This is a genomic window from Paenibacillus rhizoplanae (assembly GCF_042684125.1).
Classification (GTDB): domain Bacteria; phylum Bacillota; class Bacilli; order Paenibacillales; family Paenibacillaceae; genus Paenibacillus_AQ; species Paenibacillus_AQ rhizoplanae.
The window spans coordinates 133,692-325,736 of the sequence record NZ_JBHUKY010000033.1; the positions used below are offsets into that span (position 1 = coordinate 133,692).

At 52.0% G+C, this 192,045-nt stretch carries 167 protein-coding genes, 2 tRNA genes, 1 other RNA gene and 1 pseudogene (1 of these 171 cut by a window edge); 15 read left to right on the forward strand and 156 right to left on the reverse strand.

Annotated elements, in window-relative coordinates:
* The 9 genes from ACFSX3_RS19460 to ACFSX3_RS19500 form a co-directional block, all read right to left on the reverse strand.
* Positions 1-67 carry the 5' end (the start) of a hypothetical protein gene (locus ACFSX3_RS19460; RefSeq protein WP_209988161.1) on the reverse strand. 428 nt of this gene lie to the left of the window's left edge, so 67 of the gene's 495 nt are visible here — the first part of the coding sequence; the start codon lies at positions 65-67; the stop codon falls past the left edge of the window.
* Positions 68-71: 4 nt separating this feature from the next.
* The gene (locus tag ACFSX3_RS19465; protein WP_379313164.1) at positions 72-680 is read right to left on the reverse strand and encodes a M23 family metallopeptidase; all 609 of its coding nucleotides are present in this window, start codon (positions 678-680) and stop codon (positions 72-74) included.
* Positions 681-693: 13 nt separating this feature from the next.
* Positions 694-2,547, reverse strand: coding sequence for a TraG/VirB4 family ATPase (locus tag ACFSX3_RS19470; protein ID WP_209988157.1), 1,854 nt, complete (start codon positions 2,545-2,547; stop codon positions 694-696).
* Entirely contained in the window at positions 2,513-4,585 is a 2,073-nt protein-coding gene (locus ACFSX3_RS19475) for a hypothetical protein (protein WP_209988154.1), read from the reverse strand. Before ACFSX3_RS19475 ends, ACFSX3_RS19470 begins: the two co-directional genes overlap by 35 nt.
* Positions 4,585-7,017, reverse strand: coding sequence for a hypothetical protein (locus tag ACFSX3_RS19480; protein WP_209988151.1), 2,433 nt, complete (start codon positions 7,015-7,017; stop codon positions 4,585-4,587). The genes ACFSX3_RS19475 and ACFSX3_RS19480 overlap by 1 nt, the downstream gene beginning before the upstream one ends.
* Entirely contained in the window at positions 7,014-7,337 is a 324-nt protein-coding gene (locus ACFSX3_RS19485; RefSeq protein ID WP_209988148.1) for a hypothetical protein, read from the reverse strand. Before ACFSX3_RS19485 ends, ACFSX3_RS19480 begins: the two co-directional genes overlap by 4 nt.
* 7 nt (positions 7,338-7,344) lie before the next feature.
* The gene (locus tag ACFSX3_RS19490) at positions 7,345-7,785 is read right to left on the reverse strand and encodes a hypothetical protein (protein WP_036691411.1); all 441 of its coding nucleotides are present in this window, start codon (positions 7,783-7,785) and stop codon (positions 7,345-7,347) included.
* Between the two features lie 20 nt (positions 7,786-7,805).
* Positions 7,806-8,525, reverse strand: a complete 720-nt coding sequence (locus tag ACFSX3_RS19495) for a metal-dependent hydrolase (RefSeq protein ID WP_209988145.1) — start codon at positions 8,523-8,525, stop codon at positions 7,806-7,808.
* 89 nt (positions 8,526-8,614) lie between these two features.
* On the reverse strand, positions 8,615-9,595 hold the full coding sequence (locus ACFSX3_RS19500) for a hypothetical protein (RefSeq protein ID WP_209988143.1): 981 nt from the start codon (positions 9,593-9,595) through the stop codon (positions 8,615-8,617).
* Between the two features lie 319 nt (positions 9,596-9,914).
* On the opposite strand from ACFSX3_RS19500, the gene ACFSX3_RS19505 reads away from it, so the two are divergent.
* Positions 9,915-10,811 (forward strand): HNH endonuclease, encoded by an 897-nt coding sequence (locus ACFSX3_RS19505; RefSeq protein WP_209988140.1) that lies wholly within the window; start codon positions 9,915-9,917, stop codon positions 10,809-10,811.
* Positions 10,812-10,923: 112 nt separating this feature from the next.
* On the opposite strand, the gene ACFSX3_RS19510 is transcribed toward ACFSX3_RS19505, so the two are convergent.
* From ACFSX3_RS19510 to ACFSX3_RS19535, 6 genes are all read right to left on the reverse strand, one after another.
* Positions 10,924-11,997: a hypothetical protein gene (locus ACFSX3_RS19510; protein WP_209988137.1), complete on the reverse strand. Its 1,074-nt coding sequence runs from the start codon at positions 11,995-11,997 to the stop codon at positions 10,924-10,926.
* Positions 11,998-12,049: 52 nt separating this feature from the next.
* The gene (locus ACFSX3_RS19515; protein WP_379313168.1) at positions 12,050-13,741 is read right to left on the reverse strand and encodes an AAA family ATPase; all 1,692 of its coding nucleotides are present in this window, start codon (positions 13,739-13,741) and stop codon (positions 12,050-12,052) included.
* Positions 13,677-14,339: an AAA family ATPase gene (locus tag ACFSX3_RS19520; protein WP_209988131.1), complete on the reverse strand. Its 663-nt coding sequence runs from the start codon at positions 14,337-14,339 to the stop codon at positions 13,677-13,679. Before ACFSX3_RS19520 ends, ACFSX3_RS19515 begins: the two co-directional genes overlap by 65 nt.
* A 119-nt stretch (positions 14,340-14,458) precedes the next feature.
* On the reverse strand, positions 14,459-15,145 hold the full coding sequence (locus ACFSX3_RS19525; protein WP_209988127.1) for a DNA-methyltransferase: 687 nt from the start codon (positions 15,143-15,145) through the stop codon (positions 14,459-14,461).
* 72 nt (positions 15,146-15,217) lie between these two features.
* Positions 15,218-15,826 carry a recombinase family protein gene (locus tag ACFSX3_RS19530; protein WP_209988124.1) on the reverse strand — a complete coding sequence of 203 codons (609 nt, stop codon included), beginning with the start codon at positions 15,824-15,826 and terminating at the stop codon, positions 15,218-15,220.
* Positions 15,827-16,183: 357 nt separating this feature from the next.
* Positions 16,184-16,366, reverse strand: coding sequence for a hypothetical protein (locus ACFSX3_RS19535; protein ID WP_209988121.1), 183 nt, complete (start codon positions 16,364-16,366; stop codon positions 16,184-16,186).
* Positions 16,367-16,610: 244 nt separating this feature from the next.
* On the opposite strand from ACFSX3_RS19535, the gene ACFSX3_RS19540 reads away from it, so the two are divergent.
* The gene (locus ACFSX3_RS19540; RefSeq protein ID WP_379313171.1) at positions 16,611-17,210 is read left to right on the forward strand and encodes a hypothetical protein; all 600 of its coding nucleotides are present in this window, start codon (positions 16,611-16,613) and stop codon (positions 17,208-17,210) included.
* A gap of 103 nt (positions 17,211-17,313) precedes the next feature.
* Here ACFSX3_RS19540 and ACFSX3_RS19545 read toward each other — a convergent pair whose 3' ends face one another.
* From ACFSX3_RS19545 to ACFSX3_RS19550, 3 genes are all read right to left on the reverse strand, one after another.
* Complete coding sequence (locus ACFSX3_RS19545) at positions 17,314-17,499, reverse strand: hypothetical protein (protein WP_209988115.1); 186 nt, start codon at positions 17,497-17,499, stop codon at positions 17,314-17,316.
* 34 nt (positions 17,500-17,533) lie between these two features.
* Positions 17,534-17,836: a DUF7678 domain-containing protein gene (locus tag ACFSX3_RS33320; protein ID WP_449290228.1), complete on the reverse strand. Its 303-nt coding sequence runs from the start codon at positions 17,834-17,836 to the stop codon at positions 17,534-17,536.
* Positions 17,837-17,937: 101 nt separating this feature from the next.
* A complete protein-coding gene (locus ACFSX3_RS19550; protein WP_209988560.1) occupies positions 17,938-18,165 on the reverse strand; it encodes a hypothetical protein in 228 nt (75 codons plus the stop codon).
* 229 nt (positions 18,166-18,394) lie between these two features.
* Between ACFSX3_RS19550 and ACFSX3_RS19555 the strand changes: the two genes are divergently transcribed.
* Positions 18,395-18,850, forward strand: coding sequence for a tyrosine-type recombinase/integrase (locus tag ACFSX3_RS19555; protein WP_379258652.1), 456 nt, complete (start codon positions 18,395-18,397; stop codon positions 18,848-18,850).
* Between the two features lie 122 nt (positions 18,851-18,972).
* On the opposite strand, the gene ACFSX3_RS19560 is transcribed toward ACFSX3_RS19555, so the two are convergent.
* The 10 genes from ACFSX3_RS19560 to pyrR form a co-directional block, all read right to left on the reverse strand.
* Positions 18,973-19,046: transfer RNA gene (locus tag ACFSX3_RS19560), tRNA-Ile, on the reverse strand.
* 49 nt (positions 19,047-19,095) lie between these two features.
* Positions 19,096-19,169: transfer RNA gene (locus ACFSX3_RS19565), tRNA-Met, on the reverse strand.
* 85 nt (positions 19,170-19,254) lie between these two features.
* On the reverse strand, positions 19,255-19,419 hold the full coding sequence (locus ACFSX3_RS19570) for a hypothetical protein (protein ID WP_167347621.1): 165 nt from the start codon (positions 19,417-19,419) through the stop codon (positions 19,255-19,257).
* Between the two features lie 476 nt (positions 19,420-19,895).
* Positions 19,896-20,537, reverse strand: coding sequence for an orotate phosphoribosyltransferase (pyrE, locus tag ACFSX3_RS19575; protein WP_209988112.1), 642 nt, complete (start codon positions 20,535-20,537; stop codon positions 19,896-19,898).
* The gene (pyrF, locus tag ACFSX3_RS19580; protein ID WP_209988527.1) at positions 20,534-21,250 is read right to left on the reverse strand and encodes an orotidine-5'-phosphate decarboxylase; all 717 of its coding nucleotides are present in this window, start codon (positions 21,248-21,250) and stop codon (positions 20,534-20,536) included. Before pyrF ends, pyrE begins: the two co-directional genes overlap by 4 nt.
* Positions 21,251-21,449: 199 nt before the next feature.
* On the reverse strand, positions 21,450-24,671 hold the full coding sequence (gene carB, locus ACFSX3_RS19585) for a carbamoyl-phosphate synthase large subunit (protein ID WP_209988109.1): 3,222 nt from the start codon (positions 24,669-24,671) through the stop codon (positions 21,450-21,452).
* A 1-nt stretch (position 24,672) separates the two neighbouring features.
* Complete coding sequence (carA, locus tag ACFSX3_RS19590) at positions 24,673-25,854, reverse strand: glutamine-hydrolyzing carbamoyl-phosphate synthase small subunit (protein ID WP_209988105.1); 1,182 nt, start codon at positions 25,852-25,854, stop codon at positions 24,673-24,675.
* Positions 25,855-25,938: 84 nt separating this feature from the next.
* Positions 25,939-27,213: a dihydroorotase gene (locus ACFSX3_RS19595; RefSeq protein ID WP_379255608.1), complete on the reverse strand. Its 1,275-nt coding sequence runs from the start codon at positions 27,211-27,213 to the stop codon at positions 25,939-25,941.
* A gap of 119 nt (positions 27,214-27,332) precedes the next feature.
* On the reverse strand, positions 27,333-28,241 hold the full coding sequence (locus ACFSX3_RS19600) for an aspartate carbamoyltransferase catalytic subunit (RefSeq protein ID WP_209988103.1): 909 nt from the start codon (positions 28,239-28,241) through the stop codon (positions 27,333-27,335).
* Between the two features lie 2 nt (positions 28,242-28,243).
* The gene (gene pyrR / locus ACFSX3_RS19605) at positions 28,244-28,825 is read right to left on the reverse strand and encodes a bifunctional pyr operon transcriptional regulator/uracil phosphoribosyltransferase PyrR (protein WP_209988099.1); all 582 of its coding nucleotides are present in this window, start codon (positions 28,823-28,825) and stop codon (positions 28,244-28,246) included.
* A 673-nt stretch (positions 28,826-29,498) separates the two neighbouring features.
* On the opposite strand from pyrR, the gene ACFSX3_RS19610 reads away from it, so the two are divergent.
* The gene (locus ACFSX3_RS19610) at positions 29,499-30,062 is read left to right on the forward strand and encodes a GNAT family N-acetyltransferase (RefSeq protein WP_209988077.1); all 564 of its coding nucleotides are present in this window, start codon (positions 29,499-29,501) and stop codon (positions 30,060-30,062) included.
* A gap of 300 nt (positions 30,063-30,362) precedes the next feature.
* On the opposite strand, the gene ACFSX3_RS19615 is transcribed toward ACFSX3_RS19610, so the two are convergent.
* The 3 genes from ACFSX3_RS19615 to lspA all read right to left on the reverse strand — a co-directional run bounded on the left by ACFSX3_RS19615 (position 30,363) and on the right by lspA (position 33,188).
* Entirely contained in the window at positions 30,363-31,616 is a 1,254-nt protein-coding gene (locus tag ACFSX3_RS19615; RefSeq protein WP_209988074.1) for an LL-diaminopimelate aminotransferase, read from the reverse strand.
* A gap of 101 nt (positions 31,617-31,717) precedes the next feature.
* The gene (locus ACFSX3_RS19620) at positions 31,718-32,692 is read right to left on the reverse strand and encodes an RluA family pseudouridine synthase (protein WP_209988072.1); all 975 of its coding nucleotides are present in this window, start codon (positions 32,690-32,692) and stop codon (positions 31,718-31,720) included.
* Positions 32,685-33,188 carry a signal peptidase II gene (gene lspA, locus ACFSX3_RS19625; RefSeq protein WP_209988520.1) on the reverse strand — a complete coding sequence of 168 codons (504 nt, stop codon included), beginning with the start codon at positions 33,186-33,188 and terminating at the stop codon, positions 32,685-32,687. The genes ACFSX3_RS19620 and lspA overlap by 8 nt, the downstream gene beginning before the upstream one ends.
* A gap of 256 nt (positions 33,189-33,444) precedes the next feature.
* Here lspA and ACFSX3_RS19630 point away from each other — a divergent pair, with 256 nt between their 5' ends.
* The gene (locus ACFSX3_RS19630; RefSeq protein ID WP_209988070.1) at positions 33,445-34,173 is read left to right on the forward strand and encodes a TraR/DksA C4-type zinc finger protein; all 729 of its coding nucleotides are present in this window, start codon (positions 33,445-33,447) and stop codon (positions 34,171-34,173) included.
* Between the two features lie 260 nt (positions 34,174-34,433).
* On the opposite strand, the gene ACFSX3_RS19635 is transcribed toward ACFSX3_RS19630, so the two are convergent.
* The 14 genes from ACFSX3_RS19635 to ACFSX3_RS19700 form a co-directional block, all read right to left on the reverse strand.
* Complete coding sequence (locus ACFSX3_RS19635; RefSeq protein ID WP_209988517.1) at positions 34,434-34,751, reverse strand: DUF5665 domain-containing protein; 318 nt, start codon at positions 34,749-34,751, stop codon at positions 34,434-34,436.
* Between the two features lie 417 nt (positions 34,752-35,168).
* Positions 35,169-38,261, reverse strand: coding sequence for an isoleucine--tRNA ligase (gene ileS, locus ACFSX3_RS19640; protein ID WP_209988067.1), 3,093 nt, complete (start codon positions 38,259-38,261; stop codon positions 35,169-35,171).
* Positions 38,262-39,391: 1,130 nt separating this feature from the next.
* Complete coding sequence (gene pseI, locus ACFSX3_RS19645; protein WP_209988064.1) at positions 39,392-40,444, reverse strand: pseudaminic acid synthase; 1,053 nt, start codon at positions 40,442-40,444, stop codon at positions 39,392-39,394.
* A complete protein-coding gene (gene pseH / locus ACFSX3_RS19650) occupies positions 40,422-40,994 on the reverse strand; it encodes a UDP-4-amino-4,6-dideoxy-N-acetyl-beta-L-altrosamine N-acetyltransferase (RefSeq protein WP_209988061.1) in 573 nt (190 codons plus the stop codon). The genes pseI and pseH overlap by 23 nt, the downstream gene beginning before the upstream one ends.
* Positions 40,972-42,084: a UDP-2,4-diacetamido-2,4,6-trideoxy-beta-L-altropyranose hydrolase gene (gene pseG, locus ACFSX3_RS19655; RefSeq protein WP_209988059.1), complete on the reverse strand. Its 1,113-nt coding sequence runs from the start codon at positions 42,082-42,084 to the stop codon at positions 40,972-40,974. The genes pseH and pseG overlap by 23 nt, the downstream gene beginning before the upstream one ends.
* Positions 42,078-42,872, reverse strand: coding sequence for an SDR family oxidoreductase (locus ACFSX3_RS19660; protein WP_209988057.1), 795 nt, complete (start codon positions 42,870-42,872; stop codon positions 42,078-42,080). The genes pseG and ACFSX3_RS19660 overlap by 7 nt, the downstream gene beginning before the upstream one ends.
* Before the next feature lie 4 nt (positions 42,873-42,876).
* The gene (locus ACFSX3_RS19665; protein WP_209988054.1) at positions 42,877-43,794 is read right to left on the reverse strand and encodes an aldo/keto reductase; all 918 of its coding nucleotides are present in this window, start codon (positions 43,792-43,794) and stop codon (positions 42,877-42,879) included.
* Between the two features lie 19 nt (positions 43,795-43,813).
* Positions 43,814-45,583 (reverse strand): N-acetylneuraminate synthase family protein, encoded by a 1,770-nt coding sequence (locus ACFSX3_RS19670; protein ID WP_379313175.1) that lies wholly within the window; start codon positions 45,581-45,583, stop codon positions 43,814-43,816.
* A 23-nt stretch (positions 45,584-45,606) separates the two neighbouring features.
* Positions 45,607-46,803 carry a UDP-4-amino-4,6-dideoxy-N-acetyl-beta-L-altrosamine transaminase gene (gene pseC / locus ACFSX3_RS19675; protein WP_209988048.1) on the reverse strand — a complete coding sequence of 399 codons (1,197 nt, stop codon included), beginning with the start codon at positions 46,801-46,803 and terminating at the stop codon, positions 45,607-45,609.
* Positions 46,800-47,765, reverse strand: a complete 966-nt coding sequence (locus ACFSX3_RS19680; protein ID WP_209988045.1) for a dTDP-glucose 4,6-dehydratase — start codon at positions 47,763-47,765, stop codon at positions 46,800-46,802. The genes pseC and ACFSX3_RS19680 overlap by 4 nt, the downstream gene beginning before the upstream one ends.
* A gap of 11 nt (positions 47,766-47,776) precedes the next feature.
* Entirely contained in the window at positions 47,777-48,781 is a 1,005-nt protein-coding gene (locus ACFSX3_RS19685; RefSeq protein WP_209988040.1) for an SDR family NAD(P)-dependent oxidoreductase, read from the reverse strand.
* Between the two features lie 17 nt (positions 48,782-48,798).
* Positions 48,799-50,223 (reverse strand): capsular polysaccharide export protein, LipB/KpsS family, encoded by a 1,425-nt coding sequence (locus ACFSX3_RS19690; protein ID WP_209988031.1) that lies wholly within the window; start codon positions 50,221-50,223, stop codon positions 48,799-48,801.
* A 39-nt stretch (positions 50,224-50,262) separates the two neighbouring features.
* On the reverse strand, positions 50,263-51,039 hold the full coding sequence (locus tag ACFSX3_RS19695) for a glycosyltransferase family 2 protein (RefSeq protein WP_209988028.1): 777 nt from the start codon (positions 51,037-51,039) through the stop codon (positions 50,263-50,265).
* A 179-nt stretch (positions 51,040-51,218) separates the two neighbouring features.
* Positions 51,219-52,193, reverse strand: a complete 975-nt coding sequence (locus tag ACFSX3_RS19700) for a CgeB family protein (protein ID WP_379255595.1) — start codon at positions 52,191-52,193, stop codon at positions 51,219-51,221.
* A gap of 89 nt (positions 52,194-52,282) precedes the next feature.
* On the opposite strand from ACFSX3_RS19700, the gene ACFSX3_RS19705 reads away from it, so the two are divergent.
* Positions 52,283-52,747 carry a hypothetical protein gene (locus ACFSX3_RS19705; protein WP_209988022.1) on the forward strand — a complete coding sequence of 155 codons (465 nt, stop codon included), beginning with the start codon at positions 52,283-52,285 and terminating at the stop codon, positions 52,745-52,747.
* 92 nt (positions 52,748-52,839) lie between these two features.
* On the opposite strand, the gene ACFSX3_RS19710 is transcribed toward ACFSX3_RS19705, so the two are convergent.
* The 36 genes and pseudogenes from ACFSX3_RS19710 to ACFSX3_RS19885 all read right to left on the reverse strand — a co-directional run bounded on the left by ACFSX3_RS19710 (position 52,840) and on the right by ACFSX3_RS19885 (position 90,802).
* The gene (locus ACFSX3_RS19710) at positions 52,840-53,325 is read right to left on the reverse strand and encodes a DivIVA domain-containing protein (protein WP_036690176.1); all 486 of its coding nucleotides are present in this window, start codon (positions 53,323-53,325) and stop codon (positions 52,840-52,842) included.
* A 131-nt stretch (positions 53,326-53,456) separates the two neighbouring features.
* The gene (locus tag ACFSX3_RS19715) at positions 53,457-54,239 is read right to left on the reverse strand and encodes a YlmH family RNA-binding protein (RefSeq protein ID WP_209988020.1); all 783 of its coding nucleotides are present in this window, start codon (positions 54,237-54,239) and stop codon (positions 53,457-53,459) included.
* 5 nt (positions 54,240-54,244) lie between these two features.
* Positions 54,245-54,514 carry a YggT family protein gene (locus ACFSX3_RS19720; protein WP_209988017.1) on the reverse strand — a complete coding sequence of 90 codons (270 nt, stop codon included), beginning with the start codon at positions 54,512-54,514 and terminating at the stop codon, positions 54,245-54,247.
* Positions 54,515-54,521: 7 nt separating this feature from the next.
* Positions 54,522-54,965: a cell division protein SepF gene (locus ACFSX3_RS19725; protein ID WP_036690181.1), complete on the reverse strand. Its 444-nt coding sequence runs from the start codon at positions 54,963-54,965 to the stop codon at positions 54,522-54,524.
* A complete protein-coding gene (locus tag ACFSX3_RS19730) occupies positions 54,965-55,660 on the reverse strand; it encodes a YggS family pyridoxal phosphate-dependent enzyme (protein ID WP_209988015.1) in 696 nt (231 codons plus the stop codon). The genes ACFSX3_RS19725 and ACFSX3_RS19730 overlap by 1 nt, the downstream gene beginning before the upstream one ends.
* Before the next feature lie 4 nt (positions 55,661-55,664).
* Positions 55,665-56,522, reverse strand: a complete 858-nt coding sequence (pgeF, locus tag ACFSX3_RS19735; protein WP_209988012.1) for a peptidoglycan editing factor PgeF — start codon at positions 56,520-56,522, stop codon at positions 55,665-55,667.
* A 208-nt stretch (positions 56,523-56,730) separates the two neighbouring features.
* Positions 56,731-57,075: a YlmC/YmxH family sporulation protein gene (locus ACFSX3_RS19740; protein ID WP_209988007.1), complete on the reverse strand. Its 345-nt coding sequence runs from the start codon at positions 57,073-57,075 to the stop codon at positions 56,731-56,733.
* 166 nt (positions 57,076-57,241) lie between these two features.
* The gene (gene sigG / locus ACFSX3_RS19745) at positions 57,242-58,024 is read right to left on the reverse strand and encodes an RNA polymerase sporulation sigma factor SigG (protein ID WP_036690188.1); all 783 of its coding nucleotides are present in this window, start codon (positions 58,022-58,024) and stop codon (positions 57,242-57,244) included.
* Between the two features lie 78 nt (positions 58,025-58,102).
* Positions 58,103-58,825 (reverse strand): RNA polymerase sporulation sigma factor SigE, encoded by a 723-nt coding sequence (gene sigE, locus ACFSX3_RS19750; protein ID WP_036690190.1) that lies wholly within the window; start codon positions 58,823-58,825, stop codon positions 58,103-58,105.
* A gap of 19 nt (positions 58,826-58,844) precedes the next feature.
* Positions 58,845-59,801 carry a sigma-E processing peptidase SpoIIGA gene (gene spoIIGA / locus ACFSX3_RS19755; protein ID WP_209988005.1) on the reverse strand — a complete coding sequence of 319 codons (957 nt, stop codon included), beginning with the start codon at positions 59,799-59,801 and terminating at the stop codon, positions 58,845-58,847.
* Positions 59,802-60,018: 217 nt separating this feature from the next.
* Positions 60,019-60,882 (reverse strand): Rpn family recombination-promoting nuclease/putative transposase, encoded by an 864-nt coding sequence (locus tag ACFSX3_RS19760; protein ID WP_209988001.1) that lies wholly within the window; start codon positions 60,880-60,882, stop codon positions 60,019-60,021.
* Positions 60,883-60,998: 116 nt separating this feature from the next.
* Positions 60,999-62,114, reverse strand: coding sequence for a cell division protein FtsZ (ftsZ, locus tag ACFSX3_RS19765; protein WP_209987998.1), 1,116 nt, complete (start codon positions 62,112-62,114; stop codon positions 60,999-61,001).
* Between the two features lie 63 nt (positions 62,115-62,177).
* Entirely contained in the window at positions 62,178-63,440 is a 1,263-nt protein-coding gene (gene ftsA / locus ACFSX3_RS19770) for a cell division protein FtsA (RefSeq protein ID WP_209987995.1), read from the reverse strand.
* 326 nt (positions 63,441-63,766) lie between these two features.
* Positions 63,767-64,531: a cell division protein FtsQ/DivIB gene (locus ACFSX3_RS19775; RefSeq protein WP_209988511.1), complete on the reverse strand. Its 765-nt coding sequence runs from the start codon at positions 64,529-64,531 to the stop codon at positions 63,767-63,769.
* Between the two features lie 66 nt (positions 64,532-64,597).
* Positions 64,598-65,881, reverse strand: coding sequence for a UDP-N-acetylglucosamine 1-carboxyvinyltransferase (gene murA / locus ACFSX3_RS19780; protein WP_209987992.1), 1,284 nt, complete (start codon positions 65,879-65,881; stop codon positions 64,598-64,600).
* A 185-nt stretch (positions 65,882-66,066) separates the two neighbouring features.
* Positions 66,067-67,182 carry an undecaprenyldiphospho-muramoylpentapeptide beta-N-acetylglucosaminyltransferase gene (gene murG, locus ACFSX3_RS19785; protein WP_209987988.1) on the reverse strand — a complete coding sequence of 372 codons (1,116 nt, stop codon included), beginning with the start codon at positions 67,180-67,182 and terminating at the stop codon, positions 66,067-66,069.
* A 5-nt stretch (positions 67,183-67,187) separates the two neighbouring features.
* Positions 67,188-68,285 (reverse strand): stage V sporulation protein E, encoded by a 1,098-nt coding sequence (gene spoVE / locus ACFSX3_RS19790; RefSeq protein WP_209987984.1) that lies wholly within the window; start codon positions 68,283-68,285, stop codon positions 67,188-67,190.
* Between the two features lie 49 nt (positions 68,286-68,334).
* On the reverse strand, positions 68,335-69,756 hold the full coding sequence (gene murD / locus ACFSX3_RS19795) for a UDP-N-acetylmuramoyl-L-alanine--D-glutamate ligase (RefSeq protein ID WP_209987981.1): 1,422 nt from the start codon (positions 69,754-69,756) through the stop codon (positions 68,335-68,337).
* A gap of 3 nt (positions 69,757-69,759) precedes the next feature.
* Positions 69,760-70,725, reverse strand: coding sequence for a phospho-N-acetylmuramoyl-pentapeptide-transferase (gene mraY, locus ACFSX3_RS19800; RefSeq protein ID WP_209987978.1), 966 nt, complete (start codon positions 70,723-70,725; stop codon positions 69,760-69,762).
* Positions 70,726-70,741: 16 nt separating this feature from the next.
* On the reverse strand, positions 70,742-72,154 hold the full coding sequence (locus ACFSX3_RS19805; protein WP_209987975.1) for a UDP-N-acetylmuramoyl-tripeptide--D-alanyl-D-alanine ligase: 1,413 nt from the start codon (positions 72,152-72,154) through the stop codon (positions 70,742-70,744).
* Entirely contained in the window at positions 72,151-73,638 is a 1,488-nt protein-coding gene (locus tag ACFSX3_RS19810; protein ID WP_209987973.1) for a UDP-N-acetylmuramoyl-L-alanyl-D-glutamate--2,6-diaminopimelate ligase, read from the reverse strand. The genes ACFSX3_RS19805 and ACFSX3_RS19810 overlap by 4 nt, the downstream gene beginning before the upstream one ends.
* A gap of 73 nt (positions 73,639-73,711) precedes the next feature.
* Complete coding sequence (locus tag ACFSX3_RS19815; protein WP_209988507.1) at positions 73,712-75,640, reverse strand: stage V sporulation protein D; 1,929 nt, start codon at positions 75,638-75,640, stop codon at positions 73,712-73,714.
* Between the two features lie 90 nt (positions 75,641-75,730).
* Positions 75,731-77,962, reverse strand: coding sequence for a penicillin-binding transpeptidase domain-containing protein (locus ACFSX3_RS19820; RefSeq protein WP_209987970.1), 2,232 nt, complete (start codon positions 77,960-77,962; stop codon positions 75,731-75,733).
* Between the two features lie 46 nt (positions 77,963-78,008).
* On the reverse strand, positions 78,009-78,404 hold the full coding sequence (locus ACFSX3_RS19825) for a hypothetical protein (protein WP_209987967.1): 396 nt from the start codon (positions 78,402-78,404) through the stop codon (positions 78,009-78,011).
* A 23-nt stretch (positions 78,405-78,427) separates the two neighbouring features.
* Positions 78,428-79,381, reverse strand: coding sequence for a 16S rRNA (cytosine(1402)-N(4))-methyltransferase RsmH (gene rsmH, locus ACFSX3_RS19830; RefSeq protein WP_209987964.1), 954 nt, complete (start codon positions 79,379-79,381; stop codon positions 78,428-78,430).
* Between the two features lie 39 nt (positions 79,382-79,420).
* Positions 79,421-79,858 (reverse strand): division/cell wall cluster transcriptional repressor MraZ, encoded by a 438-nt coding sequence (gene mraZ, locus ACFSX3_RS19835; protein ID WP_209987962.1) that lies wholly within the window; start codon positions 79,856-79,858, stop codon positions 79,421-79,423.
* 209 nt (positions 79,859-80,067) lie between these two features.
* Complete coding sequence (locus ACFSX3_RS19840; RefSeq protein ID WP_209987959.1) at positions 80,068-81,339, reverse strand: adenosylhomocysteinase; 1,272 nt, start codon at positions 81,337-81,339, stop codon at positions 80,068-80,070.
* 25 nt (positions 81,340-81,364) lie between these two features.
* Positions 81,365-82,996 carry a bacillithiol biosynthesis cysteine-adding enzyme BshC gene (bshC, locus tag ACFSX3_RS19845; protein WP_209987956.1) on the reverse strand — a complete coding sequence of 544 codons (1,632 nt, stop codon included), beginning with the start codon at positions 82,994-82,996 and terminating at the stop codon, positions 81,365-81,367.
* Positions 82,997-83,190: 194 nt separating this feature from the next.
* Positions 83,191-84,111 carry an ABC transporter ATP-binding protein gene (locus tag ACFSX3_RS19850; protein ID WP_209988503.1) on the reverse strand — a complete coding sequence of 307 codons (921 nt, stop codon included), beginning with the start codon at positions 84,109-84,111 and terminating at the stop codon, positions 83,191-83,193.
* 8 nt (positions 84,112-84,119) lie between these two features.
* Positions 84,120-84,642 (reverse strand): annotated as a pseudogene (locus tag ACFSX3_RS19855) (ABC transporter ATP-binding protein); the annotation flags it as partial.
* A 26-nt stretch (positions 84,643-84,668) separates the two neighbouring features.
* The gene (locus tag ACFSX3_RS19860; RefSeq protein ID WP_379313181.1) at positions 84,669-85,616 is read right to left on the reverse strand and encodes an ABC transporter permease; all 948 of its coding nucleotides are present in this window, start codon (positions 85,614-85,616) and stop codon (positions 84,669-84,671) included.
* Positions 85,617-85,619: 3 nt separating this feature from the next.
* The gene (locus ACFSX3_RS19865) at positions 85,620-86,552 is read right to left on the reverse strand and encodes an ABC transporter permease (RefSeq protein WP_209987953.1); all 933 of its coding nucleotides are present in this window, start codon (positions 86,550-86,552) and stop codon (positions 85,620-85,622) included.
* 225 nt (positions 86,553-86,777) lie between these two features.
* Positions 86,778-88,496 carry a peptide ABC transporter substrate-binding protein gene (locus tag ACFSX3_RS19870; protein ID WP_209987950.1) on the reverse strand — a complete coding sequence of 573 codons (1,719 nt, stop codon included), beginning with the start codon at positions 88,494-88,496 and terminating at the stop codon, positions 86,778-86,780.
* Between the two features lie 150 nt (positions 88,497-88,646).
* A complete protein-coding gene (locus ACFSX3_RS19875; RefSeq protein ID WP_209987947.1) occupies positions 88,647-89,033 on the reverse strand; it encodes a DUF3397 domain-containing protein in 387 nt (128 codons plus the stop codon).
* Between the two features lie 6 nt (positions 89,034-89,039).
* On the reverse strand, positions 89,040-90,020 hold the full coding sequence (locus tag ACFSX3_RS19880) for a ketopantoate reductase family protein (RefSeq protein WP_209987944.1): 981 nt from the start codon (positions 90,018-90,020) through the stop codon (positions 89,040-89,042).
* A 134-nt stretch (positions 90,021-90,154) separates the two neighbouring features.
* Positions 90,155-90,802: an RsfA family transcriptional regulator gene (locus ACFSX3_RS19885; protein WP_209987941.1), complete on the reverse strand. Its 648-nt coding sequence runs from the start codon at positions 90,800-90,802 to the stop codon at positions 90,155-90,157.
* Positions 90,803-91,149: 347 nt separating this feature from the next.
* Between ACFSX3_RS19885 and ACFSX3_RS19890 the strand changes: the two genes are divergently transcribed.
* Positions 91,150-91,386, forward strand: coding sequence for a DUF2626 family protein (locus tag ACFSX3_RS19890; protein ID WP_074112261.1), 237 nt, complete (start codon positions 91,150-91,152; stop codon positions 91,384-91,386).
* 172 nt (positions 91,387-91,558) lie between these two features.
* On the forward strand, positions 91,559-92,695 hold the full coding sequence (locus ACFSX3_RS19895; protein ID WP_209987938.1) for a coiled-coil domain-containing protein: 1,137 nt from the start codon (positions 91,559-91,561) through the stop codon (positions 92,693-92,695).
* Here ACFSX3_RS19895 and ACFSX3_RS19900 read toward each other — a convergent pair.
* On the reverse strand, positions 92,687-93,919 hold the full coding sequence (locus ACFSX3_RS19900; protein WP_209987935.1) for an extracellular solute-binding protein: 1,233 nt from the start codon (positions 93,917-93,919) through the stop codon (positions 92,687-92,689). The two genes, ACFSX3_RS19895 and ACFSX3_RS19900, sit on opposite strands and share 9 nt — an antisense overlap.
* A 409-nt stretch (positions 93,920-94,328) precedes the next feature.
* Positions 94,329-95,660: a PhoH family protein gene (locus ACFSX3_RS19905; protein ID WP_036724299.1), complete on the reverse strand. Its 1,332-nt coding sequence runs from the start codon at positions 95,658-95,660 to the stop codon at positions 94,329-94,331.
* A gap of 106 nt (positions 95,661-95,766) precedes the next feature.
* Here ACFSX3_RS19905 and ACFSX3_RS19910 point away from each other — a divergent pair, with 106 nt between their 5' ends.
* The gene (locus ACFSX3_RS19910) at positions 95,767-96,342 is read left to right on the forward strand and encodes a YhcN/YlaJ family sporulation lipoprotein (protein ID WP_209987933.1); all 576 of its coding nucleotides are present in this window, start codon (positions 95,767-95,769) and stop codon (positions 96,340-96,342) included.
* A 32-nt stretch (positions 96,343-96,374) separates the two neighbouring features.
* Here the strand turns inward: ACFSX3_RS19910 and ACFSX3_RS19915 are convergent, their stop codons facing one another.
* From ACFSX3_RS19915 to ACFSX3_RS19940, 6 genes are all read right to left on the reverse strand, one after another.
* Entirely contained in the window at positions 96,375-96,827 is a 453-nt protein-coding gene (locus ACFSX3_RS19915; RefSeq protein ID WP_036690242.1) for a PNPOx family protein, read from the reverse strand.
* A 101-nt stretch (positions 96,828-96,928) separates the two neighbouring features.
* Positions 96,929-98,032 carry an LCP family protein gene (locus ACFSX3_RS19920; RefSeq protein WP_209987930.1) on the reverse strand — a complete coding sequence of 368 codons (1,104 nt, stop codon included), beginning with the start codon at positions 98,030-98,032 and terminating at the stop codon, positions 96,929-96,931.
* An 87-nt stretch (positions 98,033-98,119) separates the two neighbouring features.
* On the reverse strand, positions 98,120-98,416 hold the full coding sequence (locus ACFSX3_RS19925; RefSeq protein ID WP_209987927.1) for a YlaH-like family protein: 297 nt from the start codon (positions 98,414-98,416) through the stop codon (positions 98,120-98,122).
* A gap of 155 nt (positions 98,417-98,571) precedes the next feature.
* The gene (gene typA, locus ACFSX3_RS19930; RefSeq protein WP_209987924.1) at positions 98,572-100,416 is read right to left on the reverse strand and encodes a translational GTPase TypA; all 1,845 of its coding nucleotides are present in this window, start codon (positions 100,414-100,416) and stop codon (positions 98,572-98,574) included.
* A 221-nt stretch (positions 100,417-100,637) separates the two neighbouring features.
* Entirely contained in the window at positions 100,638-101,150 is a 513-nt protein-coding gene (locus tag ACFSX3_RS19935; RefSeq protein ID WP_209987920.1) for a hypothetical protein, read from the reverse strand.
* 213 nt (positions 101,151-101,363) lie between these two features.
* Positions 101,364-102,023 carry a TerC family protein gene (locus ACFSX3_RS19940; protein WP_209987918.1) on the reverse strand — a complete coding sequence of 220 codons (660 nt, stop codon included), beginning with the start codon at positions 102,021-102,023 and terminating at the stop codon, positions 101,364-101,366.
* A 182-nt stretch (positions 102,024-102,205) separates the two neighbouring features.
* Between ACFSX3_RS19940 and ACFSX3_RS19945 the strand changes: the two genes are divergently transcribed.
* Entirely contained in the window at positions 102,206-102,895 is a 690-nt protein-coding gene (locus ACFSX3_RS19945) for a TerC family protein (RefSeq protein WP_209987915.1), read from the forward strand.
* Here ACFSX3_RS19945 and thiI read toward each other — a convergent pair.
* The 6 genes from thiI to ACFSX3_RS19975 form a co-directional block, all read right to left on the reverse strand.
* Positions 102,877-104,118, reverse strand: coding sequence for a tRNA uracil 4-sulfurtransferase ThiI (gene thiI / locus ACFSX3_RS19950; RefSeq protein ID WP_209988497.1), 1,242 nt, complete (start codon positions 104,116-104,118; stop codon positions 102,877-102,879). The two genes, ACFSX3_RS19945 and thiI, sit on opposite strands and share 19 nt — an antisense overlap.
* Positions 104,119-104,181: 63 nt before the next feature.
* On the reverse strand, positions 104,182-105,333 hold the full coding sequence (locus tag ACFSX3_RS19955; protein WP_209987913.1) for a cysteine desulfurase family protein: 1,152 nt from the start codon (positions 105,331-105,333) through the stop codon (positions 104,182-104,184).
* 116 nt (positions 105,334-105,449) lie between these two features.
* Positions 105,450-106,160, reverse strand: a complete 711-nt coding sequence (locus ACFSX3_RS19960; protein WP_209987910.1) for a lytic transglycosylase domain-containing protein — start codon at positions 106,158-106,160, stop codon at positions 105,450-105,452.
* A 154-nt stretch (positions 106,161-106,314) separates the two neighbouring features.
* Positions 106,315-106,728, reverse strand: a complete 414-nt coding sequence (locus tag ACFSX3_RS19965) for a hypothetical protein (protein WP_209987907.1) — start codon at positions 106,726-106,728, stop codon at positions 106,315-106,317.
* A gap of 13 nt (positions 106,729-106,741) precedes the next feature.
* A complete protein-coding gene (locus tag ACFSX3_RS19970; protein ID WP_209987904.1) occupies positions 106,742-106,963 on the reverse strand; it encodes a DUF1540 domain-containing protein in 222 nt (73 codons plus the stop codon).
* Between the two features lie 153 nt (positions 106,964-107,116).
* On the reverse strand, positions 107,117-107,614 hold the full coding sequence (locus ACFSX3_RS19975; protein WP_209987901.1) for a YpuI family protein: 498 nt from the start codon (positions 107,612-107,614) through the stop codon (positions 107,117-107,119).
* A gap of 289 nt (positions 107,615-107,903) precedes the next feature.
* On the opposite strand from ACFSX3_RS19975, the gene ACFSX3_RS19980 reads away from it, so the two are divergent.
* A complete protein-coding gene (locus tag ACFSX3_RS19980; RefSeq protein ID WP_209987898.1) occupies positions 107,904-109,772 on the forward strand; it encodes a S8 family peptidase in 1,869 nt (622 codons plus the stop codon).
* A 17-nt stretch (positions 109,773-109,789) separates the two neighbouring features.
* On the opposite strand, the gene pdxR is transcribed toward ACFSX3_RS19980, so the two are convergent.
* Positions 109,790-111,223, reverse strand: a complete 1,434-nt coding sequence (pdxR, locus tag ACFSX3_RS19985) for a MocR-like pyridoxine biosynthesis transcription factor PdxR (RefSeq protein WP_209987895.1) — start codon at positions 111,221-111,223, stop codon at positions 109,790-109,792.
* Positions 111,224-111,319: 96 nt separating this feature from the next.
* On the opposite strand from pdxR, the gene ACFSX3_RS19990 reads away from it, so the two are divergent.
* The gene (locus ACFSX3_RS19990; RefSeq protein ID WP_209987894.1) at positions 111,320-112,534 is read left to right on the forward strand and encodes an aminotransferase-like domain-containing protein; all 1,215 of its coding nucleotides are present in this window, start codon (positions 111,320-111,322) and stop codon (positions 112,532-112,534) included.
* Between the two features lie 126 nt (positions 112,535-112,660).
* On the opposite strand, the gene rnpB is transcribed toward ACFSX3_RS19990, so the two are convergent.
* The 47 genes from rnpB to ACFSX3_RS20225 all read right to left on the reverse strand — a co-directional run bounded on the left by rnpB (position 112,661) and on the right by ACFSX3_RS20225 (position 172,184).
* Positions 112,661-113,078, reverse strand: an RNA gene (rnpB, locus tag ACFSX3_RS19995) — RNase P RNA component class A.
* Between the two features lie 78 nt (positions 113,079-113,156).
* Entirely contained in the window at positions 113,157-114,272 is a 1,116-nt protein-coding gene (locus ACFSX3_RS20000; RefSeq protein ID WP_209987891.1) for a Nif3-like dinuclear metal center hexameric protein, read from the reverse strand.
* Entirely contained in the window at positions 114,248-115,018 is a 771-nt protein-coding gene (locus ACFSX3_RS20005; RefSeq protein ID WP_209988494.1) for a tRNA (adenine(22)-N(1))-methyltransferase, read from the reverse strand. The genes ACFSX3_RS20000 and ACFSX3_RS20005 overlap by 25 nt, the downstream gene beginning before the upstream one ends.
* A gap of 5 nt (positions 115,019-115,023) precedes the next feature.
* The gene (locus ACFSX3_RS20010) at positions 115,024-115,848 is read right to left on the reverse strand and encodes a hypothetical protein (RefSeq protein ID WP_209987888.1); all 825 of its coding nucleotides are present in this window, start codon (positions 115,846-115,848) and stop codon (positions 115,024-115,026) included.
* Positions 115,849-115,984: 136 nt separating this feature from the next.
* A complete protein-coding gene (rpoD, locus tag ACFSX3_RS20015) occupies positions 115,985-117,118 on the reverse strand; it encodes an RNA polymerase sigma factor RpoD (protein ID WP_036690273.1) in 1,134 nt (377 codons plus the stop codon).
* 40 nt (positions 117,119-117,158) lie between these two features.
* Positions 117,159-118,994, reverse strand: coding sequence for a DNA primase (gene dnaG, locus ACFSX3_RS20020; protein WP_379313187.1), 1,836 nt, complete (start codon positions 118,992-118,994; stop codon positions 117,159-117,161).
* Positions 118,995-119,018: 24 nt separating this feature from the next.
* Complete coding sequence (locus ACFSX3_RS20025) at positions 119,019-119,492, reverse strand: YaiI/YqxD family protein (RefSeq protein WP_339219585.1); 474 nt, start codon at positions 119,490-119,492, stop codon at positions 119,019-119,021.
* Between the two features lie 183 nt (positions 119,493-119,675).
* A complete protein-coding gene (glyS, locus tag ACFSX3_RS20030) occupies positions 119,676-121,757 on the reverse strand; it encodes a glycine--tRNA ligase subunit beta (protein WP_209987882.1) in 2,082 nt (693 codons plus the stop codon).
* Positions 121,750-122,637, reverse strand: coding sequence for a glycine--tRNA ligase subunit alpha (gene glyQ, locus ACFSX3_RS20035; RefSeq protein WP_209987879.1), 888 nt, complete (start codon positions 122,635-122,637; stop codon positions 121,750-121,752). Before glyQ ends, glyS begins: the two co-directional genes overlap by 8 nt.
* Positions 122,638-123,084: 447 nt before the next feature.
* Positions 123,085-123,840 (reverse strand): DNA repair protein RecO, encoded by a 756-nt coding sequence (gene recO, locus ACFSX3_RS20040; protein ID WP_209987877.1) that lies wholly within the window; start codon positions 123,838-123,840, stop codon positions 123,085-123,087.
* 36 nt (positions 123,841-123,876) lie between these two features.
* A complete protein-coding gene (locus tag ACFSX3_RS20045; RefSeq protein ID WP_076075837.1) occupies positions 123,877-124,020 on the reverse strand; it encodes a YqzL family protein in 144 nt (47 codons plus the stop codon).
* 111 nt (positions 124,021-124,131) lie between these two features.
* Entirely contained in the window at positions 124,132-125,022 is an 891-nt protein-coding gene (gene era, locus ACFSX3_RS20050) for a GTPase Era (protein ID WP_209987874.1), read from the reverse strand.
* Positions 125,023-125,884: 862 nt separating this feature from the next.
* Complete coding sequence (locus ACFSX3_RS20055) at positions 125,885-126,304, reverse strand: cytidine deaminase (protein WP_209987871.1); 420 nt, start codon at positions 126,302-126,304, stop codon at positions 125,885-125,887.
* 388 nt (positions 126,305-126,692) lie between these two features.
* Positions 126,693-127,088 (reverse strand): diacylglycerol kinase family protein, encoded by a 396-nt coding sequence (locus ACFSX3_RS20060; RefSeq protein ID WP_209987868.1) that lies wholly within the window; start codon positions 127,086-127,088, stop codon positions 126,693-126,695.
* Positions 127,088-127,588: an rRNA maturation RNase YbeY gene (ybeY, locus tag ACFSX3_RS20065; protein ID WP_209987866.1), complete on the reverse strand. Its 501-nt coding sequence runs from the start codon at positions 127,586-127,588 to the stop codon at positions 127,088-127,090. Before ybeY ends, ACFSX3_RS20060 begins: the two co-directional genes overlap by 1 nt.
* Complete coding sequence (locus tag ACFSX3_RS20070; protein WP_209987863.1) at positions 127,560-129,839, reverse strand: HD family phosphohydrolase; 2,280 nt, start codon at positions 129,837-129,839, stop codon at positions 127,560-127,562. Before ACFSX3_RS20070 ends, ybeY begins: the two co-directional genes overlap by 29 nt.
* A 17-nt stretch (positions 129,840-129,856) precedes the next feature.
* Positions 129,857-130,828 (reverse strand): PhoH family protein, encoded by a 972-nt coding sequence (locus tag ACFSX3_RS20075; RefSeq protein ID WP_209987861.1) that lies wholly within the window; start codon positions 130,826-130,828, stop codon positions 129,857-129,859.
* A 15-nt stretch (positions 130,829-130,843) separates the two neighbouring features.
* Positions 130,844-132,025 carry a sporulation protein YqfD gene (gene yqfD / locus ACFSX3_RS20080; protein WP_209987858.1) on the reverse strand — a complete coding sequence of 394 codons (1,182 nt, stop codon included), beginning with the start codon at positions 132,023-132,025 and terminating at the stop codon, positions 130,844-130,846.
* Positions 132,022-132,315 carry a sporulation protein YqfC gene (gene yqfC / locus ACFSX3_RS20085; protein ID WP_209987854.1) on the reverse strand — a complete coding sequence of 98 codons (294 nt, stop codon included), beginning with the start codon at positions 132,313-132,315 and terminating at the stop codon, positions 132,022-132,024. Before yqfC ends, yqfD begins: the two co-directional genes overlap by 4 nt.
* A 181-nt stretch (positions 132,316-132,496) precedes the next feature.
* Positions 132,497-133,090, reverse strand: a complete 594-nt coding sequence (locus tag ACFSX3_RS20090; protein ID WP_209987849.1) for a hypothetical protein — start codon at positions 133,088-133,090, stop codon at positions 132,497-132,499.
* Positions 133,091-133,106: 16 nt separating this feature from the next.
* Positions 133,107-134,108 carry a flotillin-like protein FloA gene (floA, locus tag ACFSX3_RS20095; RefSeq protein WP_036724346.1) on the reverse strand — a complete coding sequence of 334 codons (1,002 nt, stop codon included), beginning with the start codon at positions 134,106-134,108 and terminating at the stop codon, positions 133,107-133,109.
* A gap of 36 nt (positions 134,109-134,144) precedes the next feature.
* On the reverse strand, positions 134,145-135,509 hold the full coding sequence (locus tag ACFSX3_RS20100) for an NfeD family protein (RefSeq protein WP_209987846.1): 1,365 nt from the start codon (positions 135,507-135,509) through the stop codon (positions 134,145-134,147).
* 217 nt (positions 135,510-135,726) lie between these two features.
* Positions 135,727-136,395 carry an ABC transporter ATP-binding protein gene (locus ACFSX3_RS20105; RefSeq protein ID WP_209987843.1) on the reverse strand — a complete coding sequence of 223 codons (669 nt, stop codon included), beginning with the start codon at positions 136,393-136,395 and terminating at the stop codon, positions 135,727-135,729.
* Between the two features lie 5 nt (positions 136,396-136,400).
* A complete protein-coding gene (locus ACFSX3_RS20110; RefSeq protein ID WP_209987841.1) occupies positions 136,401-137,687 on the reverse strand; it encodes an ABC transporter permease in 1,287 nt (428 codons plus the stop codon).
* Positions 137,684-138,742 carry an ABC transporter permease gene (locus ACFSX3_RS20115; RefSeq protein WP_209987838.1) on the reverse strand — a complete coding sequence of 353 codons (1,059 nt, stop codon included), beginning with the start codon at positions 138,740-138,742 and terminating at the stop codon, positions 137,684-137,686. The genes ACFSX3_RS20110 and ACFSX3_RS20115 overlap by 4 nt, the downstream gene beginning before the upstream one ends.
* Positions 138,743-138,833: 91 nt before the next feature.
* Positions 138,834-139,235 carry a hypothetical protein gene (locus tag ACFSX3_RS20120; protein WP_339219598.1) on the reverse strand — a complete coding sequence of 134 codons (402 nt, stop codon included), beginning with the start codon at positions 139,233-139,235 and terminating at the stop codon, positions 138,834-138,836.
* A gap of 126 nt (positions 139,236-139,361) precedes the next feature.
* Entirely contained in the window at positions 139,362-139,907 is a 546-nt protein-coding gene (locus ACFSX3_RS20125) for an RNA polymerase sigma factor (RefSeq protein ID WP_209987835.1), read from the reverse strand.
* A 182-nt stretch (positions 139,908-140,089) separates the two neighbouring features.
* Positions 140,090-142,102, reverse strand: a complete 2,013-nt coding sequence (locus ACFSX3_RS20130) for a DUF5050 domain-containing protein (protein ID WP_209987832.1) — start codon at positions 142,100-142,102, stop codon at positions 140,090-140,092.
* Positions 142,083-143,306, reverse strand: a complete 1,224-nt coding sequence (locus ACFSX3_RS20135; RefSeq protein ID WP_209987829.1) for an ABC transporter permease — start codon at positions 143,304-143,306, stop codon at positions 142,083-142,085. Before ACFSX3_RS20135 ends, ACFSX3_RS20130 begins: the two co-directional genes overlap by 20 nt.
* Positions 143,300-144,172: an ABC transporter ATP-binding protein gene (locus ACFSX3_RS20140; RefSeq protein ID WP_209987826.1), complete on the reverse strand. Its 873-nt coding sequence runs from the start codon at positions 144,170-144,172 to the stop codon at positions 143,300-143,302. The genes ACFSX3_RS20135 and ACFSX3_RS20140 overlap by 7 nt, the downstream gene beginning before the upstream one ends.
* Positions 144,169-145,254, reverse strand: a complete 1,086-nt coding sequence (locus tag ACFSX3_RS20145) for a beta-glucanase/beta-glucan synthetase (protein ID WP_209987823.1) — start codon at positions 145,252-145,254, stop codon at positions 144,169-144,171. The genes ACFSX3_RS20140 and ACFSX3_RS20145 overlap by 4 nt, the downstream gene beginning before the upstream one ends.
* 140 nt (positions 145,255-145,394) lie before the next feature.
* Complete coding sequence (locus ACFSX3_RS20150; protein ID WP_209987820.1) at positions 145,395-145,802, reverse strand: hypothetical protein; 408 nt, start codon at positions 145,800-145,802, stop codon at positions 145,395-145,397.
* 346 nt (positions 145,803-146,148) lie between these two features.
* Positions 146,149-146,592, reverse strand: coding sequence for a GatB/YqeY domain-containing protein (locus ACFSX3_RS20155; protein ID WP_209987818.1), 444 nt, complete (start codon positions 146,590-146,592; stop codon positions 146,149-146,151).
* 15 nt (positions 146,593-146,607) lie between these two features.
* Positions 146,608-146,781 (reverse strand): 30S ribosomal protein S21, encoded by a 174-nt coding sequence (rpsU, locus tag ACFSX3_RS20160; RefSeq protein WP_005547957.1) that lies wholly within the window; start codon positions 146,779-146,781, stop codon positions 146,608-146,610.
* A 142-nt stretch (positions 146,782-146,923) separates the two neighbouring features.
* Positions 146,924-147,283, reverse strand: coding sequence for a histidine triad nucleotide-binding protein (locus tag ACFSX3_RS20165; protein WP_209987815.1), 360 nt, complete (start codon positions 147,281-147,283; stop codon positions 146,924-146,926).
* A 602-nt stretch (positions 147,284-147,885) separates the two neighbouring features.
* The gene (locus tag ACFSX3_RS20170; RefSeq protein WP_209987812.1) at positions 147,886-151,545 is read right to left on the reverse strand and encodes an AAA family ATPase; all 3,660 of its coding nucleotides are present in this window, start codon (positions 151,543-151,545) and stop codon (positions 147,886-147,888) included.
* Between the two features lies 1 nt (position 151,546).
* Complete coding sequence (locus tag ACFSX3_RS20175; RefSeq protein WP_209987810.1) at positions 151,547-152,728, reverse strand: exonuclease SbcCD subunit D; 1,182 nt, start codon at positions 152,726-152,728, stop codon at positions 151,547-151,549.
* Between the two features lie 423 nt (positions 152,729-153,151).
* Complete coding sequence (locus ACFSX3_RS20180; RefSeq protein ID WP_209987806.1) at positions 153,152-157,267, reverse strand: UvrD-helicase domain-containing protein; 4,116 nt, start codon at positions 157,265-157,267, stop codon at positions 153,152-153,154.
* Entirely contained in the window at positions 157,264-160,824 is a 3,561-nt protein-coding gene (gene addB / locus ACFSX3_RS20185; protein WP_209987803.1) for a helicase-exonuclease AddAB subunit AddB, read from the reverse strand. The genes ACFSX3_RS20180 and addB overlap by 4 nt, the downstream gene beginning before the upstream one ends.
* 369 nt (positions 160,825-161,193) lie before the next feature.
* Entirely contained in the window at positions 161,194-163,176 is a 1,983-nt protein-coding gene (locus tag ACFSX3_RS20190; protein ID WP_209987801.1) for an alginate lyase family protein, read from the reverse strand.
* Complete coding sequence (locus ACFSX3_RS20195; RefSeq protein ID WP_209987798.1) at positions 163,173-163,508, reverse strand: cupin domain-containing protein; 336 nt, start codon at positions 163,506-163,508, stop codon at positions 163,173-163,175. The genes ACFSX3_RS20190 and ACFSX3_RS20195 overlap by 4 nt, the downstream gene beginning before the upstream one ends.
* Positions 163,509-163,647: 139 nt before the next feature.
* Positions 163,648-165,066 (reverse strand): ABC transporter substrate-binding protein, encoded by a 1,419-nt coding sequence (locus ACFSX3_RS20200; RefSeq protein WP_209987795.1) that lies wholly within the window; start codon positions 165,064-165,066, stop codon positions 163,648-163,650.
* Positions 165,067-165,211: 145 nt separating this feature from the next.
* Positions 165,212-166,819 carry a helix-turn-helix domain-containing protein gene (locus tag ACFSX3_RS20205; protein WP_209987793.1) on the reverse strand — a complete coding sequence of 536 codons (1,608 nt, stop codon included), beginning with the start codon at positions 166,817-166,819 and terminating at the stop codon, positions 165,212-165,214.
* A 9-nt stretch (positions 166,820-166,828) separates the two neighbouring features.
* The gene (locus ACFSX3_RS20210) at positions 166,829-168,583 is read right to left on the reverse strand and encodes a sensor histidine kinase (protein WP_209987789.1); all 1,755 of its coding nucleotides are present in this window, start codon (positions 168,581-168,583) and stop codon (positions 166,829-166,831) included.
* 64 nt (positions 168,584-168,647) lie between these two features.
* Positions 168,648-169,517, reverse strand: coding sequence for a carbohydrate ABC transporter permease (locus ACFSX3_RS20215; protein ID WP_209987785.1), 870 nt, complete (start codon positions 169,515-169,517; stop codon positions 168,648-168,650).
* Positions 169,518-169,538: 21 nt separating this feature from the next.
* A complete protein-coding gene (locus ACFSX3_RS20220) occupies positions 169,539-170,429 on the reverse strand; it encodes a carbohydrate ABC transporter permease (RefSeq protein WP_036724369.1) in 891 nt (296 codons plus the stop codon).
* A 351-nt stretch (positions 170,430-170,780) separates the two neighbouring features.
* A complete protein-coding gene (locus ACFSX3_RS20225) occupies positions 170,781-172,184 on the reverse strand; it encodes a class I SAM-dependent rRNA methyltransferase (protein WP_209987782.1) in 1,404 nt (467 codons plus the stop codon).
* A gap of 100 nt (positions 172,185-172,284) precedes the next feature.
* Between ACFSX3_RS20225 and ACFSX3_RS20230 the strand changes: the two genes are divergently transcribed.
* Together ACFSX3_RS20230 and ACFSX3_RS20235 are read left to right on the forward strand one after the other, a co-directional pair.
* Positions 172,285-173,274: a Na/Pi cotransporter family protein gene (locus ACFSX3_RS20230; protein ID WP_209987779.1), complete on the forward strand. Its 990-nt coding sequence runs from the start codon at positions 172,285-172,287 to the stop codon at positions 173,272-173,274.
* Between the two features lie 148 nt (positions 173,275-173,422).
* Positions 173,423-173,800 (forward strand): STAS/SEC14 domain-containing protein, encoded by a 378-nt coding sequence (locus ACFSX3_RS20235; protein ID WP_209987776.1) that lies wholly within the window; start codon positions 173,423-173,425, stop codon positions 173,798-173,800.
* Between the two features lie 121 nt (positions 173,801-173,921).
* Here ACFSX3_RS20235 and ACFSX3_RS20240 read toward each other — a convergent pair whose 3' ends face one another.
* From ACFSX3_RS20240 to ACFSX3_RS20300, 13 genes are all read right to left on the reverse strand, one after another.
* A complete protein-coding gene (locus ACFSX3_RS20240; RefSeq protein ID WP_209988486.1) occupies positions 173,922-174,839 on the reverse strand; it encodes an Rpn family recombination-promoting nuclease/putative transposase in 918 nt (305 codons plus the stop codon).
* Between the two features lie 229 nt (positions 174,840-175,068).
* Positions 175,069-177,315, reverse strand: coding sequence for an Ig-like domain-containing protein (locus tag ACFSX3_RS20245; RefSeq protein WP_209987772.1), 2,247 nt, complete (start codon positions 177,313-177,315; stop codon positions 175,069-175,071).
* Between the two features lie 339 nt (positions 177,316-177,654).
* Positions 177,655-179,004: a tRNA (N(6)-L-threonylcarbamoyladenosine(37)-C(2))-methylthiotransferase MtaB gene (mtaB, locus tag ACFSX3_RS20250; RefSeq protein WP_209987769.1), complete on the reverse strand. Its 1,350-nt coding sequence runs from the start codon at positions 179,002-179,004 to the stop codon at positions 177,655-177,657.
* A gap of 3 nt (positions 179,005-179,007) precedes the next feature.
* Complete coding sequence (locus ACFSX3_RS20255) at positions 179,008-179,772, reverse strand: RsmE family RNA methyltransferase (RefSeq protein ID WP_209987767.1); 765 nt, start codon at positions 179,770-179,772, stop codon at positions 179,008-179,010.
* 163 nt (positions 179,773-179,935) lie between these two features.
* On the reverse strand, positions 179,936-180,619 hold the full coding sequence (locus tag ACFSX3_RS20260) for a site-2 protease family protein (RefSeq protein WP_209987764.1): 684 nt from the start codon (positions 180,617-180,619) through the stop codon (positions 179,936-179,938).
* A gap of 2 nt (positions 180,620-180,621) precedes the next feature.
* Positions 180,622-181,680: a 50S ribosomal protein L11 methyltransferase gene (gene prmA, locus ACFSX3_RS20265; RefSeq protein WP_209987761.1), complete on the reverse strand. Its 1,059-nt coding sequence runs from the start codon at positions 181,678-181,680 to the stop codon at positions 180,622-180,624.
* A 162-nt stretch (positions 181,681-181,842) separates the two neighbouring features.
* Positions 181,843-182,424 carry a DNA-3-methyladenine glycosylase I gene (locus ACFSX3_RS20270; protein WP_209987758.1) on the reverse strand — a complete coding sequence of 194 codons (582 nt, stop codon included), beginning with the start codon at positions 182,422-182,424 and terminating at the stop codon, positions 181,843-181,845.
* Between the two features lie 111 nt (positions 182,425-182,535).
* A complete protein-coding gene (locus ACFSX3_RS20275; RefSeq protein WP_209987755.1) occupies positions 182,536-184,197 on the reverse strand; it encodes a DUF4179 domain-containing protein in 1,662 nt (553 codons plus the stop codon).
* A complete protein-coding gene (locus ACFSX3_RS20280) occupies positions 184,157-184,654 on the reverse strand; it encodes an RNA polymerase sigma factor (RefSeq protein WP_379258637.1) in 498 nt (165 codons plus the stop codon). Before ACFSX3_RS20280 ends, ACFSX3_RS20275 begins: the two co-directional genes overlap by 41 nt.
* 248 nt (positions 184,655-184,902) lie before the next feature.
* Positions 184,903-185,814: a methyl-accepting chemotaxis protein gene (locus tag ACFSX3_RS20285; protein ID WP_209987750.1), complete on the reverse strand. Its 912-nt coding sequence runs from the start codon at positions 185,812-185,814 to the stop codon at positions 184,903-184,905.
* Between the two features lie 111 nt (positions 185,815-185,925).
* Positions 185,926-186,285 carry a hypothetical protein gene (locus ACFSX3_RS20290; RefSeq protein ID WP_209987746.1) on the reverse strand — a complete coding sequence of 120 codons (360 nt, stop codon included), beginning with the start codon at positions 186,283-186,285 and terminating at the stop codon, positions 185,926-185,928.
* 122 nt (positions 186,286-186,407) lie between these two features.
* On the reverse strand, positions 186,408-186,587 hold the full coding sequence (locus tag ACFSX3_RS20295; protein WP_209987744.1) for a YfhD family protein: 180 nt from the start codon (positions 186,585-186,587) through the stop codon (positions 186,408-186,410).
* Positions 186,588-186,632: 45 nt separating this feature from the next.
* On the reverse strand, positions 186,633-186,992 hold the full coding sequence (locus ACFSX3_RS20300) for a hypothetical protein (protein WP_209987741.1): 360 nt from the start codon (positions 186,990-186,992) through the stop codon (positions 186,633-186,635).
* Between the two features lie 507 nt (positions 186,993-187,499).
* Here ACFSX3_RS20300 and ACFSX3_RS20305 point away from each other — a divergent pair.
* Entirely contained in the window at positions 187,500-191,642 is a 4,143-nt protein-coding gene (locus ACFSX3_RS20305; protein WP_379313195.1) for a S8 family serine peptidase, read from the forward strand.
* Positions 191,643-192,045 lie beyond the last annotated feature (403 nt).

Below are 192,045 nucleotides of genomic sequence, written 5' to 3' on the forward strand. Positions count from 1 at the left end.
AAGACCGGTACCCCAGCTCAATCGGCAGTGTAGGCAGCTCCGTACCTGGAGTAAAGACATACTCCAAGGGATCAACCGGCACTCCCGCTGCGTTCCACTTGAAAATGCAAATGGGGGCCAGTAGAGCGTCCGACAATACCCTGTCCAATTCTGCCAATTAACTGTCCTTTGCTCACCACATCGCCCACCGCTACGTTCATCTGAGCAGATAAATGCCCGTAGGTGGTCACTAGCCCATTGCCGTGATCGATCCTAATCGCCTGACCATACCCACTAGCTGCTCCAGCGAGTGTCACTGTCCCTCCAGCCATGGAATAGATGGGCTGTAGCTCCGTATTTGCAGCACCGTTGGCTATATCAATCCCTTTGTGCATTCGGGTGGTGCCAAACAAATCACGCAGAGCAAACGTTGAAGAGATCCGGTCAATGGTCGGTACCGGCCAGACATATGCCGTTCCGTCCACATCTAACTGTACGGGGGCCATCGAAGCATACTGGCCTGCTGATTGTGGCTTATAGCTGTCGGCATCGGAAAAGATCATGAATGGCAAGAAGACAAACATTGCCACCAATGCAGCCAATCCAAGAAAAATCAGCACCAAACCGATTCCGGGGGAACTGAGCGCCGAGAGCAGCCCGATGATTTTCTTCATCTCCTTGGCCTTTTTACTGACTTCCACCTGTTCCCCTCCTCTATCCTGCGGTTTTCAGTCCCCGCGTTTTGTACAGGACATGTTCTTCCGGAGGGACATGCATGATCAGTTCATCGTAGCGTTTGTGGTTCTCTAGGATGTAGCGCTGCGTGCCTTCATTCTGCGTAATGAGATCCTGAATCTCGCTGGGCAGATCCGCGTGGGAGGAGAGTAAACGTACTGCAGATTGCTCCATGTAAAAGTACACGCGCACGCTGGTGTTCTCCCACATGCCTACCCCGGCAGCGGTATCCAGCATAATCGCCGGAGAATTGCCTGCCAGGATCATCATGCCGTTCTGCTTGCGAATGGCTGTATACCAGGTGAAGACATAACTGCGCAGCTCCGGATTTTGCAGCTGTCGCTGACCTTCGTCCACCAGCACGGCAGAAAAGTCAGCTCCGGCAATTTTGAGCAGATGAATGTTGGCATTGACCTGTTCAAAGGCCATCGACATTTTGATCTGTGCTTGCTTCGCCGATTCATCCTTCTTGGACTCATCCTCCTCGCCGGAGCCGACCCGGTAGACAACCAGCGGTGCTTTCTGATCAAAGCTGGAGGCCTCTTCGATTTGGAAGATATCATCGTAGATTCCTATGAAATAGATTTTGATTTTGTCATACAAACTTTTGGCATCGGCATTGCTGTGAGCCGCCTCTTCAATTTCTGCGAACACGGCATGAATGGTCGGCTTCGGTCCGGTCGGTGCATTCCAGGTGTCCGGCTGCTGCTTCTCGATCCCTGCCGCACGGTAGACTCTGCGAATGGCTTCGCCCACTTCAAAAATTTCCGGACGGGTTAAATTCTCCCCGAGCAGCGAGAAGGTGCGCACGCCGCTTTTCTCGGCCATCTTGTACCGGGAGCGATTATACTGTGCACATTCCTCATCAATCTCCGTGATGGCAGGCATGATTGTAAGTGGTTCAAAATAACGTCCTTCTTCGGTGGTATGGTCAATATACACGCCGCCCACATAGGCACAGAGCTCCCGCCATTCGCCGTCCAGGTCAAAGACAAATACATGCACGCCTTCTTCCAGCAGCGAGACCACCAGTGCCTTCAGAAAGTAACTTTTGCCTTCGCCGGTCTTGCCGAACACGGTCACATTCTGCGCCCGGGGATCATCCGGATCACATAGATTCACAAAACAAAAGCCGCCGTCCTCGGTCCGGCGACCAAAATACAGTCCTTCACTATCCGAGAACGAGCCTCGGGTCATGGGGTAGGTGCGTGCCGCGACTGAATCTGTCGTGACCCGCCCATAATGCGTCTTGTTGAAAAATTCACTGTGATCACTGTAGGGGTCAAAGGCCGGGGATGTTTGCCGCATCGCCTCTTGCTGCTCACGCCTAAGTTCACTGAGCTTCCCGGACATGTTGTCGAACCACAGCTTCAGCCCTGCCTCTGCCGCCTCGATCTGATGTAATTTCGGTGCAGATAACGTTAAGAAGGTCTGCACCTCCACCAGCTTGTGATCACTGGACAGCGTGGAATCCCGCAAGGCTAAGATGGTCTCCTTCGCGGCAATCTCTGCATTCCGTGCCGGGTCCGTTTCACTCTGATCTTGAATACTGGCCGTCAGCCGGTTCAGCTTGTACTTCATCCGGGTATTGAATTTGATATCGCTTTGCGCATACCTTATCGTCTTGCGTAAGGTGGCACCGGCATGCGTAACGATGCCATCCAGCTGATCCAGATACCCGGCGATGATCTCTGGCGGATACTCTTGAACCATGAGGACCCGCACATAATGGCCGGTCTTCCCATCCTTGCCGTCCACCATGTTCACCACCAGTTGCCGGGACTGCTTCTTCCATTGTTTAACTAACCGCTTCGTATGTCTGAGCAGGCTCATGATTGGTCTCCTCTCTATTTCCGTGGATGTTCAGTAAGCTACGCTTCTCCGGATCAAGCGCCAGTGGCCGGCCCTGATACAAGCTGTAGGCTGCCGATGGAATGTACGGATAAACCGCCGTATAGGTCTGCTGATACTGCTCCTTAAGCAGGGAAGCCATCCGGGGAGCCATGTCCGGGGTACTCTGGTTCAGCCAGAATTCCCCTTCCCAGCGCGGGGCTGCTTGAGTGAAGCGCAGCCAATGGTGGTAATCACAATCGAGCACTGCAATGGTACGATACCGCTGCATTAGTGCCTCCCGTTCAGGGTAGTTCCAGGGGACCTCCGCAATGACCAGTTCGTCTTCCGCTGCCCGGTGTTGAAGCAACTGCTCCACTTCCTGCAAGGTGGGATAACGTGTAGGGGTAAACAGTAGCCAGTCAGCAGCCTTCCCGGACCAGCTGTCCCAGGCTTCAAGCTCCGAAGGTTGCTGCAGCGGATTCAGCATCGTCCGGGTTCCCTGATCCGGCGATAGATCCAGGATGCTCACGGCAGTACCGGATAGACTTACCGCTACCCCAAGATTCGCAGCCAGAAAAGACTTGCCGCTGGGTATGGGAGAGGTCAGCAATATAATCCCTTGAAGTTGACTTACTCCTGGTGTAGACGGTACGTTTTGTAGAATTCCTGCTCCTGTTCGCTCATTTGTTGTGTGCTCTAACGTAGCTGCTGGAGGTTCAACCTTTCGGGCTCTAACCTTCTGCCAGCCCGCGCGGAATTTCCGTATCCACCTGGCAAGCCAAGGGGAACACTCCGTACTCCAGGTTGCTCGAAGAACGGAGAATCCATGTTTACCACCTTGCAGCCATCGGGCTATAGGCCATTTCCCGAGCTTCAGCGTGTTTCGCCAGGACGACCCTGGAACCACATCCTCGATCACCAATGGTCCGGGGATCTTGTCCTCCTGAACGCCCGGCATGGCTTCATCCCCCGCGTGGTCTTCCACCGGTGGATCGTCCTGAATGAACTTGACTAGCGATGGACTGAATAACGAACGCTTTTCATCTGGTGCTTCGCCTTGCGCTTCCAGTACTCCCTGCTCTAACTCCTGCTCATTTAACGGGTCCGAGTCTTCGGACACTTCATATGGGCCGGGTTCAGCCCATGAGTCTCCATTCATCTTCCAAGCCTCCCATGCAGTGCGGTCCCACCAGCGTCCCACAATCTCAGGCAACGAAAATCCGGATAATAGTGATGTGCTATGCCCACCATGTGAAGTCAGCGTATGGAGCACACGATCCTTTTTCTCCTGCAGCTCACTTAGCAGCCGGAAACGTTTCAGCGCGTCCGGATTCAGCTCTGCTGGTTCATCTGCCCGTTCCCTGATTTTGATTTTCGATTCCGAGGTCGTGAGGGTCAGCGTATATTCACTGCGCAGCGCCTTTCCGTCTCCGGCCAGCCGCTCCCACATCTCGATACGGTTCAGCTTCATCGCCTGGATGCCTGGACTCTTCGCCGGATGGTTTCGTTTCTGATTCCACAGCTCCAGGCGAACATCCGGGATCTGCTCCGCTGAGATTTGTGCCGAGAAGCCTTCCTGCACCATGGCACGCAGAAACTGTTCAAAGCCGCCGATCCGCGTCCGTTTCTGCGCATACACCGCCGTTTTCCACGGGGATGCCGATAACGAAGACACTACATGCAAGGTTCTCCCGCTGCGGTAGAGCCAGCCATCTTCCTCCACGCCAAGAAAGGAACCGAGGTCTTCCCCGGCTCCTTCCTTCTTTTGTTGTGCATCATGCATGTAGCGCTTCAGACGATACGGCCACTTGAGCCATTGCCCCAGTGTGCTAGTCATGAAGATGGCTACGATCCAGGTCATTTTGAATACCACCGGAAACGGAAGTAAAAAGGGGAAGCCCCCGATCACGAGCGTGGTCCCTACGATCCAACCGATATCTTTAAGCGACAATCCTAGAAACTCTACATCCTCACGGATATCGCCCATAAAGCTTGCGCGCAACAGCTCCTCTTCCCGTTCGTGCTGTTCCTGATCCATTATTTCACCTGCCCTTTGGCTTTCGCTTTAGCTACATCTTGAGCTTTCGCCGGGTTTGCTTGTTGACTTTCCTTCATCCGCTGCCGCTCATGGCGATGTAACATTTCTTTCTGCAGTTGTTCAAAACTGCCCATATCCAGACCATCCAGAGGCGGTTGTCCATAGTTAACCGGCACACGGTCTTTAATGACATAGACTGCGCCATCTTTCGCACGCCAGTAAGGTATGCGGTCTTTCCGGTAGCTCTCATATTTCTTCTGAAATTCACTGTAATGTTCTTCGGGAATGTAGGCATGGGATTCATCTTTAGCCAGCTGCAGCACTTCTGCCAGCTCCTCTACTGTACCGGAACGTTCCCAATCCGCGATCATGCTGGCCGCAAACCGGGAGTGACGCGGAAAGTTCACCCGGATCTTCCGGGTCGTCTGGGCCAGCATCCCCTCAAGCACTTCCGTAGCCTCTTCCAGATGATCATCCGGCAACCATAACACATCCTGCTCCAGCAGCAGGTCTTTGACCCAAGGATATTCATCGACACGTTCCTGCAGCGCGTGGTAGGCCGATGCAGCCTTACCTTGAGGCAGCTTCGCCTGTGTGTAGAGGGGTAAGGCTTCTTTAATCTGTTCTGCTGCGTGTTCCGCCTCCTTGGAGTCGGTGAGTAGTGATATCTGTGCTGTACCATTCAGATCCACGAACGCTCCATCCTTATACATCCCCTCACGGACCGCAGAGACATCGAATCCTTCCCGCTCCAGTTGCGGCAGCATATCTAGGGTCGGCCCGGCCAGAATCAATTCACCGGTGCGCTCATCCCACTGCACATCTTCCTGGTATTCCTTCTTCAGGGTACTTAGCTTCTCTGTCAGCAGTTTACGCTGGGCCACAGGAGCCTTTAACAAGGAAACGCTGCGGAACCCTTCGTCTCCCAGCACCTCTGATATATTCAGCGCCGAAGATTTGATTTCCGACTCTCCAAATTCCAGTTCTTGCAGAGCATCCACATGGATCTGACCGCCCTCTGAAAGCCATTCTTCCGGCTCATGATAGGCGATGCCCTGCACTGATTCAGATAACCCGCCGCTGAGTGAGGAAGCCAATTTGTCTTTGCCTACACTACGCTGAGTACGCATCCGATCTGCTGCTTGCTGCATCCGCTTACTGGCTTCCTGCATGCTCAGTGCCTTCTTCTGTACGCCTTCCGAGCCCATCCGCTTGCCCATGGAATCCAGAGATGTTGACGTCCGTTCTCCCCATTTCCCCACGGAATCAAGTACCTGTGCTCCGTTCAGTGTCACCGGATGTTGCACGGCTCTCATCAGGGGTCTTAACCAGAAAAAGAAGAAGAACACGAGTAACGTCAGCGCACTGAGAATCGCAAAGATGATGGGCGGTATACCTAACGCCGCACAAAACCCTTCCCCCTCGCCGTAATCCGTCTGCATTTTCACAAAAACCGCCCAATGCAAACCGCAGATCAGACCGACCAGTAGCGTCCGCAGATAGAGATTGGCAAACCCAAGCAGCGTCTCCATTTTCCCGGTATAGGCCGATTGCGTAATCCACAGATTGACCAGGATCGCCATAAAGATGAGCACCAGCGTCTTGAGTACAGCAACCACATACAGGGGCAATACGACCAGTAACAAATAACTGAGCAGATTAAAGATTCCCCCGCTGGTGGATACGGTCAGTTCACCGAGGGTTTGGGCGGCATACGCGGCATCTGTAATTCCATCGGCACCGACTATCATCGCTTTCAGAATCTGCTGTCCCTCTAAGCCTTCATAGGCAATACCGCTGGTGCCGATAATCCCCTCGAACATTTTGCTGGCAATCCAGTTGATGCCGACATTGGCGATATTCAGCGCCGTGAGCGAGAAATACGTGGCGACAAAGCAAACTAAAAAGACCTTGAGCAAACTGCCCAGGTCCTTTTTGCCTTGAATGATTTTAAAGGTTAACCACGAAATCCCGATAAACAATAGCACCAGACCAATGATCATAAACAGTGACCAGCCTGACTGCACCAATGCGATTTCCGCAATTTGTGGCGTGAACAAGTAACTTTGAGCAAAGGCATCATAGAGAGGAGACATGAGCTCATCCACCAGCAGAACAACAAGCCCTTCAATCGCATCCTTGATCAGCTTGCCGGACATGAGATCCTTGAACGATTGAATCATCTCATCCACTTTTTGAATCATATCATCGACCCAGCCGGGAATGTACCAGCTTGTTTCACGCTCCGCAGGTACTTCTGTGTTTGACGGTGCCGTGGTCGGATTGGGCAATGCAGAAGCGATTTTCACACCTGCTTGTTTTATAGCAATGGCTTGGCTTGGTGATGCTTGAACCGTTACCGTCATCAGATTGCTCGTGAAACCAAGCAAAAGTAGAATTAGAACTGCCAACACCCAGAATCGTTGTCTCAACCTCCCCACCCCCAAATCTCCATATAATCGTAAAACTGTGACAGCAGGGTAAATACCGAGCCGGTCATGAATAACAGAATCAGCCCGAGCGCCACCGCCATCCGCTTCCAGAACTTTGGGTCCTTCAAGCTTCTTGCTCCCCGGCTAACCGAAAACAGGAACCCAAAAAATCGGATCAGCCAATACGCTAAGGCCAGTACACAGAGTATCGTCCCTGCTGCTCCCGCCAGAACCAAGAACCAGTTCAAATCATCTACCACCCCTGGGTCAACGGTGTACATTTTTTTCATTTTCGAGATATAGTCGTTGTCTTTCATCATTTAGCCACTAGGACCAGTTACGGTACTGATCCACCATCTGGATGAACGTTGTTGTTGTGCCTCCGATATCTTGCTTAGAGGTCCAGTTATAGATATTTTCCAGGAAGCTGAAGAAGGCACCGCTGATGAAGAGGAATACAATAAATACAAGCAGACCTGCTTCAATCCAAAACCACTTATCCTTGATGGTACCCTTACCGGTACTGATCTTGACCAGTTTGATAATGACTTTAACGATAACAAATACTAGTGTGGCTATTGTCAGTAAAGAGATTACGAGTCCAATCGGTGTAAATACAAAATCCAATCCATCGAGTACCTTCCAGTTAAATTTCATTTTTTCTTTGATTTTGGTAATCGGATTGTCATCGGCGTAAGCCAACATCGGCAACATAAACATACTAAATAGGACCATCATGATGAGGGTCCCGGTTTTTCTGATTTTCATATTATTCTTCCCTTCTATTATCAGTAAAATATAATCAGCCAAAGTGCGATACTACAGAGCCAGCAGCTTCTTGCGATCCACCGCTCTACTGCCCCGCCATTTCGCAGCAGATTCAGTGCTACCTTCATCCGGGGGATAAGCACGGACCGAATGCCCTCCACCGTTACCGCATCCCCCGCCAAATGCGACCACCATCCTGCCAGCAAGCCTAAGCCCAGCGCCTGGAACAGAACCGGCTGAGTCGCGGTAAAAGAGACTACGCCCAGGCTCAAGGCACCGGCGAACTCCGGACTATGGATAATCCCGCGATGCTTGACGAAAGGCATCACCAGCAAAGCAACACCGGCAAACAGCGTGAGCCAATGCAGGCTGTAACATTCATATCCGGCAAGCAGTAGCAGTCCAAGACTGCTTAAGAGGAGCATACGTAGCCGAGAGGCTAGGGCAAGAATCAGCCCTGCTGCTGCCCATAGCCAGGGCATCGGCTGCTGCAGGATAAACCACATGATGCCCATTCCCAGCGATAGGACGGACAATCCTTTCAGTTTCTTGCGTGTCTTCGCGGAGAACTGGAGCTTATTACTCACGGTACTGGTCTTATGGTCCAGATCCGGCAGCAGCCCGCCGATGCCCGCAGCGGCAATCAAGACTGCAGCAGGTAGGATGGAAAGGGCAGGTATAACATAGAGCACTGCGGAACCAGCCAGAATCGCCATTCCTATATGTCCTTGTCGATTCATTTTGATTTCACCCCCTTTCCGGAACAGCACAAAATACCGCTTCAACGCTTGAAGCAGTTCGGGTCTTGCAGTGATTAAATTAAATTCCGTTAGAAAAACCGGCCAAGCCCCCGCTTTTTCTGCTTTTGCAAAATCGGAGATAAAAGGCCTTCCAGCAATTCATCTGTATCCACCTGGGGATGAAACGGATCTGGATGATTCGGAACGGCAAAAACGGGCCTGCCGCTTAAGCATCCCGCCACCATTTCCCGATTGGGTTCGTTCGCCAGTGGCAAAGCAATTCGCCAGTATTCCTGCGGCACTCGGCTATGCTCCCGGCAGAAGGAGATCAGTTCCTTCACTCGCCATTCACTGCCTGAACCGACCAGGACCGGTACGCTGGCTTGTACAAACAGTTCAGCCTGCTTGCTGCCCTGTAAACTCCCTAAGTCCAGCACCGTAAAGCGATAGTCGCTCATCAGCGACCCGATCCAGTACTCGGATACCTCTGCCTTATAGAGAGCCACATTATTCAATTCATAACGGGGATGATCCGAGAAATCGCCTTCCTTAATATATTCCAAGAAAGAGAAACACGGATGATTCCCGCCTTCCCACAGCGCTACTTTGGTCTTTGCGTACCGGGCTAAATAGTGGGCAATGAGCAGCGCTGTATGCGTGCTGCCAGCCCCTTCATACACACTGCCTACCGCGATAACCACTCTTTCCCCTGTTCGGCTGAAGTTCATTTCAGGCATTGTGAAATGTTGAGGTTTCGCCTCTATCAGATGATGAGCTTCGAGCAGCTTCTCTTGCCAGTTCCCGTTCAGCCATACGTCCGAAGCGCCCAACGCGGTCCAGCTTCGTATTGCTGTCGATGATAAGCTAGATGCCTCACTGATCACGACAAACTTTACGGGGATCTCTTCCGCTAACGGTAAGAGGCTACGAGCCTCATCCTCATGGATTAGGACGTATTCCGGCATCAGGATCAAGGCGCTTTCTTTGACTTCTTCAAACGTACCGCACACATGAAATTTAAAATAGGGATTACTGATTTCTGGCTCTACGCCAACAAGTACAATATGCAATGATGTCCTACCTCCTCTGAGCAATATGTCTACTATATGATCATAGCTCAGGGAGGCAAGCCGAACGTGTGAAGAATGTTCTGAAAAAGTATGGGTTGTGGGTAAACTATGCCCCTTTAGCACAGCAGCAGTACATGAAGAGATGAGGCCCACCTCTCAGCGGAATTAAAGGTTCTCATGACAAAGAAAGAACAACGTCGTCGTGAATAGACGTCTAACTGGCCGGATAGGATTTAACTATAGTACAATCTTCTTCCATACCTTTACACAACAATGATATAATCCCATCATGCAATTACAATGACGAGGAGTGTTAGCCATGGAAGTAGAACTCCGCCGCTGCATCATTTGCACCATTCCAAAGCCAATTGCTGCGTTTAACAAAGAGCACGTAATCCCCGAGGCGATTGGCGGAAGAGTTGTCATCTATCACGTCTGCATAGATTGCAACAGTACCCTGGGTGAACAAGCAGATCACCATCTGACAGACAACCTTCTCATCCGAATGTTTCGAAGTGAACACCAGATCGGTGGTGCGCCCAACCCTTTCCCGGAAGGGCGATTAATTGATGATCCCAGGCAAATCGTCTACACGGAAGTAAAGGATGGCGTGTTTGTCCCAAGGATACGCGTGCAAAAATTAGAAACCGACAATCCCGGTACTATCCAATTCACTGGGGAGGCAAATAATCAAAAGGCGATAAAGACAGCTGTAGACAAGACGTTTAAACGCAATAACCTTCCCCCGTTAACCGATGAAGAATTTAACGAACGGTTAAGTGAAACGCCCATAACTGGAATGACCGTCAATTTTACCGTGGACAGCTTCTATTACGCGCGAGCTCTGGAAAAGATTGCCTATGAAATGACGTGGAAGTGGTTAGGAGATTCGTATATCGATGATGAACTCGCTCCAGCGATCCGCCATTTTATTCGTTACGGCGAACCGGATTCGGATTGTTCCTTCATCCAAATGTGCCGACTTTTATCCGAGGATGAATCTGCTAAGATCTTCGTCCCGACTGATCATACCATCATCATTGAATTTTCAAAAAAGTCCATTACATGTACAGTTTTAATCGCAGATATTTTCATCAGCAATTTTATTATGTCACACAATCCTGAAGCTTACGCACTCGGATTCGGCACTGCCTACCTTACGAATAACGCGGTGAATGGAAGAGTACTTGAAAAACGAGTAGACTCACTTTATTAGGAACTGAGCCTGCAGATCCTATTTGACTTCTAATTTGCAGGCGCAACTTAATCACTTCTCCTTCTCTGAAAAATGATAAGCTGCCCGGAGACAGCTTTTTTTCAAAAATCCACTAATACTCGTTATGCAAAACAAGAGTACCATCTGAGAAAACTTCAATCCCCTCCCCAGAGAATGAGGTGAAATTAAATTCCATTCGTAGACCTTCGAGATTATTAGCAGTTAATAATCTCCAGATTTTTTCTGATATTCCAAACTTAATATTTCTATAAAAACTGTAAGGGTGGAGATAAAAACTTAGATAATAATATTTCAGGTATTTTAGATCAATAATTAAATATGTTTCATCATTATGAACAAATGTCTCTAAAGGCTTTTCTAGAGTAAGAACCTCATCTGATATCAATTGAAGTGAATAGTCAAATAATCCCAACATCGAAAACCAAGAAGCGTAATGATATCTTAATAATTTTTGATCATCAAAGTTTTTTGTCACTTTTTCCTCAATGGGGTCTGAAAATCCAATTGTAGTATCCCATGTTCTATTCGAACTTGAAAACCAGACTCCAGAGGCAAAAGTTCGATGTACATTTATCGGAATATTATTGCTCGATATAAATTGTCTTGCGTTTTCGCATTGTTCTAACCCATCCTTCAGAACAGCCTTGAGATTGCTACCGTAGTTCTTAGGATGAGATCCTTTAGATTCTAAAATTGATACTACAGTTGAACCAAATTGACTAATGATGAAATCCGGCGCTCGCCCTTTGTAACAAGCTGTTGAGGGAAACCTCGATATGTATCCATCAAAATCAACCACTAATGGGTAATTAAGAAAATCTTGTACAAATAAATAATTTATAGCTTGGGCCAATTCACCAATTCGACCAGTTAGTGAAAAATCTCTATATTTCCCTGATATGTTAGTAGATAAACATAAATTTCCCCCTCTTGAGTCTACTATACTTTGAATGTTAAAAAATGAACTTAATGATTGAAAAAACAAGTCTATATTAGTTGGGTCTTTAGATAATATGGTTCTTGCCATAGCGACTGAAAGACGCACTGATGAAATAACCAGCTTATTTTCATTATTATTTACTCGTTGTAGATTCGCATATTTTTTTCTAACCGATACACAATCGTATTCAATTATTTGAACTTCTTTATTACCATATATAAACACATTGACCTCCTTAAATCCCTTTGTGAAGAATATATAGAACTCATTAAAATTTTCATTTGGCCTCTTCAAGACTATCACTTGCTGCAACTTCTTCCATACCTAAATTAACCTCTTGCAAGCTTGTTCCCACATTGTAAGGCTGAAATTGATTTCCTATTGGCTCTGGGCTCCCCTTCATCATCATATAATAGTGTGCTGCATGTCCATTTTTAATGAAAATATCTCTGAATACTATTAAATATTTTTGTATTAAATCGCTACCATCTCCTACATATAAATCTTCACTAATAAAGTGAGATCCATCATTTATCCATGATATTAATGAACGACATACCATTTTCCCCTCATGATCAAATTTATCTTCTAGGACATCTAAATTAATGTCGCCGAAAAATTTAAAGTAATTTTCTAAAATCCTTCTCATGCTGTTTTGAATAGAAACAAAACTGAGGCTAGCAGATTCTCTTATCTCTGACCATAATAGTTCATAAGATGTCATAATTGGATTTTGAGAAAACTTTTTCATTCTAGATATATTGTTATCTTTTCTTACAATCCAGTAAGTTCCTTCACCAAAGCTTCTTGAACCTTTGCTAAAAGAGGCTTCTTTATGAAAGTATATATTATGAGTTAGAACAAACAATTGCTTGATTTCGGATCTCCCTGCGTGAATATCAAACATTATTTCACGGACTAAACTACTTACGATAAAAAGAACACTACTATCCAAGATAGATATTGGATCATCTATTACTACTACTTTATCGGTCATAATTTCACTTATATCATTACTCCCTTTCAATAATTGATAGAAATAAAGAAAGGTTATAAACGTCTTCTCTCCTTCACTTAATGTGTCCTTTGCATCCTTACCATCTTCTCGGACTATTTTGTAGTTCCCCTTCTCAGTTGCAGATGCTAGTCTAAAGTTTTTAAAACCAAATAAACTTAAATATCTATTTATTTCAACTACTGAATGTTCAACGCTCGTTATTTGTTGTTGTTTTTGAAGTAATTCCGTTTCATATTTATTTTCATATTCTTTTTTCTTCAATATACCCGAGTTTATATCTAAGAGTAATTTATCCGATGCTCCTATTTTTAAACTGTATTCATTTAATCTATCCCTTAATTGCTCTGTTATATAGCGCCACAAGTCTATTGATAAACTTTGACGTTCAAATTTTATATTTGTCATTCGTTTATTATGTTGTTGTATCTTTAGAATCGAATCATTTATTGATTCATTAATTATTTTAATAAGATCTGATATTCTAACCAGTTGAATAATTCTACTTGGCTCTTTTATCTTTTGTTCTATGAGCAACTTGTTTTCTTTACTTCGAGATTTAATGAGATTTAGGATACTATTAATTTTCTCAACATCAATATAAGGATTTTTGTAATTTTCATTACAAAATTTTTCAATTTCAGAAATTGATTCATCTATATAATTAGTCAAATATGTAGAATGATTCTCTAATTTCAAAACACTTTTTTCGTAAGAATCATCAAAATATGAATTTATCTTTTCTTCAAAATATTCAGGTAATTCTTGTTGACACAATGGACAGATTCCTTCGGAATGTATTATTATTTGAATACCTTGCTTAACCCAATCGCTTATTCCTAACTTTGATATAAGATATGCTACATCAACATCTTCCTTACCAATAATTTTAGTAACTATAAATAGGATCGTATTCAATATCCATGTTAAACTCAAACATTGTTGGTTCTTCAACTAACTCCACTGTTCGGTTAAATAAGTCTTCCTTTATAGACAGGATTTCATTTAATGTTTTTAAGGGAGTACTTAAGTTTTTTGAACTTTCATCTAAGCACTTTTGCATAAATTTCTCTTTTGAATTTCTAAAACCCTCAATTAATTCTTTGAAATCTGAATCGATGCTGCTCTTTATTCTCCAACATGCTTCCCTAAATTCATCAATAATAACAATTCTAGCTCTCTCTTTTTCTTCAAAGATTGTTATTTTCTTTTTAATATCTTCCTTGTGTTTTATTATTGTTTCTTTTAAAATTGCGATTTCCGTCTGTAATTCGACAGATTCCTTCCCCAAAGTAAAAATACCTTTAATAGAGTCACTCAAAAAATTCTCACTAATGAAATTTCGATTATAAACGCATGTTGTCATTTCATTTCCATCAACCCATTCAATAGAACAACTCGGGAAATGCCCTGAATTACGTATGAATTCGGATAAGGTTGTTTTGCCAGAACCATTATTCCCAAAAATAAAATTAATCCTCTTAAAACCCTCTAATGTGACTCCCGTCGAATCATAAGTTGCAATTTCCTTAAGCTTAATTGTTTTTATCATAATATCCCCCCCATTTGAAATATTCGTTAATTAATTGTTTTATCCTTTAATTAATTACTCATATTCCCATAAAAAAAGAGCTACAGTTCAGTAGCTCTCAATTTGTTGAGAATAGAGATTCATGTATTCCCGCTAACCTCCAACCGTTCCATAGAAACAGCATACCAACCAGGTTCCACCTCAAAAGCATCCCACCGCCGTTTAAGAGTCTCTGCTGCATCCGGTACTACTCCGCTGCCTGCAAAGAAATCAACAACATATTCGCCTTCCTCACTACTGTTCTCAATGATTCGCTTCATCATATCTATCGGCTTCTCTGTAGGATGAATCGTTTGATTCCCTGGAATACGTGGGATCTGCCATACATCCGTCTGACTCCGGGTCCGTATCCGCCGAACGTTCTTCGTACCTTTCACTGCCATAATGATAAATTCATGCTGGTACCGGTATTGCCATCCAATGCCCATATTCTTCTTATCCCACACAATACAGTTTTTGATCGTAAACCCGGTAATCTTAAGCCAGCGAGCCATATCCGGATATGTACGCCAATCGATAAAAATGTAGACATGGCTGCCTGGTTTCAAAATGCGATAGGCTTGTCTCAGCCAAGCAAGACAAAATCTGCGGTAGTCCGGAAACGGCAGGTTATCATTGGGGAAAATATGAAAACGGGGTTTCTTGTTCTTGGTCTGATTTGTTCCTCCAAATTTCAAATTATACGGCGGGTCGGCAATTACTAAATCTACAGTTTCATCTGCAATTACTTTTTGAGCACCTTCTATACAGCTATCCAAATATAACATTTGAAGCCCTCCCCTGGTGTAATGGTTCCAATGGTTATATACGGATGAACAGGAACATAAGTTCCTATTTTTTTATTCAAGATTACTTTCATATTCTTTCACTCTACGATAGAATGTAGGCTTCTTCATGCCGATCCTTCTCATCGCTTCCGTTGCAGTATACTCGCCGGATTTCCACGCCCCATATGCTTCAATGAATGTATTATCAATCTCATGTTTGGGTCGACCAAAAGTAACGCCTTCCGTCCGGGCTACCTCAATGCCTTCCGCCTGCCTTGAACGGGTCTTCTTCCGTTCCTGTTCCGCCACGTATGCCAGGAGGCTAAGAAACTGATCCTCCATAACCTTTCCGAAATCTCCCATGGTCTTAAACTTTCGGGAATCGAACAGTATTTCGTTATCCAGGCATACAATGTCTGCGCCGATCTCCCGCGTGATGTATTTCCATTCTGTAATGATACCGTCATAGTCTCTACCTAGCCGATCCAGGGCATCCACATAAACCAGATCACCTTCCCGCAGCATGAGCCGCATCGCCTGGTAGCGTGGACGATTAAAATCTTTTCCGCTCTGTTTATCAACAAAAACAAACCGTTCTTCAATCCCTAATTCCCGGAATTTCAAAAGCTGACGCTCTACATTTTGCTCCTTTGTTGAAACTCTTCCGTATGCGATCTTCAATGGGACCCCTCCTAATAGAAAAAACGTCTCAAATGATCCCTTGAATCACTGAGACGTTCCAAAATTGATTTTATGGTCTTTTGAAACGAACTAATAACCAGTTATTCCGCTGTCTCAAAAAGCATGCTTTTTGGAACTGTTCCTTCATTTATATTTAGAAGTCCATTAAGATTCTGGAACTACTTTATAATAAACCGCCTCAATACTCCCCTTAATTGGAAGGACACAGGCTCCAGTTTTTTTAGACTGGAAATTATTTTTCTGGCCTTATCCCCCTCTATTTCTTCAAGTGTTGTATAACATTCAAACCGTTTTCCCATACCGTAATTCCCGTATACACAGCGATCTTTATTTCAATCACTCCTCGGTTATTATGATGTTGTCTTTGCCAGCGTAAGTAACACGAGCGATTTTATTGTCTGCATCTTTTATCTTCACGGTGTACCTATCGACTAGCTTGATTTCCAGTAACTCCGTTACGAAACTTGCTTCCAGCCATTTCAGAATATAAAACTGCTCTAAGGTTTCAGCTTTGATCATCTCGAATTCTCCCTTGGCTTTATGTGTTTACTGATCAGTGTCTTCGTACTGTACATTAAATGTTTTATGACAAATCCTAAATATGGTATAATTTCCTAAAATACAGCGCTATTTCACCTGCCATATTGTTTGGGTTACTGGTTAAAATAGCTTCATTAAGCTAACGGTTGGACGGTTATTATTATCCTTACTCTGGTTATGTTACTTTCAGGGAAATGAGGTGTCTAGATTGGGATCTAGGATAATGCACTACTGTATTACTGTGCAACTTGCAGAGAAGTTAAAAATCAACTCAGAGTTTTTACATCTCGGTGGACTTGCTCCAGATGCTATTAGTTCTAACGATCAATCAAAAGACAAATCACATTTCATAACACCTAAGGAAAATGGAAAGAAACGCATCAACTTAGGCTTGTTCTTAGAGAAATATGGCGATCGGATGCACGATCCATTCTATCTTGGATATTTCAGTCATTTGGTCGCTGATTATTTTTGGTACGACTGCATAATGGTAAAATACTTCAAACCGCTTAGCATGGAGGATCGTCGGAAAGCAGGAGAAATCGGTTATTTGGATTTTTGGATATTAAATGCAAAGCTAATTCACCACTTTAAATTAACGGAATGCAAATTGACAATTGAACAAAATGAAATGGACGTAATTGATATGCATGCATTATCTGGTGTTATTCATCAATTTGAAGCTGATTTTATAGTTGACCCTATTGCGGAACATTCACCGTTGGGACTATATTCTTTTGAAGATATTCTCTCTTATCTCGATTGTTCAGTTAAGGAAACAGTTAGTAGATTAGAAGAAATCAACAGAGAGACAAAGATCTAAGTAATACGTTGAGTCCAACAACATATTTTAGGGTGGGCTGTGTTTTTCATCTGACTATCCTTCATTACTGCGTAATATGCGTCAACCATACATCAAATCGTTCCTATTGAAACGTCTGTTTATAATCCTTGGAATCGAATTTACCCGTTTCCCGATCAACAGCGACCAGGCCGATATCCGTATGAAAAACATGGCATCGATCATTCGAATGTGCATAATGGACTTTTTTATAATCTGCCTCCGTTAATACACGACACAGAATCATTTGTTCAAACAGCCCCAGCTGCATAATTCACCTCCTCATCCGTTAGGATTTTCGCAATCTAGCGTAAGGCTTCAAACTGCCAATCCACCGCTCTATGATCAAATTGCCGAACTGCTGCTTCGATTACTGCACGTATCGTGCATACTTCCGGGGGCTTACCATCCCAGCCTCGATCATAGTTGGCCAGACGTTTACTGAACTCTTTTTGCCGATTCGGATACACGGTCAACCGACTCATTCGACCTTCGGATATCCCATACGAGGATGGCTCAGAGAATACATGTGCTTGTACATAGAGACCTTGCACCTCTCCTTCAAAGACGTCCCCTGCGTACAGGGGACGTTTGTGTTCCAGTGGCATTATTTTTTATCTCCTTTTTCAAAAGATGAGCATACGTACATTTGAGATAATCATCCTCATGTACAAATCTGAGCATTTGCGCAGCATTGAATACGGGACAATCAGATTTCATGCGACTCATCCTTTCTGTCCTTGAGTTGAAATCCATTCGAATCCTGAACAATCTCTAGATAATCCGCAGGGACTGGGCTAGTAAAATAAGAGCAGTTTTCTTCACCTGATAATACTTCGCTCGGTACCAATTGAATTTGTTCATGAGGTATTCGTCTAACTCTTCCTCCCGGCAAAAATACTTTGCTTGAATCAGCAGCTGCCACTTGTGATATCATTCATGACTCCTCAGAAAGCTACATAACGAATCAAGCCAACTTACATATTCGCGCTTATTACAATTGGGATGGCGACTGCCATACGGAATCGGGGTTACTGGCTGAAGACATCATGAGTAAGGTGTCCATGCGGAGTAAGGTAAATGCAAACGAACAGAAAGAAATGCAGTTCTGGACCATTGAAGAATTCACTCAATTTCTGTAATCCTCGAAGCATCATGTTCATTACATTGCTTTTTCATTAGCCATATATACTGGAATGCGGCGAGGTGAAATTCTGGGGCTGCGGTGGAAAGATATCGATTTTGAGAAGAAAGAGCTGAAGGTTATTCAGACAGCGAACTGGACACGAGATGGCTTGGTGATCCAGCGGGTCAAGCTCTTTCAGAATATTATTGACGATCTTCAGGAGCGCTATTCACAAATCGAAGCCTACAAGAAGGATTACGGAGAAGCCTACGAGGACAAGGACCTGGTATGCTGTTATCCCGTAGGAGGTTATATTAATCCGAAGCAAATCACAGAGGTAAATCCTAAGGTTGCCTCCGAACGTTTGAGAATGACTTCAGCGATGTTTAATGAGAGGTACTCACATCTGTTACCAATCATGCAAGAAGAGGCCGTTGACAGAATTGAAAATGAACTCAATAAATTCGCAGAAAAGCAGCTTCAACCTGGGGAATGAAAGTCTCCGTTAGCAAATCCGTTAGCAAGCTTAAAAATATGGCCTTTCCCCAATCAAACATATTCGTTACAACGAGTCTATTAACAGCAAAAAACCCTTACTAGGTAAGGGTTTCAGTGAAGTGGGCCCTACAGGACTCGAACCTGTGACCAATCGGTTATGAGCCGACCGCTCTAACCAACTGAGCTAAGGGCCCGGACTAGGATATCCGTATTATACGAGTGCTGTTCGGTGTAATAAGGTAATTGCGGGGGCAGGATTTGAACCTGCGGCCTTCGGGTTATGAGCCCGACGAGCTACCGGGCTGCTCCACCCCGCGTCAGTTAATAATTATTCAAACAGCGACAATAGATAATATACAATATATCCATGGATAAAGTCAAGGATGATTTTGGTTTTTATAGCTAAGGCAGAAAACGAACTCCATAACGCCCCTTGCGCGAACGGTATATTTCCACAAAACTCGGATCATGATAGCCATAGATCCAGCCGTCCTGCTCCAGTCTTTTGGCAAGGCAGCCCGCTTGAAATCTGGTCCTGAATAACTTGGCAAAATAGATCCAATTCATGATACCCTCTTCTCCTTCATCACAATAATATTATGTCCCGGTGCTATTTATCATGCCCAGTTTTGCAAGAAAATTAGAGGATTGCTTCGCCGAGCGGATGGCAATTTCTGGCCGTATTTAGGTGACTGGTTGAAGGATAACGCTGGCCTGGTGCAGATTAAAGGGTATGGAGTCTAACAAATGAGTTGAGAACAGGAAGAGAGTGTGCAGTTAATTATAATAAGCAGTTGAGGGGAAACAGTTGGATTTTGTACACTTGCTTGACTGGAAATCGTCTCTTCAAAGGAAATAATTGCATTTAGGTCATCTAATTCTGGCGGTATCTGCGTTGAGCCCAAAAACTAATTAATTAAAGCAATAAAAAAGAAGCCCATCCCCCAGCATAGGGGGACAAAGCTTCTCCACATCTTCTCATTCTCTACGCTTACCTATTCTCTACGTTCCCTCAACCGATCCTCTGCGTCTTCTCCTAAGCCCTACACGCCGAACGCAGCAGGGTCCTGGCGCCAGGATTGCAGCAGCGCTACATCGCTCTCAGCAATCTTGCCTTGAGCCAGCGCAACATCGATGAGTGTGCTGTAGTTGGACAGGCTCTGGAGCGGAAGCTGTGCAGCGGCGAATGCTTCTACCGCGCGGTCCAGCTCGTAGCTGAAGATGGCCAGGACGGCCAGCGGGAGGCCGCCTGCTTCCTGTACGGCCTGCGCGGCCTTGATGGAGCTGCCGCCAGTGGAGATCAGGTCCTCGATCACAACGACCTTCTGGCCGGGCGTGATCAGTCCTTCGATCTGGTTCTGCTTGCCGTGGCCCTTGGCTTTGTCCCGGATGTAAGCCATCGGGAGACCGAGCTTATCGGCCACCCAGGCCGCATGCGGGATACCGGCGGTTGCTGTCCCCGCAATCACCTCGGCGTCCGGGTAGCTGGTTCTGATCAGCTCTGCGAAGGCCTCCGCAATGTAGTTGCGGACAGCCGGGAAGGCCATGGTCAGACGGTTGTCACAGTAGATCGGCGATTTGATGCCGGAGGTCCAGGTGAACGGCTCCTGCGGGCGCAGGGCTACGGCTCCGATCTCCAGCAGATGACTTGCGACCTGTTCACTTCGATTCTCTAATATGCTCATGCTTGGCTCATCTCCTCAATAATAGTCAGTGCTGCCGCACGCGGATCTGCCGCTGCTGTAATCGGCCGGCCCACTACCAGGTAGTGGCTGCCTTGGCGGATGGCCTGTCCGGGCGTCATAACCCGGGACTGGTCGTCCAGTGACGCCCCGGCAGGCCGGATGCCCGGGGTAACTGTACGGAACTCTGGTCCGCAAGCTTCGGCAATCACCTCGGACTCCTGCGGGGATGCTACAACTCCATGCAAGCCAGCCTCCGCTGCAAGCTTGGCGTACCGTACCACCGCATCAGTCACTGTTCCGGCTATGCCGATTTCGCGGTTCATTACTTCCTGGCTGGTGCTGGTAAGCTGGGTTACCGCGATAATCAGCGGCAGTTGCAGCGCTGGCTGAAGGCTGACGGCCCGGGCTGCCCCTTCCACCGCAGCAGCCATCATGGCAGCCCCTCCGGCGGCATGTACATTGAACATATCCACACCGAGCTGGGTCAAGCTCTCCGCCCCGCCCCGTACGGTGTTGGGGATATCATGCATTTTGACATCGAGGAATACCGAATATCCGCGCTCCTTCAGCTCCCGGATGAAGTCAGGACCCGCTGCATAGAACAGCTGCATGCCCACCTTCATATAACAGGGGATGCCTTCGAGCTGTTCGATCAGCGCCCGTGCCTGGTCTGCATTCGGGTAATCCAGGGCGACCATCAGCCGTCCGGCCATTTCCTTACGCTTTTCTGCTTGTAGGGTGTTATCAGGTTCGTGTTGTTGCTGCTCTGCTGTCCCGTCCATTCGCTTACCTTCTTTCCTGGTCAAAGTGGTCTCCTAACCAACCCTTTCAAGGTCCCGGGCATAGGGGAACGGTCTGCGTTAACGCAAACCGTCCCTGTAGCAGCCTGTTACAGCTGCCTAACCCTCTATCTTATTGTCCGACAAAAGCAGGCATCGGCTGGGACGAGAAGTTAATCGTCTGCAGCATTCTCAGCAGCGCCGTTACCGTATCGAGCGAGGTCATACAGACGACACCGTTCTCTACCGCTTCACGGCGGATGCGGAACCCGTCACGCTCAGGCGTTTTGCCCTTGGTCAGTGTATTGAAGACGAAGTTCGCTTGACCGCCGCGGATCAGATCCAGAATGGTCGGCTCACCCTCATCCAGCTTGTTAACGTTCATGACGTTCAGCCCGGCCTGCTCCAGCGCCGCTGCTGTACCGCCGGTAGCGATGATTTTGTAGCCCATAGCATGGAAGCCCTTCATCAGTTCAACCGCTTCAGCCTTGTCTTTGTCGGCTACGGTTACGATGATCGCGCCGGTAGCTGGAATCTTCATTCCTGCACCGATCAGGCCTTTGTAGAGCGCCTTGGCGTACAGCTTGTCGCGGCCCATGACTTCACCGGTAGATTTCATCTCCGGTCCGAGCGTAGGCTCTACTCTGCGCAGCTTGGCAAAAGAGAACACCGGCACTTTTACCGACACATAATCGCTCTCCGGCCATAAGCCTTCCGTATACCCATCTTCCTTCAGCTTGCCGCCAAGGATGATCTTGGTTGCCAGATTCGCCATCGGGATGCCGGTCACCTTGCTCAGGAACGGAACCGTACGCGAGGAGCGCGGGTTAACCTCAATGACATACACTTCATTCTGATAAATGACGAACTGGATGTTGACCAGTCCGATGGTCTTCAGTTCCTTGGCGATCTTAATGGTGATCTCGGAAATTTTCTGCTTCAGGCCTTCATCCAGATATTGCGGCGGGTAGACTGCGATGGAGTCACCGGAGTGAACCCCTGCGCGTTCCACATGCTCCATAATGCCCGGAATGACAACCGTCTCTCCGTCGCAGATAGCGTCCACTTCCACTTCCTTACCCAGCATATAGCGGTCGATCAGCACCGGATGCTCCGGATTGACTTTTACCGCTTCAACCATGTAGCTCAGCAGCTCTGTGTCGTTGTAGACAATCTCCATGGCGCGTCCGCCCAGGACATACGATGGACGAACCAGCACCGGATAACCGAGTGACTGCGCCGTTTCGACGGCTTCATCGATGTTGATTACGGTCTTGCCTTTAGGTTGTGCGATATTCAGACGGGCCAGCAGCGCTTCGAACTTCTTGCGGTTCTCGGCTTCATCGATGCTCTCCAGGCTGGTACCCAGTATATTCACACCTGCAGCAGCAAGCGGTGCAGCCAGGTTAATCGCGGTCTGTCCGCCAAACTGTACGATAACTCCGATCGGATTCTCCTGGGCAATTACGTTCATGACATCCTCGAAGAACAGCGGTTCAAAGTACAAGCGGTCAGAGGTATTGAAATCCGTAGATACGGTCTCTGGATTATTATTGATAATTACAGCTTCGTAGCCAGCCTTCTGGATGGCCCATACCGCATGTACCGTGGAGTAGTCGAACTCAATTCCCTGGCCGATACGGATCGGACCGGAGCCGAGTACAATGACCTTCTGCTTATCGGAATGAATGACCTCATTCTCTGTCTCATAGGTAGAGTAATAGTATGGCGTTGAAGCCTCAAATTCTGCGGCGCAGGTATCGACCATTTTGAAGACCGGAACCAGTCCTTGCTGCAGACGCAGCACACGCACTTCCGACTCCTTGGTGAATGCCCCGCCTGGACGGCCTTCGGCACGGATCTCGGCAATCGCCCGGTCTGTGAAGCCCTTACGCTTGGCCTGATACAGTATGTCAGCAGACAGTGTCTCTTCGGCACGGATCTCGTCCTCGAAGCTCACGAGCCCTTCGATCTTGGAGAGGAACCACCAGTCCACATTCGTAATATCCTGAATCTCCTGCAGCTCATAGCCGCGGCGGAAGGCTTCCGCGATCAGGAACAGACGCTCATCATCCGGCTTAGCAAGTCTATAGCGCAGCACACTCTCTTCAAGCAGCTCCGCTCCCGGCAAGCGGAAACGGTGGACACCGATCTCCAGCGACCGGATGGCCTTGTGAATCGACTCTTCAAAGGTACGGCCGATCGCCATCACTTCACCGGTCGCCTTCATCTGTGTACCCAGCTTGCGGTTCGCCGAGATGAACTTGTCGAACGGCCAGCGCGGGATTTTGCTGACGATATAGTCCAGTGTAGGCTCGAAGCAAGCGTAGGTCTGGCCGGTTACCGGATTGACGATTTCATCCAGCGTATAACCGAGGGCAATCTTGGCCGCCATCTTGGCAATCGGATAACCGGTCGCCTTCGACGCCAGCGCCGACGAGCGGCTTACACGCGGATTCACTTCAATGACGTAATACTGATAACTCTGCGGGTCCAGCGCGAACTGAACGTTACAGCCGCCTTCAATATTCAGCGCACGGATAATCTTCAGTGAAGCACTCCGCAGCATCTGATATTCACGGTCGGACAGCGTCTGGCTCGGTGCCACAACGATACTGTCGCCCGTATGTACGCCAACCGGATCAAAGTTCTCCATGTTGCAGACTACGATACAGTTGTCGTTCGCATCACGCATAACCTCATATTCGACTTCCTTCATACCGGCGATGCTCTTCTCGACCAGACATTGGCCGATCGGGCTGTAACGGATACCCGCCTTGACGGTCTCGCGCAGCTCTTCTTCGTTGTCACAGATCCCGCCCCCGGTTCCGCCCAGCGTGTAGGCAGGACGAACGATCAGCGGATAGCCGATTCCGGAAGCGAAGCCCATAGCTTCTTCCACACTGGTGATGATCGCGCTCTCCGGCACCGGCTGATCCAGCTCACGCATCAGCTCGCGGAACAAATCGCGGTCTTCTGCTTTCTCGATGGATTCGAGCTGGGTCCCCAGCAGCTTCACGTTCTCCTTCTCCAGGACTCCGGCACGGGCCAGTTCAACAGCCATGTTCAGTCCGGTCTGTCCGCCGAGTGTCGGCAGCAGTCCGTCCGGACGCTCCTGACGGATAATACCAGTCACGAATTCCAGCGTGATAGGCTCAATGTATACTTTGTTCGCCATATTGGTATCGGTCATAATCGTCGCCGGGTTGCTGTTGATCAGCACGACCTCGACGCCTTCTTCTTTAAGGGCCTGGCAGGCCTGTGTGCCTGCATAGTCGAATTCGGCAGCTTGACCAATAACGATCGGGCCGGAGCCGATAACCAGAATTTTTTTGAGTTTATTGTTCTTAGGCATGTTATAGAGCTCCTTTCACGGCTTCAAGCTGGGGTACGGATGATTTCGGTGCCGTGATTCTGGCATTCGCTGCAAGCTGCGCCTGACGCGATCCGGCCGGCCGCTGTGCCTTGTGGTCTGCGATCAGCTGCAGGAAGCGGTCAAACAGATAACTGCTGTCATGCGGCCCCGGCGCCGCTTCCGGATGGTACTGCACCGAAAAAGCGGGGTAGCGGGTATGCTTCAGTCCTTCAACGGTCTTGTCATTGTTATTAATATGGGTAACTTCCAGGTCTGTGCTGGCAATCGATTCCTCGTTCACCGTGAACCCATGGTTCTGGGAGGTGATGAAGCAGCGTCCGCTCTCCAGCTCCTTCACCGGATGGTTCCCGCCGCGATGGCCGAACTTAAGCTTCTCGGTATCGGCGCCGCAAGCCAGTGCGAACAGCTGGTGTCCCAGGCAGATGCCGAAGATCGGGTATTCGCCGAGCAGCTCGGAGATCGTCTGTACCGCATAAGGCACATCCTTCGGGTCTCCAGGGCCATTCGAGAGCTGAATGCCGTCAGGGTTCAGGCGGCGGATCTCGTCTGCGGTGACATCATGAGGGACAACCACCACATCACAGCCGCGGTTGTTCAGCTCGCGCAGAATACCGGTCTTCGCGCCGTAATCGACCAGCACGATACGTTCTTTGGTGCCCGGGCTGCTGTAAGCTGCTGTAGTTGAGGTACGTGCAACCTGATTGCGTAGCTCTTCAATGGTAGTGTCACCCATCATCTCCATCAATTCTTCCACACGCTTGTTCGAAGTGGTTAGGATTGCCTTCATGGTGCCATAGTGGCGGATAATGCGGGTAAGCATACGGGTATCAATCTCGCTGATGCCGGGAATATCATATTCCTTCAGCAGATCGTCTACACTGTATTCAGCACGCCAGTTGCTGGGTACGGATTCGTGGCGCCGCACCACAAAGCCGTGTACAAAAGGGCGCACGGACTCGAAGTCATCACGGGTAATACCGTAATTCCCGATCAACGGATACGTCATGGTGACGATCTGCCCACAGTACGAAGGGTCCGATAGTACCTCCTGATAGCCTGTAATTCCTGTGTTAAACACAACCTCGCCCGTCTTCTCGCCTTCCGCGCCAAATGCGGTGCCTGTAAACAGTGTTCCGTCCTGAAGCAGCAATCTCGCCTGCATGCCTTCCACTCCTTCTTGTTTCTGTAGTCTGATTCTTATGTCACAGCCATGCAGCCGGGCTGCATGGGCTACTGGTTACTTCTGTTAAGCCTCACTCCATACGGCTCTGCCGTCTACCCAGGTCTTCACCGGCCAGCCCTTAAGCTTCCATCCGGTAAAAGGTGTATTGCGACCCTTGCTCGCAAACGTTGCAGGATCTACTGCCTTCTCTTCATTCAAGTCAATCAGGGTCAGATCGGCAGGAGCCCCTACTGTAAGGCTGCCTGTATTCAGTCTGAACACCCGGGCCGGATCAGCGGTCATCCGCTGCACCAGCAGGGACAGATCCCATTTGCCTGTGGCCACAAAAGCTGTATAGAGCAGCGGGAAGGCCGTCTCAAAGCCCACGATGCCAAACGGTGCAAGCTGCATGCCTTTGGCTTTCTCTTCCTCGCTGTGCGGGGCATGGTCGGTCACGATGATATCCAGCGTGCCGTCCAGCAGCCCTTCGATGCAGGCTTCCACGTCGCGGCGCGAGCGCAGCGGCGGGTTCATTTTCCAATTGGCGTCCATGCCCGGAATATCTTCCTCTGAGAGCAGCAGATGATGCGGGCACACCTCAGCGGTCACCTTGATGCCGATCTGCTTCGCCTGGCGGATCAGCCGGACCGATTGCTCGGTGCTGACATGGCACACATGGTAGTGGACACCCGTTGCTTCAGACAGCAGAATGTCACGGCCTACGTGAATGGCTTCCGACTCATTTGGAATTCCCTTCAGCCCATGCTTCTCGGCAAAAGTGCCTTCGGCTACCGGCGCTCCTTCTACCAGCGAGTTATCCTCACAGTGGGCAATCACCGGCATATCCAGTCCCTTCGCCAGCATCATCGCATCCTTCATCATCTGCGCACTCTGCACGCCTACACCGTCATCGGTGAAACCAATCGCTCCTGCTTCCTTCAGTGCCGCAAAATCCGTCAGCTCGCGTCCCAGCTCATTCTTGGTAATGGCCGCGTAAGGCAGCACCTTCACAAGTCCCGCTTCGCGCGCCTTATCCTTCACCAGCTGTACGATCTCGGCACTGTCAGTCACCGGGCGTGTGTTCGGCATACAGGCTATGGTCGTGAATCCGCCCTTGGCCGCCGAACGCGCACCCGTCTCAATGGTTTCCTTATGCTCGAAGCCCGGCTCACGCAGGTGCACATGCATATCGATCAGTCCCGGAATCAGCAGTTTACCATCCGCTTCAACGGTTTCGCCGGCTTCCTCTACCGCCTCGGCGGCATCCTGAATCTTCGAGATAACTCCGTCCTGCACAACAATATGCTTGCGCTCCAGCACGCCTTCTTCGTTCAGTACACTGGCATTTTTGATGATCACGGTTAGGATTCTCCTTTGTGCCTTCCGGCCGCAGCCGTAAGCTCTGTAGTTATTATATAATAAAAATTCATCTTTGTGTATATTTATTAATTCTCTTATGTGAGGTTTTTTCTGCTGCGCTACTGTAGCGCCCGCTCCATGACAGCCATCCGTACAGGCACTCCGTTCGCCATCTGCGGGAAAATCCGGGACTGGCTGCTCTCTACCACCGCATCGTCGATCTCCACATTGCGGTTGACCGGCGCCGGGTGCATGATGATTGTTGACGGGTCCAGCCTGGACGCCCGTTCCTCGGTCAGCCCGAAGTGCTCCCGGTACTGCTCGGCCGATAAAATAATGCCCGAAGCATGCCGCTCCAGCTGCACTCTCAGCATCATGACCACATCCGCTTTCAGCGCTTCTTCCATAGACACGTATGGAGCGTAGGCCTCAAGCTCCGGAGCCTGCATATTCGCCGGTGCGCAGAACTGCACGCTTGCCCCCATTTTGGTGAGTGCCCAGAGGTTGGACCGTGCTACCCGGCTGTGCATAATATCCCCGATAATCGAGACCTTCAAGCCCTTCAGTCCGTTAAAATGCTTGCGCATCGTATACAGATCCAGCAGCGCCTGCGTCGGATGCTCGTTGTTGCCGTCCCCTGCATTGATGAGTGGAATGCCTACCTTCTCGGCAAGCTGCTGCAGCACCCCGGCAGGCTTCAGCCGGACCACTCCGGCATCGATACCCATTGACTCCAGTGTGCGCACTGTATCATAGATTGACTCGCCCTTCTCGACACTTGAGGCCGCAGCCGTGAAGTTCAGCACTTGAACGCCGAGGCGTTTCTCGGCCATCTCGAAGGAAAAGCGGGTTCTTGTACTATTCTCGAAGAACATATTGGCAACAAAATGGGCTCTCAGCACCGGCGTGAGCTTCTCGCTCTGTTGATCCCAGTACGCTGTTCTGTCTAACAGCTGGTTAATCTCCGACCCCGCCAGCTCCTTCATCCCCAGCAGACTGCGTTCCTTCACTTTGGTTGCCGTCATCATTGTTATCGTTCCTCCCGGTTTGAAATAATGTACACTTCGTCCTTGCCGTCATATTCGCTCAGGGACACTTCAATCTGCTCATGCCTGGAGGTGGGTACGTTCTTGCCGATATAGTCGGGGCGGATCGGCAGCTCGCGGTGGCCGCGGTCAGCCAGTACAGCCAGCTGGATCATCCGGGGCCGTCCGCAATCCATCAGTGCATCCATTGCCGCGCGGATCGTTCTTCCGGTGTACAGTACATCGTCGAACAGGATCACTTTCTTGTCCCGGGTGCCGCTGGTGCCGGGAGGCAGGATCAGGTTGCTGTTCACAACCGTCTTGTCCATCGCTTCCCGGTTATCCCCGCCGCCTTCACGGTCATCGCGGTAATGGGTAATGTCCAGCTCCCCGTAAGGGATGTCCACGCCCTCGATTTCCTTAATGCGCTCCGCGATCCGCTGAGCCAGGTAGATCCCCCGGGTCCGGATGCCGACCAGCAGGCAATTCTCGATACCCTTGTTTTTCTCCAAAATCTCATGTGCAATGCGTGACAGTGCCCGGCGAATCGCCGTTTCGTCCATAATGACATTTTTTTCAGTAACCATCCTCTTTGCCATCTCCCTGCTTGATCGCCTGTTCAAGTTCCCCGGATAAACCAAAAACTCCTTGCCCAAAGCAGGCAAGGAGTGAAATCCGCAGATTCAAAAAGATGGCGTGTCCGCGCGCAGAAAAAGACCCTCCGTACTCATACGGATTCCTCCTTTCATGACGCGAACCTCGATTCACGTTACCTTGCCAGCCTCACGGGACTGAATTAAAGGCGCTATTCAACTATAGGGAATTATGACAGATGGATGCGGGGATGTCAAATTATATTCGGGAGTGTGTGTGGGGGGGGGGCGGCGGCTAGAGGGCGGGATACATTTAGGTGAGGGGCGCGGCTGCGGTGATTTTGGACTTTCGGTCGCTGTTGTCTCCAGATTTATTTGAATTAACCGCTTAGCGGATTAAATCTGGAGACAAAGGCGAACGCTATCGCTCCTGCAGTTCCAAAATCCCCTCCGCCGCTTCCACCTAAACGGTGCAGGACAAGGGCTTGCCATCCCCCCTTGGGGGAGGGGGCAGGCAGAGGGGGCACTATGGCGCTGCGCTGATCGTGCGGAAGTGCAATACCGCGAAGTGCGAAGTGCTACATTGCGAAGCATGAGGTGTAACACCATCCCACCTATTTTCGTTCCTGCCCGGGGTTTGTTATGATACTGCTGGAGGCGAAATTAAATGATGAAATTAGAGTTTATTACTATAGAAGAGTGGGATGAAGCGTGGTGGGGACGGATGGAGCAGATCTACCATGAGGCTTTTCCCAGCGGAGCTAAGACAGAAGCGATTCTGCGGAGTATGCTGAACCGGAGGATTGGTTACTTACATGCGGGGGTGCATCAGGGGAATGTTGTTGCGATGGCTGTTACAGGCGTGGCGGGACAAGTTGCGGATAAGGTGCTGATTATTGATTACCTGGCAGTCGATAACGAATCGCGCGGAATAGGGACGGGGACCTGGATGCTGGAGCAGATTAGAGCTTGGGCGGTACAGGAGCATAACATCCGGGGAATTATCATCGAGGCGGAATCGGGGGCTACGGAGTCGCACAAGGAACGCATTCACTTCTGGGAGCGGAACGGGTTCGTCCTAACCTCCTATATTCATCAATATAGAATGGTACCGGAGCCTTATCAGGCTATGATGCTGCCACTGGGTGAACCGGGGAATGTGCCGGATGATGGTGAAGCGCTGTTCCGCTATATCAATGCTTTTCATAAGGTGGCTTACCGGAAAGGCTAGACTGTACGAATGCTCTATGTTGCACATTATGCAGGAATTCTTCCGCTCATGTGTGCTGTTGGGCCAATTGTTGCAGTTTTTGCAGGATTCATGCCAAATATTTATCTTCAGCAAATGGATTGTTGTAAAAAGTGCAGGATTTGCGTGTCCGAGCTTCGTTTGAGCGGTGCGAGGCTGCAATTTGTGCAACAAATTTGGGTCGGGCAGGGTCAGAGGGGCGGGGCGATCACTATGTAGATAGACGGCGACAAAAAAACCGCCGCAGATTCCTCTGCAGCGGCATTCCATTCAAACCAAAACTTAAAATTCAAACTCAACGTCGCTCAGACGTCTTTGGATTTCGGAGATGACACGCTTCTCCTCTTCCTCGCCCTTGGCCACGAAGGTCACGGAGAAACGCACAAACGCGCCGGCATCATCCCAAGGCACGGTGGAGATGAGCTTCTCGCGGATCAGGAACTGTGAGAAATCCTCGCCGGATTCGAAGCGGCGTCCGCCCTTGACGCCCTTAGGTGCAGCTACATACAGGAAGAAGGAACCCTTCGGTTTCTCTGCCTTGAAGCCCAGGCTATTCAGTGCATCCACCAGCATGTTGTGGCGGCGGGAGTATTTGGCGGCAATCGCTTCGGTAATCTCAGGATGAGAGAGACCGAACGCAGCAGCTTTTTGAATCGCGATGAACTGGCCGGAATCATTGTTGTCCTTCACATCACTGAACGCCTTCACAATCAGCGGATTGCCGGCCACGAAGCCGATTCTCCAGCCGGTCATGTTGTAGGACTTGGACAAGGAGTGCAGCTCAACGCCGACATCCTTGGCACCAGGCACGGACAGGAAGCTCAGCGGCTTCACGCCGTCATAAGTCAATGCAGCATAAGGAGCGTCATGGATTACGACTACATCATATTTTTTGGCCCAGGCCACTACTTCGCTGAAGAACTCAGGTGTAGCACTTGCACCAGTAGGGTTATTCGGATAGTTGAGATAGAGCAGCTTCGCCTTGCGGGCTACGTCTTCAGGAATGGAGTTCAGGTCAGGCAGGAAGTTGTTCTCCTTCTTCAGCTCCACGGAGTAGACTTGTCCTCCCAGATACTTGGTATGGGTGCCCAGCACCGGATAACCCGGAATGGTCATGATCGTGATATCGCCCGGATTAATGAAGACGGATGGCAGCATAGCCAACGCAGGCTTAGAGCCGATTGAATGCACGATTTCTGTTACAGGGTCAATTCCGTCCACCTGAAAAACTTCCTTAAGGTACACAGCCGCTGCGTCCTTAAATTCAGGAATACCGTTATCGGAGTAGCCGCGGTTCTCTTCCTTGGCCGCTTCCAGCGCAAGTCTGGACACGATGCCTTCATCCGCCATTTCGTCCGGCTCGCCGACGCCCATGTCGATCAGTTCAATGTTCGGAAAATCCTGCTTCGCCGAGGCTTTGGCGCGTTTGATTTTCTCAAATTTGTAGATGGAGGTGTCCTTGCCGTATCCTTCGCCGCCGATGCGGTCTGCAAAATTCGTCTGAATGAATGTAGCCTGATAGTGTTCAATACTCATAATCTTCTACTCATCTCCTGGGCCTATGTTGTGAATCTATGCTCTAAATATGACGCAAATCCGGCCGCTGTTCCATGGATTTATAATCTATTGATTTGTACTTATCTGCTGCGCAGCGTAAATAGAAGTTCTTCCATATCCGCCGGAATCGGTGCGCTGAACTCCTTGTACTCGCCTGTAGAAGGATGTACAAATCCGAGTACTGCTGCATGCAAGGCTTGTCCGTTCATAGTAGTTCCCTTGCTGCGCCCGTAGATCGGATCACCCACCAGCGGATGGCCGATGAACTTCATGTGAACACGGATCTGATGCGTGCGCCCTGTCTCAAGCTGCAGCTCCAGCAGTGTGCAGTCACCAAACCGCTCCAGCACGGTAAAATGCGTCACGGAGCGCTTGCTGTTCTTCTCGGTTACGGTATACAGCTTGCGGTCATGCGGATCACGGCCGATTGGTGCATCTACGGTTCCCTTGTCATGAGACAGATTACCGTGCACGACTGCGATATAGCGGCGGGTCACGCTGTGCTCCTTAAGCTGGGCGGACAGCGAAGCATGACTGGCGTCATTCTTGGCTGCCATAATCAGACCGGAGGTATCCTTGTCGATCCGGTGGACAATGCCTGGACGAATCTCGCCGTTAATGCCGGACAGGTCCTTGCAATGATACATCAGCGCATTGACTAGGGTGCCGGAGGGATGTCCCACTGCCGGATGCACAACCATGCCGCGCACCTTGTTCACCACTATCACATCGCTGTCCTCATAAGCCACTTCCAGCGGAATATCCTGTGCGATTAGGTCCGTAACCTCGGGTTCCGGCACCGTAACCGTTACTTTATCGCCTTCATTCAGCTTATAGTTCGCTTTAACCGGCGCGCCGTTAACCACTACATGGCCGCTGCTGATCCATAGCTGAACCTGGGAGCGCGAGATCTCGTCTTCCATGGCCTCTGTAACGTATTTATCAATCCGCTCCCGCGCATTGCCCTCGGCAACGATCCATTCGGTGACGTCTCTTTCTTCCTCGAGGGCGCCAGAATCCGCCAGCTCTTTGACGTCTTTGTTCAAATCATTCATTCCCTTCTTTGACTTCCTGTGATTCCTTCACCTCGGTGACTTCCTGTTCGCCCTTCACTTCCAGCAGCGTGTCCAGAATAATCAGCCCCACCCCGACTACGATACAGGAATCGGCCACGTTGAAGATCGGGAACGTATAGCTTCCGAAATTGAACATGAGGAAATCCACAACCTCACCGTTAAGAATCCGGTCCAGGAAGTTGCCGATTGCTCCGCCAAGGACAAGCGCCAGCGCGGTAGGCAGCAGCTTGCGGGTCTTGCGGGCCTTGTTCAGGTACCAGACGATTCCGCATACAACGACTACCGTAATCACAATGAAGAACCACTGCTGCCCCTCCAGAATTCCGAAGGCGGCTCCACGATTGCGGTGCGACGTAATAATGAAGAAATCCTTGATTACCGGAATTTGCTCTGCGAGCTCCAGCCGGGTGGCAATCAGATATTTGGTACCCTGGTCAATCACAAATACAATTAGCGCAATCAGAAAGTACACCACAGAAGTTGTCACTCCGTTCTTATTTTTCCCGCGGCTTCGCGGTACGAATACTGTATAAAGACTTGTATATTGTAGCACAGGCCTCAAGATACCGTCCATGGCATGGTCATACGGATCTGTAAAGTCAGGGCACTATTTGCCATCGCTAAAAAAGGGCCCCGGAGGCCAAGCTATCTATACAAGCGGAAACGGTTTTGCCGTCCTTTTATAGGATGGTACCGTTTCAGCGATTAGCTACCGAAAGGAGCTCACAGCAATGAGCCATCTTACATCACAGCAGCTCTCCGGGCTGCGCACTACTCTCCTGCAGCAGCAGGAGGATATCAAGCACAGACTGAGCAACAGCGGACAATATGGACTGCAGGAGTCTATGCGGGATAACACTGGAGAGCTGTCCGAAATCGACAACCATCCCGGCGATGCCGCCACTGAGCTGTATAACCGCTCCATGGATATCTCCCTGCTGGAGCGCGATGAGCATGAGCTGGACGATATTGAATCAGCACTGCGGGCGATGGACGAAGGAACCTACGGCATCTGCATCGCCAGCGGCGAACCCATTCCCTATGAGCGCCTGGCCGCACTTCCTTCCACCCGTTACACAAAAGCTCATGCTCCACGCCAGAGCGCTCCATTCACCCGGCCGGCCGAGGAGGAGCTGCTGTCTCCGCCGTTTGGCCGCACCAGTCTGGATGAGCGGGACGACCAGAATGGCTTCGATGGCGAGGATGCCTGGCAGATCGTGGAGAGCTGGGGCAACTCGGATTCGCCGGCGATGGCAGAAGGCAGTAACATCGGCTCTTACAATGACATGGAGATCGAAGCGGACGAAACCGAGGGCTTCGTCGAGCCTTGGGAGAACTTCGTGGCCACCGACATCACAGGCAATCATCTGACGATCATCAAAGGCAACAGCTACCGCCATTACATGGACGACGGGGAAGGCGACTACCTGCTGGACCCGACCCGAAAAGAACGGAAGTAGCACAGCTGGCACAGCAAATTAGTACAAACCATGCCCGAGCTAATGCTTGGCAATAGTTAGGAATGATCCGATGAGGGAGCTGGATAGGCTTAATTGCACTTTGTACAAGTAAAACATCTGTTTTATACGCGATATCCTGTTTAGTTACATTCCGAACATCCTACAACTATCCCTGCGCTTGTCTTGGAGCCCTGTTCCATTTCCTTCTGTTCGCAATCGCCATGCCCCACAATGTGGGGTTATTTCAGGTTCAACGCCGCTCAGAACGTCTTCAGCTCCAGCTGATGCTGGACAATCCGCACAATGTCCGCGATATAGTCGCCGATGATCGGCAGATTCAGCGCACCCAGCACCTGAAGCACATAGATAATCGTCGCTGCAAAAAAAGTAAATCCGAGCGCAATCCCCAGCCCCCTGGCCGCCCCGGAGAGAATATTCAGCCAGATCAGCCGGAACGGGGAATGCAGCAGCTCCGTATATTCCGAGATCCGTGACTTCTCCATCTGCTGGGCCAGACTCGTGGTCATCCGGTACAGGGCGTTCAGCTTCTCTTCCGGGGGAAGATCGGCCGGATCAATGGCTGCTGTAACAGCCGCTGTAGGCTTAGGATTGGAAGCGCTTGGCTGACTTTTCTCAGGATATTCTGTGCCCGGATCTGTCTTGCCCGTTGGACCTGCTCCAGAATACGGGGGTTGCTTCTCATGCGGCGCGTCCTCCCTGTTGTTCCCTCTGTCTGTGGTTCTGATCGAAATTCTGCCCGGTTCTTCCGGCTGCTTCGGCTGCTCCGCAGGAATATTCCCGTTGTTCCATCCAGCCATGCCCCTGCACCTCCTGGTTGTCTATACGCCGCAAAACAAACGAGCCCGGTCGAAGAGAATTCTCTCTTCAAGCACAGGGCTCGTCATTTGCATTCTAACCCGTGGAAACTATTCCTTTGCGGCTAGTATATGCCATACATGGACAAGTAATGCAGGAAATGCGCGGCCGCTCTGGAGTTAAGCGCCGATATGAATACCGATGCTCTTGCCGCCGGCATCCACTGTCTCATAGGTATAATCTCCGTCAAAATCAACCGTAGTCACCAGTACATTCTCACGCAGCACATGCTCGAATGCAGTCACCGCCGCCTTCAGCTCGTCATCGACATGCAGGGTCAGGGCAATCCGCTTGTCGATCGGCAGATCCAGACGTTTGCGGTAATCCTGCACCGCACGTACGACTTCACGTACCCAGCCTTCCTGTACCAGCTCCGGCGTGATTTCTGTGTTCAGGGCCACAGTCAGTCCATAGCCGGAAGCGGAGGCAAAGCCTGGTTTGGCCTGCTTCTCAACCAGTAGCTCCTCGGACGTAATCTGCAGCTCTTCCCCGTCCGGTGACACAATGGCGATAACGCCTTCTTGTACCGCCTTGCGGGTAGCGTCACTATCCATCGCTTTGAGGAAGCCTTGCAGGAAGCCGACGCTCTTGCCGTATTTCTTCCCTGCTACCTTCAGATTCAGCTTCAGGGTGAAGTCTACGAAGCCGCTGTCGCTGTGCTCGATGACGATATTTTTAACGTTGATCTCTTCTTTGATCAGCTCTTCATAATCCGCCACGTTGAAGTCGTCCGGAGTGGACGCGATCAGCTCGGACAACGGCTGGCGGGTCTTGATGCCGCTCTCGTTGCGGACGTTACGGGCCAGCTCGACGATGCCGCGGGCGTACTCCATATCTTTTTCCAGGGCAAGATCGATCAGGTTCTCATCCGCTGCCGGATAGTCTGCCAGATGCACGCTCTCCCCGCCGCCCAGGTTCGTGAAGATATCCTCGGACAGCATCGGAGTGAATGGAGCCATCAGCTTGGCTGTGGTCAGCAGGACATGCGTAAGGGTGCGGTAAGCATCCAGCTTCTCTTCACCCAGCCCGCTGCCCCAGAACCGGTCACGGGAACGGCGGATGTACCAGTTGCTTAGCTCATCCACGAAGTTCTCAATGGCCTTAGAGGTGTTCACAAAATCATTCACGGCCAGCCCCTTATCGAGCAGCACGATCAGGCTGTTCAGGCGGGACAAAATCCAGCGGTCGAGCTTATGCTCAGACAACTTGAACGGGTGATCCGCAGGATCATAGCCGTCGATCCCGGCATACAGCGTAAGGAAGGCATGCGTGTTCACCAGAGTGTCCACTACCTTGGACTTTGTCTCCCCGACCAGACCGCGCGAGAACCGTTTGTTGTTCCACGGCGCACTGTCAGACAGAATGGCCCAGCGGAAGGCATCCGTGCCGTATTCGTTCATGATCTCCCAAGGGTCGATGACATTGCCTTTGGATTTGGACATCTTTTGGCCGTTCTCATCGAAAATATGGCCGTGGGCGATAACCGCCTTATACGGCGCCTTCCCTGTGAACAGGGTCGATACGGCCAGCAGGCTGTAGAACCAGCCGCGCGTCTGGTCGATCCCTTCGCAAATCATATCTGCCGGATACTGGTCCTCGAACCGGTCTTGATTCTCGAACGGATAATGACTCTGGGCGAACGGCATCGAGCCGCTGTCGAACCAGACGTCGATCACTTCAGGGGTGCGGACCATGATGCCGCCTTCGCTGAACGGGCTGCGCAGCTGGATATTATCCACGTACGGCTTATGCAGCTCGATATCCTCAGCCACCTCACCGATGGCCATTGCTCTCAGCTCGGCGATGCTGTGCGGCGCGAATTCCTTGCCGGTATCCTGACAGACCCATACGTTAAGCGGCGTACCCCAGTAGCGGTTACGGCTGATATTCCAGTCCACCAGCTCCTCCAGGAACTTGCCGAAGCGGCCTTCGCGCACATGGTCCGGGTACCAGTCCACACTGTTATTGTTGGCAATCAGCTGATCCTTGATCGCTGTCGTCTGGATGAACCAGCTGTCTGTTGCATAATAGAGCAGCGGGGTGTCGCAGCGCCAGCAGAACGGATAGCTGTGCTCGTATTTCTCTTTATGGTAGAGCAGTCCGCGTTCAGACAGCACCTTCACGATATCCAGATCACAATCCTTCACGAACCGTCCTGCAAAATCACTCACTACATCCGTATACTTGCCGGAAGTATCTACTACATTCACAAAGCTGATCCCATTCTCGCGGCAGCTCTTATAGTCGTCTTCCCCGTGTGCCGGAGCCATATGTACGATCCCGGTACCGCTGGAATCCGTTACAAAAGAGGCTCCGACGATCACATTATGCTTCTCCGCCTTGATATAACCGAACGGCGGTGTATAACTCTGGCCGATAAAGTCAGCGCCTGTGTGTGTAGACAGGATGGTGTACTCACCCTTCAACACTTCGTCCACCAGATTCTTCGCCAGTACATACACGCCGTCTTCCTGCTGCGCACGCACATATTCCATAGCCGGATTCATCGCCAGCGCCATATGCGCCGGAAGCGTCCAAGGCGTAGTCGTCCAGGCCAGCACATAGTCGCCGCTGCCGTCCAGCTTGAACTTAGCGGTAGCACTAAGATCCTTAACAGTCTTATACCCCTGGGCTACTTCATGGGAGCTAAGGGTCGTCTGACAGCTCGGACAGTAAGGGCTGACGCGGTGACCCCGGTACATCAGGCCTTTCTCATGAACCGTAGCCAGGATGTTCCACACGCTCTCGATATACGTATTGTCCAGCGTTACATACGGATGATCCAGATCCGTCCAATAGCCGATCGCTTCCGTGAATTCCCGCCACTGCTTCTCATAGCCGAATACACTTTCCTTACATTCCTTGATGAACTTCTCCACACCGTATTCTTCGATATCCTGCTTGCCGGAGATGCCGAGCTTCTTCTGCACCCCGAGCTCTACCGGCAGGCCGTGCGTATCCCAGCCCGCTTTGCGGATAACGCGGAAGCCCTTCATGGTCTGGTAGCGGCCGATAAAATCCTTGATGACCCGGCCCAGCACGTGCCCGATATGTGGCACTCCGTTCGCCGTCGGCGGTCCTTCATAGAACACATAGTTGGGGCGTCCCTCGCGGTTCTCCATGGAGCGGCGGAATGTGTCCTCCTCGCTCCACTTTTTCAAGATCCGGACATCTCTGGCCCGGGCTTTTTCTTTGACGTCTACCTTATGCATGATGGTCAATCCCTTCGTTTAGTCTTAAACTTTATCGGATATCATCCGAGCCTTCTTTTTCTTAAAAGATTTTAAAACTTTAAAAATTTTCGATCCCTCCCAAACCCTCCCTTCGCCAAGGGAGGGCCCCAAGGGCGCTGCCCTCTGGACACCCGAAATAAGTGCATCGTGCGAGGAACAGGATCAGTGGACGGGAAGGATTACTTCGGCGGAGTCCTCGGCCCTTCTTAGGCTGCCCTGACGGGTACGCCTGCGGGGCCTTAACTGCGCTAATGCAGCATGAATCTTTAACTCAGGCCCACTGAAGGTTGGATGAAAAGAAGCCACACCAACCGAGTAGGTCAGTCCTAGCGGACCGCAGAGCCGTTATATTCAAGAAAACAGCACTATTGGCGAGCTAACGGACCCAGTGGACCTTATTGTCCTGCTAAGAACCATCTAGAAGCGAAATTTCCGGTAATAAGGGCTGTGGGGTCCTTTACTTGCCCTAATAGTAGCTTTCTTCCAAAATAAGAGCTCCTCAGTCCGTTACACCGTCCGGGCTGTGCCTGGGGTTCTTGCCGGGGGCTCTTGGCCCCTCGCTCGGGGCGCAGTTAAGGCCACGCAGGCGTCCCGTAGGGGAGCCTAAGAAGGGCCGCTCCCCGCTCGAACAAATCCCTTCCCGTCCGCCGCCCCCTCTCCCCGCACGGAGCACTTGCCTGCGGGTGTCCAGAGGGCGGCCAGCCCTTGGGGTCCCCCTTTGTAAGGGGGATTTAGGGGGGTGCCCACCAAACAAAAATACGCCGCCCCGCCCCCAAAGGGGCGAGACAGCGCTCGCGATACCACCCTAATCTGCACTGCACGCACATCCTAAGGGGTGTGGATTCAGCACAATCTCAGTCCGCAGGCAATAGACAACCATGCGGGTCCGGGATAACGTCCGGCAGACGGCGGAGCCTACACACGTATACACGCTTCAGCTTAGCTTCTAGGGGAGGATCTTCGGGTAAGGCGTGAACGATCGGCTCGCAGCAAGCACCGACTCTCTGGAGAACGTTACCTTATCGTACTTGTCCCGTCATCGAATTTAGATTCAATGGATACAGATATGTTCTAGTTATAGACGTTTTCGCCCCAATTGTCAAGGCGGATTACAGCAGCAGGTCCCAGCTCAGCGGGGTGCCGATGGGCAGATCGGTTCTTAAGCGTTTGCCGAGAAGCAAGTCATAATACTTTGGCCCGAGGCCGTAACCGGGACGGATGACTCTGATGTTATCCGCAGTCAGCAGGTCCCCGGCCTTGATGTCCTTGGAAGTATAGACGGACCGTCTGAATTGCAGGGATTTCTCTTCTTCGGGGGTGGGACCGATGGAGACGCCGCCGAGTGCCCTCCAGGCCGTATCCGTCTCCCGGACCAGGGAAGCGAACTCTGCCGGCTCCAGGGAGAATGCAGCATCCACCCCGCCTTCTGCACGGTTCAGGGTAAAATGCTTTTCGATCACCGTACTGCCCAGCGCCACGCTTGCTACTGCTGCCCCTACGCCCAGGGTATGGTCGGACAGGCCCACCTGAGCACGAAAGACATCGCGCAGATACGGGATGGTATTGAGGTTGGTATTCTCGGGTGAAGCCGGATAGCTGCTGGTGCATTTGAGCAGTATATACTCCTGGCAGCCTGCCCCGGTAATGGTGCGCACAGCCTGTTCAATATCGCCAAGCGAGGCCATCCCGGTGGAAATAATCATCGGCTTCCCTTTGGAGGCTACCTTACGCAGTAAGGGAATATCATTATTTTCAAAGGAAGCGATCTTGTAGCAGTCTACGCCGAGGGTCTCCAGGAATTCGAGCGAGGACTCATCGAACGGGGTGCTGAACGGAATCATCCCGAGCGCCCTGCACGAAGCAAAGATAGGCTCGTGCCACTCCCAGGGCGTATACGCCTCAGCATACAGCTCATACAGCGATTTCCCCTTCCACAGTCCGTTCGATTCCCCAATCATAAAATCCTTATTCCGTAGATTAAGCGTCATGGTGTCCGGCGTATAGGTCTGGATTTTGAACGCATGTGCGCCCGCCCGGGCGGCGGCCTTAACGATTTCGAGCGCACGGTCCAGCGACTTATTATGATTACCGGACATCTCCGCGATGACAAAAGGCGGATGCCCGCTGCCGATGGTGCGGTTACCGATCTTTATTTCCTTCATGGCCTGTCGTTGCCTCCTCTGTCAGCCGTAGCCTGTGCTTCTCCCATTGCTCCCGGAACAGGGCCATCAAGACCACATCCACAGGCTGATGATTTCTGATCCGTTGTCTGCCTAACCTGCCTTCCTCTATGAAGCCTAGTTTGCGGTGATAGGACAAGCTCCGCTGATTGAAATCCAGGATTTGCGCGCACACCTTATTTAGCTGCTCTACCTGGAAAATATGGTCCAGCGCCAAGATTCCCATCATGGTGCCGGAGCCGGGGGGACAGCTCTTGTCCCCTATATAAAAGCCCCACTCACAGGTCTTGTGGCCCTTGTCGATCTGCGAGAACTGCACGAAGCCTGCCGGTGTGTCCAGATAGTAACAGATTCGGACCACCCGGCTGGTATCCTCCGCTATGGTATTCATCCAGTGAAGATGCTCTTCAAGCGGAATGATCCCGTCATGATTCATATAGGGCCTAATGTGATCGGCATTGCGCCATTCCCATATTAGCCTGCTATGCTCCTGGCTCAGCTTCTCAAGCCTATAGTCCCTTAGGTCTGCCATAGTCCCCTCCCATAATCCTGTCTATGACCTCATCCCATTTATCCTCGCCCATCAGGCGGAGCGCCTGCTCCGACATGGCCCGTACCCACGCCGAATCAGCCAGCATAGCCTTAAGACCCTGCTCAATTCCTTGGGCGGTCACCTCGTTACTCTTCCCCAGGCTGAATGCAGCCCCCTGCGCATGAACCAAGGCCGTGATCTCCCGCTGATTATCCGCCGTAATAATGCACAGCGAAGGCAGGCCCAGGTAACAGCGCTCCCAGGTCGTACTTCCGCCTGCTCCGATGGAGAGGTCCGCCTTCTGCATCAAGTCAGCCATGTAATCAACCTGACAATGGAAGCTGGCCTGCGGCATCGTGTCGCATAAGGCTGCGATGTCATCCTTGCGGCGGTTCATTCCGCCTGCTACGACATCCAGCTTCAGGTTAGCGAAGGCGGGACTTTGCAGAGCCTGTAAGGTTTTGAGAGTCTCACCCGTAGGATCTGTGCCGCCAAAAAACACCAGAACCCTGCTTATGCTTCCGTCCCGTTCAGCCAGCCCCAGCTTAGCCGCGCGGAATTCCGGCCGCAGCAGCGTATAGCATGTGCCTGTCAATTTCGTGCAGTAAGCAGGAAGCAGCCCCTGGTAGCGGTCCCTGGCAGCAGATGGATTGGGGTCCAGCAGCAGATCGCATTGATGCGGACGGTCCGCCAAATCATCGATGGCCACGATCTTCTTCACTTTTCCCTGCACCCATGTCTCCCACCGCTTATCAATCCCGTAATGGTCAACAATGAGGCAATCTGCAGGAGCAGCTCCCTCCAGCCGCTGCACCGTCTGCAAGGCATCGGTCCGCCAATCCACCTGAAGCCAGAATGCGGCGTACGACGGATCATCCGGCGAGGGCAGCAGCTCCACCGCATAGCCCTGACCCCTGATATAGTCTGCCAGATTCCCCGGCAGCTCGCGGCAAATGAACGTGATCTGCCCGCCCCTGGCGGCAAGCCCGCCTGCAAGTGTCAGACAGCGCATGATATGGCCCGTGCCCATTGAGTACGAGGAATCGGCCCGAATCCATATATTCTTCTGGTTAGCTGCTGTGCTTACCATGCGGTCCAGCCTCCGTCAACAGAGATATTCTCACCTGTAACATAGCTTGAGGCGGCGGAAGCCAGGAACACCATCACTCCCTTCAGATCTTCAGGGGTGCCGATCCTGCCCAGCGGATTCTTCCTCTCCAGCTGCCGGATGAACTGCGGGTCGGCTTGAACCGCTGCATTAGGAAAAGGCCCAGGCGATACCGTATTCGCTCTGATTCCGTGCTGCCCGAAGTGGCAGGCAATGTAACGGGTAAACTGGCCTATCGCCGCTTTACCTGCTCCGTAATTGGCGGGATTATCCATCCCGCTGTCTCCGTAGACCTCCGGGTTAGGCGAGACTAGCCCGTACATCGAGGAGACGTTAATGATGGAGCCTCTCTTTTGTTCAACCATATAGGGCAGGACCGCCTTGACACATCTGAAGGCTCCATTGATCGTCCCGTCCAGCCCGGCCAGCCACTGCTCTTCACTCATAACCGCGAGCTTGGCGGCTGAGCTGAACGCAGCATTATTCACCAGGATATCTATGCTTCCAGCCGCTTCGGCGATGCTCTGAATACACTCTCTAACTGATGCTTCATCCCGGATATCCATAGCCTTGCCGAAGCAGGCTGCTCCGGTGGTGCGGGCGATCGCCTCAGCGGCCTCCATGCAGCGCTGTCCGTTCGAGCTTACCAGATAGACTGCCGCGCCAGCCTCAGCCAGCCCCTCCGCTATGGCTGTGCCCAGATAACCAGCCCCTCCGGTCACAACCGCTGTCCGTCCTTGCAGATTAAATAATTCTTGAAGAGTACGCATCCGGTTACTTCCACCTCCTGGGGTCAATGATCTCTACAGGAATATCCGCAAAGGATTCACCAAGCGTCTGTCTCACCGCCCGGTTTAGAGGGGGCAACGCCATCATCCGCAGGTTCTCCTGCACCTGCTCCACCGTCTCGCAGCCAATCACCAGTCCGGATATCCCCGGAAGATCCCTCACATAGAGGAAGCACAGCTCTTTAACCGCTATCCCGGTTTCCTTGCTGTACCTGATTAATCGTAACAACGGCTGCTCCGCTTGCTTCAGTCCCGCCGGAAGCTGCTCCGGTGCCATCAGCAGCAGGCCTTGCAGATAGACACTGCGGACGAAGATTTCTGTGCCCCTCCGGGCGAGCTGCTCCAGCACTCCATTCGCTAGCCACCTCTGGTCCAGGACATTCAGCGGAATTTGAATGCTGTCCAGCCCCTCCACGCTCAAAAAATTCGTAACATCCTCCGTATCATACACAGATACGCCGATTCTGCGGATCCATTGCTGCTGCTTCAGCTCCTGCAGCATTCGCAGAATTTCGCCGCCCTGGTAAGTCATATCCAGCGGATCATGCAAGAGACAGACATCCAGCGCAGAACACTTCAGCCGGTTCAGGGAAGCATGCACGGAAGAGGTGACGAACCTCCTCCGCGCTTCCTCCGTGAGCAGCCCTAACCGCTGGACGGAAGGGAGCTTCGTCACAATCTGCGGCCGGCTCTGCGGCTCAGTGTGTTCCAGGCAATCTCCGATAATAGACTCGCTGTCCCCGTAGCCCGGTGCGGTATCCAAATAACCGATCCCCGAGGAGAGGGCATATTGGAGCAGCCCGTTCCTCTGTTGCACAGAGCGGTTGACAGCTGTATTCGCAATCCCGTAATTTCCGCCCAACTGGGCCGTCCCCAGCACAAGGCTGGCTTTATTTATCATCATCCGAAGCCTCACTAACTTGTTATAGTCCCTTCTTCAGGGTGGTTGCTGCATTCAACTCCTTGACCAGCTCTGTATCATCCCGCCATTTCACCTGAATGCCCCGGTTGCGCTCAGCCACCTCAGGGTGGCCCTGCAGGAATTCCTTCAATTCTTCGAAGGATAGCGGTCTTGCACCCACATCCAGTGCCTGGTAGATCTCCTCAAACAGCTCCAGATCCTGAATTTCATCCATGGTTAACCGCCACTCAGGATGCACCCACTCCGCAGGAAGGTCCACAGCATTGAGGTTGAAGAGATGCGGATTGTTGAAAAAGTAAAAGGACAGATACTCCGCATGCGTAAGCGGATTGGAATAGTGCAGCAGCCTTCTCAGCGCTTCAACGGTAAAAACATCCCCCACCGTCCCCATAGTCGACTCCTTGGCGTAGGTGAAATCTGCACCGCTTGCCAGATGCCGGTCTATCAGAAGCTTAAGCATCTCCGGAGAGATCGCCGGATTGTCGCCGGTGACCCGGACTACGATATCCGCCTGGACCGCTTCAGCCACGCTCAGCATTCTTGCAGCCACATTGTCCGGGTCGCCGGTTACCACCTTCACCTTATGGTTCAGGTTGAACGCCGTAAGCGGCTGGTCATCCGGCAGATCCGAGGTGGCCAGAACCACCTCATAGCCGCCCGGCACAGCCAGACAGTTCATCAGGCATCTCTCGATGGCTGGAATGCCGTGAATCTCGCGCAACGCCTTGCGGCGGAGCCGGGTGGATTTCAATCTGCAGATGACGGCGATGCAGATTTTGGGTGCTTTTACCTTCCCCGGCGTGATGGGTGTGTTCGCTGGAATTGCTGCCGTTGCAATCATAGGGAATTGTACGGAAGCATTGCGGACCATGAAGGCATCCGGCACGGAGGAACGTTTATAGCTTATGTTCTCGGGCGTAATCATTTGACCCGGGCTCAGCTCTGTGCGGGAGACAATTCTCAGGGAGGAATCCTCCAGATAGCTTCTTTCCGATTCCTTGATTTCCAGGCTGCCTTGTACACACTCTGCCCGGCGCAGCTTATCCACCATCCGCCTGAACTCCTCCGGCTCCAGCGCGGAATAGTAGTCAATGCTTTTCTCCGCACGGTTCAGGGTGATATGCTTCTCAATGACACTGGCACCCAGCAAATAGGCATAGACCGGAAGATCGACCGCCATTTCATGATCGGCATCCTCATGGTCCGCGAACCCCACCTCCAGCTGATAGGTTTGTTTGATATGGGCGATACGGCTCAGGTTGGAATCCTCTGTCCGGGTCGGATAGCCCTGGAAGCCGTGCATGAGCACGATGGGGCCTTTGTAATGGCTCCGAATGTAAGATAATTGCGTATCCATTTCTTCCTCCAGCCAGCCGCCTACACCGATGAGCAAGGGCTTATCGAACTTTAGCAGGGCTAGAGTCAAGGGGAGCGACTGGAGTACAGTTGTTGGTATTTTCAAGCCATCTACCTGCGATTCAAGCTCCGTGAGCAGCCCGGCGCCCCATTCATCGTAGATATCTACCCACACCTCCATTCCCGCATCCTTGGCAAGCTGTACAGCCTCCGCCCATTGCTGCTTGCCGATGAACAAATCGATATACGTCTGATAATGGATGAAATCCGGCACCGCTAGGCTGTCGTAATGGAACCATTGAAATTTCACCCCGTCAGCGCCGCTGCCTGCGGCCGCTAGGATCAGCTCCCGCAGCCGGCCGGGGTCGCCCAGATGGGCATTGGCAATCTCGGCAATCACCTTCACTTTGGCCACATTAATCACTCCCTTCTCTATTTTCACTTGGAGTAGTGGCGGATCACCTTCTTGACCGCAGCGACCACATCCAACACATCTTCAGGTTCCATACCCGCATATAGCGGGAGTGTAATGAATTCCTCGTAGCAGCTCTCAGCGACCGGACAGATTCCCTTGCGGAACCCCAAGCTTTCGTAGTACGGATGCAGATAGGCGGGGATGTAGTGGACGTTTACTCCGATGTTCTCCTTTTGCAGCGCCTGAAAGACCGTCTTACGGGTGGCCTTCAGCCTTACGAGCTGCAGTCTGACAATGAACAGGTGCCAGCTTGACTCCGCCTCTGGAAGCTGATGCGGCAGAATAAGCTCCTTGGTCGCGCTCAGCTCTTGCAAATACAAGGCGGCAAGCTGCTTGCGCTTCTCGATGAAGCCCCCGATTCTGCGAAGCTGGGAGATGCCGAGTGAGGTCTGTATATCTGTGATCCGGTAGTTGTACCCGAGGAATTGCATCTCATAGTACCAGGGTCCGTGGTTCTCCCTTAACTTGCGCTCATCCCTGGTGATGCCGTGGGTGCGGAACTGCAGCAGCTTCTCATAATATACCGGGTTATTGGTCGTGATCATTCCGCCTTCTCCCGTTGTTATATGCTTTACAGGATGGAAGCTGAACATGGTCATGTCCCCGATAGAGCCTATGCTTCTATCCTTATATCTCGCACCCAGCGCATGGGCGGCATCCTCAATCACGATCAGATTATGCTCCCGGGCAATCTGCAGGATCTCATCAAGCTGCGCCGGCTGGCCGGTGAAATGGACGGGAATAATCGCTTTCGTTCTGGCCGTAATACTCTCCCTGATCCGCTGCGGATCAAGATTATACGTCCGCGGATCGATATCGGCGAATACCGGTACGCCCCCCTGATACAGCACACAGTTCGCTGTGGCGGCAAACGTCATAGGAGTCGTAATCACCTCATCCCCTTCGCCGATCCCGGCGGCATAACAGGCTCCGTGCAGTGCCGCAGTTCCGCTGGAGAAGGCCACCGCATATTTTGCCCCAGTAAACGCTGCGATCTCTGCTTCGAATTGCTCAATGGCCGGGCCGCTGGTCAAATAATCACTTTGCAGCACCTTGACCACAGACTCAATATCCTCGTCATCGATCATCTGTCTCCCATACGGCAAGTAGTGGGCACGTACAGGCTTCCCGCCATCAATGGCCAGTTTGCTTTTACTCATGACTGGTTCGGCTCCTTTCGGTGAAAGGTCTCAAGAATCCATTGCTCTGTCCGGCGGATACCCTCTTGGGTAGTAACCTTAGGCGTCCAGGACAATTGCTTCTCTGCCTTGTTGTAATTACATAACAGCTTCTGGATCTCACTCTGCGGATGAATATGGGGAACGTGCTGGATCGGTGCCTGCCCGTCTGCAATCAGCTCGGCCAATTGATTGACGGTGATATCCTCACCGGTGCCTGCATTGACAATTTCTCCGTGAAGCTTGTCGCTGTAGCCTGCCTCCACTACGAAATCTGCACAGTCCCCCACATATAATAGATCCCGTGATTGGGTGCCGTCCCCGTAGATATTCAGCGGCTCGCCTTTTAATTTGCTGTGGATGAAGATCGCCACAACGCCGCCTTCGCCGCCGGTTTTCTGATAGGGACCATACGTGTTAAACGGCCTTACGACCACCACCGGCAGATCATAGGCATAGAAATAGGATAGCACCATATTCTCCGCAGCGATTTTGGCCCCGGCATAGGGAGAGGCTGGCTTGATTGGGGATTGCTCGTCAATTCCCTGTTCATCCACCGCTCTGGCGTAGACCATGCAGGTACTCATGAAGACCATCTTCACCTGCTGCTTGCGGCATTCCTCGAGCAGATAGAAGGTGGCCAGCGTATCATTATTGAATGTGGTCTCAGGATCGTCTATGCTGTCTTGCACATTAATGCTTGCCGCCAGATGGTAGCACAGGTCGAAGGAAACCTCCCGGAAAAGCTCCTTCAGAGCTTCTCTGTCCTTGAGGTCCATGATCTGCACCTTCTGCAAATGCTCGCTATCTTCATACTCCTTCAGATTATCCAGCGATGAGTTCGCGAGATTATCGACGACCCATACGCTTTGTCCATCCTTTAACAAACGTCCGACCACCCATCTGCCGATGAATCCGGCACCTCCGGTTACGAGTATATTCATAGTAGCCTCCACTAGATTAGATTTTGTTCCGATGCCAGCTTCTTTACCTGCTCCTTGGTCAGCGGGATCTCTCCCTCGGAGCTGTAGGTACCCGGCTTCGGCCTGCTTGCTTCCCGGTAGGACTGCGGTGCAGCATAGGGGGAAGGGACAATGTATACATCCTTTAATTCATAAGCGCTTAAGGATTCCTCATGGGTCATTAGCTCTTCGTATCTCTTCTCACCGGGCTTCAGGCCGATCTCCAGGATCTTCACCGTAGACGGGCGCACCCCGTATTTCTTCGGCGCCTCCTCAGCCACGACCTCAGCCAGATCCTTCAGCCTGATCACCGGCATCTTCAGAATAAAGGTCTCCCCCCCCTTCGCCAGCTGCAGGGACTGAACGGTGAGCCGGGTCGCCTGCTCCAGCGTCATCATGAACCTGGTCATGGACAGATCCGTTACGGTGATCGCTCTGCCTTCTCTCGCCTGCTTCACGAACAAGGGAATGACAGATCCCCTGGAGCCCATCACATTCCCGAACCGTACGGTGCAGAACACCGTTTGGCTGGAGCCTCCCGAGGTGACGGCAGAGGAAATCAGCTTCTCCGCTGACAGCTTGGTGGCTCCGTAGTTGTTGGTCGGTGAAATGGCCTTATCTGTGCTTGTAAAAACGACCTTGCTTACCTTCTGCTGCTTCGCTGCCTGAATCACGTTATGCGTGCCGACAATATTCGTAAGTACAGCCTCGAACGGGTTATATTCACAGAAGGATACATGCTTCATGGCGGCCGTATGGAACACATAATCTATATCCTCCATCGCCGCCAGCACACGGTCATAATCCCGGACATCGCCGATCAGGTAGCTAAGCCTGGCGTTCCCTTGCAGCTCATCCTGCAGCTCGAACTGCTTATACTCGTCTCTGCTGAGAATCCGGATAACCTCTGGCTCCTGCTTCAGAAGGAGCTTCGCAATACTTTTCCCGATGGTGCCGGTACCGCCGATGATCAGAATCCTTTTATTCCGGAAAAACATACTCTCCACCTCCCGCTTCATCGCTTCTCGCTTCCATGGATCAGGCGGTTCATGAGATCCGCAAGCGCTTTGCCGGAGTCAGGAATCTGATAGGATTGCTGCAAGAATTTCTTTTTTACAGTCTTGTAGTTTAATCTCTCTATATTGCTGGAATAATAGCGGGCGATGATGCGGGTTAAGTCAGACGGTTCTTTTTGAATATAGCGGTCAAGGGCATCATAGTAATCATATTCACGATTGGCCTGAATGAATTTGTAGACAAATACAGGCTTGCCGAATAAAAGGCCTTCGAGGGCAACCGTGGAGAGGGTGGCGACCACAGCGTCCGATTTCATAATCAGCTCACGGGTGTCAGCCTTGCGGTCGGTAACCACATGAACATTGCTATATTCTTCTTCATACTCGGTATAGAGCGAAATCAGCTTCTTGGACAGCTCCCAGGGATGGGGCTTGATAATCAACTGAAACTGCGGATGTGAGGCCAATTGGGTGAGCAGGGTGCGGATCTTGGCTTCATCCAGCGTCGGTCCGGTAGCGATTAATAAGGTGATTTTATGAGGATCAAGCTGGTAGGTTTCTCTAAAAGGCTCTATAGCGGTAGGCTTCGAAGTAAAGATATCATCGTAACGGGCATGGCCGGTAATCACGATCCGCTCGGCTTCAAGCCCTCTGCGCACGTACCAATCATGTTCATATTGCCCGTAGATTCCGATGTGGCTGGAGAATACAGGGATGAATGCTTCCTCTCCCATCAGAATTCCGTGCTGCAGACATACGCTGGGAATCCCCTTGATCCCTGCAACGACGGCAAGTGCCCGGCTGGCTACATCTTCTGTCGTACCTACCATTACAGCGGCTACCGGCAGGTCATTGTAGAGATTAAATACCATTTCAATGGTATCTATAATGGAAGGAATCCGGCTTAGGAACGTCTGGGTAAAAAATTCATTGCTGAACGCAGGATGTCCTTCGGCCTTGGCAAAGAGTTCCTCCGCACGCCGGACCAGCTCTTCCGCAGCAGCTTTGGTATCCTGCTTGTAGCCCAGGCTGTATACATTGGGAATGCCAAACAGCTCATCCGCTCTGGAGCGGGATAGAATCATGGCCGAATCTCCGCTGAAATGCTCGCTGATCGTTTTCTCCGACATTCTGATATAGTCCAGATTAATCAGTATTTTGCCCTTCAGATTGGACTTCACAGGCTGATAGAGCGGCGCAACCTTATTTTCAAAGAAAGGCTGAATCTGGTGCTGCTCATGAATACTGGAATGCTCCAGCTTCAGCCTGAACCCGCTGCTCCCCATCTCGCTTCTAAGCTCATCATTGATTTGTTGATAGAAATTCGTCATCAGGGCCAGAGGGATATTCCTGTACTTCAGATCCTGCGCAGCATGGATAAATTCACTATAGAGCGACCAGTAATTAGACAGATAGATAGACAATCCGTTTCCCTCCTTATGGTGCCTTTCTCTGCAGAGGCCTTATTTCTTGTGCTGCTGGATTAATTTCAGCTCTTCTCTCAGCTCCTTGCAGGTTCGCTGCGGCGGAAGCATCTGAATGAACTGGCTCTTCTCCTGGTGCTGTAATTGATAGTGAATCGACAGCTCGGTGATATAGTTATCATCCAGAACCTCGTCAACGGGGTAGAAGTCCCAGAACTGGTTCAGCCGCCAGAAGAAACGGCCATCGCCAATTCTATAGAACTCCGGATTCTCATCCCAGTAGGACCCGAACTTGTCTTGAATGACCGGAAGAATGGAGCTTCTGTGCAGGATGGAGCAATGATCGATGACGCAAGGGGCCACCGAAACGATTTTTTTGGCCGGTCTAAGCTGGCTTCGGGTCACTTCATCCTGTTCGTTCAAGTAGTTGACCAGCGATGCAGAGTAGGCAATCATGACCTCGGGGTTCTCCTCCAGATAGTCAACCATCTGCTCTAGTCTAGTATTTCTGTAACAGTTGTCATCCGTGGCATAGGAAATATACTCTCCCTTTGCTTGATGCAGGGCTTGATTGATCAGCGCGGAATATCTGACCTTCTCCACTCTCTGTGCCAGCGTCTGAATGTTGCTCTGAATGAAGTGGATGCGCTTATCCTTCAGATAAGGCTCAATAACTTTAAGGGTCTCTTCATTCGAGTTATCATCCATCAAGTAGAATTCAAAGTCTGTAAGCGTCTGATTCAGAATGGATTCAATGGACTTTGCGACATATGCGGCCTTATTGTAGCTGGTCATTATGATCGTGACTTTTGGCAATCGAATACCTCCCTCACTGTTTACTTGCTATCATATGTCTCCTTCTTCGAAACGTTATAGGTTAGAAGACTAAATTTTCAAAGGAGTGACAGATTGCTGCCCTGAATCTATGGGCAAACCTGAATAAACGCCTAACAGAATGACTGTGAGGCGTCTATCAGGTCCGGTAAATCCGTCTATCAGGCTTGCACGTTCATCAACAAATCATGTATCCGGTGCTCAAAGGTATGGGCAGCCAGCACCTGCTGTCTTGCTGCTTCAGCGATACGCTGGCGCTCATCGTCATGCGCCATGTAGTAATGGATCTTCTGCAGCAAATCATACTTATCCTGATAAGAAACCACCTGTGTGCCTTCCTCGAACTGATGGCGGAGCCCGCTTTTATAATCGGTAAGCTGGAACGCTTCACAGCTGGCCGCGTCGAAGGTGCGGTTGTTGATGCTTGTGGCGATAATTCCCGACTGGTTCCGGTTGTACTTCTCAGCGGAAGGGCGGTGGATATTCAGCACAATCTTCGCCCCGTTGTAAAACTTAGCAGCCGTCTCCGGCTGGACCCAGGTATTCACCAGCTCCACATTGCGGTTAGCGTTATGCTTCCATTTATGATAGTACCGGCCCCACCCCCGCCCCACCAGCTGGATGCGATAGGCTGTGCCTGCAAGTAAGGCTTCTATAAGCTCAATCCGGTTACTGTAAGGTACGCCAACTAAGCAGATATCACTGCTATACTCCTCGGTTACGGCTGCGGGATGGAACAGATCGGGGTCTGTGCCCAGCGGCAGGTGATTGACCCGGGGGTGCCCCAAGGCCCGATAATGCTCCACTGCAGCCTGGTCAATGGTGAAAACATAATCGAAATAAGCAATCAGTGGAGCCGTCCAATCCATGTAATACGGGTCCTCCGTCATCCATACCGCCGACTTCACCCCGGATTGTCTGATGAACTCCAGCACAGGCTCCGGAACCTTCACACCGGCCATAAGCAGAATCAGCTGCGGCTGCCAGAAAGGCTGGTTAAGCTTTAATTCATTCAAAACACTGCCAGGCTGGAAAGCTCTGCAATGATGTCCCGCTTTCTGTAAAGCCTCCGCGATACGCTGTTCGAAGAAAGCATACACACCCTGGAAGCCTGAAGTTATAAATAGGATATTCATAGCTATCACCACCGTAAGTTCCAATATTTTTCAAAGTCCATAGGATGTTGTCTCTAACATAATATTCAATCAAAACATAGGATGGAACTATGTCAGAATATGGAGGTGAAAAAATGCCGCAAACCCTAGTAGAATTTGCCCGGAGCGTCAACACCAATCTATCTTTTGGACCTCCGATTCCAATCGACGGAACACCCCACCTGATCTTGGAATTCGGTATGCCCGTTCCACCTGCTCCAAGCAATTTCGTAGAGCTTGCTACAACTGTTGGCTGGGAGGCTGTTAACGTCTTTGCCACACCGCCCGTTCAACCCACCCTCCTGCTGGAATTGCTTGTGAATGGAATTCTTGTAGGCAGTGCCGAACAATCCGCTATCCCGGCGGACGGAGGAGATCCGATTCGAATGACAACCATGTTTCAGACTATCCTTACCGATCTTCCCGAAGACTATTATGCTTTTCAAATCTTTGCCTCTAACCTCGAAGATCTTCAAGGCGAAATTAACCTTAGAGGCCCCATCCACATTACCGGAAAAGTAATCGTACCCGTTTAGAAGGCACAAAAAAACTCCTTAGCAGAGGTCTTGATTGACCTACTGCTAAGGAGTTTTTGTGTATTAGGGTACAAGTTAACCGTCGTCCAGGCTCAGAGCGCGTTCTCGCTAACCTCGCGGCTCTCCAGCGCATTCCAGTCATCCTGGGACAGCAGCTCCAGCTGAGCCTCCAGCAGCGTCCGGAAGCGGGTACGATAGATTGAAGCCTGCTTGCGCAGCTCCTCGGTCTCAATCGCCACCTTGCGGGATTTGGACAACGCTTCGTTAATAATCCGGTCGGCGTTCTTCTCCGCTTCCTTGAGGATCAGCTGGGACTCCTTCTTGGAATTGTTCTTGACATCATCCGCAGCCTCCTGGGCCACAAGAATGGTCTTGGACAGACTCTCTTCAATATTCACGAAATGATCCAGGCGTTCCTGAAGGGTTAATAGCTGGTTGTGCAGCTCCTTGTTCTCCCGGATCACACTCTCGTAATCCTTAATCACCTGATCCAGAAATTCATTGACCTCATCTTCGTCATAACCGCGGATTCTCCGGGAGAATTCCTTGTTATGTATATCGAGCGGTGTTAATGGCATGCTGTGCACCTCCTAGAAATTTCGGTGAAGATTATAGATGAAAGACAATTACCGGCACACGGCCTGCTAAATGTCCATATTTCCCTGAGATTATCAATTTCGACAAGCACAGCTGTAATCCTGCAAAGACTTCAGACAAATTTGCCTACCAAAATCCGGTAACGGCCCTTCTTCGTCAAGCTGCCGATCTCCAGCACCTTGAACCGTCCGAAGCCCTGGATCGAGACCATGTCCCCGTCCTTCAGCGAACAGGACGGATCTTCCTCAACCTTCCAGTTCACCCGGACGCGCCCGGCCTTGATCGGGGCCAGTATCTTGCTCCGGCTCAGCCGCGTCACATCCGCTGCAATCCCGTCAAGCCGGAGGGAAGCCACTGTGAATTCCAGCGTCTCCAGCTTGACCTCACTGCAGCGCAGTCCTGATAACGGCAGGATCTCGGTACTGACGTTAATCCGGTGTACCCCGGTCAAATGGATAGACAGATAATCTGCAATATCGGCAGCCACCACTACGTGACAGCCGTCATCCAGCACATGAATATCACCGATCTTGCCTCTTTTGATGCCAAGTCCCAGGATCGCTCCCATATAATCCCCATGCTCCAGCGAGAGAAATTTCTGTTCGCCGGAGGTGATCGCCAGCACGCTTAGTTCCATATCCTCATCCGTGAGGTCACGATAATCCGGAGCCACCAGTCCCCGCTTCCGCTCGGCATCCGAAGAACCGCCCTCCCAGCGCACAATCACATCAGGGTGGCGGTTCACCAGACTCTGCAGAATATAAGCCTGACGGGGGTCCAGAAATTCGGTCAGCTTCGTCTCATGATACTCCCCGGCACTCATGACCCACTCCGAGGCCTTGTCCACAAAGGGCCGCTCATCCGGGTGAAAATGCCCGTAGATTTCATTCTTCATGGGACTCAGCCGAAGACCGAGGCCACGATAGACTGAAGTCCGACTACGGCAAAGCGCAGCACGATTATCGCGACAATCGGGGAAATATCCACCGTTCCAAACAGCGGAGGAATAATCCTCCGGAACGGTGCCAGATACGGCTCTACCAGCTTGCCCAGCAGCTCGCCGATAAAGTTCTCACGCAGATTCGGCAGCCAGGACATCAGAATGTATACGAGAATCATGTAATAGTAAATCTGGAATAGGATGTATATAATTGAAGATACTTCGTTCAAAACCTGCTCACCTCATTCTGTTGTAATCTTGCTCGTCACCCAGGATCTCGGTAATGGAGCCTTGAATCTCCACGGTGTCCGGTGTGCACATAAATATATTGCCCCCAATTTTGGATATTCCTCCACCCAGAGCATAAACAGTACCGCTGAGAAAATCGATAATCCGCATCGCCTGGTCATTGCGCACCCGCTGCAGGTTAATCACTACGGTGCGGTGTGAACGCAGATGGTCGGCAATCTCCTGGGCCTCGTCATACGAACGCGGCTCGTAGAGCACAACCTTTACATTTTTTTGGGAATGAATGCTGACGACGTTGGCCCTCTGATTCTTGCGTGTTTCTACAGGGGCGGGTTCGTATTCATCCTCATCGCGGGAGATTTGCTCCCGTTCCACAATCTCCTCTTCCTCCTGTAAGCCCAAGAAACTCATAAATCGGTTCATCACGCCCATCATTCTCCCTCCTCATGACCTACTAATACCGTTCCCAGGCGTACCCGGGTGGCGCCTTCCTGTATCGCCACTTCAAAGTCATTCGACATACCCATCGACAGCTCTTGTATTGGCTCAGGTGTCAAACCCAGCAGATTCAAGCGGTCACGCAGCTCGCGGAGTCCGCGGAATACCGGCCGGGTCGCCTCGGGGTCTTCCGCATGAGGGGCCATCGTCATCAGCCCGATTACCTTCACCCGGTCAAGCGGGGCGATCTCCCTCAGGAAGTCCTCCACCGCTTCCGGCGCCAGGCCGAACTTGGTATCCTCGCCCGAAATATTCACCTGCAGGAACACCTTCACATCCATTCCGGCAGCTTCAGCCTTCTTATGCAGCTCCCGGGCCAGCGACAGCCGGTCCAGGGAGTGAATATATTGAAATTTACCGATAACGTCCTTCACCTTATTCGTCTGCAAATGCCCGATAAAGTGCCATATTCCCTTATGCCCAAGCGCATTCCATTTCGGCTCCGCATCCTGCCAGCGGCTCTCGGCGATCTCCTCAAGTCCTGCCTCCAGCACAGCGGCAACCGTATTCAGCGATACGTATTTCGTTACCGCAATCACCTTGACTTCACTGGCATCCCGGCCGCTGGCCGCGCAGGCCCGTGCGACACGTTCCCGGGTAGTGGCTATTCTTTCTTGTAGCGAGGCCAAAATTTCAACTCTCCTTTATTCCGATCCAGCTCGTCATTCTCCCAGTAACCCCGTTTTCCTTTCGGTACGAAAAGAACAGATCACTGTTACAGCTTGTACACCAAGTTGTACATTCGATATGAGTCGGCAATATTCCTGCTTTTATCATAATGCGTTGATTCAATTCTTTCAAGTTAAGCATCATTTTGCTGCTGTCTGTCTCCGATGGTCTATATAAAGTCCGCGCGCCTTCCGCCGTATCCGGCAGGTTCAGCCCGGCCTCCAGCCGGCGGACAGGGTCCATTACATAATCATCCACCTCATAGCAGCAGTCTCCGATGGAAGGCCCTATAGCAGCCTGTATGTCCTCTGGACGGCTCCCGTACATCTGTCCCATGCGCTCCACCATCGCGGCCGCGATTTCCGCCACGGTCCCCTTCCAGCCTGCATGCGCCAGCCCCACCACATGATTCAGCGGATCATGGAAGAACAGCGGCACACAATCAGCGTAAAAAGAAGTCAGCAGCACCCCGGGCACATTCGTCAGCAGCCCGTCAGTGGCCTGAAAGGCAGACGCCCGGTCCAGACTGCCCCGGCCGCGTTCCTGTTCTGTAATGACAGCGATCTCTTTGCCATGCGTCTGCTCCCCGCAGGTCCAGTCTGCAAGGCGGAAGCCCAGACTCCCGGCCAGCAGGCTGCGGTTAGCCAGCACATCCGCCGGATCATCCCCTACATGAAAAGCACAATTGAAGCTGTTATACGGTTCTTTGCCGCTGCCGCCTGCTCTGCCGGTGAAGCCTGCAGTAATGCTACTATGCGGCTCACGCCACGGCTCCAGATGCAGCAGCATGGGCGCTGCGCCATTGTGCATAAACGGTTCCATCTCTTCACCTCCGCTTAAGTGTACCACAAAACATTCCCCACAAACTCTACCCCACAAAGTGAAGTAATGCTTCGGAGTGAATTCAAATACTTTGCGGGGGCCCCGAAAACATACTTCACAAACATACAACACAAACTCAGTCCACGCCGTACATTTCTCAATCCACTCTATGACTATACCCATAAAGGCAGAAAAAAGACGCACCTCATTAATAAGTGCGCCGTTCACTGCGGTCCGGCCGTTCCAGGTACATCATCTCGCGGTCTTCCTGTCCCTGCGGCAGGCGGGGCTCCTCCAGCTTCACCAGTACGACATCTGCACCGATCTTCACGATATTCCGCCACGGAATCACCAGGTCGGTGCCGCCGCCGAACAGCCCCATAAATCGGGTATACCCCGGCACAATCACAGCGTCAATGACGCCTCTACGCAAATCCAGCTCCAGATCGCTGATCTGGCCCAGCCGTTTACCGTCGACAATATTGATTACATCTTTGGTTTGAAAATCGGAGATTTTCATCTTTTTACCCGAAGCTGACGTTTCCTCAATCATCCTGCCACCCCTGTACATTCAGACCTATAGCTTCAGTATATGTCCTTAGAGCTTGGCCGCATGACTGTATTCCAAAGCCTTTGCGGCCCGGACATATAAAAGGATATCCCGGCTAGCCGCTAGGTGCCGCCATCCGGAATATCCTCCGCTCATTTATAGACTGTGGTCAGGACTTTACATGCTTTTGCATTTGCTGGATCGCTGATTTCTCAAGCCGTGAGACCTGGGCCTGGGAGATGCCAATCTCGTCGGCGACCTCCATCTGGGTCTTGCCTTCGAAAAAGCGCATCGACAGAATGCGTTTCTCGCGCTGCCCCAGCCGCTGCATAGCCTCCCGGAGCGCAATCTCCTCAATCCAGGACACATCCTTGTTCTTGTCGTCACTGATCTGATCCATCACATAGATCGGGTCCCCGCCGTCATGATAGATCGGCTCGAACAGGGATACCGGGTCCTGGATCGCATCGAGAGCGAAGACAACATCCTCCTTCGGAACACCGAGCGCTTCAGATATTTCGAAGATCGTCGGCTCCCGCGAATTCTGGTTCGTCAGACTGTCACGTACCTGCAGCGCCTTATAGGCAATATCACGCAGGGAGCGGGATACCCGGATCGGGTTGTTGTCGCGTAAGTAGCGGCGGATCTCTCCGATGATCATCGGCACCGCATAGGTGGAGAACTTGACATTTTGCGATAAATCGAAATTATCGATGGCTTTCATGAGTCCGATGCAGCCTACCTGAAACAAATCATCCACGAACTCTCCACGATTATTGAACCTTTGAATCACGCTTAGCACAAGCCTGAGGTTGCCATTTACCAATTTCTCTCTGGCGGATCGCTCGCCCTGCTGCTGCAGCGAAGTGAACAATGCCCGCATTTCCACGTTCGTAAGAACAGGCAGCTTGGCGGTGTCCACACCGCAAATCTCGACTTTATTTCGGGTCATGATGATTAACCTCCCAAGGAGAAACATTACTGTACATTATCTCCCCGGTCCGGCATTTTATTCCTCAGCTTTCATCACTTACACCATCTTGTTGAACTCCTTGCGCAGCCGCTTGATAATTCTTTTTTCCAGCCGTGAAATATAAGATTGGGAGATGCCCAGCAGATCGGCCACATCCTTTTGCGTTTTTTCCTCGCCGCCCCGCAGCCCGAACCGCAGCTCCATAATCAGCCGTTCCCGCTCGCTGAGCTTCTCCAGCGCCTTCTGCAGCAGCTTGCGGTCCACCTGCTCTTCGATGTTCCGGTAGATGGTATCGTTCTCCGTGCCCAGCACATCCGAGAGCAGCAGCTCGTTGCCGTCCCAGTCAATATTCAGCGGCTCATCAAAAGAAACCTCGCTTCTGGTCTTGCTGTTACGCCGCAAATACATCAGAATCTCATTCTCGATGCAGCGTGAGGCGTAGGTGGCGAGTTTGATTTTTTTCTCCGGATCAAAGGTGTTGACCGCCTTAATCAGTCCGATCGCGCCAATGGACACCAGATCCTCGATGTTGATGCCGGTGTTCTCGAATTTCCGGGCGATGTAGACCACCAGCCGCAGGTTGCGCTCAATCAGCATGGCCCGGACCGCCGCATCGCCACTGGAGAGCCGCTGGAGCAGGAATTCCTCCTCCTCGCGCGTCAGCGGCGGCGGCAGCGCTTCACTTCCCCCGATATAATAAATCTCCTGGCTCTTCAGACCGAGCAGAAACAGCATGCGGTAATACTGCAGTTGCAGCACAAGCTTGAATTTGACCATTATTGTTCCTCCTATAGGTTACTTAGCCCATCACCTTGTCAGCCGGCGTTTCTGGAGCACTCTCTTTATGGGTCAGGTCAGGATGTATGACCGCCCGGTACGCGCCGTCTCCCGACAGTGTCCCGCCATCCAGCCCGATGAGTACCCTTGTGCTGTAAAAGGTATCACCGCCAAGCTCTATCCTCACCTTATCCGGCTTCAGCGCGAGCATGAAGGATGCCCCGCGGTTGACGCCCCTGTACGGCACCAGCCGTATCCTGTCCTGCCAGGCGAACGACTGCCCGTCCGTTTCAAGTATAAGTGTGTCTGCACCCGTCTGAGTCAGCCTCCCCTTCCAGGAAGCCGGCAAATGGCCCTCCCACAGCGAGGCTTCCATCACCATGACCGGAATCCTCGTCAGCGGATCACTGAGCCGGTTCCCGGTATCCAGCAGTCCGGGACAGGTGACCGACACTCCGTCAATCTCCACCGTCACTTCCCCGATATAGGAATCCAGCTGCTCTCTGTGCCGGCGGGAGGACTGGATCAGCTTGAAGAGCAGCAGCACCAGCGGAAGCAGGGCAAGCACGAACCAGAAGCCGATCTTCAGCCGGTAAGCTTGGCCCCCCGACGAGGTGAAGATCATGCCCTTCCAGATGTCACCAGAGCTTTGCAGCAGATAATGAACGCCTATGATCCCTCCCGCCGCCGCAAAATTAATGATATAAAACGCCCCAAATGCCCGAAGATAGCTTTGCAGACTTCTAAATCCAAAGGCTATCCAGATCATCAAAACCGATAACCCGAATTTGATGAGAAAGGTATACAGAAAGGACAGCTCCGGTACGAACATCATGACAACATAGAGCGCACCCGTTAGCGCTGAGAGAGTCAGGCGCCACCAGATTACCTTGTGCTTAACCAGCCAGCTTGTCAGCCATAGCAGGACTCCGTCGATCAGCAGATTGGCGGCAAAAATCAAGTCAATATACACAACCATCGCTCTCACCTGCCTGCAAGCGGATATCTATCCGGAGGCCGGGATGCAGGCTCTCTTTTTAGACGATAAGATTAGTATAGAAACTCCCGCATCCAAAGTCTGTCTAAACATGGGGGGCGTTCTTGCAGTTTTTTTGTCGAGTTATGGGCCTTGAGAGGAACTTCAGCGCACAATAATAAAAGCCAACCCTAAGCGGCTGGCTTCATACGTGATGTATTTAATTGTTGATAGATTTCAACTCTTCTTCAGTTAATCCGGTTGCTTTCTGTACTGAAGCACGATCCATTCCCATAGACAGGAGATTCTTTGCTATTATCCGCTTGGCCTCAAGTTCACCCTTCGCAGTGCCTTCCGCCACTCCCTTAGCGAAGCCTTCTCTCAGCGCACCATCCCGCTGCGAGGCTTCGTCCATCAGAAACTTCTGGCGGTCCTCATATTTACGGCGGGCTTCTGAATCCTGGCTCAGAAATTCCAGCGTCTCCATCGCCTTCTTCAAGGCTGGCTCATTCATTTGCAGCACCTCCCAATCAGAGTAGTCAATCCCTTTCAGGAACAGCAGCCAGTTCACAAGGCCGCCCGCGCCGGGCGTAACCGGCTGGTTCAGCTTGGGCAGCTCCAGGAAATGAATCTCGATATCGTCTGTCAGCGGCGCTCCGCTGCTGTCCTCCCGCAAATGAAATACACTGTGTGTATGTTCATTCGGGAGCACCTTGTAATTCAGAATGTTAATCGTCACGCATTTCTTCAGCTCGGTATATTTCCCGCTGACCTGAAGCTGCCCGGCATAACGCTTGCTCCAATAATACAACGTGCGTTTCTCAATATCATATTTGTTGAACAGCTGCATCTCAATGTTGATCAGCTTGCCGTCAGCCGTCTTGGCCCATATATCAAATATCGCCTGCTTATCCAGCGGATCATCCTTATCCGTATAGGGATTGAGCAGCACCACTTCCTCCAGCGGAAGATCGCCCGCATCCAAGAATATTTGGTTCAGAAAAGCGAGCAGTACATCCTTGTTGCCTTCGCTTGCAAAAATCCGCTTAAATACAAAATCCACCCGGGGGTCCAGCATTTCCATGGTATCGTCTCCCGTTATCGTTATTATACAGCCTGAAAAACAAAAAAACACCATACCCCGCAGTTCAAAGCTGCGTGATACGGTGCTTCCGTAACAGTCTATGCTATTAATGGCTCTTAATCATTATTGCCGCGTGTCCGGTTACGCAGGAAGGTCGGAATATCCAGCTGATCAGAGCTTGTCTGATTCCCGAACGGACGAAGATTCTCACTCTTGCTCTTATCAGCAGCCGGTTCGCTGTTTGCCGCAGGGCGGCGTACAGGGGCTATTGGAGAAGGCTTGTGTTCAAAGCCGGTCGCAATAACCGTAACCTTGATCTCGTCCTTCATACTCTCTTCGATAATGGCACCGAAGATCATATTCACTTCAGGGTCCGAAGCAGAGGTAACAATCTCGGCAGCTTCATTCACTTCGTACAGGGAGAGGTTAGAGCCGCCTGTAATGTTCATAATGACACCGCGTGCCCCTTCGATGGAGGTTTCAAGCAGCGGGCTCATGATCGCCTTGCGGGCCGCCTCAGACGCACGGTTCTCACCGGTGGCAATCCCGATGCCCATAAGCGCTGAACCGCGCTCTGTCATAATGGTCTTCACATCGGCAAAGTCAAGGTTGATTAGGCCCGGAACCTGAATCAGGTCGGAGATACCTTGTACCGCTTGACGGAGCACATTGTCCGCTTCACGGAAAGCTTCCAGCATTGGGGTCTTCTTATCCACAATCTCCAGGAGGCGGTCATTCGGAATCACAATCAGCGTATCAACCTTTTCCTTGAGCGCTTCGATTCCAAGCTCTGCCTGGTTGGCACGTTTTCTGCCTTCAAAAGTGAACGGGCGGGTCACGACGCCTACCGTCAATGCGCCGCACTCTCTGGCGATTTCGGCAATGACAGGCGCTGCACCTGTTCCGGTACCGCCGCCCATGCCTGCGGTCACGAAGACCATATCCGCACCCTTCAGCGTATTCGAGATCAAATCACGGGATTCCTCTGCCGCCTTCTTACCAACCTCAGGATTCGCTCCTGCGCCAAGTCCGCGGGTCAATTTATCCCCGATTTGTAATTTATGCTCCGATTTGGCCATATGCAGCGCTTGGGCATCTGTATTAACTGTGATGAACTCAACACCCTGAACGCCATTTTCAATCATCCGGTTCACAGCATTGCTTCCGCCGCCGCCGACGCCGATGACTTTTATTTGAGCCAAGCTCTCCATTTCAAAATCAAATTCCAACATATTGTTTCCATCTCCCCCTTGAGTAGTGCTTGGATGGCCAGTCCAAGTATATCTGGATTACACTTATATGAACTCGCTAAACATATTCTTTAGTCGTTCCACCAGACCAGGCTTCTTGGAAGAATCCTGAACCGGCGCTGTGCTCTGCTTGCTGCGGTTAACGGTCTTCTTGTTGGCACTTCCGCCGCTGCTTCGTCCACGGTAGTTACGCACAACATTATGAAGGATGCCTACGCCGCCAGTGAAGCCGGGGTCGCGTACTCCAATATAATCCGGTACGGCAATCCGTACGGAGGCTGCCAGCTCGTTCTGGGCTACCTTAAGCACCCCGGGCATCGAAACTGTGCCACCTGTAAGTATATAACCTCCGGGAAGCTCCGTATAACCAAGCCGCTTTACTTCCTGACGGATCAGATGGAAGATTTCCTGGACTCTCGGCTCGATAATCGCTGCCAGATCCTCCTGGTTGAACTCCTTCTCCACATTGCTGCCAATACGCAGAACCTTGAAGACGACCTCTGAAGCGGCATCGTCGATCCAGGCACAGCCGTATTTCAGCTTGACCTTCTCGGCCTGATCGGTAAGTGTACGCAGTCCGTAAGCAATGTCATTGGTTATGAATTCTCCTCCGATCGGAATCGTGGAGGTTGCACTTAGGGAACCTTCTTCATATACGGCTATTGTTGCTTGACCGGCGCCAATATCGACCAGTACAGCCCCCATCGATTTCTCATCTTTGGAGAGCGCTAATCCGCCAGCCCCGAGAGACATAAGGACAAGATCTTTAACCTTCAGACCTGATTTCTCCACGCAGCGGAGCAGATTATGTATGGGAGTCTTGGCACCGGTGATGATCGTAGCCTCCACTTCCAGGCGAACGCCGATCATTCCGCGCGGGTCCTGAATGCCTTCAAGGCCGTCGACGATGTACTGCTTGGCGACAACATCAATGACCTCGCGTTCCGGCGGGAGTGCTATAACCTCCGCAGCCTTGATTACACGGTCGATATCATCTTCGCCGATCTCACGATCTTCATTCTGAACGGCAACTACGCCGTGGCTGGATTGCAGGCCGATATGATTGCCGGATATGCCGACATACACCTCGGATATTTGAATACCGACCATTTGCTCCGCATGCTCTACGGCACTCTTGATCGATTGCACAGTCTGATCGATGTCTACAATCGCACCCTTGCGTATCCCTTCCGAATCAGCAGATCCAACGCCAATAATATTGAAGGTTCCACTAGTAACTTCCCCGATTATTGCCCGAACTTTGGATGTACCGATGTCCAAACTAACAATGATGTCATTGTTGCTCAAGCCCTATGGCACCTCCTGTTATAATCATAATAAACAACCTTTGATCCCGGTCGCGGGAAACATCTCTGTACATATTCAACATTCCTAATCCTTTCCCTCTTTTTTCAACAAATTTTTTGAGAGGAATAATATGACAAGGTATTCACGTGCAGACAGGCGCCCTCCGCTTCGCGGGATCAGCACCTGACATTCAAATAAGGAAAACAAGAGAATAGCGGCTATATCCTGCAATGCATCTCAAAAAATCCGCAGAAAAAAGAGGGATATTGCTTTATTGCCCGTAAAACAGATTGTAGCATTTTTTCCACTCTATTAGTAGGGACTATTTACTCCCCAGGTTCTGCGTCTTCCCCGGTGTCCCCGGCTTCACTATGAAACGGAACATAGGAATCCGCCTCCAGCATTTTGATAAGTCCCGGCTCTTCCGTCAAGATCACCTGATTCAAATAGCCTACTTTATCCTTCAGCAGTGAAATTGCCGTAATGACCTCAAAGCGTGAACGTGTGTAAAGCTTGATCCGGTCCGGAAAAGACAACGTCGGGGAAGGCACAATCTCCGATATATCACTGGTCAGCTCATTCGGAATTCCGGCCAGCGCCTGGCACAGCTTGGTCTTATATGGATCGTCAGCCTTCCAGTTGGTCAATATGGGCTTCTCCACGGCAATTCCGGTATCCGTCACAGAGACGGCGGCCCCGCTCGACAGAATAGCTTCCAGTACGCCTGTCTGGTCCAGTTCATAGGCAACCGCCGGGTACTCCTTCACAGTGATCGTAACCACACCGGGGAACTTCTTGCTTACTTGCGCCTCCTGCACAGTGTCCAGCTCCTCCAGCGCCTTCCCCACGGAATCTCCGGAGACTGCGAAGAACTGTCCGCCGATCTTCAGGCCGCTTGCAGCCAGGAGCTGCTCACGGGATGTATATTTATCCCCCTGCATTTGAATGGCCGTAATCTTGCTGATCGACGAACGGAAGAAGATGACAGCCAGGAGCGCAGTAAACAGCAGAGCCAGAATGATGATGATTTTACGGTTTTTTCTCTTGCTAGGCTTGTCCTCTTTCAAAAGAGGTATTCGCGTTTTTGGCATTCTCATATCTCCGTAATAAGGCCCTGTCTCCTTCCTTCACGGTTCTACCGAAGGAGACAGGGAGCTTTAATTGGCCATATCCATAGGGTCCGGCACAGGCACCTTGCGGCTGATGCGTGCCCCCAGCTTCTGAAACAGTAACTCGATGCCGTCATATCCCCGGTCAATATGATGCGCCTGCTCTACGATGGTGGTTCCCTGAGCAGCAAGCCCGGCGATCACCAGGGCCGCTCCTGCCCGCAGGTCAGTGGCTTCAACCGTTGCCCCATACAACCGCTGAACGCCGCGTATGAAGGCCCTGTTGAGATCAATGGAGATATCGGCTCCCATGCGGGCCATCTCCTCCACATGCTTGAAGCGCCCCTCAAAAACCGTTTCCTTGATCACACTGAATCCGTCCGCCAGGGACAATAGAACCATAACCTGGGATTGCAGATCTGTAGGAAAAGACGGATACGGAGAGGTTACAATTCGCTCTACCGCACGGGGACGTCCCATACAGCTGATATTAATTATATCATTGCACACTGTAATTTGAACACCGGCGCGCCTCAGGATATGGATCAGGGAGGTCAAATGTCCTGCATTGGTGTGGGTCAGCGTCACATTGCCCCGCGTGGCGGCAGCAGCGATCATCACGGTTCCGGCAACAATCCGGTCGGGAATCACCTCATAGCTGCAGGGATGGAGCTTGCGGACACCCTGAATGGTGATCGTATCCGTTCCTGCGCCGATAATCTGTGCCCCCATCGCATTGAGGAAGTTCTGCAGATCCTGGATCTCCGGCTCTCTCGCCGCTCCAGAGACGGTGGTCGTGCCCTCGGCCATGGCCGCAGCCATCATGATATTCTCCGTGGCACCTACGCTAGGATAATCCAGATGGATATCACAGCCTCTCAGCCTGTCAGCCCGACAGCAGATCCGGCCAGCTGTCTCCTCAATCTCTGCCCCGAGCAGCTTCAAGCCCTGCAGATGGAGGTCGATCTTGCGCTCTCCGATGGCGCAGCCTCCCGGCTGATAGATTGTCACTTCCCCGAACTTAGCCAGAAGCGGTCCCATCAGGAAGATGGAGGATCTCATCTGCCGCATCAGGTCCTCCGGAACATGAGAGGTCAGCAGAAATGACGTATCCACGGTTACTCTTTCCTCTTCATGCACCGTCCTGCAGCCCAGCCGCTCCAGGATATGCAGCATCGTTTCGATGTCCAGCAGCTTCGGCACATTATGCAGTGAGTGAACTCCTTCGGCCAGCAGGCTTGCTGCCAGAATCGGCAGTGCTGCATTTTTTGCTCCATGGATACGTATGGTGCCTGACAGGGGATTTCCACCCTCAATCACCAATTTGTCCAATGTATCACCTCCGAGATTACCGCTCACCCACCGTAAGCACTTCCTGCACCTCTGTCTTTAGGGATTGACCGGAAGGGTCTCCGCTTCCGGGTTCCAGACACCAAGAAGCGCTCTGGGTGATTGTCACGATTATAGGATCATCCTATGTTCGGAGCTCCATGTGTGTGACAATGTAAGCCCGGATTCTAGCGTCTCCGTCCTGCAGCCAGCCTGCGGAGCTCGGTGACCACAAGGGAGGCGGAATCTCTTTTGCCAAGGCGTCTTGAGGCCTCCGACATGCTGCGGTGCAGCGTATCCGTCCCGATGATCTTCTGAACCGCAGTGAACAGCGCCTCACCGCTCAGATCCTTCTCAAGCAGCACTACTGCCGCGCCTTCACCTTCCAGCGCTCTGGCGTTGGCTTCCTGATGGTTGTTGGTCACATTGGGAGACGGAATAAGGACAGAGGGTATGCCAAGCGCGGTAATCTCTGCAAGAAAGGAGGCGCCTGCCCGGTTCACGATCAGGGAAGTGCAAGCCAGCACCTCAGGCATATTGTGAACGTACGGGAGGACATGCAGCCAGTTCGGTAACCCGCCCAGCTGCTCGCGCACCGCCTTGCGTGTATCCTCGAAGTAAGACTCTCCGGTGACATACACATAGTGGACATTATTACCCTTACCCACAAATGAAGCCATTTCAATCATGGCGCGGTTAATCGCCTTGGCCCCTCCGCTTCCTCCGACGACCAGTACAACCGAGCTTCCTTCAGGAATGCCGAGGGAAGCGAAGCCGCGCTGCGGGTTCGCCGTCATGACCGTAGTGGCCCGGGGATTGCCCGTATAGATTACATTCTTGGCCCCGGGAAAAGCTGACTCTGTACCTTCAAAGCTCACGGCAACCGTGCTGGCATACCGGCTGAGAAAACGGTTGGTCAGTCCCGGAATCGCGTTCTGTTCATGGATCAGTGTCGGGATGCCGAGCCGGGAGGCTGCATACACTACAGGTCCGCAGACATACCCTCCGGTACCGACTACCACATCAGGCTTGAATTCGCGCAGCATCGCCTTGGAGGCTTTGACCCCCTTCAGGAAGCGCATGACCGTCTTCACATTATCCATCGACAGCTTACGGCGGAAACCTGTAATATCAATTGCCCGGAAAGGCAGATTCTCCTGGGGAACCAGCTTGCTCTCCAGTCCACGCTTGCCTCCAATATACAGGAAGACAGAATCCGCATCTTCGGATTCCAGTTGTCTGGCTACGGCTACGGCAGGATAGATATGTCCTCCCGTGCCGCCGCCGCTAAGTACAATACGCATGTCTTTCACCTCGCATAACGGGATAAATTAAGCAGAATACCAAGAGCAGTGAGCATCAGGGTCAGCGATGAGCCGCCGTAGCTGATCAGCGGAAGCGTGATGCCCGTTACCGGAATCAGGCCGATCACTACACCGATGTTAATCACCACCTGAACCGCCACCATACAGACGATGCCTACGGCAAGATAGCTGCCGAAGCGGTCCGGCAGGCTCATGGCAACCTTCATTCCGCGCCAGATCAGCAGCAGGAACAGCAGCAGCACGGCCAGCCCCCCGATGAATCCCAGCTCCTCGGCCAATATTGAGAAAATAAAATCAGTCTGCGGCTCCGGGACGTAGCTATACTTTTGCCGGCTCATCCCGAAGCCCAGTCCGCCCAGCCCGCCGGGACCCACCGCATAGAGCGACTGGATGATCTGATACCCGGCGCCCAGCGGATCGGACCAGGGGTCCAGGAAAGCGGTGATCCGCTGCAGCCGGTAAGGCGCAGCGGCAATGAGCCCGGCGAACCCGGCCAGCCCCAGCGCACCGAGGGAGAGCAGATGCTTCATCCGCGCTCCCGCTGTGAAGACCATCATCAGGGCCGCACCGAACATGACAGTGCCTGTGCCGAGATCCGGCTGCAGCATAATCAGCGCGAACGCGGAGCCGATCAGCGCAAGCGGCGGAAGCAGCCCGCGCATGAAGCTGGAGATGTCATACTCCTCGGTTCCGAGCCACTTGGCCAGGAAGAGGATCATCCCCATCTTCATGAATTCAGAGGGCTGAATGCCGAAGGAGCTGATGCCGATCCAGCTGCGCGCACCGCCGCGCACCACTCCGATGCCTGGAATCAACACCAGTACCAGCAGGAAGAAGCACACCAGCAAGAGCGGCCGGGCGAACTTCTTCAGCACCAGATAATCGGTGTTCGCCGTAATGAACATCGCGATGAGGCCAAGGCCTGCGAACAGCAGCTGTCTTTTGACAAAATAAAACGAATCGCCATAATTGCGGAAGCCCAGAACGGACCCGGCACTGTATACCATTACCATACCGATAGCCAGTAAAGCCAGTATCGGAAGCAGCAGCCAGATATCGGGCGCATGACGGGATTTGTTCATCAGGAGCACACCTCTTGCATCCGTAGTAGGGGCTTATCCACCCCCCTACTTAAAGGTTATGCACCGCCTCTTTAAAAATACGCCCGCGCTCCTCATAGGAGGTAAACATATCCCAGCTGGCGCAGGCAGGGGACAGGAGAACTACATCCCCGGCTTCCGCCAAGGCGGAAGCCTCCCGCACAGCTTGCTCCAGCACGGCAGCGGCACTCTCCCCATTATCGACGGAGATGACCGTCTTTACTCCTGCCAGCCGGGCTACAGCCGCCAGCTTGTCCCGGGTCTGCCCAAGCGCCACCAGGGCTTTGACATTCTCTCCGAGGACAGGCAGCAGCTCCATATAATCCGAGCCGCGGTCCAGGCCCCCGGCGATAAGAATGACTGGCTTCCGGAAGGAGGCCAGCGCCATGGAGGTAGCTTTGGAATTGGTAGCCTTGGAATTGTTATAATAGGCGGCCCCTGCCTTGTCCGTTACATACTCCAGCCTGTGCTCCACCCCGCGGAAGGAAGCCAGCACCGGACCCAGCACCGCCGGGTCCGCCCCTGCGGCAATCGCAATACCGCAGGCAGCCAGCGCATTTCCCACATTGAAGCGGCCGGGAAGTCCGATAGAATCGACATCGGCTATTTCGGTCTCGCTCCCGGTGTAATCGCGGTAGATAATGACCCGCTTCAGCTCGTCAACCGTATCCTCCACGTAGGACGGGCGGACGAAGATGCCCTGCACCAGCTCCTCGTTCATGGAGAAGGGCAGAATTCCAGCCTTCAGATAGGGCACCAGCTCGCGGCAGACCGGATCATCCCAGTTCAGCACAGCGGTATCCTCCGGTCCCTGATTGGCGAACAGCTTGGATTTGGAGGCTACATAATCCTCCATGCCCCCATGGTAATCCAGGTGGGTCTCCGCGACATTCAGCAAGGCAGCAATCCTGGGCCGGAACGCTTCCGTGCCCTTCAGCTGGAAGCTGCTTAACTCGACCACCATCCAGTTGTCCGCGTCAGCCTCCTGTGCGGCCTGAGAGAGCGGTGTTCCTATGTTCCCGGCCACAATGGGGCGCTTCCCCGCTGCCTCCAGCATATGGCCCACCCAGGTCGTTGTAGTGGTCTTGCCGTTGGAGCCGGTGATGCCGATCATCGGGGCAGCGCAGAGATGATAAGCTACCTCCACCTCGGTCACCACCTCAATCCCCAGCTCCAGCGCCTGTTGTACCGGAGCGACCGAATAGGGAATTCCCGGGTTCTTGACAACCAGCTCCACGCCCTCGTGGATCAGGCTCTCCGGATGCCCGCCGCATATAACAGAAATTCCCAAAGATTCCAGTTCGGAAGCTTCGGGACTCTGATCTCTTTCCTTTTTATCATTGACCGTCACCACAGCGCCGTGTTCGTGCAGCACCTTGGCCACCTGGACGCCGCTTTTGGCGAGCCCCAGGACGACCACCTGTTGACCACGGTACAGATCCGGATGTTTCATTCGTTACAACCCCTTGATGAGATATAGTCCAGCTGCCGCCAGCACGAGGCCCACCGCCCAGAAGGAGACGACTACACGCCACTCCGACCAGCCGCCCAGCTCAAAGTGATGATGGATCGGGCTCATTCTGAATACCCGTTTGCCGCGTGTCTTAAACGAAGCGACTTGAATAATTACGGACAGCATTTCAACCACGAAGACCCCGCCGATCACCACAAAGAGCAGCTCGGTCTTGGTGACAATCGCAATCGCGCCAATCGCCCCGCCGATCCCGAAGGAGCCGAAATCACCCATGAACACCTTGGCAGGATGGGCATTGAATACGAGAAAGCCAAGCACTGCGCCAATCATCGCAGCAGCACAGACACCAGCGGCAATCGAGGTTGCCTGCATGGCTACCACCGCGAAGGCAGCGAGCGCAATCGCACTTACGCCTGACAGCAGACCATCCACACCGTCCGTGAAGTTAACGGCATTCGTGACCGCCATCATCATCAGCACAATGAACGGATAGTAGAACCAGGGGCCCCAGTCAAAGCTGAAGGAGGTTCCCGGAACGCTGATATTCGTATTATGCCCGGCAGAGATCAACAGGACGCTGAGCACAACGCCGACCAGCAGCTGGCCCAGCAGCTTCTGGCGCGCCGTAAGGCCGAGGGAGCGCTTGAACACAATTTTGATATAATCATCCAGGAATCCAATGAGTCCATAACCCAGTGTAGCGGCCAGCAGTACATAGAAATCCGAATTAATCACCGAGAATTTCAGAAAAGACAGCGTGAACGCGACCATGATGATGATTCCGCCCATGGTAGGGGTTCCCGCCTTTTTCAGATGGGTCTGGGGCCCGTCGTCACGAACCTGCTGTCCCAGCTTAAGCCGGCGCAGCAGCGGTATGATCAGCGGAGCGGCAATGACCGCAAGGATAAAGGACACAGCAATAGTCAGCAGAAGTAATTGATAATCCATGGGTACACCCCTCCTTTTAGTTAGAATTCACTTCAGAATGTTCTTTCAAGCGGTGGAGCACTTCCTCCAGACGCATCCCTCTGGATGCTTTGAACAACACAACATCATCATTGCCGCACATCGCGGTCAAGGCATTGATCAAGGCTTCTTTATCTGTAAAAGCAAAGATATGCCCAGCCTCGAACCGCTCCGAAGCCGCCGCCGCAAGCTGTGCTGACAGCGGGCCGAAGGTGAAGACATCATCCGTCAGCGCCGGGTCGAGATAGCTGCCGATCTGCCGGTGGAACTGAAGCTCCTCCGGCCCGAGTTCCAGCATGTCTCCCAGCACCGCGATTCTGCGTCCGCTGCATTTCATGGACTGCAGCACATCAATCGCCGCCCTCATGGAGGTCGGGCTTGCATTGTAGGCATCATTCAGCAGAACCAGCCCGCTTGCCGCCTGAATAACCTCAATCCGCATACCGGTCAGCTTGAGGCCTCTTAGTCCTTCTGCCATATTCTCATCGGTCACCTTATAATGACGCGCTACTGCAAGCGCAGCGAGCGCATTAATTACATTATGCTGTCCCGGCAGCGGAAGGGTGAAGGCTCGCTCCCCATGCCGCAGCGTGGTGAAGGTCATCCCCCCGCTGTGCGTCATCAGGCCGGTCGGATAATCATCATTGTCAGCCGACTGCCCGAAGCGGAAGGTCTGCAGCCCTTCAGGTGTACGGAAGCCTGGCTCTGCCAGAACCTCGGCAAGCAGCGGCTCATCCCCGTTATAGATCAGCAGCCCGCCCGGCTGAAGTCCGTCCACAATCTCCAGCTTGGCTCTGGCAATCTCCTTGCGGGAGCCAAGCTGCAGCAGATGGGATTCGCCGACATTGGTAATCACCGCTACGTCAGGAGAAGCGAGCAGAGATAACAGGGCGATCTCTCCCCGTGAGCTCATGCCCATCTCCAGCACCGCGATTTCCACATCACTGTCCATGGAGAGAATCGTAAGCGGCAGGCCGATATGATTGTTGAAGTTGCCTTGAGTCTTGTGTACCTTGTACTGCACTTCCAGCAGGGCCGTAATCATATCCTTGGTCGTCGTCTTGCCGTTGCTTCCCGTTACGGCAACCACCCGGGGGGCAACCTCGGCCAAATAGGCGGAGGACAGCTTCTGCAGTGCCGCTAAAGTGTCCTCTACCAGAATAACCCCGCCGCCTGCGGGTGCTGGCCCCTTATCCCTCTGCCAGAGGGTAGCGGCAGCTCCCGCCGCCAGGGAAGCGGCCGCATAGTGATGGCCGTCGAAGTTCTCTCCAACCAGCGGGACGAACAGGCAGTCCGGCGATATTTTGCGCGAATCGGTTACGACTCCCTGAATCTCTATATCCTTAGCTTCGGATGAGGACAGCTCTCCTCCGCACATTTCCGCGACATTATTCAATGTTCTAATAATCAATAGCTTCGGCCCCTTATCACTTCTTTGGCAACGATGCGGTCATCGAAATCATGAACGACTCCCTTGATCAGCTGATAGGTCTCATGACCTTTCCCCGCAATCAATACTACATCGCCGGGGCTTGCCATTTCAATAGCTTTTGTGATGGCTTCCCGCCGGTCCGGGATCATCTCGTAGCGTTCACGTGCTACACCATCCTCGTGCAGACCCGCCTCAATATCGGCCAGAATCTGCAGCGGGTCCTCCGTCCGGGGATTGTCGGAGGTGACCAGCACATGGTGGCTGTATTTGGCAGCTATTTTGCCCATGAGCGGCCGTTTGGTCGTATCGCGGTCCCCGCCGCACCCAAAGACCGTGAGCACCTTGCCCGTTGCGAATTCACATACCGCCTTCAGCACATTCTCCAGACCGTCCGGCGTATGCGCATAGTCAACAATGACTGCGAAATCCTGCCCGGCATCCACCGATTCGACCCGGCCGTCCACGCCCGCTACCGACTCCAGACTGGCCTTGATGTCCGCAAGCGGCACATCCTCCAGAGTAGCAGCCGTAATGGCTGCAAGCGCATTATAGACGTTGAACTTGCCGACCATGCGAAGCGAAATATCTGCCTCACCTTTAAACGTCTCCACGTGGAAAAATGTTCCTTTAGAAGTGATCGATATTTGCGATGCCCGGACATTAGCGGCCTTGTCGATACCATATGTAATGACCTCCGCTGCGGTCTGGGCGGCAAAATAGGCGCTGGCTTCATCGTCGGCATTCAGCACGGCATATTTGCGTTCTTCCTTCCACGGGGAGATCACGTTGCCGAGCCGCGAGAAGAACAAGCCCTTCACTGCGCGGTATTCCTCCATCGTATGGTGGTAATCCAGATGATCCTGGGACAGATTCGTAAAGATCGCTGTGCGGAAGTCGGTCCCTTTCACCCGCCCCTGCTGGAGCGCATGCGAGGATACTTCCATCACACAGCACTGCACGCCCTTAAGCGCCATATGATTCAGGCTGCGCTGAAGCTCCAGCGATTCCTGAGTCGTACCGGACATCGGATAGCTCTGACCGTCATACCGCATCTGGATGGTACCGATCAGTCCGGTCTTCACCCCATGATCCTGCATGATCCGTTCAATCAGATAAGTGGTGGTCGTCTTGCCGTTGGTGCCGGTGATACCGATCAGCTTCATCCGGCTGCTGGGTGAACTGAAGAAGGCATTGGACAGCACAGACATGGCATAACGGCAGTCATCCACCACGATCTGCGGCAGGTCAATGTCCAGCTTCCGTTCACAGACCAGGGCAGCCGCGCCCTTGGCGGCAGCCTGCGGTGCGTAATCATGTCCGTCCACCGTATGTCCGGGCAGACAGATGAACAAATCGCCCGCACCCACCTTGCGTGAATCGGCCTGCAAATCCGAAATTTCTACGTCTCCGTCCCCGTATAGACGGGCAGCGGCCAGACAAGAAGAGAGTTCCTTTATTAACATACCTATCCCTCACTCTGCATAAAATCATTATATTTTGGGTAAATTATCCATCTAAATCATTATATGATATGTCTTAAGGTTCACTTGGCGTTCCCATGTAAATCCGGATAGTGGAGCCCTGCTCTACTCTTGCCCCGGCCTTCGGTGCCTGGTTGATCACGGTATTGCCTGAGCCGGAACGGACCAGCATGAAATTCATGTTCAGGTCCTCGTAGATATCCTGAACGGTAGCTCCCGTAAGATCAGGGACCGTCACTATGGGGGTCTCGCCGTACTTATAAGTTCTTGGCAGCTGATCCGTACGCTTAGGAACCTTGAGGTACAGAAGAGAATCCTCAAGAATATTCTGGACAATCGGAGCGGCAACTACACCCCCGAACTGAATTCCCTTCGGGTTATCGACCGCAGTATAGACCACGATCTGCGGATCATCCGCCGGTGCAAAGCCGATAAAGGATACGATATGCTCCGTAGGAGAATACCGGCCGTTGATTACTTTCTGTGCTGTCCCTGTCTTGCCGCCTACACGGTAGCCGTCAATAAATGCCGGCCGGCCTGTGCCTTTGGCAACCACGCTCTCAAGGGCAGCCCGCACTTTCTTTGAGGTCTCCTCCGAGATCACCTGCCGCACTTCCTCCGGTTCGGTCTCAGAGACAACGTTCCCGGTATCCGGGTTAATCCAGGCCTTGGCCACATGCGGAGTATACAGCTTGCCGCCGTTGATGGCTGCCGATACTGCAGCAATCTGCTGGATCGGCGTGACGGATACCCCCTGGCCGAAGGCAGTGGTCGCCAGCTCCACCGGGCCCACCTGGGCCGGCTTGAACAGAATCCCGTTCGCTTCCCCATTCAGATCGATGCCCGTCTTGCTCCCGAAGCCGAAATCACGGATATATTTGAACAGTGTATCCTTACCCAGACGCTGCCCCAGGGCTACGAAGCCCGGGTTACAGGAGTTCTCGACCACTTCAAGGAAGGTCTGGCTTCCGTGTCCGCCCTTCTTCCAGCAGCGCAGCTTCGCTCCTCCTACCTCAATATAGCCCGGATCGAAAAAATGCTCATGCTGCAGATCCACCTTCCCCTCCTGCAATGCCGCAGCCAGAGTTATGATCTTGAAGGTGGAGCCCGGTTCATAGGTCATCCAGATCGGAAGATTACGGTTATATACCTCGGCATCGTACTCCTGGTAAGTCCCCGGTTCATAACCCGGCCGGCTCGCCATCGCCAGAATCTCGCCATTGCGGGGGTCCATGGCAATAGACCAGGCCCCCTGCGCCTGATACTTCACCATAGCCTGATCCAGCTCACGTTCCATAATGGATTGAATCTGCTTGTCGATGGTCAGCTGCAGACTAAGTCCATCCTGCGGCTCGGTGTACTTCTCGGAGGACCCGGGCATCAGCCGGCCTCCGGCATCAGAGAGGTAGGAGATATTGCCCGCGCTCCCCTGAAGCAGCTTATCATAGATGCTCTCGATCCCGGTAATCCCCTGATTGTCGATTCCAGTAAAGCCCAGAATATGTGCGGCAAGATCCCCGAAGGGATAATACCGTTTGTTATCCTCAGCGACAACGATGCCCGGCAGCTGCAAATTACGGATGCTCGCGGCAAGCTCCATCGTAATTTTGCGGCCGCCGGGCTGCAGTTTCACTGAGGCTTTCTTTTGGGTCAGCAGCGTGACCAGCTTCTCCTCGGTCATGCCGAGCAGGGGAGCCAGCCGCTTCGCGGTCTGTTCCTTCTCCTTCACCTGTACAGGAATGGCATAAACCGTTGGTGAGCTGATATTGTAAGCCAGCGCCACGCCTTCCCTGTCCAATATCTCACCGCGTTTGGCGGTGAAGGGGATATTCCGCCGCCATAAATCCTCGGCCCTCTCGCTCAGCTTCTCACCCTGGGTTAACTGTACATAGGCAAGACGCACAGCCAGCGCGCCGAACAACACGGCCAGTCCCAGCAGCGTCCATAGCATTCTCCGCCGGCTTACGACTTTTGATACCTTCATTGTGATCTCCCCGCTTTCGCTCATAGACATGATCTCTTACCTTCATGACTATTCGGGACAAACAGGGGTTAGAACAAGCCTGCCAAGGCGTTACTCCGCAGCATTTTCCGTATCGGTGTCACCCGCCAAGGCTACGGGGATATTCTCTCCATATTCATTAAGAGGACTTAGCTTCAGTGCTACCTGCGTTTTGCCCTTGTTCTTGACCTGACTCTGCTCTGTGACATAGCCTTCACCCTCAATGGAGATGCCCACCTTCAGCAGGTTCAGAATCTCCAGCGCATCGCGCAGGGACTGTCCGCGCAGATCAGGAAGCGTCAGATTCTCTCCCTGCTCGCTTAACAGATAGATCCGCTGGCCGGCTGTTAAGGCAGTGCCTTTCTCAGGATACTGGCTAACTACATTAGCACCTTGACCGACCGCTTCAAAATCAAAGCCCTGATTAATAAGCAGTTGTCTCGCTGCCTTCACCGTCTTGCCGGTCAGATCCGGCGCTTTGCGCTGGACCACAGCCTCGGCCTTCACCGTCTTCTTGTCGGCAGGACCTGTGACATCCCCCGCTTTGGGCACGCCCATATAAGGAAGCGCATGGGAGACGATATCCTTGAAGACTGGACCCGCAGCAGCACCGCCGCCGGCAGCATCGGCAGGCTCGTCAATGGTTACGAAGACCACGATCTTCGGATCATTGGCCGGTGCGTAACCGAGGAACGCGGAGCGAACCTTGTCCCGGTCATACCCGCCCTTACCATCTGGCTTGATCGCAGTACCTGTCTTACCTGCTACCCGGTATCCCTCAATGTAAGCATGTCTGCCGGTTCCGTGCTGCTGATCCGCCACTACCTGTTCCAGATAGCTGCCCGTCTCCCGTGCGCTTGCCTCTGAGAGCACCTGACGTACAACCTCCGGCTGGGTGACCGTGGTCTTGCCGGTATTCGGATCGGTAACCTCCTTCACCACATGCGGCACCAGCAGCTTGCCGCCGTTCGCAATCGCCGCCATAGCGGTCAACTGCTGAATCGGGGTCACCAGCAGCTTGCCGTGACCATAGGCAAGTGTAGCATTCTCTACCGCCCGGTTCGGGTCCGGGTTGACAAGCCCGGTGATTTCGCCCGGAAGATCAATTCCTGTCTTCTCACTAAAACCAAAATCATTGATATACTTCAGCAACTTGTCCTTGCCCAGCATCTCGTAACCGAACTTAACAAAGGCAACGTTACTGGACCGTTTGACCCCCTCCAAGAAGGTGATCGTCCCGTATCCGGCCCGGTTCATATCGAAGATTGGCTTGCTGTACCCTTTGATCCGGATGGAGCCTGATTGAAACTTTTCATTCGGATTGAACAGCTTCTCCTGCACAGCACCGGCCAGCGGGACGATCTTGAATGTAGACCCCGGCTCGAATCTCGTCATGATCGCATGGTTGAAGAAGCCCGCTGCGTCCTGATTGAGGTCATAATATTCATTGGGGTTAAAGGTTGGTGTATTCGCCAGTCCCAGGATCTCCATCGTCTTGGGATCGGCGGCAATGACACTGATCGACTTCGGCCGGTACTCGGCATTCGCCTTCTTTATCGCCTCTTCAATATAGAACTGAATCGTGCTGTCAATCGTCAGCTTGTAGTTGCTTCCATTCACCACAGGCTGGAACGTATCCTTCGAATCGGGCAGCTTGATGCCCTTGCCGTCACTTTGGTAATCCAGTTGGCCGTCCGTACCGGAGAGCTGTTTGTCCAGGAGCTTTTCCAGTCCCATCATCGCTTTGCCGTCTCTGTCGGTATATCCCAGAATATGTGCAGCGAGCGAACCCTTCGGATAATAGCGCTTCTGCTCTCTGACGAGCCCGACTCCGGTTTCCAGCGTATCATGTTCTTTCTTAAGCTTCTCTACAAAAGCCGTCACTTTACCCTTCATTTCCTCATCGATTTTCCAGCCCTCATTGCGGATCTCGCGGTTCTTCAGATATTTCCCGTCTTTATCCTTGGCCTCCACCAGCTTCTTCAGCTCATCCACCGGTTTGTTCAATAGCTCATGCAGGCCCTGAATCACCTCTTCACCGATCTTTTTCTCGGCAATGACCTGAGGGTTAACCACCACCGTGTAGGCCGGCACATCGCTGGCCAGAACACTGCCGTTACGGTCTTCGATCACCCCGCGGACAGCCTTGATGGTTGAAGTATGCGCCCACTGCGTAGCTGCGGCCTCCTGCCACTCCTTGCCTTGCAAAACCTGAATCCAGAATACTCTGGCGACTAAAACAAGAAAAAAGAGGGTAATACACCCTCCTATAAACAGCGTGCGAAGTTTGATTCTCTTAACCATAAGGTACCTCACAACCTCTATTATTGCGATTGCCGTTCATCGCTGATTATTTACCGGCCTTGTCAGTAGCCTGGCTGCTAAGCGGAACATAGATGGTAGAGTCCTCAGAAGGGACTACAAAACCCATTTCCTTCGCCCGCGGGACGATCGTCTGCTCCAGCGTCTGCTTCTCCATCTGAAATGTTGCAATTTGTTTTTTGCTGTTGGCAATTGCGCTGTCCAGCTTCTGGGCCTGCATATTCAAATCGTAAATATGGACGTAACGCCAGATCAGGGAGGCTGCTACCAGAATAAAGGCTCCCAGCGTCAGCATGTACAAAAGCTTCTCCTGCAGCGGCAGCACTCTGCGCCTGGTGACAACTTTCGTTTTCTCACGGTACAGCGGGTTTGCCGTTTCTTTTCTCTTAGGTTGAACTGCTAAATTTCCGCGGGTATAAGCCATCTCTGATTCTCCTTTATCGTCATCTACAATTTCTCAGCGATACGCAGCTTGGCTGAACGGGCACGCGAGTTAAGCTCCAGCTCTTCTTCTCCCGGCACAATGGGCTTGCGGTTCATTAGCTTCAAGGTACCTTTGGCACCGCATACGCAGTACGGAAGGTCAGGCGGACAAGTACAACGGCTTAGATAGCTGCTGAAAATCTGCTTGCAGATCCGGTCCTCCAGCGAGTGAAAGGTGATAACGGATACCCTTCCCTCAGGCGCCAGACAGCGTACAGCCGCATGCAGTCCTTCCTCAAAAGCACCCAACTCATCATTGACGGCTATCCGCAGCCCCTGAAAACTCCGCTTGGCCGGATGTCCTCCGGTCCTTCTTGCAGCCGCAGGAATGCCTTCCTTGATCAGTTCGGCCAATTCACCGGTGCTCTCCACCGGGCGTTCTTCCCTGCGCTCAACAATCTTCCGGGCAATACGCCGTGAGAATTTCTCTTCTCCATACTGGAAAAGCACCTTGGCAATTTCCCGCTCACTCCAGGTGTTGACGATATCCGCCGCCGTCAGCTGTGCCGACTGGTCCATCCGCATATCCAGCGGAGCGTCATGATTGTAGCTGAATCCGCGTTCCCCTTCATCAAACTGCGGAGAAGATACCCCCAGATCAAAGAGAATCCCGTCTACTTGAGGAACTCCGTCCTTCTGTGGAACAAACGGCAGTCCCTTGAGAACCTGCTCCAGATCGCGGAAGTTGGTCTTGACGGTCACCACCTTGTCGCCGTATACGGACAATCTCTCCTTCGCATTGTTCAGCGCCCAGTCATCCTGATCCAGACAGATCAGCCGGCCCTCGCCGCTAAGCTTGGATGCGATAAGGGCGCTGTGCCCTGCTCCTCCGAGCGTACAGTCTACATATAGGCCATCCTTCTTGATGTGCAGCCCTTCTGTCGCTTCTTCTTTTAGTACCGTGATGTGGTGAAACAAGCTGCATCCCTCCAAGGCAGTAATTCGAAATGGTATGTTTTATAGATCAAAATTGAAATCCACCAATTTCTCGGCGATTTCGTTGAACGATTCTTCTGACTGTTCGAAGTACTGCTCCCATAGCTGCTTGTTCCAGATCTCCACCCGGTTCGAAACGCCCAGAATAACACAGTCCTTGTCCAGCTTGGCATATTGCCGCAGATTACCCGGCAGATTCACCCTGCCTTGCTTGTCCCATACACACTCAGTCGCTCCCGAGAAAAAAAAGCGGCTGAACGCACGGGCATCCGATTTCATCAGTGAAAGGCTTTTAAGCTTTTGCTCCATGATTCCCCATTCTTCCATGGGATAAACAAACAAGCATGAGTCCAGGCCGCGGGTCGCAACGAAGGAGGTTCCGAGCATGTCACGGAACTTGGCCGGGATAATAATCCGGCCTTTATCGTCAATGCTGTGCTGGTATTCCCCCATAAACATGCTTGGTCCCCACCTTTAAATCCCGATTCCCCACTTTGCCCCACTTTTCACCACCTAAGCATAATAGATTCGCCATTAAAAATCAAAAACCTTTTTCCGGAGCAAGGTAATTTTTTCTTATTTGTCAAGAGGCTATTCTTGCAATCCCTGCGGACATGCAAAAGCCCGGGCCAATGTGATTGGCTCCGGGCTCGTGCAGATCCATATCCTTAGTCGTTCAGATTCCAGCTGTCCAGATACTCCACTTGCGCCTGTGTCAGGCTGTCGATGGATATTCCCAGACTTTCCAGCTTGTAACGCGCTACCTGCTCATCCAGCTCATAGGGTACATTCTCCACTTTAACGCCAATACTCTTATAATTATCATTCACATATTTAAGGGACAAGGCCTGGAGTGCGAAGGTGGTATCCATAATCTCTGCCGGATGACCATCGGCTGCGCCAAGGTTCACCAGACGTCCTTCAGCCAGGAGATACAGCTTGCGTCCGTCCTTCAGCTTATACTCTTCGATATTCTTGCGCACCGTCCGCTGGGACACCGAGCGCTCAGCCAGCTCCGGCTTGTTGACCTCAACATCGAAATGTCCGGCATTGCAGAGAATCGCGCCATCCTTCATCACATCATAATGCTCACCGCGGATTACGTAACGGTTGCCAGTGACTGTAACGAAGAAATCACCGTGCTTCGCAGCTTCCGAAATCGGCATGACATGGAATCCGTCCATGTGGGCTTCGACCGCCTTGATCGCATCCACTTCTGTAACAATTACGTTCGCCCCAAGCCCCTTGGCCCGCATCGCTACCCCTTTACCGCACCAGCCGTAGCCGACCACAACCACAGTCTTGCCGGCCACAATCAGGTTCGTAGTGCGGACGATGCCATCCCATGCCGACTGTCCTGTACCATAGCGGTTATCGAACAAATATTTGCAATAAGCGTCATTTACCGCCACCATCGGGAATTTCAGCATGCCCTGCTTCTGCAGTGCCTTCAGGCGGATGATGCCTGTTGTCGTCTCCTCCGCCCCCCCACGGACATTCTCCATCAGGTCGGGACGCTCGGAATGCAGCAGGGTAGCGAAATCACCGCCGTCATCGATAATGAGATCCGGCTTGCTCTCCAGTGCCCGGATGTTCAGTGCCTTGAACTCTTCCGGGGAAGGATTGTACTTGGCAAATACGGTAATGCCGTCCTCAACGAGTGCCGCACACACGTCGTCCTGGGTAGATAACGGGTTGGAGCCTGTAATCGTCACCTCAGCGCCACCAGCCTGCACTACCTTGGCCAGATAAGCGGTCTTGGCTTCCAGATGAAGGGTGATTGATACCTTGAGCCCCTTGAACGGCTGCTCGGCTTCGAACTGCTCACGGATGCGGTTCAGTACCGGCATATGCTGGCGAACCCAGTCGATTTTGAGATGCCCCTCAGGTGCAAGCGACATATCGGCAACAATACTGTTTTGCTTGGATATTGAACTCATGGTAGGACCCCCTAGAATAATTTGCTTACATATAAATAATACGGTGTGTTCCACTGTAGTCAGCAGACACAGCCATCAATTCCTCCAGCCATTCCAATCCGTACCGGTTCAGATAATACATCATATTATAGACCCGCTCCTGAAGCTTGCCCAGCGGCATTAGCGATAGCTCGATCCGTTCCCACTGGCGCAGTGCAGCTTCATTCTGCTTCTCCATCGCATCCAGAGCTTTGCCCTGCAGGAAGGAGATCTGGTCGATAATCTTATCCTTGTTATTGCTGCCCAGCTTCAGCAGACCCGCCTGAATGCTCCCAAGCTGTTCGATCAGCGGCTCATACATCCCTGAGAATGCTGCCTTGATCTCTTCGAATTTGTCTTCGAGCTTCAGCTCATCCTGAGCGCTCAGCCACGCTTTGCGTTTATCATCCAGACCCGTCTGCACATCCGTGAAGGACAAGCCGTATTTATCCATATGCTTGCGAAGCGTTCCCTCAATGACTGTAAAAGACATACGCGGAATAATCAGCGGCATCTGTCCGTCCATGATCTTGAAGGCTTGCTGCGGAATTGCCCAGTAAGCCATTTCCCCTTGTCCAAGCACCGTAGCGAGGACAGGAAGCACATAGTCCTGCATCAGCGGACGGGTTAGCACATTGTTGCTGAACCGTTCGGGATGGCTCTCTAGCAGCTCCAGCAGCTCAGAACGGGAGAACGAGACTGTCGCCTTCCGGTCTGTGAACCGTCCATCCACCTTATGGAGCAGAAGCCGTGCACCTTCATGGATATAGAAAAGATTCGCATTGCCGGGCGTCACATCAGCCTGTAGCTCATATCCGCTGTCCGTAATCCGTTCAGCCGCTGCCAGATAAGCTGCCTCCAGCTCGTCATTCCGTTCAATCATGGAAGCGAACATGGGCACTTCCAGCCTGCGCAGGGCAGGATCGGCAGAATCCAGCAGAATCAGTCCGAATTTGCCGAACAAAGACCCCATCAGCTTCGCAAACGCCTCCGTCATATTCCCGGCACCCGTTGATGCAGCCGTGACCAGCTCCATCAGTTGCGGCTTGAACTCACTGTCCTGCAATAAGCCGTCCAGCTGCGCAACCACTTGAAGCCAGCTCTCGGCATCCACCTTGATCTCACTGACCGAGGACCGGGGTCCTTCACCTTTATCCAGCTTAATCCGGGTAATTTCGCCGGTCCGGTTCAGCACATAGGTATGATTGACCTCATCCCAGTCATGATCCTCCCCCGCAATCCAGAACAGCGGCACGACGGGCCGTCCAAGCTGAGCCGCCGCCTCCCGGGCAGCCTGAATGGTCGTAATAGCCTTATAGACCACGAAGAGCGGGCCGGTGAACAAGCCGCTCTGCTGACCGCCGGTCACCACGAGAGTTTCTGGCTGCTCCAGCAATTCAAGCGAATGAAGAACTGCCTCATGCGTATTGTGCTTCCCGTTGTAGCTGCGTAAGTATGCAACTACTTCAGCGCGGTCAGCCCGCAGGCTTCCGGTACGATCCAGCCATTCTGCTCGTTCAGCCCGGCTCTCCCTGCTGCGGAAGTCCCCGCCATACAAATGTCCTACTGCTTCATATTGATGTATATAGTCACTGGCGAGCGCAGATCCGCCCGGCAGTGGTTCCGGTACAACATTCATGGATTGTGGCCTCCTTGTTCTGCAATAACCTGCTGCTATATGTAATTCATAAATTGATAAACCCTTTATGATTGTATCCAAAGTTAGGGGCGGCGTCAAAGAAAGAAACACCGGACTCATCCATCAAGCCCACACGATGAAACAATAGGCGAGAGCTAAATGCTCCCGCCTACGTTCCACCTGCCATTTTAAGTTTAGGCAAACTGCTTGGCCACGAAATGTCCTTTGGACACCTCAATCATCTCAAAATCGCTGTCATTTGTTTTTTCGCCGGCAGCATAAATCGGGCTGCCCAGCTCATCATGCAGATGAATGCGTTTTTTGTTTGCCTCCACCTCTGGGTCCGGAACCGGAATCGCAGAGAGCAGGGATTTGGTATATGGATGGAGCGGATTAGCGTACAATTCTTCACTTTCCGCCAATTCTACCATTTTGCCCAGGTACATAACGGCCACACGGTCACTGATATGCTTAACCATGGACAAGTCATGCGCGATGAAGAGATAAGTAAGTCCAAGACGGTCCTGCAGCTCCTTGAGGAGGTTAACGACCTGTGCCTGGATGGAAACGTCAAGTGCCGAGATCGGCTCATCACAGACGATGAACTTAGGGTTCACGGCAAGCGAGCGGGCAATCCCGATACGCTGGCGTTGTCCGCCGGAGAACTCATGCGGATAACGGGTAGCGTGATCATGGTTAAGACCAACCATATCCAGCAGCTCTTCAATCCGCTTCTTGCGTTCCTGCCGGCTTCCGGCCAGATTGTGAATATCCAATGCTTCGCCAATGATGTCAGATACCGTGAACCGCGGGTTAAGCGAGGCATACGGGTCCTGGAAAATCATTTGCATATCACGGCGCATAGCCTTCATTTTGCCGCCGGACAATTTGTAGATATCTGTACCATTATATTTCACGCTTCCTGCAGTCGGCTCATACAAGCGAAGAACTGTACGGCCGGCAGTAGTCTTGCCGCAGCCGGACTCCCCTACCATACCCAGGGTTTCGCCTTCGCGAATCGAGAAACTAATATTATCAACAGCCTTAAGAACTCTTCCCTTACCAACATTGAAATATTTCTTAAGACCTTCTACTTCAATCAGATTCTTGCTCAAATTCTTACTCAAACGAACTGCACCTCCTTGGCCATCGAATGCAGATTCCAGCAGCCCGCCATAATGCGTCTTACTGAACTCTGTGGCGCCGGGATCAACTCCTTCACAGGGCAGCCATTGCTTCGCTGCAACGCGCTGTGAGCGGATAACCGACCGGCGGCTTAATCAGATCCGGGGAAGTTCCGATGATCGGAATCACCGGCTCGCCCTTCTTGGGGTCAAGACGCGGCACCAGCCGCACAAGACCCTTGGTGTACTACGATAACCCGGTCACATCACACGGCAATTACGCCAGGGATATGTAATCAGGATGATGGAGGTCCCAAGCGAATTTTGCACATCGCCGGAGACTGCGTGGGAGATATTGGTTAAAGCGAGCCTGCGCATTCACACTTTAATAAGTTGATTATACGCTGCGGCCGCTGACATATTCTGATGTCAGATCAAAACTTCGGTTATCTGTTTGCCCACTTGGATCATTGGGTTCAAAGATGTCATCGGGTCTTGAAATATCATGCCAATATCTTTGCCGCATGGGTTCCACCATTGTTTACTTCCTATTTTTTCAGCTTAGGGTCAAGCGCATCACGCAGACCGTCACCAAAAATATTAAAGGAAAGCATCGTTAAACTGATGAGAATCGCAGGGAACAGGAACCGCCACGGATAATACATCCAGCCAGTTAGTGAGTCACTGATCATTGAACCGAGTGAAGCAATAGGAGCTTGTACACCAAGTCCGAGGAAGCTCAGGAACGCTTCGGCAAAAATGGCATTCGGCACAGACAGCGTAATCGTTACGATAATCGGTCCTACAGCATTCGGTAAAAGATGCTTGAACAGCAGTCGCTTGGACCCTGCACCCATTGAACGCGAAGCCAATACGAACTCACGGTTCTTCAGCTGCATAATCTCCCCGCGTACAATCCAGGACATGGTAATCCAGCCTGTTATCGTAAGCGCCAGGATGATCGTTCCAAGACTTGGCTCAAGTACAACTAAGAGCAGGATAACAACCAGCAGGTACGGAATGGAGTACAGAATTTCAGAAATCTTGTTCATAATGTTGTCTACGCGGCCACCGAAGTAACCCATGATTCCGCCGTAGATCACCCCGATAAAGAGGTCAATTGCAGCGGCTGCAAGACCGACAATCAGTGAGATACGTGCGCCGTACCAGGTACGGACAAAGATATCACGGCCCAGATCATCTGTACCAAACCAGTGGTCGGATGAAGGAGGCTTGTTGGTGCTGAGCAAATCGTTAGAATAGTAATTGAATTTTGAGAAGAACGGAGCAATAATCGCAGCCAGCACGATCAGTCCAAGAATACCAAGCGCAGTCATTGCCATTTTATTCTGGCGCAGACGTTCCCAGGAATCCCGCCAAGCGGACAGACTTTCGCGCTGAATGACTTCAGCCTGCCGTTCATCAATTCCGATTTGATGGAAGTCTTCCGGTTTCAGGTTCGCATCCTGCGATACCAAGTTTTTGTCAGAAGCCACTCGTTAGCCCTCCTTTCCGCCAGTTAGTTTGATACGCGGATCTATAAACACATAAGCAATGTCAGTTATAAACCGTGCTACCATAAGCAGTACACCATAGAAGATGGTGATTCCCATAATTACAGTATAATCGCGGACACCAATCGCTTCGACAAATTGCTTGCCGATACCACCGATACCGAAAATCTGCTCGATTACTACAGAACCTGTTACGATGTTAGCTGTCATGGGTCCCATATAGGTTACAACCGGCAAAATCCCGTTGCGCAGCACATGGCGGCTCAGAATTGCTGCCCAGCTTAGGCCTTTGGCCTTAGCCGTCTTGATGTAATCCGCATGCAACACCTCCAGCATACTGGAGCGCGTCAGCCTCGCTATGAAGGCTATCGGCTGCGCTGATAGTGCAGCTACAGGCAAGAAATAATACATCGGCCCTTTAAATCCGGAGACCGGGAACATGTGGAACTTGTAGGCAAACACATATTGCAGCAGCGAGGCGACTACAAAGCTCGGAACCGCAATCCCCAGCACCGCCAGCACCATTGCTGCACTGTCAATAAACTTGCGGTGATAGAGTGCCGCCATCATGCCGAGAAAGACTCCGACAATAACCGACACAAGAATTGCGATAAGCCCCAGCTTCAGAGACGCCGAGAATGTTTGGCCGATCAAGTGGGTTACATCCTGATTCAGACGCTTCATGGATACACCCAGATCACCTTGAGCGATTTCACCCAAATACTTAACATACTGATGATAGAGCGGCTTGTCCAATCCATACTGCTCGTATAAACGCGCTCTTATTTCTGGTGGAATCTTCTTTTCAGCCGTAAACGGGTCCCCCGGAATAGCTTTCATCAGAAAAAAGGTCGCTGAAATCAATACAAACAGCGAGACAACCATATAGAAAAACTTATTGGCAATATAACGGGCCATCCCCATCAACACCTCCTTTGACTTTTTTCAAGACACATAATTAGATTTTATGAAAAAAATGGCCATTTGTCTAATTTCTTATTTTGTAAGTTCGTGAAATCTTTAACAAAAAGCCTGAAATGCAAAAAAAAGGGATATATATGGAATTCCACATATATATCCCGAAGTGTATTGCACCCTTCAGACTACCACTATTCAGTTAAGCAATCTCAAGGTCCAGCAAACTTAGTGCTCGAGGAGATATCCGCGAGTGAAGTCAATTGCACCGCTGAAGTCAAGAGTTACACCTTTGAGGTACTCTTTAGTCAGGGAGTTGTTTGTGTAGTAGTAGAACGGAATCAGAATCATATCATCCTGAATGATCATTTTCTCTGCTTTGGCAAACATTTCTTGGCGTGCTGCCAGGTCAGAGCTTGTTTTCGCTTCTTGGATCAGCTTGTCATACTCAGGGTTAGCGTAACCTGTATCATTGTTACCGCCGCCTGTTACCCACATATCCAGGAAGGTCATTGGATCATTGTAATCCGCAGTCCAGCCAGCACGTGCGATCTGGTAGTTCAGGTTCTGACGGTTGTCGATAAATACAGCCCATTCCTGGTTCACAGTGTTTACAGTGATATCCAGAGCCTTTTTCCACATATCAGCTACAGCCAGAGCAACCTTCTTGTGGCCTTCACTGGTGTTGTAAGACAATTCAACCGGTGGCAGTGCAGTCAGACCTTCTTCAGCCAGACCTTCTTTAAGCAATGCTTTGGCTCCTTCAATATCTTCCTTGAAGTAGTCGTCTTTAACTGCATTACGGAATTCACCGTCAGCGCCGGCAATACCCGGAGGTACATAACCAAATGCTGGGATTTGTCCACCCAATGTTACGTTGTCGATCAGAGCCTGGCGGTTAATAGACATTGCCAGAGCTTTACGGATTTTTACGTTGTCAAACGGTTTTTCAGTGACGTTGAACTCATAGTAGTAGGTACTTGCGATACCTTTTCTCTGGAATTCGTTAGGAAGCTCTTTTTGTACGATTGGAATCTGTTCCTGCGGGATTTCGCCGTGTGGTGCACCAGCGCGGTCCAGTTCGCCGTTCTTGTAGCTTAGCAGTTCAGTTGCGCCGCTGTTTACCAGGGAGAAGTCGATTTTAGCCAGCTTGATGCTGGCAGCATCCCAATACTTATCGTTCTTGCTTACTTGCAGGGATTGGCCTGTAGTCCACTCAGTCAGGGTGAACGCGCCGTTAGTGATCATAGTGTCTTTGCTTGTAGCCCATTTAGCATTACCCTCAACAGATTTGTGTACAGGGTAATAAGTATAGAAGGACAGAAGTCCAAGGAAGTAAGGAGTTGGAGCTTTCAGCGTAACTTCAAGAGTTTTCGCATCTACAGCTTTTACGCCCACTTGACTGAAATCTGTAATTTTCTTTCCATAATATTCTTCAGCATTCTTCAGGTAGTACAGTTGATAAGCGTAAGGTGCAGTAGGATCTGTGTTAGGGTCGAGCACGATTTTCCATGCGCGAACGAAGTCAGCAGCTTCTACAGGGTCACCGTTGCTCCACTGTGCATCACGCAGGTGGAACGTATATACCAGTCCGTCAGCGGAAACATCCCACTTCTCGGCAATACCTGGCTCAGCTTGGCCAGTTTCATCATTCATGCGGGTCAAGCCTTCATACATTGTCTTCAGGACGGTGTTGGCTTGGCTGTCCTGAGCCTGTGCAGGGTTAAACGTAGGTGGTTCTGCAGTCAGGTTAACTCTAAGTGTCTGGTCAGCAGCCAGCTTCTCGTCACCTGTTGTTCCTGTGTTCGTGCTGCCCTCGGGTGCAGTCGTCGCCGCTGCATTGGTGCCGCTGTTCGTATTGTTCTTGTTTCCGCCGCAGCCAGCAAGCACTGTGCCGATAACTAAAACTAATGCGAACATGAGCAATAGACTTTTACTCTTCTTCATCTAGCAGTTCCCCCTAAATAGAATGTGGTATATGGTTTATGATTATACAACCAGTGGTCAAAAAAATCTAGAGCAATATTTTCTGAAAACGACTTTTTTTTAATTCTTTAAAATTTTGTGACGTTGACGCTTCACCGGAGCAGTGGAACGTTACATCGCTTGTGATATGTATTGAATGAGGCCTACCACCATAAATAATACGTAGCCTACGCCCAGAAAAAAGAAAGAAAGCCGCCAAACTGCACGAAGCAGCCGTTTTCCGTCCACCCCTCCTTTGAGGCGGTTTTGCGCGCCGCCAATCAGTCCGGCGGATATTAATACAATAAGTAGTATAAGAAAGAAGCCAAATGATGAGTCGAAAATAATATTAAACAATCCGGAAACTGACAGCAATAAAAACAAAGTCGTTACGTCCATCGCCATCATCATTGTTTTTCTCTTGTCATGCCTCAGCCCGATTCCTGCGAAATACACAATTAAAAAAGGAACAATCGGAATAACGCTTAACACGCCGAACGAATTCCGGAGAAATTCCAAACAGCCTCACCCCTCCCTCACAGTCATGCCTTCTACCAGTCCGCAGATCCCGCAGTGCAGTGGCGCCTGAACGTCCTGCTGCAGCCCCATATTCACAATGCTTCCGTTAATCCAGCGGATTTCCGTCTCCCTTGCAGCAAGCACATCAGCCAGCATCGATGATGTATTGCCCGAGGTCGCACGGCATACTTCAAGAATGGCTTCCCAGGCACCCTGCTCCAGGGTGATCCCGCAGGCCTCGAATATCCCGATTGCCTCTGTATACAGTTCCTTCATAATGTGTACACGTTCAGGAGAGGCCAGCAATTCGCCGTTCTGGACCCGCCAAATGGCGGTTAAAGGATTAATTACAGCATTGATTAGAAGCTTCCGGTAAATGATGGTATCCACTTCTTTCGACAGAGAAGCGTGAAATCCTGCTGAGGCAAGAGCTTCTATGAAACTAATTATGGCTGCAGGATCAGACGCCTGCATATCAGTTTCATGAATATAAGTAGGAGAGCTGCTCTTCCCTATACATATTTCCCCTTTACCTGCATGAATAACCTCTGTTAATGTTTTCCTCTTCGCCGCCTCTGTCGTTACAGCCGCCCAGATGGATGATTCCGGTAACAGCTCCCGCAGCAGCTCCAGATGTCCATAGCCGTTCTGGAACCCTATGATTACAAGCTTCCTGTCTCTTAGCGGCAGGAGAATCTCAGGCAGAGCCTCATGAAGCACCTTCTGCTTGACCGTTAACAGCGTAACCTCCCCGGGCTCGGCGAGCTGACACTGTGTATATTCTTCTACCGGTGCAGCGGAGAAGCTGGTGCCTGGAAGCAGCATGGACTCCCTCTCATCTTCATAGCTGACAGTCAGCCCTTGTTCGGTTAGCGCCCTGCTCTGCCCCTCACTCCTGCACCATATCCGCACTTCGGCTCCGCCGGCGATCAGCCTGCCTGCAAGCAGCAGCCCCAGTGACCCCGCACCTATCACATCGATTCTCATGCTAACCCTGCCCCCTGCCAAGCTCCAATAATTTTCCTAATTATATCCTGCCTGTCTCTGCAAAAGCAAAACAAAAAACCCTGCTAATCCGTTGCTTTGACGCAATCGGACGCAGGGCTCGCTGCCTAAATCTTCTATTCAATCCGTTCCAGGTTTCCGTTCGCATCCATTTTGAAGCGGGTTTTCTCTTCATCCTCTTCATTAAGAAAAGCCAGCCTGCGCGCACGGTCCATAATCTGGATCAGCGCCTTGTAATCATCATTGACCACACGGTAATCGCTCTGGGCAAGATTCACTTCTCTGGATAAACGTTCATTCTCTACTCTCAGTTCAGAGAGCTCTTCTTCCTTCTCCCGCAGATCGCGCTCCAGCATTTTAAGCTGTCTTCCGGCCTCCTGGAACGTTCCCTTCCATTGCCGCAAAAAGCGGATCACGGCATCAATAGACAAGCTGTTCTCGCTTAATCCTTCACTGCGGCTGTAGTCTTCTTCCATATCACCAAGAATCAGTCCGGCTACCTGTGCTCCGCGCGAGGCAGGCTGTTTTTTCAGATAGCTCCGTTTCTGGCGCTGGCCTTTGGCAATCCCGATGGCATCCTCGTAGCTTTTGCGCACACAGCTGTTCCAGCGGAAACCGCACGCAGCCGAAGTTCTGCCGATTTTTTCACCCACCTCTTCAAAAGCAGCAAGCTGTGTGCTGCCTTCACGGATATGACGCAGCGTTATTTCTGCCAATATCAGATCATCTTCCGCACTCCAAGCATCCTGTCTAACGGCTGTCATAAAGCCTAACCCTCCTAACAACATCATGAAATAACCATCTTCAAAACCGGCAGCTCCGCCGGGTAGTGAATAGGGGATAAAAGCTGCTTACTCCATTTCTATGCCTCTATTAGAGTTCATAGAATCTATTTGATACTAATTTGTATTGCCAATTTGTCTGCACCTCATACTACCTTTGCTATAAATTCTCCTTTTCCGGGCAGATGGCTTGTGTCAATAATAAAAATCATATTTATTATGAAATTTTGAATTTTTTTCAATGAATTCGTTTACAGTGTTTTAGAGAGCCGTTATAATAAAGGGTAAGCAGCTGTTAGCCGGATTCATACTGGAAGGGGGACCCTCTCTTGGACCGCATGTTTCGCGTATTAGGATTTTTTACACTCGTCATCGGGCTTATGGCTTTTGCCGGTAATCTCACGGAAATGGCCCTGCTATTCTTTTTGCAAACCGCTTTTTTTGTCATTCTGGGCTACATGAAATTTACAGAGAAGACCTACATCCTGCTCTTTTGGGGGTATATGATCCTGACGTTTACAGGCTTCAGCTACTGGACGATATTTGAGATGGGCTTGCCGCTTTAACGCATATATATAGAAATGAACGGATATGGCTTCTTGACTTAAGGAAGCATTTCCGTTTTTTTGTTTGGAGAATTGTAGTTCCGGGAGGTTCAAAACAGGGTATGATATTTTAACAGGCCGAAACATATAAATAGTACATACCTGTCTAACTCTGTTCAAGGTGGTGGTGCAAGTGGTATCCCGTAATACTGTTCGCCGGTTATTCGCAGCAATGGTCGTCCTCACCTGCATCGCTATGCCGCCGGCTTCTCCGGTCTATCTGTCCGCCGGTTCCGGCTTCACTTCTGGAGTCAGCGCTTCGCCGCCCTCCATGCCAGACAATGAAGAGACCCGCAAACTGCTGGAGCAGACGTTGTCCTCCGCAGAGATTGAACGCGAGATTGCCCGGATTACTGCAGAACAACAGACGCTGGAGCGCAAAGCCGCTGTGCTCGAGCAGGAGGCTGACGCCAAGCAGAGTAGTATCACGGATCAGCAGGAACGGGCGGGCGCCGTTGTTCGGGCCTATTATATGGGAGAACGGGATGGACTTCTTACAGCATTCCTCTCCGCCAAAAGTATCAGCAGACTGTTCGCACTATTCGATTATTATGAGATTATTATGGGGCAGGACCGGAGAACGCTTACGGAGTATGAATCGCAGTATAAGGATTTGAAAAGCACGCTCACGGCCGCCCGGCGCAGCAGTCAGGAGCTGGCAGAGCTCAAAACAGCGCTTGAAGAGCAGCAGAAGCGTGTACTTGCCTTGAATAAAGAAATTGAAGGCGGGATTAAGGCTAGTACAGATCCTGAGAGCATGGAACGGCTGCTGGAGGAGTTCAGCAAATATTGGGAGAATATCGGACTGCATGAGGTGCAAAAGTATTTCAAAGCGCTGGCTTCAGCCATGAAGCATCTGCCGGAGTTCGTCCAGAACCGGGACGGCGTGCTGGTGCGCAAGGGGATGACCTATAATCTGGCGCTTTCGGAAAAGGATCTGAATGAGTTCCTGGTTTCCCAGAACCCGCTGTTCCAGGATTTCCGGTTTGCGTTCAAGGACAATTCAATCTCGGCAACAGGTAAAAGCGGGGGCTTATCGCTTTCGCTAACCGGCCGCTATGCCATACAGCAGGAGCCGGTCAACGGCTTGATGTTCCATGTTGATCATGTGGTGTTCAATGGGCTGGAGCTGCCGGATACCACCCGTCAGGCACTGGAGGAAGAATTCGATCTCGGCTTCTACCCTTCCAAGATCGTCTCCTTCCTGCAGGCCACCGAGGTCGCAAGCTCGGACGGCATCCTGCGTGTGAAGCTATCGCTCTCATTCTAAAGGAGGCTTTACCACTGCTTCATAAGCGGCAGCATTCAGCTTGCCGGTTAACAAACCAAGCGCTGCCTCCGCTTTCCGGTTCCACTCCGCCTCAGAGCCGGAAAGGGGGGTGTTATCCTCTGCAAGGAACCATCCGGCATCCATGGGCAGCTTCCCGATCTTCGGCTGGTCTGAGCGGTATAGCTCATCCAGTGCAGGCAGACGGTCTGTGTTCTCCAGCCATTCCTGCTGAGCCGAGCTTGAAGTGACATAAGCGAGCCATCTGACCGCCGCTTCCGGACTGCCCGATTGTGCAGGAAGGGCAAAAAAACGGCTGTTAATCACCTCATAGTTTGGTACGCCCTCCTGCTTCTTCGGCATCTGCACCGCCAGTGTTGAATTTCCGTGCTTTTTCCACTCCGAGAGCGGCACGGCCGCCACCGCAAGCTTCCCCTCCTGCAGCAGCTCCCAGATCTCCTTATTGAACTGGCTGGTCAGATACAAATAACTACTCGCCGCTTCTGTCCACCGGGCCTGCTCAAGGCTGACGGAGCGCAGACTGCTGCCCATGCTATGCAGCACAGCGGCATACCCGTATGGATTCCGCGTATCCATTGCCAGCAGATACCGGTTCTTCTCCGGTTCCTGCTTCAGCCGGACAAGCAGCTCATTCCACTGCTCCAGACTTGCCGGCACCTCCGCAAAGCCTAATCCAGCAAGCCGTTCAGGTGAATACACCAGAACGTATGGATCGATATCCAGCGGCACTCCCCAGTTATATCCGTTCCATTGCATCTGCGGAATAAGCATCGTTAGCGGGGTGCTCCCGGGAACACTCTGGTAGATATCTACAGGCAATAGATAGCCCCGGGTCGCCAGATCATAGATGCTGTGACCGTCCAACATCACAATATCCGGGCTTGTCCCGACGGTTAACTCCTTCCGAACCTGTGCTCCCCCGTCTTCCGCTTCTACATTCTTAAGGATCACACTGGCTCCGCTGGATAAGGAATACTCCTTACTGATCTGCTCCAGGACGCTGAATTCCTCCGTACTGAGCGAGACGCGGATCTGGAGGCTTTCGACTTCCCCTGCTTCCCCTGAAGGAGGACGCTCTGATTGGTCCAGCGGCTGTCTGGGCGGATAGCTTCCATGATCCGTATTCAGTTCCATGCTGGGTGACAGGCTTGTCAGCGCCAGCAGCAGAACTGCAAACAGCAGCCAGTAATTTTTGCGTTTCAGCACATGCACTCTCTCCTTCAGCGTTTCTTATTCCTCATTTTAGCAGAGATGCGGGCGCTTGTCTTGGGTTGTGAAACCGTTCTCTTTATATAGAAGGAAACGGCGGGATGGAAGTGTCTGAGGAGCCTGGTCGCAAATTAGGCGGTAGTCGCACCTGCGGTGAATATTTGGCCTTCCGGCCGCTGTTGTCCCCAGATTTCCTGAATTGTACCGCTGTGCGCAGTTGAAATCCGGAGACAAAGGCGGACGCTACCGCTCCTACAGCTCCAAAATTCCCCTCCGGTGCTATCGCCTTGTTGCTCCAGCTAATCCCAGCCAAATCCCCTCCCGCCGCTTCCGGGGGCGGCAGGCAAAAAGCCGGGAGTGGTTATCTCCCGGCTGGAATAGGGTTTGTTCGGTGTTGTTTAGCAGACTACAGCAAATCGGCAGCCAGCTGCGCCAGATGCGAACGCTCGCCCTTTTCAAGCGTGATATGTCCGCTAATGCCCTGTTGCTTGAACTTCTCAACAATATAACTGAGGCCGTTGCTCGCCGCATCCAGATAAGGGTGGTCAATTTGCTCGGGGTCACCCATCAGGATCACCTTACTACCCTCGCCGGCCCGGGAGACAATCGTCTTCACTTCGTGGCGGGACAGGTTCTGCGCCTCATCAATGATAATGAACTGCGACGGGATGGAACGGCCGCGGATATAGGTCAGCGCCTCTACCTGGATACTTCCCAGCCCCATCAATATTTTATCGATATCCCCTGCCTTCTTGGTGTCGAACAAGAATTCCAGGTTATCGTAAATCGGCTGCATCCATGGACGAAGCTTCTCATCCTTCTCTCCCGGCAGATAGCCGATATCCTTACCCATCGGTACGACCGGGCGGGCAATCAGCAGCTTCTTGTATTTGTGTTCATCCTCTACCTTGAACAATCCGGCGGCCAGCGCCAGCAGCGTCTTGCCTGTTCCTGCCTTGCCTGTGATGGTCACCAGCGGAATATCATCATTCAGCAGAAGCTCAAGCGCCATCCGCTGCTGCGCATTCCGGGCGCTAATGCCCCATACCGCATCATTGCCCAGATAGAGCGGCTCCAGACGTGAGGCATCGCTGTTGACCTTCAGCAGCGCTGATTTGCCGCTGCCGATCTCATCCTTCAGAATGACGAATTCATGCGGATACAGCGGATAGGAAAGCGCCAGCTGCTTCGTGGGCAGGAACCGGTGACTGTAATATTCATCAATCAGTGAAGGATGGGCCATCAGCGACTGGCAGCCGGAGTAGAGCTCATTCAGATCACCGGTGCGGTCGGACAGATAATCCTCCGGGGTTATGCCAAGCACATCCGCTTTGATGCGGACGAGAACATCTTTACTTACAAGTACCACGGGACTCGGGTCAGCCTTCTCGTTCTCCTCATGGAGATAATTGAGCGCTACAGCCAATATCCGGTTGTCATTCGAGACTTCGCCGAACATCTCCTGTACCTTGACGAAGCTGCGGTGGTTAAGCTCCACCTTCAGCGTACCTCCGTGGTCCAGTACCACTCCGCTATGCAGGTGGCCCAGCTCCCGGAGTCCGTCTAACAGACGCGATACGGTGCGGGCGTTGCGGCCGATTTCATCGGCATTACGCTTCTTGGAGTCGATTTCTTCCAGGACTACAGCAGGAATGACCACCTCATTCGCCTTGAAAGCAAAAATCGAATTGGGGTCGTGCAACAGCACGTTAGTGTCCAGTACGAATATCTTTTTCATGTTATCCCCTCCACAGCGCCTGGTTTGATTGATCATACATAACTCTTTTCAGCAAGGGCAAGATAAGGTAAATCACTAATTCTTAGGCTGAAAGGAGTACGCACATATGAGAAAATCAATGTGTCTGTTGCTGGTACTGCTGCTGCTGACAAGCTGCGGTATCGCTAATAAAGAGACATCACCCTCTCCTCAGGATAAACAGTCGGCTGAAGCGGTACACAGTCAGGGGAACCGCGGAGTGCGGACACTGTCGGAAGATGGTACAGCCGTCCAGGAGCCTACCCCGGATTCGGGACAACCTTCAGAAGGCAAGCACGACAGCGATGTTGCACTTAAGGATCATTTTGAACAATTAGCGCGAAGAGTCCCCGGTGTGGAAGGCGTCCACTGCGTCGTTATGAACAACGTTGCCGTGGTCGGCATTGATGTAGACGGCGCCCTTACCCGTTCGCGGGTCGGAAGCGTAAAATATTCGGTAGCTGAAGCGATCCGCAAGGACCCCAAGGGTATAAGAGTACTGGTTACTGCCGACATGGACCTCAGCAGCAGACTGGCCGAGATGGGCAAGCATATCGCCAAGGGGAACCCGGTCTCCGGATTCGCCTCCGAGATGGCCGACATTATCGGCCGGATCATTCCACAGCTGCCCGAGGATATAGAACCGCAAGGCAATACAAGGTAAGCTGATTTCAAAAAAAGCCTAGTGATAGCACACTAGGCTTTTTGCATGGCGGCAAACACTTGACCGTCCAGCTTCTCAGCCGCACGTGCATCGTATACCTTCGCATATTTCGGAGCAGATTCCAGGTGCGCACCGTAGAACAGCGCATTGCGGACTGCTTCAATCTCAATATCAAAACAGCACATCTTGAACGGAACATCCGGCAACGGGTCCAGCCGAACCGCAGCATGACCGTTAATGGCATGCACCGTCCCTTCGCCAAATACCGTAATCGTTACCCTCGGGTTAACCTTCATGTTGTTCACCAGTCTGGAGCGGTGGTCCACAGCAAGGCGGACGATAGAAGGGCTCACAGCATAGATCCAGGAGATCGCAGTCGACGTAGGACCGCCGGATTCTGCATCCACAGTGTTAAGTAGAACAAACGTCTCCGATTGCAGCATAGCTAGCAGAGTTTCATTGAGCTGAGCAACGGCTTCTGACATAGTTACAGGCCCCCTATGCGGCAAGAATGCATTCAATTTATTATATTATAGCACAGGACGAAACTTGCATTCAATTTGCAGATTGTACCCAAAAAGCTTGCTCAAGGCTGGCCTGAGACCACGGCAGCTGAAGCACCGGATATCCGGTCCTGGAGGCTTTTTTTGGCTGCGTCCAGCTCCTTATCGTTAATATATACATAGGGACTGCGCCAGGTTCCGGTTACCGGTACATATTCAACATTCTCCTTGGAAATATCCCAATAGGTAGCGATTAAGCTTTTGATCTGCGCATTCTCAATATCACTCTCCAGATTACTGTCCACTGCATCCAGCACCCGGCCGATTTTGAGGACCCCGCCCAGCGACTGCATTTGTGAGATCAATGAAGTCAGCACTTCATTTTGGCGCTTGTTGCGCTCGAAATCATCCGAAGGCTTCGTAGCCGGCTTGCAGTTGGACTTGCGGTAACGCACATAATCCAGCGCTTTATCTCCGTTTAGCTTGGCCTCGCCTTTTTTGAGATTAATATCGGTGCCATCCACACTGTCTGTGTAACACATATTCGCACTGATATTAACGTCTACGCCCCCGAACTCATCGACAATATCCCGGAAGCCCTGGAAATCCAGCACGGTAGTATAATCGACCTTAATGTCCAGATATTTGCTCATCATCTTCTTCATCTCATCCTCAGCCAGAGTCCCGGAGGTCTTCTCCTTGCTCTTGAAGCGGGAGTAGAAGGCATTGATCTTCGTCTTCTTGTATCCGCTAAGCTCAACATATGTATCGCGGGGCAATGAGATTACCGTTGCCGATTTCGTCTCCGGGTTCAAGGCCGCGACCATGATCACATCTGTCAGGTTGGACGGGTGCTTAGGACGGTTGTCCGTACCGAGCAGCAGCATCGTCAGCGGCTTCTCAGAGGCGGATTGTCCTGCCGCAACCGGCTGGTCCACTCCGAATCCTCCCTGGTCAACCTTCCAGTACAAATACCCTGCGTAGCCTAATGCCGCTATCACGGCGATCAGGAGAATGACGAGCATCACTCTCATCAGCCGGGCGAAGAATCCGCGCTTTTTGGCCTTTCGCGGCTTTTTCTTTGCGGTTGTGGTTGAAGCAGCAGATTTGGGCTGCTGCCGGTTAGAGGTGGTGCTTCCTTGCTGGCCGTTCCTTCTGGGTGGCAGATTGCCCTTGCTTGTATTCATAATCCATTTAGTTCCTTTTCATTCAACTGGAATAGAAGTAGATAACTTCGTAATAACTTAGACGAAGCCGGTCATCAAAAGTTGCGCTCACTGCCGTTTTGCAGCCGCTGCAGCCTTCCGCTTCTGCCGGGCCTCCACCAGGTAGCGGACCCGCACAAGCAGCATCAGTCCGACCGCTACCAGCAGGCACTGGATGATCGGCAGCTTGTCGTGCTGGAAGATAAGGAGCATACCCGAGCCTGCCGCCATCATCAGATAGAGCACGATCTCTTTGCCAATCGGCAGCTTCTGGTTGACGCGAAATACTTGGTTATACACATAGGTCAGTAATACAAAAATGACAATATAAGCGATAACTGGATGCTCAGCGAACCAGCTTTGCATAGCCCGTCACTCCTCCCGGATAATAAGTTACGCTTACATTATATCACCCGCAGCTGTTTTGTACTGCTATTAATCCCTGCAATTTGAAAGATCCCTTGCCGGTAAAACAATAAAAGCCGCCGGATTATTCATCCGGCGGCTTCATTGTCATCCGCTTACGCTTGACTGGCTTGCGCCGCCTTACGCTGCTTCTCTACACGCTCGCGCTCGCCCTTATTCAGGATCTTTTTGCGCAGACGTACAGATTTAGGAGTGATTTCACAATATTCATCATCATTCAAATATTCAAGCGCGCCTTCCAAAGAGAAGGTACGTGGTGTCTTCATTTTTACAGTATCATCTTTGCCGGAGGTACGCATGTTGGTAAGTGCTTTTTCTCTGCAAATGTTAACGATAATATCGTTATCACGAGTATGCTCGCCTACAATCATACCTTCATAAATTTCAGTACCTGCATCCAGGAAGAGAATACCACGATCCTCAACACCCACGATTCCATATTGGGTTGTTGTTCCACTTTCACTGGCTACAAGCACGCCTTGATGACGTCCGCCAACTTGGCCGCCAAGCAGTGGAGCATAGCTATCGAAGGCATGGTTCATTACACCGTAGCCGCGTGTCAGCGTCAGGAAATGTGTGTTGTAGCCAATGAGGCCGCGTGCCGGAATCAGGAATTCCAGACGGACTTGGCCGGTGCCGTGGTTGATCATGTTAACCATCTCGGCTTTACGGCTGCCCAGACTTTCCATAACTGAACCCATGCTATCTTCTGGAATGTCAATCATGAGGCGCTCAAGCGGCTCAGATCTAACACCATCGATGTCTTTAATGATTACTTGTGGTTTAGACACTTGCATTTCATAACCTTCACGACGCATATTCTCGATCAGAATACCAAGGTGAAGCTCGCCGCGTCCAGAAACGATAAACGCATCAGGACTGTCTGTTTCATCCACACGCAAGCTCACATCGGTTTCCAGTTCTTTGAACAGACGCTCACGAAGCTTACGGGAAGTTACCCATTTACCTTCTTTACCAGCAAAAGGACTGTTATTTACAAGGAAAGTCATTTGCATAGTTGGCTCGTCAATCTTAAGAACAGGCAGTGCTTCCGGATTTGCCGGATCAGCAATGGTCTCACCAATGTTGATGTCCTTGATCCCTGCGATAGCAACGATATCCCCTGCGCCCGCTGATTCTGTTTCAATACGTTTTAGTCCTTGGAAGCCAAACAGCTTCTCAATACGCGCAGTTTTGCTCTTACCGTCACGCATAATAACTGTTACTGACTGACCTTGCTTGATCACACCGCGGTTAACACGGCCAATCGCGATACGGCCTAAATATTCATTGTAATCCATCAAAGTCACTAGGAATTGAAGCGGATCTTCTACACTTTCAGTTGGAGCCGGGATATGCTCAACGATGGTTTCGTACAGAGAAAGCATTGTCTCATCTTGCTTCTCAGGCACCATGCTTGATGTTCCGTTAAGAGCTGACGCATACACAACCGGGAACTCCAATTGCTCATCACTGGCTTCAAGCTCGATGAACAAATCAAGTACTTCATCAATAACTTCCTTCGGACGAGCAGCCGGACGGTCAATCTTGTTAACGACAACGATTGGAGTAAGTCTTTGTTCCAAGGCTTTACGCAGAACGAATTTCGTTTGCGGCATGCAGCCTTCATAAGCGTCAACAACGAGCAATACGCCGTCAACCATCTTCATGATCCGTTCTACTTCGCCGCCGAAGTCAGCGTGTCCAGGTGTATCTACGATGTTAATCAGGAACTCTTTATAAGTGATTGCTGTATTTTTAGCTAGGATTGTAATTCCACGTTCCCGTTCGATATCGTTAGAGTCCATAGCACGTTCTTGAACGTGCTCGTGCGCGCTGAAAATCCCGGACTGTTGAAGAAGCTGATCGACGAGTGTTGTTTTACCATGGTCAACGTGGGCAATGATCGCAATGTTACGGATATCTTTTCTTGAATGCATGATTTGTATCCAAATCCTCTCATTTATCAAATTAAAAATGTTTAAATTTATAGCATGTCACGGCAGTCTCACAAAAGAAGCGCCTGGCAGAAAGCCGACGCTCCAACATTCCTTAATTTTATAGTGAAAGCACTATGAAAAGCAAGTCTTTTTCTGAAAAAAACGTTACCAAGACCGCTTATTTTTTCTATTTTTGCCTAAAAACTGACTCAGCGGGGGGCTTACCAGCCTCCGGTCCACTTATTACGGCTTCCGGGTCTGCCTCTTCCCAGCATCAGCCACAGGCCCGCAGCCACCAGAACAGCACCAAGCAGATACAGTGCCCCGGTACCCAGCAGGGTGAATATAACCAGCACTATGCTAAGCAATCCAAGAATAACAGCGGCGGTGGTTAAGCCTCCGGTTCTGCCTGAAGCATACAGCGAATATTCGTACAGTCCCACTGCGATCCCCAGCAGAAGAACAGGCCATAAGTGTCTCATGAGGTCCCAGCCCCAGGTGTTGCATAAGCCGAAGAGCAAGCCGTACACCGATAGTATGCCCGCAGGAATGAGTACAGATGCAGAAGCGCGGCGGGTGAAAAAGAGCACATGCAGGAACAGGCCCGGAACCAGAATGATGAGCGGCCATAAGGCCCGTCCCAGAAAACCGAACACCCCCAGCTTGCCCAGCAGGATCACAAGGCCGGCGGCGGCGATGAACACACCCAGTTTCATGTCATTTTTGGAAGACATCTTTCACCTATCCCTTCAAAATTTCGTGTCTTTTCACCAGTCCTTGCCCCTTCAGCAGACAAATCCGGCGACAGGTTTCCCTTTATTTTATCTGATAAACGCATAAAACACCATCATTCTTCAGCGCACCCTCCTGAGGGCATTCTCTGGAAAAAGAAATAAGGCTGCACCAAAGCCTTCCAGCTTTTGGTACAGCCTTATTATTGCCGGTTATCAGCCTGCGGATACTTTCCTGCGCTTCAGCATGCCTGTAACAACCACGATAATTCCCAGCAGCATCGGCAGCATAGCATGAAGCGTTGGCAGCAGGAAAGAAATCACCGGTCCGAATTTGGCATCCTGCAGCAGCATGTTCCCGGCAGTATACGCCAGAATATAGGCGCCGATGAAGACCAGCACCGGGAAGCGGTGCAGCCAGCCCACGATAATGCCGCTCCCCCAGACCACAATCGGAATGCTGATGGCAATCCCGATCACGATCAGCGCCAGATCCCCCTTGGCAAGCCCGGCAATCGCCAGCACATTATCCAGACTCATGATGAAATCCGCGAGCAGTATGGTGCGCACCGACTTCCAGACACTGGGGCTTCCCTCGATTCTAAGCTCATCCTCGTCCTCCAGCAGCAGCTTGAAGGAAATCCAGAGCAGCAGCATGGCCCCTCCGGCTTCAATATAGGGAATCTTGAGCAGCAGCACTGCGGCGAAGGTCAGGATACAGCGCAGCAAGACCGCTCCGGCGGCGCCCCACCAGACGGCCAGCTTCCTGTGCTTCTCCGGCAGATTCTTGCTGGCCATTGCAATGACCATAGCGTTGTCTCCGCTGAGCACCAGATTAATCATTAGAATTTCACCAAGCAGCAATAATGAATCCATCCACCTCAGCCTCCCTGAACTCCATGTATCTACATGTATGCCTCAGGGCGACAAGCTATGCTTCTTGTCCCGCTATTTTGGAAACTGCGCATGTAAGGCCAGAATGCTGCGTATATCTATAGTCTCCGGCTGACTGCCTGCCGAGGGGGAGCAAGCTACCAAACCTATAGGAGTGACCCGGGATGAATACATCCGCTGTGGATTTCATATTATCTCTGCTGAATATCGTGTTCCTTGATCTTATTCTGGCAGGCGACAATGCCATTGTCATCGGCCTGGCTGCGCGCAATCTGCAGGGAAGCCGGCAGAAGCAAGCGATTCTGCTCGGCACAGGCGGTGCGGTCATCCTGCGGATTATCGCCACCATTCTTGTAGTATGGCTGCTTAAGATTCCATGGCTGCTGGCAATCGGCGGACTGCTGCTGATCCTTATAGCCTTCAGGCTGCTGTCCGGCAGCAGCGAGGATGCGGATATTCACGCAGGAGGCACCCTGTGGGCGGCTGTGCGAACGATTGTGATAGCCGATGCGGCCATGGGACTGGACAATGTCATTGCCATTGCCGGTGCAGCCAATCATAATATTACGCTTGTTGTGCTCGGGCTGCTGATCAGTGTGCCCATTGTGGTCTGGGGCAGCACGCTGTTTATCCGGTTGATCAACAGGTACCCGTGGATTATCTATATCGGCTCAGGCGTGCTTGGCTTCACAGCCTCCACCATGATTGCCAGCGAGAAGCTCATTGCCCCTTACTTCAAGGCACATCCGCTGCTTCACATTGTATTCATCGCCGCAGTGATTGCCGGTATCCTGGCTGCGGGGCACTGGAAGCGCCGCCGGACACACCCCGCTGTTCAGAACCACTCTTCCTGAAGGCCTGCCTGCGCCGGTACTAAGTCCTCTGGTTTCTCATTGCCATAAGGTGTAATGAGTACGGTCTCGGTGCCGGCAACCGCAGTATCGAGTAAGGCCTGATAACCGGGCAGCGTTGCTTCAATCTTGTCTACAATCCGCATATTCGGATTCGTCGTCGGTGATTTAGGCACGAACAGTGTACAGCAATCCTCATAAGGCAGAATGGACAAGTCATACGTACCGATTCTCCGGGAGAGCTCCACAATCTCACTCTTGTCCATCATCACCAGCGGACGCAGCAGTGGCAGGCTTGTCGCGCGCCCGATCACATTCATGCTGGGCAAGGTCTGGCTGGCCACCTGGCCCAGACTGTCGCCGGTAATCAGCGCAAGCGCCCCCTCCTTCTCAGCAAGGCCGGTAGCGATCCGCAGCATGGCCCGTCGCATCAGCGTAATAATCAGATTGTCCTGTCCGATCCCGGTAAAAGAGGTCTGCACCTCCGTGAACGGAACCAGGTGCAGCTTGATCACCCCGGCATAACGCGACAGGACGCGCGTCAAATCTACAACCTTCTGCCGGGCAAGCTCGCTGGTATAAGGATAGCTATAAAAGTGTACACACTCTACCTCCAGCCCCCTGCGCATGGATGACCAGCCCGCAACCGGACTGTCGATGCCGCCGGAGAGCAGCAGCATGGCCTTGCCGTTAGTTCCCAGCGGAAACCCGCCGACACCGGCAATATTCTCACAGAAAATAAGAGTATGCTCTTCGCGAATCTCAATCCTCAGCTCCAGATCGGGAGACTTCACATCTACCAGCAGCCCCGGATAACCCTGCAGCAGCGGTGTAGCTATAAGCTTATTCATCTCTATAGAGCCGTAAGGGAAGCCCTTCCACACCCGGCGCGCGCTAACCTTGAAGCTGGTTCCCGCCGCCGGAGCTATAAGGTGGAGGAAGGTCCGGCTGGCCGCAAGAATATCCTCGAATTCCGGCCGGGAGACCTTCACCGGGCTAATCGAAGCGATTCCGAACACTTTTGCGAGCGCATCCGTTAATTCTCCTGCCGGTTCACCGTTCAGCTCCACATAGATCCGCCCGAATTCCCGGGTCAGCTTCACGTTAGGATACGGCTTCACCATCTCCTTCACATGGCGCAGTACGGTCTTCTCGAACCGGCTGCGGTTCTTTCCTTTCAGAATGAACTCCCCAAAGCGCAGCAGGAGCATATCCGCATAGTCCATGCTGCTTCCGTATCCGGCATTCGGTACTCCGGTACCTGTTCCTGTCTCTGTTGTTGTCATTGGTTACTTCATGCCTCCTTCTGCAATCTTCAAAGATTGAACGGCTGCCAGCAGCGCCTGCTCCAGCTGGCTGACATCCTGCTCAGTGTGGTTATCGCCGAGGCTGATCCGTATGCCGCCAAGCGCAGCAGCGGTATCCCTGCCCATGGACAGCAGAATCCGGCTCGGCTCGGCCAGACGCGAGGAGCAGGCGGAACGTGTGGCGACCGCCATCCCTAGCTCCTCCAGCCTGCGGGCCAGAACCTCCCCCTTCATGCCGGGGTAAGAGAAGTGGACAATATGCGGTGCCCCGTCCTCTCTGCTATTCAGTACAAGCTCAGGAATTCCTGATATATATTCCTCCAGCTGGGCCTTCAGCGGACGAATCCGGGCAGTGAATTCCTCCCGCCGTTCCCCGCTCATCCGCATAGCCTTGGCTGAAGCTACAATATTCGGCACATTCTCTGTTCCGGCGCGCTTGCCCTGTTCCTGGGAACCACCGGTCAGCAAGGGAAACAGCGTAACCCCTTCTCTAACATAGAGAATCCCTGTCCCGCGCGGACCACGTATTTTATGCGCGGACAGGCTGTACAGATCAGCCTGCCAAGCCTTCAGTGGAGCCTCAAGCTTCCCGTAGCCCTGCACACCATCTACATGGAACAGGGTCCGGCGGTTCGCCGCCTTGACCAGATGTCCGATTTCGCGCAGCGGCTGCACCGTGCCAATCTCATTATTCACATGCATCACACTGACCAGCACCGTATCCGGCCGGACCGCAGCGGCAATCCGCGAGGGTTCAATCACTCCTTGCGGGTCAGGTGCTACGAAGGTTACCTCCCAGCCCAACTGCTGCAGCTGAAGACAGCTCTCGTAGACGGAAGGATGCTCCAGCTCCGTAGTCACAATATGCCGTCCTCTGCTCTGATATTGCAGTGCAGCTCCTTTGACCGCCAGATTGTTGCTCTCGGTAGCTCCCGAGGTAAAAATAATTTCCTGCGGCAACACATCAAGCGCCGCTGCGCACACCTCGCGCGCACGCTTAATCAGCTTGTCCGCCTCTTCTCCCGCCCGGTGCAGGGAAGAGGGGTTGGCGAAGTGCTTCCTCATCACCTGCTCCAGCGTCTGCACAACCTCCTCATAAGGAGGGGCAGCAGCGGCATAATCCCAGTACAGCATATATCGGCGTTCTCCTTTGTTGATCAGAATTCATCCCTGCTTATATCGTGCAAAAAGGATCAAACGGCCTGCACCCGCATAAGCGGCGGGGTGCAAATTCCGTTTGATCCTTTATATTATACCGCGAATTGCGCGCGGGCGCGTTCTATTTTGGCAATGTAGGCCTGAGTCTCCTTCGGAAGCTCGGAGAGGTTCGCCATAAGCTCTGCATCGCTGCTGACTCCAAGCTTATTCACCCGGCCCGGTCCGGCATTATAGGCAGCCAGCGCCATCTTCTCCTGTCCGTCATACCGCTTAAGCTGGTACGAGAGGTATCGTACGCCGCCGTCAATGCTCTGAGCGGGGTCGAAGGGGTCGGAGACACCCAGTCCGTTCGCTGTTCCGTCCATTAACTGCATCAGCCCCTTGGCGCCCGCAGAAGATACAACATTGGGATTGAAGGAGGATTCCGTATCAATGACCGCCTTGATCAGATCAACCGGAACGCCGTATTTCGCGCTGGCGGTCTGAATCAGCTCTTCATAATCCGTCGGCACCGTCTGCGTTATTTCCCCGGAAATGTCTTGATTGGACTCTGCTGCTTCCCCAAGCTGCTGCCACAGCAGATTATCCATAGAAGAAGCACCTGAAAGAGCAACGTATGTGCTTTTATTGCTGCTGTCAGTGGCTTGAGACGTTCCGGCCGCCTGCTGAAGCATCGCAGTGAACGCTGCCGCCGAGGAACCGGTAACTCCATGGGTGGCTTTGTCAACCTCACGTTTCAGGCTTGAGCTTCTTAAGTCTACCCATTTCAACTGACCGCTTGGAGCAGCGGCATTGATTGACATGCTTCCATTCCTTCTTTCACGCTAAGTCTTATATTTGAACTTTACTATTTATTCACAGCAAATACTATATGCCTAAGCGAAAAAACAGACTTCAGACCTGCATAGTTAGGTCTGATAGCCTGTTTTGAAATCCGATGTGCGGGTTCAGCCTGCTCTAACGGGCAAATGGAATTAAGATAAAATAACTTAAGGTGGATACGATCCCCAGCCCCATCGACCAGGCCCCGGCTGATTTTTGTCCTCTGACATACGCATAATACCCCAAAACAGCGGCAATCGGCCCCAATATAATGGACCAGATGAATAGGGAAACTACACCGAAGCCCAGGCCGATATAGCCGACTCTCCGGTCCTCTCCCTCGCTCACGCCGCCCGTTGTCCGCTGAGCCTCGTCACTCCGTCCCACAACAGTACTCTGGAGCATCGATGGGAGCGGACTGAGCTCAGCCGCATACTCCTCATTGTGGCTTCTGTCCCGGCGGGGATAATCGACTCTGCTGCGCGGGCGCAAAATAACCTTTCTGCGGGCGGAACGGTCCACTTTGGGTTCATCTTTCGAATTATCCATAAGGGCCTCCTTCTCAGGCGTTCGGCTTGAACGTCAGACAACAGGTTGCAGATGAGGTTCCGGCATGGTCATGATGATTATTGGCCGTTAGCTCTTCTGCGTATTCCTCCATGTAACGGCTGCCTGCATGCTGATCGATCTCAATGACAATTTCCTCGGCACGGCACAGGTTCTGTTCTCCCCAAAAATGACAGTTGCTCACACTGCATTTCACAAGCGGTTTGGCGGTTGTCATAATGATCACCTCGCCATGTATTATGCCCGCTGTGAAATCGGCTATGCGGCTCAGAGCCGCTCACCTGAAAATAACAAAAAGACCGCCCCAAGCAGCCATATCGGCAGTCGGGACAGTCTTTTGCAGAAATAAGATTATAGACCGGATATTGGATTACACCTGATTCTGCATCCGCTTCTCCGTCAAATAATCATTCTCATAATAAGTCAGATCATCACGCAGTTCCTCAAAGACCTTGGTGATCTCCATAATGATGTCGCGTGCCGGACGGACAGGCTTCTTACGGAAACGGATCGCATCCTGCCCGGTATAGGCGTAACGTCCATCCTCCGAATAACTCTCATTCTTGGGATAGAAGAAGTTATTGACTCCGAGATGATATACATTATATAGCGCTTTTTGCGCGAAAGGTTCATCGAAGGTAGCGCGGCGCAGTGCAAGCCCAAGCTTCTCATTAGACATTTCCGAGAACACCAGCAGATGGCGGAGATCAGACAAGAACCCCCGATAGAAATGCAGTGTTTCTTCATCCTCTTCGGTAACAAGCTGCGGCAGTGCATGCTCATTCAGGAACAGTTCCATTTTTTCGATAACGGATTTAAGCTTCTCTCTCGTCGACTCACACAATTTCTGCACATTGGCTGCTGACATGGCGGTTGCTCCCCCTTATTGTTCCTTGCATTAGTAGTTGTTAATGACACTTGGACATTGCAGTTGGTTGTACTTCTCTCTTGATAGTATCACAAAATCTCCTAAGCCTCCACCGTACTGATCCCGGAGAAGAATCCTGCTGCTGTAAAGAACGGTACAAGCCCCGAAGGCGCTTACTTTCTGATATTAACATAAAACCAAGGACGGCGGTATCCTTTTCTGCCATGCATAAATCCGGCTCCCCCTTCTAACCCTAACCGGTATACGAAACCAAGAAGGAGCGGAAATCATGTCCCGTAAAAATTTAACCGTCGCCGGTATATTCACTGCTGCGCTGACCGTGCTGCTGCTTACCTTCGCCCTGCGGCCGGAAGCAGGCGGTACCCTCAGACAAGCATCTGTGCCTGATCCCTCTCAGGAAAAAGCGATCAAGAAAACCACCCTTGTGCAGGATGTAACGGCCACGGACAAGCTGAACCGCATCGATGTAAACAGACATCTGAGCACCCTGCTGGCCGATATGCATCACGCTTCGCCTGAAGATATCTCAGCATATGCCAATAGCCTTCAGCAAGGACACGGGCATATTACCCTGCTGATGCTGGTTGATTTCCGCACCCGCAAGACGACCACCTATAAATCTTCCCTGCCCGAAGGAACCGATCAGGAGAACAAGCAGCTGCTTCACTATTTGAATACAGCCAAATCAGCGATCAAAGGCCACCAATCCTATGAATCCCCTTCGTTCATCATCGGCGGCAAAAAGTATTATTTCGTAGCCCAGCGTAACCGGGAGGGCCAAATCGCTGTCATCGCTCTGATTAACCAGAAGATTCTGGACCGCGTTGCGCTGCATCAGCTCAAGAATCTGCGGCTTATTCCGTACCCGAAGGAAGGCAAGTACCGGATAGAATCCATCCACGCCGATACCTTGAAGGACATTACGGTCAAGACCGGACATGACAATGAGAACGCCAGCCATTACTACGAGAATGAGATTGTCGTCCGCTTCCCGAATGGGCATCCCACGGCGGCACAGCTTCAGACCATCGCCGCCGATATCCGTTGCAAGGAGCCGCGCAAGCTGGGGTATGCTTATATTTTCCGGTCAGACAAGATGAGTTACTCCCAGCTCAAGACTTACTTCGCCAAAAAGTGGCACCCGCTGTACGCAGAGCCTCACTATATGTATTTAACCAATGATGCGGTCAGCGAAAATACAGGAGCGAATGTCATTACCCCCAACGACCTGCTCTTCTCGACTTATCAGTGGAATCTGCCGGCGATTGAAACCCCGCAGGGCTGGAATCTGTCCAGGGGCAGCAAGGAGGTCATAATCGCCGTTGTAGATACCGGTGTTCAAGCGAATCACCCGGATCTGAAGGGCCAGCTGCTCAAGGGCTACAATGCGATTACCAGCGGAAGCACGCCGGATGACGATGTCGGACATGGCACTCATGTGGCCGGCATCATCGGAGCGTTAACCAATAATGAGGAAGGGGTAGCCGGTATCAGCTGGTACAACAAGATCCTTCCGGTAAAAGCACTGGATAATTCCGGGGCGGGTACCACCTATTCGGTAGCCGAAGGCATTATCTGGGCGGCAGATCAGGGGGCCAAGGTGATTAATCTCAGCCTGGGCAATTACGCCGACTCGCAGTTCCTGCATGATGCGATTAAATATGCCTATGACCGGGATGTGGTGATTGTCTCCGCCTCCGGCAATGACAATACGGAGCGGCCGGGATATCCGGCAGCCTATGAAGAAGTGATTGCAGTCGCCGCAACGAATGCGGCGGGAGAGCGTGCTTCCTTCTCCAATTACGGGGACTACATCGATGTGGCTGCACCCGGGGAGAGCATTGCCAGCACCTATCCCGATAATCAGTATGCTGCGTTATCCGGCACCTCAATGGCCAGCCCCCATGTGGCAGCACTGGCCGGACTGGTACGCTCCCTGAACCCTGCGCTGACGAACAAGGAAGTCACCGCGCTCTTGACCTCTAGTGCCATCGATCTGGGCACCACCGGCCATGATAAGTATTACGGCTGGGGCCAGGTGGATATCTACCGTACCCTGCAGGCGGCAGGAGGAGGCCAGGTTCCGCTCCAGCTGTTCCCGCAGCAGGTCGGCAAACAGCTCGATTCTATACAATAAGCTGCGCACGTTAGCTGCTAGGAGCACAAATGCCGTCCCAGCAGCAGCAGGAACTGGCGGAGTCCGCGCTCCATCCCCTCCTGCGTCAGCTGTGAATAGCATATGCGGATATGCCTGGAAGGCATATCTCCGGCATAGCAGACATCGCCCGGCAGGAAGGAGATCCCTTCCCGCTCGGCCAGAGCGTGCAGCTCCTCAATTCCGGGGGATTCCGGCAGCTGCAGCCACAGATTCAGCCCGCCCTCCGGCAACTGCCAGGTTACCCCGGCTGGAGCATACTGCTTCAGCAGTCTCGCTGCCGCCTCCTGGCGGACACGCAGCGCCCACCGCAGCTTCGCTGCATACTCGTCATACTGTCGCTCAATAAAGGGCAGCACAGCCCGCTGGGTCAGCAGCGGACTGCCCAGATCACTGGCCGACTTGGCGGCGATCAGCCGGGAGAGGATATTGCCCTCAGCGGCGACACAGGCGATCCGGCAGCCAGGTGCAAGGACTTTGCTGAAGCTCTTCATGTAGACTACATGCCCGGCGGTATCCAGCGATTTAATGGATGCCGGGGGCGGCTGATGGAAGTACAGGTCACTGAACGGATCATCCTCCACAATGAGACAGCGGTAGCTGCGGGCAAGCTCCAGCAGACGCTGTCTTCTTGGCATGCTCATTGTGACCCCGCTCGGATTCTGGAAGGTCGGATTGGTATAGATGAGCTTGGGCGGCCTCCGGTCACACATCGCTGTAAGCAGGTCCACCCGCATACCGTCCCCGTCCATCGGCACGAAGATCATCTCAGCCCCACGCCCGGCAAAAACATCAATCGCCCCCGTATAGCTGGGCGCCTCCAGATACACCGTATCCCCCGGACCGACAAAGGTCCGGGCGACCAGATCGATCCCCTGCTGGGCGCCGCTCGTGATCATCAAATCACCGGCGCCCAGTGTGATTCCCCGGCTCTGCAGGTGCCTGCGCATCACCTCACGCAGCTCCGGGTCCCCCTGAAAATTACCATAGGTAGCCATCAGCTCAGGCTGCTCATTCACAAGTACAGCCATGGTCGTGCCAATCGGTCCCAGCGGGAGCAGACTACTGTGAATGGAGGCCAGATGAAAGGGATAGTCCACCTCTGAATAATCGAAGTTACGCCATAGCTGGGCCCGCGGCAGATAATCATCATAACCGTCCTGCCACCCTGCCTCTGCGCCTTGTCTGCTCCGGTCCCGTTCTGCCACATAGCAGCCCTTACCCTGGCTGCACAGAATATGCCCGCGTGTCTCCAGGTCGGCATAAGCCTTGCTTACCGTCACCTGGCTTACCTTCAAGGAGGAAGACAGACCTCTAACGGACGGCAGCCGCGTGCCCGGCTGGAGCAGCCCCGAGGTGATCCGCTGCGCGATCGTCTCACTGATCTGCCGGGGCAGCGATTTGTCGCCGCTGCGGAGTAAATCAATATGCATGGCCCGCCTCCTCCCAACTGTTATATTTACCGCTTTACTGTTATACCGCTATACCGTTATGATACTACAAAATTCAGAATAGCAGGGAGCATGAATATGAAGATCAACTATGCGGACATGACGAACCATCTGGGGTCCTCCGCAGTCCGCGATATCCTTAAGATCACACAGGGCAAGGACATCATTTCGCTTGCCGGAGGACTGCCTGCAGAAGAGCTGTTTCCGGCAGAGGCGATCCGGGAGGCCTACAGCCGCGTACTGACTGGAGATCCTTCTGCGCTGCAATACGGACTGACAGAAGGCTATCTTCCGCTGCGTGAACAGATTGCCGCCAGACTGGGGCAACAGGGCATCCCTGTCTCCTCCGAGGAAATGATCCTCACTACCGGCTCCCAGCAGGCCATAGATCTGCTCTGTAGAATTCTGCTTGATCCGGGTGACACCGTACTTGTGGAGGCACCGACCTATCTGGCCGCCTTGCAGGTACTGGGTTCTTACCGTGCAGACATCCAGGTTGTAAAGAGCGATGAAGAAGGGCTGCTGCCGGAGCATCTCGAAGAGCAGCTTCGCGTACACCGCCCTAAGCTCCTCTATGCCGTGCCCACTTTCAATAACCCTTCTGGCGCAACCTGGAGCAAAGTACGCCGTGAACAAGTGGTGGAGCTATGCCGGAAATACGGTGTGCTGATGCTGGAGGATAATCCTTACGGAGAGATTAGATTCGATGAATCCCCGGAAGCGTATCCGCCTACCCTCGCAGCCATCGACAGGAATCTGGGCGGGGATACCTGCGTGGTCTATACAGGTACTTTCTCCAAGATCGTAGCTCCGGGACTGCGGACAGGCTGGATCATTGGCCCCGCCGGGCTGGTCAAAATGATCGCCAGAGCCAAGCAAGCCGCCGATTTGCACTCCAGCACCATCGATCAGCGCGCCCTGCATGAGCTGCTGCTCACCTTCGACCTCGAAGCCCATATCCGGCTGGTCTCCCGGGAATACAAGTCACGGATGAAGCTGCTCTCGGCAGAGCTGGCTTCGCAGAGCTGGCAGGATACATCCTTCCTGGAGCCGCGCGGCGGCATGTTCCTGTGGCTGAGCCTGCCTGCCCGGATTCATACCGCAGAGCTGCTGCCGCTGGCTGTGGAGCAAGGGGTTGCCTTCGTTCCGGGCGAAGTCTTCTATTCGGAGCAGCCCATGAAGAACACGATGCGCCTGAATTTCACTCATACCCGGCCGGAGCTGCTGCCGCTTGCAGTGCAGCGCTTGACCACCGCACTGTCCCGGTATGAGGAGCGTTTGCTGCCGCTATAATTCAGTTTGCTCTTAACCATTTGCGCATCCAAGTTCTCGCACACAAAAAGGCGGCCCCCATCAGGAGGCCGCCGTCTTATTATTCAGAAATTGTGATTACTGTAATGTCTTATTAAAGTTGTCAGTTAGGAAAGTTTGCCGTAAGCCGGGTTCTGTGCTCGTTGTGGTTCAGACGGGAACTACCCTCCCACCATAAGCGACAATCATCTATCTAGGCCATACATTACTGCACAGCTCCAGCGACCAACCTAGACACGCCTCAGGCGAAGGCTGCGGCTTCCGGTTAGGGAAGCTGCTGCGTCTCATTAGGTCTTGCTCCAGATGGGGTTTACCAGGAACGAAGTCACCAGCGTTCCTCGGGGTCTCTTACACCTCGGTTCCATCCTTGCCTGTGCCGCCCGAAAGCAGCCATCGGCGGTCCATTTCTGTGGCACTATCCTTCAGCTCGCGCCGACTGGACGTTATCCAGCACCCTGCCTTGTGGAGCCCGGACTTTCCTCCCGCATGCGCTCTCACGCATACCGGCGATTGTCTGTCAAACTTTCCGAAACAACATTGTATATTATACAGATATGCATAAGCCCGCACAAGTGTAAATAATTACAGCCTCCATGAAATACAGTTACATGAAATGAAAAGGCTCGGTATTCAGCGCAGAAGCATGTACCCCTGTGCCATACTTATGCTCCGTCAGCTTGCCGGCCAGAAACTCCGCTACCTTCACCTTCATGATCTTCTCCGCATTATGGCCCGGATCGATCAGGGCGATTCCCGCGAGGTGCGCATCCTGTGCGGTATGGTAATCGATATCTCCGGTCACCAGCACATCCGCTCCCTTGAAGATAGCGCTACTGTAGTACTTGGCACCGGACCCGCCCATGACTGCTGCCTTGCGGATTGGACGGTCCAGATCTCCAACTACCCGCACGCTCTCCACATCCAGCCCGCGTTTGACCGTATCGATGAACTCACCAAGCGTCGCCTGCTCCTTCAGCTTCCCCACTCTTCCAAGTCCAAGGCTGCGGCCTTTGAGGTCCATGGAATACAGATCATAAGCCACCTCTTCATACGGATGAGCCTTCAGCATGGCCTGTACCACCTTGTTACGGATCGTATGCGGCACAATCGTCTCGATACGGACCTCTTCAGCCCGCTCCAGCTTGCCAGGCGTGCCGAGATACGGGTCCGTGCCCTCCTGGGGAATGAAGGTGCCATAGCCTTCGATATTGAAGCTGCAATGGCTGTAATTGCCGATCCAGCCTGCCCCGGCGTTCAGGATGGCATCCAGCACCTTCTGGTGATGATCCTTCGGCACGAATACAACCAGCTTGGACAGCTGCTCGGTATGAATATCCTTGATCGGTGCACCGTTCTCAATGCCCAATGCATCGGCCATCCAGTCGTTCATTCCGCCTTCGGCCACATCCAGATTCGTATGGCTGATGTACACGGCAATATCGTTTTTGATCAGCTTCTCATATAAGCGTCCCGCCGGGGTATCCGTCAGAATCCCTTTGATCGGCCGGAAAATCACCGCATGGTGGGCAATAATCAGATTACAGCCCTTGGCAATCGCTTCGTCCACAATGCTCTCATTGACATCCAGCGCCACCAGCACCCCGGTGATCTCCTTCTGGAGACTGCCGACCTGAAGCCCGACATTATCCCATTCCTCAGCCAGATGCTTTGGGGCAAGCTGCTCCATATATCCAATTACGGTCTGTCCTTTGGCAAACATTCCAGCACCTCCGCAATCCGTTTAATCTGAAGCTTGATTCTGCTGCGCTTCTCCTCAGCCGCCTCCAGCTCCGAACGTGCTAGCGAGGCCAGAATGCTCTCCAGCTTGGAGATTTCACCCTGCCATTTGGCGGCGAACACTTCATTCGGCGCTTGCAGGAGCAGCGGGCCCATCTCCAGCAGCAGCGCCTGATCAAGGGCAACATTGCCTCCGGCAAGTAGGCGCTCGCTGTACAGCTCTTCATTCGTCCCCGCCGCTTCAGCGCCCTCAGGGACAGCGGTCAGGATCTCATAGATTTTGCCGTCTTCCTCCAAAATATGCTCCGAGACCAGCACCCAGCCGCTCCGCAGCAGCCAGCGGCGCAGATTATCCTCGCCTACATTGGGCTGTAGCGCGAGCGTCTTCACTCCGGCCAGCTTGCCGAGCTTCTGCCCGCGTTCCAGAATGGCCGCGATCAGCGAGCCGCCCATGCCAGCAATGGTAATGCAGTCCGCTTCCCCCGGCTCCAGCACCTCCAGCCCGTCTCCGCGCCGTACAGCGATCTTTGCACCAAGTCCTGCTTCCGCAACACCACGAAGCGCCGCGTCATAGGGTCCCGGATTTACTTCTCCGGCAATAGCCGAAGGCACACGGCCGCTCTTCACAGCGGCAACAGGCAGCAGGGCATGATCTGAGCCGATATCGGCAAGTCTGCTGCCTGAGGGTACCTGCTCCAGCAGCAGCTGAAGCCGGTCTGATAATTTTATGTTGTTCATGAGGCCACCCACGTTATCCATTTTTTTCTGAAGAGGAACAGCAGCGCAAGGCCCACTGCAATCTTCAGTATTAATACAAGCGAGGTCCATTCCGGGAATCCCGCTCTGAGCCATAGCGCATCCACCTCCGGCATCAGCCAGAGGGCAACGCCCGCCCCCAGGTACACCCCTGAGACCCCGCTAACCTTGTGATACATCAACCAGCTCATCCAGATCATAAGCACACACAGCGGAAGCCAGAGCAGCTCCAGCTCCAGCAGAGAGGCGTCCGGCCGGACATGCCCGAAGAATCCCGCATAGAGCAGAGCCCAGAAGGCATATCCGCAGAAATGAAGCAGTCCGATGCGCAGAAAAAAACCAAGCACACACCACAGCAGCCCGCAGGCCGCAATCAGCAGCGGTATCCAAAAATCGGCATCCAGCTTATGCAGCTCAATCAGCCACAGTCCGAATCCCAGCGTTAAAATGCTGCCAACTCCCGCCAGCATCAGGCTGATCATCTTGTTGCGGTTCAGGTAAATCGCCGAATACCCATAACAAATAATTAGGACACTGAGCGCTGTAGCAAGTTGCAAAGGCCAGGGAAAAACGCTAAAATAAAGACTAATCAAGAAAATCAAGGAAATAATTCCAAAACCAAACAGCCAAATTTTGATGCTTCCCTGCTGGAGATTCCGTAAGGATACCGGGTTGCTGTCTTCCACTTCTGCCTGATCATCATACAGGTTGGTCAGAAAGTCACAGTATTGCTCAGGCAGAAGCTTGCTTCTTCTCCAATATTGAATTTCTCTTAATATAGTATCACGTTTCTCCAGGTTCAACCGGCATCCCTCTTTCCAGAACTTGCCTTCACTCTATTTCAAGCGCCCGCACACAGCGGGGCTTCAGCATTGATGCTCCCTTAACAACAGAAGAGGACCTCCTGCCACCGTGCAGCAGAAGGTCCGGTTGTAAGGTCTATTCGAGGAAATCCTTCAGCCGCTTGCTCCGGCTAGGGTGACGCAGCTTGCGAAGCGCTTTGGCTTCGATCTGGCGAATCCGCTCGCGGGTTACGCCGAACACCTTGCCCACTTCCTCAAGGGTTCTCGTCCGTCCGTCATCCAGTCCGAAACGCAGGCGAAGCACATTCTCTTCACGCTCAGTCAGCGTGTCCAGCACATCCTCCAGCTGTTCCTTCAGCAGCTCATACGCTGCTGCATCCGCAGGCGCCAGCGCCTCCTGATCCTCAATGAAATCTCCCAGATGCGAATCATCTTCCTCACCGATCGGTGTCTCCAGCGATACCGGCTCCTGGGCAATCTTCATGATCTCTCTAACCTTCTCAACTGTAAGCTCCATCTCGGCTGCAATCTCTTCCGGCGACGGCTCGCGTCCCAGCTCCTGCAGCAATTGACGGGAGACCCGGATTAGCTTGTTGATGGTTTCGACCATATGCACCGGAATACGGATCGTCCGCGCCTGATCGGCAATCGCACGCGTGATCGCCTGACGAATCCACCAGGTCGCATAGGTACTGAATTTGAAGCCTTTGTTATGGTCAAACTTCTCAACTGCCTTGATCAGACCCATGTTGCCTTCCTGAATCAGATCCAGGAACAGCATGCCGCGTCCGACATAACGCTTGGCGATACTGACCACGAGCCGCAGGTTCGCTTCCGCCAGTCTCCGCTTCGCTTCCTCATCACCATTCTTGATCCGCATCGCCAGTTCGACTTCATCGTCAGCCGATAACAGCGGCACACGGCCGATTTCCTTCAGATACATCCGGACAGGGTCGTTGATCTTGATACCCGGAGGCAGTGACAGATCATCATCGAAGCTGAAGTCGTCTCCCTCTTTGTCCTCATTATCCTCGCTTGGACGGAGGCTGTTCACCTCTTCATCGTTCTCATTGACAACCTCGATCCCCAGATCGCTCAGCTGTTCGTAGAATTCCTCCATCTGCTCGGGATCTTGATCGAATGGCGACAATTTCTCCATGATATCTTTGTAATTAAGTGATGATCTTTTCTTCCCGTGATCAATAAGCTGGTCCTTAACCTGATCCAGAGTAAATTCCGCTTCCAGTTCAGTGTGCTGATCGTTCGCCATAATTCGACTCCCTCCTCCCTAGGTACATCCTGTCAACATTTCATTGTCTCTCTAGGGCTAAAATTTCACTTGCTATTTGTGCTGCACGCAAAAAGTCACCGGATTTCTCCGCCTGAATCATCTCTTCACGCTTGGGTTCAATTTTGCGCTGCAGAGGATACTTCCGCACTTCACGAATACAATCGTCCAGAACCTGCGTACTCCAGTCCGGAGGGGTGTCCATCATGGAGATCGCCGTTGCGGTCTTCTCCAGACGGTCATCCTGAAGCGATGATAGAAACCGGCTGATGCCGGGTGGTTTGCCTTGCGCATAGTAAGCATATAGATAAGCGGCTATTGCCGCATGATCATCAATATTGAACTCTTCCCCGAGCCGTTCACCCACATAGGTCGCCGCTTCCGGGTCTTGAATCATTAATGATAACAGACGCCGTTCCGCAACATGGTAAGCAGGCAGCAATGTAGGTGTCTGCACTTGCCCTTTTTTATGCCTACCATTATTCCACCTGTTATCGTTATTATCCCCTTCGGGGTTGTTTTTTTGCATCGAGGCCCGAAGTAAATTGCAATCCTGCTTCAGACTGTCGTAAGACAGCTCAAGCTCGGAGGCGATTTCCCGCAGGTACACCTCCCGCTCCGTTGAAGAAGGGAGCCCTGCGATAATCTCCAGAGCCTCCTTGACATAGGCAATTTTGCCGTCTTCCTCTAGGAGTATATGGTTTTTTTTCAGATATATAAGCTTAAATTTGATGGATGACACAGCAGAGTCAATCACTTGTTCCCTGAATCTGTCCCCGCCATGCCGGGTGATGAATTCATCCGGGTCCAGGCCGCTGGGAAGCAGGGCTACCTTGACCCGCAGACCGCTGGCTTCCAGGATAGGAATGGCCTTAAGGGCCGCAGCTTGTCCCGCCTTATCTCCATCATAGGAGAGAACAATCTCATCTCCCAGGCTTTTCATCAGCGCCACATGGCCCTCCGTGAGCGATGTGCCCATGGTCGCTACCCCGTTATGCACACCTGCATCCCAAGCCGAAATGACATCACCGTATCCCTCGAACAGGACGATTTGCCGCGTTTTGCGGATGGATGCTTTGGACTGGTGCAGATTGTACAGAATCCGGCTCTTGTTGAATAACCGGCTCTCCGGGGAATTCAGATATTTCGGCTGCCCTTCACCAAATATTCTCCCGGCAAAAGCAATGGTCTTGCCCATGCGGTTAGCAATCGGAAAAATGACCCGGCCGCGGAAGCGGTCCAGATATCCTTTGCCTTCCCCCCGGGCAGACAGGAGTCCGCCCTTCTCCATCTCGGCGAGATCAAAGCCCCGTTTTTCGAGAAACTGCAGCAGTGTATCCCAGCGGTCCGGCGCATAGCCAATCTGGAACTGGTCAATCATTTTATCGCTGAAACCACGGTTTCTTAAATACTCCATAGCGGCAGTGCCGTATTCCGTGTTCTTCAGCAGATAATGATAATACTTCGCGGATAAATCATACGCCTGAATCAGCCGGTCCCGCTCTGGATCGGGGGCAGCCAGCGCCCCGCCTCTTCCCTCAGGAACAGGGATATCACTCTCTTCCGCCATGATTCTGACTGCTTCGGGGAAGGATAATCCTTCGATTTCCATCCTGAATTTGATGGCATTTCCGCCCATACCGCAGCCAAAGCAATGAAAGACTCCCCGGTCAGGGGTGACAGTGAAGGAAGGTGACTTCTCCGAATGGAACGGGCAGAGGCCCCATAAATATTTACCCTGCTTGGACAGATGGACAACCTTACTGACTGTATCGACAATATCATGCCGAGCCAGCACGTTCTCGATAACCTCTTCGGGAATAGGACCATGTCCGCTAGCCACTTCAACCACCTTCATCTCTTAACAGTTAAATATAATTCGCTATAGCTGGACATTCTCCTGCAAAATTGTTAAAAGTTTTGTCAGTTTATGTTGAAAAAGATTTTTTTCCTCTGCAGTAATCGCTTTGGGACCCTTGGAATAGTGGCCCCGTCTGCGTTCTACCGCCTTGGCATGCCTGCTCTCCAGCATAAAATCCATGGTAGAATTCTCATATTCCTGGCCCCGGTTCGAAAGTGCCCTGCAGCGTTTGCCCAGCGCCAGCGCCGCCAGTCCATAATCCTGCGTAATTACGACATCTCCCGCAGAAATATGATTGGCGATATAGAGGTCGGCACTGTCTGCCCCGCGGTCCACCTGAACCACCGTAACGCCTTCTTCCGCCCGCAGCACATGATCATAGGAAGAGACCATCAGCACCGGAAGCCCGAAGCTGCGTGCCACGGTAATAATCTCCTGCTTAACCGGACAGGCATCCCCGTCCACAACAATCTTCCTTAGCGGGGAAGTTCCCAAGCTTAGCCTCACCAAATTCCTGTGTAATATATATTACGCTCCATACCGTCAAAAATCCTTCTTTCGTAAAGCATAAATACGGAACGAATGTCAACTACGCATTGGCACCGTTCCGTATATTTATACCCTAAACCCTCGATCTATACCATAAAACCGCAAACATTACTTAAAAAGCTGCCTAAATTACCACACCAGCTTGCCAAAATCAGCAAACAGCCTGGAGTCTGTATGAATGCCGGCCAGCAGCGCCAGACGGTTCGAGCGGACGGCTTCATCTTCGGCCATAACCATAACCGAATCGAAGAATCCGGTAACGGCTGCTTCAAGTCCCGACAGAATCTGCAGGGCTTCAGCGGCATGTCTGGAAGCAAGGGCTGTGCGGTAAGGCTCATGAATATTCTGCCAAGTCGCGTACAGCTTCTGTTCCGCTTCTTCCTTAAGCAGGGCTGGGTCGATGACTGCTCCTTCCGGAGCTTTGGCGGCCAGATTGCTGACACGGGTCAGCGAATCCATGGTGATTTTGAAATCAGCCACATCGGTTACAGCATTCATCAAGGCAAGACTTCTGCTTACTACATCAACGATATCATCGAATCCTGCCGCAAGCGCTGCATCCACAACATCATAGCGGACATTGTTGTCGGCTAACAGGCGTTTGACACGCAGACCGAAGAACTCATACAGGGTTATACGCAGTTCAGGGGTGAAATGTTTCTCTGTACGGGAACTTTCATGGACTTCCAGTGCCGCTGCAAAAATCTCCTCCAGACTGAGGCTCAGCTGATGCTCCAGCACGATCTGGACAATACCTGCCGCCTGACGGCGCAGGGCATACGGGTCCTGGGAGCCTGTTGGAATGATCCCAATGGAGAAGCAGCCGATAATCGTATCGATTTTATCAGCAAGGCTGACTACAAGACCTGCCTGTGTAGAAGGAACTGCATCTCCGGCGAAGCGCGGCTGATAGTGCTCGAAGACCGCTTTGGACACCTGCTCTGCTTCCCCGGCCTTGCGGGCATAATCCTCACCCATCGTGCCCTGTAGCTCAGGGAACTCACCCACCATCTGGGTCACCAGATCGAATTTGCAAATATCCGCCGTACGGCTGACTTCCGCAGCAGCCTCTGAAGACAGCTCAAGCTTCACAGCCAAGCGGTCAGCGATGGCACGGATGCGGCGCACTTTGTCACCTACACTGCCCAGCTCTTCATGGTAGACGATATTCTCCAGCTTGGCCAGAGCATCGTTAATTTGCAGCTTCTGGTCTTCTTCATAAAAGAATTTGGCATCCGACAAGCGGGCGCGCAGCACCTTCTCGTTCCCCTTGGCGATGACGTCCAGCGATACCGCATTCCCGTTACGTACCGTTACGAAGAACGGCAACAGCTTGCCGTCTTCACCAAACACCGGGAAGTAACGCTGATGCTCGCGCATAGAGGTGATCAGCACCTCTTGAGGAATATTCAGAAAGGCCGGATCAAAGGTACCAAACAGCACAGTCGGTGTCTCTACCAGGAACAGGACTTCTTCCAGCAGATCCTCTTTGATGGCAATCTTCCAGCCCTTCTCTTCCGCAAGCTTGTGGATTCCGCTTAGAATCAGCTCTTCGCGCTCCTTCACATCCACCAGCACATGCTGGCTGCGCATAGCTTCGACGTATGCAGCAGGCTCTTCTATTACGGCTTCTTCACCGAGGAAACGGTGGCCGCGGCTCACATTGCCCGCCTTGACTCCGGTAATCGTAAGGTCAATGATCTCTTGGGCGAAGAGGGCCACCATCCAGCGGATCGGACGGACAAATTTGAAATCATAAGCACCCCAGCGCATATTTTTCGGGAAAGTCATGGCACTTACAATGCCTGACAGGCCTTCAGAGAGCAATGAAGCTGTTTCGATACCGGTGCTACTCTTGGTCACATAGATATATTCCACGCCAGCGAGTTCCTTGAACGTGAACTGCTCCGGTGAAGCGCCCTGACTGCGGGCAAACCCTAGTGCAGCCTTGCTCCATTCGCCGCTGGCATCCAGTGCGATTTTGCGTGACGGGCCTTTGACCTCTTCGCTAACATCCTCCTGCCGTTCAGCAGCATCCTTCACCAGTACAGCAAGGCGGCGCGGTGTTGCATAGGCACTAACGCCCTGATGACTGATGCGTGAGGCCTCCAGCCATTTCGCCGTTCTGTCCTTCAATTGCTCCATCGCCGCGCGGATAAAGCGTGCAGGGATTTCCTCCAGACCGATCTCGAACAGAATATCCTTAGACATGGTCAGCACCTTCTTTCTTCAACAGCGGGAAGCCCAGCTTCTCGCGTTCCTCCAGATATGTCGCCGCTACGGTGCGGGCCAAATTGCGTACTCTCGTAATGAAGCCTGTGCGTTCCGTTACGCTGATTGCGCCGCGCGCATCCAGCAGGTTGAAGGTATGCGAGCATTTCAGCACGTAATCATACGCCGGGAAAACCAAATGGTTCTCCATCGCTCTGCGGGCTTCCTCTTCGTAGGTGTTGAACAGGGTGAACAGCATTTTGACATCCGAGACTTCAAAGGTGTAGGTGGAATGCTCAACCTCCGGCTGATGGAACACATCTCCGTACGTCATACCTTCTACCCATTCCAGGTCAAAGACATTTTCCTTATCCTGAATATAGGAGGCCAAACGCTCCATCCCGTAAGTAATCTCCACCGCTACCGGACTTGCTTCAATTCCGCCAACCTGCTGGAAATAGGTAAATTGCGTGATTTCCATACCGTCCAGCCAGACTTCCCAGCCGAGACCCGCACAGCCCAGGGACGGATTCTCCCAGTTGTCTTCGACAAACCGCACATCATGCAGCAAGGGATCTACGCCAAGTGCCTTCAGGCTGTCCAGGTACAGCTCCTGAATATTGTCCGGGGACGGCTTAATGATAACCTGGAACTGGTGATGCTGATACAGGCGGTTCGGGTTCTCCCCGTAACGGCCGTCGGACGGACGGCGTGAAGGCTCTACATAAGCAACCTTCCACGGCTCAGGACCTAGGGAACGCAAAAAAGTCATAGGGTTCATCGTACCCGCCCCTTTTTCCGTATCATACGGCTGGACGAGAATACAGTTCTGGGCGGCCCAGAATTGCTGCAGGGTCAGAATCATCTGTTGAAAGTTCATAACTACCGGCTCCTTCGCTTGTCAAGTGTGGTACTGCCTCTTGCTTATGACTGGCTCTTGCTGCTGCGCGATGGAGGCGGCACCAGCTTCTATGTACCTGCGGTGTGTGATGGAAAAAGGGTCTCCAACACAGCCACAAGCCAAAAAGCTCCCGCCCCCATGCCTGATGAACAGACATAGGGACGAGAGCTCAAATATGTTCTCCCGCGGTTCCACCCTACTTGATTACGCAAAAATCACGAAATCCACTTTTGATGCTGCCGCTTCCGTACTCCCGGGTGCCCTGTTCATGAACGTCGTCCCGCCAGGCTTCCACTACCCCCGGCTCGCTGCTGCGACAATACCGCCCACTACTTCCCCGATCCACGCACTCTCTCCAGTTCTGGAGCAAACACGGCAATCATATAAAAGAAACTGAACTTATAGTAACGGATAATTCGTGTTTCGTCAAATATTGTATTTATCAAGCTGGTCCAGGAAGCTCTGCGACTTCAGTCTGAGCCCGAGCTGCATATCCATGAATCCCCGCATGACGATCTTCAGCTCCGCACGGGTCTCAGGCTTCACATCGACATTCCCCAGCCTGGTCAGATCAAGTGCCGCGAAGATCCTCAGCAGCTTCAAGGCACGTGGGGAAATCTCCATGGCCGGAGGATCGTTATGCCGGCAGCTGCGGCAGAGCACTCCCCCCAGGCGGGAACTAATTCTTAGCTCTTCATCCGGCTTGTCCTTGCCGCAGACAATACAAGAATCAAGCTGAGGGCCGTAACCGGCGGCTTGCAGCACTTTCATTTCAAATACATTATTGATAATACCGGGCTCTTTGTCTTCCTCCAGTGCATTCAGGCAGGCGGTCAGCTGGCGGTACCAGAAGCTGCCTGTCTCTTCATCATGCAGTACTCGGTCGAGCAGCTCACAGGCATAAGATGCATAGGCTGCCTTGACCAGATCCTCCCGCAGCGGATGATGGGACTTCGTGATCTCTCCGGCATTCAGTGTTCCCAGTCCGCCATTGTTGCGGAAGAACACGAATTCGCCTGATGTGAACAGCTGGATCAGGGCAGCATGACGGCTTTTGACCTTCTTGGCGCCCCGCACCAGAACCCCTACTTTACCGGCGTTCTCGGTGCAAAGCGTAATAATGGCGTTCCCTTCACCGTAGTCCATGCTGCGGATGACGATCCCTTCCACCCTGTATAGCATGCCTCTTCCCCCAACCACTCGGCAAGCAACCAGTCCTTATTGCGCTTCTTCATCGATAGCCATCTCTTCCTCCGCCGGCAGCGGTCCGCTGCCCTCGGGCGAATCCCCAGCTTCCCTGTACAGCAAATACGCATCGAGATCTCCAGTCATTGCAAAATACTTCCACGAAAAATTCCGCATTCGTATTCATCCTTTCTTCGGAAACACGATGTCTCTTCAGACTTAGGATGTGCGATGCCCCAGGATCTATCCGTGTAATTCCTGCCAACAAAGAAGCAGCGGGAGAGGTGATCAGTCTTTGTGGAAGCCCAAATCACGCAGTACGCGGTCCTGGTTACGCCAGTCTTTTTTCACCTTCACCCATAATTCCAGGAAAATCTTCGAGCCCAGCAGGTTCTCAATATCCGTCCGCGCCCGGCGTCCGACTTCCTTCAGCAGAGCCCCCTGCTTGCCGATAATGATACCCTTCTGGGAATCGCGCTCGACAAAAATAACCGCCGAAATATGCACAACCCCATTCGGTTCCACGTTCATATCCTCAATCGCCACTGCGATGGAATGCGGCACCTCTTCACGGGTCAGATGCAGAATCTTCTCACGGATCAGCTCCGCGCAGACGAACTGCTCAGGGTGATCGGTAATCTGGTCGTCCGGGTAATACTGCGGGCCTTCCGGCAGGTATTTCTGGACTTGCTCCAGCAGCGTGTTGACGTTATTGCCCAGCTTGGCAGAAATTGGTACGATTTCGGCGAACGAATGCAGCTTGTTATATTCCGTAATCATTGGCAGCAGCACTTCAGGCTCGATCTTGTCAATCTTGTTCATGACCAGAATTACCGGTGTCTTAATCGCGCCCAGCTGTTCCGCGATATAGCGGTCGCCGCCGCCCATACCCTCAGAGGCATCCACGAGGAACAATACCGCTTCCACTTCATGCAGCGTGCTCATCGCCGTCTGATTCATGTAATCGCCCAGCTTGGATTGTCTTTTATGAATACCCGGGGTGTCCAGGAATACGATCTGTGAGTTATTCGCCGTATATACCCCGTGAATTTTGTTGCGGGTGGTCTGCGGCTTGTCCGACATAATGGCGATCTTCTGGCCGATTACCTGGTTCATGAGTGTTGATTTACCTACGTTTGGTCTGCCGATAATGGCGACAAACCCTGATTTGAATTTCATATGATCTTCCTTCCTAATGGGTCTAACAACTTGGTCAAAAGATTTTCGATCCCCCTAAATCCCCCTTCGCCAAGGGGGACCCCAAGGGCCCCGGCCCTCTGGACACCCGGAACTGGGCGTCGGCACAGCGGTTGGCGCGGTAAGAGACTTTGGAGCATGATCGCTTTTCGTTCCCTGCGGGAACACGCTTGACTGCGGCGCGGTTGACTGGCGGTGACCAACGTTTGGCGTGAGACAGGAACTCTGGAGCAGGAACGCTTTTCGTTCCCTGCGGGAACACGCTTGACTGCGGCGCACAAAAAGAAACTGGGTACTTTAACAACTAACTAATGTCTTAATTGTATTTTGTACACTTATTCTGCTCCAAAACAGAGGTTATTAGAGTATAGTTGCAATTCATACATCTATTTTCCTCATCAAAGTCACTTTCGGCGATATCCGAAGAATATAGTTGTACAATTTACACTTAAATCAACTTTTGGCGGGAATAGTGGAAAGTTAGTTGTACAATATACAGTTAACTCCAGAGCAGGAGCGCTTTTCGTTCCCTGCGGGAACACGCTTGACTGCGGCGCGGTTGATTGGTTAAATACAAGGCGCAGACCCATGTGCTTCCCGCACGCACACGCTTAATTGTATTTTGTGCAGCAGAATAGGTATATTCATGCCCCATTATTAGATCTATTGTATTTCATACAGTTGATCTACGGCAAACAGGCCATAAACAGGTTAATTTCCATTTTCAATTGCACGAAATACAACAGAACCTTGTTTTGGACCAATTTTGGCACATTCTATTGTACGTTATACAGTAGAGTTCCCAACAGCAATATGTTGCAGTCCTCAAACCAACCTCCTGCGCTTACTCTGGGGCCTGTCCCTGTGTGAGATCCGCCGGGCCGAAGGCGCCGGGGAGCAGATCACGCACGGTAGTCTCTACAATATCGCCCTTCAGGTTGCCGAGAATGACCGGCATATCGGGGCCGCACAGCTCGACCATCACCTGACGGCAGACGCCGCAAGGCGATACGGGGCCGTCCGTGTCGGCTACGACTGCGATGGCTTTGAAGGTACCTGGCTTATGCCCGTCCGCAATGGCGCGGAACATGGCCGTCCGCTCCCCGCAGTTGGTGGGACCGTAAGCGGCATTCTCGATGTTGCAGCCGTGGTGGACCTTGCCGTCCTGATCCAGCAGCGCAGCACCTACCCCAAAGCGGGAATATGGTATATATGCATTGGCTCTTGCCTTGATCGCTTCCTGAAGAAGTAGCGCAGAATCCATAGTTGTCCTCCTAAAAGTTTTGTAAGCATACGCTTCTTCGATTAGTCTTCGTACAAAACTCTCTTCGTAAACATAACAAACTTAACCCGGTTTTGTCGTTCTATATTTAAGAAGCACTAAAGAAAATAACAAAAAGCAAAAGAAGCGGAGGGGAAATTTGGAACTGTAGGAGCGGTAGCGACCGCCTTTGTCACCGGATTTCAACCGCGAACAGCGGAATAAATCAAGAAATCTGGGGACAACAGCGGCCGGAAGTCCAAATGTTCACCGCAGTGACGATGAAGCTTCAAGTTTAAATCTTAAGTGCGTCTTATAGTCTTATATAATTAAAGATGACGGAGCGCGCAAAGCGGGTCCGCCTCTTACACCAGCTGAAGTTGTAAACTGATTATGACATAACACCTGTGATCCAGTCCATCACGGGATGATAAAAAACATAGATTCCGGCAATCACGGCAAACACCGCCGTAAGCAGCACGGCTCCTGCGGCGGTATCTTTGGCCTTCTTGGCCAAGGGATGAATCTCAGGCGAAACCAGATCAATCGTCGCTTCAATCGCCGTGTTCAGCAGCTCGGCTGTCAGCACCAGCGTAATGGCGAGCAGCAGCAGCATCCAGCTTGACAGAGGAAGCCTGAACACAGCGGCGGCGGCCACCACCAGAACAGCAAGGCCGCTGTGCACCTTCATGTTCAACTCGGATTTGAATGCTGCTGCAATGCCGTGCGCTGCGAAGCGAAAGGAATGCCAGAATTTTTTGTGGCCCACCGCCGTATTCTTGACCATTAGCGTATCAACCCGACCTGAGCCAGAACCTTCTCCTGCTTGGACATCATTTCGGCCTCAGCCTCCGGCTCCTGATGATCATAGCCCAGCAAATGCAGGAACCCGTGGACAAACAGGAAGCCCAGCTCCCGCTCCAGCGAATGACCGTATTCCACAGCCTGCTCCTGTGCACGGGTGACCGAAATGATGATATCCCCAAGCACATTCGGCACTTCTTCCAGCTCTTCGTCTTCATCCGCTAAGTCATATATAATCTCCAGCTCGTCTTCTCCGGCTTCATTCATTGCGAAGGAGAGCACATCTGTCGGGCGGTCAATGCCGCGGTACTCCAAATTCAGCTCATGAATGCGTTCGTTATTGACGAAGGTCAGATCCACTTCCCCCGTGTCAATCCCTTCCGCTTCCCCTGCTGTCTGCAGAATCCGCTCCAGCAGTTCGATCAGATCGCCGTTAATTTCATGTTCATCCTGTTCATTGTTCCAAACGACGCTCAGACTCATTTTTGATGGCCCCTTCCTCTTTTTTGGGCTTGCGCACATCCTCGGGGTATTCAATCCGGGAATGGAATATGCCCATTACAGTCTCTTTCAGTGTCCGCGAAATAATATCCAGCTCCTTGATGGTCAGATCGCATTCATCGAACTGATGGTCATCCAGCCGGCTTTTGATAATTTTCTCAATCATGGTCTCCACCTGCACCACGGTTGGCTTGCGGAGCGAACGGACGGCGGCCTCCACACTGTCGGCGATCCCGACGACTGCAGATTCCTTCGACTGCGCCTTCGGGCCGGGATAACGGAAATCCTCCTCCGTGAAGTCCGGCTCCACCCCTTTTTCCTCTGCAAGCTTCAATGCCTTATGATAAAAATAATGCAGGAACGTCGTGCCATGATGCTGCTCCGCAATATCGCGGATCGGCTTCGGCAGCTTGTATTCCTTCTGCATCTCCACCCCGTCCCGGGCGTGGGCCACAATGATCGATTTGCTCAGCTTCGGCTCAATCGAATCATGCGGATTTTCCATATTGTTCTGGTTCTCAATGAAATAAAACGGCCGCTTCGTCTTGCCGATGTCATGATAATACGAGCCGACCCGGCACAGCAGGCCGTCCGCACCAATCGCTTCAGCCGCAGCCTCGGACAGATTGCCTACCATCACGCTATGGTGATAGGTTCCCGGCGTCTCTATGAGCAGCTTACGCAGCAGCGGGTGGTTCGGGTTAGACAGCTCTACGAGCTTCAGTGCCGACAGAATGCCAAACGTTACCTCGAAGAACGGCATCAGGCCAATGACCAGCACTGCAGTAAGCAGCCCCCCGGCGAAAGAGAAGCCCAGGGCATATAACGTATTCGTCTCGTTCCATACGCCTCCGCTCAGCATGGTCAATATGGCTACTGTCAGGCAGCCGAGCAGGGACACCATAATTCCGCCCTTCAGCAGTGTTGAGCGCTGTCCGGCACGGTGCGTTGAGAAGATGGCAACATAACTCACGATTAAGGCAAAAAATCCGAAGGTGAAATCAAATATAGTATTCTGCTGGACATTCAACAATATGCTGGCCAGGACACTGAACAGAATGGAACAGAAATAGGCTAAGGTCATGTCCAGCAGCATGGAGATCAGCATCGCGCCGAGGGCCACAGGTGCCAGGTAGCCTATATAAGTCCGCACATCTGTCTGCAGGAAGGCCGTCAGCTTCATCATAACGATGGTAATGATAAAGACCAGCACCAGCATTAACAGCTGAGAGTTATTGTATTTGAAGCCTGAGGCTCCGCCATTATAGCGGATGAAGGTCATCAGGCCAAAGGACAGCAGCGCAGAGAGCAGCAGCAGGCCGAGCTGCGGCCAGTAGTTAATCTCTTTGCTGAGCAGGCCGTTCTCATCCAGCAGCTTATACAGCTCAGGAGTAATCTCCTGATTCTTGGCGACCAGCACATCCCCCTGCTCAATGAATACATCCGGCGTATTCTGACGGGCCTGCACCTTCGCTTCCTTGGTCGCATCCTCGTCATAGAATTTGTTGGCCGTAATGACCAGACGCACCAGCTCCTGCACCACCTCACGGGCGGTACGCTGACCCAGAGAACTGACGCTGACCTGCTCGGCCACTTTGGCGCGCGCGGCCTGGGCGTCGGTAATCTGGTCATTCATCAGCTTGATGACAATATCCCGGGCCACCGGCTTCATTTCAATGATATCCTGGGAGGTCAGGCGCGGGATCTTGATGTAGGTCTCTTCCGGGACGACGTAGGCCTGATCCTTGATGACGGACTGCATTTCATTTAGCAGATGCTCAGAATACGTCCCGGCCTTTTGGCTGGCGGCCACAAAATTAAGAATAAAATCATTTGCACGCTCTGGAATTACTTCACGGTAGATCTCCGTCTTTTCGCTTTGTGAGATCGTATCATCCTGATTCAACCGGTCTATTCTATCGAGCAGCATGGTTACAAGATTCTCAGTCCGCATTGGGATAATTGCATAACGGTTGGTCACATTCTCTGCTGCGGTCTCCTGGGCCTTCAGCTTAGCGTTGGTGTCCGGGATTTGCTTGGGGGCTGTGATTTCCTTGGCACTGCGGGTTCCCTCTTTGATATCATACCTTTTGGGCAGCAGATCAGAGGACAGGCTGAGGTAGAAAACAACCGCGAGTAACAGGAAAAGAGCATAGCGCGAGACCGCGCTATACTTCCATCCGCTGGTGCTATATACAAATCCGCTTAATTTCGATGGTTGCTTTGAGGCCATGAAGACAATCCCCTTTTTTATTGGAGGTTTTCGGCAGAGCGGTCATAGGCAACGATAATTTTCTGGACAAGGGAATGGCGGACAACGTCCTGCTCAGCGAAGTAGACAAAGCCAAGCTCCTCGATACCGGAAAGAATCGTTTTGGCTTCGATCAGCCCTGACTTCTTGCCGCGCGGCAAATCGATCTGGGTCACATCGCCCGTGATGACCATCTTGGAGCCGAAGCCCAGACGGGTGAGGAACATTTTCATTTGTTCGGGTGTGGTATTCTGCGCTTCATCAAGGATGATAAAAGCATCCTCCAGCGTACGTCCGCGCATATAGGCAAGCGGTGCAATCTCGATCAGACCGCGCTCCAGCGCCTTCGCCACCTGATCAGGCCCCATAACGTCGTACAAGGCGTCGTAGAGCGGCCGCAGATACGGATCTACCTTCTCTTGCAAATCTCCCGGTAGGAAGCCCAGGTTCTCTCCAGCCTCAACAGCCGGGCGTGTAAGCACGATCCGCTTAACCGAGCCTTCCTTCAGCGCCGTCACCGCCAGGACCACAGCCAGATAAGTCTTGCCTGTGCCCGCCGGGCCGATGCCGAAGACGATATCACGTTTTTTGATGGTGCTCACATAATGCTTCTGGCCAATCGTTTTGACACGGATCGGCTTGCCGCGGAAAGTCGTCGTAATTTCGCCCTTGAACAGGTCAAGCAGCTGGTCGGCCCGAAAATCCTTCGCCAGCTCCACGGCGTACTGCACATCGCGTTCGCTCAATAGGTAACCCCCGCGTACGAGTGACAACAGCACGTTGAAGAGCTGGCCCAGCATGTCCACTTCCCGCTCCGTACCGCGAATCGTAATTTCGGCCTCGCGCGAGTTAATGACTGCCGGAATTTCTTTCTCGATGATTTTCAGGAAACTGTCCTGCGGGCCGAACAGGGATTGCGCTTCTCCCGCATTGTGCAAAGATATTTGAATGCTTGCAGTCTGTTCTGACAAGTAGCCTCATTCTCCTCAATTGTTTACTATCGGAAGTTCTTCCGCGATTCTCTCTTCCACCTCAAACAGCACTTTCATATAAACTTTACCATTCTCTTTCTTCTCATGCAAAATTTTTTGACTTTTGATGACGCTATCAGCACCGTAACGCGCCAAAATATCGCTCTTAGCCCGCGTCAATCCTTCCGCCCGGGCAGCCTCCGGAGTAAGCGCTTCAGCGGTTGCCTTGATCTCCAGCTCCTTCTCGGTCATCAGGCCCAGCGGCAGCTGCAAGGTGCGCCACGACAGCATATCGGGCTCTGTAAGCGTACGTGATTTCGCAAACCCGGAGTCCCCGTAGCCCCACAGCTGAATCGCCCACTTGCCGAGAACGAGATAAGTGCGGTCCTTGCGTTCTCCTGTATAAGCGCTGCCCGTCCTTTTGAGCGGCACCTCCAGATTATATTCATGCCACACCAGGCCTTTAACCTCGCCTTTGGCAACTACGAACTCTGTATTCTCCTCGTCACCCAGCGCTCCCGAGATGAGGATGTCCCCTTTTTTGACCCGCGAATTCCGGCTGACCACCGGTCTGCCCTGCTCCGCATAGATTTCGGTCACGACCGCATCCGTGCGGCTGATGAGATGGCGCTGGCTGAGCAGCGGTTTATTCTCCGGGCGGTCGGCTTCGACGACCTGAATGGTAATGCTCGTCCCGGTCCGGTGGAACCCGGCCCATGTCAAGCCCGGAACCAGACTGGTCAGCCCCCGGGACAGCTCGTCCGACTCCTGCATGCGCCAAATCCACTGAAACGGGTATACCCCTTCCTGGCGTGCGGCTTCGAGGATGTCTTCGGTCGGAATGCGCGTATTCCCTTCAACCTTGACGCTCCAGATCATCGAGGAGAGCAGCAGCAGACCCACACCGAAGATGAGCATTCCTGCGGCAAAAAACTTCCGTCTCCACAAGCGTGCGATGCTGAACGGAAGTCCGTTCCTGGCTGTAACATGCATGCGGCAGCCTGTCTTTTTGAGGAGCGGGCGAAGCCGGAAAAAGTCATCCAGCAGCAGATTCAAAGAAGCGCCGTCCCCGGCAGGCCTCACATCCCAGATGATGATGCCCGCTCCAGTTACAGCATTAATGAATTTCTCCACCTGCGGTCCGCTCACATGCAGTGTAACGAACCCCCGCAGTGATGACAGAGGCGGCTCTTTCATGGATTCTCCCCACTTTCCTTATATCTGATTTCACCGATAGTTCCAATGACGGCAAGCTCCTGGCCCAGAATATTGCGGATGACCAGCCCCTCGCCGGAAATCTCCAGAACGCCTTGGGTTAATGCCAGCCTCAGCTGCTCCGAAGAGAAATGCAGCACGCCGCGGTGGTTCTCAATATACAGCTCCTTATTGCCGATCAGGGTGATCCGGGGCATCTCCTGCAGCACATCCTGCGGAAGATCCAGTACCCCGTTTGTCCATCCCCGCAGCCTGCGGCCGATACGGGTCATAAGTAGACGCTCCCCCTTCCTGCCTTCTGTACACCTTATGCGGTGGAGCTTCTGTTTATGAGAAGAACTCACACGTATCGTCCGGCCAAAAACAGAAAAAAGCCTGAATCCCATCCTGTTAAGGAATTGATCCAGGCTTATGTGCAGCATAACATGTTGATTGATAAGCTCAGGCATAGTCTTAGCGCCGCGTGGAATGCGGCTGGCGGGCACGGGGCGGACCCAGTATCTCCGCCCACATCAGGCCGCTTCGCAGCGCGTCACGGTCGCCTGTGAGCGGATGGACAGCATATGCCGATGATGCTGCATCTCCGTCCTCCCCGCCTGCTTCGGAGCCCGCAGACGGGACCGCAGCCGCCATTCCGTCGAAGGCAGCCTGCAGCTTCTCCAGCTCCCGCTCCATACGTTCTGTGCGGGCCTCTACGCTGTCCAAGTCATCGGCCTGCTCCAGTGATACGCCTTCGCCTGTCTCGTCATCGGAAGATAGCTGCTCAGCCTCAGCCCATGCTGGCGGAGAAGGGGCCTCCTGCATATCTGGCTGCGGAGCAGGCCGGTCCGGGCCCGCCCTTGTCCCGGCAGGCGCCGGGAAGCCGCTGCCCGGCTGTTCCGCGCGTCCGGCCTTCCGGCGGCGGGGCAGCATATTGCCGGTATCCCCGCCGCCGCCAAAGGTAGGCATCCCCCCGCGCGGAACTGACTTGTCTTTGTCTCTCTTTTTGTTCAGACGGGTAATGATCGCAAAGCCCGCAAGCACCAGGAAATAGACTACGCCGCTCATGGAGGCTCACCTCCCTTTATTTATGGGGCGGACGGCTGCTGTCGTCCCCATCGTTTAGTTTGCCAAGGGAGCCTCGCATCTGCGTGTCCGCCTCGATGTTTTTAAGATTCATATAATCCATCACACCAAGCTTGCCGGAGCGCAGCGCTTCGGCCATCGCCAGCGGAACCTGGGATTCGGATTCAACGACCAGCGCCTTCATCTCAACCACGCGGGCCTTCATTTCCTGCTCATGGGCAACCGCCATCGCCCGGCGTTCTTCAGCCTTCGCCTGGGCGATGCGCTTATCCGCTTCTGCCTGCTCAGTCTGAAGGTACGCACCAATGTTCTTGCCTACATCCACATCTGCAATATCTATGGACAGAATTTCAAAGGCCGTCCCTGAGTCGAGACCCTTGGATAAAACGGTGCGGGAGATAGAATCCGGATTCTCAAGCACATCTTTATGCGAATTACTGGAGCCGACTGTGGTTACAATCCCCTCGCCGACGCGGGCAATAATCGTCTCTTCGCCCGCACCGCCGACCAACCGGTCGATATTAGCCCGCACCGTCACCCGTGCTTTGACCTTGACTTCAATCCCGTTCTTGGCCACAGCCGCAACAATCGGCGTCTCAATGACACGCGGGTTAACACTCATCTGAACTGCCAGCAGCACATCGCGTCCGGCCAGATCAATGGCGGCGGCACGTGTGAATTCCAGCGGAATATCCGCTCTCTGGGCGGCAATCAGCGCGTTCACTACCCGGTCTACATTCCCTCCGGCCAGATAATGGCTCTCCAGCTGATTGATATTCAGCCCCAGCCCGGCCTTGGTCGCCTTAATCAGCGGATTGACAATCCGGCTCGGTGTTACCCGGCGCAGACGCATCGCTACCAGCGTGATAATGCTGATTTTGACCCCGGAGGCCCAGGCAGACACCCACAGCATGACCGGGAAGAAGCTGAAGAAGACGCTTAGAACAACAATCACAGCTACCGCGATCAGCAAAAAAGTAATCATAGATGCTTCTAACATACGCTTACCTACCTCCGATATTTTGATAGACAAAATTTATTTCGCAGCTTCCTTCACTACCACACGGCCGCCCTCAACCTTCACCACGGACACGGCCGTCTGCGCCTCGATGAACCCGCCTTCAGTCACCACATCTATCCGCTCGCCGCCAATCGTGGCGGTTCCTGCGGGACGCAGCGGGGTTACGCTCATGCCGGAGGCACCGATCAGACGTAGCTTCTCCGGGACAGGCACAAAGCCCTTTTCTCTGGTAAGACTATCCTGAAGGATGAACCGGTTCCAGATTCCGCGCTCCTTGAAGACCACGGCAACAATCACGATGACCACCGCTGCTGCGGAAAAAGCAATGCCCAGGCTGAACAGCGCATGCGTAAAGCTGTAAGCAGCCCTTACAACACCCGCCACCAGACTGATGGACCCGAGTATCCCCAAAATACCGAAGCTCGGCACAAACAGCTCCAGAATGAGCATCACCAACCCCAGAATGAACAGCAGCAGCGTCTCCGCCCCGGCGAAGCCGGCCACATAGTTGCCGAAGAAGTAGAGGGCGAACGCCAGCGTACCGACAATTCCGGGCACCCCAAAGCCAGGCACCAGCAGCTCGATGAACACACCGGCGATACCCACGAAGAGCAGAATGGTCATGACCACCGGATGGGTCAGAAATTGCGACATTTTCTCCGCACCGGTATGCTCAATGCGAAAAATGTCGTCTGTCGAGTATCCCAGCCAGGTAATCGCCTCCTGCTCCGTTTCTGCAATCCGGTCAGCGTAACCGGCCTGAAGCGCTTCGTTGCTGCTCAGAGCGATAATCTCCCCCGCCTGCTTGTTCACACCCAGCTCCGGGCGGTTAACTACCAGATGAACATCCATCATGCCGGCAGCCACTTCAGGATCACGCCCGTTCAGCGAGGCGGCTCCGATCATTTTGGATTTCCAGTACGATACCATCTTGGCGTCTTCCACGGTCTTCCCGTTCATGTCCACCAGCGAAGCGGCCCCGATCATGCCGCCCGGCTTCATGATAATAGCCCCGGCGTTCAGCGCGATATAACTGCCTGCGGAAGCTGCGTTGCCTTTGATATAGGCTACCACCGGGATCTTACTGTCTCTGACCAGGGTACCGATTCTTTCGGCGGAATCCACCCGTCCTCCAGGTGTATCGATCTCCAGAACAATCAGAACCGCGCCGTAATTGGCCGCCTCCTGAAAGCCCCGTTCCAGAAAGCTCTGCAGACCCCGCTCGATCTCCTGATCCACTGGAATGATGAATACGGGTCCATGTTTGACTGCGGCTGACGAAGATGATGCCTCAGTAAAAGCTTTGGCGTCCAATAGTAATATGAATAGCAAAAAGATGGAATAAATAGCCCATGTGGTGAGTTTTCGAAATATGCGCAAAATATAATCCCTCCTTTCTCCCAAAGTTTAAATTTGCATATAACCCATTGTGCCTAGATTCTAGAATTACGCTTCAATGGGACTATGCAGTGCAACGCTACTCCTCAATATCCGCTATCTTAACAGATAAACCAAAAAGACAACACATAAGCTACGGCTTACGTCTTGTCTTTTAGTATTGCACAAATTGTCTAATTTGGCCTGTATTCCATAAGAATTAAGTGATTAGATTACAGCTTCCGTTTTTCATATAGAAAGTCCTATCACAGATGTCAGCAACTTTCTGATTATGTGTTACGATAATGATTGTTTTTCCTTGTTCGTTTAACATTCTAAACAGTTTTAGAATGTCATCTTCGGTTTCTTCATCCACAGACCCAGTTGGCTCATCAGCAATGATTACTTTGGGTTCCTGGACAATAGCTCTTGCTATGGCAACCCGTTGTGTCTCACCTCCCGACAATACTTCCACCGGACTATACCCTATATTGCTAATATGAAGAGCAGCAAGCACAAATGAAACCTTTTGCTTAATTTGAGATTTAGAGTGTTTGCTATACTTTAACGGTAAAGCTATATTATTAAAGACATTTTTACCATGGATAAGAACTGAATTTTGAATGATGTAACCGATATTATGTTTTCTAAAATTTGCAGCGTGGACAACATTCAATGCCAGTACATCGGTACTGCCAAAATAGTAATTTCCACAATCTGCTTGCTCCAGCCCGGCCAATATATTCAGAAGTGTGCTTTTGCCAGACCCGCTTCTCCCCATAATAGCGACCATCTCGCCATCATGGATTTCCAAGTTCACATCTTTAAGCACATCATTTCTATGGGAACCGCTTAGGAAGGATTTCTGCAGATGAGAAACTTTAAGCACATTCTTCACTCCATCCGTTTTATATATTTATTGAAATCAATATGTTTAAACCACCAAATAATCGGAAGGGCTGATATAAGCGTGAGAGTCAGCATTGAACCCGTGATTACTAGTATTAATAAAAGCATTGAATTGTCTATTAAGAGCTTATAGGCCAACATCACTATAAAACCCGGTAACACAACAACAATGATAAGTTCAGTTAAATAAAAAAAGATCAATTGATTTATTGTGGCTCCGCAGATCAAGTGAATCATCATATTTTTTAGTTGTTGACGCATTTTCTCCAGTATCAGTAATGTGATACTAACAGCGCATATCACATAAAGGACACTGGCTACTATTGATAACCATTTTGTGCTTATCTGATATGTGGCAAGCAAAAATTTCAACGGAAGCTTATGTGTTCCCAATACTTCCGTTTCATGAAAATCAGATAACTGCTTCACTTCTTCAAGCTTATTTACTATTGTATATTCATCATCCATAGTAAAAATATGGCCATTGACAATTTGCATATAATGTTTCTTTTGAAACGAAAAATCATCTGGAGTAGTGGGAGCTGGAAATGTTTGGGCCGGCATCACAATATATCGGTCCAAAAACATTTCCGGGAATTGAGAATTAAATACCATTGTGTTTGAGGGAAGAAATCCTTTGACAACTAATTCAAAATCCTTCATCAGATAATTTGCCTTCAATAAGCCGCCAATTTTGTATTTTGACTTATAATCGGCACCGAGTAGGACTGGAATGGTATGGTTATCGGTATTGTTGAAGTCTTCCTGCTCGAATGGCTGCCCAATGTCCACTTCTATATTGTATTTCTTAAAAGCATGTGAGTTCATTTGAACCGCTTTGGAGGCATAAAAAGGACCATTGCCAAACATTGAGAACGGTTTGCTTGACCTACCCTCTTCATATGCATACATAAACTTCGGTTCCCACTCAACTTCCTCCGGCAATATGGCTATGGACTGATTAAATAAATAAATATATTGATCCTCAAAATGTTCATTTAAGTTCCGATACAGTGTGATAGCATTCACTAGAAACTCAGGCCGGTTGGTATAGTCCTTCATAGCCTCATCTTCAAGAAGAGTATCCGAGAGCTGATAGTCATTCATCTCTGACAGGGAGCTGACCTCTGATGATTGTTCATGAAGTGTCGAAGACTGTACAAAAAGGAGTGAAACTACACAATAAAATATGAGAAGTTGTATAAGGAGAAGAGCTGTTACTGCTTTTTTTCGAAATAGACTCTCCTTAACTTCACTTAAGATTATTCTCATCGATATGTTTTTCCTTTCAGCGTTATCCGCTTGGCCACTTGGACGTAAAATATCCACACCACTAATGCAGATGATATCAAAACAGCTAACAATCCTATCTCTAACCCTTGTATGAATATGAATAATGAATACCGATTGAAGGTCAGAGAAAGTTTGAAGAACAACACACTACCTGTCCCAACAAAGATGTAACAAACAAGTGCTATAGCCATATAGGTGCTCAGAATTCGTCTTCCGATAGTTTTAAGTGAAATTCCACATTGCCAAAGAACTAAAATCTCACTTTTTTTCCTATTCATCCAAAAAAAAGCAGAAATAACACTGGTACTAAATAACAAAATAATGAAGATAAAAGTAACCATTAATTGCTGCGTTCCAATATCCATTGCCCTTACAGTGCCGCTATCTCCCCTGTCGAACACATGAATAGGCAAATCATTCTGAAGAAGGGGGAGCTTCAGATCAGAGGTGATTGGACTATGAGCTATATTCATCACATATACGGTTGAGTCCATGAAAGAATCCGATTGCAAAGAGTCAAGATTCACCAATACCGTATTATCTAGCTTTGATGAATAGGAAGCGCCCATGATCCCAATGACCTTGTAACTTCTCCCTGCAAAAGTATAATAAAGCTCATCCGCTTTTTCCAATAGATCGGTTCCATCAATATTCTTACCAATTACCGCCAGATTGTCATTATTATAAAAATCTGCATCATTAAAGAACCTACCCTCTGCAAGTGGTGGATCATAAGTACTTTTATTAAAATAAATTGCGCGAACCTCTTGCCAACTTCCATTTTTTTCAACGGATCCAAGTTCGGAAAATATTGTATAATCATCTGAGGTCTCAATCTCACTCCAGTTAATTTCAGCAGCCTTTTCTTTTATGGTGAAAAATATACTATTTTTAGTATACAAGCCTCTTGATAATTGATTCAATTCATTATGTTGGACTTGATAGTAATTGAAGACGACAACAATCAAGCTTAATAAAATAAATAAAGCAGCAATTAATAGAGTATTTATATTGCACAACCGGTATTTCTCCATATCTTATTACCTTCTTTACTAAATAGAGAGATTGCAAAAAATAAAAGAGCAATCTCTCTGTTCTCAAATTATTATACTTTATTATTGCTTGTCAGTCTTTTCCATAATAGGTTTTTGCCGCCCAAATAGCATCTGCGTAAGGAGATACAGCTGAAGTATCCACATATCCCCATTGTCTGCCGCTGTCAGTCAAATCCGTTGAAAAAGGCCCTTCCATTCTTGCCCGGGAATAATGATAAGTGTCTTTCCACCAAGTAGTGCATGCAGCCCGTTCGAATCCCCACTTGTTGGACTCCTTCCAGCCATTATGCACCCTAACCACTTCTGCAGCTGGCGACACTCTGGAGCTACTTGTTGAAAAGTTGCCCTCCTTTTCACTCCACCCTCCGGAAACAGAACTGTCATTTAAACTTGTTGTAGCCAGAGCAGATCCAGAAACCCCCATCAAAACAACAAATCCCGCAATAAATGGAATCACACTTTTTTTATTCAACCTTTTTCCTCCTTTACCATTATGATTAAATTTTTAGGTTCTATATGTATATTACATAAAAGATATAAGATCACATGAATTCATGATTTATATATATTTTTCTGACAAAATATATACGGATTGTTATCAAATTATCTCACAGCATTCTTTAATCTTGTCTTTAAGCTTGCTCTTGATTCTATAAATTCTTGTAGTCACTGCACTATTGGAAATACAATACTTCTCAGACAAATCCGCTATGGATAAACGATTTCTAAAATAATCATGATAAAGCGCGTATTCCTTCTTGTTAAGAGTACTTAATACCTGCTGACTTAACTCTTTGATGTCATATACTTCTTCCAAACAGGCAGCCAGTTCATCGTTATCACTTACAAGTTTTAATTTATCATCAAACACAATTTCATATTTTCGCTTGAGATACATCCCCCGATAACTATTAAGCACGAGATTTTTTGCTGTAACATACAGCCAACCTTTTACATTGGGATGACTTTGGAGCTTGATAAGCTGCTTGCCGGCCTCAAGAAAAGTTTTTTGGGCACACTCTTCGGCGATATCGGTGAGTTGTGAATGTCCTTTAGTTAATCGGGTGCAATATTTGTAGATACTCTTGATGTTCTGTTCGCAGAGCTGCTCATAGAACACATCTCGTTGCTTTCTTTTCCACAATACCCTCTCCCCCTTATCCACTTTCCGGACTTTTTGAAGCGATTCCAAAAACACTAATATTTATCAATATTTATAAATAATACTAATTAATTATAGCTTTTATAATTATATTTTTCAATTACATTTTAGTAATTTTTTTGTGATTTATCTTAATGCAACTGATGGAAATCGATTATCTTCGCTTATAACTTAAATCCATATTCCTTCAAGTTCATCTTATTTATATAATAGATTGTTTGTTCCTTAAATCTGAAACTCATTACAGGTTCATCGATAAGTTTTCGGATAATATATTCTTTGAGGTCGTACATGTAGAGCCTGTAACCATCTTTACGATTCACAAAAATCAATTTATTATCTTCCAGTAAAAAGTCCCTTGTTACTATGTCCGGAATTGTTGTTTTAGTTTGTGTTACGGCATCATATTTGATGACATATGAATTGTTGACATAATAGACGGTACGGCCGTCAAATGCTAAGCTGCTGATAGGCGAAATGCGCAAAACAACCTTCATGGTTCCGGTTGATCGATTGATGCTTCTAATTTCTTCAGGTCCAATAAAATAAATATTTTTATCATCCAAGAAAAACGCCTGTATAGAGAAAAAGAAAGCTGATTCATAATTCCCCATCTTCTTTGCATCTATAAAGAACCGTTCTTCCGAATTTAGGTTTTTTTCGAAAATAACTTTTTCATTAAAGTTATCCATGTCCACTTGGACAATAGAAAACCATTTCTGCTCTTCAAACCTCCTTTTTTTTTCCGAATCATATTTCATGTAATACACATAGCTGCCTGTGCAAAATAATGAATTCTGCACTCTGGTCAAAGCTGATGTAGCGTTGCGCATAAACTCATTCTTCTTGCCTGTACGTTTGTCCTCAAATACAGTGAGAATGTTATTCAAATCAGTTTCGTCCAAGTAAAATCGGTAATTATTATTCTCACATGAACTCCTGGTAGAAAAGTTATATGTAGTACTCTGCTCCGAATAGTCGGAAGAAGTACAACCGGATAATAAAGTGACTGATAACCATATTAACAATGGAATACTGAACAATCTCCCTCGAAATCGCCCTGTCTTAATGCTCCATGCATTACTGCGCAGGATTACAATCATTAACAACATAATAAAGATGAGAAGTAAGCTAATCCCTAGAACGATACCCAATGTTGTTAGAGACACTTCCCGGAACACTGCAGTGAGTTGATCATTAAACGGGTCACGTCTGTACTCATCCCCACGAAGATAACCAGTTGACACTAGAAAGCCAAGTGGAGTTGGTATGTTATATTTGCTAGATTCTAATGGAAGTCCATAATAGGGGATTAGAAGGATTCCTGTGCAGGTAAAAAGAGTAAACGCGTAACGTTTCATACACACGGAGACAAACAGGATTAACAAAGCCAAATATAAACTGCCAAACACCTTGCCTGATGTCACCCACAGAAAAGCTTCAAACAATGTGCATTTTTTTTTGGATTCAGCAAAATAGGACAAGCTCTGCAGTGGATAATTCCCGTGTTCCAGTCCATATTTCAATTGAAAAAAAACAAACTCCATATATGACATCAACAGACTCAGCAACGCAACCGACAATAACGCCATACAAATCTTGCATACACTCTGTTGGAAGGTCCCTTTTCGCACTGTCAGAAGCAGCATATCCATCTTGTTTTCGTACTCATAACAATACACAGGCGCTACCAGCAGCACCACCAACAATACCCAGAGCAAATCCAAGGTATCATTGGATAGTAAGCCATCCCAGCCATTTCTATATAGAAAATACCTGTCTGCCGGATGTTCACGTATGTATGTATATTGGTCATAAATCAGTTCGTATCCCCTTTCGTTTTGCAGCACCCGTTCAAGAGGTAAGGTTCCTGCAAGAAATTCCGCTTCTTCAATGACACCGTCGTAATAATCTTCAGTCATCTTCTGCTGCAATGTTTTCGCATTAGCTATCCTTTCGGACTCTTCCAAAATGAATTGTTCGGCAATTTCTGAATACGATCCTTGAACCTCCTTAAGATACGAAAAATAGTGCGGGTAATTCATCTCGATATCAGCGTTCACTGGTTTATCCATCAAAAACAGTAGGAGTGCTTTCAAGAAAAGTAACAGCAGAATAAAATGTAAACCTTTCTGCAAAAGAAATATTTTCTTTAATTCATATAACGAAGTTGACACGTTTCCGGCTCCCCTTCAGCATTGCATTCTTTTTTACACTTAATTTGATGCCGTATAGAAATACAAGCCCCCAAGACACTGTCAATACACCAGCAGCGATATAGCTAGGTATTGGATAGCCCAGCAAGGCAATAAATTCTGCTTTTCGAAAAAGATCTCGGTTGACCACCAGTACCAATGGGTTGAGAAGTTTCAATAGCATATGTCCTGGGCCTGCAAAAGCCTCTTGCATATAGGTGCAGACATTTATCAATGCAAGTCCTGAGAGAAAGGGAATCAGAGCATTTCGGAATAAGTTAGAAATGAATAAAAACGACAAGCCTGCTACAATCACTCCCATTGTTTTTAAAAATGAGTATAAAAGTGCATATTGGCCAAGACTTATGTTTAGCGGCGTATGGACAAAATCCTCTAAAGCATACAGCGGAGACGAAGAACCACCCTTTGATCCATATATTAAATAAAATGTCGTGTAATCAAGGAACCAAAACCACATTGAAACCAAACATATAAATAATCCTGATGCCCACAGCTTGGCGTAAAGGATTTTGAAGCCTCCTGTCTTAGTCGTCATTAGCAACGAGTCCATCTCTGTTTCCTTCTCTGATAAAAAAACACCAATAAGCCCATACATACACAGCAGTAGAACCAGAAGCGATGAAAATTCATATTGAACATAACATCTATACATTTCTTTGTCTGAAAAACTGGTAATATCTCTCCCATGAAATATTCTTGCAATCGCTTCATTTTTTCTAGACTCGTATAAATTGCCGAAAGATTTAAAAAAAGTTGAATTCTCCTTTGCTTTAATTACCACATTAGAAGCGTAAGCTTTATAATCGTAGTTGTATTTCATTGGATAAACAAAGCAGTAGCGAAAAAAATTCCAGTCCTCATACACATTGCTTAACCAAGTACCTTCAGGACGGTAAGTGAAACTCAGTGTATGTTCTGCAGTCTGATTTTCCATTGGTTGAAATATCGTCATGAGCTGTTTTATTTTCGCATTTGTGATTCTCCCGCCAAACGTATGATATTGCTCAGCATAAAGTTCCTTCCAACCCGGATTGGAAAGCAGAGCTTCCCTTTCATAGATACTGTATATTTTCCCAATATTCATAATTGAGAAAAGCAATATCGCTATGATGATGGTCCCTTTACGAAAGTGCTTTTGCCATTCATAAGAAATCAACTTTACCATTGGGCACTTTCTCCAAAATAATATAGGAATACATCTTCAAGATTGCCCTGCACATTTACTGCACTCTCATCAGGCTTCGCGTCATCAATGACACGAAGTTGAATCTTTTCTCCCATCCGCAGCATATTACTTATTCTGAGTTGATGAAGTTGCCTGTCTAAAATGTGATCCGTTGCTGATACTGTCCAGACCTTCCCTGCCAACCCATCAATCAATGCTTGAGGTGTGTCCTGCTTAAGCAACCTCCCGTTCTTTAGCAAGATGACCTGGTTAGCAATAAATTCGATATCTGAGACGATATGTGTGGCAAGCAAAACGATTCTGTTCTCAGAAAACTTGGTAATCAGGTTACGAAAGCGGATACGTTCCTGCGGATCTAGACCTGCAGTTGGTTCGTCAAGAATCAAAATAGCGGGATCATTAAGCATTGCTTGAGCAATGCCGACCCGTTGGAGCATCCCCCCAGAGAGTGTACCGATTTTCTTATCCTCGGCCGAGCTCAAATTCACGACCCTTAACAGCTCTCTGGATCGCATTGCACCTTTATTTTTAGGAATCCCCTTTAGGACACACATATAATTAAGAAAATCAATTACTGTGAAATTTTTGTAGAATCCAGGAAATTGAGGTAAATACCCAATATGATTTAAAAAATGTACACCCAAGCATCTCGCATCTATACCATCAATTAAGATTTTGCCCTTATCGCTTTTCTGAATACCGACTAAAATTTGAATAAGTGTAGATTTTCCCGCACCATTATTCCCCAACAACCCGTAAATTCCATTCTCCAATTGTGCTGAAAAATCCTTTAGTACATATCTCCCTTTATATTGTTTGGAAATCTGGTTGATATTCACTTTCATATGCCTGCTCCTTTGTAAAGCAGCAGGGATGGTGTCTTTTCCAGAATAATTACGTCATCATAAAAATCCTCAGCGTTTAAAGGAACTGATACCACATAAAAAGTACTAAAGTCCCCCAGCTGATCCAGATTGATTTCAGCACTCAGCACCTCAAGATTCCCCTTAGTTAGTGCCATTGGAAAGGAGACCCCATCTTGGCTCTCCAAAGGCTTATGATTAAGGTAAATTGTATTTCTGTAGGAAACCCCAGGATGACCAAACAGTTTAAAGGTTATTTGAAGAAGGCCACTGTTCTCCACCTTTAAGTTATCATGTCGTATTAACCCGTCCACATACAATTCGCTGAACACCTTGGAATCTAACGTTTCAATAGCTATCTTTTCAGACCTGCCATGACTCACTAACAATTCCTGAGTCACACGCTCTGTGGATTGTCTGACATTCAATAATCCAGCCTGCTTTGAGCTGAGAGGGACAGCCCACTGTTCCGTATCTTTATTGAAAAACACTTCACCTCCGGCTTCCAGAATCGTCTGGTAACCCCCATATGAAGCGGTTACCTTCATATCCGGTATAAAGGATGGATTGTAGACACTAACGAACTTAATTGGCAGGAGTTCTCCCTTTTTCCCAGTGATGGGAGTGAACGTAAAAGTAAATGGAGTAGCCTTATTTTCCTCTAGTTCAAAAATGTGCATATACTCATAAGCAGTCCCTGAAGAATCCAATTTGTAAGGCTGTGGTAGTCCGTCAATAAATAAAAGGAAGCCCACATTTCTAGCCTTTCCTGATGCATTAACGCTATAATCGATTTTCAATTCTCCTCCATTATACTGGATAGGTAATACTCTCCCAGCTTCATCAGCCTGCAAATTAACAGCATAATGATTTATACTTCCTAAAACCACATTTTTTTCATCCATCTCAAATGGATTCTGAGGCAAGTTGTCTCCCGAATTACTCACTACAATATCAGAAGGATTTATATGGATAGGGTCTGGCTTGTCCGAAGAACAAGCTGTTGCCAATAATAACATTCCGAAGATTGATGTAATGTATATATACCTCCAGATTTTTTTCATACTTTTCATTCCCTTCTTGTGATACGAAATCAAGAGGATTTCGTCATTCAGTTTGCTTGTTTTCCATTTTAGCGATGAGCAGCAGATAGAGAGTCAATCTCTACCTGCTGCCATAAACATATTTTTTTGTGTTTTATTACTCAGTTTGTGATGTTGGTGTAAGTATACACAGCAGATGCTCCATATGTGTTTCCGCCCTGTACTCCATGCGTTCCATAGACTGCATAGGCATTTGAAGGCATCGGGGCTAAATTGTCAAAGAACGTCGTCGCCCCTCTTGTGCTATTAACTTGAGCCTTCGTGCTTATAGTAATGCCGCTCTGGTTTTGAACTGTCCCTCTTATTGTCAAGTAAGCGTTATCATTATTGTGGCTTACAAGAGTGTGGAAATATGAACCATAATAAGCTGCCGATAAAACACCTGTTAGCGTCCCATAACCTGTTGCATTTTTAACGGCAGAATCATCTGCAAAGACTGGTGCTGATAGCAGGGACAAACAAGAGGCAGTAGCAGCAATGCGAACAATCATCTTTTTGGTAAATTTCATATGAACTCCTCCTAAAAATAATATTTTTTTGTTCACCTTCGTCACAATACCTCTATTGTTTCATATATCCAACCAACTCCCCACATATCGGAACACTGATGTCAGAGCACAATATTTTTTGTTGAACTCTCTAAGTCGTTTCCGAATTATTGTTAAGGGCAAACAAAAAAACCCTTATTTATAACATTACATTAATGATAAGAAATCACATTATTCTACATATTTTGTTAAGATTTTCTCAAAATACTCAGACTAAAGCAATTAGAAAGGAGTTATGTAAGTTTTTCACAAGGAGAAGATTATAAAAAAAGAAAACACCCCTAATGAAAGGGGTGCTAGCGTTATATTATTGCAGAAATTGCTGAACCGCCTGGTTCACGAGTTTACCATCGGCGCGACCTTTGACCTTAGGCATCAGTGCACTCATCACCTTACCCATTTCACTTTTCGAAGAAGCACCGGTTTCCTGGATGGTCTGTTGTACAATTACTTTAATTTCTTCTTCGGTAAGCTGCTCGGGAAGATATTTAATGATAATCTCGATTTCTGCCTTAGTACTCGCGGCAAGCTCATCGCGACCCGCTGCTTCAAATTCTTGGAGGGCATCTTTGCGCTGTTTGATCTCACGACTAAGGATATCAAGCACTTCGTTGTCGTCTAATGTTCTCTTCAAATCTATTTCAAGATACTTTATTGTAGAACGAACCATTCGAATGGTGGAGAGTCTGAACTTGTCCCTACTCTTCATCGCTTGCTTCATATCTTCGTTCAATCGTTCGCTAAGATTCATGCGTGGGTAATCCTCCTAAAACTTTCTCTTACGAGCAGCCTCAGACTTCTTCTTGCGCTTTACGCTTGGCTTCTCATAATGCTTGCGTTTCTTCACCTCAGCCAAGACACCATCCTTAGCAATGGAACGTTTAAAGCGACGAAGTGCAGCATCAATTGTCTCGTTTTTGCGAACTTTCGTTTCAGACACCAGTTTTCCCTCCCTCCGACCAGACCGTCCAAGAGCATAACAACACGGTTCATCACCTCACATTATAGGTCAAACCTAAATAAGGTGTCAACCTTCGCGTTATTCTTTTTTCAGCCAGGCTGTATATAGTTGCATTGCTTACTTAGGCATGAGAATTGGAGTTCCCGGTCAGGGCACCAAGCTTAGCTCCGCCCAGCAGATGGTAATGCAGATGCGGCACTGCCATCCCGCTGTCCGGGCCGCAATTGTTAATCAGCCGGTAGCCGGAATCAGCAATTCCCAGCTCTGTTGCAAGCTGCTGCGCTACAGCGTGAATCTCGCCGATCAGCGGCAGGTCCTCAGGCGTAACCTCGTTCATGGAAGCGATGTATTTCTTCGGGATAATCAGCACATGCACAGGGGCGGCAGGCTCAATATCGTGGAACGCCAGAATCCGCTCATTCTCGAACACCTTTTTGGATGGGATTGCACCTTCGATAATTTTGCTGAATACAGTTTCCATACCACGCTTCCTCCCAGAAAATTTGTAATGCAGAAGCTTGCATCCGGCACTTTCCGCAGCACGGGCTGAGATAACAGACACGAACACAATCCCATTCGTGTACCGGCCACCCGGTACTCATAGGAGATCACCCACAAGAGGATCAAGTATCGTTCTGTTCAGCTCGAGCTCTGCGGGACGCACACGCCTGAATGTCTCTGATCGGCTTCGCGACAAATTTCAATGTATGACTCTAATCATACAGGATGTTGAGCAATTACGAAAGGCAGAAGGCTATTATTCCGGCAAAAACAGTTGCTTGGGGGGCGGCTTATGCTGGGATTGTGAGGGAAACTGGGAGGGCAGGCTGTATTATAACAGGCCGGGCAGACATTGTGATTGTGTTCGGTTTTTCGCGTACAATTGTGTTTGAAACCAAAAAAAGACAAAAAAAAAGAAACACCCTTCACAGCTCATATAAGCTGCTTCGGCGGCGGACGTATGAGAAGGAGTAATTCCCTGTCATACGTCCGCCGAGGTGTTTCAAATAATGTCGGCTTAGCTGTATTATAACAGGGGGTTGGAGGTGTATCTGTGATTGTTATCACAACCAACCCCGTCTTTCACATTTTTTCCAAAAGAATGGTTGAACCCCCGCCGCCCTGCTCTGCTGGAACTACAATCAGCTTGCGCGGCAGGCGGGCCCGAAGTTCGGGAACATGGCTGATGATGCCCACGGACAGCTGGTCATTATTCAGTCTCTCCAGTGAAGTAATGACGGTGTCGAGCAAATCCGGGTCCAGGGTGCCAAAGCCCTCATCCAGGAAAAAGAATTGCAGCGGATATTGTCCGCGCAGCTGAATCTGGGCTGACAGGGCAAGCGCCAGCGACAGGGAGGTCAGGAAGGTCTCTCCCCCGGATAACGTGGATACCGGACGTCTTACGCCGCCGTTCCCGTCATCCCGGATGACGAAGCCCCCGCCTGAATCCACCTCCAGCGCATAACGCTGCTTGCTCAGGAACCGTAGCCGCTGCGACGCAGCCTGGCATACCTGCATCAGCTGCTCCTCTGCAATGTACTCCACAAAAGCATTTCCGCGCAGTACGGTCTGCAGCTTGGATAGACGCTCCTGCATCGCCGCATGTCCGGCCCGCTTGTCCTCCAGCTCTACCCAGCGGATATGGCGCTGCTCCAGATCCTCCAGATCCCGCTCTGCCCGAGCACGGGCCTGAAGCGAGGCTTCATCATCCTCTTTACACCTTAGCAGCGTTTCCTGGCTCTCCTGCCATTCTTCACTGCTGAGCACCGCTCCAGCCAGCTTCACTTCAATGCTCCGCAGCTGCAGCAAGCACTCCGCCTCCTCTTCGCGGTAGGACTTCACACGTTCGGCGGCCTGTGCCCGTTCTCCGGTCTCCAGCGATGAAGCCTCCACCTCGGCGGCCGAAGCGAACGGCGAAGACTGCAGACTCTCCTCCCACTGGGCGGCGGCAGCGGTATAATGCTCCTGCGCCGATTCTGCCGCCTGGCGGGCAACCGCAGCTTCACGGGTCTGCTGCTGCGCCTTGTCCGCTGCCCGGCGGTGTTCCTGCCGGCTGCGTTCCAGCGCAGTCTGCAGCTCCAGCAATCTGCGTTCACATCCGGCCAGCAGCGCTCCGGCAGGCTGGCCGCCGGTCCCTTCACGTAAGCGCTGCTCTTTATCGCGGGCGAGCGCCTCCTTGCCTTCTAGCTGCGCATCCCACTGCGCCAGCTCCTTGTCCAATCCGGCCAGCTGCTCGTTCAGCGTCTGCACGGCGAGGCTTTTCTCGTCCAGGAACTTGACGCTGATCTCCAGCCGGCTGCGAATCTCCTCGGCGCGTTCATCCTTGCCAAGCATCTCCTGATACGTTCTTTCCGCTTCCTCCGGGACAAGCTCCGGAAAGAGACGGCTCCATTCCTCTCTTAGCTTGCTGGCTGAAGCGGCCAGCTCCTCTGCCTTGGCAGACAGCCCCTGCAGCCAGGTCTTCTCCGCTTCGGCACCTGCCGCTTCCTTGTGATAAGTCTGCTCAAGCTCCTGTAGAGAACGCTGCCAGTCCGAGGCCGCACGGCGCAGCTCTGCGGAGCGTCCCCGCAGCGCAGACAGCTGCTCATTCAAGGCAGACAACTGGCCATTCAGCGCAGATAGGGCTTGTTCGTCCGGGAGCTGCGCGGGTGCCTGGGAGTGGAGTGCGGCGTGTGAAACCGAACTATTCAGAGAGTCAGGTGCTGCATAGGAGCCGGAACCGCTTAAGAGATTGGAAGCCTCAAGAGACTCCGAAGTGTTTAAAGAATCTGCAGCGGCGTGGGACTCGGAATTGCTGAGAGTAACAGATTCGGCATTGGAGCCGGGACTACTTGAGAGCTTGGGTGCTTCTGCGGCGTGGGAAGAAATGCTTGCCGTCTTGTCCGCAGCCGGCTCTACCCCGGCTGCGCCAGCGGCGGACTGGTGCAGCGCCTCTTCGGACGCGGCTCCCGCTAGCCCAGCGAGCCACGAGCTGTCCTGCTCCAGCAGGCTGCGCAGCAGATGGCGCGCCTCCAGCGCCTGCCGGGCCTGAACGCGGACATGGCGGAGCCGGTTGTCCAGCTTCTCAGGGTCCCCCTGCTGCTGCTGAAGCGCAGGGGAGGGGTGGTGCTCACTGCCGCATACCGGGCAGGGAACCCCTTCCTGGAGTTCACCGGCGAGCGCCTGCGAGAGCCGGTGAACCTCCTGCTCCTTCAGCGCAGCCTCCAGCGCGCTGATGTGCTCCTCCAGGCGGCCGGCAGCGTCCCCCGCTGCCCCTTCGGCCGTCCGCAGCTCTTCCTGGTGCAGGGCGGCGGCGGCCAGCAGTTCCCCGCGCCCGGCATCCAGCGCCTGCCGCCGGGACCCGGCGGCGGCCAGCCGCGCTTCCGCCGCTACGAGCACCGCCGCGCGGCCCTGGCGTTCACGTTCTGCCGATTCCCGCTGGGCCTCGGCAGAACGCAGTGCCTGCAGTCTCTGCATGGCTTCCTGCAGAGACTGCCGCTCCTGGGAGCGGACCGCCAGCGGCTGCAGGCTCTGCTGCAGCTCGTGCTGTTTCTTTTGGCCGCGGGCCAAAAGCTCACGCTCCCGGGCCAGGCTCTCCCGCCCGGCGGCCAAGCCCCGGGCGGCTTCCTCGCGGCGCGCCTGCAGCGCCGCCCGCTCGCTGTGCAGCGCGCCGAGCTCGGCCTCAAGCTCGAGCGCGCGCCGGTACCGGCCCTCCTCCTCGCGAAGGGCCGGCTCGCCTGCGGACAGCGCGGCCTGGGCCGCTGCTTCCGCTTCCGCCCCAGCCGCCGCCTCCTGCACGGCAGCGGCGGCCAAGGCCTCAAGGCCCCCGGCGCGTGCCGCCCGGGTCTTCCAGGCCTCCTCCGCGCTGCGCCAAGCCTTCAGCGCGGGCAATCTCCGCTCGGCCTCGTCCGCCTTGCCGAGCTTCTGCTCCAGGAGGAGGATCTGCTCCTCCTGGGCCAGAAGAGCCTGCCGCTGCGACTCGCGGCGGGCCCGTTCCTCCTGCAGCTCGCGGATGCGGACGAAGCGCTCTGCGCGCTCCGCAGCCTCCGTGAGCCGCCCCCGGCAATCCGCCGCATGACGGATCGCCTCCTGCACACGGATGGCGGCCGCTTCCACATCTGCCTTGCCCGCGCTGCCCAGCCCCTGCTGCTCGGCTTCCAGAGCGCGCAGCGCTGCCTCGTTCTCCTTGACGCGGCGGCTCAGCTTCAGTGCCAGCCCGTCGCCGTACTGTTCCAGATGGAACAGACGCTGGAGCATCTGCCTGCGGTCCACGCCCCGCAGCGACAGGAACTCGGCGAATTTGCCTTGCGGCAGCACAACGGCCCGGGTGAAGTCATCCATCTTCAGCCCGATGTGCTCCTCGACACAGCGCGTAACCTCCGCCAGCTTGTCGGCCATCACAAAATCCCCATCCGCCTTGACCTCGATGAACCGGCTGATCGTATTGCTGACCGACTGCTCCCCGGTGCGTTTGAACTTCCGTTCCACACGATAGCGCCGTGCCCCGGAAGAGGAGGTCAGCTCGAAGGTGAAGGCCACGCTGAGCTGGTCCTCGGAATGGTTCATAATCCCCTGGGTTCCGTTCACGGCGCGCTCCACTTTGCCGTACATCGCCAGTGTAATGGCATCCAGCAGACTGGATTTGCCGCTGCCCGTCGGACCGAAGATCCCGAACAGCCCTGTCTCGGTCAAGCTGGCAAAATCAATCTCCTGCTGCGCCCGGTAACTCTGCAGCCCGGATAATTTCAATAGTATCGGCTTCAAATCAATTCTCCTCCCCTTCCGCAGCTTCATGCCGCTCTTCTTCCGCCAGCTCCAGGAACAACGCAATCAGGCTGTCATCCGGCTCCGCACCGCCGGTCTGGCGCTGATAGAACCTGCGGAACAGCTCCTGTACCGGCATGCGGGAGCGTGACAGCTCTTCCAGCTCCTGCTCCATCTGCGGATAGATTGGACGGATATGTACGATGCCTTCCCGAGACTTGCGCAGCCGCTGGATATCATTCATGGACATAGCCTCGGTGAGGCGCAGCTCCAGATCAATGAACGCCCCGGCGTCCCTGCCCTCATCCAGCCAGCCGTAGACCTCCTGCAATCCGCCCGTGGACTTCCAGTTCACCAGCGGCCGCCCGCAGGAGAGATAGATCTCCTCGAACACCGGCTCCCCGCCGGGTGCGACATCAATCATGGCCACCGACTTGGCCTGGCCTGCCTCAGAGAAGCTGTATGCCAGCGGGGAGCCGCTATAGCGGATCATCCCCTCGCCCTTGACCCGCTGGGCGCGGTGAAGATGTCCGAGTGCCGTATACTGCGCTCCGCAAGAGAGTGCCGAAGGATCAACGGTATAAGCGCCGCCGACCTGAATCGGCCGTTCAGAGTCACTCTCCACGCCGCCCAGCACATAAATATGGCTCATCGCCAGATTGACAGTCTGCGGGGTGAACTCGCGTCCAAGGAGATTCATCAGCCGCCCGACCCGGGCGCTGTAAGCCAGCCGCAGCTCAGCCTCTCCGCTGTCCCCGGCGAGCAGCTCGCCCAGCCGGGCTTCGGAGGGGTAAGGGAGCGCAGCGATTTTGGCAACCTCGCCGGTTCTGGTCGCATGCACTGTGACCGGCTCCGAAGTCGGCAGTCCGACGAGCGTAATCCCCTGCCTGCGGACAAGCGGGGACACGGAAGCTACGCGCTCCGGCTGGTCGTGATTGCCCGAAATGACCACCAGCGGACGGCCGTTCGCTGTCAGTCTGGCCGCCGCATCATAGAACAGCTGCTCAGCCGCAGCCGGAGGATTCACCGAATCATAGACATCCCCCGCCATCAGAATCAGATCCGCCCCGGAGGAATCGGCAATCTCCACCAGCTCATCCACGAACTGCTCCTGCTCCTTCTGCCGGCTTCGTCCCTCCAGCGTCCGCCCCAGATGCCAGTCTCCCGTATGCAATATGCGCATTTCCGCCCTCTTTTCCCCGCCTGTCTGCGGCAATCATATATAAAAAGCACTTAAGATTTGAACTCAAAGCTCGGCCGTCACTGCGTTGAATCTTTGGACTTCCGACCGCTGTTGTTCCCTGATTGATTTCATTGATCTTGGCCAGTAATGCTGCACGAAATACAACCTTCCTGCGATAAGCACCTGTCTTATACTGGAATTGTTGCAATAAAAGCAGCATTCCCCCTGCTTAACGCCGATGTACGGAGCTATTCTTGTATTTCATACAGCAATCCGATCCAACACGCAGCAATGTCTACACCCAAGCTGTAATAAGTACAACATTTCGCATCATTCCAATGAACAGACCACAGCCATTTATTAGTCTAAAGGCCCGCTCAGCACCTTACATCCGCCGCAGCTACCGCAACCCTTCCCCGCCGCTCACAACCTCACCGCATGTCCGCCGTCGAAAAAGTACAGCCATATCTCGCTGACCGGCTCCCCCAGAATATCCAGCAGCGCCTTGCTGTACAGCTCCAGCTGGAAACGGTATTTGTCCGACAGCTGTGTAAGCCCGTCTCCGTGCGGAGGGATATGATCTGTTTTGTAATCAAGCAGAATCAGCCGCCCCTCTTCCCGGAACAGGCAGTCGATCACCCCTTGAATTAGGACCGTCTCCGCAAAATCACCGCCGCCCTGCTCATTCGCAAGTCCGGCAGCCGCTTCATCCAGATAGTCAAGCCCCCGGTAGGCTTCACCGGCTGGCATCGTGTAACTGAAGGGCTGCTCTCTGGTCTTCCAGGCAGAGTGGAGGAGTCTGTGGCCCAGCTCACTCCGGCAGAACTGCTCGACTTCCTCCAGCACCACCGCGTCCTTCTGCTCCCTGCTAAGGATAGCAAGCCCTACAAGACGCGCAAGCGTAGCTTCCAGCACAGACCGGTCTACCGGCTCATCCAGGAGAATATGCTGCATCACCGTATGGTAAGCCGTTCCGCGCTCGGCAGGAGTAAGTCCCCGCTTTTCCATGAATTTCGGCCGCTGGAGATGCAAGCTGTCCCTATATCCGCGTTCGTTCCGTTCGTCCGGTCCGCCCGGGAGCTTCCGCTCCTCCAGCTGGTCGTAAGACGGCTGCTCCTGCATCGACAATAACCCCTTGAGTTCAGTGACCGAGGTCTTAGCAGGGATGTTTGACGCTACCGCATACCGGTAAGTCCAGCCTAGTCTCTCCACAATTTGCGCTGCCGCCGGGGTCTCAGGTGTTGACACCGCCCTGCCCCTGCGGAGCGCCTCCAGAATCATCCGGCGTTGTTCATTCTTGTCCTGATCGCCGTCCCCGGCAAGAAATGCGCCCGGGCTAAGCTCAGCTGCACCAGTCACCGTAATGCTCCAGTTCGACTCATCCCCATGCAGAACCGTGGACACTGGTCCCTCACTGCCTGCCAGCTTACGCAGAATAGCAGCGGCAGGATGGCGGATCAGCGCCGGTCCCACCCAATCCAGATAGCTGCGGCCCCGGGCCAGCAGGTGATCTGCCAATAGCAGCTCCTCACGGCCCTGCATCGTTGCCCAGCCGGACACCGTGCGCGGCAGATCCCTGACCGTGCCGACCAGAATCATTTTGTCGCGCGGACGGGTGAGTCCGACATAGAGCACGCGCATCTCCTCGGCGAGCAGCTCCAGCCGCGAACGGCGGTTAATCGCCAGATAGGGCAGCGTCGGGTAGCTGACCCGGGTCTCCCGCTCCACAAAGCGCGGCCCGAAGCCAAGCTCCTTATGCATCAGGAACGGAGAGTGGAGGTCCTGCCGGTTGAACATTTTGGCCATGCCTGCCAGGAAGACAACAGGGAACTCCAGACCCTTGGACTTGTGGATCGTCATAATTCTGACGCCCCCGGCCTCCTCGCTGGCTCCTCCGGCAACCCCCAGGTCGCCGCCGTTCTCTCTCAGCCGTGAAATGAACACCAGGAAGCGGAACAACCCTCTGGCCGAGGTCTCGTTCTCGAATTGAACAGCCCGGTCATACAGCGCCTTCAGATTGTTCTGGCGCTGAAAGCCTCCGGGAAGCCCCCCGACCCATTCCAGATACCCGCTCTCACGGTAGATCCTCCAGATCAGCTCGCTTAAGCTTCCTTGCCGGGCCGCATTTCTCCAGTTCTCCAGCCTATCCAGGAAGGACTTAAGCTTACGTTGTAGCGTAAGCGGAATATCCTGCAGCGCCGCCGAAGCATCGGTTCCAACAGCCATATATTCCTGTACACTCTCATCTCCGGACGATGGCGTAAGCTCTGACGCGGCGGCTGTCTCTCCGGCTGTGTCACCGGTACCGGCATCCTGCCCCGCCAGCAGCGCGGCCTCCCGGAACAGGTCCGGCGGATTGTTCCGAAGTGCTTCCCCTGCTTCAGAGGCAGCAACCAGCGCATCATAGAACGTCCCTCTGCTGCACAACCGCACCTTCGCCAGCTCCTCCTCCCGGAGGTTCACCACCGGTGAGCGCAGCACTCCGGCCAGCGGGATGTCCTGGCGGGGATTATCGACAATCTGCAGCAGAGAGAGGGCAATCTCCACCTCTGTAGCCTGAAAATACCCCTTGTTCTGGTCCCCGTACGCCGGAATACCTTCTCCCCGCAGCTCCTCAATCATCAGCGGCGTCCATACCCGGGCCGAACGCAGCAGAATAACAATGTCGCCGTATACTACAGGACGCATGATCCGCAGTCCTTTATCATAGATCAGCAGCGGCTCACCGCCGGTCATTCCCGTCATCTGTGAGATGCGCCGGGCAATGGCCCGTGCTTCCAGCTGCGCAGTCTCACTCTCGGCAGCCTCCAGCTCCAGAAGAGGCAGCTCATCGCTCTCTGCCGCTTCTTCCGCCGGACCCGGGGCAGAGGCTCCCTTGTCGATCAGCAGCAGCTCCGGCGCAAAATAAGTATCCGGGCCTTTCTCTGCGGCTCCCGGAAAGTTCGCTCCGTACACCAGCTCTGCCCGCTCGTCATAACTAATTTCCGCGACATTGCTGTCCATGATCTGCCGGAAGACCATATTCACCGCATTCACCACTTCCAGCCTGCTGCGGAAATTGCGGGCCAGATCAATGACCAGGCCATCTTCCCGTTCCTCCTGTCCCGGCTCATTACTGAACCTGCGGTATTTATCCAGAAAAAGTCCCGGCTCCGCCAGGCGGAAGCGGTATATACTCTGCTTCATATCCCCGACCATGAAGCGGTTCCCGGGGGATTCCCGGGAGATCAGCCGGACAATCTCCTCCTGCACACTGTTAGTATCCTGATATTCATCCAGCAGCACTTCATCGAACTGGCTGCGGTACTCCATCGCCGCATCCGATGGCAGTGAATGCCCCGGCTGCGAGTCCGGATGGCGCAGAATCTGCAGGCAGTAATGCTCCAGATCACTGAAGTCCACCAGCCCCCGGCCCGCCTTCTCCAGCCGGTAGCGCTCGCCGAACGCGATTACGGTCTCCGCCAGCTCCTGCATCAGCGGAGCCGCCGTATGAAGTTCACCCAGGAAGGATTCTGCGGGACGGCCGAACAGGGACTTTTGCAGCTCCAATAGGCTCTTCTTCACCTGATCCCGGATTGCCTTCACGCTCTCCTGAAGCAACGGGTCAGTAGCATCCTTCTTGCAGGGCTTCAGCTTCCCGAAGGAAATCTCCATGAAGATATCATACAATCCGGCCCAGGGCTGAGAGTCCACCGCGTCCAGCAGGCTCTGCGCCATCTCCAGATCAGCAGTAAGATTCTCCGCGTAAGGCGCCGGACCGCCGGGCTGAAGCGCAATGTCACGCCCCTGCTCCAGCTGGCTGATCGCCCCCTTCAGCGTCAGCTGGGCTTCGGCAAGAATGCTCTGCACCCAAGGCGTATGGCTCAGAGCCTCAGCATCCGGCAGCGCAAAGTCGGCTGCGGTATCCCTCAGCCACTGCGCAGGCCAGGGATGACTGCGCGCAAAATCATGCAGCCGCTGGATCAGCGAATGCACCGCATCATCACTCCGTTCACCGCTGAACCAGTCTGCGAGCTGCACGAACAAGGTATCTTCCCCATCCTCGGCAACCTCGCCGTATTTCTCCTCGAGCAGCTCTTCCAGCAGCTCCTGGCGCATCATCTCAGCCTCATGCTCATTCAGGATACGGAAGCCAGGATCGATCGGAATCATCTGATAATACCGGCGGATTACTTCAAGGCAAAAGGAATGCAGCGTGGTAATGGAGGCTCTGCCCAAGAGGGCAAGCTGGCGGCGCAGATATTCGTTCCCGCCTTCACTGTCCTCCTCCAGCTTACGCTCCAGCGCTTCCCGGATACGCTGGCGCATCTCGGAGGCGGCAGCCTTGGTGAATGTTGCCACCAGCAGCCGGTCCACGCTGAAGCCCGCTTCCTCATTGCTGATTTTGCGGATAATCCGCTCGACGAGAACCGCCGTTTTGCCGGAACCGGCTGCCGCCGCCACGAGAATATCGCTGCCGCTCTCGGCAATGGCGCGCCACTGGTCATCACTCCACAGACTGCCTTCCGGCTTCGTTTCAGGTACAGGTCTTGTGCTCACAGCTTCTCTCCTCCTTTGCGGGACAGCAGATCCCAGATCACTTCTTTGCCGGGCTTACTTAGAATGTTATAACTATTGCCCTCCACCGCTTCATCGAACTGGCAGACGGGACGGAAGGAGCAGAAGGTACAGGCTGTTTCCTGCTGAATGCGGTAAGGCTGTATAGCCACATCCCCCTCCGTAATGCTGGTCCCGATCTCCGAGATCGTGCTGCGTACCGAGGACCGCAGCTGCCCCCATTGCTCTGGGGTAGCTACGGATGCGCTGCTGTAGAAGCTGCCGTCACTCTTCAGCGCTACCGGAACAATAGAAGAATACCCTTTGTCGAGTGTGGTATCCATCAGCGAGACCACCTCGCGGTCGGCGGTCAGCAGGCCCTTCATCTTGAAGCGCTTCATCAGCTCCTGCTCCGCCTGCTCCCGGTTCATTCCGTTGGCTGAGGTCAGGAGCGGATCATGAACGTGGAAATAGAGCGCCCCGGCAGGCAGTGCTTCCTGGCCGAGCCATTGCTCGGAATAGGTCAGCAGCACATCAAGGTAAGTTAACATCTGCAGCGACAATCCATAGTAGACCTCATGCAGCTTGAGATCCTTCTGGCTTGATTTGTAGTCGATAACCCGCAGCAGAATCCCCTGCTCCCCTTCAGCCATATCCACCCGGTCAATCCGGCCGACCACCTCCATAACACAGCCGTTGGGCAGTGTAATTCTCAGCGGAGGCAGCTCCATGCCCGGGCCAAAATCCAGCTCCAGCCCGACCGGCTCGAAGCTCCCGCGCCGCGAATGCTCCCCGAGGATGACCGAAGCGCGGCCGACAATATTCTTCAGCTTGCGCGAGATATAGCCGTAGCGCTTGCTGCTCATCAGAATCTCTCCCTGTAACAGCGGAGACAGCTTGTCCACGGTCTTCCCCGCCTCCGTGCGGCATTCATCCGCAGTCATACTGCCCCAGCTGCGGCCTTGCTCCTGCAGCCGCTTTGCCATTTCACTGAGGGCCGCATGGAAGAGCTGCCCGATATCCGGGGCCTGGAGCTTGTAGAGCTGGCGCTCCTTCAGCCTCAGACCATAGGAAGCGAAATGGGAGAAGGAGCAGGCGACAAACCGCTCCATCCGGGACACGCTGCCGCGCAGCGTGGAGCCGCCATACAGCCGCAGACTGGTCTCCTTCTTCAGCCGGATGCCTTCATTGCGGTAGAACAGCGAGCCGAGCAGCCGCTCCAGCTTCAGCTTCATGGACAGATCCGCATGGCGGTATTCCGCTGCCTGTTCATCCGCAGACTTGTCTGCGCCCTGCTCCGCCGCAAACCAGTTATAGACCTCCCACCACATGCCGGGTATCTCTGCCCCTTGACGCCACTGGCGGAGCTGAAGCAACAGCATGCGGAGCGTCTGCTCAGGATGGCCGATGAAGTCCATATGGACAGCATCGTCATCATTGCCGCTCTGCGGGAAGCCGGAGACGAATTGTTCATCCAACATATGCGGGAACATTCCCTGCAGCTGGCGGATGACCTCCGAAGGCAGCAGCGCCTTCCCCTCATCGTCAGCTATAGCATAGCTGATCCACAGCTTCCTGCTGGCCGTCGTAAGCGCATTATAGATCAGGAAGCGTTCATCCAGCAGCTTCCGGGAGGAGCCCGGCGCAAGCTCCATACCGGACTTCTCCAGCAGGAGGCGTTCCCCTTCGGAAAGAATGCCGTCTTCCTTGAACTGCGCCGGAACCACTCCTTCGTTGAAACCGAGCAGGAAGGCGTACTTCACCCCCGACACCCGGGTACGGTCCATCGTACCTACCAGCACCTGGTCAAGTGCGGGCGGGACGAGCCCCATCTTAAGCTCCGCCAGCCCGGTCTCCAGCACCCCGGCGAACAGGCTGAATTCTATCCGTTCCTTGCCCATCATCTCGGCAATCTGGTCCAGCAGACCCAGAACAGCGCCCCAGAGCTGGCTATGCTCCCGGGCGGCTTCCGGACGTCCCTGCTTCAGAGACTCCGCTCCCATCCCTTCAAGTTTGCGTGCCGCTTCCGTATCCTCCAGCAGCAGATATACCGCCTTGCACAGTTCCAGGCCACTGCGGCTGGCTTTGATTCTCTGCTCAAATGCCTGCAGCGGTTCCGCAACCGCCTTCCGGCAGGCCTCCATTCTTGCCAGCATTGCTTCATCTACAGCTTCACTGCCCTCCAGCGAGAGGCGCGGAATGCCCTTCCAGGAGCGCCCATTCGTCCAGCGGGAGCCGTGAATGCCGCAGGCCAGCACGTAATTCTCCAGCTCATCCATATGGGCGCGGGTAATGCTTCTGTCCAGCGGCAGCAGCAGCTCGGTCTTCACGCAGCGGAACACATCTTCATAACGCCAGCGGCGGCGGACGACATCCAGGGCGGAGCGGATGAATTCCACCAGCGGATGATGCAGCTCACTGAGCTTCTGGTCCAGGAAGAACGGAACGCCGAAGTCCTGAAATAACGGGGCAATCAGCGGCTCATAATCGGCCATATTGCGCATGAATACCGCCATTTCCCCATATTTGGCTCCCGATTCTCTGGCCAGGGCCTGCATCTCGCGCAGCACGCCCTCCACCTCGGTGCGGCGTGAAGCCGCAGCCCGGATGCTGATGGCTTCCTTCACCTGTTCAGCCGGCCCTGCCCAGGAATGCCGGCGCTGTAATCCGCGCTCCAGATGCGCTAGTACGGGAGCGTCCTTGAACCTTGGCAGGACGGGCGGAGCCAGCAGCTCATCCCACACGCTAAGCCCCATCTCCTCTGCTAATCCCCGCAGCTTAATGTAAGTAACCGCCGCCGGATGGAACAGCTCCAGCTCATGCGGGGCAAGGCCCGGCGGATAGATCCGGTCCAGTGTGAGCGCAATGGTCATTTTGTCCGCGTACTGCATCAGCTCACGCAAGACGATGAATTCCTGGTTGCTGAAGCCGTGGAACCCATCCACCCAGATCTCGGCGCCGCGGATATAGGCAGAGTCCGCGATATGCTCAGCCAGTTCGGCCAGCCTGTCCTCTTCATCTATATAGAGCTGTGACATCTCCTGGTCCAGCTCGCTGAAGACGAGATGCAGATCATCCAGCTTCCCGGCCAGAATAGGGCTGCCCAGCGTGGCATCCCGCATTCTGCCGATCTGCTCCTCCAGGTCTCCGGCTCCAAGACAGCAGCGCTTAAGCTCCGTGTGCAGACTGCTGAGCCGCTCCACAAATCCCGGCCGGTCCGAGGAAGCGCCGAACAGCTTCAGCTCCTCCTTGCGCTTGCTGATAATCTTGTAGATCAGCATTTTCTTGCCTTCTTCACTGATAGGCAGACTCGCGCTGCCGCCGGTCTCCTGCTTCACTCGGTAAGCAAGACGCGAGAAGCTGAGCGTCTGGGCGCGCAGACTTCCCTTCACGCCGCCCGCCGCCAGTAGTCCCCGTTCTGCTCCGAACGATCCCTGCTCAGGAACAAGTATAATGATCGGGGGCCCCAGCGGCTCTGCCTTCAGCCTGGAGGATACCCGCTCCCATATTGTAGTCGTCTTGCCGCTGCCCGAGCGGCCGATAATGAAGTTAACCGTCATTTCAGCAGACTCCTTCCGTTGAACCCTGGCACCCTATGCGACACCAGAATCTATGAAACTTCTCGTCTCAATAGTATAGCATACCTCCAACACACGCTCCAGAACGTACGTTTGCCATTGTTTGCAAATACACCAAGTGGAAACAGCTGTGCCGTCCTTTTAAAGGACGGTACCGTTTCGGCGAGAAATAGAAGGATAATGTATAGTGTGAAACATATACATTATATTTAAATAAAAGACTCTCCCGGAGCCGTGGAAACGGCGGACGGAAAAGTCTGAATAAACTCATGTGAATTACAACTAAACAGCTAATAGGTTAGGCATTAGATGTTTTAGTTGTACAAAATGCAATAAAGCACAAGACCCTTATTACTTCCGCTCCGTCCAGCCCAGGGTGTCCGGGCCGATTACAATTGTGCCGATCGCATCTCCGTATATATAGGACAGCTCGACCCGCCGCCGCTCCGCATCCACCACGCAGGTGCTCACGTGCAGCGGACCGCTGCCGTCTGCCGCATCGCCGGGCAGGCACAGCGTCAGAATTCCAGCCTTTCCGGCCCAAGCCGCCCGGCCCTCTACTACCGGAATCTCCGATTTGGAGCCGTAGACCTCAGATACCCAGCCCTGCTCCTTACTCACCGTGAACTGTTCATCCTTCAGGCCGCTGGTCATCCAGCTCATATTCAGCTTCACTGTAGAGCCGGGATAGACCACGGTTGCTGTAGTCCGTGCGGCTCTGGCTGCAACTTCGGGTTCTCCGGCTTCGCTCACGGCCTCTCCAGCCTCTCCGGCTTCGGAAGACAGCTCCAGCACCGCCTCCGGGTGCAGATGGAACCGCTGCTCCAGCTCATGCGCTCCATCCCCCTCCAGCCAGTCGGCAATCAGCAGCAGCGGCACCTCCACGCCCAGCAGCACCCAGCGCCGGTGCAGCACCGGACCGGGGAGACGGGTATAGCCGTCATGCGCGGCATCAACGAAGTGGTAACGGCTGTTGCTCTCCCAGCGGAAGGTGCAGGCCTTAGCCACAGGCTCGCCCCATTGCTGGGTGTAGATATAAGGCGTCTGATCCAACCCGTCTACGGTAATGGTGTTGTGCGCGCGGGTACTTTTGAAATAACGGCGCCATTCCCCTTCCTCGTAGGTGTACCTCCCGGTATCGGTGAAGAGCAATTGCCCGTTCCACATCCACTCCAGATTCAGCGCATCGGCATGACCGTGCGCTCCGCCCATCTCTGCGGCATCGAAGAACAGATACTGCTGCGGGTCCCGCATCACATAATACCCGGTCTGCACAAAAGCCACGCTGGTCGCCGAAGGCGCAGACTCCGCCTGAAGCTGCACACACCGCTCATACGCCTCGGCTCCCAGCAGCCAGAGGCATTCTGCATTGCCCGTGCCGCGTCCAACCAGCGCATCATCCTTCAGAATAGCCCCCAGCAGCGTCAGCCGCTGCCGGCCGCTGCTGATCCAGTCGGAATCGCCGATCCCGGTGGACTGGTGATCCGGGCGGACCAGCGCTTCGGTGAACGCGGCCATCTTGCGTAGCTGCCCGCCGTACCAGGCGGAGAACGGGTGGCCGGATAACGCGCCCAGCAGATAAGGCGTCCCGAACATCTCAATGGCCGCATCATGGTAATGGGTGGTCAGCTCAATCTGAATCCCTTCCGGCCCCACCTGATGAAGCAGACACAGCTCCAGGCGCTCCCCGGCCAGCTGCCGCCAATACGGGGCGCGCGGATGCTCGTGATGGAAGACAGCAATCATGTAGAGGCCCTGCATATGCATAATCGCATGATTGATCTCCGTGCTGCCGAGGTAGCGGGTCAGAAATTCGGCATGCTCCGCAAGCCCCTCCAGCAACTCGTTGCGGAACCCCTCGCCCAACAGCAGACTGTCCTCCATATATTTATAAGCAGAGATCCAGGACTGCACACGCAGGCCGGTCTCCAGCAGACGCCATGGACCTAGCTTCTGGAAAAAGACCGCTTCCTCATACGACGGGATCACAGGAACCGGATTCTGCTCGCGCCAGCTGCGGAAATGCTGCATAAAGGCCGTAACGTATTCCGGCTTGCCGTTCATCAGATAGGCCTTGCCCAGATCCAGCATATGCCAGTGGCGGTTGATGCCCCAGGTGAATTCGGGGTCGTTCGTAGGATTATGCAGCCAGTCCGCCACCGGCTTGCCCAGCGGAATCCAGCGGCTCAGATCACCGGTATAAGGAATAATGAATTCATTGTTCACGGCATGATCGGCAATCTGGACCGAGTTCTGCGCCTCGATGGGGAAATGACGAACATAATAAGCGGCAGCGCTGCGCAGCTCAGATACATTCAGATAATAATCCTTCATTCCTGCTTCTCCAGGAAGTCCTCACGGAACGGATTGAACACATCCAGAATCACGGAATCCTCCAGCGCTTTCACACCATGCGGAATATTGTAGCCGGCATAGAAGCTGTCGCCCGCTTTCAGAATACGCGTCTCCTCCCCGACCTTGACCTCAAAGCTGCCCTTCACAATATAGCTGATCTGCTCATGCGCATCATGGGAATGAACCTCCCCGATGCCGCCTTTGGCGAAGGTGACCTCCACCATCATCATCGAGCCCCCCTTTGCAAGCAGGGTACGGGAACTGCTCTCATTCAGAACCGTCTTTGCGGCTTCGCTATTCTCTATAATCATTTCGGATCTGCTCCTCTCTATAAAATATCCCCACAAAGTGGGGCTTTAGCTTCGATGATGACTCAGGTACTTTGCGGGGGGCCCCAAGACAAGGCGGCCGAATCCATCATGCATCGGCCGCCCGCCTGAACCTTACCTCTTATTCTTCGGTGGATAATTTACCCTGAAGCTTCGATGCGTCAAAGCTTGGATCGGCCACAATATTTGTTGCGCCGGAAGCTCTCGCTTTTTCCAAAGATGCATTGTACCGGGTGTCCAGATCCTTGATAATACTGTCCACATCTCCACCGGTGAAGACGAAGACTGAGAACGCATCGCTCCATTTGCTGCCTTCCAGTGATCCTTCTGTAATGGTCAGCGGGTTCGCCGGATAAATGGCGTCATAACGCTTCGGCAGGAAGCCTTCAATGCCGGGAATGCTTGGTTTTTTGCCGGAGCTGATGACCGTCTTGATCAGGGAGATACCATAGCCTTTTTCATAATATTCGCTCTGCAGGCTGTCGCTGTACACATACTCCATGAACTTCCACGCTGCTTCCTTGTGCGTGCTGTCTGCGCTGATGCCGATGTAGGAGCCGCCGATGATCTGCGATGCGCCCTTGATCGTTCCGTCCGTAGTCGGTACAGCAACAGCAGCCCAATTAGCGGTGGTCGGGAACTGGTCTTTGTAGACGCCGGGCTCTGCGGAGTGGTTAATGTACATGCCGATTTTGCCTTGAGCGAACTGCGCACGCAGCGGATCGATATCCAGGCTCTCTACGCCCGGCAGCATGCTGCCATCTTCATTCATCTGACGCAGGGCCAGCGCAATATCCTTGTACATGCTGAAGTCGAATTGGCCGGTCTTGTAATTGTAGCCGTCAATGCCGGTAGTGTTGCTCGCGCCTGCTACGGTATTGGAGGCACGCCAGAAGCCGCTTGAGCTCTTGAACGGGCTGGCGAAGCCGTATACGCCGTCCTTTTTGCCGGTTTCGGTAATCTTTTTGGCGGCTGCAACCATCTCGTCCAGTGTTTTCGGAGGATTCTCAATGCCCGCTTGCTTGAAGATATCTTTATTATAGATCAGTCTCCAGATCTGTCCGGTGTTGGGCAGGGTATAGGTCTTGCCGTCCACGGTATTCTTGTTCTCCAGCAGGCTATCCTTGAAGGTCTCCTTCATCTCGCTGCTCATATAGTCATTGATCGGGGCCATGTAACCTTTTTTGTAATAGGTCTGGAAGTCGTTGATCTGAAGCACATCAGGAGCCTGCTTACTGGCAAAAGCGATATCTACCGCCTGCGGATAATTGTCCCCCATCACGGTCATTTCCACTTCGATGTTATCCTTGTTCGTCTTGTTGAACTCATCAATCTTGGATTTCATGAAATCGGCATCGTGACGGTCGGGTGTCCAGTAGATGATTTTGGTTTTGCCGCCGCTTGCTGCTCCGTTGTCGCCTTTGGCGTCCGCCGGTTTGCTGTTACTTGCCGCGGGCTCCTTATTGCTGTCGGCAGCGCAGCCGGCCAGACTAAGTGCCAGCACTGTACTCATTGTTGCAACAACCCATTTTTTATCCATCGTTATGCCCCCTTGTGCTTGTCCTGACAGCCTGCAATCGGCTATCTGTTAACGTAATCATAATGGTTCCGCTTTCAGTGGGGTGAGGGACATTCTAACTTTGTAAGGGGGAAAAAATGCTTGTCCCTGTTCCTTCAGCTCCTGCTTATTTCAGGTATTTCTGCCGGAATGCTGTGGGCGTCAGCCCGCAATATTTTTTGAACAGGCCGCTGAAATAAGGGCGGTCCTCATAGCCGAGCATCAGGGAAATCTCCTGCACCTGTGCCCCGGCAATCAGCAGCTCCTTCGCCCGCTCCATCCGCAGCTTGGTAATATACTGGATCAGTGTCATGCCAGTCTCCTTCTTGAAGGCGCCTGCGAAATAGCTCGGACTCAAATGGACGGCCTGTGCGCAGCTGTTCAGGGTCAGATTCTCCTCCAGATGCAGCCGGATATATTCTCTGGCCCGGTTAATGGACTGTGTTACATCGCGGAACTGCTTACTATCGACGAATTCACAGCCCATGCTGGCGAAGTGATTGATATAGCTTTTCCAGCCGCCAAAGGTTAAAGAACGGTTCTCCTCCAGCGCCGTCAGGTCAGCCTCCAGCTGTATGCGCTCCTCCTCCGTGATTTCATCACAGAACGCCCGGTACATGGCGAAGGTCAGCCCGGACAACAGACGGACCATCGACAGCGGGTCAGGATATCTGCCGGAGAGGGTCCACTGCCGGAAGATATCGCCGATGATCTCATGACAGCCTTCTTCATTGCCGGATTTGAGCGCGTACAGCAGCTCCTTCACCTTCTCCTCAGGATAGTCCGGGGCTGCGCGGTTCTCCGGGTCCAGCTCTGTGAAGCGGAAGATACAATTCCCCTCACTGTAAAAGCGGTAGGCCAGCGCTTTGGCCGCATGCACGAAGGAGGCCCGGATCTCACGCGGTCCCCGTGCCGCTGTGCCAAGGCCGATCGAAACGGTATTCTTACTGTATTTCTCCACATTCTCACGGCATAGCTCCAGCAGCTCCACCGTATCCATGGCCTCGGGCGGATTAAAGACCGCGGCCAGCCGCTGTCTGCTCTCGCGCAGTACAACGCCGCGCGTGTGCATTTTCAGCGTCTCGTCCAGGATGTTCTTGATCGCAAAGGGAATGATTTCACTGTCATCCAGATGCAGGGTGTACCCGTATTCGGTATAACAGTCCAGCTCAATGGCCATCACCAGCAGATTGCCGGCATCCAGGTCGATGCCCAGCTCCTGCCAGCGGCTGTCACTCATGCTGACAGTTGTCTCTTGGCGCAGCAGAGCGGTGAGATAATCCTGGCGCAGCTGCGAATGGCTGGCTATCATCTTCTGCTCCATTTGCTGTATCTGCTCTGCTCTGGCCCGCTCTTCTTCAATAGTCTGCTTCACCTTCAGCACAGCGTCCACAATCTCCGGCTGGGTGAACGGCTTCAGCAAATAGTCGGAGGCGCCCAGCTTGATCGCCTCCTGCGCATAGCTGAAATCCGAATACCCGCTGATGAATATAAATTTGGCCCGCAGCTTCGCTTCGCCTGCCCGTTTCATCAGCCCAAGACCGCTGAGCTTTGGCATACGGATATCGCTGATTACGATGTCGGGGTCCTTCTCCAGCAGTAGCTCCCAGCCCTGCTCACCGTTACCGGCGGTCCCCGCCACCTCGATTCCATGATCCGCCCACGGGATCGTTGAAGCAATTCCTTTGACGACAGTCTGAATATCATCCATTACGCACAGGGTCAACGGGTTCATGGCAGCCTCCTAGAGGATCGGTATCGTGACGGTTACAGTTGTGGCAATATCGGGAATGCTGCTGAAGGCAATCGATGCAGATTCACCGTAGTGCAGGCTGAGCCTGCTGCGCAGGTTGGACAAGGCATATCCCCTGCGCTCCGCTTCGGTGCCATTCACCGCATTCGCAAGCTGAGCGGCATCCATGCCGCAGCCGTTGTCCGTGACCCGCAGGATCATGAATCCGGCAGCGCGGTAGATGCGGATCTCAATCCTGCCCAGCTCCGCTTTGTCGCGGAAGCCGTGCAGGATTGAATTTTCCACCAGTGGCTGAAGCAGAATCTTCAACATCCGGACGGACAGATAAGCGTCATCCTCCACCTCAATCGTATAGGTGAACAGATTCTCATAACACTTCTGCTGGAGCTGCAAATACTGCCGGACATGCTGGACCTCCTGCTGGAGGGTCGTAATATCATTCCCGTTGTTCAGCCCCAGGCGGAACAGGAGCGACAAGGCCACGATCATCTCGCTGACATCGCTTTTCTCGCCATTCTCGCTTTTCCAGAAGATCGTATTCAGCGTATTGTATAAGAAATGAGGGTCCACCTGCGCCTGTAACGCCTTGACCTCCGACTTGCGCTTCTCCTGCTCCGAGGTCCGCACCTCCTGAATCAGAACCTGAATCTGGTCCAGCATCCGGTTAAACTTATGGCCGACGGCGCTGACCTCATCCTCATAGCGGCTCTGAAACCGCACATCCAGATCGTTATACTCTACCTCTACCATCAGACGCTGCAGCTTGTTGAGCGGCTTCAGCAGTGCAGAGGCGAGCAGGTTGGACAAGGCCAGCGCCACCAGGGTACAGATCAGCATAATCCAGAAGATCAGCCAGCGGATCTGGTTCAGCGGTTTCAGCAGGTCTGCTTTGGACTGAATGCTGACCATAACCCAGTCCTCATTCATCGACAGCGTGCTGTAATTGACGAGCAGCTCCTCGCCTTTGGCATTGATATAGTTGAAATCGCCTGCCGCCCCTGCATTGGACCGGCTGACGAAATTCTGCTCTGTATTGAAATCGTAAGTCTGCGTCTCCGGCCGGATGACCATCGACCCATCCTTTTGCAGCAAAAAGAGCTGAACCTGATTATTCATCAGATCCTGCTCCAGGATAGACCTCATCGCCCCCTCCTTCATGTTCACAACCATATAGACGTCCGGAAAATTATGATTGTCAATCACCGTAGGCTTCAGCAGCAGCGAGAGCACCCGGCCCTTCGATTGGAAGAGCTCGCTCTGATGCGCCCCCAGCCACAGGGTATTCCAGCCCGGCCGCTCCAGATAACTCCCGTATTTCTCCATGAAGTTGGTCTTCCGGTCGGGGAAATCTTTAGTGGAGTAAAAATCGCCAATGGGCGTACTGAGATAGGTCGCATCGATCAGCGGCTCCACCAGCTTAAGCTGGTCAAAGGAGGTCTGCAGCAGCGACAGATTCTGATAATAATGAGAGGAATTACGGCTACTGACATCCTTCATCGCCTGGCCGAAGCTCTCACCCAGCATAAGAGAATAGGAAGAGACCACGATATGCCGGAGATGCTCGTCCATCACCTGAACCGATTTGTTCAAGATGCCTTGCTTCAGCTCAAGCGCACTGCCCTGGATGCTGCGCGCCGCAAAAAGATACGAGCCGACTCCGGTTACACTGATGCAGAGAATGGCGAGGAAGATGTACAGCACCTGAATTCTTTTCTTCAAAGACTGCTTGTAGAAACCGAGTTTCATCCGTGAACCACTCCTTGCAACCCATTGTAACAACAGTGCGGGCGGAACACTACTCTTTCCGGGACTACCCTTTGACGGCGCCGAGCGTTACCTGCATGAAGGATTTGTTGGCGAACACATAGACCACCAGCAGCGGCAAAATGGACAGGCACGCCCCAGCCATCATCAGCTGTACCTCTGACGCCGCCCCGATTCCGTAACGCAGATTCGCCAGCCCGACCGGAAGCGTCTGAAGCTGGGGATTGCTCATCGTGAAGACCAGCGGCAGAATATATTCATTCCAGGACCCCTGGAACGCCCCCAGCCCGGCAACCGCCAGCGCAGGCCGAAGCATCGGCAGGATGATACGCAGGTAGACAGAGTAGAAGTTGCAGCCATCGATCATCGCCGCTTCGTCGAGGTCGCGCGGAATGCTCTGGAAGAAGCCGATTAAGATGAAATAACAGGTGGCATGGGCGCTGATCAGGATAATAATGACGCCCCAGAGCGTCTTGTTCAGGCCGAGCATGACCATCAGGTCAAATTGCGGACGCAGCACTACGGCGCCGATGGAGATGAACAGCGTGGAGGCCATGAGCAGGGAGTACGCTTTTTTGCCGATAAAAGAAACCCGGTTTACCGCATAGGCGGACATCGAAGCAATCAGCAGAGTGCCGACAGTGGTGGCCACGCTTACAAATATACTGTTCAGCGTATAGCGGGAGAAATTGGCGTTCTTCCACGCTTCCAGGTAGTTCGAGAAATGCCAGCTTGACGGCCAAATGGTTGCACTGCCGGTCAACTCCTGGTTCGTCTTGAACGAGCCCAGCACGACCATGATGATCGGGAACAAGGCCAGCAGGGCGGCCGCAATCAGAAAGATCCAGAGCACAGCCTTGCCGAACGAGCGGGTCAGCAGCGGGGACATGTCGGAACGGGTGCGGGTGTTATTCATTCTGCTCTCCTCCTGTCTGTTCTAGTACACATCGTTTAATTTCTTGGAGATCCGGAAGTAGACCAGCGTCACGCCGCCCACAATGACCGCAGTGGTGAAGCCGACTGCGCTGCCATAGCCAAGCTGCTGGATGGACTGTGCTTCCGCCGAGACCGGGAATAAGAGCTTGAACAGGTACAGGTACATGACTTCTGTTTTGCCATACGGCCCGCCTTCAGTCAGCACCATAATGCTCTCATAGCCCTTCAGCGAGATGGTGATCGCCAGCATGATAATCATCTGCATCACCGGTCCCAGCAGCGGGATGGTCACATTCTTCAGCTTCTGGAATTCATTCGCCCCGTCCAGCGAGGCTGCTTCGTACAGATCATTGGGAATGCCTTGGAGTCCCGCAAGGAACAGCAGCATATAGTTACCGACCGCACCCCAGATAGCAATTATGATCGTCGTCATCATGGCATGGTCGGCGCTGAGCCAGCCAACCGGTTCGCTGATGATATGGAAGCGGATCAGCAGCTGATTCAAGATACCGTTATAGGAGTTGAAAATGATGAAGAAGACAATCGCCATAACCGAGGCGCTGAAGATCGTAGGCAGATAATAAATCGCCCGCAGGAAGGAACGCCCTTTCATTTTGCGGTTCAAGATAATCGCCAGCAGCAGCGACATCGGAATCGTCACCACGAGCTTGCCGAGCGCATAGATCCCGGTATTGCCGACAGAGGACCAGAACTGATGGTCGCGCAGCACCCGCCCGAAGTTATCGAGGCCGATAAATACAGGCGTCCCAAACCCCTGATAGTCATAGAACATATACCGCAAGGCCCACAGCAGAGGATAAATGCCGAACACCAGGGTCAGGAACAAGCTGGGAAATACGAAGACGTAGGCATGTATTTTTTTCTGTTTCATAAACGGCCCCCCTCAGAATCTGTACCTTGATTATAGAGGGTCCGCCTACGCTACCGGGATAGGGAAATCAACTATTGAAAGGGGAGGATGTTACTGAGCTGGGGGGGCCGGAGGGCAAGTCGATGGTGAATGGGGCGGGCGACGAGGGGTGGGCGCGGCGGGGGCGGGACTTGGGCTGATTTTGTGATTACACATAGAACGTTTACCGCACTCCCCCTCTGCCGCCTTAAATACTTATCCCGCTCTGCCCAGAACAATTAAATTTTGTACTATTAAAAAAGATAAAAAAAGAGCCTCTATTAAAAGAGACTCTTCCCCCCAAAACCGGCTGGCCCGCCGGGTCTGACACTTCTATTTGCTGCGCACCTCAAAGATGGCAAACTTCAGATAATGCCCCTCGTCCACACCGAGAATCTGCGGATGGTCCTTGCCTGCGGCCCGCCATTCGATCAGTCTCAGCACCTTACCGGCATCCTTGGCTGCTTCCATGATCGTATCGAGGAACAGCTGCGGCTGCATGTGGTACGAACAGCTGGCCGTGACCAGATATCCGCCGTCATTCACCAGCTTCATGCCCTGCAGATTGATGTCCTTGTAGCCGCGTACGGCACCTGCCACTGCACTTTTGGTCTTGGCAAAAGCAGGCGGGTCCAGAATCACGACATCCCACGTGCGTCCGCCCCCGGCGGTCATCGGCTTCGCGGTGTCCGCCTTGGCAGCTGGTTTGCTTGCGGTTTTCCCTTCTGCTGCTGCGCCGCCCGTAGCGCGCTCGGTGCGTTCCTCCTGACCCTTCACCTGATTGCGCAGAAAAGCAAATGCATCATCTACCACGAACTCCACCCGGTCGCTGAACCCGTTGATCTCCACATTGGCCTTCGCACTCTCGATGGCATGCGCGGATACATCCAGGCAGGTTACCTTCTTGGCACCATACTTGCAGGCATGCAGTGTGAAGCTTCCTGTATGCGCAAAGCATTCCAGGACAGTTGCACCATCCCAGTACGGGAAGGTGACAGGCTTGCCGCTTTTGTTAACCGGCAGCATCTGGAGTGAACCATCCTCGGCGGCTACGTTCTGCAGTGTAATTCCGCTGCGTCCGCCCCAGCCCTGCATCAGCGGAGCAATCGATGCCCTGTTCTCCCGCTGATCGAAGAAGTATCCGGTCTTCTGCCCCTCTTCAATATCGACAATGACCTTCAGCCCGTTCTCGCTTACGGTAATGTGGCGCGGACATTCACCGTAGAGCACACCCGTGGTCTGTTCCAGTCCCTCCAGCTCCCGCACACTGACATCGCTGCGCTCATAGATGCCGCGCGGCGCCACCACCTGAACCAGCGCCTCCACAATCTCGGAGCGGTGCTGGTCCATAGCCAGTGTCAGCAGTTGCACCACAAGGACTTCACCGAAGCGGTCAATGATCAGCCCTGGCAGAAAATCCGCTTCCCCGTAGACCAGACGATAAGCGTCCGCCCCCGGCAGGAAGCGTTCCCTGTGCCGCAGACAGTCCTCGAACCGCTGTGCAAAAAACGCCGTGTCCATCGCCGCCAGCTTGTGCTGCGACAGAATTCTAACCCGGATCTGCGAAGCTGGATTGTAATACCCCGTAGCCAGATACCGCCCCTGATGGGTCAGAACATCCACCAGTCCGCCTGCCTGCGGATCTCCGTCTACAGATGCTACTTCACTGGCGAAGACCCATGGATGGCCCTGCTCCAGTCTTTTTTTACGGTTTCGTTCCAGAATTACTGATGCCAATACCTTCAACTCCCTATTCTTGTTGCCAGATTAATATACATGTCCTATGCCTGGCGTTCATATATTGGTACAACCCCCGTTCAAAAAGGAGCCTGTCCTTATGATCCGTGAACTGTTATTCCCTGTCCTCTACGGTCTTGTCATATTTCTCGCCGGCATGAAGGTGATGGAAGCCTCGCTGTCGCGGCTGGCCGGTCCGCTGCTGAAGCGCAGCCTGCACAAGGCTACCTCCACACCGGCCAAAGGCCTGATCGTCAGCGCTCTGCTGTCAGCGCTGCTGCAGAGCAGCACCGCTGTAACGGTGCTGACCATCGGCATGGTCAATGCCGGGCTGCTGACCTATGCCCGCACGCTTGGCATTATTCTCGGCAGCAACATCGGCACCTGCCTGACAACGGAGCTGATCAGCCTGCAGATCAGCACACTGGCCGCGCCGCTGCTGATCGCGGCGCTCTGTCTGTGGGCCGCCGCCGTGATGGCCGGCGAGCTGGCCCCGCAGTCCTGGCGGCTGCTTGAGGCCTGCCGCCGGATCTCGGGACCGCTACAGTTCATCTCCCTCGCGGTCACCGGCTTCGCGCTCGTCCTGTGGGGCATCGCGGTCATGCAATCCATCGGCCCCGCCCTAGAGGGTAGCGCCCTGTTCAGCTGGTTCCTCGGGCATGCCGCAACCAGCGCACTCTGGGGGCTGGCCGCCGGAGCTGTACTGACGGCGATGGTGCACAGCAGCGCCGCAGTCATCGGCATGGCGATGGGCCTAGCTGCCAGCGGTGTGATGCCGCCTGCACTTGGCATCGCCATCGTCCTCGGCGCGAATATCGGCACCTGTGTCACTGCCGTCATTGCCGCCATCGGCAGTACGCCTTCCGGCGTATTCGTCGCCTGGTCGCATGTGACGCTGAATGTCGGCGGCGCCTTACTCTTTCTGCCCTTCATCCAGCCGCTGCAATCCCTGTCCGCCTGGCTCGGCGGCGGACCTGCTGCCCAGCTCGCCCATGCCCAGACTATTTTCAATGTCATCTGTTCGCTTGGGGTACTGCCGTTATGCTATCTGCCCGTCTGGTCCAGGCTGGAGCAGCGGCTGCAGTCCTGAGTCTTCCAAGAATCGTAATCGCAGTCCTCATTATACTTCAAATCCGTCCCGCAGTACTAATTCAAACCTTAATTGCGTAAGAAATTTCCCCTTATTGATTTTGTAAGATATATAAGCATAATTGGAACTAAAGGAGATGATTCCAAAGTTGAGTAATCAGAATATCAGCACAACAGTTTCAGGAGATTTAATTGTTACCCATCTAATTGGCAAGATTAACACAGATGATGTGAATGAATGGTTCCATGGATTCGAGCATGCTTGCCAGCAATTCATTTCCGAGAATCGGAAATACAAATTGCTGGTGGACCGAAAAGGATACACACCAGATCATTTTTCTGTTCAAAAAGCATGGAAAGATAAGTTCTTCAATGAAACTCTATTGAATCACAGCATGGCAATTGCGTTTCTCCTTGAAGAAGGGGAGATCATGAATTATTTACAACAATCCAACACCAAAAAATCCGTGAATTTTTTTGATAATTATGAACAAGCATTGATTTGGTTGAATGAGTATTCAATATAAAGCCTTACAAATTTCCAGTTCATTGTGAGTCAGCGCTCTGTCATAGTAACAATTTTATAGAATTACAGAAAAGATCCTAAAAAAAGACCCAGGGCCACCGATATTGGCCCCAGGTCTATATTTACATCAGCTTCTTAATCGTATCCAGCGGCAGTTCAACAGCCTTAGAGACCACTTCGGGAGAAAATCCATTAAGCAGCAATTTACGAATGAGCTCCGCCTGACCTTCTTCTTTTCCTTCTGCTTTGCCTTCCTCAATACCTTCTGCTTTGCCTTCCTCAATACCTTCCGCTTTGCCCTCTTCGTATCCCCAACGCTTCCAGGCTGGCATCAATTCCATAATGACTTCTCCCTCCTCCGGGTAATGATCGATTAATTCTCTTAGAATCTCCTCATCCTGTATCCGGTCCGGCTTGAAATACAAATCGGCCACTGACATAATCAGCGCCAGCCGTCCCTGATCCAACCGTGTCCTGAGCTTAATGAACATACGCAGGAATTCCCGGCGCACTTCTCTTGCTTCTCTTGTAGTATAACCCATCTTCGCTAATAACGCAGCAGCCACTGCATTGTCTGAGTCGATGAATCGCCGCCAGCTCTGCTTACGCAGCTCCACCTTAAGGAATTGGAAGCGCAGAATGGAATGCTCCGGAATAGACATCTCCAGCGTGTCCGGCTCTTCCCGGACCTCATCTGAGGTAAAGATCGCAATCGGAATAATCAGCTTATGGTCTTTGCGGTAGCGCTCGAATAGACGGCTGAAGTAAATAAACATTCTCTCACGGAATGCGGTATCCCTATACGATTGCGGTTCCAGGTGAATTAGGATATAACCGTCCAGTCCTTTGTAGCGGGTCTCCAGCAGCAAATCCAGCTCACGCGCTTCTTCTCCGACAATATCTACCAATAACTCCTGCATTAAAAACCGGGTCTCACTATAGTCCAGCATGGCATGCAGTTCAGGAAAAAACAACTCTATGAATTCTTCAAAGAACGTCTCCAGCAGCTTCTTGAAAGCTTCATCATGTGGTATAGAAATATGTTTCGCCTCCTTTTATAGGTTTGAGCTTGTTCTAATGTGATTGTATTCCATTTATTTGGGATTGTATATAATAAAAGGAACATACATTCGCGTTTAAATGTGATACCCCTACCTTATTAATTTTGAGCATTCCGATTCCTCACCATAAACAAAAAACCTGCACACCGTCCATATGGACGAATGTACAGGTCTTCTCGTTGCCGCTCAAACCGCCAGCAGCCTTACACTATTTCACACTAACATATACCGAGACTGACTTAGCTCCCAGTTTTCCTTTAATAGATGCGCTCCCCTTGCTCACTGCTGTAATCATCCCGGTGGCATTCACCTTGGCTACAGAGGATTTGGAGCTGGTCCAGACCATGCTTCCTGTGACTACCGCAGTCCGGCCGGTATCATACAGCGCGGTTACAACCACGCTTTTGCCTGCACCCGGCGCAAGGCTCAGCCGTTTCTCACTGACCGTCAGCTTCATCAGCTTGGGAACAACATTGATCTTGACCGTTGCCTGAATCCCCTGATAGGAGCCGCTCAGTGTAGTTGTACCTTCTGCCAGGGCTTTGACGGAAGTGCCTTTGATTGAGGCTACAGCAGGGTTGGAAGATTCCCAGTTCATCGCCCCTGAGAAGTTGGCAGACTTGCCGTTGGAGAAATACCCGGTGACCTTAATGCTCTTGGAGGCCTTGATATTCATCTCCAGCGTTGCCGGTTCCACAACCAGCTTCACAACCTTCTGTTCAATCGTTACCGGAACACTGATCGTCTTGTTAGAGTAGGTCCCCTTCAGGGTTGCTGTACCTTTCGCCAGTCCCTTGAGGGTCTTCGCAGTGCTTGTCTGCTTAAGAACGGCATTGCTGCCGCTTAGCTCCCACTTAATGCTTCCCGATACATCCAGCTCGTCGCCATTCTCCAGTACAGCCTGGACAGCAGGCAACGGTAGTTCTTCACCAATGACTACGCCCAGTGCTTCATCCGGCCCAATCAGGACCAGCACTTTGTTCTGAACCGTTACATTAAATTGAACGGTCTTGGACCGGATGGCTGTAGCAGAAGCGGAGGTCACTTCGCCATTCTTGAACTTCCCGGTCAGTATAGCGGTGCCTGCCTTGCCGCCGACAAACTTTCCGTCCTTGATGGACACAATCTCTTCATTCGCAGAGATCCACTCCATCTCATCACTGATGTCCAGCTTGGTTCCGTCATACTTGGTTCCGTTCACCTTCGGCAGGCTAACCGCATCCGCCGTGTATATTTCCTGTTCCGTCTTCTCCAGACTGAGCTCAGTCAGGGTTGGAAGGACGGTGATTTTGAAGGTTTTGCTGATGCCCAGATAACTCGCCTTAATGATCGAGGTCCCTACCGCTTTACCTGTTACCGTGGCAAAAGCGTTGGCCGCATCCGCCGTATTGGCAGTCACCGTAGCGTTCATCAGGTTGTCAGAGGTCCAGACTGCGGATGCTGTTTCGTTCGAGGTAGAATTGACCGCATTGCGCATCATTGCCGTTACATTCAGACTCTCCCCCAGGAAAAGCGACTGGTCGCCGGAAGGCTTCAGCACAAGCGCTTCATAAGGTGCGCGTACATAGACATCCACCGACTGGGTGACACCCAGATAGCTTGCGGTAATGACAGTCTTGCCCACGCCGAGAATGGTAATCTCGCCGTCTTTTACTGTTGCTACACTTTCGCTGGAGCTGCTCCACTCTGCCTCTTTGTCGATCGTGAGCTCTGGACTCACCGCTGTAGCTTTGGTCACTGCTTTCACATGCACCGGATTATCCCCGACCAGCATTTCGAGTTCTTTGACAACAGTATCCTTCTGGTCTTTGAGCATAATGGCGGCATAAGGAAGCTCCACCACCGCTTTGATCGTTTCGGTTAATCCTTTGTACTTGGCGGTAATGGTAGCCTTACCTTCACCGACCAGAGTAATCTTGCCTGCTGCTATGGTCAGCACGCCTGTATTCGAGCTGCTCCATTCAACGTCCTTCGTTACATCCTTCTGCGCCGTGGCTGAAGTTCCGCCGATGGCGGTTGCCGTAACGGACAGCAATTCCTCTTTGTCGCCTAATTTATAGCTGCCCTCTGTACTGCGGGTCAATTTCAGTTCCTTGAAGGAATGGGAGACCGACACCTCTACCGAAGCTATTGCATTATTGTAGGTTGCTGTAATCATTGCCGTTCCGGCATCCACCGGCTTAAGCTGACCGTTCAGCACTGTTACGACTTCCTGCTTCGAGGAGGTCCATGTGGCGGCTGCCGTTACATCCCGCTTGGAAGCGGAGCCCTCTACATTGGCATATACCTTAAGCTGCTTCGGTGATTGGCCCACGGTAAGCTCAACCTTGGCTGCGCTGTCGAATTCAATAGAGATAGTGTCTCCAGCAGCGGCAAAGACGTTTACCGGAAAAGCGGCTACAACGAGCAATATCATAATGAGGAGCGTTTTTGTCATTTTCCTGTACACGGTCATCTGTTCTCTCCTTAGACGGTCTGATTATCGGTGGAATTTTACCACACTCTTCCACTATATCGACATATACAGCCCATGTCTTTACCCCATTTTCCATATTTCACGATTCCCGGGCAAATTCAGGTCTTTGTAACTATATAAAATGTACCTTTAATTTTTTCAGTATGGGATAGCCGTAACTCCAGAGAAGTTTTGGACTTCCGGCCGCTGTTGTCTACAGATTTCATGATTTGTATATTTTCAAGTCCAATTTATATAGATAATTACGGTCTCGGCAAAAAGGATGCCTAATCGCCATCATCGGCTAAGTAGACACCCTTTCATTCGTAAGCATCTGTCCTATCGGACGCTTTCACGCAGTCCAGCTACTGCCCGGCTAACACTAACAAGCTCGCCCCGGCATTCATTCACGCCGGCTTCGGTTACCTTCACCTGGCACAGCTCGCCCTGCAGTGAATCGTCGCCGCCAAACAGCACCTGGAGATAGTTGTCGCTGAAGCCGTGCTGTATGCTGCGTCCCGCCGAGCCTTTAGCCGCCCGCTCCGGGATCACGGATAACGTCTTGCCGACGAACTGCCGGGCATACGCCAGCTGCATCTCCTCGGAGAGATCGATCAGCTCCTGCACACGCGCATTCTTGATCTCCTCATCGACCTGATTCAGCATCCGCGCAGCCGGGGTTCCGGTCCGTTTGGAATACGGGAAGACATGCATCTCCGAATAGTTGACCGCCTTCATGAAGTCATAGCCTGCCCGGAACATCTCATCCGTCTCGCCCGGGAAGCCAACAATCACATCGGTAGTGATCCCCACATCCGGCATGGCCTGGCGGATCAGCTGCATTTTGGCAAAATACTCTTCCGTGGTATACTTCCGGCGCATCGCCTTCAGCACCTCGTTATGGCCCGCCTGAAGCGGAATATGCAGATGGCGGCACATCTTGGTGCTGCGGTTCAGCACCTCCAGCAGCTTCTCGTCAATCTGACTGGCCTCAATGGAGCTGATCCGCACCCGCTCCAGCCCGTCCACCTGATCCAGCTCCCAGAGCAGGTCAGCGAGGCGGTAGTTGTCCAGATCGTCCCCGTACCCGCCGGTATGAATACCGGTCAATACGAATTCCTTGTATCCGGCCTCCACCAGCTGATGCGCCTGGGCAACAATCGATTTCGGATCACGGCTGCGCGACAGACCGCGCGACCAGGGAATGATGCAGAAGGTGCAGAAGTTGTTGCAGCCGTCCTGAATCTTCATGAACGCCCGCGTCCGGTCAGCGAACCCGGGCACATCCATCTCCTCGAACTCACGTGTCTTCATAATGTTGCGGACCGCATTCACCGGCTGGCGCGACTCCTGAATATTCTTCACATGGGTCATGATCTGCTCCCGGTCCTGGTTGCCGATCACCAGATCGACTCCGGGGATATCCAAGATCTCTCCGGGAGAGGTCTGCGCGTAGCAGCCAGTAACCGCTACGATGGCGTCAGGATTGCGTCGGACCGCCCGGCGGATCATCTGCCGGCTTTTTTTATCCCCCGTATTGGTCACCGTACAGGTGTTAATCAGATAGACATCGGCGGAACCCTCGAAATCTACCTGCTCGTATCCATCATTCTTAAAGAGCTGCCAGATGGCCTCGGTATCATAGAAATTGACTTTGCAGCCCAGTGTATAAAAAGCTACAGATGGCATGGTTTAAGCTCCCCCCATTTCTCCGGATTCATATAAAATGCAGGCGGCGGCAACCATACCTGCGGTTTCACAGCGCAGAATACGCGGCCCCAGCCCGACAGAGACTGCTCCGGCTTCCTCAGCCAGCCGGCATTCCTCCGTACTGAAGCCGCCCTCCGGCCCTACAACGATCATCACTTTGGCCGCAGCCTCCGGCGGAAGCGATGCCAGCCATGGCGCGGCTGCGCTGCGGAGCTGGAGGCCCTCTTCCTTCTCATAGCAGAAATAGACGGCGTCATAGCCGCTGAAGCTCCCCAGCAGCTGCTTCCAGCTGAGCGGTGAATGCACCTGCGGAACAATATTCCGGTGCGCCTGTTCGGCAGCCTCCTTGCAGATTTTGCGCCAGCGCTCTACCCGCTTACTCTCCTTGCGCTCATCGTACTGCACGATCGTCCGCTCTGAGAGGAACGGCGTGAAGGCTACAGCCCCGATCTCCGTGCATTTCTGAATGACCGTCTCCAGCTTGTCCCCTTTGGGCAGGCTCTGGGCGACGGTAATCTGGATACGCGGCTCATGAGTCATGGCCAGAGGCTCCAGTATGCTCACGGTGACCAGGCCGATCTCTATGTCAGCAATCTCGGCCAGCGCCTCGCGGGACACGCCGTCGCTGACAATCAGCTTGTCCCCGGCCTTACCGCGCATGACCTTGGCAATGTGGCGGGCGTCTTCACCGTCAATGCTAACCTTGTCTTGTCCGAACTGTGCCGGAGTTACGAAATAACGCTGCATCTCTCATCCTCATCCTGTCCGTTATTCAGCGTAAAAGCGGCGTAGTCCCCGCCAAATCAGGTCCCGGCCGCCGCTTCACACGTATCATTCATCTACTTAATAATCACATTATATTCTACAACGTTTGCCATGCACTGAACAGTCCCTGTCCGTACTGCTCTGCTCAGACCCCGAACATTTTTAGGAACAGCTGGAAGAAATCATTACCCGTACGTGTCGCCCAATAACTAAGCGGTTCTATCGTATAGGCGCGCAGACCCGGAATGAAGATGATCAGCAGGAACAGGAAAACCGTATACTGCTCATACTGCTGAAGTCTTCCACGGATCGGACGCGGTGCGATATCCTCAACGATCCGGTAACCATCCAGCGGCGGCAGCGGAATCAGGTTAAATACGAAGAGGAAGAAGTTGAAATGAATGAACATTCCGAAGAACCAGATCAGCGCACGAAGCACCTGCTCGTTCTTGATCGAATCCATCGTACCTGTTCCCACAAGAATCGCATAGATCAGCGCGCCCAGAATACCCAGCAGCAGATTGCTGATCGGCCCGGCGGCTGACACGATAACACCCATCAGGCGGGGACGGCGGAAGTTATCCCGGTTCACGGGAACCGGTCGCGCCCAGCCGAAGCCCGCAATCAGCAGCAGAATGATACCGAAGAGATCAAAGTGCACCGCCGGATTCAAGGTCATACGGCCCAGCAAACGCGCTGTAGGGTCCCCGAATTTATTGGCAAAATAAGCGTGGGCAAATTCATGCACCGTAAACGCAATAACAATCGTAATCAGAAAAAACGGAAGCTGCTGCAAAGGATATACTAAAATTTGATCCAGGGAACCCATGTCTACCTCTTTCCGGCTGTGAACGCCACCCAGTCTTCTTCGCGGGTTACTTCTAAAATCTCGAAACCGGAGGACTTCAGCGCTTCCGCGACCAGCCCTTCCTTATCCTTATAAATCCCCGAGGTAATATAGATCCCCTCCGGCTGAAGCGCACGATAGACATCGTCCGTGAACAGCACAATAATCTCGGCCAGAATATTCGCCACGACCACACGGACCGGCAGAGTCACTCCCAGCCCGTCTGCCGCCGGGGCAACAACAGGAACGGCCTCTTGGTCAGCCGTATTGCTCGGCCGGGCTGAAGGCCACATCTCTCCGGCTGCGGTATCCGCCGCCCCCTCACCGCCCAGCAGCGAGAGCAGGTCGCTCTCCTTGACGGTGATGGCTGACACCAGCCGGTTCAGCGCCACATTCTCGCGGGCACTCTCCACGGCGACCGGGTCCAGATCCAGCGCCAGGACGGAGGCGGCACCGAGCAGCATCGCTCCGACAGCAAGGATGCCGGAGCCTGTTCCTACATCGATGACTTCGTCGCCGCTGACAATATGCTTCTCAAGAGCGCGCAGGCACAGCGCCGTTGTCGGATGCGTCCCGGTTCCGAAGGCCATTCCGGGGTCGAGCTCAATGATTTTCTCATCGGCAGAGGCCGGGGTATATTCTTCCCATGTCGGCTTAATGGTCAGCCGCTCAGAGACGCGCAGCGGCTTGAAGTACTGCTTCCAGGCATGGGCCCAATCATCCTCATCCACTGTCTTCCAAGAGATCTGCGCCAGCCCGGGGTCAATCCCGAATTCCCTCAGCTCTTCCACCCTTGGCGTCACCTCGGACACAACCGCGTCCATGTCCACCGATTCCGCATAATATCCTTTAATGACCGCTTCCCCTTCGGGGATATCATTGAGCGGTTCATCGTATAATTCACCGTAACGTGTATCCCGGACTTTATTCAGCGTCCCGGATTCTTCAATAGAGACTCCGCCCGCTCCGGCTTCAACCAGCAGATTGGAGATCATCTCCTGTGCTTCCTCCGTTGTATGTACCGTCAATTCGTGCCATAGCATGGTAATGAATCCTCCTAAAAGTTTTGCGAGCGTTACTTCTCTTGATTCTGCTTCGAACAAACTTACTTCGGAAGCATAGACTCAGTTTTGGGAGCATAATGTCCCTCGAAGCTTATCTTAGCTAGTATAGCATTTCTTACCCGTTCAGCGCCAAACTGCCGTTCAACTCTCTATAACAGCAGGGGTGCTGCGGCAAAAACAATCCAGCGCATGGTCATCTACCATCCCGGAGGCCTGCATAAAAGCGTAACAAATCGTCGAGCCGATAAACTTCATCCCTTTGCGCTTCAGCGCCTTACTCATCTGATCAGACTGGGGAGTGGTCGCAGGGACCTCCGCTCTGTTCTTCCAGTGGTTCACAACCGGCGTCCCGCCGACGAAGCTCCACAGATAACCGGCAAAGCCTCCCTCTTCCTCGCGGCAGATCTGCTGGTACACCTGTGCATTGGTAATCACTCCCTTAATCTTCAGACGGTTGCGCACAATCCCCACATTTTGCATCAGCTCTTCGACTTTGTCCTCCCCATACAGCACAATCTTCTCCGGATCAAATCCGTCAAAAGCCTCGCGGAAGCCCTCCCGCTTCTTCAGCACCGTATACCAGCTTAGCCCGGCCTGCATCCCCTCCAGCATCAGCAGCTCGAACAACTTCAAGTCATCTGTCAGCGGCTTGCCCCACTCCTCATCATGATAAGCTATATATACCGGGTCTGTATTCACCCAGTCACAACGGGTTAGTTCCACAGTCTATCTCTCCTTTGTCTTATGTTATTGGCCACTCTTCATAGCCATATCTTCTAACTGTATACGAAAAAAAGAGAAGAACACAAGGTTCTTCCCGTTAAAATAATGTCACTATTGTCCTTGCAGCTTCACACGTGTCTCCTTGTCCGGCTCATTGGTAGAGTAGAAGAACATGTATATTGAAGCCTCTGTTCCTTTGAAATCCTTATACACATCAATGCTGCGGTTGTTTCCGTCTCCACGGAAGCCTACGGTCACTATTTTACCCAAGATTCGATCTTTACCGGTGCCGATATGTGTCTGATTCACACCGCCAAAATGGGGATCATCGCTCTTCATCTCTACATAGAGATCCGCACCCTGCATATAGTACGTCCACTGCACCGGATAACCGCCGGTTTGCCGGATTAACGTCTGCTTCTCGCTGGAGATGTTGTTTAATTCCAGTGGCTTCTTGTCATCCTCATGCCGGGTAACCTTATAATTACCTACAAGTGTCATTGGCGTTGTCTTTGTAATCTCAAGATTTACCGGCCGTTCGAAGCGCAGCGTCCTCAGATCCTTGTCCTCCGATGTCGAATACCACAATCCGCCTTCCAGCTTCTGTCCGCCCACCTCAAGAGTATAATTCACATAAGGCAGCTCAGCGAATTTGGCTTTAGTCCGGATGGACACACGGATTTGTGTAGGTGTTACTACCATTTGCTCAATCCGGTTACTGGCGTCTTCCGCTTCCAGCGGCAGATCCAGTGCCGTCTTCATCGTGGCGCCGGCCATTTTCTGCTTGCTCAGCTCGAAATCAAACGTCCAGGGGCCATCAATATTGCGTTCAAGCTTGGTGTAGCTGAGTTTATACGTTGTGTCAGCCTTGGGCACATCACCCGGCTTGTAGTACTGAAGCGAGGTGTATTCCCCGTTATCTCCGGGCTTGCCCATTGCTCCTGCCTGAGAGTTCTTGACAGGCTCTCCATCTCTGTATGCTATGATTTGCGGGTATGCCAAGCTCTTAGCTTCCTGATTATTAAAGACTGCTGCCGTGGACAGCATTAGCTGTTCATTACCTTCCTTAAAAGACTGAACACTGAACGACTCTAGTCCATCCCTGTTCACCGGAAAGCTCTGCCGCTCCGGTGAGTCGGTATCCAGCTTCAAGTCTACCTCCTGCTGGGAGTAGGACTGAATCCCTGTTGCGCTCAGGCTTACCTTGACCGTCTCCTGGCCCGGACTCCAGTTCGTCTCGAAATAACCGTTATACCGCTTGTTTTTCTCGTCCCACTGCTGGTAGTAGTATTCATTGTCATCGCCGTTCCCTTTGGCATCCTTAAGGGACATTCCATTCACATTCCACATTCCGTTGCCCTTGTCTCCCCCAACATCCAGACTATACAGAATTACCGTCCGGTTCTCATCGGAGAGCGCCGTATGTAGCGTCAGGGTGACTCCATCCTTCGTGATCGTCTGTCCGAGCGGCTGACCCAGATTCTGTGCCAGCGCCGCCTGTACACCGCTTCTATGGTTCAGCAGATTCCCCCAGTCAACTTGCACAGCGGCATACACAGGAACAGCCATCAGCACTACGCTGAATGAGGCTGCGACAGTGATCTTACGCCAGTTACGGTGACGGACCGGACTATTTGTTCCCGCACGGCTGCTGCCCTTGGAGGAAGTATATCCAGCCTGCTCCATACGGCCCCACATCTGCTCGAAATCAGGATAGTTCAGCTCCTGATCCTCATTTAAGCGACGCTTTAACTGCGCTTCGGTTCTGTCCATATTCATCGTCCTCCTTCGTTATGGGCTGAACGCCCGCTTCTTCCAGAATCCTCTTCATCATACGCAGCCCCTTGTGCTGTCTGGACTTCACGGTCCCCAGCGGGATATCCAGCATCCGGCGGATTTCCTCCAGACTGAAATCATGCATATACCTCAGGGTCAGCACCGCCCTGATCTTCGCCGGGAGCAGGGACATGTATCCCGCCCATTCCAGCTTCGTTTCCTTCTGCTCCACCAGCTTATCTATCAGCGGCTGCGGATTCTCCTTGAACATATGGAGATGCGCCTTCAGCTTCTGCTGCAGGCTGCTCCTGCGCTTCAGATGATTCAAGCAAGTGTTGACGGTGATTTTCATAATCCAGGCCTTCAGATATTCAATGCCCTCCCACTCGCTGCGGAAGAGAGTGATGAATACCTCCTGACACAGATCCTCAGCATCGGCAGCATCATGCACCATATAGTAGCAGGTGCGATACACCTCCTTGCTGTAGGTCTGGAATAATTCTTTGTTGTCCACTTGAGCGTGCCCTCCTTTCTTGTTTGGATACCTTTATAACAACCCCGGGCTTCAAAAGGTTCATTTTCTGCTTCCCCCATCTGCAGGAAATTCAAAAAAAGCAGCATGTCCGCCCAAAGTTCATGGGTTCCATGTTGCTTTCAGAATGTTATGGAATCAATCAGAGTAACCCTTCAGTCCGGCAGACCTCAGATAATGCTCATCACTTCACGTGCCTGATCGTCCAGTTCCTGCGCTGAGCTTGCAATCAGCGTGAATTCATCCAGCGCCACTTGAATCTGCTGCTGGCTGAGCTGCACATTATCCTGCACCTGGTTCAGGCCCGTGGATATTCTGCCTACCTCTTCCGTTATGGCCTGGACACTGTCCCGCACTTCGGTAATCTGATCCTGCACCATTGCGGACAGCTTTCTTACTTCTTTAGCCACCACATCGAATCCCCGGCCGAATTCTCCGGCATGTGCAGCCTCAATCGCTGCATTCAGGGCAAGCAGATGGGTCTGGGACGCAATATCACGGATTGTCTGCACTACACCGCGGATCGCTGCCGCCTGCTTTTGCAGATTCACCAGTGTTTCGGTATTCTCACTCGACACCTCAGCAATCCTGTCAATACTCAGCAGCAGCTCCTGGCTCCGCTCAATTCCTTTATCCGCACGCTGATTGAGGCTATCCGCCATCCCCTGCATCCGCTCCACGACATGGCTCATATTATTCTGTCTCTCCGTGATATTGGTGGCCACCTTGGACACGCCAATGACATGGGTCTCTGTCTCATCAAACACCGGCATATATGTAGCTTCCAGCCAGACCGAATTCCCCTCTGCGTCCATCCGTTCAATTTTGTCCTGGAAGCTCCGGCCAGCCATTAGATTCTGCCAGAACAACTCGTAATCCGGACTGTTCACGAATGAGGGGAAGCATAGCTGCCTATGCTGCATGCCGTACATATCCTCCACTTTATATTTCACTGACCGGGCAAAAATCTCATTGACATAGGCGACACGGCGATCCAAATCGAACCGGATCATAGCAAGATTCTTTTCCAAAGCTTTGACAACCAGTTGGTCTGTAACTGTCTGGTCTGCTAGATTTTCCATGTTGACTGCTCCCTATACATCTCAATTTTTAACTGATATACGAACGGTATTCTCTTATTTCTATATACTCCTATTAACGGCTGTTCGGGCTTTTAAAATGATATGATTTTCTTAATTCCCTATCTTAATCCCCCATACGCTGTCCTTCCGGTATGCAGCTGCTTCCTGCAGCTCTGGAAGTCTCGTATCCTGCGGATAATGCCGCTCCAAATACTGGACGAAGACCTGGCGCAGGCCGATCTCCTTGTCCAGCTTGTTGAATTCATTGGGGTGCTTTTCCATTTCAGCGATGGAAGCTTCCCAGCCTACCAGATCTCCCGCCTCCGACTGCTCTGAGCGGACCTTCTCTGCAAGCCTTCTTAGCTCCCGGTAAGCTTGTTTTACTTTGGAGGAATAGACCTGTTTCTGGTTCAGAAAGGTTAACAACGCCACCAGCAGCGCCAGTCCCACCCACATAATCACTGTATTCACTTATGTATCCTCCCGGCTTCGCATATCTCTCCATTATACACGCCACAACACAAAAATACCCCACTTGCGCAGGGTATCCACAGCAACAATTCGACTGCTCATCTTTTCTTGACTTCACCGAATTATTCCTTCTTCATGATCTCTTCCAGCTGCCGCTTGTCAGCTTCCCGGGAACGGTCCATGGCCTCTATATCTTCCTGATCTGCTTCAGCTGCTGAGAATTCAACATCCTCGGCCTTCGCCTCATAGAGCATTTTCATTTTTTCGGTTTTGGAAAAGATTTTCGAGTTCTCTCTGTCCATAGCTTTCCATCAAGCCTCCAATGTATTTATCTGATTGTCTAAGCTTCAAATCATTCCGCCAGCTTCCTCAATGAGCGACATCGCCTGACCATGGACAGCCGCATCTACAATAACTGTCAGCAGAATATTTCTGCCTGTCGGTCCGCCATCCCCGCCGTGACTCATCCCGCTCCCGCTCGTATGCGCCGCAGCTAAGATGCCCGTATGGTCACTAACCGCCGTCATCGAATCCATGCCCGCCAGATTGCCGGTAACCGGATTCACTCCCGGCTCCTGCCCGCTCCCCCCAAACCTGCTGAACCGGTCAATGGAAATTTCCTCTGCACGCAGGGCCTGGAGCTTACGGGAGACCCCTTCCGCTTCTTCCGGAGTCTTGAAGTAGGCCAGTATACTTTTTTCAGACATGGGAATTCCCCGCTTTCTGCCTGGTATTCATTCGTTCAGGCTTACTTGGGTATTTTGGATTTTTGGACAGGAATTTATACATTTAGGGTTGGCTGCGACTCCAGAGAATATTCGGACTTCCACCCGCTGGTGTCTACAGATTTCAGGATTCTGAAGCTACACTTCTAATATTACAGCTCTATTTTTCTCTCAGCATACATGTCAGTATTTATGACGAAAATTGTTTTTTTGTCTGTTATTTTGTATTTTTTTGTCTTTAAAGATTCCTGTAGTAGTTTTAAAAGTCTGTTTGTGTCACATAACATTCCACAATAAATGAAAACATTCTCAAATCTCTATAAATTTTGTGTGGATTTTACAAATAACCAGTGGTAAAATCTTCTTAATATTTTTCCTAGTAATCTTGACGGAAATAAACCGGATTAATAGAAAAGGAGAATCCGCCTACTGTCTGAAGCAGGAGAGATGTAAGCCAGAACCAACATCATATTGTGGAGGGGATTACATTTGGAGTGGACAAAATTACCTCGTAAGCTATCATTACTAACTTTATCATTAGGTGTGGCTGCAAGTATGATTCCGGGCGCGGCATTCGCCGCCAGCAGCTTGAAGACACCCGTATCAGGCAATCATCTTCCAGCCTTAATTCCAGCGAATCAGCCTTATATTTCTCCACAGATTAACACCAAATCTTCAAATCTTGTCCGGGTTATCGTTCAACTCAGCGGTCAGCCTGCCGCCGTCGGCAAATATGCTGCCAGACAAGGAATTACAGCACTCGCCAATACTGCGACTGAAGCTGCGGTGAACAGCCAACAGGAAGAAGTACTTGATAAGGCTGAAGCCAAGAAGATTGACCTCACTGTCAATTACAAGTACGACACGATTCTGAACGGCTTTGAAGTCACCGTTCCGGCTGACCGAATCCCAGAGCTGGCGAAGATCTCCGGCGTGTCTTCCATTTATCCGAACAGCACCTGGTATGCGCTCCCTGATCAGACAGTGACCGAAGTGACTTACAGAAACGATAATGCTCCCCTGAAGCAGATTCATGCAGACTGGGCGGCAGACCAAGGGATTAACGGAGCCGGACTGAAAGTCGGTGTGATTGACACCGGTGTTGACTACACGCACCCGGATATTGCCCCGGCTTATAAAGGCGGTTATGACTCCTTCTACCAAGACAATGATCCCTATGAAGAAGTTCCGCTTACTCCGGAAGAAGATACCGAATATGGCGTAGGCTATGCGGGTACTTCTCACGGTACACATGTATCGGGAACCATCATTGGTCAGTATGCAGCAACAGGCGATGTAGCACAAAAGGGCGTGGCTCCGGGAGCTGACCTGTATGTCTACAAAGTATTGGGGCGCAATCTTGAGAAACCGGACACTTCCTCCGGATCTTCCGCTCAAGTCATTGACGGAATTGAACGTGCGGTGAAGGACGGCATGGATGTCATCAACCTGTCGCTCGGCTCCGATTCCGAGAAGGATGTGAATTCCCCTGACTCCATCGCGATTAATAACGCTGTACTCTCTGGAGTGACTGCTGTAATTGCTAATGGGAATAACGGAAAAAATGGTTTCTTCTCCATGGGTTCCCCGGCAGCCTCCCAGCTCGGAATCTCGGTGGGTGCTGTAAACAGCCCTATCAATGCCTTCTCGGGTCAATTCCGGGCAGAAATCCCGAATTCAGTCACTTCGGTGACTTATGACACTTATCAACCGTTCCATATTATGGCCTACGAGTTAGGTAAATCTGATTTTGCTACCATTTTTGGCACAGGTCCTGTCAAGGTCGCCTATGCTAAACTAGGAAAACCTGAGGATTACCCTGCTGGCGATCTTAGTGATACCATAGTTCTGGTGTCGCGTGGTGATCTGAGCTTTGATGTCAAGATTGCCAATGCCAAAGCCCGTAATGTAAAAGCACTTGCCATATTCAATGGTAATGCAAAAGAGATTGACGGCAAGATTGTTCCAGATCTTAGTGATAACATCAAAGACCGGAATGGTTTCATGGGCTACAATTTCGGTGATGGATATCAAAATGTTCCGACCCTTGATATTCAAGGTACGTTCGGACGTCAATTGGCACGAGTCATCGATGCCACCGAAGAAAAAACTGCCACCTTTACTTTTGCCACAGATTACCCGGTGGAACTGACTGCAGGTGATGAAATGACTAATTTTTCCTCATTAGGTCCGAACTTCGACGGCAATCTAAGCATCAAGCCGGACATCGTTGCTCCTGGTGATGGAGTGCTGTCCACCTTCCCTGCTTATGGAAAATACCATTCTGAAGCAGATTATTCCAAAGCCTATCAGCGCAACAGCGGTACAAGCATGGCAACTCCGCATGTAGCGGGCTTGGCACTGTTAATCAAACAGAAGCATAAGGACTATACGCCATTCGATATTCGTGCCGCCCTGGCAAACACTGCAGATCCTGTCCTCTACAACGGTGAACCCGAAGATTTCTATCTTCAAGGTCCTGGACGAGCTAATGTAGAAAATGCCATCAACACTCCGGCACTGCTGCAAGCGATTGAGCCGATCTCCATTCTGGACAAAAACTTTGTCCCGCAGAATGTGATTAACTACAATCCATCCACAAGCTTCGGCATTCTGCTGCCTGGCTCTGAAGCAACCAAAGTGCTACAGTTGAAGAATATGAGCGATAGCCCGCTCACCTATTCAGCTTCCGTAGAATGGAACACTGGTGATTCCAAGCATGTCTCTGTTACATTGGATAATTCATCGATAACAGCCTCAGCGAAGAGTGCCTCCACATTCAACCTGAAGGTTAACGTCGCTGCGGATACTGTGCCACAATCGCTGCAAGGCAATATCGTACTGAAGGCAGATGGTCAACCAAATCTTCCTACTCTGCACTTGCCGTTTGCTATCAGTGTAGATAAGACAACAGAACAGCCAAGTTGGGGTACTGGCATTCAAGAAGCTACACTGAGCCAACCAATCGTCTACACTAATTCTGGTGCGGTTCTGAACTACAAGCTGAAAGCAACAGATATTAATTACTATGAAGTGAATCTGATTGGCCTTGATGATGTCAAGAAGGGGTCTTATCAGGTATCCACTACAGATTCGCCGGATAAGTTCTTTGAACCTGGGAACTATAGCACGGTTATATCATCTACCTATCATCCATATGACCACAACGGCGACCCTATTCTGGATGCCAATGGCAATCCTGCCGTAGCCAGTCTGAGCGATGGGGTCTACAAGCTTGAAATACTCGGCGTTAAAGCCAAAGATAATTCCAAACCGATCAAGATTGACTATAACAAAGACACATACTACAGCACCTACACCTCTTTCCGCTTTATCACTGTCTCCGACAGTGGCAGTAGCGGCGGTGGTGGCGGTGGGGGTGGCGGCACAGTAGTAACGCCGACTCCTGTGGTAGTGTCTGGCGCGGTGAAATCCCTTGTTGAAGAAGGGGTTCAACAGGTAACGGTAACACCTCTAACTGCATCGAAGGATGGTGTAACGACAGTAACCGTCAGTGACAGCGATCTGAAGGCCGCTCTGGCTAAAGCCGCTGCTGCCAAGACAGCCGTTGTCATCTCTGTCAGCAGTATCGCTGATAAGTCTGCTGAACTGAGCCTGACCGCAGAGCAGTTGAAATTACTCGCAGGCATGCCAGCAGGCAGCACCGTTATTGTAAATATTGCCGGATCTGCTGTATCCCTGCCGGTATCCTTGCTTGCTGCTTCCCCTGCAGGCCAGAGCTTGAAGCTAGTAATCAAGCAAGAGCCGGATGCAGCCAGCAAGCTGATTGCAGGTATTCCGGGTGCCAAGGTCATCGGAATCCCGGTATCCTATGAAGCTTCATGGACTACAGCTACAGGCAGCACTTACTTGAACGTTCCAACCAACGTATTCATCAAGCGCACCTTTACTGTACCTGGCAAGATTGAATCGAAGACCGCAGGTGTACTGTTTGAGAAAGATGGACTGGTGACCCCGGTTGCTTCTGTCTTCACACCACAGGCAGACGGAACAACCCTTGTGACAGTAAGCCGTCCAGGCTTCTCCGTGTATGCAGCAGTCAGCAAACCGGCAGCAGCCTTCACTGACATCGCTAACTCCAAATCAGCTGTTGCCATCCAGACGTTGGCCGACAAGCTGATCATCCAGGGAACCTCGGCAACTACTTTTGCGCCGCAGAGCAACCTGACCCGTGCTGAGTTCACAGCACTCTTGACCCGTGCACTGGGCCTTCGTACCGATACCAGCGTAACCTTCTCCGATGTGAAATCAACGGACTGGTACGCTAAGGATGTCGCCGCAGCCTCCAAGGCCGGTCTGATTCTGGGCATCGGCAATGGCAAGTTTGCACCTACGCAAAAAGTAACCCGTCAGGAACTCGCTGTCATTCTGGACAGAGCGGTGAAACTGACAGGCACTGAACTGAAGGCTGTTGCTAATCCTTCGTTCACAACTTACTCCGACAGTGCTAAGGTAGCCCCTTATGCCAAGGACAGTCTGCAAGCTCTGACCAAAGCCGGTATCTTCGCCAGCGAATCGGGCATTGCCTTCAATCCGGTCGCTCCGGCAACCCGTGAGACAGCAGCCGCTGCACTCTATGAATTGCTGAGCAAGAGCGGATTGATCGAGTAGTAGAAGAAACATAAAAGGCTGTCCCATAGTCATGGAATATATGACTACTTGGGACAGCCTTTTGTTTGTTCATACAAGATTAATCTTAACACTGGAAGGTGCTGTGCCCCCATTCGGTTCACCGTTTGGCACTGATTGCATTTCATACAATAGATTTTGCTTTAATTCGTCCTAAAACTTTATCTATTGTATTTCATACATTTGATTTCCGGATAGGTGCTCCAAAACACCTTTTTCACAAAATTCAATTGTACAAAGTGCCATAGATTCTATTTTTCGGCCGATTTTCAAGTCATCTACTGTACAAAGTACAATCAAACAGGCTGGGACTCCCCTCCTTTCCTATACGATTCCCTATATCTCCGCCACATCTACAAGAAGCGCCCCGCCTCCATCACTGGAG

Coding starts and splice junctions, on each gene's coding strand:
- ACFSX3_RS19700 (WP_379255595.1), bottom strand. CDS start 52,193: ATGAATATCCTATTTATAACTTCAGGCTTCCAGGGTGTGTATGCTTTC.
- thiI (WP_209988497.1), bottom strand. CDS start 104,118: ATGGACTATGCGGATATGCTCCTGCTGCGCTTTGGGGAGTTCATTCTG.
- ACFSX3_RS19885 (WP_209987941.1), bottom strand. CDS start 90,802: ATGACAGCCGTTAGACAGGATGCTTGGAGTGCGGAAGATGATCTGATA.
- spoIIGA (WP_209988005.1), bottom strand. CDS start 59,801: ATGGTTGTGTATATTGACTTGATTTTTGCCGCCAATCTGCTGATCGAC.
- ACFSX3_RS19550 (WP_209988560.1), bottom strand. CDS start 18,165: ATGATATCACAAGTGGCAGCTGCTGATTCAAGCAAAGTATTTTTGCCG.
- ACFSX3_RS19615 (WP_209988074.1), bottom strand. CDS start 31,616: ATGAGTATTGAACACTATCAGGCTACATTCATTCAGACGAATTTTGCA.
- ACFSX3_RS19470 (WP_209988157.1), bottom strand. CDS start 2,547: ATGAGCCTGCTCAGACATACGAAGCGGTTAGTTAAACAATGGAAGAAG.
- rpoD (WP_036690273.1), bottom strand. CDS start 117,118: ATGGCGAACGATCAGCACACTGAACTGGAAGCGGAATTTACTCTGGAT.
- ACFSX3_RS20190 (WP_209987801.1), bottom strand. CDS start 163,176: ATGAAGGATTATTATCTGAATGTATCTGAGCTGCGCAGCGCTGCCGCT.
- carA (WP_209988105.1), bottom strand. CDS start 25,854: ATGCAGGCGAGATTGCTGCTTCAGGACGGAACACTGTTTACAGGCACC.
- ACFSX3_RS20195 (WP_209987798.1), bottom strand. CDS start 163,508: ATGATTATAGAGAATAGCGAAGCCGCAAAGACGGTTCTGAATGAGAGC.
- ACFSX3_RS19990 (WP_209987894.1), top strand. CDS start 111,320: ATGAAGATCAACTATGCGGACATGACGAACCATCTGGGGTCCTCCGCA.
- ACFSX3_RS19715 (WP_209988020.1), bottom strand. CDS start 54,239: ATGAAGAATGAAATCTACGGGCATTTTCACCCGGATGAGCGGCCCTTT.
- ACFSX3_RS19925 (WP_209987927.1), bottom strand. CDS start 98,416: ATGCAAAGCTGGTTCGCTGAGCATCCAGTTATCGCTTATATTGTCATT.
- pseH (WP_209988061.1), bottom strand. CDS start 40,994: ATGGCAGACCTAAGGGACTATAGGCTTGAGAAGCTGAGCCAGGAGCAT.
- ACFSX3_RS19915 (WP_036690242.1), bottom strand. CDS start 96,827: ATGTCAGAAGCCGTTGCTCAGCTCAATGAAACTCTGCTAGCTATGCTG.
- ACFSX3_RS19685 (WP_209988040.1), bottom strand. CDS start 48,781: ATGTTTTTCCGGAATAAAAGGATTCTGATCATCGGCGGTACCGGCACC.
- spoVE (WP_209987984.1), bottom strand. CDS start 68,285: ATGAACAAATCCCGTCATGCGCCCGATATCTGGCTGCTGCTTCCGATA.
- ACFSX3_RS19485 (WP_209988148.1), bottom strand. CDS start 7,337: ATGATGAAAGACAACGACTATATCTCGAAAATGAAAAAAATGTACACC.
- ACFSX3_RS19980 (WP_209987898.1), top strand. CDS start 107,904: ATGTCCCGTAAAAATTTAACCGTCGCCGGTATATTCACTGCTGCGCTG.
- sigG (WP_036690188.1), bottom strand. CDS start 58,024: ATGACCCGAAATAAAGTCGAGATTTGCGGTGTGGACACCGCCAAGCTG.
- ACFSX3_RS20060 (WP_209987868.1), bottom strand. CDS start 127,088: ATGGTCAAGAATACGGCGGTGGGCCACAAAAAATTCTGGCATTCCTTT.
- ACFSX3_RS19760 (WP_209988001.1), bottom strand. CDS start 60,882: ATGGAAATGCTGGACCCCCGGGTGGATTTTGTATTTAAGCGGATTTTT.
- ACFSX3_RS20110 (WP_209987841.1), bottom strand. CDS start 137,687: ATGAGAATAATCTTAAGTGAAGTTAAGGAGAGTCTATTTCGAAAAAAA.
- ACFSX3_RS20140 (WP_209987826.1), bottom strand. CDS start 144,172: ATGAAAGTGAATATCAACCAGATTTCCAAACAATATAAAGGGAGATAT.
- ACFSX3_RS19630 (WP_209988070.1), top strand. CDS start 33,445: ATGAGCCATCTTACATCACAGCAGCTCTCCGGGCTGCGCACTACTCTC.
- ACFSX3_RS19495 (WP_209988145.1), bottom strand. CDS start 8,525: ATGAATCGACAAGGACATATAGGAATGGCGATTCTGGCTGGTTCCGCA.
- ACFSX3_RS20115 (WP_209987838.1), bottom strand. CDS start 138,742: ATGGAGAAATACCGGTTGTGCAATATAAATACTCTATTAATTGCTGCT.
- ACFSX3_RS19910 (WP_209987933.1), top strand. CDS start 95,767: ATGAGAAAATCAATGTGTCTGTTGCTGGTACTGCTGCTGCTGACAAGC.
- ACFSX3_RS19545 (WP_209988115.1), bottom strand. CDS start 17,499: ATGCAGCTGGGGCTGTTTGAACAAATGATTCTGTGTCGTGTATTAACG.
- ACFSX3_RS19810 (WP_209987973.1), bottom strand. CDS start 73,638: ATGTTAATAAAGGAACTCTCTTCTTGTCTGGCCGCTGCCCGTCTATAC.
- ACFSX3_RS19505 (WP_209988140.1), top strand. CDS start 9,915: ATGGAAGTAGAACTCCGCCGCTGCATCATTTGCACCATTCCAAAGCCA.
- ACFSX3_RS20215 (WP_209987785.1), bottom strand. CDS start 169,517: ATGAATAACACCCGCACCCGTTCCGACATGTCCCCGCTGCTGACCCGC.
- ACFSX3_RS20295 (WP_209987744.1), bottom strand. CDS start 186,587: ATGGACAGAGAGAACTCGAAAATCTTTTCCAAAACCGAAAAAATGAAA.
- pdxR (WP_209987895.1), bottom strand. CDS start 111,223: ATGCATATTGATTTACTCCGCAGCGGCGACAAATCGCTGCCCCGGCAG.
- ACFSX3_RS19920 (WP_209987930.1), bottom strand. CDS start 98,032: ATGAATACAAGCAAGGGCAATCTGCCACCCAGAAGGAACGGCCAGCAA.
- floA (WP_036724346.1), bottom strand. CDS start 134,108: ATGTTAGAAGCATCTATGATTACTTTTTTGCTGATCGCGGTAGCTGTG.
- ACFSX3_RS20145 (WP_209987823.1), bottom strand. CDS start 145,254: ATGAAAAAAATCTGGAGGTATATATACATTACATCAATCTTCGGAATG.
- ACFSX3_RS19880 (WP_209987944.1), bottom strand. CDS start 90,020: ATGAGAATCGATGTGATAGGTGCGGGGTCACTGGGGCTGCTGCTTGCA.
- ACFSX3_RS20155 (WP_209987818.1), bottom strand. CDS start 146,592: ATGAATCTTAGCGAACGATTGAACGAAGATATGAAGCAAGCGATGAAG.
- ACFSX3_RS19870 (WP_209987950.1), bottom strand. CDS start 88,496: ATGAAGAAGAGTAAAAGTCTATTGCTCATGTTCGCATTAGTTTTAGTT.
- murG (WP_209987988.1), bottom strand. CDS start 67,182: ATGCGTATTGTACTTAGCGGCGGCGGCACGGGAGGACATATCTATCCT.
- ileS (WP_209988067.1), bottom strand. CDS start 38,261: ATGCATAAGGTAGACGTCAAAGAAAAAGCCCGGGCCAGAGATGTCCGG.
- ybeY (WP_209987866.1), bottom strand. CDS start 127,588: ATGAGTCTGAGCGTCGTTTGGAACAATGAACAGGATGAACATGAAATT.
- ACFSX3_RS19815 (WP_209988507.1), bottom strand. CDS start 75,640: ATGAAGGTATCAAAAGTCGTAAGCCGGCGGAGAATGCTATGGACGCTG.
- ACFSX3_RS19620 (WP_209988072.1), bottom strand. CDS start 32,692: ATGAATGATTTGAACAAAGACGTCAAAGAGCTGGCGGATTCTGGCGCC.
- ACFSX3_RS19665 (WP_209988054.1), bottom strand. CDS start 43,794: ATGATGATAAATAAAGCCAGCCTTGTGCTGGGGACGGCCCAGTTGGGC.
- ACFSX3_RS19600 (WP_209988103.1), bottom strand. CDS start 28,241: ATGATGACGGCAACCAAAGTGAAGGAACGCAGTCTGCTGGGGATGAAG.
- yqfD (WP_209987858.1), bottom strand. CDS start 132,025: ATGAAAGAGCCGCCTCTGTCATCACTGCGGGGGTTCGTTACACTGCAT.
- ACFSX3_RS19660 (WP_209988057.1), bottom strand. CDS start 42,872: ATGCGTACTCTTCAAGAATTATTTAATCTGCAAGGACGGACAGCGGTT.
- ACFSX3_RS19935 (WP_209987920.1), bottom strand. CDS start 101,150: ATGTCTTCCAAAAATGACATGAAACTGGGTGTGTTCATCGCCGCCGCC.
- mtaB (WP_209987769.1), bottom strand. CDS start 179,004: ATGCCATCTGTAGCTTTTTATACACTGGGCTGCAAAGTCAATTTCTAT.
- ACFSX3_RS20150 (WP_209987820.1), bottom strand. CDS start 145,802: ATGAAATTTACCAAAAAGATGATTGTTCGCATTGCTGCTACTGCCTCT.
- ACFSX3_RS19490 (WP_036691411.1), bottom strand. CDS start 7,785: ATGAAAATCAGAAAAACCGGGACCCTCATCATGATGGTCCTATTTAGT.
- ACFSX3_RS19775 (WP_209988511.1), bottom strand. CDS start 64,531: ATGCCAAAAACGCGAATACCTCTTTTGAAAGAGGACAAGCCTAGCAAG.
- ACFSX3_RS19540 (WP_379313171.1), top strand. CDS start 16,611: ATGCACTACTGTATTACTGTGCAACTTGCAGAGAAGTTAAAAATCAAC.
- ACFSX3_RS19940 (WP_209987918.1), bottom strand. CDS start 102,023: ATGGATTCATTATTGCTGCTTGGTGAAATTCTAATGATTAATCTGGTG.
- glyS (WP_209987882.1), bottom strand. CDS start 121,757: ATGTCTAAGGATATTCTGTTCGAGATCGGTCTGGAGGAAATCCCTGCA.
- ACFSX3_RS19905 (WP_036724299.1), bottom strand. CDS start 95,660: ATGAAAAAGATATTCGTACTGGACACTAACGTGCTGTTGCACGACCCC.
- ACFSX3_RS20255 (WP_209987767.1), bottom strand. CDS start 179,772: ATGCAGCGTTATTTCGTAACTCCGGCACAGTTCGGACAAGACAAGGTT.
- ACFSX3_RS19710 (WP_036690176.1), bottom strand. CDS start 53,325: ATGCCATTAACACCGCTCGATATACATAACAAGGAATTCTCCCGGAGA.
- ACFSX3_RS20260 (WP_209987764.1), bottom strand. CDS start 180,619: ATGGGTTCCCTGGATCAAATTTTAGTATATCCTTTGCAGCAGCTTCCG.
- ACFSX3_RS20245 (WP_209987772.1), bottom strand. CDS start 177,315: ATGACCGTGTACAGGAAAATGACAAAAACGCTCCTCATTATGATATTG.
- bshC (WP_209987956.1), bottom strand. CDS start 82,996: ATGAATGTTGTACCGGAACCACTGCCGGGCGGATCTGCGCTCGCCAGT.
- ACFSX3_RS20055 (WP_209987871.1), bottom strand. CDS start 126,304: ATGGATTCTGCGCTACTTCTTCAGGAAGCGATCAAGGCAAGAGCCAAT.
- pyrR (WP_209988099.1), bottom strand. CDS start 28,825: ATGGTTACTGAAAAAAATGTCATTATGGACGAAACGGCGATTCGCCGG.
- ACFSX3_RS19960 (WP_209987910.1), bottom strand. CDS start 106,160: ATGTCAATCAATGCCGCTGCTCCAAGCGGTCAGTTGAAATGGGTAGAC.
- ACFSX3_RS19975 (WP_209987901.1), bottom strand. CDS start 107,614: ATGTCAGCAGCCAATGTGCAGAAATTGTGTGAGTCGACGAGAGAGAAG.
- ACFSX3_RS20200 (WP_209987795.1), bottom strand. CDS start 165,066: ATGGATAAAAAATGGGTTGTTGCAACAATGAGTACAGTGCTGGCACTT.
- ACFSX3_RS20220 (WP_036724369.1), bottom strand. CDS start 170,429: ATGAAACAGAAAAAAATACATGCCTACGTCTTCGTATTTCCCAGCTTG.
- ACFSX3_RS19740 (WP_209988007.1), bottom strand. CDS start 57,075: ATGATTGAGGAAACGTCAGCTTCGGGTAAAAAGATGAAAATCTCCGAT.
- murD (WP_209987981.1), bottom strand. CDS start 69,756: ATGAAACATCCGGATCTGTACCGTGGTCAACAGGTGGTCGTCCTGGGG.
- ACFSX3_RS19520 (WP_209988131.1), bottom strand. CDS start 14,339: ATGATAAAAACAATTAAGCTTAAGGAAATTGCAACTTATGATTCGACG.
- ACFSX3_RS20165 (WP_209987815.1), bottom strand. CDS start 147,283: ATGGAAACTGTATTCAGCAAAATTATCGAAGGTGCAATCCCATCCAAA.
- ACFSX3_RS19945 (WP_209987915.1), top strand. CDS start 102,206: ATGAATACATCCGCTGTGGATTTCATATTATCTCTGCTGAATATCGTG.
- ACFSX3_RS19970 (WP_209987904.1), bottom strand. CDS start 106,963: ATGACAACCGCCAAACCGCTTGTGAAATGCAGTGTGAGCAACTGTCAT.
- ACFSX3_RS19865 (WP_209987953.1), bottom strand. CDS start 86,552: ATGGCCCGTTATATTGCCAATAAGTTTTTCTATATGGTTGTCTCGCTG.
- ACFSX3_RS19955 (WP_209987913.1), bottom strand. CDS start 105,333: ATGCTGTACTGGGATTATGCCGCTGCTGCCCCTCCTTATGAGGAGGTT.
- typA (WP_209987924.1), bottom strand. CDS start 100,416: ATGCATTCAAGAAAAGATATCCGTAACATTGCGATCATTGCCCACGTT.
- yqfC (WP_209987854.1), bottom strand. CDS start 132,315: ATGACCCGTATCGGCCGCAGGCTGCGGGGATGGACAAACGGGGTACTG.
- ACFSX3_RS20280 (WP_379258637.1), bottom strand. CDS start 184,654: ATGGTGCATGATGCTGCCGATGCTGAGGATCTGTGTCAGGAGGTATTC.
- ACFSX3_RS20175 (WP_209987810.1), bottom strand. CDS start 152,728: ATGCGCATATTGCATACGGGAGACTGGCATCTGGGGCGGACGCTGGAG.
- ACFSX3_RS19570 (WP_167347621.1), bottom strand. CDS start 19,419: ATGAATTGGATCTATTTTGCCAAGTTATTCAGGACCAGATTTCAAGCG.
- pgeF (WP_209988012.1), bottom strand. CDS start 56,522: ATGGAACCGTTTATGCACAATGGCGCAGCGCCCATGCTGCTGCATCTG.
- ACFSX3_RS19840 (WP_209987959.1), bottom strand. CDS start 81,339: ATGAGTTCAATATCCAAGCAAAACAGTATTGTTGCCGATATGTCGCTT.
- pyrF (WP_209988527.1), bottom strand. CDS start 21,250: ATGGCCGGACGGCTGATGGTCGCCCTGGATTACCCGAATGCAGACCAG.
- prmA (WP_209987761.1), bottom strand. CDS start 181,680: ATGCTATGGCACGAATTGACGGTACATACAACGGAGGAAGCACAGGAG.
- ACFSX3_RS20135 (WP_209987829.1), bottom strand. CDS start 143,306: ATGGTAAAGTTGATTTCTTATGAATGGCAAAAGCACTTTCGTAAAGGG.
- mraY (WP_209987978.1), bottom strand. CDS start 70,725: ATGGATTATCAATTACTTCTGCTGACTATTGCTGTGTCCTTTATCCTT.
- ACFSX3_RS19525 (WP_209988127.1), bottom strand. CDS start 15,145: ATGTTATATTTGGATAGCTGTATAGAAGGTGCTCAAAAAGTAATTGCA.
- ftsZ (WP_209987998.1), bottom strand. CDS start 62,114: ATGTTGGAATTTGATTTTGAAATGGAGAGCTTGGCTCAAATAAAAGTC.
- ACFSX3_RS33320 (WP_449290228.1), bottom strand. CDS start 17,836: ATGCCACTGGAACACAAACGTCCCCTGTACGCAGGGGACGTCTTTGAA.
- ACFSX3_RS20275 (WP_209987755.1), bottom strand. CDS start 184,197: ATGGACAGAACCGAAGCGCAGTTAAAGCGTCGCTTAAATGAGGATCAG.
- ACFSX3_RS19825 (WP_209987967.1), bottom strand. CDS start 78,404: ATGGCTTATACCCGCGGAAATTTAGCAGTTCAACCTAAGAGAAAAGAA.
- ACFSX3_RS20210 (WP_209987789.1), bottom strand. CDS start 168,583: ATGAAACTCGGTTTCTACAAGCAGTCTTTGAAGAAAAGAATTCAGGTG.
- recO (WP_209987877.1), bottom strand. CDS start 123,840: ATGCTATACAGGGTGGAAGGGATCGTCATCCGCAGCATGGACTACGGT.
- ACFSX3_RS19705 (WP_209988022.1), top strand. CDS start 52,283: ATGTCAGAATATGGAGGTGAAAAAATGCCGCAAACCCTAGTAGAATTT.
- era (WP_209987874.1), bottom strand. CDS start 125,022: ATGAAATTCAAATCAGGGTTTGTCGCCATTATCGGCAGACCAAACGTA.
- ACFSX3_RS20300 (WP_209987741.1), bottom strand. CDS start 186,992: ATGTCTGAAAAAAGTATACTGGCCTACTTCAAGACTCCGGAAGAAGCG.
- ACFSX3_RS20000 (WP_209987891.1), bottom strand. CDS start 114,272: ATGTTTGCCAAAGGACAGACCGTAATTGGATATATGGAGCAGCTTGCC.
- carB (WP_209988109.1), bottom strand. CDS start 24,671: ATGCCTAAGAACAATAAACTCAAAAAAATTCTGGTTATCGGCTCCGGC.
- ACFSX3_RS19535 (WP_209988121.1), bottom strand. CDS start 16,366: ATGATCAAAGCTGAAACCTTAGAGCAGTTTTATATTCTGAAATGGCTG.
- ACFSX3_RS20205 (WP_209987793.1), bottom strand. CDS start 166,819: ATGAACCCGTTGACCCTGTGCGTAATGGATGATATTCAGACTGTCGTC.
- ACFSX3_RS19820 (WP_209987970.1), bottom strand. CDS start 77,962: ATGGTTAAGAGAATCAAACTTCGCACGCTGTTTATAGGAGGGTGTATT.
- pseG (WP_209988059.1), bottom strand. CDS start 42,084: ATGGTAAGCACAGCAGCTAACCAGAAGAATATATGGATTCGGGCCGAT.
- pseC (WP_209988048.1), bottom strand. CDS start 46,803: ATGAGTAAAAGCAAACTGGCCATTGATGGCGGGAAGCCTGTACGTGCC.
- pseI (WP_209988064.1), bottom strand. CDS start 40,444: ATGAAGGAAATAAAGATCGGTAACCGCACCATCGGCAGCGGGCATCCG.
- glyQ (WP_209987879.1), bottom strand. CDS start 122,637: ATGAACTTTCAACAGATGATTCTGACCCTGCAGCAATTCTGGGCCGCC.
- ACFSX3_RS19680 (WP_209988045.1), bottom strand. CDS start 47,765: ATGAATATACTCGTAACCGGAGGTGCCGGATTCATCGGCAGATGGGTG.
- ACFSX3_RS20230 (WP_209987779.1), top strand. CDS start 172,285: ATGATCCGTGAACTGTTATTCCCTGTCCTCTACGGTCTTGTCATATTT.
- ACFSX3_RS19475 (WP_209988154.1), bottom strand. CDS start 4,585: ATGGATCAGGAACAGCACGAACGGGAAGAGGAGCTGTTGCGCGCAAGC.
- ACFSX3_RS19610 (WP_209988077.1), top strand. CDS start 29,499: ATGATGAAATTAGAGTTTATTACTATAGAAGAGTGGGATGAAGCGTGG.
- dnaG (WP_379313187.1), bottom strand. CDS start 118,994: ATGAAGGTGGTTGAAGTGGCTAGCGGACATGGTCCTATTCCCGAAGAG.
- ACFSX3_RS20285 (WP_209987750.1), bottom strand. CDS start 185,814: ATGGAAAATCTAGCAGACCAGACAGTTACAGACCAACTGGTTGTCAAA.
- ACFSX3_RS20070 (WP_209987863.1), bottom strand. CDS start 129,839: ATGGCCTCAAAGCAACCATCGAAATTAAGCGGATTTGTATATAGCACC.
- addB (WP_209987803.1), bottom strand. CDS start 160,824: ATGACGGTTAACTTCATTATCGGCCGCTCGGGCAGCGGCAAGACGACT.
- ACFSX3_RS19725 (WP_036690181.1), bottom strand. CDS start 54,965: ATGGGCGTGATGAACCGATTTATGAGTTTCTTGGGCTTACAGGAGGAA.
- pyrE (WP_209988112.1), bottom strand. CDS start 20,537: ATGAGCATATTAGAGAATCGAAGTGAACAGGTCGCAAGTCATCTGCTG.
- ACFSX3_RS20045 (WP_076075837.1), bottom strand. CDS start 124,020: ATGCGGAATTTTTCGTGGAAGTATTTTGCAATGACTGGAGATCTCGAT.
- ACFSX3_RS20090 (WP_209987849.1), bottom strand. CDS start 133,090: ATGAGCGGCGTAGTCTATTTCCTGGTGCTTGCGGGCTTTGCGATCATT.
- ACFSX3_RS19965 (WP_209987907.1), bottom strand. CDS start 106,728: ATGGATAATTCGAAAGATGAACCCAAAGTGGACCGTTCCGCCCGCAGA.
- mraZ (WP_209987962.1), bottom strand. CDS start 79,858: ATGTTTATGGGGGAATACCAGCACAGCATTGACGATAAAGGCCGGATT.